Source organism: Candidatus Limnocylindrales bacterium, from assembly GCA_035626395.1.
Taxonomy (GTDB): domain Bacteria; phylum Desulfobacterota; class Binatia; order UBA1149; family CAITLU01; genus DASPNH01.
Map to the genome: position 1 here is coordinate 56,979 of DASPNR010000044.1, position 230,686 is coordinate 287,664.

Consider the following 230,686-nt stretch of genomic DNA (forward strand, 5'->3'; position numbering starts at 1 on the left):
GGCGGCGCGTTTGACCACGCCTTCCTTGCGCTTCTGGCGAACCGCGTAGACGACCTCGTAGCCTTCGCGCCAGCGGGCGATCAGCGCCGGTAGAACTTCGGGCGGGTCCTGCAGATCGCCGTCCATGGCGATGACCGCCCTGCCGGTGGCGTGGTCGAGGCCGCAGGTCAGCGCCGTCTGGTGCCCGAAGTTGCGCGAGAAGCTGATGGCCTTGAAGCGCGTGTCGCGTCGATGAAACTCGCGCAGCATCTGCTCGCTGCGGTCACTGCTGCCGTCGTTGACGAAGATGACCTCCCAGCTCTCGCCGGTCTGCTCGAGCACCGGCCGGATGCGCGCGTACAGCGTCTCCAGCGTCTCCTCTTCGTTGAAGATGGGGATGACCACCGAGATCGTCGGCGTCTCCTCTGCTTGCCCCACCGCGTTGCTCCTTTCCACGATCGGATTTCCCCCTGCCCCGCTCATGCCGCTGCCGCTACGCCCGCCGTCACCGACCGATAGATCGGCGCCAGGCGCGCGAGCAGCGCCTCCCACGTCAGCGACGTCAGGTAGGTTCTTCTGGCCTCAGCTCCCAAGGCTTCCACCAGAGCGGGGTCGCCGGCGCAGCGAGCGATGGCGCCGGCGAGCGCGGCGGCATCGTCGTCCGCGACGACCAGGCCGTCGACGCCGTGCCGGATCAGCTTGGACCCGCAGCCGGCCACGATCACGGCCTTGCCAGCGCTCATGTAGTTCAGAAGCTTGATAGGATAGCCGGATCCGAGGCGTCTCGGTAGCGCAAGAACGTCGCAGGCCCCCACCACTGCGCGAGCCTCGGCATAGCCGCATACCTCGAGCAGCCGGACCTCGTCGCCCAGGCCGCGCGCGCGAGCGGCCTTTTCCAGCAATCTGGCGCTCTGATGGGAGGCGATGACCAGGCGGACGCGGCGTGGCAGGGAGGCCTGCCGGCCCAGCTCCACCGCCGCGTCCAGAAGAAGGAGAAGGTTCTGATAGGCGTCCAGGTTGCCGCAGTAGCCGACGACCAGCTCCTCGGGCGCCGCCCCGATGCGCCGGCGCGCCGCCGCATCGGACGGCTGCGGCCCGTCGTCGCACACCGCCGGCGGCAGCACGGAGAGGCGGCCCTTCGCGCACCCGGCTTCCACAAGCCTGGCCGCGCTGTACTCACACAACGCAATGGCGTGATCGGCCCGCCGCGGGATCGCCCGATCCAGGGCGCGGCCCACCCGTCGTGCCAGCGCCTGCGACCATGGGGCTTCGAAGTACGTCTCCAACTCGTCCCCGAGCAGATTGTGGCTGTGGTAGATGACCGGAACGCCCGTTGCGGCTCGCGCCACGAGCGCTGCGGCCGCGGCCTCGTAGTTGTGCGCGTGGACGACGTCGATGCGCGCGCTGCGCGACAGATCGATCAGCGCCTTGGCCAGCATCGCATCCAGCACCGGCTTGAGCGGCGTCGGACCCGACCGTGCCGAATCGTCGCCGGGAAGGCGGCGGATGCGATGGTGGCGATATCCGCGATCGAGAACACGGTAGCCCTGCCCATAGGTGAGCAGATGAACCTCGTGACCCTGGCTGACCAGCGCATCGGCCATCTGCCCCACGAAAACCTGCGATCCTTGCGGAGACGGGAATGGGCAGGCAGCGACAAGGGCGATGCGAAGCGCGCCGGCGCCCTGCGGAGAAGTCGAGGTCACGGCAGATATCCGAGCGCCCGCAGCCGCTGCTCGACCTCGCGCTCCTCTTCCGCCGAATAGGCCACGTCTGCTGCGCAGTCCTCCCAGGCCTGCCCGCTTTCGAGCGTGCTGCCGGGCTGCGCCAGGGCGCGTCCTTCCATGAAGGGCGACGGCGCCACACCCGCCATCGCAAGGGCGGTGACGCCGCAGTCGGCCAGGGTGCAGCGCTCGCGCGACGAAGCAGCGGATATCGGCGGCCCGCACAGAAGGCCGATGCCGGTGGGGCGATGCATTCCGCTGGTGGCGTTGCCCTTGGCGCCGCTGGTCTCGCCGCTTCGAAGGCGCCGCAGCCACGCCCGCTCCTGTCCGCCTCGGCTTGCGATCGCGCAGTAGGAGTAGCCGTCCGGCTCGCGCAGCTCGAGAACGAGGTCGGGCACCTGGTGCGCATACGGACCGGCGCACACCTCCTCGCGCCGGCGCACCCTACGCACGACAGCGCCGCCGTCGAAGGGATCGCGCAGAGCCAGCAGCGCCTGCGAAAGCCGCCCGATCACGTGCTCCGCTTCGTGCGGCGCGACGATTCCGGCCGGCTCGCGACCGGCAAGGTTGAGCCAGATCGACGGATGATACGGCAGCTCCTCGCTGTAGGCGCTGGTGGCGCTCCAGTCGATGCCGGTAAGGCGCCAGGCCGACTCCAGCCGTGCGGCCAGGCGCGGCATCGCGCCAAGCAGCGGCGCCTGCCACGGCTGCGGCACGGCCGACAACGCCGTGCGCCGCAGCGCGCCCGCAAGACGCGCCCCCGCGGCGACGCGGGCAAAGCTCAGGAAGCCGGCATCGGCAAGGACACGGTTCCACGCGATGGCGCGGTCGGAGGCCCCGCCGCAGCCGTGATCGGAGAGCAGCAGTACGGTGCAGTCGTCGCCGGCCGCGGCCATCAGCTCGGCGAGTCCGCGATCGAGTGCGCGATAGACCTCCTCGATGGCGGCAGCCGGCCCCTCGCCGCGATGTCGCGGCGAAGATTCGTCGTGGAACTGCCAGAAGTGGTGCGCGACGGTGTCGCTCTCCATGTAGTGAACGGCGAAGACGTCGAAGCTGCGCTCGCGCAGCAGCTCGCTGACGATGCGCGTGCGCAGCGCGACGTTCGCGAGCAGGCGCTCCAGCGTTCGCTCGTGCCAGCCTGGGCCGATGCGCGTCTGCGGCACCGCCTCCACCGCCAGCGCGCCGTGACGCGCGACGATCGTGTCGGCCAGCGAAGGCGGGTGACAGAAGCCGCGCGCCTGGCTCGCGCCGAGCGGCGTATCGAAGCCGCACACTTCGATCTCGCAGACCCGCTCGGCCGGATAGGTGGCAGGCATCGCATAGACGCCGACCCGGCATCCGGCCGCGGCCATCTGGCGCCAGATCGTCGGCAGGCGCCGATGCGTCGAATTCAGGAACTTCACGCCGTAGGAGCCGGCGCGGCGCGCGGTGAAGTCGGTGATGCCGTGCATGCCCGGGCCGGCCGCGGTCATGAACGTGGTCCATGCGGGAAAGGTCACGGGCGGAACCGTCGACTCGACGTCGAACGTGCGGCCGCGCTCGGCCAGTGCCGCCAGCGTCGGCATCGCGCCGGCTGCCATGAAACGGTCCGCCAGCGGCCAGGCGGCGCCGTCCCAGCCGACGATGAGCAGCATGCCTACTCCGCGTACCCCAGCGACCGCAGCTTTTCCTTGGCGGCAGGGTCGATGGCTCCGCTCTCGCCGGCCACGGCGCGAGCCGCCGCCATCTGCTTGAGCGCATCCAGCGTGCTGCGCAGCTCGGCGACCACGTCGGGATGATCGGCGGCGACGTTGCGGGTCTCGCCCGGATCGGCCGCGATGTCGTAGAGTTCGACCGGGGCGAGGCCGCGGGGATTGCCTTCGTTGGCGGTGATGAGCTTCCAGCGCTCGGTGCGCACTGAATGCAGGATGTTCCCCTCGTGGTCCTCTTCGGCGAACAGCGCCTGCGGGACCGGCGTCTGCGAGAACAGGTCGCGGCCCTGAAAGGCCTCGGGAATGGAGACGCCCGAAGCGGCCAGGATCGTCGGCGCGACGTCGAGGAGCTGCGCCCACGTCTTGATGCGCGTGCCGGGCTTGACCGCCGCCTGCGCGCTCTTGGGCAGCTTGACCAGCAGCGGCACGTGCATCTCGGTGTCGTACAGCGTGGTGCCGTGCCACCAGCCCTTGTGCTCGTAGAACTCCTCGCCGTGATCGGCCACCAGCACGATGGTCGTGTTGTCGTAGACGCCCGAGGCCTGGAGCGCCTCGATCAGATTGGCGATGAAGCGATCCATGTAGACGATGTTGTCCGCGTACAGCTTCATCATGCGGTCGCGCTGCGAGGGATCCGGGTGCGGTGTGTCCACGCGAGCGATGGCGTTGCCGTTGTAGGGGATCTCGAAATACGGATCGTGTGGATCCATGTAGTGGATGACGGTGAAGAACGGCTCGCGTGAGTTGCGGTCGAGCCACGGCAGCGCGCCGCCGTTGACCGTCTGCGCATCCTGGTAGTAGTTCTGCACCCACTTCTGCTTGGAGAAGAAGCGCTCGCGCACCAGGCGAATGCCGCTGTAGAAGGACAGCTTGGAACCCGAGTCGGTGGCGCCGAAGAAGAACGCCGGCGACAGGTAGTAGTATTCCTGGAATCCCTGCTGGAACTGGAACGAAGGCGCCACGTTGATGTTGGTGACGTAGCCGACGGTGCGGTAGCCGGCCTCGCGCATCGCCTCTGCCACCGTGGTGACGCCCTCGGGCAGCAGGTCGGTCTTGTACATGACCTTGTGCGAGCTCGGATAAAGCGAGGTCATGATGGTCGCCACCGACGGCCGCGTCCACGACGAGTTCGTGTACGCCTTCTCGAACAGTACGCCGTCGGACGCCAGACGGTCCATTCCCGGCGTCTTGATGCCCGTGAGCTTGTAGGCGCCGACGTGGTCGGCGCGCAGCGTGTCGGCGATGATCAGGATCGCATTTGCACCCTGCGCCGTACCGGCCTCGGGCGTCGGCGGTGAGGGAATCGCGACCGCGTTGAGCAGGAACGTCGCGCCCGCGCCGACACCGACGAGCACGCCGCCGACCAGAAGAGACGCCAGGATCGGCGCGCCGCTGCGGGCGATGCGCAGCACGAATCGGCGCACCAGCCAGAAGACCAGGATCGCGCCGATGAGCAGCCCGACATGGACGATGATGCCTTGCGCGCTCCCGATCGGCAGGTTTTCGGCGAACACGTCGCGCACGATGCGGAAGCGCGCCACCGCCAGCCCAAGCAGCGCCGCGACGGTGCCGGCACAGAAGCCGGCCGAGGCCGCGCTGTCTCGTGCCAGGAAAGGAAGGATGACCGTGCCGAGACCGGCCCCGCCGCCGATGGCGGTGCCGATCAACCCGTAGGAGATGGCGCCGAAAAGGAACACGCCGAACTCTTCGGCGCCGCCGCCGAGGGCCACCACGACTGCTTCGACCAGGCCAACGAGCGCGCCGCCAATGAAGCCGCCGATGGCGCCGGCGATGATCTTGCGCAGTGCCTGCATCGTCTACTTGCCTCCCGGTGCAGCGATGGCCAGTGCCTTGCCGTCGTAGCCGGTGGGCACCTCCACGCCGAGAAGGGTCAGGATCGTGGGCGCCAGGTCGCCGATGGCCGGGGCCGCCGCGTCGATCTTTCTGTTGCTGATCAGGATGCCCTCGGTGATCGAGGTCTGGGTGGTGGCGTGGTCGCCGCTCCACTTCTTCTCGTTGTTCTCGAACAAACCTTCGGGTGCGCCGCCCAGCGGCGTGGCCGACGAGACGCGGTAGCCCGAGACCATGCCGATCTGAAGATCCTGCGCATCGGCCAGGCGCTCGCCCTTCCAGACTTCCTTGGCCAGGTAGACCTCGGCCACCACCGGCTGGCCCGTGTCGGGATCGAGGACCCGCTTGAGCTTGTCCGCGATCTCGCGCGCCAGTGCGTCGTACTCGGCGCCCGGCGCCACGATGCCCTTGCCGTCGCGCCCCTTGACGTTGAGATAGATGCCGCCGACCCCGAGCGCATAGGCGCGCGTCTTGGACCAGTCGACGTCCTGCAGGAACTTGCGGTCCGTCGACTTGGCGCCGCCCTTGAGCGTCATGAACCCTTCCTGGACCAGCCACGTGTTGACGTTGAAGCCTCGCTTCCAGCTGTGGAAGCCGTGATCCGAGAGGATCAGCAGAACGTCTTCCGGCTTCATCTTCGAGCGCACCTTGCCGATGATCTCGTCCATTCGCAGGTAGGTCTTCTGGATCGAGTCCCCGTACTTGGCGGCCAGCGCCGCGTCGTACTTCGGATGCGACGGATCCATGAGGCGGAACATCATGTGCGCCGTGCGGTCGGTCTCGACGAAGACCGAGATGAAGAGGTCGGCGTTCTTCTCCTCGAGCTCGCGCAACGTGATGGTCTCCGTCTCAGCGAACGTGTCCCAGACGTCCTGCATGAACGCCTCGTCGTCGATGCGCTCCTCGTTCAGGCCCCACGTCTCGTGGTTCCAGCCCACGGTCTTGAAGTCGCCGACGGCCGAATGCAGATCGGCGGCGTAGCCGTGCGGCTCGGTGACGGCGATGGCCGGGTCGGCCGGATCGTAGTTGATCGGCGACAGATAGAGCTTGATGTTCGGCTGCGCCTCGAGGAGGCGGAAGCGCGCCATGCCGGAAATGCTCGAGAGTGCGGTGACGCGGAAGGACATCCTGAACCAGTCGCTCCACTCGCCGATCCTGATCGTCTCGGTACGGCCGTCCAGCGTCACCTGCACCGAATCGGCCCCGGCAGCTTTGATCCGCAGCGGCACGGTCAGGCGCGCGTGCTTCTCCTCGAGCGGATTGGCCGGGCCTTCGATGGTGGTCTCGACGTCGGTCGCGTTGGCCAGCGACATCACCTTGCCGCCGAGCTCGGGAGCTGCCGCCTCGCGCGGGCTCATCTCGCTCGACCAGTAGTGGAACGTGCCCTCGCTGCCGCGGATGTCGGGCACGCCGAGGCCGCCCTGGCCGTAGCCGTGCTCCATGGGCTCGAGCGGGAAGATGCACGGCACGCGCAGCACCACCGAACGCTTTCCGGCGCGGTCGGCGGTTGTCCAGAAGGCCTCGCCCGACATCGTCGTCGTGAACGTCTCGGGCTTCCTTGGGATCAGGTTGAACCAGTACTCGGCGTTGTGGCTGACGGCGCCGGTGCGGTCGGGCAGATACGTCTTGGGATCGCGAAGGATGAAATCGAAGATGCCGTGGCCGCCCGGATTGCGTCCGGTCGTGAAGGTGGACCAGGCGGTGCAGGAGGCCGGAGGGGTCGTCGTCTGCAGGCGGTGGAAGGACCCCTCCTCGATCAGCTTGGAGATGTTGGGCAGCTTGTCCTTCCACTGCTGGACGAAGTCGGGGTCGACGCCGTCGAAGCCGAGCACGATCACGCGCTTGTCCGGGGCCGGTCCCTGGTCGCGGCGTCCCTCGCCGCAGCCGGCGGCCGTCGCGAGGACGGCTATCGACAAGGCAGCCGCGGCCGCGCGGGCGAAAGGCGGCACCGTTGCCGTTGCGGTGCCAGTCGCGCCTGCCCATGCCGGCATGGCGATGCCGGCGCTCGTGGTGGTCGTGTCAGTTTCCATCATCCTCGTCGTGTTGCGCAGCGCCGCCGAAGGCTGCTGCATGGCAAGCGGAGTTTTTCGTCTGTCGCAGTCGCTGGCTTGGACCGCACCCGGAGTCAGGGGCGGCGGGTCATTCGGTGTTGACCCTTTTTCCATCAAGAAGACGCACGTACAAATCTTCGATCTGCCCCACCATGGCGCGGGCGGAGTACCGCTCCACCACCCTTTGCCGAGCGTTGTCGGCGATCTGAGCACGCAGGCCCGGCGATGACAGCAGCATCGCGAGGCGCTGGGCCATCGCCCGATGGTCGGGATAGTCCACGAGGTATCCGCTGCGGCCTTCCTCGACCTGCTCGGGAGCCCCACCGACGGCCGTGACCACCACCGGGAGCTCCATGGCCATCGCCTCCAGGATGGCATTGGACATTCCTTCGCTCTCCGACGGCAGGACGAAGATGTCGAAGCCGCTCAGGACCTGCGGCATGTCGCTGCGGCGGCCGAGCAGATGGATGGCCTTTTCGAGACCGAGCTGGCGCGCCAGCGCCGCCGGCTCCTCGGGCATCTCATCGGCGCCGGCGATGACGACGTGAGCGTCGGGCACGGTGCGGCGAAGCTCGGCCATCGCCTCGAACAGCATGCGGAACCCCTTGCGAGGCCGGAACGTGATCGCGGTTCCCACCACGGGCTCGTCGCGCAGGCCGAGCTCGGCGCGCAGCCGGGCCCGGGCGTCGGCGGCGATGGAGGCACGCGAGAAGCGGTCGATGTCGATGCCGCTCGGAATCATCTCCATGGGAGCCGCAAAGCTGCCTTCGATCGTGCGGGTGAACTCGAGGACCTGCGGAGAGTTGCCCGTAACCGTATCCGAAAGGCGATTGGACACGGCGACCGCAGCGCGCTCGGCCCGTCCTGAGGGCTCGTGGAGACCGCGCTTGCTGGTCACCACCACCGGCACCCCGGCCAGACGCGCACCCACGGCTGCATAAAAATTTCCGCGCAGCAGATAGCCGTGCGCGACCTCGACACGGCCTCGGCGAAACGCGGCGACCAGGCGCGACAGGCCGACCAGATCACGAGGGTCGCGCAGCGTGCCCCGCATGCCGAACGTGGTCACGGGAACGTCGAGAGAGCGCGCCGTCTCCAGCAGATCGCCCTGGTCGCGCAGCGCGAACAGGCGCGGCCGGAAGCGCGTGCGGTCGAGAAAGCGAAAGACCTGGAGAAGATGGGTCTGCGTGCCGCCGGTGATCATCGAGGCGATCACGTAGGTCACCTCGATCGGTCTCTGTGATCGTATAGCCACCGGCTTGCCCGCCCCTTCCCGAGCGCGGCAAGGTAGCAGAGGTAGAAATCGGGGTCAGTCGTTCAGCGTCGTACGAAGCTGTCGGTGGCCACGAGGCTCACACCGGAGTCGACGCCGGGCCCGAGCGGGAAGAACGGCTTCCAGCCCGATACCAGGCTGCCGTCCAGCTCGAGCGCGAGAACCGGGCCCGCAAGCTCCGACGCCGGCGCTACCAGGATCTCGCCAGCGCCGTCGAAGTCGACGTCGGCCACGGCCACACGAAGACCGCCCCGATAGCTGGTCGGGTACTGCGTGACGAAAATGTTGACGGGGTTGCCGTTGGTGCGCGTAACCAGCGTGCCATCCGCGCGATACGCCCGGATCCACAGCTGCCCGTCGGCCACGGCCGTGACGATCTCGTTTCGGTTGTCCGCGTTGCCGTCGATGTTGCCCACGGCAACGGTTACGCCGCTGTTGGGTCCGCCGTCCGTGCCCTGCGCAGGGAAGGCAAGCCACGTGTGGCGCAGGCTGCCGGTGCGGCTGAAGACACGCACGACGGGAAGACCAGAGGCGGCGCCGACCACGAACTCATCCTTGGCGTCGTCGGTTACGTCGCCTCCGGCCAGGTTGACGCCGACGGCGCTGATGAGCGTGCCATTGAGCTTGTCGGTCGCGCTGAACACCCGCACCGGATCGCGACCAGGAATGAGTGCCCAGGTGAAACGTCCGATGGGATCGTCGAAAGACCGCTGGTACAACGCGACGTCGATGTTTCCACCGCTCGTGGCGTCGGCCGGGCCCACCACGATCTCGTCCTTGAAGTCATCGGTCGATGGGTTGACGAAGTTTCCGGCGGCGACGTTGACGCCGCCGCTGTAGCCGCTGAGCTCGGCCAGGAACGACGACACCCGCCACCGCCGCCTCCCGGCACGATAGACGTTGACGCGAGGCGCTTCGCCGCCGCGTCCGGATCCCACCGCCAGGTAGATGTCGTTCGGCCCGGTGGCAATGGCCTCGTCGAGAACGTCCATCGACAGGCTGCTCGCGCTCTGCCCGCGGAATGGCGACAGGTCGACCTCGCGCCGGCGTCCGCGCAGGTCGAAGCTCTGCACGGCCGGGCGCCGCGCGAGCGACTCGCCGGCAACGAAAATGCGCGTCTCGCCGCCGCGCCGGCCATTGAACTGTTTCAGCAGCGCGCCGTTGGCGCCCGAAAGGATTCGGACGCTTCCCGCGTTGCGGCGCCCGCGCGGGGCATCGCCAGGCACACCAACGACGACGTCGCCCACGGCGTCGTTGTCGTAGAGGATCCCGCCATCCAGCGACTGGCCCATTCGCGCGCCGCCAACCGGGCCGTTCTGCGTCCACAACGGCTGCGCCGGTGTGCCGCTGCCCGAATACGCATGGACGCGGCCTGTCTGCGCTCCGTTGCCCACGGTGGCCGTAGGCGCTGAGGCAACGATGTCCTGGATCGTATCGGCGTTGATCCTGCCGACGACGGCGATGGCGGTGCCGAAGCCGGCGCCCGCCTGAGGAGTCGGCTCGGTGCGGTCGATGTTGGCCAGAGTGGATCGTTCCAGCGTGATCTTGCCGGAATCGCTCAGGCCAGCGGCAGCAAAGCCGGGCGATCCGAGCCACAGCTCGTCGACGAGGTCACCATCGAGATCGGCAATGCCCGCCACGGCACGGCCCAGTCGCTGGCGGTCGGCGCCGCGGAAGCGCGCCACCTCCTCGTAGGGAAAGGCGCCGGAGATGATCTGGACGATGCCGGCGTCGCGCAGCGTCGTCGTACTGGTGGTGGTGGTCGTCGTCGTGGTGGTCGACGTCGACGTGGTCACGTCCGGCAGGGTGGTCGTCGTCTCCGGAAGCGTCGTGCTCGGCTCGAGAATCGTCGTGGAAGTCGTCGTGCCGCCTGCCGGTGCGCCGTCGTCCGGAAAGACTTCGGCGTTGCTGGCCGCGATGGCGATGTCGGGCACCAGATCGCCATCCATGTCACCGACGCCGGCGACGACGTTGGCCCAGGCATCGGAGACGTGCCGGCCTTCGCTCCTGCCGATGATCGAGCCATCGGCGCCCGATACCAGATAGCCGATGCCCACACGCTGCAGGCCCGCGTCGCCGAGGTCGACGCTGGCGCCGCTGGCGCCGACGACGACGTCGCCGATGCCGTCGCCGTCGATGTCATGAAGGCCGTCGACCGCCTCTCCGAGGTTGGCCTGCGGATTCGCGCCGAACAGCGTCCAGACCACCTCGCCCTCGTGATTGTAGACTTCGAGCTTGCCGCCCGCGTTGTAGGTACCACCGCCGGGCTTGGGCGAGTCGAACGTGGATGAGCCGACGGCTATCTCGTTTCGCCCGTCACCGTCGACGTCGTCGATGAAGGACAGGGCGGCGCCGAGCTGCTGATCGACGTCCGTTCCTTCCAGGGAAAGAAGCCTGTCGCCGGTGGCGCCCGAGTAGACGTAGGCGCGGCCAGCCCGCCGATTGCCGTTGCCGCGCGCGCAGGGGGCGCCGGCGGCGACGTCGGTCACGCCGTCCCCATCGAAGTCGCCGCCCGTGCTGACCGACCAGCCGAGAGCGTCGCCGTTGCGGCAGGTGACCTCGACCGCTGCCGCCTCGCCGGCCATGAACAGGCCGAATAAGGCCACCGCAAGCACCGACGACGGACCGGCAAGAACACGCGCAGCCGCACGGCGGCCCTGGGCAAAGCGAAGTCTTTTCATTGGATTGCCCTCAGCGGGCAGGCTGCCAGATTGGCCGCAACCGCACCTGACCGCAAGAGAGGAAATGAGGGCGGTCAGGCCGCCGGGGGGACCTCGGGCGCTCGGGTGGACGCAGCGGCCTTGCGGCCCTTGCCTGCCACGCGCGCGCGCGCCTCGCGGGCGAGGCGGTACCACATCTCGAGGTCGCCGCGGCGCAGGATGAGCGGCTCATGCCATGGCATGCCCGTCTCCCGCAGGAAGAACACGTAGAGCAGGATCGCCGCCGCCGAATACGAGCACGCCGTGCCGATGGCGGCGCCCCGGATGCCGATGTCCGGAATCAGCCACACGTTCAGCGCCACGTTGCCGACGAGCGCCACGTAGGCGGCCGTGATGTTGACGATCTGGCGGTCGCGCGCGGTGAAATCACGCGAGAGCAGCACGTACACCGACATCATGACGATGCCCCAGGAGATGTAGACCAGCGGCACCGCAGCCGGCGCGTATTCGGCGCCGTAGAGCGTGACGATGGCGAAGCGGCCCACCAGCGTCAGCGCCGCGGCCGAGACGGCGGTGATGGCGATGGTCTGGCGGCACGCCGCCGCCGTCATCGCGTGAATGCGCTCGACGCTGCTGCCGGCCAGGCGCGGAAACATCGCCAGCCCGAGCGACTGCGGCACCTGCATCATCTGCTCGGCCAGGCGTGCGCCGATGGCGTAGAATGCGACCTCGGCGGGAGTCAGGAAGTACGCGCAAAGATAGATGCCCGCCTTGAAGTTGAAGTGGGAGGCGATGATCTGCACGTGCGACTTCAGGCCATAGCGAAGCATGCGGCGGAACAGATCGGGGTCGAACACCGGCCGCAGCCTCGTCTGCCGATGCACCGTGGCCAGCACCCACGTCACCATCACCACGCGCAGGGTCACCGCCACCGCCAATGCTCCGGGCAGACCCAGCCCCAGGACGTAGAGCACGACTGTCATGCCGACCAGCGTCAGCACCGACTCGGCGAACAGGCGGGTGTTGTAGACGGCAAAGCGGTCCGTCGATTGCAGCACGCCGTAGAGGTAGCTCTCCACCAGCAGCGTCGGCAGCATCGGGCAGACGAGCAGGAGCGCCCACAGCGGCACCCCGCGCAGCACGCCCGACAGCAGCCAGTCCCTGCCCAGATAGACGAGCGGGATCAGCGCAAGGCCGACGGCCAGCCCGAAGAAGACAGCGGTCGATGCGACGCGTGCCACGTCCTCCTTCTCGCGGCGGATGAAGAAGATCGTGGCCTGCGACTGCCCGAACTTCGTCAGCGTCGTCAGCGTGTGGGGAAACGTCGTGACGATGGAGAATATGCCGCGGCTTGCCGGCCCGAGCGTTCGCGCCGTGATCATGCCGGTCAGGATGCCCAGCCCCATCTTGACGAACGTCGTGGCGAGCGTGCCGCCGAAGTCCTTGGCCAGGCCGAACAGTCCCGAGCGCGCCGGCTTCCTCTTTGCCGGCTCCGTCATGCCGCCGTCCCCTGGGCATCGAGGCGGCCGAGGATTTCCTCGGCCGCAAACGAGGTCAGGTCGGTCAGCGATCCCACCCGCAGCTCATAGGACGGCACCGCCGCCGCCAGCTGCAACACCACGCCGGCCTCGTCGGTGCGGCGCGTACAGGCCACGGCGTCCAGAACCTCGTTCATGATCGCGATGCGGCGCACCTCCTTGGCCATCAGATTGGCGGCGCGGAGACGCGCGGCGCTCTCGGTGGCATCGATGCGCTGCACGCGGCTGCGCTGCCCGCGCTCGACGTGGAAGATTGCGGCAATCGGCTGCGGTTCCAGCTCCACCTGCGCGATGCGGTGCGCATCGCGCGCGTACACTCGCCGCTCACCCGTGGCTGTCAGCCGACTCGCGCCGGCGCCGGCCAGACGGCGGCTGTTCTCGTCGAGCAGCAGCAGTTCCGGGCAGGCAAGCGCGCGCAGGCCGTCGTGCAGCACAAGGTTGTCCGAAAGCATGCGGCAGGATGCGTCGGCCAGCATCGCCACGGCCAGCGTCGATTTTCCGCATCCCGGCATGCCGGCCAGGACTACGGCCCCGGCGGGCGTGGCCACGGCGCCGCCGTGCAGGACGTGCCAGCCTTCCAGGCGGCTCAGCCGCCACAGCAGCGGATGGTAGAAGAGATAATAGAGCAGCGTCGAAAAGCGGCGGCCGCGCAAGTCGCCCAGCGCGTTGCGGTAGCGGAAGCGGCGCAGCTTGTCGCCGCGCGCATCGCGAGCGAGGTAGAAATGATATCGGCCGCGCACCTGGATGCGCCCGCCTTCTTCGGCGATTGCCAGCTGCAGGTCGGGGAAGTCATCGATGCGCAGCCAGTAGCCGCGCGGACCGTCGATGTACAGATCGCGATCGAGCCGGTGCTGCCAGCCTGCGCCGGGGAACGCCGCTTCCAGGCTCCTTGCCGGCACCCCGTCGACCCATTCCAGGCGGCTGCTGATGTCGAAGGCGCCTTCGACAGCGGTCGCATACGGCTGCAGCGCCACGCGCGCGTAGTCGAGGAACTCGGGCAGCTCCGACTCCAGACGCAGGCGCACGCCGTGCATCTCGAACGCGATGGCAGATGCGCTCACGACGCGCCTCCCGGCACCGCCGCCGCGTTGCCGGCATGCGTCCGGCGCGCCAGGACCTCTTCGAACAGAGAGGTTATCGTCTCCACGTGCTTGTCCAGAGCGAAGCGCTGCGCCGACTCCAGTGCCCCGTTGCTCAGCCTCTGGCGCAGCCCGGCGTCGCTCAGGAGCCTGTCCAGGACCGCCGAGAGCTCCCCGGCGTCGCCGGGCGTGGTCAGGACGCAGTCCTCGCCGTCGCGTACGAACTCGGGCACTCCGCCGGCGCGAGTGGCCACAATGGGCCGTCCCACGGCCATCGCCTCGATGATGACGCGTCCGAACGGCTCGCCGCGAACCGAGGTGTGCGTGACGACATCCATGGCACCGAGAAGGTCGGGCACGTCCGGACGCGCGCCGGTCCAGATCACGCGGCTCTCCAGCCCCTGCTGGCGAATGCGCTCCTTCATGGCGTCGGCGTAGGCAAGGCCGCTGCGATGGATGCCGCCGACGATCATGAGGACCAGGCGCGGCCGCCGCTCGCGCAGCAGCTCGAGCGCCTCGACGAGCACGCGCTGCCCTTTCCACTCCTGCACGTTGCCGACCACGCCGACCAGTTCGGCGTCGGCCGCGATGCCGAACTCGTCGCGAACGTCCTGCCGCGGCCGCCGCGGCTGGAATGCCCGCAGATCGAGACCGTCGTACACGACCGCGAACTGACGCGGCCGCATGCCGCCGGCGCGGCAATGCTCCTCGATGGCCATGGTCATCGAAATGCAGAGGTCGACGCCGCGCGACAGCCCGCGCTCGACGTAGCTGAGCTTGTCGAAGCCCTTGGCGTGCACGACGCAGGGCACGCCGAGCAGGCGCGCGGCGACGATCGCGTCGGCGTTGCCGCGAAAGCCGTTGGCGACGTAGACGAGCGCCGGCCGGATCGGCCGCAGCAGTCGCGCCAGGCGCAGCGCCGTCGGAACGGTCTCCAGCAGGAAGGTGCCGGTAACGCGCAGCGTGCGCAGCGCGCCGGCAACGGCGCTGACGTTCTTGGCGCGCGCGTAGGTCGGATTGGCTTCCAGGCCGTGCTCTTTGGGCAGCCGCCTCTTGTCGAAAACGTGCACGGGAATGCCCCGCGCCTGCAGGTCGGCGATGACGCTCTTGTTCTCGTACAGGACTACGTGCGGCGCGATGCCGGATCGCCCGTCGCCGTCGTCGCGACCACGGCGCTCGGCAATGCCGCGCAGGAGCTCGAGCATGCCCGTCAGCGAGCCGCCGACGACGTTGCCCGACGATGCCTCCAGAAAGACGACGTTCACGCCGGCTTTCGTAGCGACTCCTGCAGGCTGCGGTCCAGGTCCACGCGCGGCGACCACGCCAGGCGCGTGGCGGCGGCGTCGGTGGCGTAGCGCGCGCTGCGCTCCGAGCGCAGCAGCTGATAGGCAACCGACCACGGCCGGCGCTTCACGAGCTTGTGCGCGAAGTTGACTGCGTTGACTGCCGGCGCCAGCAGCGTCACGGGCACGTACATCACTCGCAGCCTGTCGCCGCGGGCGCGCGCGAGAGCGCGGAAGTACTCGGCCTGCGTCAAATCGGGATTGTCGACGACGTTGAATATCGAGCCCGCCACGCCCTCGACCACCCCGGCGGCCACGACCGCGTCGGCCGCATTCTCGATGTACGTCAGCGGCACCCGGTAGCCGGGGCTGCTCACCACGAGCAGAAGATCGGGGCGCAGGAACTTCTTCACGCGCCCAAGGAAAACCGCCTGCTGCGGATGATCGGGACCGTAGAGCAGGCCCGGCCGCACCACCACCACGTTCTTGCCCGCACGCGCGGCCGAACAGACCAGGCGGTCCGCGTCGATCTTGGAGCGGGTGTAATAGCCGCGCAGCATCGGCTGGTGGTCGTAGTCGCTCTCCTCGGTAACGACGATTCCCTCGCGGTCGATCTCGAAGATGCCGAGCGAGCTGACGTGCACGAAGCGGGCACCGCCGGCGATGGCGGCATCCATGAGCCTCTGCGTCGCTTCGACATTGACGCGAAAGAACTCGTCCCAGTCGCCGTGCGAGACCACGCGCGCGCCGACGTGGTAGACGACGTCGCAGGAGCCGGCCTGCTCGAGGATGGACGGGTCCAGGCTGCCAAGGTCGCCGACGACGACCTCGGCGCCGGCGGCCTTCAGCTCATCGGCGCGGCTGCCTTCGCGGGCCAGCGCCAGGACCTGGTCGCCGCGCTCGAGCAGCCGGCGCACCACGCGCCGGCCGAGAAAGCCCGTTCCACCGGTGACGAAGGCCCGCATCAGACTGCCACCGCTGCGGCCGGAGCCGGCGACGTCTTGACGCGCGAGCGCGTAGGCCGTTCCTGCTTCTCCAGGCTCTGCCAGATGCGTGCGGTGACCTCGACGACCGCAGCGGCTTCGTCGATGGAAACCGGCGCGGCGGTGCCGCTGCGAATGGCTTCGTAGAACCGCGCGATCAGCTCGCCCATGCCTGGATAGTAGCGGATGCGGCCGCGCACGAAGTCGAGCGTGTTGGTGATGGTCTGCCTGGTCAGCTGCCAGGCCTCGTCCAGATTGGGAAGCGGCTTGGCGATGATTTTGGGAACGTCGTAGTCGCGGCGGCGCACGATCGTCATGTTGTTGAGATTGACCTCGACGGTCATGCGCGTGCCGCACAGCTTGAGCGTGTTCAGGCCGGGCGCGGCGTTCGTCGAGATGGTCAGCATGCCGGTCCTGTTCTCGCCCTGCATGAGGACGCGCAGCTCCTGCGGCGCCGACGAATCGCCGAGCGAGAAGGCGGTGGCGTGGAGATCGTGCACGGCGCCGAGAAAGTAGAGCTGCAGGTACAGCGGATGCGGCACGAGGTCGCCGATACCGCCGCCGGCCAGCTCGCCCAGCCAGTCGCGGTCGCTGGCGCGGCCCGCCTGGAAGCTCTCGATGGCGACGAGGTCGCCGAGCTCGCCGCTTTCCCACAGCCGCCGCGCCGCCAGCATCGGCGGATCGAACAGGCGATTGTGATCCGCCGTCAGCATGGCGCCGCCGCGTTCGGCGGCGGCCTTCATCGCCTCGACCTCGCGCGGATCGAGCGCCAGCGGCTTCTCGACCAGCGCGTGCACGCCGCGCTCCAGTGCCGCGATGGCCACGCGGGCATGCGTGTGAGGCGGCGTCAGCACGTGAACGACGTCGAGCTGCTCGGCGGCCAGCATCTCCTCCACGCCGCGGTAGACGCGCTGGATGCCGTAACGGTCCGCGAGCTCGCTGCTCTGCCGGATCGACAGATCGGCAACGGCCACCGGCACGCCGCCCGCCTTGCGGATGTAAGGCAGATGCGCATTGGCAATGATGCCGCAGCCGACGATGCCCACGCGCAGCGGCGCGCCCGGTCGTTTCTTGTCAGTCGTCATCGGATCCTCGCGGCGTCGGAAATCGAAGCGCTCAAAGTGCCGTCGGCGTGGCGAGTTGGCAAAGCAGACCCGGCGCGGCCGTGGCGACGAAAGGCGCCGCATTGACGGCGCTGGCAAGGGTTGCCAGGTCGCCTTGCAGGCCCTGCGGAAAACGCACGTGGATCGGCGGGCGGCCGTCGATCTCGATCTCGTCGAACTGATCGGTGCAGTCCAGACGCATCGTCAGCGCCAGCGAGATCTCGTGGCCGTGAGGTGAGACGGCCCGCGCCGTGTGCGCCAGGCCCAGGACGTGGCCCGCCTCGACGACTTCGCCCCCTCGCTCCACACGCCTGTCAGCCACCACCGGCTCCAGCCGCTGCTCGACGGCGCCGACGGGCCAGCGCAGGGCCGCCGCCACGTACTGCACCGACTCGACGAAGCCGGCGTGTCCCATGGAGAACACCGCACACCGCGCCGCGACCGAATCGGCCGGCTCGCCCACGCCCATCTTGCGGCGAAGGGCGTTGCGGCGCCGGGACAGGTCGACCATTCGCCGCGCCTTGAGGCAGCGAGGCCCGAGCGTCATCGACGACAGGTAGGCCGGCAGACGATCCATCAGGAAACCCGGATTGACGCCAGCGGCATACAGCGTGACGCCGGCGGCCTTTGCCCAGCCGTCCAGCCGCAGCGCCGCCTCACCGTGGCCGGCATACGGATAGATCAGCTCCTCGGCGGTGGTGACGACGTTGCAGCCGGCACGCATCAGCGCGTGCAGATCCGTCTCGATGTCCGCGATGTGCGAGCCTGCACAGTGGAACGCCACGTCGATTCCGCCGGCCTCATCCACGGCTTGCTCGAGACTGGCGCGCACGACCACGTTGCTGTCGCTCTCGGCCAGCGCGCCGAGGGTCTGCCCGATGTTGGCGGGATTGAGGTCCACGGCGGCCACGCTCTGCAGCCGCTCGGTCTTCATCGACTCCCGAGCGATGCCGATGCCGATGGCGCCGAGACCGAAATGAAGTACTCGCAGGCGTCCGTGCTCGCGCATGATGTGAATCCTACTGGCGGTCGGGCGCGAGCCGTGCGCGCCCTTTCCTCAAGCCACTTCGCCGATCGCCTCGTCGACCACTTCCTGGACGCAGTCGCGCCCCTCACCGGCGAAGCCGTGCGCCTGCAGCCACTTGAGGTTGGAGTAGCGGGCGTCGGTCCAGTTCATGTGCGGGGACTTCTCGAGCAGGGCCTTGATCTCGTCGACGCCCTGCTCGATCGACCGCGACGGCACGAACCCGAGTACGTGCCGGATCTTGTCGAAGCTGACGCGGTAGCTGCGCAGATCATCGACGCGGTGCACGTTCTCGATGCGGGTCCCCGGAATTCGCGCGGCCACGATCTCGGCCGTGCGTGCGATCGTGAAGTTATTGTCGTTGGAACCGACGTTGAAGATCTCGCCGGTGGCATGCTCGTCACAGGTCTCGGCCGCGATGAGGAAGGCCTCGGCAACGTCGCGCACGTGCACGTGCGGCCGCCACGCTTCGGCTCCCATCACCGTGATTGCCCCCTCGCTGACGGCCTTGCACGTCATCGTGTTGATCATCAGGTCGAAGCGCGGGCGCGCCGACGTCCCGAACACGGTGCCCAGACGCAGGATCACGACGCCGCGGCCCTCCAACTCGCGCTGCAGTATCTGCTCGGAGACGATGCGGCTGCGCGCGTAGAACGACACCGGATTCAGGCGCGAGCCTTCGTTGAGGATCAGTCCTTCGGTCGCGCCGTAGACGCTGCACGAGGAGGCGAACACGACGCGCTCGAGGTCGGGGCGGTGCTTGACCACGTGACACAGGAGCTTGGTCGACTCGATGTTGATCGAGATCGTCTCGTCGTGATCGAGGTCGCAGGCGCCGTCGCCGACCAGCGCCGCCAATGCGATCACCGCGCGCGCGCCCTTGGCCGCGCGCATCATGTCGCGGATGTTGCAGATGTCTCCGTACTGGATGTCCAGATCCGGATGATTGCCTACGCCCTTGAGGCCGGCGTTGCCGTACAGGAAGTTGTCGAGGACGCGAACACGGTAGCCGCGCTCGAGCAGCATGCGAACGAGATGCGATCCGACGTAGCCGCAGCCGCCGGTGACCAGCACCAGATCGCGAGGCTTCAAAAACTTGTCTGTCATACCCTGGCCTGTGAGGAGAGAACGACTTTGTTGAGCGGTTCAGGGCCTCCCTGCGCCAGCAGATCGGATAAAGCAGGAACGAGCCGATACTGGAGGCCGAGCTTCTCGCACGCCTCCGCGATCTCGCGAACCACCATGGGATCGAGGTCGGCCAGCGAGATCAGGACCATCTCGACGCCGTGCGTGCTCGCAGCCATGGCGATATCGGTCGCTCCGCCCATCACCCGTACCCCGTGGATGAGGGCCCCCCACCTATGCGGCTCGTGGTCGATGATGCCGACGGGCATGAACCTTGAGTTCGGGTCTTCCAGAAGCGATCGGAGGATCGCCTCCACCCCATGACCCGAGCCCGCCACCAGCACCTTCACGAACGGGCCCCTCTCCTCGCTCCGGGCCACGCCGCTCAAAACCGAACGGACTATATACCGGGAGCCTGCGACCAGGGAAAGGAGCAAAACCCAGTCGATGAGGAAGACGGCGCGAGAGTGCCGCTGGAGACTGAAATACGTCATCGCCACCAGCAAAGCCGAGCTCGTGCTCACCGCTTTGACGATAGCTGCCAGATCGCGCCTCCCCATCCAGCGGGGCGTGCGCTGATAGAGGCCGTAGTAGACGAACACCGGCGGCTTCAGGATGACCACCCAGATCAGGGCCTTTCCGACGTAGGCCCATCCTTCGGCGTCCAGATACCAGTCGAACTTGATCAGGTTGGCGCCGACGTAGGCCACGACCATCAGCGCGATGTCCAGGGCCAGGGCCGCAAAGCGGTAGCGCTGCCGGGCGAAGAAGCCGCTCTTGAACTGAGTCAGCAGGACGCGCAGGAAGCCGCCGACCAGAAAGCGGACGTCGCCCACGAAGGTGGCGGTGCGGGCGTATTCGATGTCCCGCTCGAGCTTCTCGGGCAGGATGCTCTGGATGTAGAACTCCTCGACGTTCTCGCAGCCCTCGGGATACTTCTCGACTTCGTCGCGCCCGTCGATCTGGCTCGGCCCGATGATGCCGGGCTTGACCGACAGGACCACGCGCTGCTCGGGCGTGTAGAAGTTGGTGAAGTACGGGTCCTCGGGGCGCGGGCCGACGAAGGACATGTCGCCGGCGAGCACGTTCAGGAGCTGGGGCAGCTCGTCGAGCTTGGTCCAGCGGAGAAAGTGGCCGACCGTGGTGATGCGCGGGTCGCGCTTGACCGTCAGGCGCGCGCCGCTTCGGTAGGCGCCGACGATCATCGTGCGGAACTTGTAGATTCGGAAGGTGCCGCCGCCGGCCGCGGCCCGCTCCTGCCGGAAGAAGACGGGCCCCTTGGTGTCGAGCTTGATGAGCGCGGCGATGATGGCAAAGACCGGCCACAGCAGCGCCAGCGCCAGCAGCGCGACCGTGAAGTCGAACGCTCTCTTGGCGGCGGCCTGCCCCTTGGTCATCGCAGGTTCTCCCGTGCGATCCTTTCGAGGCTGCGGGCGACGTCGCGGACGTCGTCGTCGGCCATGTCCGGAAACAGCGGCAGCGAGATCGACGCATCGTAGAGCCGCGTGGCGTTCGGGAAATCCTCCCGCTTGCAGCCGAGGCGTTGCTGGTAGAGCGGGTGCAGGTGGGCCGGGATGAAGTGCACACTCGTCCCGATGTTGTCCGCCTTCAGCATCTCGATGACCTCGTTGCGCGTCACCTTCAGCCGCTCCGAGTCGATCCGCACCACGTAGAGGTGCCAGGCCGACTCCCCGTCGGTCGGCGCCTGCGGCCGCAGAATGCCCGGAATATCGGCCAGACACTCCTCATACAAGGCGATGATGCGCTTGCGCCGCCGCTGCAGCTCGTCCAGGCGGGCGAGCTGATGCAGGCCGAGGGCCGCGTTGATGTCGGTCATGTTGTACTTGAAGCCGAGCTGCTCGACTTCGTAGTACCAGCTTCCCTCGGCGGTGTAGCGCTTCCACGCATCGCGCGAGATTCCGTGCAGGCGTCGGATCTTCAGGGCCGTGGCCAGCTCCGCATCATCGGTGGTGATCGCCCCGCCCTCGCCTGTCGTCAGATTCTTGCCGGCGTAGAAGCTGAAGCACGTCGCCGTGCCGATCGAGCCGACCGTGCGGCCCTTGTACGTCGTCGGCAGCGCGTGCGCGGCGTCTTCGATCAGGGCTGCGCCGGCCTGCGAGGCCAGCGCCGTCAGGCGGTCCAGGTCGCAGGGATGGCCGGCGAAGTGGACGGGGACGATGGCCCTGGTGCGCGGCCCGATCCGGCGCGCAACGGCCTCGGGGTCGATGTTGGGACTGTCGGGCAGCGTGTCCACCAGCACCGGCGTGGCACCGGCATACAGCACCGTGGCGACGGTCGCGGTGAACGTGTACGGCGTGGTGATCACCTCGTCGCCGGGCCCGATTCCCATCGCTTCGTAGACCAGGTGCAACGCCGCCGTGCAGGAGGCGACGGCGACCGCATGTCTGGCACCGACATAGGCGGCGAACTGCTCTTCGAATCGATGGGTCTTCGGCCCCATCGTCAGCCACCCGGATCGGAGAGTGTCGACGACCTCGGCGATTTCACCCTCGCCGATGGAAGGACGGTGGAACGGCAGGAACTCGCTTCGTCGTGTCGAAGTCATGACAGCTACGCGGCGGCCTCATCCGCCGCAGCGCGGATGCGCTCGTTGAAGAGCGCCGCCAACTCCTCCAGATTTCGGTTGCGGTCCCAGATTCGCTGCACTTTGGCGCGCGCCGCCGCTCGCAGGCGCGCCGCCAGCTCGGGATCGCGTGCGATCTTCTCCAGCGCGTCGGCCATCGCCGCCGGGTCGCGCTGCGGGATCATCAGGCCGGACACGCCCTCGTCGACGAGCTCCGCGATTCCACCCATGCGCGTTGCCACGATCGGTAGCCCCACGGCCATCGCCTCGGCGATGACGTTGGGGATGACATCCTGGCGCCCGAAGTTGGTCATCTCGATGCTGCCCATCGCGAACGCGTCGCAGTCCCGGTAGAGGCCGACGAGGCGACCATGATCGAGATAGCCGTGGAACACCACGCGCTCCTCGATGCCGAGGCGCTTGGCCTGCGCTTCCAGATATCCGCGCTGCGGGCCGTCGCCAGCAAGATGGAAAACGGCATCCACACCTCGTTGCGCCAGCAGCGCAATCGCCTCGACGATGATGTGGAAGCCTTTGTACTCCTTGAGCCAGCCGACGCTGACCACACGGAACTCTTTGCCCTCGCTGCGCGAGCCCGGCTGGAAGCGGTCCAGGTCGGTACCGTGATAGTTGAGGAAGATCCGCGAGCCCGCCTGCGGCGAGCACACCGACGCCAGGTAGCGGCGATTGTAGTCGGCGCAAGTGACGAAGAAGTCGGCGGCCTCGAGCTTGGCCGTCAGCATCCACGGCATCATGTGGATGTCGTAGGCATGGGCGGTGACGCTGAACGGGATTCCCGCCCACTGCTTGATGAGCATGCCGACGGTGGCCGGATACGTTGCCCAGTGACAGTGCACGTGAGGAATGCCCTCGCGCTCGAAGACCTCGGCAAGGTAGAGCGCGTGCGGCACCATCATCCAATTCTTCATCAGATAGAAGTAGCGGTTGCCTCGCCAGAGCACGTCGAACCACTCGGCCAGCGTGAACGTGTCGGGGGCCGGTCCCTGCCCCCGCCTCGTCGGCACGTGCTGGCGCCACGCCTTCCAGACCGTCGCAAAGAGGGCGAGCACGCCGCGAGGGCTCTTCTTGAGGCCGCGCCAGAGAGGGCCCCACAAGGCGGCCGATCCGTAGCCTGGACAGTAGTGGGTCTCGCCGATCAGCTCGCGTCCCTGCGCCTGCTGAAGACCCGGGTCCACGCGCGAGAGCAGCGAGAACAGGCGAATGTCGTAGCCGCGCCGCTTCAACCAGACGACTTCGGCGAGAGTGAAGGTTTGGTTGATGACGGGAAAGAGCGGGAAGAGATAGGCGACCCGCCTCATGCCGTCGCGGACCCCGATGCGCCGATGGCGGTGCCCGGAACGTGTCCGGTCTCGGCGTACGTACGATGGAGCTGAATCACGGCCAGCGACAGGCCCATGATGACGTAGAAGTAGATGTGCACCCAGATGTCGGCGAAGAAAGAGAAGAACAGGAACATCACGACCAGGGTGCGCATGGCGTTGACGAGCCAGCGCAGGTCAACGGGCCCGAACCGGCCTTCGTAGTCGCGCAAAATCCCGTTGAGCTGGCGCAGCGTCCAGATGTACATCGCAAGATAGAGCCCGAGCGTGACCAGCCCGCCTTCGACCGCGGCCCACAGGTAGGAGTTGTGGGGCGGACCGCCCATGCCGCTGGGATCGATGATCTGCTGGACGATCGGGTAGTTTTCCAGGCCCACGCCGAGAAGCGGCGCGTACTGGATGTTGGCCGCCGTCTCGAAGAACTTCTGCGCGCGCTTCTGGAAAGAGCCCTCGGCCGTCTGGCCTTCGGCCAGAACGTCGCCGCTGCCGGCGATCCTGGTGATTCGCTGCGAAGTCTCGCTCGGCAGCAGGTAGTCGAGGAAGTTGACGTCGTAGCCCATCTGCACGACGACGACCATCGTGGCCAGCGCCAGGCCGATCAGCTTGCGATAGCTGAAGCGCCCCTCCAGCAGCGTGATGCCGAGGAAGAGCAGGATGCCGAGAAAGCCCGAGCGCGAGCCGGTCATGGGCAACGCAATCATGCAGCCGGCAAAACCTGCCAGCCAGGCCAGCCAGACGGTGAACGAGCGTACGCGGGTACGCATGTACCAGAGGAACACACCGCACAGCAGGATGTAGAATGCCAGCTTGTTGGGGTTGGTTCCGGTGTAGAGACCGGTTCCGGCTTCGCCCACGACGCGTAAGCGCCCTTTCCCCCAGCCTAACTCGCCGGCCTCGCTACTGAGGTTCAGATAACTCATCAAGAGCACCGACAGCAGCAGGCCGACGATGACCTTGAGCTGACGGGGCGTGCGCACGAAGAACACGAAGAAGAGCAGAAAGACGTAGCGCGTGACGATCTTGACGCGGGGATCGCGCGTGCGCACGAGCAGCTCGCCGCCGGCCTTGCGGGCGCCGTACAGCTCCTTGCTCATGCCTTTGCGCTCTTCCATCGTCTGCTCGTCGTCGCCCGTGCCGATGGTGCGGTTGTAGATCACGCCCGACGACAGCAGGATCGCCAGTGCGACCAGCAGGAAGACCAGCGGACGCGCGCGCCAGAACCAGCCGAAGCCGTCCTTGAGCGTGCCGAACAGCAGCATGGGCAGCAGCACCATGCCGAGCAGGTTGTTGATCGTGAAGTTGCCCGAGCCGCGCAGCGGCTCCGGGTACGTGAACAGGAACGTGATCAGGTAGACGACGACGCCGAGAAACGGGTAGCGGACGATCCCGTAGGCGCCGAGTGCGCCACCAGCCAGCAGGATCGCCAGCGCACCGGCGCCGCTCGAGGCCGTGAGCGTGGCTCCGGCAAGAAGGACCAGGAAGCCTACGACGAGGACGATGATTTGTGCGCGGCTGGCGTCGGCCCCGCGGCTGATCGTTGTCCCCATCTGCTATCGAAGCCCTGCGCGTCGCGCGCTAGCCGATGACCGCGGCCAGTCGCTCCGGAATGTATTGTCTGGTCTTGTTCAGGACGACGCCGAGCAGATTGGCGCCCGTCTCGCGGATGATCTCTGCGGCCCGCGAAGCGATGCTCACGGGCGTGATGTCCGCCTCCACGACCAGGATGACGCCATCGACCAGCGGCGCCAATGCGCGCGCGTCCGGATAGAGCGTCACCGGCGGCGCGTCCACGAAGGTCACGTCGGCCAGGCGCGCCAGGCCCGCCACCACTTCGGCCGTCTTGGGGCTGTCGATGACGTCGACGGCGCTGATGCGGCCGCTGCCGGCCGTAACGATGGCGACGCCTTCGAGGTCGGTCGGCTGGATGACCTCGTCGATGCGCTTGTTCTCGCCGACGACGTTCATGAAGCCGGTCTGGCCGCTGACGTTCATGAGGCGCCACAAGGCGGGCGTACGAAGGTTGAGGTCGACCAGAAGCGCGCGGGCACGGCCGCCCTCGGCGATGGCGCGGGCCAGGAGGCAGGCCACGCTCGAGGTGCCCTCGCCGTGCAGCGAGCTGACCACCAGGATCGTGCGCACGCTCTCGCCGACGGCCGAGCCGAGCAGCGAGCGGCGCAGCTCGTAGAAGTCGTCAGCACCGTGCAGCGGAATGGTCGGCGTCGGATAGGGTACGTCGAACGTCTCGGCCGCACGCTCCTGTGCCCGGAGGGCCTCGGCGCGCTTGAGCGCTTCGTAGGTCTTGCTCATCTCTGCTCCGCCCCTTCAGCCATCAGGCTCTGCGGCCACCGTTGCCGTTGCCGTTGCCGCCGCGGCGATTGCCGGGCCGGCGCGCGTTGCCGACGCGATAGCCGTTGCCAACGTTGCCTTGGACGTTGCCCTGCAGATTGCCCTGGAGGTTGCCCTGCAGGTTGAAGTTGCCACCCGGGCCGCCTCCGCCATTGAGCGGAATCGCCGCCAGCACCGGAAGGCCGAGGTGGTGGCGCACGTCCAGGTCGCTGTTCATGACCGGGTTGACCATCTCGAACACCACCGCCGAGCTGACGCTGAGCAGCAACGCCAGGAACGTCGTCAGCACCAGCGTGACGACCTTGTAGTCGGCCTCGCGATCCAGGGGCGCCGCCGCCGCCTCGATCAGCGCGACGTTGGAAAGCCCGGCCATGTCCATGGCCTCGGAGACCTTCATTTGATTGAGCTTGGCCAGCAGGGCGTCGTAGGTGTTCTTGAGCTCCTCGCGGTCGCGGCGCATGCGCATCACTTCGTAGTGCTTGGCGTGCAGCACGCGGATCTTGCCCTCGTAGTCGGTGATGCGTTCGGCCAGGAGCGCGCGGCGCGCCTCGAGGGCGCCGAGCTGCGCCTGTCCGCTGAGCAGCTCTTCCTGCAGGCGGCGGCGCACCGGCGTTTCGGCCATCTTCTTGCGGCCGACCACGGTACCTTCCTGCGCGGCGATCTGAGACTTGAGGCCCGCGATCTCCGCGTCGGCGTCCATCACCAGACGGTGCTGCGGCGTGTAGAGCTGCAGCAGCCGCTCCTTCTCCATCTCCAGCCGGGCCAGGTTCTGGCGCAGGTAGGACAGGAGAGGATTGGGAATCATCTCGACTTCGGTGGCCTGCTGCTCGGGAATGTACTCGAGCTCGGCCTCTACCGAGGCCACGCGCGTGGTCAGCTCGGTGACCTGCGCCTCGGTGCGGCGCAGATCGGACTCCAGCGCGGCGCGCTGGCGAAGCAGGTTGTCCTTCTCGGTGGCGATGGAGGTCAGGCCGTTGGTGGCGTCGAACCGCTCCATCTCCAGGTCGGCCTGCACGAACGCTTCCTTGGCCGCCTGCGTCTCCTTGTCGAAGAACGTCAGGGCACCCGGCGCTTTGTGTGCCTCGATGTGGTAGCGCGAGTACAGGTCCACGAGCGTGTTGACCACGTGGATCGCGAAGTCCGGGTCCGAGCTCTTGTAGGAGATCTCGAGGACGTTCGACTGCGGCTTCCTCAGCACCTGCACGCGCTGCTCGAGCTGCGCCACGTTCGGCGACGGGAAGCCGCCCTCGGGGTCGGCGGCGGCCTGCGCCTCGAGCTCGTCATGCAGGCGGCGCATCAGGTCGCGGCTGCGAATGAGCTGGATTTCCGAGTTCACCACCGATTCGTTCGGCAGCTCGGAGACGGCCGTCTGCCGGGCCAGCGGCGAGACCTCCGGATAGGCGCGATCGCGCGTGATCATCACCTTGCTCTTGGCGCTGAACACGGGCTGCCGGATCAAGTTGAAGAAGTTGAACGGCACGAAGATCGCGAGGAACACCAACGCGACCAGCCGCCACCTCTTGAAGATGGCGGTGACGGCTTGTCGCAGAAGGTAGAGTGAACGCTGGTCCATAGGTCGGCTTCCCTCGGCCCGCTCAGAAGTCGGTCAGACGCGTCGTGGGCTCGCGGATCGGGATGAGATCGATGAGCCACTGACGCACCCACAAATCGGCGTTCGTAATCCAGGTAGCTGGCACGTAGACCACGTCGTTGGGGCCGAGAGCCAGGTCCTGGCTGGTGTCACCTGTTTCGAGCACGCGCCTCAGGTCGATGCGCTGTGCAGAATACCCGCCCTGCGGGTTCCACGCGATGTGCAGCACGCTGTCGAGGCGCGCCGAGTAGGCAGTCCCTCCGGCCTCCAGGATCGCACGCAGCGATGTCATTCCCGGCCGCACCGTCACGTAACCGGGCTTCTTCACCTCGCCGCCGACATAGGCGCGATAGTTGGTGAATTCCTTGACCCGCACCGACAGCGACGGGCTGCGATAGGTGATGGAGGCGCGGCGCATGATGTCGGCCTCCAACTCGTCCGTGGTCAGGCCCACGGCCTGGAACTGACCGACGCCCGGTACCGAGATCTGGCCATCGGGACCGACGGTGGCCTCGCCGGCCAGCTCATCGTGGTACTGCGAGGTGATCTGGATCTTGTCGCCAGTCTGAATGCGGTAGATCGGCGCGGGGGCCTCGGGCTGAGCGGCACCGAGCTCGGGCGTGGTCGCCAGCGCCGGCTGGTATGCCGGGATGCCCGAGTAATTCGGGAAGCATCCTGCCCACAGCAACGCGGACAGCAACGGGAACAGTATTCGTGACTTCATGAAATTCGTCCGCTCTCAGGCTCGGGCGCAACCAACACTACGATGCAGCCTTTTCGTCGTCTCGACACTGCCTGGCGATCCTGCATCTGAAGAAGAAGTCGCGAGCGTCGGGCGCTGCCCCGGGGCGCGCGCCGCCCGTTGCTCGACAGCGACCTTCATCCCCGCACTCGGGAACTGTTCCTAGATGCACGAACTGCCCCCCGGACATTCGGACTCGCGGCTACGCATCCCCTTCACCTGCCGGAGTTCCCGATCAGCCGAAGATTCCAGCACTATGCCGGCGCGATCCGTTGCCGTGGCATAGAGCATCCCGCAAAAACTTACAACAAATCCTCAACGCACCGCGTGCTTTGCTCTCCTCGGACGGACACCGCTGCACGAAGACGGCCGCTCGAAGCTTGCACGGACGTCATTCCGGATGCGAAGAGCGAAAATCTTACCATCCGGAAGTGGGACTTTCATCCCAAGAACTGCACGCAGCGCGCTAACACTACCCTCTGCCGCGGGGCTCAACAAGGCGATCAGGGGTGCGCTCGAGCGAAGAACGCGACGAGCGGCCAAGCAGATAACGCGCCGCCTCCAGGGCGGAGTCGCGCGACGGGAACCCGGTGACGTAGATCGTCTTCACCGGCGTTCCCTTTCCCCGCGTGACGGTTTTGAGCTCCCGCCCCGGAAGCGCCGCCGTGGCCCATGCCGCCGCCCGCTCGGTGGACTTGCCGTCGGTGCTCTCGGCGACCAGGACCTGGTAACCGCCGCCGCTGGCCGGCGCGACCATCTGCTCGGGACTGAGGAACGGCAGGAAGACGTCGGTGCCGACGCTGAGCTCGTGCGCGTCGCTGATACCGGCGTTGTGCCGGAAAATCTCGGTCAGGACGGAGGAATCGACGGTGCCGTAGTACTGCATCGCGATGGCCCACACCGTGTCGCCGCGCGCGACCTTGACGTGCCGCCCGATCACAGGCCGGGCGGTGCCGGCGGCGCGTGGGGGCCTGCTGCCGGGCCTGGTTCCGGAAAGCGACGCTACGCTTTCCAGCCCCTGCGCCAGGCCGGCCGGCGGAGATGTCGGCGGCGAAGCCACACCGAGATCCTCGGGGGGCAGCGGCTTGGCGGCCTCGGCCGCCGCCGCGGCGGGAACTGCCGGAGCCGGAGCGGCAACGGGCGGCGTCGCGCCTTTGGGTTTGAGTGCGGCCTGCGCCATCGCCTCCGCGTCTTCTCGCGGGCGGACGGCCGCCTCTTCGCCACCGATGTCCTCTGCCGCTTCTGCTGCCGCCGAGGCCGCGGTCGGCGGCCGCCGAGCGCCGGGGTCGGCATCGCTGCCGCCATACAGCCTCGATGCGGCGCGGCGGGCCCGCTCCTCCGCGTTGCGCACGGTGCCGCTCATCACGTCCGTCAGCGAGCGCGGCTCGGCGCTCGCCGTATCCTGCCCCCCGCTGTCCCCGGAGACCTCGGGAACGTACGCGTCGATCGGCTGGGAATCTGCGGTGGCGACGGCAGAAGGCGCCTCCGGCACCGACGGCGCGCTCCTGCGCTCCGCACCGGTTGGCGGCATTGCTGCGCGTACGCGATCGGCCATGACCAGCGCCGCGTCGGCAGGCGCTGGCGCGGTCCGCGACGGTTCGGGTTCGGCCACTGGCGCGGGCGCCGGCGCAGCCGCGGCAGCATCGACGATGGGAGGCGTCGCGGGTGGCGGCGAGGCGTTCGGCGCTGTGACAACGGGCGCTGCGGCGGGCGGCATTGCTGCCACTGGAGCAGGCGCAGGCGCGGTGGCGGCCGCAGGCGGCGTAGCTGCAACAGGCGCCGGCACAGGCGCCGGCGCGGGCGGCGTCGCCGGAGCGGAGGCGGGTTGCGGCGCCGGCGCGGCCGGCGGCGGCACCGACGCGACCTCGACGGGCGCTGCAGCATCCGTGCGCATTCCTCCCCAGAGGCGCCCGGCGGCGTACGCGGTCAGCAGCACCACCGCGGTGACGGCGCCGTAACGGACGGCCGGCCGCGAGAGCACCTCTCGCACGCGCATCATCCAGGCCTGCGTCTGCGTCTGGCCGTCGAGATCGCGGATCGCCGCGTTCATCAGCGAGGTCGTGATGCGATCCTTGCCTTCGGCGAACGCGATCATCATGGCGTTGTCGCAGATGACGTTGATGACGCGGGGAATGCCCTGCGCGGCCTGCCAGCAGCGCATCAGCGCCGCGCTCGTGAACAGCTCGGCCTTCTGTCCGCCCGCAGTCCGCAGCCGCGTCTCCACATAGGCGCGAATCTCGTCGGCGCGCATCGGCTTGAGCGTGGCGCGCACGCCGATCCGCTGACGCAGCTGGCGCAGATTGGGCCGCCGCAGCTTCTCCTCCAGCTCGGGCTGGCCGCTGAGGACGATCTGCAGGATCTTTTCCTTGGTGGTCTCGAGGTTGGAAAGGAGCCGCAGCTCCTCGAGCACCGCGTCCTCCAGCGTCTGCGCCTCGTCGATGATCACGACGACGTTCACACCCTCGGTCAGCTGCTCGAGCAGAAACTTGTTGAGGCGCTCCAGAAGGTGGAGGCGCCCGCGCGACTCGGTGTGGATGCCGAGCTCCATGCAGATGTACTCGAGGAGCTCATCGAAGCTGACGCCGGGGTTGAAGACGAAAACGATGCGGGTTTCGCCCTCGATCTCGTCGACGATGCGCCGCAGCAGCGTGGTCTTGCCGGTGCCCGCCTCGCCGATCAGTGTCAGGAAGCCCTTGCGCGATTTGATGCCGTACATCATCGAGGCGAGCGCCTCGCGCGTGGACTCGTTTATGTAATGGAACTTGGGGTCCGGAGTCAGGTTAAACGGGTTCTCGGACAGATGATAAAAGTGTGCGTACATCCTGCTGCGCCCTGTCGGCTGGCGCCACGATGACGGGCGTCCAACCGACTTCTTATCTCACGTGGCGCGATCGATCCCAACCAGGTATCGAGGCGAAAACGTCCTCAGGCGTGCTCGACCTCCCGGATGGAGCGGCGGAATTCCTCGCGCCGCAGCCCATGCTGCTTCATCTTCCGGTGCAGCGTGGCGGCATCGATCATTGCATGCTTGGCCGTGGCGGCGATCCCGCCGCGGGCGCGGCGCAGAACCGCGGCCAGGTACTCCTTCTCCACTCGCTTGAGGAACTCCTTGAGCGGCAGCTCGTAGTCTCGGGCTCGCGACGCTGCCACGGGGGCCGAGCTGGAGGCGGAGTTGGGCAGGTCCACTTCCTTGATCACGGGGCCGCTGGTCTTGAGGATGGAGCGCTCCACCACGTTGCCGAGCTCGCGCACGTTGCCGGGCCAGTGGTAGGACATCAGGCTCTGCAGCGCCCGGTTGGAGACGCGCGAGATGTTGCGCTCGCGAGCAAGCGGGTTGTTCTTGAGCATCTCGGCCACGAGCAGCGGAATGTCCTCGATGCGGTCGCGCAGCGGCGGGATGTGGATGGGGACGACGTTGATGCGGTAGAAGAAGTCTTCGCGCATCTCGCCGCGCGCCACCATCTGCTCGAGGTCGCGATTCGTCGCCGCGATCACGCGAATGTTGACCTTGACGAGCTTGTTGCCGCCGAGCTTCTCGATCTCGCGCTGCTCCAGAACGCGCAGCAGCTTGAGCTGCATCGACAGCGAGATGCTCTCGACCTCGTCCAGAAACAACGTGCCGCCGCTGGCCAGTTCGACCTTGCCCACGCGATCCTGCACCGCGCCCGTGAACGCGCCGCGTTCGTGGCCGAACAGCTCGGCCTCCAGCAGCGTGTCGGGAAAGGCGGCGCAGTTGATGGCGACGAAGCGGCCGCTCTTTCGCCGTCCCTGGAAATGAATGGCGCGCGCCGCCAGCTCCTTCCCCGTTCCCGACTCGCCGAAGATCAGCACGGTGGCGTCGTTCTGCGAGAGCGACTCGATGGTATGGAAGATCTCGTGCATGGCCGGGTTGCGGCTGACCATGTTGGCGAACGAGTAGCGGTCCGAGAGCTGGCTGCGCAGGTAGCTGATCTCGTCGAGCAGGCGGCGCTTCTCGAGGATCTTTTCGGTGGCCAGCAGGATCTCTTCGCGCTCGAAAGGCTTGGTGATGTAGTCGCTGGCGCCCTGCCGGATCGCCTCGACGGCTCCCTTGATGGACGCGTAGCCGGTGACGATGATGACGTCCAGATCCGTCCAGCGCTCATGGATCTGGCGCGTCAGCGACAGGCCGTCGGTGCCCGGGATCTTCAGGTCCACCACACCGAGCGCGTACTCGTACTGTTCGAGCAGGGCCAGCGCCTCGCCGGCGTTGCCGGCCGCGTCGACATCGTAGTGCCGTTCACGGAACAGGTCCTCGAGCTGCCTGCAGATGAGCGGGTCGTCGTCGACGACGAGAATGCGTTGGGGCATGCGTTGCTACTCCTGATCTGCAAGCGGCAGGCGCACGCTCAGCGTGGCCGGCTGTGCCGGGGCGACTTCCAGATCCCCGCCATGCAGGCGAAGGATCTTGGCCGCCAGAGCCAATGATAGGTCGAACGGCAGAGCCTCGGTCTGCGAGCTCTCGGCCGAAAACGTGATGTCGATATCGGAGGCGGCGCGAAGATCGATGCGCAGCGGTGCGGCATCGGGCGCATGAGCAAGGACCGCGCGGCAGGCATGGCCGAGCGCCTCGCCAAGCCGCGAGGGGTCGACGGCCACCGGCATCCCGCCGGCCGATTCGAGACCGCCCACTTCCACGGCACGGTCGCCGACGTGCTGGCGCAGGCTGCCGACGACGTCGCGAACCTGCACGCGCACAGTGCGCACCTCCATCGGCCGCAGGTACGACAGCGCGCCTCGCGTCATCCGTTCGATGTCTTCAACGGTGTCGTGCACGCGATCGAGATAGTCGCGCGCTTCGCCGGTGTCCTCCGGCAGCAGGCGGCCGAGAATTTCGGCGTAGTAGTAGAAGCGGTGAAAGCGGTTGGCCAGGTCGTGGGCGACCTCGGCCAGGATCTTGGTCTGCTCGGCGCTTGCACTGCCCACGTCTGTACCCACCGACGGCCGCAGTCCTGCCAGACAGGACTGGCAGCGGCGCAGCCAACGTGTTGCACGGCTGCGCCGCTACCATTTCGCTCTTGCACGGTTGCCCGTCAACTAGCCGGTGCGCCGGCGCGGATGCAAGCTCTGCGGCTCCGGTCGAGGCAAAAACTTGCCGTCGAGGGGGCACGCGCCGACAGGTCTCACCCGAGAATGCGCTGGCGCAGGGCCTTCGGGTCGAGGGCCAGGGCGTCGCAGACATTGTTGAACGAAAACGGGGAGTCCCAGTCTTCGGACTGCAGCCAGTGCTCGGCCTGGCGGCGCAGGATCTTCGGGTTTTCGCGCGGCGCTTTCAGGCGGCCGGCATAACATGCGATGGCATCCTCGAGGACGGCCATCATCAAAGCGCGCTCCGGAGTGCGCTGCGCGCCCGGGCCCTCCTCGCGCTCGTCCTGGCGTGTTGCCGCGATGTAGGACCGCGCGCGCGTCCGCGCGAAACGCGCGGCCGAAGCCTTGTTGCCGATCTTGACGCTGCTGGTTGCACTGCTCATCTCATCCACCTCCACGGCGGCCCTGCCTCGGGCCGGTCTCGGTGATAGGAAATGCAACCCGGCGGCCACCGGGATGGCTCGCACAAAGTGTTGGAAATTCAGAAACTTCCGTGATCGGGCGCAGCGGCTGCCGTACAAGCGCGGCCGCTCCCGGCCAGGCTTGTACGGTGCTGGCTGCGCATCTGCGGCTCGTGCGCGGCTTCGCCTGCAGCGGCGTGCGGCGGGCGCCCGTGAGCTCGGCGCCCGCCGATGGTCAGGCCAGCAGCTGGCGGGCGATGACCTTGAGCTCGAGGATGGGCTTGACGCCTTCGAAGATCGGCAGGACCTGGGCATCCACGACCAGGCGCGAGATCGCGTACTCCTCGGCATAGCCCCACCCGCCGTGCAGGAGCTGGCCCTCCTGGCTGACCCACACCGCAACGTCGCACGCCAGGAGCTTGGCCATCGCCGGCTCGAGCGAGATCGACTCGTCCTTGTCCATCGCGCGAGCAGCCTTGTACGTGATCTGCCGCGCGGCCTGCGTGTAGGCGGCCATGCGTCCGAGCTTGTACTGGGTCAGCTGGAAATCGATCAGAGAGCTGCCGAACTGCTTGCGGTCGAGCGTGTAGTTGGCAGTGGTTTCCAGCGCCGCCTGAGCGAGCCCCGTGGCGCGACCGCCGGTTTGCAGGCGCCCGGCAGCAAAGCCGTTCATCTGCAGATAGAAGCCCTTGTTCAGCCCGCCCTCGCCGCCGATGAGGTTCTCCTCGGGGACGAAATAATTCTCGAACGACAGCGTGTACGAATGCATGCCACGGTAGCCGGGCGTGGCATCGGCATGGCCGACGAGCACGCCGCCGGTGCTCTGGCGCATCTCGAACTCGTGGCCGTCGAAGGAATCTTTCTCCACGATGAACAGCGACAGTCCGCGCGCACCGGACTTCGGATCGGGGTTCGTGCGCGCGAGAAGCGCGAGCACGTTGGCGCGCCCGGCGAACGTGCACCAGGCCTTGGCGCCGTTGATGAGCCATCCCTTCCTGCCGCCGACCTCGGCCCGCTCGGCCTTGCAGGAGACCGAAGCGACGTCGGAGCCGACGTTGGGCTCGGTGACCGAGATGCCCACCATCAGCTCGCCGGCGCTGACCGGAGCCAGCCACTTCTTCTTCTGCTCTTCCGTGCCGCCCTTGAGCAGGGCCTTGGTCAGGATCTCCGGCCGCGTGATCAGCGAACCCGCCGCGGCCAGCGACACGCGCGACAGCTCTTCGGTCGTCACGATCATCGCCAGGTTGCCCATGCCGAGGCCGCCGTATTCCTCCGGCGCCGACATGCCGAAATAGCCCATTCCAGCCATCGCCGAGATCACCGACTCCGGAACCAGCTCGTCGTGGCGGTGAATGCGCTCGGCGATCGGGCCCACTTCCTTCTCGGCGAAGGAACGCACCGAGTCGCGCACCATCACCACGTCGTCCTCGGGCAGCCAGGCGTTGTTGGCTCCGCGCCGTTCGCCGACCTTGCGCCCGATCGAGCGCGCGCGGCCTTCGTCGGCGAACGCGCGGATGCGGGCGCGCATCGCATCGTTGCCGATCGCGTTCTCAAACGCGCCGGTGGGCAGGTCGAAGTCGTCGCCGGCGGCCACGATCTGGCCGCTGAATCTGGCCGCGATCTCTCCGGCCACGAGGGCGGCCTGGTCGATCAGCGTATCGTCGGCACTGCCGGCATCGGTGGCGGCACGTGCGTATTCGGCCAGCGCCCTGGCTGCAGCCACCTCGGTGGCAACATAAGCGATGCGCTCCGAATGCACCTGGTGATCATCGATGTTCTTGCCACCGTCGGTGCGGCGCGAAGCCGCTGCCGTGGCCTGCTGCACGATGGTCTCCAATGCTGCGACGAGCGCATCGACGTCGTCGAGCGCCACTTTCGAAACTGTCCGATCCGACATCCTGGCGTTACTCCGTTGCGTGCTTGGAAAAGCGGCGCACGACGCTACGGAGTCATGCCAGCGGAGTCAAAACCTGCATCGCGCGGCGCGCGAGCCTACGTTGCATCCCCGGCCATGCCGTGGGATGAAGACGGCCCGCATTTGCGCGCGGCCTCGTTATGGGACGCATCACCGTTGGTTATCAGGACGGCTGCCTTCATCCTCTCTGGCTCACCAACGCCGGCCTGCGCATCGCTCGCCTTCTCGGCGCGGAGTCGCTGTGGCTGCCGGACCATTTCATGGGATTCATCCCGGCTATCGTTTGGAAGCCCGAGATCACGCCCGCCGCCAAGGTCGTGCACTCGCCCGACGGCCTCTTTGATCCGCTGCAGATCCTGGCTGTCACGGCCACTCGTCTTCGCGGCGTCGACCTCGGCACCGCCGTCACCGAGGCCTACCGGCGCCACCCGATGGCGCTGGCGCAGTCGTTCGTCACGCTCGATCACATCTCCAAGGGCCACGCCATTCTCGGCATCGGCAACGGCGAGCGGGAGAACGTGGAGCCCTATGGCCTGCCGTGGGGAAAGCAGGTCGCGCGGCTCGAAGAAGCGCTGATCATCATCCGCAAGCTGTGGGCCAGCAACGGCGAGCCCGTCACCTATGAAGGCAGGTTCTGGCAGCTGCGCGATGCGATCTTCAACCTGCCGCTGTACAACGGCCGCCAGCCGCGCATCTGGATCGCGGCGCACGCGCCCAAGATGCTGGCCCTGACGGGCCGCTACGGTGACGGCTGGCTGCCCACGCTGCGCGCGACGCCCGAAGAGTATCGTCAGCGCCTGGATGCCATCCACGCGGCCGGCCGCGATGCCGGGCGCAACATGGACCACTTCGTCCCCTGTCAGATGATTCTGACCGCCCTGGGCGACAGCCGCGACCAGATGATCGAGTTGGCCCTGAAGAGCCGGTTGGGCGCTGCCATGGCGCTGCTGGTCCCGGGGCCGGTCTGGAAGCAGCACGGCAAGACGCATCCGCTCGGCGAGAACTTCGGCGGGTTCTACGACATCGTGCCACCTCGCGTGACCGAGGAGCACATCGAGCAGGCCGCGCGCGACGTCACCGCCGAGATGCTGCTGTCGTCGCTGTACGCCGGCAGCCCGTCGCAGATCCGTGACGAGGTGGCTCCCATCGTCGCGGCCGGCGCGAAGCACATCATCGTCTCCAACATCGGCGGGACGCTGACCGGCGGCGGCGCCAAGGACATCTGGCTGCTGGGCAGCCTGATCCGGAAGCTGCGCCGGCTGTGACGTAAACTTTCGCGCCGGGCAGGTCCGTGTTATCCAGCCCCGGCGTCCTTGCACATACCAGGAGGCAACGATCATGGCTCATGCACCGCACCCCTCTCGCCTGCTCGCGATGCTGCTAACCGCATTCACGGTGGCGGCGGTCGGCTGCTCCAGTCCCGAAAAAGGAGACGAAGCCAAGCCCGCGGAGCCGGCGAGCAACAATCCGGTCGTGGTGATGACGACGAACAAGGGCGTCATCGAGATCGAGCTGTTCCAGGACAAGGCCCCGCTGAGCGTCAAGAACTTCCTCGAGTATGCCGAGGCCGGGCATTACGACGGCACCATCTTCCACCGCGTCATCAAGGACTTCATGATCCAGGGCGGCGGCTTCACGCCGGACGGCATGCAGAAGCCGAACCGGCCGCCGGTCAAGAACGAAGCCAACAACGGCCTGAAGAACGAGCGCGGAACCGTCGCGATGGCGCGCACCAGCGTAGTGGATTCGGCGACGTCGCAGTTCTTTATCAACCACGCCAACAACGCGTTCCTCGATCACAAGGCCCCCACGCCGCAAGGCTTCGGCTATGCCGTCTTCGGCAAGGTGACCAAGGGGATGGACGTCGTCGACGCGATTGCCAATACGCCCACCGCCGACAAGGGCGGTGCGTTCCAGAACCGGCCGACCGAGGACATCGTCATCCAGTCGGTCAAGCGCAAGTAGAGGGCACGCGAGCGCACGCGACCCAATGCGAATCGTTTCCCTGCTGTCGCGGCGCGAGCCCGTTTTCTCGTTCGAATTCTTCCCGCCCAAAACCGAGGCGGGCGACCGCATGCTGCTGTCGACCCTCGCCGACCTGCGCGAGATGCGGCCCGACTACGTCTCGGTGACCTACGGCGCCGGTGGCAGCACCCGCGACCGCACGGTCGAGCTGGTTTCCTACATCAAGAACGACCTGGGCCTGGAGGCGATGGCGCACCTGACCTGCGTCGGCGCCAGCCGAGAAGAGCTCGGCCTGGTGCTGGACCGGCTCGAAAAGGCCGGAATCGAGAACGTCATTGCGCTGCGCGGCGATCCGCCGGTCGGCGAGGAGAGCTTCGTTCCGCATCCCGAAGGCCTGTCGTATGCCTGCGAGCTGGTCGAGCTGATCCGCGAGCAGAAGCGGCCGTTCTGCGTGGCCGGGGCGTGCTATCCGGAGAAGCACATCGAGGCCGCCTCGATGGACGAAGATCTTGCGCGCCTGTCGCAGAAGGTCGCCGCCGGCGTCGATTTCCTCATCACGCAGCTCTTCTTCGACAATCGCTCTTATTTCGATTTCGTGGCCAGGGCGCGCGACGCAGGCATCACCGTTCCGATCATCGCCGGCATCATGCCCATCACCAACCTCGGACAGATCGAGCGCTTCACGCGTCGCTGCGGAGCCATCATTCCCGGCGAGCTGCATGCGAAGCTGGAGCCGTACCGGGAAGACTCGGACACCGTCGAGAAGCTGAGCGTGGACTGGGCGGTGGCGCAGTGTCGCGAGCTGCTCGACGCCGGTGCGCCGGGCATCCACTTCTACACGCTCAACAAGAGCCGGGCCACGCGCGACATCCTCGCCCGCCTGCGCAGCTGAACGCGGCGGAGGCGGTTCGCGGCGCGCGGGCGTATGGAATTACGCCGGAGCGCACGAGCCACCGTCGACGCCGCAAATCGCCGCGGCGGCGCCGCCTAGAGGCCCATCTGCTTGGCGATGATCACCTTCATGATCTCGGTCGTCCCTGCGTAGATCGTCTGGATGCGAGCGTCCAGGTAATCGCGGGCGATCGGATACTCCATCATGTAGCCATAGCCGCCGTGGAACTGGAGGATCTCGTCGCACGTGCGCTTGAGCATCTCGGTGACCCAGTACTTGGCCATCGAGGTTTCCTTGACGATGTTGCGCTCGGCCATGTGCTCGACGATCAGGCGATCGACGAAATTGCGTCCGAGCTCCACTTCCGTGGCGATCTCGGCCAGGCGGAACTGGATGTGCTGCAGCTTGGAGATCGGACGGCCGAAGGCCTTGCGCTCCTGGCAGTAGCGAACGCCGTCGGAGAGGACGAGCTCGGCGGCCGCCTGCGCACCGATGGCGCAGACCAGGCGCTCCTGCTGCAGCTTCTGCATCAGGTAGTAGAAGCCGCCGCCTTCCTCACCGAGCAGATTCTCCTTGGGCACGACACAGTCGCTGAAGTGCAGCTCGGACGTGTCCTGCGCCTTCAGCCCCATCTTCTCGAGATTGCGGCCGCGCTCGAAGCCGGGCGTGCCCGCTTCCACCACGATCAGCGAGACGCCGGTGTAGGGCGGATCGGCGTCGGGGTTGGTCTTGGCGACGACGATGACCAGGTCGCAAAGTTGGCCGTTGGAGATGAACGTCTTCTGGCCGTTGATGACGTAGTTGTCGCCGACGCGGCGCGCGGTGGTCTGGATACCCTGCAGGTCCGAGCCCGCATTCGGCTCGGTCATCGCAATGGCGGTGATCAGGCGCCCGCTGGTGCAGCCGGGCAGCCAGCGCTTCTTCTGCTCCTCGCTGCCGAAGCTGTAAAGGTACGGAACGACGATGTCGCTGTGCAGCGAGTACATCGGACCGGTGGCCCGTGCCTTGGCCATCTCCTCGATGATGCAGACCGAGTAGAGGAAGTCGGCCCCGACGCCGCCGTATTCTTCGGGCATCCAGGGACACAGGAAGCCGTTGTCGCCCGCCTTCTCCCACACGGCGCGCGGAACGATCTGACGCTTCTCCCACTCGGCGTGAAACGGAGTGATCTCGGAGGCGATGAAGCGACGGAGCGCGTCGCGGAACTGTTCATGCTCTTGACGGAAGATCGTACGGTCCATCCGCGCTCGATAGCCGTGGCCTCCGTGCCTGTCCAGCGTCGTCAGAACCGCCCGATCGGCGTCTCAGAACGGCGGCGGGCGGGCCGTCGTTCAGACCAGGATGGGAACGCCGTGCCCGCGGTCATCGGTGAGGATCTCGAAAGCGGCGCGGTGCTGCGTCGACAATGTCTGCGGCGGCGACCACGCCGCACCCTCACGCACGGACACGCTCAGCGTGCAGGCTGCCAGCTTCGAGTTCAGGCAATGCTTGGTCCCGCCCGGCGGATTCAGGTACGTCAGCCCCACGAAGGATTCGCGAGGCGCGCAAATCCGTCCGTGGACGCGAACGTCGTCGCCAGCCGCGCGGAACTTCCAGTCGAAGTATTCGAACGATGCGCGGGCACGAAGCAGGTGCGCCAACGTGTGCAGCGCGTGCTCGCGGCCGGCGTGCCGAAGGACGAGCGGCGTCATGAACGGCGTCCACAGCGGGCCCAGCCGCAGCCGTGCCGTGCCGATTTCGAGAAAGCTGCCGGGGTGCGTGTCGAAGCCCGCCACCTGTCCCCACGCGTACTGATCGGTGTGGCGCTCGCCCCAGTTGTGGTTCTGGCTGCCGGTCCAGTCGTCGATCTGCACGCTGCGCCCGTCCACGTCCAGCGTTCCGCGAAAGCGTGCCATCGGCAGCGCCACCAGGCTCTTGGCCTTGGGCAGGCTCGCCTCGTAGAGCCGCAACGGGAGCAGAAAGAGCGGCGGCTCGTCACCATCGAACGCCAGGTCCCAGCGGATGCGATGGCCGCGCGAGGCCGCACTGCCGACCGCGCGGCCCGCCGCCAGAGCAGAATCGTCGATGGCCACCTCGAAACGCGTACGTTCGAAGCGGCACTTCTCCGCGCCAACCTCGCGCTTGACAGCAACGTTGCTGCCCTCTTCGCCATCGAAGTGGACGGCCCACAATTCGCCGATCGGCGCGCCGCCGCCTGCGGCGGGATGGAAGACCGTATAACGGATCCAGAACGCCAGCGGGCGCGTCGGATGATTGGCGCGAAGAAAGAAGCTCTCGTAGTGCCCTTTGCTCGCGGTTGCGTCGTAGCGGGCGAAATTGGCGGCGGTGATGGCGTCGTCTTGCTGCATGCGCTCTCGCTGCGGTCGATGTCGTTCTACCCTACCCCGCGTCGCGCCCCCAGAACCAGCGCGTTGGGGCCGGGAGGGACGCGGGGCACGGACGCGCCGGTCGGCCAACGCTGTGCTTGACGGTCGCAGGCAGCAGTCGTAACGGGCTCCATGATCGAGCGCATCCCCTTCGGCAGCACCGGACACCGCTCCAGCCGCGTTCTCTTCGGCGCGGCCGCGCTCTGGGGCATGAAGCAGGACAAGGCAGATCGGATCCTGGAGCTGCTTCTCGCCCATGGCGTCAATCACATCGACACCGCTGCTTCCTACGGCGACTCCGAGCTTCGGGTAGGCTCGTGGATGCTTCAGCACCGACAGGCGTTCTTTCTGGCCACCAAAACGGGCGAGCGTACGTACGAAGGCGCGTGGGCGAGCCTGCGGCGCTCGCTTGCGCGCCTGCAGATCGGCAGCATCGATCTCATCCAGCTCCACAACCTGGTCGACCAGACCGAATGGGACGTGGCGATGGGGCCCGGCGGTGCGCTCGAAGCGCTGGTGGAGGCGCGTGATCAGGGACTGGTGCGCTTCATCGGCGTAACCGGTCACGGAGCGAGCGTAGCGCGCCAGCACCGGCGCAGCATCGAGCGCTTCGCCTTCGACAGCGTGCTGCTGCCATATAATTACACGATGATGAAGGTTCCCGGGTACGCCGCTGACTTCGAGGCGCTCGTGTCCGAGTGCCATCAACGCGGTATCGCCGTGCAGACCATCAAATCGGTAGCGCGCCGGCGCTGGCAGGACCAGGCTTCCCCACACTTCAGCTGGTACGAGCCGCTGCGCGACGAAGGTGCCGTGGGCCGCGGGGTAGCCTACGTTCTTTCACGCCCTGGCCTGTTCCTGAATTCCTCGAGCGACGCGACGCTGCTGCCGCTGATCCTGCAGGCCGCGGAGCGGGTGCAGGTCCTTCCCAGCGACCAGGAATTGGCCGCCGATGTTGCTCGCTTCCAGATGCAGCCGCTGTTCTTCGCCGGACAGGACGCCATTTGAGGCCGCCGCTGACGAGACCCACTGACGAGCGACCAGCAGCGATGCGGCCGCGCGTGACCCGGTGGATGGCCGCGTTGCGATGACCGACGCCTCGACTCGGCGCGCTGACCGTATAGTCTCCCGCGAAATTTGGTCGGCGGCGCGCCAGGCGTCCTCGCCGCCGCGCGGAGAGAGCTCATGATCCAGTGGAACGAGCAGCACGAGATGATGCGCGACGCGGTGCGCCGCTTCATCGAGGCCGAAATCGTGCCGAACATCGCCGAGTTCGAGCACGGAGACACCCCGCCTTACGACGTGCTACGCAAGATGATGCGGACCTTCGGCATCGACCATGTCGCGCGCGAACGCTTCGACAAGCAGATCCGGCGCGAAAAACGCGTCGCTGCCGGCGAGGTTCCTGCCGAGGCCGCCGAGCCGCGCAAAGCCGCCACGGGCCCCGAGGCGGCCGACGCGGTGGCGATGCAGATCATCCCGATCATCGAACTGTGCCGCTACTGCCCGGGAATGGTCACCGCCATGGGCGTCAGCGTAGGGCTGACGGCCGCAGCCATCATGTCGAAGGGAACCACCGCGCAAAAGGAGCGCTGGGCGCTGGATCTGCTGACCATGGACAAGATCGGGTCGTGGGCCATCACCGAGCCCGGCTCGGGCTCGGACGCCTTTGGCGGCATGAAGGCCACCGCACGCCGCGACGGGGACGGCTACATCCTCAACGGCAGCAAGACGTTCATCACCAACGGCCCCTACGCCGACACCATCGTTTTCATCTGCCGTCTCGATGAGGGCAATCCGCCGGCAGAGCGCAAAGTGCTGACGTTCGTCTTGGAGCGCGGCACTCCAGGCCTCGAGCAAACCCGTCCGGTGCGAAAGATGGGAATGCATTCCTCGCCCACCGGCGACCTGTTCCTGTCGGACGTACGCGTGGGCCGCGACCAGCTTCTAGGCGAGACCGAAACCCTCGCCTCCCGCTCCGGGGCCAAGGACACGTTCTCCACGGAACGGACCGGCGTGGCCGCGATGGCGCTTGGAATCGTCGAGGAATGTCTGAAGCTATCGGTCGAGTACGCACGCACGCGCGTGGCGTTCGGGCGTCCCATCGGCGAATTCCAACTCATCCAGCTCAAGCTGGCCAAGATGGAAGTGGCGCGCATGAACATCCAGAACATGGTGTTCCGCCAAATCGAGATGGCTGCGGCGGGAATCCGGCCTACGTTCGCGGAAGCCTCGGCGATGAAGCTGTATTCGGCACAGGCTGCGATGGAGGTCTGCCTAGAGGCGGTGCAACTCCATGGCGGCAACGGCTACATGGCCGAGTTCCGCGTCGAGCAGCTGTGCCGCGACGCCAAGGTGCTGCAGATCTACGCCGGCACCGACGAGATTCAGATCTCGCAGATTGCCCGCAGCCTGCTGGCGACCTGATGGCTCGTGGCTGCACACATGGCCGCTGCCGGCAGCCATTGCCCACTCGACGGGGACGTATATTCGACGTCGGCATAGCGTGCCAGAGCATGAAACGGAGCCCCATGGTCGTCCTTCCCGGCGCCGCGACGGACGCTTTCCGGCTTTTGCACCGAGTCTGGCGGTTTGGGCCGCACGATGGCAGCGGCCTCTTCGGACCCGCTCGGCACTCGTGCGCTGACGACGCCGAACGTGTATTCTGGGCCCCTCAAGGAGTTCTCACATGCCGAAGGGACAAGAGAAGAAAGCCACGACGAACAAGCCCAAACTGAGCATCAAGGAAAAGCAGGCCAAGAAGAAAGAGAAGAAAGCCGGCAAATAGCCGCTGGCTGCCGTGTACATCCTCTCGTCGCGCTGGCGGCGGCCGCGGCTGCAACAGGCCAGTCGTACGCGGCGCAGGAGGACTGCTCGCAGCCTCTGTCCAGCGGGCCTACACCTGACGGCCTGCGCTCGACTCGCCGCAACGCTCGTGTCCTCCATCGGCGGAAACGCTGGCGGCGCAGCTTGCGGCAAGGACGGCAGCCGGTCATCGTCACGCATGCGATCGCTTGCAACGTTGCTGCTGGTCACATTCCTCTGCCCGCCGTACGCACGAGCACAAAATGCGAGTTTTGACGCGGACTCGCCGGTGTTCATCGTCAATCGGATGACGGAAGGACATCAGACGTTCCCGGCCGTCGCCTCCCCGCGCGCCGGAGAAGCGATCGTCGTCTGGCAGGGTCCGGCCTCGCCCCACCTGACCGGCCATGGCGTGTGGAGCGGCAAGCTCGCGCGCCACGGTGTGGTCGGCGATGATGCGCTTCTGAACGAAGGCCTTACGGGCTACCCTGGTTTCTATGCGAACGTCGCCGCGAACGAAACCGGCGCGCTCGCGGCCTGGCAGGCACTCGGAGATGCCGATGGCGACGGCGACGCCGTTTTCGGTCGCCATTTGAATGGGGCCAGTGCGCCTGCTCCGGGCGGCCCCTTCCTCGTCAACGAAGCGATCGCTGAATACCAGGATCGCCCATACGTCGGCGCGGCGGCTGACGGCCCCTACATCGTCGTGTGGACGGACGGCGAATTCGCGGCCATGCCGGCCGAGCTCAAGGCGAGGATCTACGACAGCGGCGGTGCAGCAGCGACGGACGAGTTCCTCGTCGGCGACGATTTGCTTCATGTCGATGCGGCGACGCCCGTCGCGGCTCTCGCAAGCGATCGGTTCGTGATCGCCTGGCCGCGCGATACCTCATCGATCGTCGTTCGGTACTTCGACGATGCCGGGCACGTTCTCGGCTCGTTGGATCTTGCCGGCGACTGGTCTGTGTGGCCGCCGTCGATCGGTATCGCCAACTGTCGGGATGGGCGTCATATCGTCGTTTGGGCCGGCAGCACGCTGACGGAGGAGGGGCCGGTGGCCGCGCTTCTCGGCCAGTGGCTCGACGACGCGATGGCGCCTGTCGGAGACACCTACACGATCGCGACCGAAGGAAGCGAGCAGTCCGGTACGCTGTCGGTCACCATGACGCCGGATTGCAACGCGCTCGTCGCGGTCGGGCCTGCCTTGTTTCTCACCGGCGCGCCGGCGAGTGCCGGCGATGAGTCGCAAACGCCGACACGGTTGAACGCAACGTCCAGCAGCGCATACTATCTGCCCGGTCACGCGAGCATTGCGGCCGACACCCCGACGACCCTGGTGGCCGTCTGGTCGATGCGCACGCAGGTCGCGCCGCCTTTCGTGCGCGACGACATCGCCGCGCAGTGGCTGTGCGTGCAGTTCGACGAAGGCGCGTTGTGCGGTGACGCGACCTGCAGCGGCGATGCAGACGTTGCGATACCGGCGCAGCGGGTGAACGTGACCGACGGGCTGCGTACGCTCAATACGGCGACTGGCCTGGCGTCCTGCCGCGCTTGCCGCTGCGACACCGACTCTTCGGGCAACATAACCAGCTCGGATGCCGCCCGAATCCTGCGTTCCGCGGTCGGACAGCCGGTCGAACTCACCTGCCCGCCATGCACCTGAGTCATGGTGGCGCGCGCCACCTCAGGCTGCGCAGAAGCAGACCCGGCGCGACCGGCACCGGACCGGCGGGCACTTGATACTCGGATCACGAACGTAACGCAGGCAATGCCTGACTCGTGTCGCTTCCACCTGCCTGCCGCATTACCCGCATACGAGCTTCTTGCTCGAAAGCTCACACGCCGGCAGGCTGCCGGCACCGAGCGTGCCGGTAGCACACGCGCCGCTGGCTGCGGCTTCGTTGCCGCCGAGGATGATGTCGAGCACCAGATTCGCCGTGTCGACGCCGAACTCTCCGGCGTTGCCCTTCAGATCCAGCACGAGTTGGCCGTCACGGCCGGTGGCAAGCCGCGCTTTGGAGATGATTGCGCCGGCGGCACCCGCATAGCTGAAGCGCACGCCGTCCGAGCTCGTCCAGCCCGAGGCAGGAAGGCTGTGGTGAATCACGATGCTGCCGTCGTGCGTGCGTAGCACCAAGTTCAGCCCGTCCACCGCGGGAGCGCTGCCCGGCCCGGTCGGAAACCACGTCGCTTTCAGCGACAGCTTCTCGTCGCCGCGAGGAGGCTGGTTCTTGGTGATCTTCATCTTGACCGCATGGATGTTGACGCCGCCGGCGCAGTCGTACGGGACGGAGGCGGGATCGAGGGGATCGGTGCCTTCGCGCAGCTCGTCACGATTGCGGATGCCGTCCCCGTCACGGTCGACCGTCGCCGCAGCGCCGGTGCCTGGCGGCCGGCACGTGTAGGTCTGCTCGCCGCGCGGCAACGAGGCCATGGCAAGGAGCGCATCGTCATTGAGCGCGACGTCCTCGCTGTCATCGAGCACGACGCGCCCGCCGGGCAGCACCGAGCCTGCGCGCGGCTCGCCTCCGACACGTCCCGAGAACGTGAGCTCGCAGTCGCCGGCCGCGTCGCGGCCCACCAGCAGCGCCAGACGGCTCAGGCGCTCGGAGGCCGGAGCCGCGCCGATCGTCACCTGCTGGCCCACTGCCGGAGCCAGCCCGGTATCGAGGGAGATGAGGAACTCGCCGACGAAGTCGCCAGGCCTGAGCTCCGCATCGATTCCTTCGAATTCGAAGCCGGATGCGAATTCGAACGGCCCCGAGATGCCGCCGTCGTGCGAAACGCCGAAGCCGCGAACCTGGTCGCCGACGACGAGCTCTTCGGGATCGAAACGTTCTTCTGCGCCGAACTTGCCGACCTTCTGGTAAAGCGCGCGAAGGTGAGGGACCTTCAGAGCGTTCGTCACGCCGGTCGACGTGCCGCCGTTGGTCCCGAGCGGCAACGCATGGCAACCGGCGCACGGAACCGTGAAGGGGTCGACGATCGGCCCGGTGAAGAGCTCCAGGCCCGTCTTCTGCTCGCGCGTCATGCGGTTGTCCAGAGAGCGCACCGGATTGGGCGGATAGCGCATCGTCAGCACGAAGTCGGTGAACGCCTGCATCTCGCCGGCCTCCAGCGGCGCCGACCGGCCGAGAAGTTCGACGAAAGCCGCGTTGAATTTTTTGAAGGCGCCGTCCTCGTCCATCGGGTCGCCGCCCGGATCGTTGCCGGCGGTGCGATCTCCGCGCCAGTGCATCGGCCCGGCATCGGCCATGCCGCGAAGGCTCTGGGTCGTCATCGGTCCCTTGATCGGCGAGAACGGCTTCAGCGGCAGACCGCCCACCGGCGGGAATGGTAGGATTGGATTGGGATTGGGCTCGGGCGCGCCGTACGGATCGCCGAGCTCCCACGCCAGCTGATCGGCGTCGCCGAAGGTATGGCAGCTTGCGCACGCCAGGTCCCCGTGGCCGGAGAAGCCGCGCGCCGCATACAGGAAAGGACGCCCCTGTGCGACGGCCGGCGGCGTCGGATCGTATCCGACCGCGACGGTGGCTGACTGTTGTCGCAGGCCGGCGATGCTGGCGTCACTGACGATCGAGATCGTGTGATCCAGCCGGTTCATCACGTAGAGCCGGTCGTTGGCTTCATCCAGTGCGACGCCGCTGGGCCCGCGGCCCACCTCGACCAGGTCGCGCGTGGACGATCCCGCTTCGAGGGCCGCAGCGTCGAATACGGCTACGTAATCCGAGCCCATTGCGGCCGCGTACAGCAAGCCGCCGTCGCTCGAGAAGACCAGGTCGCCGAGAAGGGCCAGGCTCTGCTCCGACTCGCTCGTCGGGCCGGTGGCCATGCTGTAGTCGATGTGCGGATTGACGTGCACGGGCGTGACCGATGCTCCCGACAACACGGTGATGCGCTCTTCAGTCGCGTGACCTTGAACGCCTCCGGCTCTGATCGGCTCGAAGCGGACCTCGTTGCGCGCCTCGCTGTTGGTGACGAATACGCTTCCGGTGCCGGGCCGGACGGCCATGTTGAAGAGCGTTGTGCCGACGCCGGCAAACGGCCCGATTGCGGCAGCGGCGGTGGGCGGGGTCGCATTCGCATGGATGGCAAAGACGTCCTGGTCGGCCAGCGAGAACGGTATATGCGCGCTCCAGTCGCGGCCGATCTCGTCGTTCCATTCCCCGCTTCCGGCATCGAATCGGACGATGAGCGATCGCTGCAGGATGTCCGGGTCCCCGTAATACGGTGAATCGGCGGGCGGAGGCGGCGCACCGCCGTTGGCGGCAACGGTCAGCTCGCGAATCACCGACGTGTTATTGCCGGAATGGAAGACCGCGGCGTAGACCGTAGAGCCATCCGGCGTCACCGCGAGCGCACGTGGTGTGTCGCCGAACAGCTCGAGCACGGCAAGTGGCGTGCCGCCGATACCTGCGCCGACGTTCTCGGCGTGAAAAGCCCACACCAGAGCGCGCGGGATGCTGTCTTCGCTGAATGCAGGGTCGATCGCTTCCGGCAGATTCTGCCCGCGCCGCGCGGTCGTGATGAAGGCTTTGGTGACGGAGCCGCCGAAGACGATGTCGCGGGGCTCGTCGCCAACGAGCAGCGTATGCTTGACGCGCGAGGCCGTAAGGTCGGCCGCATCCACCTCGACGATGCTGACGCTGTCGGAAAGATGGTTGACGACCCAGGCCTCGGTTCGGTTGGTGGCCGTGTTGAGGCGGCTGGCGACGGCCACCGGCTCCAGTCCGACCGGAACTGTGGCGGCGAGCACGAGCCCGCCTCCATTCACCTGGAAGATGGAAAGCGATCCGTCCGGCGTATTGACGGCGAAGAGCAGATCGCCCGCCGGCGAGAGCGCGAGCGGCCTGGTATGCCCGCTTTCGAAATTCACGAAGGTATCCGCGGCTCCAGCGTTGTACGGCAGCAAAGCGGCAACGACAACGGCGAAGATGGACCGGGCGTGTATGGCCATTACGTGTCCCCCTACGGTCAGATGGAAGCGTCGGGGGAAACCTAACGGGGTGGCGAGGCTGTGACCAGACTCGCACCTTGCCGACCTACGAGGCCCGGTGCGCGGGCGTTTCACGCGCAGTCGATGCTCGGCGGCTACAACTCAAACCGAGACGGAGAACCGCATTCAGGCGCGGCCGCGACGCGTGCCGTTGCGTCCGTCTATGGCGGTGTCAGTCCGTCGCATTCGACGCTCGTAACGGCGATCGGAGATGACGTCGAAAAGCTTGTGCTGAAGGAGGAGCTGCCCGGGCCGGCCAGCGTTTTGTCAGCCGCGGTCCAGTCGAACATGATCGTGCTGCCTTGAATATGACGCCCGTGGCAGACCAGACCCACGTTGATGATCGTGCCGGCAGCATTCATGGTCGCGCTGCCATCACAGGGCCTGGCCGAATCGGCGTCGTAGTAGGCGAAACCCGCCAGCCCGACGGCACCGCTGGGCTTGAGTGCCTTCACCTTCCTCAGGACGAGGTTGAAAGCCCCGGTGTTCACGCAGACGTCCTTGGCGCTGGCCTCGGCGGTCGTCAGCATGAGAATGCACGCGGTCACTCCGAGAACGTATCGGGTCTTCATGGGCTCTCCTGTTGGCTTTGGCAGGCGTGACGAGAACGGAGTTAAGCGGCGACTATGCATGCATATCCCACCCGTGTCGAGGCGTCGGGTGCCCAGCTCAGGCCGAGCGCGTTGCACTCCCGGGAATAGCAGTTCAAAGCTTTTCCCGACCACGTGGAACCACGTGCCTACTTCTCCGATCTTCCGCCATGAAGCTCGTGCTGGAGTCTGGGCGCGAAAAAGAGTCGCCCATAGTGCACTACGGACGTGTTCTTCGTCCGCAAATGGTCGGACGTTACGTTGGCCGGGGCCTCGAAACTAGCGGCGCGCGACGGGGCCGGATGAGACGGCGGTGCCGCCCGCGTCTCGTCCGCGTGCACGTTCGGCCGCGAGGCGAGACGCAGGCGTACCGCGGGCGTCAGGGTATGGTGCGCACGGCGCGTACCGGATTGCCGTACATCTTCAGGGGCGTGTAGATCTCACCATCGTCGAACACTACCACATTGGCGCCAGAGGGGATCGAAACGTAGGTGGTGGAGGTCCAGTAGTTGTCCGAACGCGTGCAGCTGCAGGTGTCGATCGTGCAGCCCGGCGTGCAATTGGTGTTGAACTCGGCATAGGCCGCCGGATAGACCGCACCGAAGTTCACGATCGAGTGCAGCTCGCGGACGTTCGGCACGCGCCAGTCGCTATAGCCGGCGAAGCTCATCGAGTTCAGCGTGGCGACCTTGACGGCAAAGGCATCGTTCCAGGTGTAGGACGTGTCCTTGTCATGGATGCCGCCGTCGTCCGAGAGCTTCTCCCACATCAGACCGGTGGCGAGGTCGCTGATGGTCCCGTCCCCGTTGTCGACGAAGTTTCTCGCGAAGCCGTTCTGGTGATCGCCGTCGTGGCCAGTGCCTGCGCAGTCGATGAGGACGCCGGAGGAGTTCCAGCAGAGGGTCTGGCCCGACGTCAACGGTTGAGCGGCCGGCTGGGTCTGGCACTGCGCCAGATCCTCGGCGCACTGCAGAGGGTTTGGGGGCAGCGAACCGCCCGAAACGCCACTGACGACGCCAGCACCGCAGCCTTCCAAAAGGTCCTTGATGGCAGACACGTCACCCGTGGAAAGGCATGATGTGCCTTGGCCCTCCGCCTTCACTTCCGCTTTCTCGAACGACTCGTTGATACTGAGGTCGCACTTGGCCACCGCTTCCGCGTACTTGACGGTGTCCGCAGTGAGCGCGAACGCCTTTTCGGCCTTGGCGAGGCAGGCAGAGTAGCGGCCGGCGGCGTCGGTTTTGGCCGCCTGACAGATCTGCTCCGGTGTTTTCCCCGCATGTCCCGGGTGCCCGTACGACAGTACGATCGTCACGATGCCAGCGCCCAGCGCAGCAGCGCGCGGCACGGGCATGGCCTTGGTCTTCCAATGTCGCATCGTATTCTCCCCAACAGTTTGTAATGGCCGTCGCCTGGCGCGGCGGCGGCAAGAACTGGCCCCAATGACAACGCTGTGTCCAAATGTGAACTGGAGTTCAGTTGCGGTCTGCCTCGTGACGACGGTCGCCCCCGGCGTTAGGACGAGTGGGCGCTGCCGGCAATGCAGAAATGGCTCGAGCTGGCGCCCGGCCAGCGATGACGCGCGATTTTCAAAAAAGTGACGCCGCGTGTCGAATCGAGCCTTCCTCGTTCGACCAGGGTAGAGACGGAACCGTTTCGCAGTTCGGAAAAAAGGAGACGCCCATGCGGTACCTGCTTTTGGCCTACGGCGACGAGAAGAAGTGCAAAGCGCTCACCGACGAGCAGATGCAGGCGCTCGGCAGGAAATGTGCCGATCTCGACGAGCGCCTCAAGCAGACCGGAAGGCTCGTCAGCTCAGGCAGCCTGAGCTGGGACGCAACGACGATCAGGCCGAAGAACGGCGAATCGGTCATCACCGACGGCCCGTTCATCGAGAGTCACGAGATCGTCGGAGGATTCGTGATCATCGAAGCGCACGACATGAACGAAGCGTTGCAGATCGCAAAACTGCATCCGGCGGCGACCCTCGGCGAGCATCTCGGCTGGGCCGTGGAGGTTCGTCCCATGGAGGCGTGCGAGCTTCTGCGATGAGAACTCTTCTCGGCGAAGTCGACGTCCGCCGTCGCCTTCTCAATACGGTACGGCGCGAACGGTGTATGCAGGCCGCCATGTGTTGACGCCTAAGTCGCCCTCCTGGATGTCGGAGTGACGTAGCTCGTCATCGCATGCACCGAGCAGGAGCGGCGCGGCAACAACACGTCACGCAGCCGCAGGTCCCAGGGCGGACAGTACGGGAACCGCATTCATCCTTGAACGCATCCCGCCGCCAAGCTCATATGGGGACTCGCGCAATTCCATTGACAGGTAGGCCCCGCAGCGCGATGGTTACCGCCTTCGCAAATGGAGGACCTGCCATGTCCGGGAACCTTTGCCGTGCCGCGCTTGCCGCTCTGCTGCTAGGACCCGCCGCTGTCCTCGCGCAACAAGCAGAGAACTTGAAGCCGTTCGCTCCGGGCGATCTGCGATCCGCGGGCAGGATCGACTTTCCGATCTCCTGCCAGCCGGCCTCGCAGGCCGAGTTCAACCGCGGCGTCGCCCTGCTGCACTCATTCTTCTACGAGGAAGCTCGCAACATTTTCACGAGGATTGCCGCACAGGATCCTGCGTGCGCGATGGCGCAATGGGGCATTGCGCAGAGCTGGTGGCATCCGATCTGGGCGCCGCCCACGGCCGAGGAGATGGCCGCCGGCAAAGCCGCTGCCGATAAGGCGATGGCGCTGACGGCAACGCCGCGCGAGCGCGCATGGATCGAGGCGATCAACGTGTATTACAACACTGCCGATCCGGTCGTCGCCGAGTCCGCCGGGCACTCCTGCCACGGCCCGGTCGGGCCGCGGGACCGTGTGGTCGCCTACGAGCGCGCCTTCAAGCACAACGTGTACGACAAGTACCCCGGCGAGCTCGAGGCGCAGGTCTATTATGCGTTCGCGGTGCTTTCGGTGGGCTACGCCACCCCGCTCGACACCACACTCGTCAACCAGAAGGCCGCTGGGGCGATACTGGAGGAGCTCTGGAAGAAGCACCGCCAGCATCCCGGCATCGCCCACTACATCATCCACAGCTACGACTACCCTGCCCTGGCGACGAAGGCTTTGGACGCGGCCAGGACCTATGCCGACATCGCACCGTGGGTGCCACACGCGCTGCACATGCCGTCCCACATCTTCACGCGCCTTGGCATGTGGGATGAGGCGATCGCGGGAAACGCCGCATCGGCGCAGGCACAGAACGACTACTCGAAGCTGCAGGGCCGCACGGCCATGGACACCCAAGAGCTGCACGCGCTCGACTACATGATGTACTCGTACCTGCAGCAGGCGCGCGACGTCGAGGCGAAGAAGGTGCTTGACCAGGTACTGGCCGTCGACGACACCTTCCCGGAGACCGATTTCGTCGGCGCCTATGCGCTCGCCGCGGTCCCGGCGCGTTACGCGCTGGAGCGAAATGCCTGGCAGGAGGCCGCCACACTGCCTGTGAAGCCGCGAAAGCAGTGGGAGGCCAATCCCTTCGCCGAAGGACTGATCGAGTACGCGCGAGCCCTGGGACGCGCTCGCAGCGGCGACGCGGCGGGCGCGCGCGCGTCGCTCCAGCGCATGGCCGCGCTGCGCGACGCGACGACGGACGTTCGCTTCGAGTACTTCAAGAAGCACCTCGAGTTGCAGATGCAGGCCGCCTCCGCCTGGCTCGCGCACGCCGAAGGAAGGCACGACGAGGCGCTCTCGGCGCTGCGGGCGGTCGCCGACGCCGAGGACGCGCTGGGCAAGCACCCGGTAACGCCCGGCGCTCTCGTGCCGGCGCGCGAGCAACTGGGCGAGATGATGCTGCTGTTGAATCGGGCGAACGAGGCGCAGCAGGCCTACGCCGGAGCGCTGAGTATCTACCCTTCCCGCTTCAACTCGATGTACGGCGCGGCGCGCGCGGCCGAGGCGCTTGGCGATCAGAAGGTCGCGCGCGAACGCTACCGGATGCTTGCGAAGCAGGCCGAGAAGGCCGACGCGCCTCGCCGCGAGCTGGCACACGCCAAGAATTATCTCGCCGCGGATCGATCGCCCACGGGTGACGACGTCGTCGACGGGCGGTGAGGTCCCGCCTGTCCCTCGACTCCCGGGGCGCGCGCGACGGGTCCGCCGAAATCTGTCCCGCATCATTTGCGAGAACCGCGCCTCACCCCTAAACAGGGGGCCACAACCCCCGAAAGGGAAAAAAGGAGCGGACCCAGATGAGCTTCTACGCTTCGGCCAGTGCATCAGGAGGCGCCACCGCAGGCGTCGCACACCCTTCGTTCTTCGCAGAGTTTTCCTTGACGCGCACGCGCAAAGCGGCGGCGGCTGCCTGCGCCGCTCTGCTGCTCGTCGGTTCAACCGAAGCAGCGTTCGCGGACTGTTTCTCGAGCAAGCTCAAAGCTGTCGCCAAGGCCGAGTTCTCGGCGCTGTCGTGTCACTCGCAGGTTGCCGCCAGAGGCGAGGACTCCAAGCTCGCCGACTGCCTTGCCAAAACCTCGCTGAAGCTCGACGAAGCTTTCGAGAAGGCCGGAGATTGCGCCGGCGTGCTCACGAGTTGCGATCAGGTGCAGCAGGATTGCGCAGAGGCGGTCTCGACCGCAATGACCGTCATGCTCCCCAGCAGCTGCGCGGCGGCAAAACTCAAGGCGGCGGCCAAGTTGGCGAAGTCGCGCCTCAAGTGTGCGGCGAGAGCCGCCGCGACCCTCACCCCGATTTCCGACGACTGCATCGACAAAGCCGACGCGCAATTCGCCGCGGCGATCGACAGAGCCGGCGACTGCCCAGACGGCGGGTCCCCGCTCACGCTCATCGAAACCGCGTGCGTGGAGCCGGCAATCGCTCTGGACGCGCAGGACATGATTTCCGCCATCTGCACGGGCCCACCGACCACGACCACATCGTCGACCAGCACCACAGAGTCGCCGACGACGACGGTAATGGATCCGACGACGACGACCATTCAAGCCACGACCACAACCACTGCCGAGTCGACGACGACAACGAGCCAGCCCACGACGACCACGACTCTGGACCCCTGCAATCCCAACCCATGCATGAACAACGGCACGTGCATCAACGAGGAGGCGGGTTTTTCCTGCCAGTGCTGGTCCGGCACCAGTGGTGTGCTCTGCGAGGACGCGTGCTCGGACGATCCCAATAAAACCGAGCCAGGTATCTGCGGTTGCAACGTGTCCGACACCGACAGCGACAGCGACGGTACCGCCGACTGCGTGGACGCTTGCCCGGCGAACCCCTCGAAGACGACGGCTGGCGGAATATGCGGCGGCTGTGAAGATGAAAGCGACTCCGATGGCGACGGCACACCGGATTGCCAGGATCTCTGCGCGTTCGATGCCAACAAGATCGATGGCGGCGTCTGTGGCTGCGGAGTGTCCGATGATGACGTCGATGCCGACGGGACCGCCGACTGCTTCGACGGTTGTCCCCTCAATCCGCTAAAGACCTCACCCGGCGGTTTTTGCGGCGGTTGTGAAGACGAGAGCGACATCGATGGCGACGGTACTCCGGATTGCGGAGATGACTGTCCGGCCGATCCCGCGAAGATCGATGCCGGAGTCTGCGGCTGCCACGAAAGCGATGCCGACGCCGACGGCGACGGTACCGCCGACTGCGTCGACGGTTGTCCCGCGAATCCGACCAAGAATGCGCCGGGCGGCGCATGCGGCGACTGCTCGGACGACGTGGACACGGACGGCGACGCGACGCCCGACTGCATAGACTCCTGCCCGGATGACCCGAGCAAGACCGAGCCGGGCACCTGCGGCTGTGGCATCTCCGACACGGATGCCGATATGAACGGGACGCCCGATTGCATCGAGTACTGAGCGAACCGACGAGCGGGGGCGGCGGCCGATCCCGTCCTCGTTTGATCATCCCGCTCGACAGGCCCGCAGTGCGGACGTCGCTGGACGCCGCGACCGCAGCGGTGCCAACAACTGGAGATGCAGCTTCGCGTCGCCAGGCGCAAAGGGCGGTGCGGCCGAGACGACATGTCGCGGCCGCACCGCCGGGCCGGTTTACGAAGCCGCCGGCGGGGACGTCGGCATGCTCGGGGCTCGGCTACAACGTCAACGACGTTTCCACTGCACAGGCATTTCTGAAGACCCTGGCCGCTACGGCGAATCGTCGTCGCCAGTAGCCGGCTCGGCCACGGGAAGGGTCACATCGAAGTGGAACGTGGAGCCCTGCTCCGCAGCGCTCTCAACGCATATCGTACTGCCATGCAACTCGATGATACGGCGACTGATCGCCAGCCCGAGGCCGGTCCCGCCGTAGCGTTCCGCGATCTCCGGGCCGGCCTGCGAGTACTCATCGAAAATTCTCGTGATGCGATCGGGCGAGATTCCGATGCCGGTGTCGGTGACACGAAACTTCAGCACGACGCCGTGCGGGGCGCGCGAAATCAGCTCGACCGCCAGGGTCACCCCGCCGCGCTCGGTGAACTTGACGGCATTGCCGGCAAGATTCGTCAGAACCTGGCCGAGTTTGATCGGGTCCCCGACGAGATGCGTCGGGGCATTCGGGTCGATTTCGACGTTCAGCGTCAGTTGCTTGCGCAACGCAACAGGCTCCAGCGTCTGCGCGGTGCCGAGTAAGAGGTCACGCAGATCGAAACGCCGACGTTCGAGCGTCACCTTGCCCGCCTCGACCTTGCTGAAGTCGAGCATGCTCTGCAGAAGCGCCAGTGCCTTGTCGAGGCCGCGACGCAGCATGCCCAGATAACGGTCGGCGTCGGGCTGCAGCCCGGAGTGTTGCAACAACTCGGCGGCCATACCGACGGCAGCGACGGAGTTTCGCACCTCGTGCGCGAAAACCGCGAGAAACTCGGACTTCGCCCGCATCGCCTGCTCGGCCATCCTGCGGCCGAGCAGCAGCTCACGCTCGTACTTGCGGCGGTCCACCGCCTGGAACACGGCGATGCGTATCGCCTCGGATCTGCCGTCGGACGTACGCCGCTCGTTGGCACTAACGAAGACGGAAAGTGAGGAAGCGTCCTTGCGCACGAGGTCGAGCGCGATCTCGTGAACGAAGCCCTGCATGCGCAGCAGCGGCGCGAAGTGCGTTTCGTAGAAGATCCGGCCCGCGACCGTCATCAGCTCCGAGAACCTGCGCTTTCCCACGATCTCGGCGCGGTCATATCCGAGCCACGACAGGAGCGTCGAGTTCGCCGCCACGACATTGCCTCGCGGGCAAGTCAACAGCAGTCCGCAGGGAGCACGATCGAGAAGATCCGGCGGAAGCTCTTCGTCAGCCATGCGGTTCCTTGCGGCACGTCCGTTGGCGCGCAAGGTAGCGCTTCATGGCCGAGATGACCTCGGACGGAGCACTCAGGTTCGGGCAATGGCCCGTAGCATCCAGAACCACGAGCTCGCTGTCGCGGAGGTTGCGATGCACGTACTCGCCCACGGCCACGGGTGCGATCACGTCGTTGTCGCATTGGAGCACGAGCGTCGGCACCGTGACCCGCGCAAGGTCGGACCGGTTGTCCGAGAGGAACGTTACGCGAGCGAAGTGCTTGGCGATCTCCGGGTCGGTACGGCAGAAGCTGTTGGCCAGTTCCTCGGAGAGCTCGGGACGGTCGGGATTGCCCATGATCGTCGGCGCCATCGCACGAGACCATCCAAGGTAATTGTCATCCATCGAATCCAGCAGCTGGTCTATGTCCTTCCGGGAGAAGCCGCCCTGATAGTTTTCGTCATCGACGTACCGCGGCGACGGCCCGACCATGACCAGGTGCGCGAATCGCTCAGGCTGCTCGCAGACGGCAAGGGCGCCGATCATCGCGCTGACGGAGTGCCCGACGAACACCACGTCGCGCAGATCGAGAGCGTCGCAGATCTCGAGCACGTCCTGGGCGTAACCCGCGAGCGTATCGTACTTGGACCTTTGATAGGCGCCGAGGTCCGATTTGCCGGCACCGACGTGGTCGAACAGGACGAGGCGGTAATCGGCCTCGAAGGCCGGCACGAGGTAGCGCCACATGTTCTGGTCGCACCCGAATCCATGAGACAGCAGCATGGGCTGCTCGCCTCGACCCAGTACGGTCACATTGTTGCGGTGAAGAACGTCCATGGAGCTCTGCCTACCCCGCTTGTGTGGCTTTACGCCTATGCTGACCCTATCCCATTGGTCAGTGCCGGTCGATGCATCGCGGCGACTCCACGATCGGGGTGCAGACGCGGGCGCGCCGCGACAGCGGACCGCAACCGATGCGGGCTCTCGCCGTGCAGGTCGCGGGCGATGTTGGCCATGACCATCGGGCTGCGCGGGAAGCAGACGGCGATGACGGATTCCTGGTGGCGTGGCGACAAGGCGGTACGACGTCGGCACCCGCGACGAACGACGTTCGCGCCGCGCGCGTCACCCGCGCCGGCGGTCGCATCGATGCCGATGGCGGGGTGCTGTTGGCGACGGCCGCGACGGCGATCACCGGCGGGCCCTCGGCTGCTTTCGACGGAACTCTGTGGCTGGTGGCGTGGACCGAGAGCACGACAAGCGGACACGACCTGAAGGCGGTGACGGTGGCTGCGGACGAACGCCGTCCCACGCCGGCCGTCATCGCGCAGAACGTCCTTGCGCAAGAGCCGGCGATTTCCTCGACGCGCGACGGACGAACGCTCGTCGGCTTCACGCGCGACGAAGGAGCCTACGACAGCATTCGTGCCGTGATGGTTGCGCCGTAGCAGCCTCAACGTCCGTCACCGCACTACGCCCTCGCTGCGGTGACACTCTCTGCGGCTTCGCATGTAACGCACTCGCACGCGCTCCTGTGCCGAGGGGGGAGTCGCACGACGCTACGCAGGAACGCCGCCACCACGCTTGCCGTCGCATGCCCGCCGCTGCAGCGGCAAGCGCGCCATGCGCCGTCGTCGTCGCGCGCGGCCCTTCGCTTGCGCCGCGCAAGCGAAGACGGCCTCGATAAAGGCCTGGACGATCGGCGTCAGCAGATCGCCGCAATCGAGGGAGTCGCGGAACGTCTGCTCCACGAACAGCGGAAGGGGTGTGACCCCGAGCGCGCGCCACCTCGACAAATTCGTCGAGGTGGCTAGAACCCGCGCGCCGTGGATCGGCTACGCCCGTCGCTCCAGCACCGCCCCGTCGTCATACAGTTTGCGCACCTTGACCTGCCCCGGCGCTCCCACCGCCAGGCACAGCTCGCACAGCGTGCACTCGTCGAGATTCTTCTCGACGATCTGCACCTTGCCCGTGGTGCCGTCGTAGATGTCCACCGGACAGACCTCGTCCAGCTTCTTGGCCGCGGCCGCGTCGTTGGCCAGCGTGGGATCGACTTCCACTGCGATGAAGAGTGCCATCCTACTTCCTCCCCAGCTTCTCTTTGACGAGGGCCGGGATGTCCTCGATGCGCTCGGCAACTCCGATGCCGGCAGCGCGCATGCGCTCGATCTTCTCCGCCGTGGTGTCGGCCTTGCCCTCGACGATGGTGCCGGCGTGTCCGAAGCGCATGCCGGGCATTGCATCCATGAAGCGGCCCGCCATGAACGCGACCACGGGCAGGCGCGACTTGTTCTCGGTCACCCAGCGAGCCAGGTCGGCTTCCATGCGGCCGCCGGGCTCCGAGTAGATCGCGATAGCCTCGGTTTCCGGATCGGCTTCGTACAGCGGCATCAGCTCGGCGTAGCTCGAGCCGATGATGGCGTCGCCGCCGATCGAGCAGGCCGTGGACTGGCCGAGGCCGGCCGCGGTCAGCGTGTTGCAGATCTCCGTGGTCATTCCGCCCGAGCGCGACATTACGCCGATGCTGCCCTTGCTGAACGCCTTCTTCGCATCGACGGCGCGGCCGCCGAGGCCGCCGATCTTGGCCTCGCCGGGCGAGAGAATGCCGAGACAGTTGGGTCCGATGATGCGTGCTCCGCGCAGGCTGGCCAGCTCGACCATCTGCGCGACCTCGAAGCGCGGGATGTTCTCGGTGACGATGACGAGCAGCTTGATGCCGTTCTCGATCGCCTCGAACGCGGCATCGCGCGTGAACGCGGGCGGTACCGAGATGACGCTGGCGTCGACGCGCTCGCGCTTGACGATCTGTTCGACGGTGTCGAACACGGGCACGCCATGCACGTCGCGCCCGCCGCGGCCGGGCGTGACGCCGCCGACGATCTTGGTGCCGTAGTCGAGACACTCGCGCGTCATCGAGACGGCCTCGCGGCCAGTTATGCCCTGAATGATGCAGGTGGTGTCGCCGGTGATCAGGATCGACACGTCAGTTCCCCTTCCACTTGGCCACGGCGCGGCCGGCGGCCTCATACATCGAGACGGTGCGATCGCAGTACTCGACGCCGTATTTGCTCAGGATCTTGAATCCTTCCTGCTCCCAGGAGCCCGGGATCCGGAAGATGGCGATCTTTTCGGCGGGATCGCCTCCCGACTCGATCACGCCCTTGATGACGCCGCGTGCGACCATATCGACGCGCGTGTTGGAAACGACGTTCATCATGACGGCGATCTTGGTGACGCCAGGCTTGGAAAGAATCAGCTTGGTCAGGTTGGCCACCTTGCCCACGCTGGGGTTGCCGCCGATCTCGCAGTAGTTGGCGGGATCGCCGCCGTGGTTGCGCACGGCATCGAACAGCGTCAGCGATCCGCCGCCGGCGCCGATGATCAGGCCGAGCGTGCCGCCGAACTCGGTGACGTTGCCGGCCACGCCGCGGTGGTCGGCCGCGTTGATGGCCGCGCCCTCCAGCTCGAACTTCGTCGGCGTGCGCGCCATGCGCGTCTCGTCGTCGCCTATGCCGAGCTCCTTCAGCAGCGCCTTGTGCGCTCCCCTCGCCTCGGCCTCCATGTCCACGTGCGCATCCAGCGCCACGAACGTCCCGTCGGCGAGCTTGGCCAGCGGATTGATCTCCGCCAACGTCAGGCCGTACTGCATGAAGATGCGTGCCAGCGGCGCGGCAAAGCGCATGATCGCGTTGACGTCGGAGCCGGTGGCGAGCTGCGCGACCAGTTCCTTGGCGCGGAAGTCGGAGAACGGGATCAGCGTCGAGAAGTGCTTCTTGGCGATGTGCTCAGGATGCTTTTCCGCCACTTCCTCGACGTCGATGCCGCCCATGTCCGACAGGATCATGACGGGCTTCTTGGCAATGCCGTCCCAGGTGACGCCGAGGTAGTACTCCTGCGCCACCGGCTGGCGGCTCTCCACGAGCACGCCGCGCGCCTTGTGGCCGTTGATCTCGAGCTTGAGGATCTTCTCGCAGGCCTCGGCGGCCTGATCGGGCGTATCGGCGAACAGCACGCCGCCGGCCTTCATGCGGCCGCCGGTGAGCACCTGGCTCTTGAGAACGGTGGGGCCGTTGATGGCGGCCGCGATCTGGCGCGCCTCCTCGCCCGACCTGGCGAGCTTCGAGCCTTTCGGCAGCGCGACCCCGTGCCGCGCCAGCAGCAGTTTCGATTCGTATTCGTAGAAGCGCAAAGCGTCAGTCCTCCCAGAAAAAGCGCCGGCTTTTACTGTGCGCGCCGCGGCGGGGCAAAATGCCGAAAAGCGTCAGGCCTCGATTCACGAGTGTGGCTAGAACCGCGAATCGAGACCTGACCCCACTCTTTGCTACAGGCCGAGGCGTTCAGTCGTGGCTTTGTACTGCGCCCAGATCTCCTGGGGACAGCGGTCGCCGAACTTCTCGAAGAACTCCTTCTGGCTGGCCATCTCGGCCCGCCAGTCGTCCTTGTCGATGCGGAAGAGCTCTTCCATCACTTCGCTGCTCACCTCGTGCTCGATGCCGCGCAGGTCGAGCGCGCCGGGAGCGGGCACGAAGCCGATCGGCGTCTCCACCGCATCCGCCTCGCCCTTGCAGCGGCCGAGGATCCAGCGCAGCACGCGCACGTTGTCGCCGAAGCCCGGCCACAGGAAGTTGCCGTCGCCGTCCTGACGGAACCAGTTGACGTGGAAGATCTTCGGCAGCTTGTCGCTGCGGCCGCCCAGGCTCAGCCAGTGGCCGAAGTAGTCGCCCATGTTGTAACCGCAGAACGGCAGCATCGCGAAGGGATCTCGCCGGATGACGCCCGCCTGCTGATCCTGCTGCGCAGCCGTCGTCTCCGACGCGACCGCGGCGCCCACATAGCAGCCGTGCTTCCAGTCGCGCGATTCGAAGACCAGCGGCGCGGTCTTGGCGCGGCGGCCGCCGAAGATGAACGCCGAGATCGGAACACCCGCAGGATTCTCCCATTCCCTGGAGATGCCGGGGCACTGCGAGGCCGGCGCGGTGAAACGGGAGTTGGGGTGCGCGGCCTTGCGGCCGCTGTCGGGCGTCCAGTCCTTGCCCTGCCAGTCCAGCGCATGCGCAGGCGCAGGCCCCATGCCTTCCCACCACACGCCGCCGTCGTCAGTCAGGGCGACGTTGGTGAAGATCGAGTTCTTCGACAGCGCCGCCATCGCGTTCGGGTTGGTCTTGTTGCTGGTGCCGGGCGCGACGCCGAAGAAGCCGGCTTCGGGATTGACGGCATAGAGGCGGCCGTCGGCGCCGAACTTCATCCAGGCGATGTCATCGCCGACTGTCCAGACCTTCCACCCTTCCTGCGACTCGGGCGGCAGCAGCATCGCCAGGTTGGTCTTGCCGCAAGCCGACGGGAACGCGGCCGCCATGTACGTCACGTCGCCCTTGGGGCTCTCGAGGCCGAGGATCAGCATGTGCTCGGCCAGCCATCCTTCCTCCCGCGCCATCGTCGAAGCGATGCGCAGGGCGAAGCACTTCTTGCCGAGCAGGGCGTTGCCGCCGTAGCCCGAGCCGATGCTCCAGATCTCGCGCCGCTGCGGGAAGTGCACGATGAAACGCCGCTCCGGCGACAGGTCGCCGATCGAGTGCATCCCCTTGACGAACACACCGCTCTCGCCGAGCTGATCGAGCGCGATCTTTCCCATGCGCGTCATGATGCGCATGTTGACGACGACGTAGGGCGAGTCGGTGATCTCCACGCCCACGGCCGACATGGGCGAGCCGGCCGGGCCCATGATGTAGGGAATCACGTACATCGTGCGTCCCTTCATCGCTTCCTTGAACAGAGGCAGAACGCGCTGGTGCGCCTCCTCGGGCGACATCCAGTTGTTGGTGGGGCCGGCGTCTTCCTTCTTGTCGGAGCAGATGAAGGTGAGGTGCTCGACGCGTGCGACGTCGTTGGGGTTGCTGCGGGCCAGGAAGCTGCCTGGGTTCTTCTGTTCGGACAGCCGGATGAGGTCTCCGCTGTCGGTCATCTCGCGACAAAGCCGGTCGTACTCCTCCTGCGATCCATCGCACCAGTAGATCCGGTCCGGCTTGGTCAGCTCCGCGACCTCATTCACCCATTGCTGCAGCCCTTTGTGCATCGGCGGTCCCTGCCTCCTGCGGCCCTGTGATATGTGCTCCGAGTCCGGAGCTGAGCCGAGAATAAGCGGCGCTTCTACGCCGTTCGCCTCAGAGAAGCGAGCATTGAGTCCGTCGGCGCTTCTCCTTTCTATTAGGGCCGCTCGTTTCGGCGCCAGCCCGAGGCGGGCGGCAGTCGAATCAGCGTCTCGGGTCCAGCGGCTTGGGCGGCGGGCCCGGGGAGGCGGCCGGCGCCTGAAGGAGCGCTCGGCAGGCTGCCGGCATGGCCGACACCGACATCGCCTTTCCCGGCGCGCCCGGCTTCGGATGCAGGATCCCCTCGCGGAACCAGTAGTCCAGCTCCTTGCCGCAGCCGTCGCCGCCGGTAGGAGGAGCCTGGTCGATGCACTGGGGCTGCCCCGGCGGACAGGCCAGGCGGATGTGGAAGTGGTAGTCGTGCCCGGCCGCCGGACGGATCTTCCGCAGCCAGGCGCGGTCGGAGCCGGCGTCGCGGCACAACGCCTTCTTGATCCCTGCATTGACGAAGACGCGTGCGACCTCGGGCTGGCTGGCCGCGGCGCGCAGCAGGGCCAGGTGCTGGCGCGAATAGACGCTGGGATCCACGTCCTTGCGGTCGCGCCGCAGCAGGCTCGTCGAGAAGCTGTCCTCGCGCTCCTTGGGCGTCAGGCGGCGCGCCGGCATCGGCCGCAGCCAGATGTCGATCTCGATGCCGAGCTGGTGCGAGGAATGGCCGGTAAGCATCGGCCCGCCGCGCGGCTGCGACATGTCGCCGATCAGCAGGCCAGGCCAGCCCGTGACCTGCGACGCCGTGCGCGCGAAGCGCTCGAGGAAATCGAGGACGTAGGGATGACCCCAGTTTCGATTGCGTGACAGGCGCATCACCTGCCAGTGCTTGCCGTCGGCGGGAAACCGCATGCCTCCGCTGAAGCAGCCCTTCCAGTACTCGCCGATGATGCGGCCTTCTCCGGCCGCCGGCGTCCGGACGGTGCCGAACGCACGGCGCGCGGCGTCCTTGGGCAGGCTTGCCAGCGCGGCCTTCTGGCGCGCGGCTTCCTGTGCCGAGTTTTCCTGCGCTCGGGCAGACGTCGCGCTGGAGACGACGGCCGCAGCAATCAAAACGAGGCACGACAGCAGCCGCGGTTGCCGAGGCGAAGACGGCGGCAGAGACGCTTGCGCACGCGGCGGTTCATGCATGCGTTCGAAGGTGAGCAACTCGGCGCCGCTTGGCAAGCCGCCGCTGTACACAGACGCGCCTGCGCCGGCGATCGCAGCGCCATTGGTCTACGGTTGGAGTTCGGCGCCGCCCGAAGATCAACGATTGGAGAACGGCGCCGTGCGCTCAGAAACCGTCCACGATTGGGCCTCGGCACGGGCCGTTGGAAAGCCGTGTGCTTGAAGTGCGCGGGCCGCTCAGAACTGGTACGCCGCCTTCAGCTCCGGGTCCTTGGCCGCCAGCATGCGGGCGAGCTCGACCATCACCTTGCACTGCTTGTAGGTGGCATCGTCCTGCATCTTGCCGTCGATCATGACGGCACCGGTGCCGTCGCCCATGGCATCGATGACCTTCTTCGCCCACAGCACCTCGTCCACCGGCGGGCTGAAGACCCTTTTGGCGATGTCGATCTGCACCGGATGCAGCGACCACGCGCCCACGCATCCCATCAGAAACGCGTTGCGGAACTGGTCCTCGCAGGCAACCACGTCCTTGATGTCGCCGAAGGGGCCGTAGTACGGCAGCACGCCATTGGACACGCACGCATCGACCATGCGCGCCATCGTGTAGTGCCACAGGTCCTGCTGCGCGGTAGGACGCGGAGCGTCGGGATTGGCCGCATCCGGGTCGGTGCGAACGACGTAGCCGGGATGGCCGCCACCGACGCGCGTGGTCTTCATGCGGCGGGAGGCGGCAAGGTCGGCCGGCCCGAGCGAAAGGCCCTGCATGCGCGGGCTGGCCGCGCAGATCTCCTCGACGTTGGCCACACCGGTGGCGGTCTCGAGGATCGCGTGGACGAGCAGCGGCTTCTTCACCTTGGCGCGCGCCTCGAGCTGGGCCAGCAGGCGATCCACGTAGTGGATGTCCCAGGCGCCTTCGACCTTGGGGATCATGATGACGTCGAGCTTGTCGCCGATCTCGGTGACCAGCGTGGTCAGATCGTCGAGAACCCACGGGGAATCCAGGCTGTTGACGCGCGTCCAGAGCTGGGTCTCACCGAAGTCGGTCTCGCGGGCGATCCTCACCAGCCCTTCGCGCGCCGCGACCTTGTTGCTGGCCTGGATGGCGTCCTCGAGGTTGCCCAGCAGCACATCGACCTGCCTGGCGATGTCGGGAACCTTGGCCGCCATCTTGGCGTTGCTCGGGTCGAAGAAATGGATCATCCGCGAGGGGCGGAACGGGATTTCGCGCACGGGCTCGGGCGCGCCGATGGCCAGCGGCTGAAAGAAGTCCTTGGGGCTGCGCATTCCGAGTCTCCTCGATGGCTGGTTGTCCGTCGTCGGCGGCTGCCGGCGGGCGCGAAAGCGCGCCTTTATACCGGCCCGGAAAGGTGGAGCAAGCGGCGCAATGTCGGGGCTTTGCGTGCATTCATGCGACGAAGTTTCGTTGCCGCCCCCGAAGGCCGCTGGTACTATCTGCCGGCCATTGCAGTACCGGGCGCGCTGCGCTCGACCACGCGAGCGCCCACCGCCCGAGCATCGTCATCATGCATCTCCTCGATCAGCTTTCGGCCAGATGGCGCCGCGACCCGTTGGGCGTCGTTGTACCGGTCGCGCTGCTGCTGGTGTCTCTGTTCGTCTACACGCGCGCGCTCGCATGGGGCCTTCCGACCAACGACGACACGTGGGCCGCCGATGCGATCAAGCCGAGCGCCCCGCTGGCCGTCCTGTACCACAGCTTCCTGTCCGGCGGCTGGAACAGCGGCTGGTTCTGGTTCAAGTATCCGCCCTTCCATGCCTTCCTGCTCGCCGTCGCCTATGCGCCCTACATGGCCTGGGTATGGATCAGCGGCGGCATCAGCGGCTTCGCTTCCGAGTATCCATTCGGGCTTTCCGACCCCACCACCGTCCTTTCCAATCTGGCGCTGATCGGCCGCTCCATCACGGCGATGATGGGTGTGGGCACCGTGCTGCTCGCCTATGCGTGCGTCGTGCGCAGCTACGGCCGCCTTGCCGCCACGTGCGCGGCCTTCGTCACGGCGCTTTCCTATCCGATGGTGTTCTACTCGCAGACCACCAACGTGGAGGTGCCGTTCCTGTTCTGGATGATGCTGGCGCTGCTGGCGGCGGTGCGACTGATCGAAGGCGACGAACGGCGACGCTGGTGGGTGCTGCTCGGGCTCGGCGCCGCACTGTCCGTGTCCACGAAGGAACTGGCGGCGGGCGCGTTCGTCGGGCTGCCGGCGGTGCTGGTCGCGGTCTTCACGATCCATCGCCGTCCACTTGCGACCTGGCTGCGCGGAGGACTGACCGCGGCCGCTGCGTTCGCCGTCGCGATGGTGCTGGCCAACAACGTCCTCTTCAATCCGCTCGGCTTCCTGCACCGCGTGCAGTTCCTGACCCAGACGCTGCCGCCCGAGATCACCGCCAGATATGCGCCCTATACCTTTCCCGTCGATCTCGGATCCGCCCGCGACGCCGGCGCCGAGCTTGCGCAGCTCAGCCTGGCTGGACGACGTGTGCTGCAGAGCCTCGGCTGGCCGACTCTGATCGTCTCGCTGGCGGGCATCGTGCTCGCGCTGCGGCGGCGGCCGGCGTGGGCCGCGCTGCTGCTGGCAGCCATCGTCACCTATTACCTCGTCAGCGTGCGCGCCATGATGTCGCTGAGCCTGCGCTATCTGCTGCCGGTCTCGGTGATGGCGGCAATGTTCGCCGGCATCGGAATCGCCGCACTGGTGCAGAATGGACGAGGCACGCAGTGGCGGCGCCCTCTGGCCGCGCTCGCGCTGCTGTTCGTCGCGGCCTATGGCTGGGACGTCAATCGCATGATGAGCGGCGATGGGCGCTATGACGCCGAGGCCTGGCTGCGCGAGCAGCTCGATCCTCACGAGCGCGTCGAGGTCTATCAGGATCCCACGTATCTGCCGCGCTTTCCGCAGTGGGCCAGGGTGGACACGGTCGAGTTCGACCAGCGCAACATCGAGGATTTCCGCAAGCGCCAACCCGATTTCGTCGTGCTTTCCTCGGCAGGCCTGTCGGGCGTGTCCGTGCAGTACAAGCAGGACTGGCAGGAGAGCGACGGAGCCATCGAGGGCTACACGCCCGCCAAGAAGAGCACTGGCGGCGTCGTCATGAGCTATAGCAAGGACGCCAACACGGAATTCCTTGCTGCTCTGGACAGCGGGGCGCTCGGTTACGAGAAGGTGGCCCGCTTCACGGTCGACCCCTGGATTCCGCCGAGCTTGAGCGCCGATCGCGCCATTCAGAGCCTCAACCCCGAGATCACCATCTACCGCCGCACTGCTTCGGCTTTCGCCGGGCCGGGCGCCCACGCCGCGCCTGCCATACAACGCGCAGCTGCCGGCCTGGCGTCGGCAGCGGCGCACTGATCGCTGCAACGCCATCAAGGGAACATGTCCATACCCGCTAGCAACTTCCTGCGCTGCCTCGGAGGCCTGCTCCTGCTCGCGGGCGTCACGTGGATCGTCGAAACGCTCGCTCTGCTGGCGGCGTATCACGGGCAGATCATTCCGCCCTACGCGTTCTTCCCGAACCAGCTCTACGACTTTCTTGCCAAGCTTCGCTGGCTGGCCAACGAACTGCCGTGGCTGGCGCCTCCCCTGCCCGATCGCTTCACCGGCCTGGGCATCGGAGACAAGGTCCGCTACGCCGCCGGACTCCTGCCCGTCCTGGCATCGATGACTCTGGTGCTCGGCATCGCTGCCGGCGCCGTGGCGGCGCTGACGCAGCGACGCATGCGCTCGCTGCGGTCGTACGTGCTGTTCTGGTCCGTCGTCGCTCTACTGGTGCATGTGGGCATGTCGATTCCGGCGCTGGGGATCGAAAGCGGCATGCGGATGAGCCAGATCGCGTATCGCGCACGCAGCCTCGTCGTGGACGGCGCATTGCTCGCCATCGCGGTTGCCATCGTGGCAGGCGCGGCGGCGGCGTGGATGGCGCCGCAGTTCGAGGGACGCGGGCGGCGCCTGCGCCGATACGCCGCCGTCTCTGCATTCGAATGTGCGGCGATCGCGGCGTTCATCCTGAGCTCGGCCGTTCCCGCCACGCGCGCCAGTGCGGCGCCGGCTCAGCTTTCTGCACCCGTGGCGACGGGCGACCGCTACAACGTCGTCCTCATCTCGCTCGACAGCCTGCGCGCGGATCATCTGAGCACGTACGGTTACGAGCGCGAGACGTCGCCGAACATCACCAGGCTTGCCAGGAGCGGCGTGCTCTTCCGCAACGCGATCGCGACCTCGTCATGGACGCTGCCGACGCACCTGACGATGTTCACCGGCCGCTATCAGATCTCCCACGGCGTGGTCGAGGACACCCGGGTTCTGCTGCCGTCGATCCCGACGCTCGGACAGATCTTCAAGGCCTCCGGCTATGCGACCGCGGGCTACGTCTCCGGCCCCTACGTCGCAGGGCATTACGGCTACTCGCGCGGCATGGACACGTACGTGGACTTCAGCGAGGACGTCGGCAAGGGACGCGAGGCGCGCGAGCAGATCACCTCCCCCTCGATCAACGAGCAGGCGCTGGCGTGGCTAGACCAGCGCACGGACCAGGAGCCCTTCTTCCTGTTCCTGCACTACTTCGACATTCACTACGACTACATCCCGCCCGCGCCCTACGACAGGATGTTCGATCCCGACTACACGGGGACCATGGACGGGCGCAACTTCATCGAGCGCAAGGACGTGCATCCCAAGATGGATCCGCGCGACCTCGCCCACATCATCGCGCTGTATGACGGCGAGATCCGCTTCACCGATCACCACGTCGGCGCCATCCTCGACAAGCTCGATCAGAAGGGGTTCAGCGGCAATACCGTCATCCTGCTGACGGCCGACCATGGCGAAGAGTTCTTCGAGCACGGCAACAAGGGCCATCACCGCACCGTCTACGAGGAGGTGCTGCGCGTGCCGTTCGTGCTGCGGATTCCCGGCGGCGCCCACGCCGGCAAGGAGGTTGACGAGCAGGTCAGCCTGGTCGACGTCTTCCCGACACTGCTGGATCTGGCCGGGCTGCCGCCCTCACCCGACGTGGAGGGAATCAGTGTTCGCGCTCTCGCCGAGGGCAACCGGTCCGACCGCGATGCGGTCTACGCCGAATTCTTCGACAAGCTCGGGCTGAACCTGCAGGTTGCGCGCCGGACGCCGGCGGCAAAGACGATCGAGCACTTCAACCGCATCACGCACCCGCGTCGCAGCCCCATCGAGTACTACGACCTGAAGGACGATCCCGAAGAACGCGACGACCGCGCCGCCGACAATCCCGGCGCCGTGCACGCCGAGCTGTCGTCGCTGTCGCAATGGCTCGAGACGCAGTGGCGCGCGCAGCGCAACGCTGAAGCCGCCGCCGGCGGCCGCGCGTCGATCGATATCGATGACGAAACGATGGAGAGACTGAAATCCTTGGGATACGTCGGCGACTAGAACCCGCTCAAGGTCGCAAAGCGGTCGCGGTGAAAGCTGGCGTCCCCGAACGTCATCTCGTTCCCGCGCAGGCGCTTCATGTAGAACCCGACGTCATGCTCGTCCGTCATGCCGATGCCGCCGTGCATTTGGATGCCTTCGTAGCCGATGAGGACGCCGGCGTCGGAACATCGTGCCTTCGCCACCGAGATCAGCGCCTTGGCCTGCGGAGATCGCTCGTCGATGGCGGTCGCCGCCGCCAGCACCGCCGAACGTGCCAGCTCGATCTCGATGAACATCTTCGCGGCGCGGTGCTTGAGCGCCTGGAAGCTGCCGATCGGGACGCCGAACTGCTTGCGCGTCTTCAGGTACTCGAGCGTCATCTCGAACGTCGCGAGCATGTTGCCGAGCATCTCGGCACATAGTCCGGCCGTGGCGCGATCGATGACCTCCTCCAGCAGAGGGCCGGCCGCGCCCTCCTCGCCGATGCGCGCGGCTTCGGACACCTCCACGCCGTCGAGCCGCACGATTGCCGCCGGCCGCAGGTGCATCGTCTTCTGCCGCACCACCTGCAGACCCGGCGCGTCGCGATCGACGATGAACAGCGACAGCCCGCTGCGATCGCCGACTTCACCGCGGCTGCGCGCGACGATCAACAGCTTGTCGGCTGCGCCAGCGTCCAGAACGAGCGTCTTCTCGCCGCGCAGGACGTAGCCGCCGCCGCTCGCCTGTGCGCGCGTCTGGCAATGATGGAGGTCGTAGCGTGCGCCGTGCTCCTGATACGCCAGCGTCAGAAGGAGTGAGCCGTCGGCAACGCGCGGCAGCATGTCGCTCCTCTGTGCCTCGCTGCCGCCGAGCAGTACGGCGTTGGCGCCCAGCAGCACCGTCGAGAGCAGCGGCTCGGGCACCAGGCTGCGGCCGCATTCCTCGAGGACGCAGGCCAACTCGACATATCCCATGCCCAGCCCGCCGTATGTCTCCGGAATGATGATCGCCTGCCAGCCGAGCTCGGCCATCTTCCTCCACAGCTCGAGCGAGAAACCGACGGCATCATCGCTGTCTCGATAGTGCCGGACGCGCGCGACTGGCGACTCCTTGCGCACGAAATCGGCGGCGGCACGCTTGAGCATCTGCTGGTCGTCGGTGAGAACGAGTGACATGGCGAAACGGCTCCTCAGTCGGGAAGGCCAAGCACGCGCTTGGCGATGATGTTGAGCTGCACTTCGGAGGTGCCGCCTTCGATGGAATTGCCGCGCGCACGCAGGAAGCTGCGGACCGCGGCGATCTCGTCCTCCGAGAAGCCCGCGCCTTCCCAGCCCAGGCCTTGCGGGCCGAGGATGCCGACCACGGTCGACGTCCGCTCCTTGTTCAACTCGGTGGCGTAGTACTTAAAAATCGAAGATTCCGGCCCGGGCTGATGGCCCAGCTTCGCCGCCTCCTTGGTGCGTCGCAGCGTCAGCTCCAGGCACGTCTTGTCCATGGTCAGCTGGGCGATGCGGTCGCGCATCGCTCCATCGCGGATGCGACCGGCATCGTCCACGCCAAGGTGACTGCGCGCAGCCACCACCAGCTCGTTCTTTTCCTCGGACTCGTTGAACGCCTCACTGATCATGCTGCGCTCGTGGCCCAGCAGCGCCTTGGCCATGGTCCAGCCGTTGCCGATGCCGCCGACCACGTGATCGCTCTGAACCCGCGCGTCCTCGAGGAAGGTTTCGCAGAATGGAGAGCTTCCGCTGATGAGCAGGATCGGCCGCACGGTAACTCCGGGCTGATCCATGTCCATCAGCATGAAGCTGATGCCCTCGTGCTTGGGCTTGTCCGGATCGGTGCGCACCAGCAGGAACATCCAGTCAGCCTTGTCGGCATAGGACGTCCATACTTTCTGCCCGTTGATGACCCAATGATCGCCTTCGCGCACGCCGCGCGTCTGCAGGCCCGCCAGGTCGGAGCCGGCACCCGGCTCCGAATAGCCCTGACACCAGCGAACCTCGCCGCGGACGATCTCGGGCAGGAAGCGCTTCTTCTGGTCGTCGTTGCCGTACTGCAGCAGCAGCGGACCGATCATGGTGAGACCGAACCCGATAAGCGGAGGCTTGCACCGCAGGCGCCTCATCTCCTCCGCGAGCACCTTGGCCTCCGCTTTGGAGAGCCCTCCCCCGCCGTACTCCCGCGGCCAGGTCGGCGCCGTCCAACCTCGCTCGGCCATCGCTGCCAGCCATCGCTGCACGTCGGGATTGGCGTGCTTCTCCTTCTTCCCGCCCCACGCCAGACCTTCCCCCATCGTGTCGTTGCCCTTGGTGTCCCATCGCATCGATGCAGGGCAGTTCGTCTCGAGCCACTGGCGGGTCTGCTCACGAAAGGTGTCGAGGTCGCTCATGGCGCGGGAGTGTATCGACCCGTCATGCAAATAAAAATTGTGTGGCCGCCCTCTGATCGGGGGAGTCCGACCCTCTGTTCGAGTGGCGGATTCCGCGCAATGATGGGTCTGTTCGCTACGAGCGAGCTGCAAATCCGACGAAAGAGGAGAATGCGATGAAGGCAATCGTGATCAACTTCCGCCTGCATGGCTTCCCGTTCCTCGTTACGGCCCTGCTGGCGGCTGGCGCCGTCCCTGCCACCACGTCTTCCTCCCACGCTTCGATCGAAGGCGAGCGCGCGGCCATGGACAAGATCCAGGTGCCGACGCGCGCCAGCATCGGCAGCGGCGAGTACACCTGCGCGCCGGCGCACGTCGAGCTCATGAAGGAGCGCCAGCACCGCATTGCCGAAGCAGCCACCGTCGAGGAGGCGCGCGCTCTGGCAATCGGTCCGGCTCGAGCCGCGCGAACGGCGGTAGCGGTTGCAGGAACCGTCGTCCCCTGGAGCAAGGCGCTGGCCGATGCGGGACAGCGTCTGGAGGGCTTCGAGGATCGCATCCAGCGCAGCAGCACCCAGCGGGAGGTGGCCGTCGAGTTCGGCCGCCTGGTCGACGTGGACTCCAGGGGCGAGCTGATCCAGCTTGCGGATCTTGATGCCGGCCCAAGCGTGCGCGGCCCGGGACGCTGCTACTACACGACCGGCGAAATCATCGCCATCGTGTTCGGCTTCATTCTGTTCATCGTGCCCGGGGTGGTGCTGCTTTTCGTTCTCTGCTGACGCCTCCACGCCGGAAACGCCCCACGGGCCACGACGGTTCGGCGCGCCGGTGACGGCCGCGCGTGCTCTCGCGAAGCATCACCGTTTGCTCTACCAAGGGCGCGCGCAGGAGCTTCGTCCTTGCTGCCTCGCTTGGGGTAATGGCCGACGAGATACCAGACAGCGTCCGTCGATTGATCGCCGAGAGCATTGATTCGGTTCCCGAGCTGGAAGCGCTTCTGTTGCTACGCGAGCACCCAAACCGCGGCTGGACGACGAAAGATGCCGGCGAGCGTCTATACGTGAGCAAACCCGTGGCATCGCACGTGCTCTCGGTGCTCGCCGAGCGCGGCTTTGCCGAAGAGGCCGGAGGCACGTTCCGCTACTCGCCGGCGTCGCCCGAGCTCGCCGCGATCGTCGACGCTCTGGCCACTGCGTACTCGCGGCACCTGATCGAGGTCACCCACCTCATCCATTCGAAGCCAAGCGCCAGCATTCGCCATTTCGCGGAGGCGTTCCGCCTACGGAAGGAAAAGTGATGGGGGCCGTCGTCTACTCCTTGTGTGCCGCCACCGCGCTGGCCTGCAGCGCGCTGCTCCTGCGGGCCTACGCCCGTAACGGCGTAAGGCTGCTGCTCTGGAGCGGCCTGTGCTTTGCGGGATTGACGGTCAACAACGCGCTGCTGGCCGTCGACCTGCTGATATTTCCGGAGATCGACCTTTTTGCGCTGCGCAATCTGGCGGCGCTGGTCGCAGTTTCGCTGTTGCTCTACGGTCTGCTGTGGGAATCGGAGTAGCGGTGGACTCGCTCAACTACACGATGATGGGCGCGATCGCGATGGCGTGCTTCGTGATCGGAACCATGTTCCTGCGCTTCTGGCGGCAGGGCCGAGACCGCTTCTTTCTGCTGTTCGCCTGCTCCTTCTACCTCGAGGGCGTCAACCGCGTGGTGCAGACGCTTTCGGCGGCGCCTAATGAAGGGAACCTGACGCGCTATGGCGTGCGGCTCGTGGCCTTCACTCTCATCCTGGCGGCGATCATCGACAAGAACCGCTCGCGCTGAGCGCGCGCGGAATGGGCGCGCACCGGTGCGGAGCGGAATGAGCGTGCACCGGTGGCAAGCAGCCTGAGCGGGCGCGCAGCGGCCGAGCGGCCTGAGCGGCCGCTGAAGAGAAGACCCGCTGTTCAGCGCTTCCTCGCCGCCTTTCGCGCGCTTGCGGGCACGGGCGCTTGCGGAACCGCCAGCGCCTCGCGGAGCTCGGCCATTCGCTCGGGTACGATCCGGTAATACGCCCACGTCCCGCGCCGCTCGCGGCCGATCAGGCCGGCGTCGTACAGGACCTTGAGATGATGACTGACGGTGGGCTGAGACAGCCCCAGCGGCTCCGTCAGATAGCAGACGCACGTCTCCGCCTCGGGGCGGGAGGCGATGTAGTTGAGCAGCCGCAGCCGTGCCGGATCGGCGATGGCCTTGAACGCCGCCGCCAGCTCCTCCGCATCGGCCTTGCCCAGCCGGCCATGGAAGACGGGCGGACAACACGATGCAGTCGCTGGGTCGACACGCTCCTTCATATCGATACATTGACATTCATCGATGCAATCTGCAATACATCGACGCACATCGATGAAGGAGGCTCCCGCCATGACTACCCTCGCCACCGCTGTCGCCGGACCTGCCGCCTGGACCGGCGCCGAAATGAGCCGCACCGACGAATGGATCCACCGCCTGAGCGCCGCCGAAGTGGCCGCCGCCGAAAGCATCGCCGCGGCCGTGCGCGGCGCGGGCAAAGGCGTCGAGGAGCTCACGAAGGACGACGTGTCCCCGGGAGCACTGGCGCCAGCGATCCGCGCGTGGCGCGAGACCCTCCACCGCGGCCGCGGGTTCGTCCTCATCCGCGGACTTCCGGTCGAACGCATGACCAGGGAGGAAGCGGCTGCGGTGTATTGGACGATCGGGCTGCACCTGGGCACGCCGGTGCCGCAAAACTTCCTGGGCGAGCTGCTGACCGACGTGCGCGACACCGGTGCCGACCCCGGCGACCCGAGCACGCGCCTGTATCGCACGCGCGCCGAGCAGGACTTTCATACCGATGGCGCCGACATCATCGGGCTGCTGTGCCTGAAAACGTCCAGGTCCGGCGGCGAGAGCCGCATCGTCAGCTCGATCAGCGTCTACAACGAAATCCTGCGCCGGCGTCCCGACCTCGCGCCCGTGCTCTTCGAGAACTTCTACTGGCACTACTACGAGCCGCAGATGCCGGCGCCGATGCATTTCGTCCGGCCGATCTGCGCCGAGCGCGGAGGCGGCCTGAACATCTCGTTCATACCCTGGTACATCCGGCGCGCGCAGGAGCTTCCCGACGTCCCTCCACTGACGCGCGCGCAGAACGAGGCGCTCGAGATCATGGAGCGCACGGCCAACGACCCGCAGCTGTATCTGGACATGGAGTTCCGGCCGGGAGACATCCAGCTCCTCAAGAACTCGGTCATCCTGCACAAGCGCACCGCGTACGAAGACTGGGACGACCCCGAGCAGAAGAGGCACCTCCTGCGGCTGTGGCTGTCGGCGCCGGACTTCGAGGACGGCGATGAGCAGCTGCGCTACGGCATCACGATGGAGGCGGCGCGATGATCACCACGCTCACGATCCTGACGATCGTCGGAACGATCGGCTCCATCGACGTGCTCTACTACCACCTCTATCGCTTCCGGCTGTACGGCCAGCCAACCTGCGTCGCCGAGGAAGTCACGCACCTGATCCGCCACGCGGTATTTCTCGCCGTTCTCGTCGTCTGCCTGCAGCCGGCAACGGAACAGTACGCGCGCATCGCGTTCGTGCTGTTCGCGATCGACATGACCAATTCGGTCGTCGACGTGCTGCTCGAGCGGCGATCGCGTGCGCCGCTGGGCGGGCTGCCGAGCGGCGAGTATCTGGTGCACGTCCTGTCCAGCTTCGGTACGGGGCTGGCGGTCGCCTCCTATACCGTCGCGCTCGGTTCGCCTGCGCCGCAGCCCGAAGGACTCCTGAAGTGGCAGGTGTGGGCAATGCTCGCAAGCGGCTGCGCACTGTTCGTCATCGAAGCGACCCTGTTCGTGCGTGCGCTGACGGCGCGCAGATTGCAGTGGCCGCTGACGCACGGGACGGCGGCAGGGGCGCCGACGGCGTGAGCGGGCGATGGCGGAGAGGGAGGCGTCCCTCGACGTTGCGAGTTGGAACCAGCTCCTGGGGTGGCTCCGCAAACTCGATGGCCTGCGACCTCCGGTGGCAGCCTAGGAGGCCTGAGGACGCTAAGCCCGACATCCCTGTTCGGTTTAGACCCAGATCGAAGGACTCGAAATACGGCACGTGTACCCCCACACGCCGGAAGCGGCGGGGCCGCTCAAACATCGGCGCAGACACCCGGCTCAGGGCGTGCACGCCGCCGGTGCAGCGCCGACGTGATGCCCGCAACAGGTGCCGCCGTACAACGGCGCATAGGTACCGTCTGGGCAAGTCGTCTGCGCCCAATGTACCCCGCTGAGATCGGCACCGCCGAAATCAGCATCGGTTAAGTCGGTCCGCTCGATCGAGATATTGGCGAGGTCAGCATCGGTGAACTGAGCACCCGTAGCATCGACACCCGCGAGGTATCCCTCGCGAAGTGTCGTGCTCGTCAGGTTGGCGTTGATCAGCTTGGTGTAGTTGAGGCCGGCACTGGTCAGATCAGCATCCGCAAGATCTGCCGCCGTGAGATCCGCGAAACCAAGATAGACATCCGTCAGGTTGGCGCCCGTCAAATCGACGCCAGCAAGGTTCGCATGGCTAAGGTCGGCGTAACTGACATTGATACCGTGCAAGTCCTGCCCAGGCAGCGAAGCGTACTGCAGAACTGCCCAAGGGCCCAGCAGCAGACCTTCGACACACAGCCAGCCCGCGGAGAGCACGGAAGGACAACCGGTAAGACCGCTAAGGAAACGCTGCAGATCCACATCGGCGAGACTGGCGCCGGTCAGGTCCGATCTCGAAAAATCTACGCCGTACCCGCTAATGCCGTTCAGGTTCGTGTTCCGAAGATCCGTGAACCGCATCCACGCCCCGCCCATCATCGCGCCGCTCAGGTCGGCTCCGGCGAGATCCGCCCCCGCAAAACTCGTTTCGTCGAGTCTAGCTCCGACCAAAACAGCACCGGGAAGGTTGGCTTGTTGAAGTGACTGACCGTAGAACGTAACGCCCGGCATATAGCCATAGGCTGGCCCTGCTGCGTCGCGGATCATCTCCGCATCGCCCTGTGTGACGCATCCGCCAACGCTGTCCAAAGCTGCGAACCTGTGAAAGAACGCCGTTTCGCACCGCTCGTATGGCCGCCGATCGTCACCGTCTCGCGGAGGGACGTGGCTTAAACTCTTCGCAATGCAACGGGCGTACTTACCAGCGAAGTTGTTCTTCCCAGCGACGCAGGCCCGTTCTGTCGGCGTCGAAGCCACGTCGACCATGAGGAGCGAGAGCACGGCCTCCTCGGCCTGAACGGCCAACGACGCCGCAATTGTCCAGTCCCCAGTTCGCGGACAAGAGGTTCGCACACGTTCAATCGCAGCAAAGTCTCGCTCCAACCGCACGCTACACTGAGCGGGCTCCGACTCGCCGCCGAGGACACGCCTGTTCTGCTCCGCCACCAGGCAAACGAATGCCCTTGCAGTGGCAGCTCGTTTTGCGGCAACGCATGAACCTACCACGGCGTACGACCACGTCGGCTGCGCCAGCACGACGGCCGCCAACCAACCGGCCGCGACGGTACGGACCCGGGCGATTCTCCTGTTCGTCCTCGACTCCAAGACGGAGTGACCCTATCGGTCCGCCAGCCCTCGTTGCAAGCGGCGTCGGCACGATTCCGATCCCGGTCAGTGGGGACGCTGGATCGGCCACGGCCGCCGGGCCCGTGGCTTTGCACGTTCCGGGCAGAGCGAAATAGAGAGGCCGACTCTGGCAAACGGTATACTAGGGCATGAGGCACCCGGAGAACGTCGTCGAACTGCTGCGGAGGAGTCGGAGACGCACGGGCGGGCGTCCCAGAGCTTGCACGCCGCGGGTCCAGACGATCATTCTCGCCGCAGCGAGCACGGGGCGCACCGCGGCGTCGTGGCTGCCTCCGCCGGCATCTCCCTGCGAACCCTGAACCGGTTTCTCAAAGTCGCCGAAAAAGCCGTGAAAAAGCGCGAAAGCGGCCATCGCCTCACACACGAGGAACAGGAGTTTTGTCAGTTTTGTCTCGATTTCCACAAAGCTGAATTCACCGTCGAGAGAGCTCGTCGAGGTTGTGCTGAAGGAAGCGAGGTCGAACTGGCGGGCGGCCTTGGCCTGGAACGTCGCTACCGGAAGCTTTGGGGACGTCGCCGGATTGTCGAGCAGGTCCGGGCGCCGAAGCCGAGAAAGGCCCCTCCGCCCGCGTTCCGACCTGACGCTGTGACCTTGAGCTGATAGACACGGAGCTGCGGCAACGAGCCCTTGCGGCCGCGCCTCGACACATCCCGACGAGTACCGGAGGTTCCGCCCGAGGAGCGGCTGCACACGCCGACTTGGAAGCCGGCGCCGAAGCCGTGCTAGTCCTTCCCTCCGGGTCTGACCATGCGGAGAACCGTCGATACGAACGCGCTGCGGGGCCTGCCGAGCCTCTCCCTGCCGCAGCTCGCCCATCGCTGGGAAACCAGCGAGAGCGTCGTCGGGGACTACGTCCGGACAGGCGTGCTTCAAGCCTGCCTCCTTCTCCAAGACACCGAGGCGACCATCCGGGGTAAGAGATCCGGACGACAACAAGCCTGACCGGCCACTACGCACTGACTCCGGAATCGGCCGTGCTCCTCCTGACGCTGGACGACGGCGACGACCCCGACCAAGACATATCCGTTCTCCTCAACGATCCAGCCGGGACAATCGCGGACATCGACGTTTATGATGCTCGCTTGAGCCGAAAGAACCTTCGCCTGCTCCGAGCAGAGATCGAGCGGTACGAGCAGGTCGCACAGCGCGACGGAGCGTCGGCGCGCCCCGGACGGGCGAGCGACTTCCACCGCGAACGCTCTCGCGCAATTGCCACCCTGATCTGGGAGCGCGAACCGGAGCTGACAATCGAGAGCCTTCTAGGCCGCGACGAGATGACGCGAATCGCCCAGGAAAGCGTCAAGTACACGGCCAAGACAGTGCGGGGTTGGATCAAGGACCTCTGCCCCAACCGCAAGCCCGGCCGGCGACCGAAAAACTCCCGTGGCGAGCACGACGGGAGTTTGCGTTGATTCAGGGAATTTTAGTCGGACGGACAGAAGCGGACGCTCTGCCATGTGGCGGCGGAGAGGGTAAGCGTAGAGCGGTGCCGGCAGATTGTCGGCCGGGGCTCGGACGAGGAACTGGCGTTGGTCCGGGACCAGCTGTACGCCTTCGCTGACGTCGCGGTGCGGGCCTTTTGCGAGCTACGAACGCACGATCGCCGCGCCGGAAGAGGAGCCTTCGATCACGCCCTGACCTGGCTGGCGCCGGAGGACGCCGAGGATGCGGAAGAACGCGCAGCGATCGCCCAGTTTGACGGCGGGAGAAACCGCGCCGAAGCCGAACGGCGGGCGCTCGACTCAGTCATCGGCAAGCGACGGCGCGTCTGGAAAGAACCGTAGCAGCGCGCTCCCCCTGCGCGCCGTCATCTACTGCCGCGTCTCGACCAAGGAACAGACCCAGAACCTGAGCCTCCCGACACAGGAGGGCGTCTGCCGCGACTACTGCGAGCAGAACGGCTTCGAGTGCGACCGCGTCTTCGTGGACGCTGGGGAGTCGGCCAAGACAACGGACCGACCCGAATTCCAGCAGCTGCTAACCTACTGCCGAGAGAATTGAGGGCGCGTCCACGCGGTAGTGGTGTACGCCCTCAGCCGCTTCGCGCGTAACGCCCACGACCATGTCCTGATGACCACCCTGCTCAAGCGGTCAGGCGTAACCCTACATTCGGCAACGGAGCGATTTGACGATTCCTCGACGGGCAAGTTCGTCGAGAACGTGATGGCCGCGGTCGCGCAGCTCGACAACGACGTCCGGGCGGAGCGGACGATCGCGGGCATGAAGGCAGCCCTCGCAGAAGGGCGTTGGGTTTTCGTCCCGCCCCTCGGCTACCAGCGAACGATCGACAGTCTCGGCCGCGTCAGCATCGCCCCGGACCCGCAGCGCGGCCCGCTGATCCGCCGCGCCTTCGAGTTGGTCGGCTCAGGGCTGCACACCAAGCGGGAAGCCCTTCGCCTTGTCACGAACCTCGGACTGCGCACCCTGCGTGCGCGACCCGTCAGCCCGCAGACGTTCCAGCAAATGCTTCGCAATCCCATCTACTGCGGCTGGCTCGGAGTGAAGAGCTGGGGCGACCTGGAACCGCAACGAGCGGACTTCGAGCCCATCGTCAGTGACGACCTGCTCCAGCGCGTGCACCGAGTCCTGGAAGGGAAGTCGCTTTCCGTAACACCGCACGACCGCAACAATCCAGACTTCCCGTTGCGCGTGTTCGCTCGCTGCGGCGAATGCGGAACTGCAATGACCAGGAGCTGGTCGAAAGGCCGGACGTCGCGGTACGCCTACTATCGCTGCCGCTCGTCCGCGTGCCGGGCGTCGAACATCCCGAAGGCGGAGTTCGAAGCAGGCTTCCTCCGATACCTGGAAGCCATGGTCCCGAAGCCCGAGTATCTGCGCCTATTCCGAGAGATCGTGCTCGACGTCTGGAACCAGCGCCAGACCGAAGCGCAGGGCGCCCGGCGCCGGCTGCAACGCAGCCTCGATTCCCTCCTCTCCAAGAAAGACCGGATCGTGGAAGCCTTCGTCCACCGCGGCGTGCTCGACCAGCGCACCTACGACCGGCAGACGGCGAAGATCGACGAGGAAATCGCACTTGCGGAAAGCGCACTACACGACGCTCGGCTCGACGAGCTGGACGTCGAGGGCGTGCTCAACTTTGCCGAGTACGTCCTTGGGAACTCCGCTCGCCTCTGGACGGAGGCCTCGATCGAGCAGAAGCAGCGGCTCCAAAAACTGCTCTTCCCGAGCGGCGTGACCGACTCGCGAGAGCGCGGATTTGGAACCGCCGAAATCTCCGTGATCTTCAGACTGTTGCAGGCGTTGCCCGTCCAGAAATCAAGAGTTGCGTCCCCGACGGGATTTGAACCCGTGTTACCGACGTGAAAGGCCGGTGTCCTGGGCCAGGCTAGACGACGGGGACGTAAGGCCTTCGCGCTTCGCTGCCGACGGATGAGCCGTGCTGGACTCGAACCAGCGACCCGCTGCTTAAAAGGCAGCTGCTCTACCACCTGAGCTAACGGCTCGAAAGACGCGGAAAGATACCAGCGCGAGACCCATTTGCAACTGCGCGCAAGCTGTTGTGCTGGCGTGGAATTCACGCGCGGCGCGTGCAACGAGCGGGGTAATGGCGGGCTGGTTGGTCAAGCAGGAGCCCGCAGCCTACTCCTGGGATCGTCTGGTCGAGGAGGGCCGCGCGGTGTGGGATGGCGTGCGCAACGCGCAGGCCCGAAACAATCTCGCCGCCATGAAGAAGGGCGACAGCGTCCTCTTCTACCACAGCGGCGATGACAGGGCCGTGATCGGCGTCGCCAAGGTCGCACGCACCGCCTACCCCGATCCCACCAGCGACGATCCTCGCTGGGTGGCCGTCGACCTCGTTCCAGCCAGGAAGCTGGCCCATCCGGTGACGCTCGCGCGCATCAAGGCGCACCCGCCGCTGGCGAACATGGCACTGGTGCGGCAGAGCCGCCTGTCGGTGATGCCGGTGACCGACGCGGAGATGAAGGCAATCCTCGAGCTCGCCAAGACCAGCCAGTGAGCATGCAGGCGCGCGAGCTCGCGGGCTTCCCCGCAACGTGGACGACGGTCGACGTGCACGTCGAGGACGAGATGGCGGGCACGGCCCTGCGTGCCCGGTGCTCGCTCTACACCATCGCGCAGCCGGAGAGGTGGATCGATTCGAAGGCACTGCTGCGCGAGAGCGAGATTGCCGATCCGCCCTACTGGGCCATCGTATGGACCGGCGCTCGCGCCATCGCGGCGGTGTTGCTGCACGGGCCGTCGCTGCACCGACGGCGTGTGCTCGATCTCGGATGCGGACTTGGACTGTCGGGTCTGGCCGCCGCAAGGGCCGGGGCCGAAGTCGTATTCGCAGACTATCTCGACGAGCCGCTAAAGTTCGTCGGAGCCACCGTGGATGCCGGGTCCATCGAAGGAGCGCGTGTGGTCCGGCTCGACTTCACGCGGGACCGTCTCGACGAACGGTTCGACGTCATCCTTGCGGCCGACGTGGTGTACGAGCCTTCGCAATACGCACCGCTCGCCGAGTTTCTCGCCGCGCACCTGGCCGACGACGGCCGCATCCTGCTCACCGAGAGCCTGCGCGCCGATGCGCGCATCTTCCTCGCGGGCATGAAGGACCTGGGCTTCGACGATCGTGTCCGGCCGCTGTGGGTGCACGAAGAGGGGCGCCGCGAACGCACCTGGCTGCACGAGCTGCAGCGTCGCGCCTGACGTCGCACGCCATCTGAGCGCTGCCGGCGCTCAGGCGGATTGCCAGCGCACCGCCGCGCGTCGCGGCGGCATCGACAGTCGCAGGATCGCCCACATCGTCGTGCCGAACTGCCGGCTGAGCGATCCCGTGTTGTAGGGCAGCCCATATCGCTCGGCCAGAGCCCGCACGCGCGGGGCCAGCTCCGGATATCGATTGCTGGGAAGGTCGGGAAAGAGGTGATGCTCGATCTGGTGCGAGAGGTTGCCGGACAGCACGTGGAACGTCTTGCCGCCGTCGATGTTGCACGAGCCCAGGAGCTGGCGCAGATACCACTGCGCGCGCGTCTCGCCTTCGACCGCTTCCCTCGGAAAATGATGCACGCCGGCGGGGAAGTGCCCGCAAAAGATGATGACGAAGGTCCACAGATTTCGCAGGACGCAGGCGGAGGCGTTGGCCCCAAGCACCAGCAACGCCGCAGCCAGCGGTGAAGGGCCCGCGCCGGCAAGCGCTGCCGGCGTAACGATCGCCGCTGCCACCAGCGGCCAGAGCACGTAGTCCTTCAGCGACTGGCGCAGCAGCTTGCGCCCCACGCCACGCAGCAGCGGCCGCGCCTGCGCCAGCGTCTTCTTTCCCGCGATGATGCGGTTCAGCTCGAGGTCGTGGATCGAGATGAACCATTCGAAGAAGACGGCCATCGCCAGCGCATTGAGCGGATTGAGCAGATGGAACGGATGCCAGCGCTGCCCCTCGGTCACGCGCAGCATGCCGTAGCCGATGTCGCGATCCTTGCCATGCACGTTGGTCCAGGTGTGGTGGACGACGTTGTGGGAATGGATCCATTGGTCTGCCGGACAGGCATGGTCCCACTCCCACGTGCTGGATTGGATGTCCGGATCCATCATCCAGTCCCACTGAGCATGCAGCACGTTGTGGCCGATCTCCATGTTCTCGAGGATCTTCGCCAGCGCCAGCATCGATGTGCCGGTGGCGGTCAACGTCCACAACGCCGCCTGGCCGAGCGCGTGCTCCCACGCCGGCAGGAAGAAGGACGCGAGGACGAGAGCCAGCCGTCCGCCGAGCGCCAGGCTGCGCTGCGTCCGGATCAGGCGCACGATGTAACGGCGGTCGCGCTCCCCGCGAGACTCCAGGACTTCCTCGCGCATGCCGTCCAGCTCACGGCCGAGCTCCTCGATCTGTTGCGCGCTCAGATGCATCGCGGCGGGTATGGCGCTCATCGGGTTCCTCTCACAGATCCAATTCGCAGTCGCCGGCAGCGGCGCTGACGCACGGCTGGACGATGCTGCCGGCTTCGGTGGTGATCCTGCCGGTGCGCAGGTCGCGAACGCAGCCCGAAAGCAGCCTGGCGTCGCAGGAGTGACAGATGCCCATGCGGCAGCCGTGGGGTGGGTTCATGCCCTCGTTCTCTGCCACGCGCAGCAGCGGTGTCTGCTGGTCCGCTGTCGCGCGGACACGGCTGCGTGCGAAACGAACCTCGCCACCGACGGCGTCGGCAGGAGTGGCCGCGAAGTCTGCAACGAAACGTTCGATGTGCAGCCGGTGCTTGCCTCGCTCGGCCGTGAAATGCCGCTGCAGCGCGGCCAGCAGCGCCGGCGGGCCGCACGCGTAGACGTCGCGCTCCCGCCAGTCCGGGCATAGTCGCTCGAGCTGTGCGGCATGAAAATGCGCCGTCGGCGCGCCAGGGCCGGCGCCCTGGCGCGTGAAAACCTGCTCGAATCGGTAGCGGCGGTGATGCTGCGCGAGCTGCCGCAGCTCCTGCCCGAAGATGACCTCGCGCTCCCGCGGCGCATAGTGGACGTGCACCGTCTCCGGCATCCGCTCCTGCGCAATCAGGCTCGCCAGCATCGCCCGCGCGGGCGTGATGCCGCTGCCGGCGGTGATGAACAGAGGCAGAACGGGACGGGCGTCCGGCAGGTGGAAATCGCCCTGCGGCAAGCCGACGGTCAGATGATCCCCGATCCCGACGCTGCGCACGAGGTGAGGCGAGACGCGCCCGCCGGCGATCGCCTTCACCGTGATCGTGAAGCATCCATCGTCCCGCTCCGGCGCCGACGAGATCGTGTAGGTGCGCGTGTAGGTTCTGCCGTCGATCGCGACGGCGACGCGCACGTGCTGCCCGGCGCGATGGGTTCGCCAACCCTTCCCGGGTCGCAGAGTCAGGGTGCGCGCGTTGCCGGTCTCCTCGTGAAAGTGCTCGATGCGGGCGCGCAACTGGTGGGAGGCCCACAGCGGATTGAGCAGCTCCGCGTAATGCGACACGCGCAGGGGGTAGGCCAGACCATCGATGAACGGCGCCACCCACGCGCCAAACGGAGCGCGCCAGCGGCCGCCGGTCGGGGCGGCCTTTCCGGGCGCTGAGCAGGTATTCGGGCGATGAGACGGCAGCATGATCTCGGCTCTGGCGGGCGCCCCTACGGAGGCGTAGCCTACGAAACCGTAACCTACGATGTCGTAACCGCGCCGTCAAGACGAAACGCCGGAGCCGCCGCAGATTCACCCGACCGGCGTCGACGGCAGATCACGCAGCCCTGCCTCAATCGTGGAAGTACGAAGGTCGAAGCTATTCGCCCATCATCGGTCGAAAGACGTCGACCAGATCGGGGCCCTGCCGCAGCGTGTGACCGCCGTCGACACCGATGCACTGGCCCGTGATCCAGTCCGCATCGTCGCTGAGAAGGAACGCGACCAGACGCGCGACATCCTCGGGCTTGCCCGTGCGAGCCAGCGGCATGCGTCGCAGATACTCCTGCACGGCCGCTTCGTTCGACACGAGCGGCATCGCCAGCTCGGTCTCGACGAGGCCAGGCATCACCGCATTGACGCGGATGCCGTGCTCGCCCAGCTCGTCGGCAGCGCAGCGGGTCAGCATGTTGACGCCTGCCTTGGAGGTGCAGTACGCCGACATCCACAGATGCGTCAGCGCAGCAGCGATCGAGCTGATGTTGACGATGCTGCCGCCGCCGCTCTCTTTCAGCGCACGAGCCTCGGCACGCACGCTGCGGAACACGCCGGTCAGATTGGTATCGAGCACCATTGCGAAGACTTCGGTTGCCTGCGCCGTGACGGAGCCGGCCATTCCCATGCCCGCCGCGTTGACGGCCAGATTCAGCGAGCCGAACCGCTCGACGGCGGCGGCAACGGCGGCGTCGACGGAGGCGTCGCTGGTGACGTCGCATTCGATCCATGCGGCGCGCGGGCCCAGCTCGCGCGCGGCGTGCTCGAGGACGTCGCGGCGCCGCGCAGCGAGCATGACGTTGCCGCCGCCCGCCACGATCTCGCGCGCGCATGCCAGGCCGATGCCGGTGGCGCCGCCGGTGACCAGAGCCGTCTTGCCGCCGAAGCTCCGCACGCTCAGATCGCCGCCTGCTCGGGCGCCTTGGAGTAGAACTGCGAGAACCAGCGGCGATAGCGCACGTAGGGGCCGTCGTTCTCGGCGATCACCGGAAGTGGCCGGTAGATCTTCGCGTTCCAGATCGGCACATCCAGCTCGTAGTCGCGGATGTAGTTGGTGAAGAAGGCGTCCACGACCTCGGGTGCCGACCTCCTGTGTCCATAGTAGCGATGCTGGATCAGCAGCTTTTCCGGCTCCAGCGGAACCAGCACGTTGATGGCGATCCCGGTCATCGGGCCCCGCACACGCGTACAGGTGAAGGAGGGGCCGGAGTTGAACGAATCGACGTCGGTGGCGTTCTGCGCCGTGGCGGCCTGCCCCTCCTCGCCCGGATCGACGTCGATGCGAAGCGTGTAGCGATGCCCATGCGGCTGCCAGTCGATCGAGCGCGCCTTCCAGCCGTGCAGCGTGAAAAAGTGCTGGATGTCCACGCCGTTCTCCATCACCTCCTGCGGATGCGAGGCAATGGTCCACTCGCGTTTTCCCCACAGGTAATAGTCGGGATCCGCCAGCTCTTCGACGACGTCGGGAGTCCAGTCCGGCTCCTTTGCCTCGGCGTGCTGCCACACGAACACGAAGCCGTTGTTCTCCCACACCGGATACGCACCCACTGCCGCCTTGCTCGGAATCTTGTCGGTATACGGAATCGATGCGCAGCGTCCGCTGAGGCCGTCGTATCGCCAGCCGTGAAAGGGGCATCGGATATGATCGTCCTCGACGGTGCCGCCCACGCCGAGATGGGCGCCGAGATGGGCGCAGTACGGGTCGATGACGAACGCCTGACCGCTCTTGCCGCGATAGACGACGAAGTCGCGTCCCAGGGCATGCACGGTCTTGACCTGCCCGCGCTCGAGCTCGTCCGAATGACTGACGGCGAACCAGCCGTTGGGGAATGGCGGAAGCGGAATGCGCTGCATGGGCTCCTCCGATTCGGGCAGCGGGTCCGGCAGAAAGCGCGTGCCGGGGCACCGGCGCGCGGCCGCTGCGCTTGCAGGACCGGCTAGAACTTGTTTCAGTCGGGCCGATTATGGGGCCGCTGGCGGCGCGTGTCCACCTTCGCGCTGGCCTTGCGGCGCGGCTCCGCTCGCGCGGGCGGGGCCCGGCAAACAGAAGGCATCGCAGCCCAGGACGCGGCGCCTGCGAAGGAGCACGAAGTGGCCACCGTCAATACCGTCCTCGGGCCCGTTGATGCCGCTGGTCTCGGCGGCACCATGTCCCACGTCCATCTGACCCTGGACATCTCCTGCTGGTACATGCCGCCGCAGGATCCGCAGCGACGCGAGGCGGCCGAGGCCGAGTTCTCGCTCGACAACCTCGGCCGCATCCGCCGCAACGGGCTCGGCTTCAAGCGCAACCTCGTCCAGGACGACGTCGAACTGACGATTCGCGAGGCCGCCGAGTTCAAGAAGCACGGCGGCGGCACCATCATCAACATGGACCTGGAAGGGATCGGCCGGAACGTGCCTGCGCTCCAGCAGATCGCGCGCGCCACGGACCTGCACATCGTCGCCTCCACGGGCTGGTACATCCAGGGCGCGCATCCCGCACGCATCGCCGGCATGAGCATCGAGGAGATGGCCGACATCATGATCGGCGAGATCCTCGAAGGCATCGACGGCACCGGCGTGCGCGCAGGCAACATCGGCGAGATCGGGCTCAGCGGCATGCCCGACGTGCCCTTTCAGCCGCAGGAAGAGAAGGTGCTGCGCGCGGCAGCGCGGGCGCAGCGTGCCACGGGCCTCTCTCTGACGCTGCATCCCAACGCGCACCTGACGATCTACGGCGAAAGCCCCGCCGACCACTTCGACACCTACATCGACATCCTCGAGCGCGAAGGCGCGGACCTGGGCAAGGTCTACCCTTCGCATCTCGGACTGTTCGAGGCGCACACCGCTGAGCGCCTGCTGCAGCGCGGAGTCGGCTTCGTCTCGTACGATCACTTCGGGCACGAGGAGCTTTGCGAGGCGATCGGCCCCGGACGCGGCTTCACGCCCGATCGCATCGAGGTGGCAACGGTCATGGAGCTGATCGGCAAGGGCTACGCCAATCGCATCCTGCTCGGCGCGGAGGTGGGCTGGAAGACCTGCTACAAGGCGTACGGCGGCTGGGGCTACAGCCACGTGTACGAGAACATCCTGCCGTGGCTGCGCGCATGCGGCGCGACCGACGAACAGCTTCACACGATGATGGTCGACAACCCGCGACGCCTGCACGGCGTCGGCTGACGCGGCCTAATCCTTTTCGGTGCCGGCCGCTTCGCGCGCCGTTTCGGCCATGTGGCGGCGGCGCTCCTCGAGGGGATTGGCCACGGGCGCGGAGTGCTCGGGAACTCCCGCGGCACCCGGGGCGTCGTGATAATGCCCGTGCTCCTCATTCCACACCTTGCCGGGGCCGCCCTCGGCGCTGCCACCCGTGGAGTGGTAGTGGCCATGTGCCTCGTCCCAGACCTTGCCGGGACCGGGCTTGCCCGAATCCTCGCTGCCGCTCGCGCCGCTGACCGTGTGCCAGTGCCCATGCTCGGCCGACCACACCCGCTGCGGCGGGTCTTCCAGGAACGATCGCGCGACGGCCACGACGGCGATCACGATCATGACGCCGGTGATCGCTGCGGCGATGCCGAAGAAGCTTCCTGCCGCATCCGACTTTTCGACTTCGGGCGCGCCGCAGCAGCGCTTGAACTTCTTGCCACTGCCGCACGGGCACAGCTCATTGCGGCCTGCAGGAACCGTTGCTCTCGCCATGGTCCGCCAGCCTACCACAACCCAGGGACCATCGAAGCCGTGAATCCGGCACTGCTCGCCCCAGCCCTTCCGCTGCGGCACATCGCGCTCGCGGCCCTTCCCGACTGAGCGCCCCTTTGTTATGCAGGGCCGGTGACCGACCCGGCGCGTCGTGGGGATCCGAGCTGGGCGCGTTATCCGGACACGGTTCTCGAGATCTATCGCGACGGCACCGTGCGCATCGATCTGCGCGAGCGCCTCGACCCCGACGATTGCAGGCGGCTGCGCGACCTCGGCCTCGGCGCGACCTTCGCCGTCGTCACCGCGGCCAACCCGCGCGGGCTTGCGCTCGGTGAGGCCGAGAATCACGTGCGGGCGGAGCTGCTCGACACCGAAGTCGTTGCTCGCGGCGTGCGGTTTCTGCGCGCCGACGGCGTCTCGCCCGACGGCGCACACCGCGAGGTGGGCGTTGCGGTCGCGATGCCGCTTCAGGCGGCGTGCGAGCTGGCGGCACGCTACGAGCAGTCGGCCTTGTTCTGGTTCGACGGCGAGCGGTTCTGGATCATCCCCGTGTTGGAGACGAGTCGGGCGCCGGTGGCGCTGCCGGTCGCGAAGGAGGAAGGACCGTGAAGTTGCAGCCACGCTTCCTTGGCGCGCTCGCCTGCCTCGCGCTTGCCGCCTGCCACGGCGCGCCGCCGCTCGTGACCAGACCGAAGGACGCCGACGCCCACACCGTCTTCACGCGTGCCAGCGTGCTCGACGTGGCGACCGGCCAGATCCACGCCGGCATGGACGTGCTCGTCAGCGGCGACCGCATCGCCGCCGTCGCGCCGCAAGGCACATTGACCATTCCCGAAGGCGCTCGCCGCATTGATGCCAGCGGCGCCACGCTGCTGCCGGGCCTGATCGACAGCCACGGCCACGTCGGCAACGGCTCGGCGCCGCCGTGGGCCGGTGAGATTCCCGACCCGGACCGCAACCTGCAGTCGTACCTGTATTGCGGAGTCACCACCGTCCTCGATCCGGCCGACCTGGCTTCGCAAGCGTTCGAGCGTCGCGAGGACGTCGCGCGCGGCAAGCTGGTGGGCCCTACGATCTTCGCCGCCGGCCCGATGCTCACGGCCGAGGGCGGTCATCCGGTGCCCGTGCTCGAAGCGCTGACGCCGTGGTGGATAGGCTGGTACATCGAGCGCCAGGTCACGCGGCAGATCGACTCGCCCGAGAAGGCGCGCGAGGCGGTGGCCGAGCTGCATGGCGAGAAGGCCGACTTCGTCAAGGTCGCCGTCGACAGCATTCCCGACGGTGCGCCGCGCATCCGTCGCGAGCTGATCGGCGCCATCGTCGGCGAGGCGCATCACCGCGGCATGCGGGTGGTGGCGCACATCGGAACGCTGGAGGACGCCATCGACGCGGGAGAATCGGGCGTCGATGCGTTCATGCACATGATCTACAAGGATGACCTGGCCCCGGCCGACGTCGAGCGCGTGGCCGGCTTCAAGATTCCCATGGTCGCGACCATGGGCGTGTTCGAGAATTATGCGCTCGTTGGCGAGCGCAAGCGCGAGCCGACGCCGCTCGAGATCGAGACGGTCAGCGCCGACGTGCTCGCCTCCTTCGACCAGCGGCCGGAGGGCGCGATCTCGCCCTCCTTCCTCGAATTCTTCCAGAAGCTGCGCGGTCACCGTCGCCAGTGGCGCGAAAACATCCGTGCGCTGCGCGAAGCCGGCGTCACCATCCTGGCCGGCAGCGACACGCAGTCCGGCGTCTTCCCCGGGCCCGGCCTGCATCGCGAGCTTGCGCTCCTGATCGAATCCGGGATGACGCCGGCCGAGGCCATCCGCGCCGCCACGCTGGATGCAGCCAGGTTCCTGCAGAAGAGCGAGGATCCCGATTTCGGCATCGTCGAAGCGGGCAAGCGCGCCGACCTGCTGCTGGTGGAAGGCAACCCGACGTTCCAAATCGCCGCGCTGTCCCGCATACGTGCGGTGATGAAGGACGGCGTCGTGCTCGAGCGTCATCCGGTCGCGCAGGCATCGCACGCGACCAATTGAAGGGCGCTGCGTCCCCGGCTACATTCCGCGACTTCATCGAACGCAATTGCATGCGGCGCTCGCCGCTGCGTCAGGAGTAGCCGAGCATGGCCCGCATCAACGACAACTATCTCAAGCTCGCTGCCGGCTACCTCTTCCCCGAGATCGGCCGGCGCGTGCGAGCCTTCCAGAGCGAGCATCCGGACGCGCGCATCCTGCGTCTGGGCATCGGGGATGTCGTGCTGCCGCTCCCGCCGGCGATCTGCGATGCGATGCGCGCCGGCGTCGACGAGATGGAAACCGATTCCGGCTTTCGCGGCTACGGCCCCGAGCAGGGTTACGACTTCCTGCGCGAAGCGATCGCCACGCACGATTTCGCGGCCCGCGGCGTAGACATCCATCCCGACGAGATCTTCATCTCCGACGGCTCCAAGTGCGACAGCGGCAACATCCAGGAGATCTTCTCGATGGATGCGCGCGTGGCGGTTCCGGACCCCGTCTATCCGGTCTACGTCGACACGAATGTGATGGCCGGCCGCACCGGCGCCGCCGACGCCAGCGGCAAGTACGACAAGCTCCTCTATCTGCCCTGCACCGCCGAGAACGGCTTCCTGCCGGCGCCGCCTCACGAGAAGGTCGATCTCGTCTACCTGTGCTTCCCGAACAACCCGACGGGCGCCGTTGCCCGCCGCGAGGACCTGGCACGCTGGGTGGACTACGCGCGCGAGCACGATGCGCTGCTTCTGTTCGACGCCGCCTACGAGGCGTTCATCACGGACCCGCAGATCCCCCACTCCATCTACGAGGTGCCGGGCGCTCGCGACGTCGCCATCGAATTCCGCAGCTACTCCAAGACCGCCGGTTTCACCGGCACGCGCTGTGCCTATCTCGTGGTGCCCAGGTCGGTGACCGGCGCTGCCGCCGACGGCAGCCGCGTCGACCTGCATCGTCTGTGGACGCGGCGACACACGACCAAGTTCAACGGCGTTTCCTATCCGGTGCAGAAGGCGGCCGCCGCCGTCTACAGCGAGGCCGGCCGCGCGCAAGTTCGCGAGCGAATCGACTATTACATGGGCAATGCCGCGCTGATCCGCTGCGGGCTGTCGGAGGCAGGAATGCAGGTCTTCGGCGGAGTCAACGCGCCCTACGTATGGCTGCGTACGCCCGACGGCATGGGCTCGTGGGAATTCTTCGACGCGCTGCTGTCACGCGCGCACGTCGTGTGCACGCCCGGCGCCGGCTTCGGCGCCTGCGGCGAAGGCTACCTGCGCCTGTCCAGCTTCGCCCGCCGCGAGCACGTCGAGGAGGCCGTGGACCGGATCCGCAATACCTTCGCGAAAGGGTGAACGCGCTCTAGCGCCCCTTCTGCCGGAAGAGGCCGAAGGAAGAAGTGTAGCCGTGGAGGAAGGTGGTGCCGTGGACGGCGCCGATCTCGCCATTGCAGAAAAAGCCGCCGAGCGGCACCTGCCCGAGAAAGGCCCGGAACGCATCGGTGTCGTGATCCGCGCGGCCGTAGAAGCCCTTGCCGCGGCCGAGGCACGAAAACAGCAGCGATCCCTGCGGCTCCGCGCCGTCATGGTCCAGGCGGTATCGCTGCAGAAGCTCGCTGAGGTCTTCGGCTGAGGTGATGACGTCCCGCAAGTGGAACTGCACGACCTCGTTCTCCTTGACGGCGGCGCCGATGGCGAGCGCGCCCGACTCCGCATCGATGCCGAAGATGTTGCGCACCAGAAAGTCGCCGCGACCGTAATTCTGCCGCGACGGCGCCATCACCAGCCCGAGGAACAGCGAGTGCTGCATGAGAAGGCGGTCGTCCTCGTCGCAACGCTCGTACAACTCGCGAAGGACGTCCAGCGGCGGGCGCCCGTCGAGCTCATAGATGCGGTTGTCGTGACAGCGAGTGACGAACATCGGCTCGCCGACCGGCCTGCAACCCTGCGCCACCAGGGTGTCGATGACGAGATCGCCGACCAGCGCCAGGCCAACGACGCCCTCGCTGTGCATGGCACCGCCGGCCCACAGCGCATTGCCGCCGGCCTTGCGCGCGCCGCTGGCCAGGCCGCCGATCTTCGGCGAGCACGGGTAGATCTGATCGAGCATGGACAGCAGATGCTCGACGTCACAGCTGAACGGATCCGGCAGCAGCACGAACTGCGGATCCTCGGCTGCCTCGACGCCTAGCCGCTCCTCCCAGCGCTCGGCGCGGGCGCCGAGAGCGGCAAGATCGGCGTCGGTGAGATGGAAGGGCAGGACCTTCACTCGCGGCAGCACGGCCGCGCTCAGCGAGAACCCCGGACGCGCTTCCACTTCGCGGCCGCCGCCGATGACGCCGCCGCCGCTGCATCCGAAGAACTGGCCGCCCAGACCTTCCTGCACGAAGGCCGGGATCGACTGGTAGTGCGCAGCGTGATGCGGAGATGCGAATGCGATAACGACGTCGCACTGATCGCCGCCGAGCTGCCGGCGGATGTCGGAAACAGTCTGCGCCACCGCATCGGCGATGTCGGCAGCATCGGAAACACTCGAAGCCCAACGTGCGTTCGTCACGGGCGCACCGATAGCACGAGACGAAGGCGCGTGTCACTACGACCCTGCATCAATGGCGGAATCCTTCCTCGATCGCAGGCGCACCCAACGAGGCGCGTTGCCCGCCGTCGACGACCAGACAAGCGCCGGTGACGAAAGAAGCATCGTCACTGACCAAAAAGACGGCAGCACGAGCCACCTCCTCGGGCGCGCCGAAACGTCCGAGCGGAATCATCCGCTCCATTCCCCGCCGCGCCGCCGGCGCGGCGAAAGCTTCGAGCGTGCCGGGCGTGGCGATGCACCCGGGTGCCAGCGAGTTGACGCGCACTCGTGCCGGCGCGCCTTCGATGGCCGCGATTCTCGTCAGATTCTCCAACGCGGCCTTGGCCGAACCGTAGCCCGCCAGCGAATGCTGCCCCGCATGGCCCGCGGTGGATGAGATGTTGAGTATGGCCCCGCCGCCCTGTCCGGCCATTTGCGGGAGCGCCGTGCGCATCGTGAAGAAGACGGCATCCAGCGCGACGGTGAAGCTGTCCTTCCACGCCTGTGTGGTCATGGAGGCGATGGGGGCGGCCGACATCTGGAACGCATTGTTGACCAGGATGTCCAGGCGCCCGTACTGCTCGACGATGCCGGTGATGAGGTTGTCGACCTCCTGTTCCTGCGCAACGTCGCAGACGACGTGCTCGATGTCGGCGCCGTAGGCGCGCACCCTCGTCGTCGTCTCCGCGAGCGGCTCGCGGCGGCGGCCGCAGATGATCACGCGTGCGCCCTCGCGACCGAACTCCATTGCCATGGCCGCACCGATGCCGGTGCCGCCGCCGGTTATCAGAGCAATCCTGTCGTCTAGCTTGCCCATGCTTCCCTCGCTGGCCGTCGAAGCGCGCGCACAGTGATGGCGGATCGCCGCCCGCGCAAGCGGCCCTTCGCCTTCCGCCGCCATCGATGCAAGGCTGTCCACGCGTGCCGTACCAGCGGCGTGCACGGCGCCGCGCCGGCGGCGTCGCCGATGGAGGCAGCCGTGATCCGCATCGTCACTCGTCTGGTCGTTTCTCCCAAGAATCGCCGCAGGGTCGCCGAGAATGCCACCGAGCTGGTGCGCCTGTTCGAGAAGCACGGCGTCAGCAGCGAAGGCGTGTTCGAGAACTTCGCCGAAAGCGAGATCATCCACCTCTGGTCGGTTGAGAGCATGGCCGCCTACGATGCCGCGACGGCTTCGCTGCGCGGCGACTCGGAGTTCCTGGCATTCGCTGCGGGCGCCGCCGAGCTGCTCATCACCGAGCGCAAGGAGTACTGGCGCGCGCTGACGCCGACCCGCCCCTGAGCGTCTACCAGCGATCCCAGTGGACGAACTCCTCGAGCGGCCTGCGTCGCACGGGCCCGAACGGCTTCTCCGGCCAGCCCAGAGGTATGGAGACCGCAATGCGGGCCTCGGCCGGTATCGAAAGAATGGATCGCACGCCGGCCTCCGCCAGCATGTGATAGGTCGTGAACGTCGCGCCGAGGCCGAGCGCGCGCGCGGCCAGCAGAATGTTCTGCGCGGCCGGATAAACCGCCGGCCAGATCCAGCCCTCCGTCGGTGCGCCCGGCGGATAAACCGGCCGCCCGCACACGAAGATCCAGGCCGGCACCTTTTCGATCGACTCCACGAGATGGTGCGCGCCGGCGAGCATGCGCCGACGCGTCGCGTCGCCCTGCTCGGGGATCGGGGGCAGCACGGCTTGAATGGCCGGACGCATGACAGCCGCCAGCGCATCGAGCGTCGCGCGGTCGCGAACGACGACGAAATCCCATCCCTGGGAGTTGCCTGGGCTGGGTGCGCAGATGGCGGCCTCCAGGACGGTGACGATGAGTTCGTGCGGCACCGGATCGCTGCGCAGATAGCGCATCGCCCGGCATGTGTGCATCGCTTCCAGGACGTCCATCGAGTTGCTCCAAGGCTCGGCGTCGCATAATGAAGTCCGGTGCCTACGGCGGCAACCCGCCCGCGCCAATGCGCAGCGGCCGATGCCGCACCGGCCTCGGTTGACACGAACGGCTTCGTCCCCGGAAGCCAACCATCCGAAGGAGCATGAGAAGAGAAGCCATGAGAAAAGCTGCTGTATTGGCCGTTCTGTGTTCGTTCTCGCTGGCGGCGTGCCTCGCACCGGGTGCGGATTCGAACAGGAGGCCTCCCCGCCTGACAGAAGGCCGCATGAACATGGCAAAGATCGGCGGAAAGCCCCTGCCCGTGTTCGAGTTCAATGCGCGCGTGGCCGAGGAAGAGAACAAGATCGTCAAGTCCAAGGTCTACTTCTCCACCGAAGGCGAGATGTACAAGCAGGGCGACGAGGGTGCCGAGCTGATCGACCCGAAGACCCTGGATGGCGAGTACGTTCGCAACGTCCACCAGCTCCGGGCCACGGTCGATCCAGCCAAGGACGAAGCGCTCGCGACCTATCTCAACAGCCCCGATGCCAAGGTGGCATTCCAGTGGGAAGTGGAGTGGAGCGCGCCCGAAAGCGAGGAGGTCAACAAGACCCGCTCGCCCGTCTACGTCACCGACAACAAGACCATCGCCAGCGCGGGCCTGGCCCGCGAGATTCCCGCAGGCGGCAAATGACGTGACGGGCGCGGCGACCCGTTCGCCGCGCCCGTCGCTTTGCGCGCCTCGGGCTGCAAGGAATCTTCGATGGGCCACCGAAACCAGAACAATGCGCAGGCCAACAAGACCCTCCGCACGCGCTGTTCGTCCTGTGCGGCCGACATCCCGACCGACGTCAGTACCGACCCGACGGACCGGCAGACCTGGGCGCTGGTCGGGCGGCAGGGCGGCGCGGCCTCCATTTTCCCCGTCTGCGCGAAATGCTACGGCCAAGGCTGGCGGCCTCCAGGCTACGAAGGCGCGTGAGCGCCATGGCGCGGAAAGCGATGCCGCTGCGCGGGCAAAACCGCTACTATGCACCTGTCCCCGTCGAACGTGACGGTGGCGCTGCGAGGACGCGTTGACCATAGAGGTGACCAGGCCCGTCACGGTCTTGATGGCCGATGACGACGAAGACGACCGCATGCTGGCACGCGACGCGTTCGCCGAGTGTGCGGGCGCGCTGGATCTCCGCTGCGTCGAAGACGGCGAAGATCTTCTCGAATACCTCCGCCAGCGCGGCCCCTACGCCCAGCCCGGCTCCGCGCCCGCTCCCTCGCTGATCCTTCTGGACCTGAACATGCCGCGCAAGGACGGCCGCGAGGCGCTGGCCGAGATCAAGGCCGACCCGGTCCTGCGCCGCATCCCGGTGGTCGTGTTGACGACCTCGAAGGCCGAAGAGGACATTCTGCGCAGCTACGACCTCGGCGTCAGTTCCTTCATCAGCAAGCCGGTGACCTACGAGGCGCTGGTCCGGCTGGTCGAAACGCTGTCGCACTACTGGTTCGAAACGGTCGAGTTGCCCGGTCACCGCCAGAAATCCAAGTAGCCTCCTGCCTTGTCGGCGCTGCGCCGGCCCTGCGACGCGCGCATTCGCTCGACGCTGTGCACGCCAGGCATGATGACGGCGCGCCAGGCTCGACGGCCGCAGCGCAGTGCGGCCCCCGCTCAGGAAGCCGCAGCGGCGCTTCCAGGCGGCGCCGGAGGCGTACCCGCTTCCGTGTCGCTGCTGCCGTGCTCGGCCGGAAGCAGGATCCGGAAGGTCGCGCCCTGCCCCGGCGCGCTGTGCGCGGTGATGTTGCCGCCGTGACGCTCGACGATGCGCCGCACGATGGCCAGCCCGATGCCCGATCCTCCGTACTCGCTGCGCCCGTGCAGGCGCTGGAACGGCGCGAAAATGCGCTCGGCATGATGCTGCTCGAAGCCGATGCCGTTGTCGGAAACGGTGATGCAGAAGGCGGGTCGCGACCCGATCATCGCCGGCTCCGAAGCGATGACGATGCGAGGCTTGTTGTCCGCGGTCTGGAACTTGATCGCGTTGGCCAACAGGTTCTGGAACACCTGCCGCAGCTGCGTCGGATCGGCGCTGAGCGTCGGAAGGTCGGACATCTCCACGGCCGCTCCCTTGCTCTCGATCAGAACCTCGAGATCGTTGAGCACCTCGCGCACCACCTGTCCGACGTCCAGGGTGACGAAAGGCCGTGCGCGAGTGACGACTCGAGAGAACTCGAGCAGGTCATTGATCAGCGTCTGCATGCGCTCGGCCGCGTTCATCATGCGGCCGATGTAGTCCTTGGCTTGTTCGCTGACGGTGTCGCCGAGCTTGGTCTGCAGCCGGTCGCCGAAGACGATGATCTTGCGCAGCGGCTCCTGCAGGTCGTGCGAGGCCACCGACGCGAACTGCTGCAGCTCCCGGTTGCTGGCCTCGAGCTGCGCTGCCACGCGCTCGAGCTGCTCCTGTGCTGCCTTGCGGGCGCGGATCTCGGTGGCCAGCTCGGTGTTGTCGCGCTCGAGCTGCCGGCTGCGATTGCGCTCGATGGCGTATCGCATCGACCGCACCAGCGACTGTCCGTCCACCCTGCCCTTGACCAGATAATCCTGCGCGCCCTCGTTCAGCGCACGCACCGCCAGGCGCTCATCGTCATTCCCGGTCAGCACGACGACCGGGATCTCCGGATCGAAGCCGTGGATGCGTTCGAAGGTCTCGAGACCGCGGCTGTCGGGCAGCGACAGGTCCGACAGCACGACGTGGAACGGCGAGCCGTCCAGCGCCTTCAGGGCCGCGCCCAAAGTGGTCACGTTGGTCATCTCGAACTGCCCCGGGGCCGTCTTGGCCAGCGCCCGTTGCAGGAGGAATGCGTCGTCCTCCTCGTCCTCGACGAGCAGGATGCGGATCGGTTCTTCGCTCACGCCCCCTTTCTCCTGGTGGCGGAGACTACAGGGCCTCGAGCGACGGCGCCAAGCGCGCCGGGCCCTTTCCGCCGGTGTCCCGGTCCGCCGGTGCTCAGGGATTCTTCCCCGCCGCCGCCTTCGCGGCGTCGTCGGGGTGACAGTACGTCTGCAGATTGGCGTAGAAGGCATGGCAGGCACCAGCGGGAGCGCCGCTGGACGCGCACAGGCGCGACCGCCACGCCGTCGTCTCCACCACCGAGTGAATCGATGGAACGCCGGTGCAGAACCCCTTGGCGGGCTTGCTGTCGGGAAGGCAGGACGTGATGAAGACGCCCGCCAGGTCGCGGCATTCCTCGTCCTTGCAGGCTTCGTGTCGGCGCAGCGACTCGGTCAGGCAGCCTGCCTCGTCGGTCTTGCCCGCGAATTCGATGCCCTCCTGCGCCGTCGCGTACGCCGGCCCTTTCAGCTCGAGCTTCTGCCGCGGCGGTTTGTGGCTGCCGGCGCCCCCGGGATCGGACGACGCGCCCTCCTCCTGGTAACGGTTCTCCTTTTCCTCCACCTTCCACTGTGCCTCGCGGCGGGCGGCGTCGCGCTCAGCCTTCTCGTTGGCAGCCTCCTCCCTGGCCTTGCGCCGTTCCTCCGCCTCGGCGCGCTCTTCCTCGCCGCTGCGCTGCTGAAACGTCTCGACGTTCACCGCATTGTCCTGCAGGTGCTTGCTCAGGCGGCTGCCCGCGTCGAGCGAACCGTCCGCATTCAGAACCGGCGCGCCCGGCTGCGAAAACCCTTCCATGATGCGGGTTCCCCAACCGAACATGAATCCCATCATCAGCAGCGCGAGCGAGCTGAGGATCGCGCCCTGGAGCAAGGCGGGATTGAGCGCTCGCAAGGTGGGCTCGCTGTGGGGCCGGCGAAGCTTCTGGTATTCGAACGCGCCCGCATAGCCTTGAGTGCCGTTGTAGAGGACGGCTGGCAGTGCCGCGCAGCGCATCCCGGCGAGCGCCTGGTCGAGAACGCCGCCTTCGGCAAGAACCTCGCCGAGCGATGTCGCCAGGGCGGGCAGCTCTCCGACGCACAGCAGTGCCAGAGCGCCGCACGCGGGCAGGTTTCGCGAAGCCGCGCCGAGCGCGAACAGGAGCGCGGCAATGCCGCCGACCACGTTCCATTCGAAGGGCGCTATGCCCAGACCGCCCATGAACTGGTACGCGCCGATCGCGAGCAGAAGCGTTCCCCACGCGCCGCCGACGATGCTCGCGGTGCGGATGCGCTTCTCGGCCCACGCGTAGCGGCGGTCGGCACCTTCGCGGAGATTGGTCGGGCGCCAATCGTAGTCCTGTCCCTCGTCCATGCCACCAGCCCTCCGTCACCCGAGTCCGTGCGCTCAGGGTACACGGGCGCCAGTCGGGTGCGAATGAACCGATGGTCGCGCGCAGACGTTACGCCGCTTCACACACGCCGCGGTCGTGGCGCGGCAATCGGCGGCGGGGCGCCGCGTCGCGCGCATGGATCGTCGCTCGGCAGTGACAAGGAGTGGGCCGGGGCCGCCGCGCTCGCTCACATTTTAGCGGCCCCGACCCAGTGCGCCTCAGGGGCAGTTGGCTCCCGTCGGCGGCGCGTAGACGACATCCGGATCGGAGGCGCATCGCACCTCGGTATCGGTGTCGAGGATCACTCGGACGGCGCTGGGCAAGCCGCTCGCAAGATTGATGGCGGTGTTGGAGGTCAGTCCGATGCAGGCTGCGGTGCCGAGCACCTGGCCGAGGAAACCCGATTCTCCTTCGGCGACGACGGGGTTGGTGAAGCAGCGCAGCTCCTGGAAATCCGAGCACGTGCCGGCATCGTGCGCGAAGCAATCGGCGTCGGTCGTGCATGTGATGTAGCCGCGACCGTCGGCGTGCGTCTTGCCGTCGCAGTACGTGCGCACCGGGCCTTCGGTGCAGAAACCGTCGGCGCCACAGTCCAGGTTGTCGCAGGCGTTGGGATGCACCCCCGCGCCGCCGCCGGCGGTGCACGTGCCGGCGCCGTTGGCCGCGCAGAAGCTGTCGTCGTTGCACCCGATGCTGTTGTCGCCCGAGCACACGCGACACGGGCACATTTCGCCGGGATCGTCGCACGGCAGGTTGTAGGGCAGAACGTCCTGCGTGGTCGTGAAGTTGAAGTCCAGCAGCAGACCCGAGCCGCCGCTGATGTTCTTGACCGGCGGCGGCTGGCAGTCGTGGCTGTGCGAGCCGAACGTGGAATGGACGCCGTTGGTATCGCACGGCTGGCCGTCGCGCGCGCCGCCCAGGCACTCGCCGTCTCGCACTCCGTCGTTGGGCGTGACGTCGCCTTCGCAGGTCGGGCAAGGGCGGTCGACGACCTCGCCGAGATGAATCAGCGCCGACACCAGCGTCTTCTGATCCAGTTCGCCGGTGTTGACGTCGGTCGTGCCCTCGTAATCGGCCATGATGAGCACCGGTTCGCAGGTGGGCGCGCTGGAGACCGAGACCGGAAGCGGCGGGCCGAAGAAGCATCGGCAACGGTTGTCGAGCGCGGGGCAATCATCTGTGTCGGGGCCGTTGACGACATCGCAGGAGATCGAAGAGTCGTTGACGCAGCGGCAGAAGGAGTCGGGCTGGTCTTTTCGTGCATCGAGCGACACGGCACAGCTCGAGCAGTCCTCGTTGCAGTCGAGGTCGACGGCGTCATGGAACGCATCATTGAGATCGATGGCATGCGCCAGCCCGTTGTAGCCGGCGCTCAGGCTGGAGCCGGTCAGCTGCGAGCCGATGCGTGCATGGCCGGTGCGGCGCAGGCCGCCGGCACGGCACGTATCGGGCAGCTCGTAGGCTGTGGCGATCAGACCGGAACCGTACAGTAGAGCGCCCTTGTTCGCGATGCAGTCGACGAGCTGCGCCGGCCGGTCGGCGCAGAGACCGAACCTGTCGATCGACTGCAGCTGCTCGAAATCCGATCCGCCGGTGGGCACGCACGCGGCGGTCACCGCTGCCGCCAGCGCATCGACGGCGGCGTCGATCTTGCCGGAGGGGTCCTGATCGACGCAGTCGTATTCGATGGGGCCGCCGAGCTTGTCGGCGCCCTTCTGGCACTTCGCACGCTCCTTGCCGATGGTCACCACCGCCTTGGCCAGGCCTTTGGCCACCGCCGCGCGGCAGTCTTTGCCCGCCTCTCCCACCGGCTCATCGGGCAGGCCGAGAACATCGGTGGTCATCAGCGTCGAGACATCCTCCTGCAGATCGAGCAGGCAAGCGGCAAGTTCGCTCACGCCGTCGATGCCGGCGGTGGCGCCGCCGTCGTCGCTCGTCTCCGAAGGCGACGGACAGCGGGCATACATGGCGAGAATGCCGGGAACCGGGCTGCCGAGGCTGTCCTGGCACGCCTTGATCATCGAGGCCTGAGCCTTCGCTCGCAGCGTCGGCAGCTTGCCGGCCGAATCGGCGGTGGACGGATCGTTGCAGTCGGTCGACTCGGCGATCGAGCCGTTGTCGCGGGCCAGGTGGCACTTGGTCACCGCACCGACGACGGCCTTCAAATACTTGTTCGTGTTCTTGGCAAGCGACGCCCGGCATTTGGCCTGGGCGGCGTCCTGCGCACCCGCGGAACCGGCAACGGCGAGAAAGACGGTGGTGAAGCAAGCGGTGAGGGCCAGACGAGCTCGCAGTTTTGTCACAGGAGCATCCTCCTTTCCCGGACTACTTACGGGTGAGTAGCTAACCCGCAAACGGAGGAGCAACAAGACCGGGGGGCAGATTTTGTTCGAACCGCCAGGAAATGGCCGGGGTGGCGCACCTAGTGTGGCGTCGCCTCGACGGTTTGAAAATTCCGTGACGAAATCGCCTCGTGCGCCGGCGCAGCAGGACTGGCCGGCCACGACGGGGGGTGCCCGCCCGCTACCGCTCCAGCAACGGCAGCTTTTCGGCAGCCGCGAACTGGTCTCGCAGGCGCGCGTAGTCGGCAGAGGTAAGAGGCTTGAACGTGCGGTCGCCGCGCTCGCGCCAGAACAGCGGATCCGGGATCCGGTGCGGATCGAAGTGCACGGCCTTCAGATTGCGGACCAGGATCTTCTGCGTGCCGGTGTACTCGAAGTCTTCGACGACCCGTACGAAGTCCGGAAACCACTTGCGGTCCATCCCGCCCTCAGTGACCTGGCGCTCGCAGAAGTCGAAGAACGCCTGCGGGTCGAACGTTGCGCCCTCGCGCATCTTCACCGCCGCCATCACCAGCTCGTCCGACACGGCACACGGCACGCCGTAGGCGGCAACGAGAGGAATATCGGGGTGCTCCGAGAGCAGCCGCGCCACCTGCAGCGCCGAGAAGTTCTCACCGTCCTTGCGGATCCAGTCGTCGGTGCGGCCGTCGAAGAAGAGGTAGCGCTTGCCGTCGCGCACCAGGATGTGCCCGAGATCGCCGGAGTGATAGACGCCGTCGCGGTACTTCTGGGAATTGGCGCCGGGATTGTCGAAGTAGCCCTGGAAGAGCGCCGTATCGCCGGCCACGCGGCAGATCTCTCCCACCGCTTCTTCGTAGTTGAGGATGCGGCCGTCGCTGCCAAGCTCGGCGGGCGGACATTCGTCGCCCTTGCTGTCGAGGATCTTCACCGCAGGATCGGTGATCTCGCCGACGCTGCCGCGCGGGTCGCCGAGGCGGCGATACGTCGCGATGGCCGCTTCGGTGCTGCCATAGAGCTCGAACATGTCCTCGAGCCCGAGCCAGTCGACGAACCTGTCGATGTCGGGCGGTGAAGCGCCGTTGCCGATCGCATACCGCAGATGGTTGTCGGGATGGTTCGTGACCTCGGCGCGCAGGCGGTCGAGGTCGCCGCCGTACTGCTTCTGCAGTGTCTGCAGCACGTAGTGCACCGGCTCGCCGACGTAGTTCCAATACGTGACGCCGTACCGCACGACGTCGGGCACGAAATTGCTCGCCGAGAAGCGCTCTCGGATGCCCAGGCTGGCGCCGACCCAGAACGTCGGCATGAACCCGATGAACATCGAGTTGGAATGGAACAGCGGCATGCACGCATACCCGCAGTCGTCCTGTCCCAGCTGAAGCTGCGTGGATACGCCGATGCCGGTGGCACAGAGCTTGAAATGGTTGTTGATGATGCCCTTGGGAAGCCCGGTGGTCCCCGAGGTGTAGATGATCATCAGGTTGGTTCCGGGCGTGACGTCCGCCTCCGGGTACTCCAGGCTGGCTCCCTCGGGCGCCACCTCCGATGCGAGGCAGTGCAGGTAATCGGTGCCGGCGGCCAGCGCGCCCGGCGCGCTCTGGGTGCGAAGGTACAGCACGTCCTCGGCCCCGACATGCTGCAGGTCGGCCCGCACCTTCTCGACCTCCTCGGCAAAGCGTTCGTCGACGACCAGCAGGCGCGCTCGCGATTGATTGAGGACTCCAGCGAGCGTCCTTCCGCGCAGGCCCGTGTTGACACCGAACAGCGTGACGCCCGCGATGCCGCAGCCTCCGTACAGCGACAGCAACTCGAGATGGTTCTCCAGGAGCATGGCCACGTGGCCGGGATGCGCATCGTCGATGCGTCCGAGGCGGCGCAGCAGAAAATGCGCGACTCGCGTGGCCTCGTCGCGGAACTGGCGGAACGTCCAGGTGCGGTCGTGGTGCTTGAGGAAGACCTTGCCGCTTGCCGTCGGGTGGTCCGCGCGGGCCTGGATCTGAGCGCGCAGCGTCAAATCAGCGTCGAAAATGAGGGGCTCACCAGCCACTTTGTACTCCTGACGAAATGCGTGTCGGCCGCACGCGTCGTGGGCGGACGCGGCTTCGGACGATACACGCGCCCGACAGGAGGAGCCAGTGTGCGCCGAGGGCTCAGGCCACCGCGTCCAGGCGGACGGCGGACGGGGCCGGCAACGTGAAGCGGAACGTTGCGCCTTTGCCGATGCTGCTCTCGGCGTGGATGCGTCCACCATGACGGCGAATGACGCGCTCGACCGTGGCCAGGCCGATGCCCGACCCTTCGAACTCGTCGCGGCGGTGCAGGCGCTGGAACGGACGGAAGAGCTTGTCGGCGTACTGCGAGTCGAAGCCGACGCCGTTGTCGCGCACGAAGTAGGTGACCGCGCCGCCGGCGCGTTCCTCGATGCCCATCTCGATCACCGCCTCCTCGACGTCGCGCGAGTATTTGAACGCATTGCCGAGCAGGTTCTGCACGACCAGCAGGAGCAGGCCCTGGTCCCCCCACGCATCCATCCCGGGCGCGATCTGCCAGCGCACCTGCCGCTGGCCGCGCTGCGCATGGAGCTCCGCCGCCACGTCGCGCGCCAGCGTGCTCAGATCGACGACTTCCTGATCGATGCGCCGGTGGCTGGCCTGCGAGAGCTGGAGCAGATCGTCGATGATCCGATCCATGCGCCCGGCTGCCGAGCGGATGCGGTCGAGCAGGTCCACGTCGCTCTCGAGCAGGCGGTCCTTGCAGTCCTCCTGCAACGCCGCACTGAACCCCTGCAGCGCGCGCAGCGGCGCCCGCAGGTCGTGCGAGACCGAATAGCTGAAGGCCTCCAGCTCGCTCATGGCGGCGGCCAGCGCCTCGGTGCGCTCGGCGACGCGCGCCTCGAGCTCGGCGTTGAGGCTCTGCAGCGCCTCCTCGGCCTGCTTGCGGCGCGTGATGTCGCGCTCGATCGAGGATGCCCCGACGATCTCGCCCCTCTGGTCGTGAATGGCGGACATGCAGACGGAGACGTCGATCAGGCTGCCGTCGCTGCGCCGGCGCACCGTCTCGATGTGCTCGACGCGCTCCCCACGAGCCACGCGCGCCAGAAAGCCTGCCATCTCCGCCTCGTGCTCGACCGGCAGCAGGATCGACGCATGCTGGCCGATCATCTCCTCGCGATCGTAGCCGTACACGCGCGTCGCGCCCGGATTCCAGCTGACGATCACGCCGTCGATCCCCTGGCCGATGATGGCGTCCTCGGACGACTCGACGATCGATGCGAGGTACAGGGAGCGGTTCTCGGCGCGGCGCCGCTCGTTGATCTCGCGGTGCAGCTGGACGTTGACCTGGCGCAGCTCGCTGGTGCGCTTGACCAGCGTGTCCTCGGCCATGTCCTGATGCTCGAGCATCTCGGCGCGCGCCCGGTCCCGCTGCACGAGCAGAACCGCGAACATCCAGACCGATCCCACCACCAGCGTCCGACCCAGGATGTGACCGACGGGAATGGGCCCGGGCACGAGCTGATGAATGATCGTCGGTACCGCCACGACCATGGCGCAGACGAACAGCGCCAGAGAGAACATGAAGCGGCCGCGCAGGACGCGATGACCGCAAAGAAGGACGACGAGATTGGGAAGGCCGAATGCCGCCTGACCGTTCGTGAAGAGGTCGAGCACGAACATGACGAACGTCAGCGCCGCCAGCCCCAGGCCTGCCAGGACCGGCGTCAGGTCGATGCGCGGGCGCGCCAGGCCAAACGTCGACGTCATGATGCGGCTCCGCGCCGCGCCCTCGGTGCGCACGGACTGCCGAACGCCGCCATCATGGCGCAGCTCCGCGAGCGGCGAATGGCCGCCAACAGAAGGAAGATGGGAGGGAGGATCATCGTGCAACGTCCGACCGCTAGGGACGGCGCCGCTCCGAACGCGCCAACACTACCGCTGTTGCCGGCCGCTAGGCAAACTCCTATCTGGGCTTTCGCAGCTGCATCCGAAACCGCGGTCGACGCCGGACGTCGGCGGGGCGGCTGACGCGATCTGCCGACATTGCGTCAGCGACGAGCTTCGAATCGCCCTTCCAGATAGGCCGCGATCTTTCCGTCGATCGGCAGCTGGAAGGACTTGGTCGTCAGGTACTCTTCGAGGCCGGCCACGCCGAGCTCGGCGCCGATGCCGGACTGCTTGATGCCCCGGAACGGTGCCAGCGTATTGAAGGTCCCGCCATTGATGTCGATGCCGCCGGTGTCGATCCGCCGTCCCACCGCCATCGCCCTGTCTACGTCCTTGGACCAGATGGCTCCCCCGAGGCCGAAGATGGTGCTGTTGGCGATCCGCACCGCGTCGTCCTCGTCTTCGTAGGGCATGATCGTCAGCACGGGGCCGAAAATTTCCTCCTGCGCGATGCGCATCTCCGGCCTCACCTCGCCGAAGACGGTGGGCCGGACGAAGTAGCCACGGGTCAGACCCGGCGGCGGCTCGGTGCCTCCGGCCACCAGACGCGCGCCCTCGTCGATGCCGGCGCGGATGTACCCGAGCACCGTCTCGTACTGCTGGCGGCTGACCTGCGGCCCCATTCGCGTGGTGCCCGGCTCCGGCGGCGTGCGCGGGTCGCCCGGGATGATGACGTTTTCGGCCACGTGCCTGGCCACGCGGCAGGCCTCCTCGTGCATGGAGCGCGGCACCAGCATGCGCGTCCAGGCGGCGCACGTCTGCCCGGCGTTGGTGTAGGCGTGATGGACGCCGGCGCTGATCACCGCCGGGTCCGCATCGTCGAGGATGATGTTGGCAGCCTTGCCGCCGAGCTCGAGCGAGACGTCTTTGATGGACTGCGCGGCCAGCGCCATGATCTTGCGCCCGACCTCGGTGCTTCCGGTCAGGGACACCATGTCCACCTGCGGATGCGTCGCCATCGCCTCGCCGATCTCGCTGCCCTTGCCCGAAAGGAAGTTGAAGACGCCGGGCGGCAGGTGACGCCCCGCGATCTCCGCGAACAGGAAGCACGACAGCGCCACTTCACAGCTCGGCTTGACGACCACCGTGCAGCCCGCGGCCAGCGCCGGCCCGACCTTGGCCGTGATCTGATGGATGGGGTAGTTCCACGGGGTGATCGCAGCGACCACGCCTTTGGGCTCCCGGATCACCACCGAATTGCCGATGCGCTCCTCGAAGGCGTAGCCGTTCTTCTCGAGCAGGTCTGCATAGAAACGAATCGTGGAGGCGGGAAAGCCGACCATGTACTGCGCCGTCATCGCGGCGGGCGAGCCCAGCTCCTCGACGATGACGTCGGCCAGCTCCGCGGCACGAGCGTCCATCTCGTCGGCAATGGCGCGAAGGCAGCGACCTCGCTCGGCCGCCGGCGTCAGCTTCCAGCCGAGCAGCGCCGCTCGTGCGGAAGTCACGGCGGCGTCGACGTCGCGCGTGTCGGCTCGCGGAATGCGGCCGCACGCCTCCTCGGTCGTCGGGTTGATGACATCGAAGAAGCCGCTTCCGTGCGGCGTGACCCATTCTCCAGCGATGAGGACCTTGTCGAATACGCGCATGCGGCTGCCTCTGCCCTCCCCTTGCCAGAGGCCGTGCGAGGACGCCACAGAAACGCGGTACCCACGAAGGCGGCGGCGTGCTAGGTAGCGGGCGCGTCGTCTTTTTCGGGCGCCGCAACGGGGATTCCGATGACCAGGACCATTGCTCGTGCCGCTGCCGCGGCGTTCGTCGTTTTCGCGCTGTGGGTGCCGCGGCAGGCTCTGGCGTTGCCGGATCTGATCGCGGAGGTTTTCGACCTCGGCGTCATCGTCACCGACGTTGCGCAGGAAGATGTGGACGAAGGCTGCGCCGGGGGCACGCAGAACCGGCGTCTCATCGACTTCTCGCTGCGGACGCGGAACGTCGGCGCCGACGACCTGATCCTCGGCAACCCCGGCTGCCCCAACTGCACGCTCAATCCGGGCGCGGCCTGCAGCAACCCATTGTTCGAGTGCGGCACGTCGCACGGACATGCGCATTTCGAGTCCTTCGCCCGCACGGAGCTGCTCGACGCCAACGGCAACGTCGTGGCGCAGGGAAGCAAGTACGGCTTCTGTCTCCTCGACCTGGAGTGCGATGACCCGCAGTACAGCTGCTCGTTCCAGGGCATCAGCGCAGGCTGCTCGGACGTCTACGCCTCGGGGCTGCCCTGCCAGTACGTCGACATCACGGATGCTGCCGTACCCGACGGGCTGTACACGCTGCGAGTGACGGTCGATCCCGACGGCGAGATCGCCGAAGCCAGCGAGAGCAACAACACGATCGAGGTGCCGCTGGAGATCGGGAGCACTCCGCCTGTCTGTCCCGAGTACGCGTCCACGGACGTGCCGAAGAACATCCCCGACGAGTCCTCGATCACCTCGACGCTGGTGCTTCCCGATCTCGGCAACGTCACCTCGATGCGCGTACGCTTGGCCGGCGAGCACTCCTACGTCGGCGACCTGCAGGCACGCCTGATCAGCCCTGCATCGACCGAGGTGCGGCTGGTCGACCAGATCTGCAGCTCCGACAACGATTTCGATCTCTATCTCGGCGATGAGGCGACAACTGCCATTCCATGCCCGGCCACCGACCCCTCCACGCTCAAGCAGCCGGCCGAGCCGCTTGCCGCCTTTCTCGGCGAGGACGCGCAGGGGACATGGACGCTGCACGTCGAGGACCTGGAAGCGCAGGATGACGGCGTCCTCGAAAGCTGGAGCCTGGAAGTGTGCACGATCTGCGGCAATGGAACCGTGGACATGGGCGAGATTTGCGATGACGGCAACGCCCTCAACGGAGACTGCTGCTCGGCCGATTGCCAGACCATCGGCGCCGACGGCACCCCGTGCGCGAGCCAGAACCAGTGCATGGTCGGTGGCACGTGCAGCAGCGGCACCTGCCAGGGCGGATTCCTTCTGGAATGCGATCCCTGCCTGACCTGCGATCCCGACGCCGGCTGCGTCGTACCGGGCGACATCTATCCGTGCCAGGACGCGGCGCCGGCAAAGAGCGTGCTCGTTCTCAAGAACGGATCGGTCGATGAGGCCGACTCGATCATCTGGAAGTGGAAGAGCCAGACTCCGGTGGCGCTCGACGAGTTCGGCGCGCCGCAAGCGTCGACCGAGCTCACGCTGTGCGTCTACGACGCCAGCGGCCTGGTGCTGAGCGCGACGGCGCAAAGCGGAAGCGATTGCGCGGACGGCGCCTGCTGGGACGTCCGCGATACCAGCGCGGCCTACACCGAAGAAGACGGGGCCGTCGGCGGCCTGACCAGCATCCGGATCAAGGAAGGGACCCAAGGCAAGATCGTCCTCAAAGGCCGTGGCGAAATGCTCGGCGTCCCCCCGCTCTTCCTGCCCCTCCCCGCAACCGTCCGCCTCAAACGCAACGACGGCACGCCCTGCTGGCAGGCCCGGTTCACCGACCCCGCGACCAACGCCGCCACTCTCTTCAAATCCCGCAGCGACTGAACGCCAGCGGGTTCTGCCCGCCGCCCGCCCGCCGAGCAGCAAGCAAAGCGAGATGCTCCCGCACGACCAGGCGCGGGCGTCGACAATGGTCGCGCCGCAGGCCTGCCGTCGCGCCGCAAGACGCGGGCCGAGAAGCGAGCGTAAGCGCGCTGGAGGCCCGGTGGAGCGAGCGACGAGGTCGATCGGCGGCTATCGGCGCCGGCCGGCCGGTGCAGCAGAAACGTACGATTGGATGGTGACCCCAACCGGAATCGAACCGGTGTTTTCGGCGTGAGAGGCCGACGTCCTAGACCGCTAGACGATGGGGCCGCGGGCGCTGGACGGCGCTGGAGCGAGTCGCGCCGCCGCGACGGAAGAGTTCTATTAGACAGGAGAATCGCACGCGTCAACCGTGCGAATCGCCGGCGCACCCAACGCAGGTGCGCCGACTGACACCGGCCGCCGCTCGTGGAATAGCAGAGGCAATCCCGCAGCGGAGTCCGCCCATGCCCTGCATCGAAAGCACGCCGGAGTTCGTCGCCGCAGCCTATGACCTCATGCGCAAGCGGCTCGAGATCGTCCGCCAGCGCATCGGCAGGCCGCTGACCCTGGCGCAGAAGATCATTCTGGGTCATCTGGCGCGGCCCGAGCTGGCCGAGCTGGAGGCCGGAGTGAGCTACGTGGAGCTGAGGCCCGATCGCGTGGCGATGCAGGACGCGACGGCACAGATGGCGCTGCTCCAGTTCATGCAGGCGGGCCGCCCGGCCGTCGCGGTGCCGACCACCGTTCATTGCGATCATCTGATCCAGGCCCGCGCCGGCGCCGGCCCCGACACCGACCGCGCGCGCAGCGAAAATGCCGAGGTCTACGATTTCCTGGCCTCGGTGTCGGCGAAGTACGGGATCGGTTTCTGGAAGCCGGGCTCGGGCATCATCCATCAAGTCGTGCTGGAGAACTATGCGTTTCCCGGCGGCCTCATGATCGGCACCGACTCGCACACGCCCAATGCCGGCGGTCTCGGCATGTGCGCAGCGGGCGTGGGCGGCGCCGATGCCGTCGACGTGATGGCAGGCTTTCCGTGGGAGGTCCTGCTGCCGAAGACGATCGGCGTCCGTCTGTTGGGCAGGCTCGAGGGCTGGAGCGCGCCGAAGGACGTCATCCTCAAGCTCTGCGGCATGCTCACCGTCAAGGGTGGAACCAACAAGATCGTCGAATACTTCGGGCCTGGAACTTCGAGCATCAGCTGCACGGGCAAGGGAACGATCTGCAACATGGGAGCCGAGCTCGGCGCCACGTGCTCGGTGTTCCCTTTCGACGACCGTATGGCGATCTATCTGCGCGCCACCGGCCGTGCCGCGCTGGCCGATCTGGCCGCCCGCAGCCTCGACCTCGTCACCGCCGATGCGGAGACCGCGGAGAAGCCGGAGCTCTACTACGACGAGATCGTCGAGATCGACCTTTGCACGCTGGAACCGCACCTGGTCGGCCCGCATACGCCCGACCTGGCGCGGCCGCTCTCGCAGGTTGCGGCGGCGGCGCGCACCGAGGCGTATCCGCAGCGCGTCACGGCGGCGCTGATCGGCAGCTGCACGAACTCCTCCTACGAGGACATCTCGCGTGTCGCGGCAATCGCCGAGGAGGCGGCGGCCCACGGCTACGCCGCCAAGGCCTCGCTGCTGATCAGCCCGGGAAGCGACATGATCCATGCGGCCATCGCACGCGACGGACAGATGGCGGCGCTGGAGAAGGTCGGTGCACAGGTGCTGGCCAACGCGTGCGGTCCCTGCATCGGCCAGTGGAAGCGCGAGGACGTCCGCAAAGGCGATCCCAACTCCATCGTCACCTCCTTCAACCGCAACTTTCCCGGCCGCAACGATTCGAATCCCGACACGCTGGCATTCATCGCCAGCCCCGAGGTGACGCTTGCGCTCGGGCTGGCGGGCTCGCTGTCATTCAATCCGCTCACCGACATGCTGGAGGCGAACGGGCGGTCTTTTCGGCTGTCGCCGCCGCCGCAGGCGCCCGAGGTTCCCGTGGGCGGCTTCGAGCGCGTGATGACGGGCTATCAGCCGCCCTCCGCCGACCCCGAGACGGTGGTGGTGAAGGTGCGCAGCGACAGCGAGAGGCTCTCGCTGCTCGACCCGTTTCCGCCGGCAGTCGAAGCGCAGTTCCTGCGCATGCCGCTGCTGCTGAAGACGCGGGGCAAGACCACCACCGACCACATCAGCCCCGCCGGCCCATGGCTGCGCTACCGCGGCCATCTCGATCGCATCAGCGACAACATGTTCACCGGCGCCATCCGTGCGGGAACCGGCGAGCGCGGCATGACGCGCAATCCGCTCACCGGCGAGCAGGGTCAGCCCGTTCCCGCGGTCGCGCGGGCGCTCAAGGCGGCCGGCCGCCGCTGGGTGGTCGTCGGCGACGAGAACTACGGCGAAGGCTCCAGCCGCGAGCATGCCGCCATGAGCCCGCGACATCTCGGCTGCGCGGTGGTGCTGACGCGCAGCTTCGCGCGCATTCACGAGTCCAACCTGAAGAAGCAGGGGATCCTGCCGCTGACGTTCTCCAACCCCGCCGACTACGACCGGGTACGCGAGGACGACGAGCTGTCGATTCCCGCCGCTTTCACGATCGCGCCGGGCAAGCCGCTGCTGATGCTGCTGCACCACCGCGACGGCAGCGAGGACCGCATCGAAGTCCGCCACTCCTGCAACGCCGAGCAGATCGGCTGGATTCAGGCAGGTGGAGCGCTCAACCTGCTGCGCGCTCCGGCGGCCTAGCCGGCGGCATCGCTAGAGCCGAGCGCGCCCGCGGGTCTGGTCCGCAGCCCGCCCGATGCCGCGGCATCGCAGGCTGAACGTATGCGCGACGCCGTCCGCTCGCGTCCGAGCACCGCGCACAGCTCGAAGATGCCGGGGCTCGCGGTCGCGCCCGTCAGCGCGACGCGAGCAGGCTGCGCGAGCGCACCGAGCTTGATCCCTTGCTCCTCGCACACGGCGCGAAAGACACCCTCGATGCCCGGAGCCTCCCACGGCTCCAGCGTCTGCAGGCGGTCGCACAGCGCCAGCAGCCGCGCCCTCTCCCCTTCGCCAAGAAATTTCTCGGCGGCCTTGGCGTCGTATTCGATCTCGTCGCGCACCAGCGGCTCGAGCTGATCGGCCAGCTCGACCAGCGTACGCGCGCGCTCGCGCACGAGTGCCACGGCCTGCTCGAGCCAGCCCTCGTCGCGGCCGCCATGCCCGCGCTCGGCCAGGATCGGCCGGACATGGCGCGTCAGCTCCTCGAGGCCGAGCGCTCGCATGTGCTGCGCATTCACCCACGAGTACTTCTCGATATCCCAGGCTGCGGCAGCCTTGTTGATGCCGGCCGGATCGAACAGCTCGATCAGCTCCTGCCTGGTAAAGACCTCCTGGTCGCCGTGCGACCAGCCGAGGCGGGCCAGGTAGTTGATGGTGGCCTCCGGCAGGAAGCCCGCGTCGCGATAGGCCAGGACGGAGGTGGCGCCGTGGCGCTTGGACAGCCGCGTTCGGTCCTGCCCCACGATCAGCGGCATGTGCCCATAGACCGGCGGCCTGGCGCCGAGGGCGGCGAAGATCTGCATCTGCCGCGGCGTATTGGTGATGTGGTCTTCCCCGCGCAGGATGTGCGTGATCCCCATGTCGATGTCGTCGGCAACGTTGACGAGATGGAACATCGGACTGCCGTCCGAGCGTACGATGACGAAGTCGTCGAGCTCGCGGTTCTCGAACGCGATGACGCCGCGAATGACGTCGGTCATGATCGTCTGTCCGTCCAGCGGCACCTTGAGCCGCACAACGCTTCGCCGCCCTGCCACCGGCTGGTGTCCGGCATCACGGCAGGTGCGATCGTACGCCGGCGTCCGGCCGGCGGCTTGAGCGGCCTGCCGTTTGGCCTCGAGCTCCTCTGGCGTGCACAGACAATGATAGGCATGGCCGCTGGCGAGCAGGCGATCGATGACCTGCTCGTAATAGTCGCCGCGCCGCGACTGGTAGTAGGGGCCCTCGTCGTAGGAGAGCCCCAGCCAGCTCAGGGCTTCCAGGATCGAACGAGTGAATTCCTCGGTCGATCGCTCACGGTCGCTGTCTTCGATCCGCAGCACGAAGTGTCCGCTGTGCCGGCGGGCATGAAGGTAGTTGAACAGCGCCGTGCGGGCGCCGCCGATGTGCAGATGGCCGGTGGGGCTGGGTGCAAAACGCGTGCGAATGGCCTGCATGCGCGAATGAACCAGATGGTCGCGTCGAAGAAAAATCGATGGAGCGCTCTGGCGAACATGCCGCGTCACGCGCGAAGGGCCCGGCCTGTGCCAGGCCGCGCTGCCGGCCGACGCGCCGTCCGCTGCCGACTTGGGCCTGCAGCACGCCATCGCCGCTCCCGTGTCTGGCGTCGCTGCCGATCCGGCGCGCGTTGCGCGCCGCTGCCGCCGGCCATGGCGACACGGCCTCGCAGCAGCGCACCTTACCGGCTTTTGTCAAGACGGGATCACCAGGAACGGCCAATGCTCAACTGCTCGGCTGCATCGGGCTTCGCCGCGCGAGACTGCGCAGGTGCAAGACATGCCTCGCCGCTTTGCGTCGCGGAGGTTTTCGCGCACGCGCACAGGGTCGCCGGCGCAGGTACTCGGATTGCTGTGCGTTTATCGTATTGCCCTCCTCCAAGTGCGGGCGCATAATTTTTTTCCATGAAGGCGTTGAAGGGTGTGCACGCATGGCACGTTTAAAGGAGGGAGGAGGGAACCGCGGCGACCCAGACGAGCGCTGCTCGTCGGCCGCGTCGTCACCGACCTGATGGGAGGAGCGGACATATGGACGAGTCACCAAGGACCTTCGAGGACATCATACGGGCAGACCGCGCATCAGGCGCCGAACTGGAATGGCGCGGCAGCTTCCTCGACTATCTCGAAAAGGTTCGGCTCGATCCTTCCATAGCCAAGCTCGCCCACGCCCGCGTCTACGACATCATCACGAGCCACGGCGTTCATGAGCTGACCGAAAGCGAACGTGGCAGCGGTCTTTACCCTGACGGGGTCACTCGAGTCTTCCCGTTCTTCTCCGATCACTTCTTCGGGATCGAAAAGGTTACCGGCCAGATCGTTCGATACTTCCACTCGGCCGCGCTCAAGGGTGAGGAAGCGCGCCAGGTGCTCTACCTGATGGGACCCGTGGGTTCGGGCAAGAGCTCGCTGGTCGACCGTATCCACGCCGCGCTGGAGGAGGGACCGCCCTTTTACGCCATCGTCGGCTGTCCGATGCACGAGGAGCCGCTGCACCTGATCCCTCGCCATCTGCGTCGCGAGTTCGAGAAGATGCTCGGCGTCCACATCGAAGGCGACCTGTGCCCTGTGTGCCGCTTCCGGCTGCAGAACGACTTCGGCGGACGATACGAGGAAGTTCCGGTGGAGACGATGCGTTATTCGCGCCGGCACCGCATCGGCATCGGCGTCGTGCCGCCGGTGGACCCGAACAACCAGGACACCTCCGTCCTGATCGGCAGCGAGGACATCTCCAAGCTCGATCAATACTCCGAGGGCGACCCGCGCGTGCTCGATCTCAACGGCGCGCTCAATGTCGCCAACCGCGGAATCTGCGAATTCATCGAGGTCTTCAAGAACGATACCGAGTACCTGCATGCCATGATCACCGCCACGCAGGAGAAGGTGATCCCGGCGCCCGGCCGGCACGGACTCGTCTACGTCGACGCCGTCATCGCGGCGCATTCGAACGAAGCGGAGTGGCAGAAGTTTCGCGCCGACCACACCAACGAGGCGATTCTCGATCGAATCGTGGTCGTGAAGGTCCCCTACAACCTGCGCCTCTCCGAAGAGGTGAAGATCTACAAGAAGATCATCGAGCGCAGCGACTTCGCCGCGCACATCGCGCCGCACACACTGGAGGTCGCCTCCATGTTCGCGATCCTGTCGCGGCTGGAGCCGACGCAGAAGTGCGACCTGATGACGAAGCTGAAGATCTACAACGGCGAGGAGGTCCTCGAGAAGGGCCGCACCAAGAAGATCGACGTCACCGAGTTGCGCGGCGATTCCAAGCGCGAGGGCATGGACGGAATCTCGACGCGCTTCATCATGAAGGCCCTCGACAATGCGCTTTCCGACGGCTCCTCGGGCAACTGCATCAATCCTATCAGCGTGCGCGAAGCGCTGGTCTCGATGGTGCGCGAGCACGACTTCCCGGACGACACCCGCAAGCGTTATCTCGAGATGCTGCAGGACACCCTGAACAAGGAGTACCAGGAGGTCCTCGAGAAGGAGATCACCAAGGCCTTCGTGTTCTCGTTCTCCGAGCAGGCCGAGTCGCTGTTCCAGAACTACCTCGACCATGCCGAAGCCTACGTGAACAAGGGCAAGGTCAAGGACCGCAACACGGGCGAGGAGCTGCAGCCGGACGAGGCGTTCCTCAAATCGATCGAGGAGCAGATCGCGGTCATCGGCTCGGCTGCCGAGGGCTTCCGCCAGGACGTGATCTCCTACCTGTGGTCGAGCACGCGCCGCGGCGTCAAGGTCAGCTACGAAAGCTACGAGCCCTTGCGGCAGGCCATCGAGAAGAAGCTCATGTCCTCGGTCCGCGACCTGTCGCGCATCGTCACGCGCGCCACGACGCGCGACGAGGAGCAGAACACCAAGTACTCCGCGATGGTGCAGAACCTGCTCGAAAACGGGTACTGCCGCCACTGCGTGGACGTGGTGCTCAAGTACGCGGCCAATCATCTCTGGAAGGACTGAAGCTGACCGCGGGCTCGTCCCATGGGAAGTTTCCGTCCCAAGCGTGAGATCTCCGGTGACCGCAGCGCGGGCGATCGCCTGCGGCACCGGCAGAAGGTCCGTTCCTCCATCCGCGAGAACATCGCCGACATCATCGCGGAGGAATCGATCATCGGCCGCTCCGGCGACCAGATCATCAAGGTGCCGATCCGCGGCGTCCGCGAGTACAGGTTCATCTACGGCGAGAATGCGCCCGGCGTCGGAGAAGGCGCCGGCGAGGAGCTGCAGCGCGGCGACGTGATCGCCCAGGACGGCGAAAAGGGCCAGGGCAAGCAGGGCGAAGGCGGCGACCGGCCCGGCGTCGACTACTACGAGACCGAGGTCACGCTGGACGAGCTCATCGGCATGATGTTCGAGGACCTGGAGCTGCCCAATCTCGAGCGCAAGCCGATGGCCCAGATCGAGGCGCTGCGCAACACCCGCCGCAAGGGCTACCGCTCGGTCGGTCTTCGCGTGCGGCTCGACAAACGACGCACCGTTCGCGAGCGCATGAAGCGCGTGATCTCGAGGAAGACGGTCGGCACCGGCCGCAGCGACCAGCGCGTCCCGTTCCACCTGCAGGACCTGCGCTACCGCCACCGCACCGCCGAGGTGCATCCGGAGTCCAACGCCGTGGTCATGTGCATCATGGACACCTCCGGCTCCATGGACAAGACCAAGAAGTACCTGGCGCGCAGCTTCTTCTTCCTGCTTTACCAGTTCGTGCGGCGGCGCTACGAGCACGTCGAGGTCGTCTTCATCGCGCACGACATCGAAGCCAACGAAGTCACCGAGGACGAGTTCTTCCACAAGGGCGAGTCCGGCGGCACCTTCGTGTCTTCCGGCTATCGCAAGGCCCTCGACGTCGTCAACGACCGCTATCATCCGGCGCTCTGGAACATCTACGCGTTCCATTGCAGCGACGGCGACAACTTCGGATCCGACACTCCCACCGCCATCAAGGCCGTCCAGGCCCTGTGCGAAGTGGCGAACCTCGTCGGTTACGGCGAGATCAAGCCGCGCGGCGCCGGCTTCTACGGCAGCTCGCTGCTGGACACGTTCAAGCGCGTGGGCACCGACAACTTCCGCACCGTGCTCATCGAGCGCAAGGAAGACGTCTGGCCGAGCTTCCGCGCCTTCCTCACCGGCGAGCGCGTCCAGGCCGAGGCCTCTTCATGAACCTGGACCTGCGCGAGCTGGAAGACTGGGACAAGCGCATCATGGACAAGGCCGTCGCCTACGGCCTGGACTGCTTTCCTCAGGATTTCGAGATCTGCGACCACGAGGAGATGATCGGCTACATGGCCTACTCGGGCATGCCGTCGCGCTACTCGCACTGGTCGTTCGGCAAGGCATTCGAGCGCCTGAAAACTCTCTACCACTACGGCGTCCAGGGCCTTCCCTACGAGATGGTGATCAATTCGAACCCGTCTCTGGCCTACCTGATGGGCGACAACTCGCTGTGCCTGAACGTGCTGACGATGGCGCACGTCTACGGGCACAACGACTTCTTCAAGAACAACTTCGGCTTCTCGCGGACGCGCCCCGAGTTCACCCTGCCGACATTCAAATCGCACGCGGCCAGGGTGCGGAAGTATCTGGAGGATCCCAGCATCGGCGTGGCCCGCGTCGAGCCGGTCCTGGATGCCGCCCATGCGCTGTCCCTGCAGTGCCGGCGCAACCTGTTCGTGCGCAAGATGCGTCCGGCCGAGCAGCTCGAGAGCCTCTACGAGGCCGCCCAGCCGCGTCGCGACCCGTACAGCAACATCCACAAGAAGACCGACTACGTCGAGCCCGATCTCAGAAAGGTCCCTCTGCAGCCCGAAGAGGACCTGCTTCTCTTCGTGCGCGACTACAACCCTTTCCTGGCCGACTGGCAGCGCGACCTCATCACCATCGTCGCCGAGGAGACACACTACTTCCTGCCCCAGATCGAGACCAAGATCATGAACGAGGGCTGGGCCAGCTTCTTCCATTATCACATCATGAACAGCCTGGACCTTCCGCAGGCGCTGGCCATCGAGTTCATGATCCACCACAACGCGGTGATCCGGCCGGCTCCTGGAGGGCTGAACCCGTACCACATCGGGTTTCGCGTCTGGGACGCGATCTACCGGAGCCACGAGGGCGACGGCCCGATCGACCTCTCCCGCGACAACGCGGGGCGCAGGGCGATCTTTGCGGCGCGCGAGTGCGAGCGTGACAGCTCTTTCCTGCGCCGCTTCCTCACGGAGCGACTGGCTCGCGAGCTTGGCCTGTTCGAATTCACCGACCGGCGCGGCGAGCGCGTCGTCAGCGAAGTGGCCGACGAGGACGGCTGGGAGAAGATCAAGACCTCGCTCGTCCGCAGCGTCGGAATGGGGTCGGTGCCGGTCATCAAGGTCATCGATGCGGACTATCGTGGCGCTCGCGTGTTGCTGCTCGAGCACGATTTCGAGGGCCGCGAGCTGAAGCTCGCCGATGCCGAGAAGACGCTGGCGTACATCTTTCAGCTATGGGGCCGTGAGGTCGCGCTGAAGACGGTCGTCGGCGGACGACCGACGCTCCTGGTCTTCAACGACCAGGGCTTCTCCACGAAGAGTCCGTCCTAGGTAGGATCTCCGACGGACGACGATAGCGGCGCGGGTGCTTCGTTGCGTCGCTCGGGGCCCGCTCCAGCCCGCTTGCGCTCACGCCTCGCGCCGCGCCTCGCATACGAACCACTCTCGTCGCCCGCGCTCGAACACCGGATCACAGATCGATCAGGGCGATGGCGTGGGCTTCGACGGCTTGCCACGCGCCGATCGCGCCGATGCTGTCGCCGCTCTTGGCCTTGACCGATATGCGGGTGAAGTCGACGCCGAGGGCCGCGGCGACCGCGGCGCGCATCGCATCGATGTGCGGAGCGATGCGGGGGCGCTCGATGACGATGGTGACGTCGACGTTGACGATGGTGGCAGCAGCCTCGCCGAGCAGACGCGCGACGTGGGCGAGGAAGACGGTCGAGTCGGCATTCCTCCAACGCGCGTCGCTGGAGGGAAAGAACGTGCCCAGGTCGCCCAGCGCAGCGGCACCGAGCAGCGCATCGCAGATGGCGTGGGCGGCCGCATCGCCGTCGGAGTGACCGAGCGCGCCGCGCTCGCTCTCGACCGTCACGCACCCGAGCCGCAAAGGCCGGCCTTCGACGAGACGGTGAATGTCGTAGCCCTGTCCGATTCGCAGCACGTCGCTCTCCATGGCCGCTGGCCGGTTTGGCCGCGCGTCCGCGCATGTTAGCATCCGGCCGATCGTTTTTCCGATCGCCCATGCGCCAGCCTCGCTCGTGACTTCGCACGCAATGAATTCCTCCGTCGACCTCGAGCTGGTGCTGGCCAACATGCTCGAGGGCGTGGTCGTGTTCTCGGAGGAGACCGCCTCCTTCGTCAACCAGGCTGCCGAAGCGATGCTCGGCCGCTCGCGCCGGGCCCTGCTCGGCCAGCGCGCCAGCGACATCTTTGCGCGCTCGGCCTGGATCGGTGGCGTGCTCGACCGCATCGATCACGAGCATCCGGCGCTGCGAGAGGAAGGGGAGCTGGATGCTGCAGGCGCCCGAAAGCCGGTCGTGGCCGAGGCGGTACTCATAAGGGATCGCGATGACATTGCCTTCGGCCGGCTTCTGGTGCTGTACGATCTGAGCCGCCGAGGACCGCTGCAGCATCAGGATCGCGACCGCCAGCGTGTGGCCGAGCTGGACCGGCTGGCGGCGCAGTTCGCGCACGAGATCAACAACCCGCTCTCCGGAATTCGCGGCGCGGCCCAGCTGCTGAGCCGCCGCCTCAGCGATCGCGCGGACTTGTGCGAGTACACCGAGATGATCGTGCGTCAGGCCGACCGCATGAAGGAGCTGGTCGAGGCGCTCATGGCGCTGGAAGCGCCGCTTCTCAAGCGCGAGCCCGTCAACATCCACCGCATTCTGAACGATCTCCTGCTGCTGCAACGCCCCGCCTCCGAGCAGCGCGGAGTGGCCCTGGAGGCCGAGTTCGACCCGAGCCTGCCCGACGTCAGGGGCGATGCCGGGCGCCTGGAGCAGCTGTTCCTGAACATCCTGAGCAACGCCCTTTCGGTCTGCCCTTCCCCCGGCGGCCGCGTCCGGCTGACCACACGGATGGAGCATTCCTTCTATGTCGAACGCGAAGGAGGCCGCGTCCACTTCCTGACCGTGTCCATCGCAGACAACGGCCCGGGCCTGGACGCCGAAGCGCTCGAGCACATGTTCTCGCCCTTGTTCTCGCGCCGCAAGGGCGGACACGGTATGGGACTGGCCATCGCCAGCGCCATCGCGGCTGCGCACGACGGAAGGATCCGCGCCGAGAACGGCCCCGACGGCGGCGCCGTCTTTCACGTCACCCTTCCCGTCGTCACGGGCCGCGAAGGGGCCAAGGCGGCCGCAACATGAGCAGCGCCCGCAACGGCACGGTCCTCGTCGTCGACGATGAGGTCGATATCCGCCGCATCATCGCCGATGCGCTGGCCGACACCGGCTGCAACGTCGAGACGGCCGGCGATGCGGAAGCAGCATTGACGCGCCTGGAAGCGGGAGACGTCGACGTCGCGTTCGTCGACATCAACCTTCCCGGCGCCAGCGGCCTGCAGGTCCTGGACGCGGTCAAGCAGGGCGGCAGCGACACCGACGTCGTCGTCATCACCGGCAAGGCGACCGTCGCCAACGCGATCGAGGCCACCCGCCGCGGCGCCTACGACTACGTCACCAAGCCCTTCGACCTGGACCACATCGTCGAGCTGACCAAACGCATCCTGGAAGGACGCGCTCTCGGACGGGCCATCGCCAAATCGCGCGGCAAGGGCGACGCGGCAGCCAAGGTCGACATCGTCGGCGCCTCGCCTGCCATGCAGGAGGTCTACAAGATCATCGGCCGCATGGCCGGCAGTCCCACGACGGTGCTGATCCAGGGTGAGAGCGGCACCGGCAAGGAGGTGGTCGCACGCGCGATCCATGCCTACTCGACACGATCGGCGGGCCCGTTCGTGGCAGTGAACTGCTCCGCCATTCCGGCCGACCTTCTCGAGAGCGAGATGTTCGGGCACGAGCGCGGCGCCTTCACCGGCGCCACCGAGCGCCGCATCGGCAAGTTCGAGCAGGCCAGGGGTGGAACGCTGTTCCTGGACGAGATCAGCGACATGCCGCTGCCGCTTCAGGCCAAGCTGCTGCGCATCCTGCAGGAGCGCGAGTTCTCGCGCGTCGGCGGGCACGAGCTCATCCCCGCCGACTGCCGGGTGATCGCGGCCACCAACAAGCGCCTCGAAGCTCAGGTGGAGGCGGGGCAGTTCCGCGAGGACCTCTACTTCCGGCTCAAGGTCGTCGTCATCGAGCTGCCGCCGCTGCGCGAACGACGTGAGGACATCGCCCTGTTGGTCCCCTACTTCATCGACCGCATCAACGAGCGCGAGCACTTCAACGTTCGCGGCGTTTCTCCCGAAGCCATGGCGCTGCTTCTCGAGCATCCATGGCGAGGCAACGTGCGCGAGCTCGAGAACGTGCTGCTGCGGGCGGCAGCGCTGGCTCCCAATCGCGTGCTGGCGCCGGCCGACCTTCCGTTGACCCGCCGTTCCCCTCGCACGGTGGCCGACGAGGGGTTGCCTCTGGCCGACGTGCTGTCGGTGAAGATTCGCGAGCACCTGGCCGGCTTCGGGGGCGTCGAGCCGCGCGACCTGCACGCGCGCGTGCTGGCAATGGTCGAGAAGCCGCTGTTCGAAGCGGTGCTCGAGAGCACCGGCGGCAATCAGCTCAAAGCCGCCGAGATCCTCGGTATCAACCGCAACACGCTGCGCAAGAAGATCACCGACTACGGCATCTCGATCAGCCGCTCCAAGCCGTGAAGCCGCCGCTGCGGCTGCCGCCGCTCTATCCGATCGTCAACGTCGCCGGCAGCGGCGCCGCCGCCATCGAGTCGGGGCGCGCTCTGGCGCTCGAGCTGGCGGAGGCGGGCGCGCGGATCGTGCAGCTGCGTGCGAAAGAGCTCGGTGCCGCAGCGTTTGCGGCGCTCGCGGCCGACCTCGGCGAGCGGCTGCATCGGAGTGCCTGCCGCCTGATCGTCAATGACCGCGTCGACGTCGCGCTGATCGCGGCAGCCAGCGGTGTGCACGTGGGCGATGAGGATCTTCCGGTGGAGGCCGCGCGGCGCGTGCTCGGGCCGGACGCAATCATTGGCTACTCGACACATTCGGTGGCCGAGATGTCCGCCGCCGCCCGGCTGGATGCCGACTATCTCGCTTTCGGCCCGGTCTTTGAGAGCCCGACCAAGGCCGGCGTCCGCGCGGGGCGAGGCATCGAGCTTCTCGCGCAGGCGTGCCGCGCTGCCGGCGCCAGGCCCGTCGTCGCCATTGGAGGCATCACCATCGACTCGGCGCCGGCATGCTGGCGCGCCGGCGCGGCCAGCGTCGCCGTGATCAGCGAGATCGAGCGCAGCACCGACCGCCGCGCCCTGCTCGCCGCCTATTCTGCGGCAGCCGCAGCGACGGCCTGAGGCTCCGGGAAACGCGCGCCGAACGGCTCGGGTGCCAGCGCGAATGCGTTGGTCGCAAACGAGATGAGGTGGTAGAAGCCGGCCACGACGACCAGCTCGACGAGCTGCGCCACGTCATAGACCGCCGCCAGCTCCTTCCACAGCTCCTCGCTCACCGTCGCCGATTCGTGCAGCTCGTCGCACAGCCGCAGCAACAGCTTTTCTTCCGGCGCGAATTTCGTCTGTTCCGGATCGTCCCGGCAGATGTCGGCGACCTCGGCGTCGCCGAACCCCGCTCGCCCGCCGAAGAACGCCACGTGCACTCCCCATTCGTACTCGGAGCCGCACCGCCAGGTCGTGCGGTCGATGACCAGCTCGCGCTGGCGAAGCGTCAGGCTGCCCCGGTCGAGCAGACCTCCGGCCATGACGCGGCCGAACACGCGCGGGTTGACCGCCAGCGTTCGGAACAGCATCAGCGGCTCGACCTCGGCCGGCATGACTTTGGCGAGCCATGCGGCGACATCTTCGGGGTACGGCGGCTGGGCCGGCTGGATTCTCGGCTGCATGATCGACTCCTCGCTGGCGGCGGCACGCGGGCCGCGCTATGAATTGCGTAGCACGGTATCGCTACGCTTTTCATAGCGCAAGGGGTTCGATGTGTCGACACGCAGACAAATGCGTCCGGCTCCCGGACGGAGCGTTCGCGGATCACGTACGGGGCGGCCGGTCATGGCGCTCCTGGATCTGCTGGGGCGCCGATGGGCGCTGCGCATCCTGTGGGAGCTTCGCGAGGAGCGGCGGACGTTTCGAGCATTGCAGGAAGCCTGCGACGGCGTCAGCCCGACCGTACTCAACGACCGCGTGCGCGAGCTGCGCAGCAATGCGCTCATCGACGACGGAGAAGCCGGTGGCTACGGATTGACGCCGCTCGGGCGCGATCTGCTCGAGCGGCTGGCGCCCATCGCGGCCTGGTCGCAGCGGTGGGCTGCGGCGCTGGAGAAAAAGCGCTAGCGGGCATGTTCGTTGCGTTCGGCCCGGTGGCAGCGTAAGCGCAGCGCATGACGCCGGAGGATTTCGCGGCAGCGGGCCTCTACGACCCCGACGCTCCGAACGCACCCGGTCGGCTCGAGCTGCTGGTGTGGCTGACCGAGCGTGGCATCACCATCGAGCAGATGCTGACGCACCGCCATCGCGCTTTGACCGGACTGGCCGGCGATCTGGCGCTGCGGCCCGGGAAGCGGATCTCGGCGCGAGAGATCAGCACACGCGTCGACATGTCCCTGGACGAGGTCGTATCGCTCGCGCTGGCTGCGGGGATGTCGCCGGCAAAGCCGGACGATCCCGTGTTCACCGAAGCCGACCTCGCACTGTTCTCGGTCTATCGCGGAGGCTCGGCACTTTTTGGCGAGACTGCCACTCGTCGCTTCACGCGGGTGGTTGCGTCCTCGCTCTCACGCATCGCCGAGGCGGCGGTCACGCTGTTCCAGGCCAACGTCGAGCAGCCGATCCTCGAAGGCGGCGGCAGCGAGCTGACGGTCGCCAAGCGGAACCTGCAGGCCATCGAGTCGCTGGAGGGTGTGCGAAGCCTGATCATGAGCCTCTTCAGCGTTCACGTGGAGACGGCCATCCGCCGCCTGCGCGAGGCGCGCGTCAGCCGTTCCACCGATCACGTCATCTTCGCGGTCGGCTTCGTCGACCTCGTCGGCTTCACCACCCTGACCCAGCGCATGGTCACGCGAGAGCTGGCGGACCTCGTCGAGCGATTCGAGGAAACGGCGTACGACGTCGTCGCGGCGCACGACGGCCGTGTCGTCAAGCTGATCGGCGACGAGGTGATGTACGTGACCCGCAGCGCCGGCGCTGCCTGCAGGGTCGCGCTGACTCTGCTGGAGCGGTTCGCGAGCGACGCGGCCGTCACCCCGCGCGGTGCGGTGGCGTATGGCGAGATGCTGCTGCGCGGCGGCGACTACTACGGACCGATCGTCAATCTGGCGTCGCGGGTCGCGCAGGTCGCCGTTCCGAGCGAGCTGCTGGTCACCTCGGAGGTCAAGGCGAACGCGGCATGCACCGATGTCGCGTTCGAGCCTGCAGGGCGGCGCATGCTCAAGGGCTTCGACGATCCGGTGGTGCTTTACAGCGCCACAAGGGCGCCGGCGTGATCGCGGCGGCCCGGCGTCGAGATCGGCGAAGGCGGCGGCGGTGATCTGCGAGGACGGCACCGCGACGTCCGCGGCGGCTGCGATCACGCCGCGCCGCGCGCCGTCATCAGCTCGCGCACGTCGGCCGCCAGCTCCTCGACCTCCTGCTCGCTCGTGTCCCACGAGCACATGAAGCGGCAACCGCCGGGGCCGATGAAGGTATAGAACAGCCAGCCCCGCGCCCACAGTCCCTCGATGACGTCGGCCGGAAGCTCGGCAAACACGCCATTGACCTGCGTCGGAAACTGCAGGCGCACGCCGTCGATCGCCGAAAGCCTCTGCGAGAGCCGGGCGGCCATGTCATTGGCGTGCCGCGCGTGCCGCAGCCACGCGCCGTCCGAGAGCATTCCGACCCACGGCGCGCTCAGATAGCGCATCTTCGAGCACAGCTGGCCCGCCTGCTTGCACCGCCATTCGAACTCGGCGGCGAGGCCCTTGTCGAAGAAAACGACGGCGTCGCCGACGGCCATGCCATTCTTGGTGCCGCCGAAGCACAGGACGTCGACGCCCGCCTGCCACGTCAGCGCCGCGGGACTGCAGCCGAGGCGGGCGACGGCATTCGCGAGACGTGCCCCGTCCATGTGCAGCTTGAGTCCCAGGCGCCGGGCCGTCGCCGAGACCGCCTGAACCTCGGCTGACGTGTAAACGGTGCCGACTTCGGTTGCCTGCGTCAGGCTGACCACCCGCGGCTTCGGAAAGTGGATGTCCGTGCGGCGGGTTGCTGCGTGCTCGACGCCCTGCGGAGTGACCTTGCCATCGATGGCCGGCAGGAGCAGGACCTTGGTGCCGTTGGAGAAGAACTCGGGGGCGCCGCATTCGTCCGTCTCCACGTGCGCGATCTCCGAGCAGAGGATGGAATGGTAGCTCTGGCAGCACGTGGCGAGCGCCAGCGAGTTGGCAGCCGTGCCATTGAAGACGAAGAAGACCTCGCAATCGGTCTCGAACATCTCCCGCAGCAGCTCGGACGCACGTCGCGTCCAGTCATCCTCGCCATAGCTGGCGGCGTGCCCGCGATTGGCCTGCTCGAGCGCTTCCCATGCCTCGGGACAGATGCCCGAGTAGTTGTCGCTGGCGAAGTGACGGGACCGCGTGGCGGAGGAATGATCGAGCGTGCGCGACATCGTCGAGGCATCCTTGTGCCCTGCGGGTGAAGGATCAACCGCCGGCCGCCACCCGCGTGCCTTCCTGGCGCGTGCCTTCCTGGCGCGTGCCTCAGCGGAAGCGGCAGGCAAGCACCAGACCCGCCGTTGCCCAGCTCATGTCCTCCAAGCCGCCTCGCCCGAGCAGGTACGCGCCTTCGACGCCCACTCGCCACGCCTCCGTCACGTGCACGTCGAGGCCCGCGCCGAAGCGCGGCACGAATCCTTCCTCGTCATCGTTCGAGAAATCGCGGCAGCCGGTACCGTTGCGCTCGCACGACGTGCCGCGGCTTCCATGGCCGAGGCGACCGATGCCGCCGCCCACGACCACGAACGGCTGGAACCGCGAGCGACTCGCGAACACCTTGAGATTGGCGGTCAGGCTCCAGCCGCTGAGGTCCGTTCGTTGGGGGGAGCCGTTGAGAACCTGGAAGTCCCAGCCCGTGTAGTACTCCCACAGCAGCTCGGCGGCCATCCACGCACCGAACCGATGCCCGGCGCGCAGGTTGAACATCCCGCCGAGGAGATCGGGCGTCGTGTGCGATCTTGCCGGCAGACCCAGGACCGGCGATTCGAAATCCTGGAACCCGAGCCCGCCGCCGGCGGCGAGATAGGCGCCCGTTTCCGCGAAATCGCGCGTGGGCTCCGCCAGCGATACTGCCTGCGCGTCGTCGGATCGTTCGCGAGCCGACGGCGAACCGGCCGGCGCAGGCGACGCCATGCAGAGAACGATCGCGAGCGCAGCGGCGGCGGCGTAGGTCGTTCTTTCAGTATCCATCGGTTGCCGACTGCGCTCCGGCAAATGCCGGGTCTTCCCTGGACGTGAAGTTGCGGAATCGCGCGTACGGCTTGTCGAACATCAGCCGCACCGTCCCGGTGGGGCCGTTACGCTGCTTGGCCACGATGATCTCGGCGACACCGGGCTCGGCGGTATCGGGATTGTACTGTTCGTCGCGATAGATGAAGGCGATGACGTCGGCGTCCTGTTCGATCGCGCCGCTTTCGCGAAGATCCGCCATTCCCGGCCGCTTGTCGGTGCGCGACTCCACTCCGCGATTGAGCTGCGACAGCGCGATCACCGGGACGCTCAGTTCCTTGGCCAGGGCCTTGAGCGACCGCGAGATCGTCGAGATCTCCTGCTCGCGGCTGTCCTCGCCGCCGCCGCGCATGAGCTGGAGGTAGTCGATGATGATCAGGCCGAGATTGGCCGCGGGGTCGTGCTTGAGCCGCCGCGCCTTGGCGCGCACCTCGACGACGGTCTGAGCCGCGGCGTCGTCGATGTAGATCGGCGCGCTGCCCAGACGGCCCGCCGTCAGCGCCAGGTTCTTGATGTCCCGATCGCGCAGCTGGCCCGTGCGTACGGCCGCGTTGTTGATCTGCGCCTGCGAGCACAGCATGCGCATGACGACCTGCTCGGTGGACATTTCCATCGAGAACACCGCCACGCCGATGTTGCCCTCCATGGCGGCATGCTCGGCGATGTTCAGACAGAATGCGGTCTTTCCCATGCTCGGCCGTCCCGCCACGACGATCAGGTCGGACGGCTGGAGGCCGGCCGTCATGCGGTCGAGGTCGTAGTAGCCGGTGGCGACGCCGGTGATCTCCTGCTTCTTTTCGAAAAGCTGCTCGATCCGCTCCACCGTCGGCCCGATCAGACCGTCGATCCGGCGCAGCGCCGAATGCGTGCTGTCGGCGGAGAGCTCGAAGATTGCGGTCTCGGCCTTGTCGATGAAGTCGCGCGTGGAGCCGCGGGCCTCGTAGGCGCCGCCGAGGATTTCGGTCGAGACGCGGATCAGACGGCGCAGGATGGCCTTGTCATGGATGATGCGGGCGTAGTGCTCGACGTTGGCGGCAGTGACGACCTTCTCCGCCAGCTCGACCAGAAAGGCCGCGCCGCCGATCCGCTGCAGCTCTCCCGACTGCTTGAGCCGATCGCTGACGGTGATGACGTCGATCGGCCGCGCGCTCTCGGACAGCTGGATCATTGCGCTGAAAATACGGGCGTGCCGTTCGACGTAGAAGTCTTCGGCGCGAACCAGGTCGGCGATCTTGTCGAGGGCAAACTGGTCGATGAGGAGGCCGCCGAGGACGGACTCCTCGGCTTCCATGCTGTGGGGCGGGACCCGGGTGAATGCGGCGCGCTGCTCGTCCATGACGGCGGGAGTGATAGCCGAACGGCGATGCCGCGGAAATGACAGGGCGGGCATGCCCGCCGGCGGCCGGAGCGTGGCTTGCGCATCTTCGCGTGCGCGAAGGTGGACAAGTCCCGAGGCCGGTGTTCCTGCAAGCGATTTGCGGGCGCCGACCTGTGGACGACCGGTGCAGGAACGCGCCTGCTCGTGCACCGACAGCGCACAGGTTCGGTTCACGTGCCGTGGCGCGCAGCGGAATGCTCAGATGCAAGACCGACCTCATTCCTCACAGCACGCGGAGGAAGGCGACGAGGTCCGACTTCTCTTCCGCCGTCAGGTTGACGCCGAGGACGAGGTTGAAGAACTCAACGGTGTCTTCGAGCGTCAGCAGGCGGTCGTCGTGGAAGTACGGCGGCGATTCCTTGATGCCGCGCAGCGGGAACGTCTTGATAGGCCCGTCGGCTGCCGCCACCCGCCCGTTGATCATCTGCACCTTGTAGAACCGCTCCACCTGCAGATTGTGCATCAGGTTGTCGGTGTAGTACGGCGGGATGTGACAGGTCGAGCACATGCCCTTGCCGAAGAAGACGGCCTGGCCGCGAATCTCTTCCTCCGTGGCCTGGCTCTCGTCGAGCTTTCCGAACACGTTCAGCTTGGGCGCGGGCGGGAAATCGAGCAGCTCCTGGAATTCGCCCATGTTGTGGACCGAGCTGCCGCGCTCCAGCACGTTCATGCCCTTCTTGGTGGCGATGACCGGATCGCCGTCGAAATAGGCCGCGCGCTGCTCGAATTCGGTGAAGTCCTCCACGGTCTTCAGCGCCCGCTGCGAACCGAACAGACGCTGCACGTTCACGCCGCGCAGCGAAGGCGTGTCGATGCGGTGGCGGAAGTGCTGCGGCCGGATGTCGCCGACCAGATGCGTGGTCGCATTGGTATGGCCGTTGGTGTGGCAGTCGAAGCAGGCCACGCCCAGGTGCGGCTGCAGCGAGCGACGGTCGCTGGTCGAGTTGAACTGCTGCTGCGGAAAAGGCGTCGTCAGCAGACGCAGGCCATCGAGCTGCTTGGGCGTCAGGATGCCGCTGAACAGGCGATAGAAGTTCTTGTTCGTGACCAGCTCGCCGTTGGAGACGTCGCCGAGGTCCGGTCGCGTCGTCAGGAAGATCGCCGGCGGGAACTCCGGCAGGAAATGCGTGGGCAGGTCGAAGTCGAGGTCGAACCGAGTCAGATCGCGACCTTCCTGCTTCTTGATCTCGTCGATGTGATGCTTGGGGAAGGTCATCCCGCCTTCGGGATGATTCGGGTGCGGCAGGGGCAGGAAACCGGCAGGAAACACTCCCTTCTGCCGAATCTCCTCCGGCGTCATTCCCGCCAGCTGCTCCCAGGTCGCGCCGGCCGGAAGCTTGACGCGCACGCCGCCCTGGATCGGCTTGCCGCGCGTCATCGTCACGCCCGCCACCGGCTTGTCCGACAGGTCATAACGCGTCTGCAACAGCTGCTGCTGGCGCTGCATGACGGCGGCCTTGGCGTCGCTCATCTTCTTGACCAGCGCATCGAAGTCTTCCTCGTTGGACACCGGCGCGAAGCTGCTCTCGCCGCGCAGCGCGATGCCCGCCGACTCCAGCTCCGCGCGCACGCGATTGGCCGGCTGCCGGCCCTGTTTGGGAAGCTCGCTGGCGCTGGCTGCCTCGTCCGTGACCGGCTTGCGGCTCTCTTCGTCCTGCGCCTGAGCCAACGGCGCCAACAGCAGTGCCACGGCGATGGCGGTCGCGCGTGCTGGCTTCATGGGGTGCACTCCTTTGCGGCGCGTGTCCGCTGCTGAGGAAGGGAAAGGCCGGCTCCAGTGTTGCGGGGTACGAGGACGCTCAACAAGAGGCCGCGAGCGAAACCGCCGGCGCCGACGTTCCCCCTTTCGGTCCCAATCGCACGAATTCGACGCGCACTACGGCCTGCGTTCTTTGCCGCCGGTCCGTTTCGTGACGTAGTGGACGCATGTCCGGAAAAGTCGTCGTGATCACCGGAGCATCGAGCGGCCTCGGGCGAGAGGCTGCGGTGCAGTTCGCGGCCAAGGGTTGGCGTACGGTTCTGGCGGCGCGCCGGGGCGACAGCCTCGAAGAGACGGCGCAGATGTGCCGCGAGGCCGGCGGCGACGCGCTCGCCGTCGTCACCGACGTTTCGGTGGAGCAGGACGTGCAGCGGCTGGCGCAGGCCGCGCTGGACCGCTTCGGCAGCATCGACGTATGGGTCAACAACGCCGGCGTCACGCACTTCGCCGCGCTGGATGAGGGCCCGTTCGACGAGCACCGGCGCGTGATCGAGATCAACCTGTTCGGGGCGATCTACGGCGTGCGTGCGGTCCTGCCGGTCTTTCGCAGGCAGCGCCGCGGCGTGCTCATCAATGTCGGCTCGATCCTGAGCCTGATCGGGCAGCCCGCGGTCCCCTCCTACGTCATCAGCAAGTTCGCGCTTCGTGGTCTGTCGGAGGCGCTGCGGCCGACGGTCGCCGACGAGCCCGACATTCACATCTGCACGCTGCTTCCCTACGCGATCGACACGCCGCATTTCCAGTCGGGCGCCAACAAGGTGGGCGCGCAGGCGCATGCGATGCCGCCCGTGCAGGCGCCCGAGGACGTGGCGGCCGCTCTCGTCGATCTGGCCGAACGACCCCGCCGCGAGCGCCTGGTGCCCGAGATCGCCAATTTCGGTCTGGCGCTGCACTGGCTGCTGCCCGAGACCACCGAGCAGTTGATCCTGCACGCGATCCGGCGCTGGCACTTCAGCGAGCAGCCCGAGCACGATGCACACGGCAACCTGTACGAGCCGTCGGCCGAGCACGGCAGCGTCCGTGGAACGCGTCCGCCGCAGATCAGCACGCTCGGTTTCGCCGCCTGGGCCGCCGGCGAGATGGTCAAGATCCAGGCCGGCGCGGCGCTCGAGCGCGTTCGCTCGCTCGTGGGTATGCCAAAGAACGGTCGCTCCTAGAGGAGCAGGTCAGCGCGTCCCCAACGCCCGATCGAGGAACGCAACGATGCGCGCGGCGTAGGGCTCGGGCGCGTACATGTACGACTTGATGTGCGTATCGAACGGGCTCGGCTCGCTCTGTCCCACATCCGTCACCCACAGCTCGGAGCCGGGCGCTGCCGCCGCCAGCCGCCGGGCATGCTCGACCGGCACGATCGAATCGCGCCGGTCGTGCACGATCAGCAGGGGACGCGGAGGGATCCGAGCTACGACATCGATCGCCCTGCCCGCTCCGAGCTTCATTCCGTGAATGGCATCGGCGGTCCACAGCAGCGGGCTCGACAGCCAGGGCGGAATGCCGATCACCGCATGGACGAAGCCGCTGACGATGGCGCGGCTGTCGGCGAACGCGCTGTCGCTGACGACGGCCGCGATACGAGGATCTCGCGCCGCTGCGTAGATGGCTGCGGACCCCCCCATGGAAAATCCGATCACCGCCACCCGCGCAGAGCCGCCGCGCGTCTCGAGAAAATCGACAGCACCGATGACATCGTCGGATTCATGCAGCCCGAAGCTGATTCGGCCATCGGGCGAGGCGTCCGATTCGCCGAAATTGCGCAGGTCCGGTGCCAGCACCTGATAGCCGGCGCCGACGAGATCGCGCATCAGCTCGAGGCCGTTTCCGAACGGCAGCGAGCGGTTGTCCTCGCCGCCACCGTGCACGAACACGACACTGGCCTTGGCGCCCGCCAACGGCATCAGCCATGCGCGCAGGACGAGCGGCAGATCGGGCGGCGAGAAAGTCACCTGTTCGAAAGGCAGGCCCACATCCGCCGGGGTCCTTGCAGGAAGCAGGCGCGGATTCGGCCTCAGGAACAGCGGCGCAGCAAGTGTGCCGGCAACGAGCACGATGAACATCGCGGCCAGGCGCCGCGCCCATCGCCGCCTGCGAACGGGCTCCACGTGCGCTACTCGACCACCTGCACGCCCTTCCAGAATGCCACGCGCCCCTTGATCTGCGCCGCGGCCGGCTTCGGATCGGCGTAGTACCAGACGGCATCCGCGTTCTCCCTGCCGGCGACCTTCAGCGTGTAGTAGCTGGCCGTGCCCTTCCACGAGCACACACTGGTCGTTGCGCTGCCGACGATCAGATCGCGCCGCAGCGACGACTCCGGAAAGTAGTGGTTGCCTTCGACCACGACCGTATCGTCGGACTCCGCCACCACCTCGCCGTTCCAGATTGCCTTCATGTCGGCCTCCTATGCAGAGGCGGCGGCGCGAACCGCCGCGGAAAGGCGCGCCAGCGCGCCGGGAATGCGCGGGCCATACCAGGCCAGGTCCTTGCCGTCGATGTGCAGGAAGGATGCGCGCACGCCCGCCTCCTGGAGCTCGTGGGCGTGTCTTGCCTCGAACACGTACGGCTCGTCCGGCAGCACGACCAGCGCCGGCTCGGCCGCAAGAATCTCCTCCAGGCCCACTTCGAAGAAATCGGCGCCGCCACGCTCGCCGAAGACGTTCTCGCAGCCGGCGCGCGACAGCATGTCGCCGATGTAGGTGGTGTTGCGAAACGTCATGTACGGCTTGCGCCAGATCGGACAGAAGGTTCGCACGGACGCGGCAGCAGCGACGCGCGAACGCGCGATCGCGTCGCGGCACCTGCGCGCGAGCTCGGCGGCGGCCTGCTCGGCGCCGCAGGCGGCGCCCAGCCGTTCGAGCATCGTCGCCGCCTCCTCGACGGTGCAAGGGTGCGTCACGTGCAGCTCGAGCCCGGCCGCCTCCAGCGCCCGGCAATCCTCGAGCCGGTTCTCCTCCTTGTTGACGATGACGAGGTCGGGCTGGAGCTCGACGATGCGCGCGACGTCCGGGTTCTTGGTGCCGCCAACCGCCTCGATGCCGGCCACGACCTCGGCCGGCTCCTCACAGTAGCGCGTGCGGCCGACGATCGTACCGGCAAGACCCAGATCGATCAGTGCCTCGGTCAGGCTCGGCACCAGCGAGACGATCCTCACGGCGCTGCGTCCTCCAGGATCGGCCAGCCGCGGCGCCGCGCTTCGCGGCGCAGGCGCGGATCGGGGCACACCACGCGCGGCTCGCCGACGCGCTCGAGCATCGGCAGATCCGAGATCGAGTCGCTGTAGAAGTAGCTGCGCGACAGATCGATGCCGTGCTCGGCGGCAAAGCGCTCGGCCCGTTCGATCTTTCCCCTGCCGTAGCACAGCGGCAGCACCGCCTGGCCGGTGAAGCGGCCGTCGCAGACCTCGAGCTCGGTGGCCAGGACGTGATCGATGCCGAGCTCGGCGGCGATGAAATCGTTGAGGTAGCGGGTACCCGCCGTCAGCAGCGCCACCACGTGTCCGCGCTGAGCGTGCTCGCGCAGATGCTGCAGAACGCAGGGATTGAAGTGCGGCCGGACCTGTTCCTGGTACCACTGCCCGCAGTGTGCGACCACCGACTGCTCGTCACGGTCGCGCAGCCAGCGGCCGGCGACGTCACCGAGCCGCTTCATGCTCAGAAGGCCGAGTCGATACGTGACGGCGAGATAGATGAACCGCCAGTGATCGGTGGCCGAGAGCAGGCCGCGGCGGCGAAGATCGGCGACGTAGAGACTGCCCGAGTGAACGCGAAGCAGGGTGCCATCGACGTCGAAGAACGCGCCGACGGCACCCTGCTCCGGCTCACTCACTGGTCAGGCGCGCTCGACGATGAGCGCGATGCCCTGGCCGCCGCCGATGCACAGCGAGGCGAGGCCGAGGCTGACGTCGCGCTTCTTCATCGCGTGCAGCAGCGTCACCAGCACGCGCGCGCCGCTTGCGCCGATGGGATGTCCGAGCGCGACCGCGCCGCCATTCACGTTGACCCGGGACGGGTCGATCTTGAGCTCGGCCAGCACGCCCAGCGACTGCGCCGCGAAAGCCTCGTTGAGCTCCCACAGGCCGATGTCCTCCTTCTTGATGCCGGTCCTGGCCAGCGCCTTCTCCGAGGACGGCCACGGGCCCATGCCCATGATGGCCGGGTCGACGCCGGCAGAGGCCGCGCCGCGAATGTACGCCAGAGGCGTCAGGCGTTCGGCCTTGGCGCGCGCTTCCGACATCACCACCAGCGCCGCGGCGCCGTCGTTGATGCCCGAAGCATTGCCGGCCGTGACCGTGCCCGCGTCCTTCTTGAAGGCCGGCTTGAGCTTGGCCAGCACGTCGATGGTCGTGCTCGCGCGCACGTGCTCGTCCTTGGTGACCTTGATGGGATCGCCCTTCTTCTGCGGAATCTCGACGGCGAAGATCTCCTCGTCGAAGGCGCCCGAGGCCTGCGCCTCGCCGGCCTTGCGCTGGCTGGCGGCGGCGAACTCGTCCTGCGCCTCGCGCGAGATGCCGTACTTGCCAGCCACGTTCTCGGCGGTGATGCCCATGTGCGTGAACGTGATGGGACACGACAGGCCGTCGGAGATCATGGAATCGACGATCTGGTCGTGGCCCATGCGGTAGCCGTACCGCGCCTTGGACAGCAGGTACGGCGCCTGGCTCATGTTCTCCATGCCGCCGGCCACGATGCACTCGGCGTCGCCGCAGGCGATCGCCTGTGCAGCCAGAGCGACTGCCTTCAGCCCCGAGCCGCACGCCTTGTTGACGCCGTAGCTCGGGACCTCCTTGGGCACGCCGGCCTTCAGGGCCGCCACGCGCGCCGGGTTCAGGCCCAGGCCCGCCGCCAGCACGTTGCCAAGGATGACCTCATCGACCGAGGACGCGTCGATGCCGGCCCGGCGAATGGCTTCCGCGACGGCCAGCCCGCCCAGCTCCGGGGCGGGTTTGTCGACAAACGCTCCGCCGAAGCTGCCGATGGCCGTTCGCGTTGCACTTACGATGACTGCCTTGCTCAAACTCGTATCCTCCTTGCTGCGGCTGCCTCCTTGGCATGCCGCGCTCGCTCCGAAGCGCGCAAGACGCCTCCGAGCATCCTACGCACCCGGCGGTGCTCAGTCTCGCGCCTGAATGTTGGTCTTGATCCAGTCCACGATGTCCTTGGTGCTGGCGCCCGGGGTGAAGACCTCTTTGATCCCCAGCGACTTCAGCTCCGCAATGTCTTCTTCCGGGATGATGCCACCGCCGAAGACGGGAATCTCGCCTACGCCCTTGGCCTTGAGGAGCTCGAGAATCTTCGGGAACAGCGTCATGTGCGCGCCCGACAGGATCGACAGGCCAACGCAGTCGACATCCTCCTGGACGGCGGTCTCGGCGATCATCTCCGGCGTCTGATGCAGACCCGTGTAGATGACTTCGAAGCCCGCGTCCCGCAGCGCCCGCGCGATGATCTTCGCGCCCCGATCATGACCGTCCAGGCCGGGTTTGGCTACCAGGATTCTGAGAACGTTTTCCGACACCTTTGCTCCTTTTCCTCTTCCAATCCCTGCGATCAGATGGTGGCGGGGTCCTGGTAGACGCCGAAGACCTCGCGGTAGACGTCCGAGATCTCCCCGACCGTCACGCCCGCCCGCACCGCATCGACGATGGGGGGCATCAGGTTCGTTCCGTCCGCCGCTGCGTCGCGTACCGCCTGGATGCGCCGGGCAACCTCGGCCTTATCGCGACGGGCCTTGAAAGAGGCGACCTTGGCGCGCTGGTCGCGCTCGACGGACAGGTCGATCTTGAGGATCTCCAGGGCCCGAGCCTCCTCCATCGTGTAGCCGTTGACGCCGACGGTGATGTATTCGCCGTGGTCGGTGGCCTGTTGGAAGGCATAGGCGGCATCGGCGATCTCCGCCTGCGGATAGCCGATCTCGATGGCGCGGACGATGCCGCCCATCTCGTCGATGCGCCGGATGTACTCCTGCGCCTCGCGCTCCATGCGGTCGGTCAGCGCCTCGATGGCGTAGCTGCCGCCGAGCGGGTCGACGGTGTTCACCACGCCGCTTTCCTCGGCGAGGATCTGCTGCGTGCGCAGCGCCACCGTCACCGCCTCCTGCGAAGGCAGCGCCAGAGTCTCGTCGAGCGAGTTCGTGTGCAGCGACTGCACGCCGGCCAGCACGGCGGCCAGCGCCTGTACCGTGACTCTCACGACGTTGTTGAGCGGCTGCTGCGCGGTCAGCGAAACGCCCGAGGTCTGCGCGTGCGTGCGCAGCAGGCAGGCGCGATCGGTCTTGGCGCCGAAGCGCTCGCGCATGATGCGGGCCCACAGGCGGCGAGCGGCGCGGATTTTGGCGATCTCCTCGAGGAAGTCGTTGTGGACGTTGAAGAAGAAGCTGATGCGTGGGCCGAACTCGTCGGGATCGAGGCCGCGCTCCACGGCTGCCTGCACGTAGCCGATGCCGTCGGCCAGCGTGAAGGCCAGTTCCTGCACCGCCGTCGCGCCGGCTTCGCGGATGTGGTAGCCGCTGACCGACACCGGATGCCAGCGCGGCACCTCGCGCGTGCAGAACTCGATCATGTCGGTGACGATGCGCAGCGCCGGCTCGGGCGGGCAGATCCACTCCTTCTGCGCGATGAACTCCTTGAACATGTCGTTCTGGATGGTCCCGCCGAGCTTCTTCCAGTCGCAGCCCTGACGCTCGGCCACCACCAGATACATCGCCAGAAGAATGGAGGCCGAACAGTTGACCGTCATCGAGGTGGTAACCTCGTCCAGACGGATGCCGGCAAAAAGCGTCTCCATGTCTTCGATCGTGGAGACGGCAACGCCCTCGCGTCCCACTTCGCCTTCGGCGCGGGGATGATCGGCGTCGTAGCCCATCAGCGTCGGCATATCGAAGGCGGTGGAGAGGCCACCGCCGCCGTGGGCGAGCAGGTACTTGAAGCGTTCGTTGGTGTCGGCGGCGCTGCCGAAGCCCGCGAACTGACGCATCGTCCAGGGCTTGGTGCGATACATCGTCGGATAGACGCCGCGCGTGAAGGGGTACTTGCCGGGCTCGCCGATCTCGCCGTGCACATCGGAGGCGCCGTAGCACTCGTTCAGCTCCATGCCGGAGATGGTCGAGTGCTTGGGGCGGATCGGCCTGGGATCGAACTTTCGCGCTGCGTTGCCGCTACTCATGAATGCCTCGTGTCCCTTGGAAAAGGACGCGGGACTATAGCCGGGACGGTATCGTTAGGAAAATCGGGGGCATAGGAAGTGCGGACGCGACTCGACGATGTTGGTCGACGTGCAGGGACCGGTCGCGCCGATACGCTCCGACCCATGGATGGCTTCCGCCGTCGCTCCGCTCAGGCCGGATCGAAGCCTGTCAGGCAATAGGTGACGACGGGCTCGGCGATGCCCTTGGCCTCGGCCGGCGGCATCTCGCGCAGCTGGAAGCGCGGGTCGCAGCGGATCCGTACCGCCTCGGTGACCAGGATGTCGGTGCCGTGCACGCGCGTCAGATCCTCGACGCGCGAGGCGACGTTGACGTTGCGGCCGAGCACGCCGTACTCCTTGACGCTGGACGTCCCGAGCACGCCGGCCACGACCGGACCGCGGTGAATTCCCATGCCCATCGCCAGCGTGGGCAGGCCCTGTTCGCGAAGACGCTCGTTGTACGCCGTCAGCGCCGCACGCATCGCCAGCGCCGCGTGAAGCGCGTCGTTGGTGTGCCAGGGGTTGGGCTCGAGCGCTCCGAACAGCGCCAGCAGCCCGTCGCCGATGAACTTGGAGAGGTAGCCGCGGTTGGCGGCAATGGCCTGCCCCATGCTTTCGAAATAGCCGTTGAGCACCACCATCAACTGCGACGGCTCGAGCTCCTCGGCCATGGGCGTGAAGTCCTTGAGGTCGGCGAACAGGATGGTGATGTCCTTGGTCTCGGCCTCGGTGGCGATGCCGTCGGCGATGATGCGCTCGACGATCTCGTGGGGAGCGAAGCGGGTGAAGGCATTCTCGAGCGTCTCCAGCTCGGTCGTCGAGCGCCGCAGGCGCAGCTCCAGATCCTCGAGGCGCCCGGCGACTCTTCGAAGCTGCCACAGCGACGCTGCCGCGACGGCCGATGCTATCGCCGCCAGGAGGGTCAGCACATCTGCAGCAGCACGCTCAGACGAGCGGCCGAATTGGCTGTGGCTGCCATCCCCGCGGCTTCGATGACCTCTTCGGCCGGCAGCGATGCCGCCAGCTTCCGCGTCTGGGCCTGGATCTCGATGGGCCGGTATCGCACCGTCTCGCGCGCGTAGGGAACCAGCAGCGCCTCCCTGGCATCCAGACGCGGCGAGGCCAGGTTGGTCAGGATCTGCGTGACCTCGCCCGATCCGAGCCCCTCCGCCTGCAGCTCGCGGCGGGCTTCCTCTTCGACGTAGTCGCACGAGAGCGCGCGACCGATGACGGCAACCATCAGCAGCTTGCTCCGCCGCGGCAACACCGGCGATGCCAGCGATTCATCGATCGCGGAGCGAAGCAGGTGGGCGGCGTAGCAGCCGTCCAGCGCGCGCACCAGGCGGACGAAAGGCGGGTCGTTGCGCACCGGCAGCGCGAAAGGCGCGTGGCGCTTGAGCCTGAACTTGCGCGCCAGCAGCGGCCGCGCAAGGCGCATCAGCGGATTGTCCAGCATGTGCTCCATGGACTCGGGCGGCAGCGCGAACATGGTCGAGAGCCGGTTCGAGTAGCTGGAGAAGGCCGAACAGGCGGCGATCTCGGAAATGGCGGCGCGCGTCAGCCCCGCATCGAGCAATGCCTGCATGTCGGCGGCAGCGGGCCTGGGATTGGCGTTGGAGAGCTTACGGGCGAAACGCAGCGCCGCCACCTCGGCCGCCGTCAGATCGGCCAGATGAGCATCGCGCTCGATGCGGTCGATCATGTCGTCTTTGTATCCGAGTACGCGAAGGACCGTGCGCGTGGCGCCGTAGCAATAGCGGCACGAGTTGTCCTGGCTGACGGCGAAATGGATGAGATCCCAGAGCCGAAGCGGCATGTGGGCCAGCCTGCCATCGACCGAGCCGGCGAACGTGCGCACCACCCACGGCACGCGTCCGAGCCGCGGCCCCCACGCCAGCAGCATTCCTCCGGTAGCGGCCTTGATCTCCGCTTCCAGCGGCGCCGGCAGCGCCGCTGGCTCGAGCCAGCACTCTCCCCACTCGATCTGTGCGGCGCTGGCCGTGCTCATCACACCCTCGCGTTCCGTCTCAATAGCTCGGCTTGAACTCGAAGCGGTGGTGCGTCTCCAGGTAGCGCACCGTTCCGCTCTGCGAGCGCATCACCACGGAGTTGCTGATTGCGCCGCCCTTGGTGAACTTGACGCCCTTCAGAAACGCACCGTCGGTGACGCCGGTGGCGGCCAGCATGACGTTGCCCCTGGCCATGTCCTCGATGTCGAGCTTGACGGAGGCATCCTTGATGCCGAGCCGGTAGAGCTCGTCGCGGTCGGTGTTGCCGCGCGGCACGAAGCGGCACTGCATGAACCCGCCCAGGCACTTGATGGCGACGGCCGAGACGATGCCCTGGGTCGCGCCGCCGGTGCCGAGAAGCAGATCCACGCCCGAATCTTCCTTGCCGGTTGCCATCGCGGCGGCGACGTCGCCGTGCGGAATCAGCCGCACGCGCGCGCCCGCTTCGCGAACCTGCTCGATGAGCGCGTCGTGTCGCGGCCGATCGAGGATCACCACCGTCAGATCCTCGACATAGCACTTTCGCACTTCGGCCAGGCGCCGGAGGTTCTCGGCCGGCGACAGATCCAGGTCGACCACGCCGACGCCGTCGGGGCCCACCGCGATCTTGTCCATGTAGGAGCCTTGCGGGCAGCGCAGGAAGGAGCCGACGTCGGCCAGCGCCATGATGCACATCGCGTTGGGCCCGCCGAGCGCGCAGCTCGTCGCGCCTTCGAGCGCGTCCACGGCGACTTCGACCTCGACGCCGGAGGAGCCCAGACGCGTGCCGGTGATCAGCGCGTCGCCCACACCATGCACCGCATCGCCGAGCACGATCTCGCCTTGGAATGCGCCCACTGCCGTGAAGGCATGCGAGATGGCCTGCGCCGCCGCGCGCTCGGGCGCCATCTCATCGCCGCGGCCGTTTTCGCGCGCGGCCGCCAGGGCGGCGGCCTCGGTGACACGGACGAGCTCGAGAGCGAGGTTTCTTTCCATCGAGGGCTGCTCCCTACAGTCCCATGACGTCCAGCACTGTGTCCAGGTCGGCCGGGACACGCACGGGCTCGGGGCAGGATCGAATGGCGCTGTCAGGATCTTTCAGGCCGTGGCCGGTAAGGGTGCAGACCACGATGGCGCCGGCGGCGATGGCGCCCCTGTCGGCGAGCTTTCGCAGCCCCGCGATGGACGCGGCCGAGGCAGGCTCGGCGAACACGCCTTCGCTGGCCGCCAGGAGCCGGTACGCCTCCATGATCTCGGCATCGGTAACCATGTCGATGACGCCTCCGGACTCGTCGCGCGCCGCCTCGGCTTTCTTCCAGGAGACGGGATTGCCGATACGGATCGCGGTGGCGACCGTCTCCGGCGCTCCCACCGGATGGCCACGGACGATGGGCGCGGCGCCGGCTGCCTGAAAGCCCATCATTTTCGGCTTCCCATTGGTCACGCCCGAGTCGAAGTATTCGGTGTAACCCATCCAATACGCGGTGATGTTGCCGGCATTCCCTACGGGCAGGACATGGTAGTCGGGCGCGCGTCCGAGCGCCTCGCAGATCTCGAATGCCGCCGTTTTCTGCCCCTCGAGGCGAAACGGGTTGATGGAGTTCACCACCGTCACGCGCCGGCGCTCGGCCACGCCCGAGACGATGCGATACGCGTCATCGAAATTGCCTTGGACGGCAAGCACTTTGGCGCCATGCATGACAGCCTGGCTGAGCTTTCCGAGAGCGATGTTGCCGTCGGGGATGATGACGAAGCAGTCCAGGCCGGCGCGCGCCGAGTAGGCGGCCGCCGAAGCCGACGTGTTGCCCGTGGAGGCGCAGATGACGGCGGTGGCGCCCTCGGCCACAGCCATCGTGATGGCCATGGTCATGCCTCGGTCCTTGAAGGAGCAGGTCGGGTTCAGGCCTTCGTACTTGACGAATACCTGCGCCTTCAGGCCCAGGTGCTCGGCAAGGCGCGGGACCTCGATGAGCGGCGTGTTGCCCTCGTGCAGCGTGACCGGCGCAAGGTCGCCCACGGGCAGGCGGTCGCGGTAGTACTCGATCAGGCCTGGCCAGCTCATCTCATGGTCCTTGACCCGCCGCCGGCGATGCTGGGCCGGGCGGTGCCATAGGCAGCCCCGTTGTACTGGCTACCGGTCGTGTCTCCAATCCTGCGGCTGCAGGGAGTCTGCGCGTGCCGCAAGCGGCAGCGGCCGCTCGCGGCCCGCGGATCCTCCGCGACTCGGCGAGAGCTGGCCGCACGCGCACCTGTCCGTGAGCGCGCGTTGAGCCAAGGTCGGTGGCTATGCACACGCTGCCGTCTCTTTGCCGCAACCCTGGCGGCCGCCGGGCACGGCTGCTACGGAAGCCGGCGTGGCCAGGGAAGCTCCGCCGGAACGCAAGGCACGAGCGCGCCGCATCGTGCGCAAGCTCTTCGCCGCGCACCCCGATGCCAGGTGCGCCCTCGACTTCGGCAATCCCTTCGAGCTGATCTGCGCCACCGTGCTGTCGGCACAATGTACCGATGAGCGCGTCAACAAGGTCACGCCCGAGCTGTTCCGAAAGTATCCGAGCCCGAAGGCGATGGCGGCTGCGCGGCCTGCCGAGCTCGAGAAGCTCATCCAGTCCACCGGTTTCTACAAGGCCAAGACTCGTTCTCTTCTGGGCCTGGCAGGAGCCCTGCACGAGACCCATGGCGGCCGCGTGCCGCGGACGATGGAAGAGCTTGTCGAGCTGCCGGGCGTCGGCCGCAAGACCGCCAACGTCGTGCTCGGCAACGCCTATGACGTTCCCGGCATCGTCGTCGACACGCACGTCTCGCGCGTCTCGCAAAGGCTCGAGCTGACGGCCAACAGCGACCCGGTCAAGATCGAAACCGATCTGATGTCTCTGGTCCCGAAGAAGGACTGGACCCGGTTCTCTCATGCAATGATCTTCCACGGCCGCCGCATATGCGTGGCGCGAAAGCCCAAGTGCAGCGAATGCCCGCTGTTCGCGGATTGTCCGTATCCGCACAAGGTGCCGGACACGCAGCGCCGCTGAGCGGTCCCCCACATCCGCACAATCGTTCGCTCGCGTGGCCAAAAAGCGAGCTCGCCGCCTTCCACCGCCCCGCCCGACTGTTAGCGTGTTCCCTGAGACGAGCCGCATCATCGCTCTCATCTGCGCCCGAGCGCCGTCTGCACGACTCGTCTGATGCGTCATGGCCGGCCACGACATCATCGTCATCGGATCCTCGGCTGGCGGCTACCGCACGCTCACCCGGCTGATGGAAGAGCTGCCGGCGGACCTGCCGGCGGCGATCTTCGTGGTCCAGCATCTGACGCCCGATCGCGACACACGTCTGGCCTCGCTGCTGCAGAAGAACACGCAGCTGACCGTGGAGACCGCGCGCGACGGCGGCGACATCGCACGCGGAACCGTTTACGTGGCGCCTCCGGATCATCACCTTCTCGTGCACGGCGGGCGCATCCGCACCGTTCGCGGCCCCAGGGAGAATCTTCACCGACCGGCGGTGGACGTGCTGTTCCGATCGGCGGCCTGGGAGTTCGGCACCAGGGTGATCGGCGTCGTGCTGACCGGCAATCTCGATGACGGCTCGGCCGGCCTCTCTGCGATCAAGACGTGCGGCGGCTTGACCGTCGTGCAGGATCCCGCGGATGCTCTCTTTCCATCGATGCCGGCCCATGCCCTCGCGGCCACGGAGGTGGATCATTGCGTGCCGCTGGCGCGGATGCCGCAGCTGCTGTCGCGTCTGGCCCGCCAGCCGGCTCCCGCGCGGGATGGCTATCCGGTGCCGAACCGCATCAAGCTGGAAACGCAGTTTGCGATGTTGGAGCGCGACATGAGCGCGATGGACGAAATCGGAAAACCGTCGGAGCTCGCATGCCCGTCCTGCCACGGCACGCTGTGCGAGGTCGACGGCGAAAACCGCTTCCGCTGTCACACCGGCCACGCTTTCTCGCTGCAATCGCTGGCGCACGCGCAGCCAGAAGCAGTCGAGGAAGCGCTGTTCCAGGCCGTCCGTGCACTGCAGGAGACGATATCCGTGGCGAAACGCGTCGCCCTCGGCGGCTGGGAGCCCGAGCGCAAGGCGCGGCAGGAACAGAAGATCGCCGAGATGACCGAGGCTGCCGATACGCTGCGGGCGTTGCTGGTCGGTGCAGCGGGAATGGGCATCGACGCGTCGCAGCCGACGGACGCTTCGCCGTCTGGCGGAATGCCGTCCGATTTTGCCGACGACGCGCGCTGAGCGCTCAACCCTCCTCGCCCAGCTTCTCCTCCACCCGGATCACCGCCGGCCTGGCCCGCACCTCGCGCAGCCGGGCGATGGCGGCCAACGCCTTTGCCAGCGCCGCTTCCTTCGTCCGGTGCGTGCGCATGACCACCGGCACCGCGCCCTGACTCGGCTTCTCGTGCTGCGCCACGGTGGCGATGCTGATGCCGACCTTGGCCAGAATCGAGGTGATCTTGGCCAGCGCGCCGGGCTTGTCGCTGAGCTGGAAGCGGATGTAGTGCTCGTGCTCGATCCTGCTCATCGGCACGACCTTGGCCTTCTGCAGGTTGCCGGTGGGCTGCCCGAACGGCGGCACCAGCGGCGAGCCGCCGGCCACCAGCACGCGCGCGGTGTCCATGAGATCGGCGACCACGGCCGTAGCCGTGGGCATCATTCCTGCGCCGCGGCCGTAGTAGACGGACGTGCCGAGCGCGCTGCCGCGCAGGCACACCGCGTTGAAGGGACCGGAGACCTTCGAGAGCAGGTGCGAGTTGGGCACCATGGCCGGATGGACGCGCGCCTCGATGCCGCCGTCGGTCTGCCGGGCCACCGCCAGTAGCTTGATCGTGTAGCCGAAGTCGCGCGCGTAGGCCATGTCGATGCCGGAGACGGTGCGAATGCCTTCGACGTGCACCTGCTTGGGATCGATGAGCTTGCCGAACGCCAGCGTCGTCAGGATCACGAGCTTGTGCAGCGAGTCCAGGCCATCGACGTCGTAGCTGGGATCGGCCTCGGCAAGGCCCATCTTCTGCGCGCGCGTGAGCACGTCCGCGAACTCGCCGGCGCCCGCGGCCATCTCGGTCAGGATGAAGTTGCAGGTGCCGTTGACGATGCCGTAGACCTCGAGGTTGCGGTCGCCGGCCACCGCTTCCTTGAGCGTCCGGATGACGGGGATGCCGCCGCCGACGCTGGCCTCGAACCCCAGCCCCACCCCGTTCCGCTCCGAGGCGGTGGCGAGCTCGACGCCGTGCGCGGAAAGCACGGCCTTGTTGGCCGTCACCACCGCCTTGCGCGCCTGCAGCGCTTCGAGCTGGAAAGTCCGCGCCGGCTCCAGCCCTCCGATCAGCTCGACGACGATGTCGACGGCCGGATCGTGGATCAGCTCGCGGGCGTTGGTCGTCAGCATCTCCCTGGGCACCTTGACGCCGCGATCGGTCTTGATGTCGAGGTCGGCGATCCTGGCCAGGCGCAGCGGCACGCCGAGACGGGCCTTGATGCTGGCAGCGTTGTCGCGCAGCACCCGCACGACGCCCGTGCCGATGGTCCCGAAGCCGATGAGGCCTACCCCGATCTCTTTCTTGGCCATGGATCTCCTCGTCTCGCGGTGATGGCCGCCGGGCGGGCGGCCGTTTCCCGAGGTACAAGGACCGCTGCGGGCGAGCAACCGCCGTTGCGCGTCCGCCAGGCGGCGCCGGCAGAGCGACGCGACGGAAAAATCCGCGTCGACTCCGTTGCTAGCCGTGGCGCTGCGTCGTTAGGCTTGGCGCATGCTCAACATTGCCGTTCTCGCACTCGCTTTCCTTCTCGCTCAGCCGTTCCCGGCGATCGCCGGCGTGGAGGACCCGCCCGACCCCGGCGAAGATCTGGTGATGCCGGATCCGGCAGACCTGCGCGAGATCTACAATTCCCTCAATCCCCACGTCTACGTCCTGGACTGGGACGAAGTCCGCTGCGGCAGCGAGCGGGTCGACCGTTGCGAAGACGAGCTCGGCGGAACGATCGAGGTCGTCGACGGCGCGGGCTGCTTCTCCCAGATCAAGCTGGTCGCGGCGGGCCTGGCATCGAAAACCACCAAGCTCGCGCGCTTCAACAAGCGCGATGATCTGCGAAGGCTTCAGCCCGACGGAAGTCTGATCGACGTTCCGGCGCAGACCGACAAGCAACAGCTGGTGACTCTGGCGCGTGACGGCCAGCTCGTCAGCATGCGCGCGGTGCTGCGCGACGAGGAGTCGCGTCCGCCGGGCGTGACGATCGGCGTGCGCGGCTGCCGTTGCCGCTGCATCGTCTGGGAGATGACGGACCCGCAGGTAACCAATGCCGCCAAGGGCGCCGTCGGTCTGGTTCCGGTCTCGGACGGAGGCGGCGAGGACATCGTGCGGCTGATCATGAACACGCTCGGCCAGAACCACCGGCACGCCGTCATCTTCACCTCGCCGAGCGAGATCCGGCACAACACCTCCTACGACGAGATCGACGAGGACGACCTCGAGAGCAACAACAAGCTGAAGCCGGCCGTGCTGCGCAACGCTCAGCCAGGCATCACCAGCGAATCGGTGTCTTCGGCACTGGCCACCGAACGTCTGGGTTACAGCGGCCTGCTGCTGAAAACCGCGCCGGACATCATCAGCCAGGCCGGCGCCGAGGCCGCCGCCGACGTCGCACTGGCCACCGAGGGCTACTACAAGATCAGCGACTACAGCGGCCTCGATGGCATGGTCCTGCCCTACGCCGGGCCAGGCACCAACGACTACGACACCGACGACCTCAAAGGCACGATGTGCTCGGGGCTGGTCCACTACGCCTACACCGACGTCGGCTTCGTCCTGACCGAGACGTTCTACGGCGCGTCCATCCGCAACGACGTGGCCGAGATCCTCCACGATCAGATCAAGGACGACATCAAGGCCGGGCTCGGCTTCTGGCAGGCGATCGGCAACTTCCTCACCGGAAGCGCCAACAAGATCGCCAATCAGGTCACCAACTGCTTTGCGGGCCTGGGCTGCGACGACAACACCGATACCTGGGAATCGGGCGTCGGTTCGGCCAACACCGTCTCGCCCGACAACCTGCTGCCCGAGGAGTTCGACGTCACCGGCTCGGGAGAAGCGCCATGGGGCAACGGCTTCATCGAGGCCGGCGACCACGTGGTCAATCCCAACGGCGCGGTGCAGACGCCGTTCAGTGTCATCGAGCCGATGAACGTGCTGGGCACGACGTGGAACGAAACCGAGTACATCCTGTGGTGAAAGCGGCCGTGCGCATCGCCGTTGCCGCTGCCGCGTGTGCAGCGATGACGACGCCTGCGGCCGGTGACGGTGTCGGTCGCGGTGCATCCCATCTGTCCTTGGCCGCGCGGCCGTCGCTGCCGCAGGCGCGCGCTGCGGTCGAGGTTGATCGCAAACCGCTCATCGAGTCGGTGTCGATCGATCCGCAGCAGCCGTGCCGAGGACAAAGCGTGCAGGTACGCGTGCGGCTCCTGCCGCACGCTCGCGATGCGAAGGTCTCCATCGCCGGCACGGCCGGGACGGCGGCAATGGTTCGTCTCGGGCGCGCCGGCCGCAGGCGCATCGGCATCGTCGCTCGCGACTGGGCCGACGGCATCCACATCGAGCGACGGCGCGTGAAGGTTGCCGATTGCGACGTCTCCGAGCCGTCCATCGAGGTCGACGACGTCGGCGACGGCCGCGTTGCCCTGCGCTACGTCCACCCGTCCTCGGGCGTGCGGGCCAGGGCGTATCGGTGGCTGCCAGGCGACGGCACTCTGGCCACGACCACCGAGCCCGTTCTCGTTCACGACTACTCGATGCCGTGGCAGCCGCGTGCGACGGCGACGTGGGTCGTGCAGGCTCAGGCCGTAGCCGACGACGCAGACGTTTCCGCTCGTGCGGCCGTGACCCTCGCCAATCCATGGTGGCTGGCCAGCCGCAGCGGAACGACCTGGTTGCGGACGCGCACGCAGCCGTTCGCGGTCAAGGCATCGGACGAAGAAGCGGCGCTCGTGCAGATGGAAATCGCCGGCGACGGGTCGGGCGCGACGCTCGACCACGTCACGCTGCGGGGCTTTGCTTGCGCCGACCTCGACCGGGCCCTGCCGGCGCAGCTCGCGGCGACGGCGATGTCGCGTCAGAGCATGGAGCCGCGAGGCTGGACGTTGGTGCAGGTGGCGGTTCCGGCTTCGCTGTGGAGCGAGCCCGTGTGCCGCGTCGAGGTGCGAATCCACGCACGCACGGCAGACGGAAGGCCTGCGCTGGCCATGGGTGCCGCCGAGCTGGCGCCCGCCAACGCAAGACGGCTCGTCACCGATCGCGCGCTGCTCGAGCGCCTGCGACAGGCGCGCAAGCAGCTGGGACGTTCGCAGATCTCGCAGCGCGACTTGCGCGTCCTGGCAGCGCAGGAGCGTGCAGCATCGCTGCATCCTTGAGCGCGATCGCGGCCGCGCCTGCTCGCCGTAGCCGCGCCTACTCGCCGCCGAACAGCCGCCGCAGCCCGCGAATCGCCTGCCGCATGCGATGGGGATTCTCGATCAGCGCGAAACGGACGTACTCGTCGCCATACGGGCCGAAGCCGATTCCGGGTGACACCGCCACCTTGGCTTCGGCCAGCACGAGCTTGGTGAACTCGAGCGAGCCCATCTTCACGAATTCGTCCGGAATGCGCGCCCACACGAACATCGTCGCCTTGGGACTCGGCACCTCCCATCCGACGCGCGCCAGCCCGGCGATCAGCGAATCGCGTCGCTCGCGATACGTGGCCACGATCTCCGCGACGCAGTCCTGCGGGCCGTTGAGCGCGGCGATGGCCGCGATCTGCACGGGGTTGAACATTCCGTAGTCGTAGTACGACTTCACTCGCGCCAGCGCAGCGATCATTTCGGCGTTGCCCGCTACGAAGCCGACGCGCCACCCGGGCATGTTGTAGGTCTTGGAGAGCGTGTACAGCTCCACGCCGACCTCCTTGGCTCCCGGCACCTGCAGCAGGCTCGGCGCCTGGTAGCCGTCGAACACCAGCTCGGCATACGCGTTGTCGTGGATGACCATGAGGTCATTGTCGCGGGCGAACTCGACCACCCTTTCGAAGAACGACAGGTCCACCACGGCCGTGGTCGGATTTGCGGGGAAGCTCAGGATCAGCAGCTTGGGCCGCGGCCACGCATCGCGCACCGCCTCCACCAGGCTGTCGAAGAAGTCCTGCCCCGGCAGCAGCGGCACGTGGCGCAGATCGGCGCCGGCGATCACGACCGAATACTGATGGATCGGATATGTGGGCGACGGGCAGACGACGGTATCGCCGGGACCGACGAGCGTCAGCACGAGATGGCCAAGGCCTTCCTTGGCGCCCATCGTGCAGATCATCTCGGCGTCGGCATCCAGCTCGATGCCCCACTTCCGGCGGTACCAGTCGCACGCGGCCAGACGCAGCTTGTAGAGACCGCGCGATACCGAGTAGCGATGATTGGCCGGCTTGGTCAGCGCCTCGGTCGCCTTCTCGACGATGTGGCGCGGCGTGGCGCCGTCGGGATTGCCCATCGACAGGTCGATGATGTCCTCGCCGCGCCGCCGCGCCGCCATCTTCAGCTCGCCGACGACGTTGAAGACGTACGGCGGCAGGCGCTTGATGCGCGCGAAATCGCGGCTCATCGTCCTGCGCCCCTGCACGCGGTGACCAGGCGCGCGCAGCCGATGCTCATCGCTGCGGTCCCGCGGAGGCTGCGTAGAGCCGGTCGGCACGATAGGAGGAGCGCACCAGCGGCCCCGAGGCCACTTCGGAAAAGCCGAGCTCGCGTGCTTCGCACGCCAGCTCGTCGAACTCCTCCGGCGGAAGATAGCGCGAGACCGGTCGATGCTCCCGCGTCGGCCGTAGATACTGGCCGATGGTCAGCAGCTCGCAGCCGGTGGCGCGGATGTCGCGGAGCGTTTCGCTGATCTCGGCGCGCGTTTCGCCGAAGCCCACCATGATGCCGGTCTTGACCACGCCGCAGCCGTCGGACCGCGGCGCCTGCGCCGCGATGCGCAGCACCTCGAGCGAGCGCTCGTACTTCGCGCGCCCGCGGACTTCGGGCGTCAGACGGCGAACCGTCTCCATGTTGTGCCCGAAGACCTCAGGCCGAGCCGCAAGAACCTGCTCGATCAGCTCGCGGCGCCCGTTGAAATCGGCCGTCAGCACCTCGACCTGCGAGCCGGCGATGCGCTCGTGCAGAGCGGTGATGGTGGCCGCGAACTGCCCTGCTCCTTCATCGGCCAGATCGTCGCGGGCAACGGTGGTCACGACAATGTAGCGCAGGCCCAGCGCCGCCGCGGTCTCCGCCACTCGCGAGGGCTCGTCGGGATCGGGCGGCAGCGGCCGGCCCGTGGCGACCGAGCAGAACTGGCAGCGGCGCGTGCAGGTATCGCCGAGCAGCATGAACGTTGCGGTGCCGCTGGAGAAGCACTCGCCGATGTTGGGACAGCGGGCTTCCTCACACACCGTTACGAGGCGGCCCTGGCGCAGCTGCCGCTTCAGCGAGTCCGAGGCCGCCAGGTGGGGCGTTGCGCTGACCACCCATGGTGGAAGACGATGCGCGGAAGCCGACATACGGCGGTTATAAAAGGAGCGGGCGGCAGCCGGAAACCCGTACGCCGACGGCAGGTGCATTTCGCGCAGCCGCTCGATCGACAACAGCTCAGTAGCGCAGCAGTCCCCGCACCAGGCGCTCGAACTTGTCGCCAAGCATCTCTTCGAGCGGCGGATTGCCGCTGAGGTACTGCTGACGCCCCTGTGCCTTGTACGATGCCGAGCGCAGGAGGTCGCCGGTGGCGACATCGCGAAGCGCGATCTCGAGCGTCAGCCGGTCGGGCAGCCTGGCCGCCCACGTCGAGTCCCGATCCTTCCACTCCTCGATGCTGGCGACACAAAGGAGCTCGGCGCCCGCGCGGCGCGCGCGATCCATGGCAGCCGCCTCGGTCGGTGCCTCGACGAGCTCGACCGCGGCGACGCCGGGCTCCAGCGCCCGTACGATGCGAGCGCCGAGGATGAGACCGGCGTCGTAGGCAAGCCCGTCCTGCGTGACCAGGTACGACGGAACGAAGACAGCAACCGAGGCAGTCGCGGCGGAAGGCCCGCGCCTGGTCGTCGGCGAGACGGCGCCGCCGGAGCTGCAGGAGGCGGCGACGAGGCTGACGACGACCATTGCAACCGATCGTGCGCGCATCCTCTTCGCGTAGAGGGCCGGCAACGCTTTCGACGATGGTATCGGCATCGGCATGACCGACTATGGCGAAGATATCTCGGGCGCAAAGAGCACTGTCCTGGGATCGCCCGTCGCTGACGGCGCCGGGCGGGGCCGTCGCCAGCGCAGCCCGACTTCCTTGCGCCGCGGTTTGACCGCACATGCCCCCGCCAGCCTAATCGCGTCCATGGCTTTCGATCCCAACAAACCCTTTCCGCCGCCCGGGCTGCTCGGGCCGGCTACCAATCCCCCGATTCTGCGTTACCTGCCGGCGCTCGGCCTCGCCGCGCTTCTCCTTGCCTTTGTCGCCTACTCGGCCACTTACCAGGTACCGCCGGGTCATCGCGGCGTGGAGGTACGGCTGGGACGTGTCTCGCCGGACTTTCGTGGCGAGGGCTTCGGATTCAAGACTCCCTTCCTCACGCAGATCTACGCGATGAGCATCCGCCAGCAGACGCGCGACCTGGTCGCCGAGTGCTATTCGTCGGACCTGCAGCAGGTCAACGCCATGGTCAAGGTGCTCGTGCGCATCCCGGAGCAGTCGGTCGTGCGCATCTTTCAGGAGTACTCGGGCGAGCCTTTCGAAACGCTCGTTGCGCCCCGGGTGCAGGAAGCGCTGAAGGAAGTCACGGCGCTCAGCAGTGCCGAATCGATCGTCAAGAACCGGGAGGGCATCAAGCAGAAGGCGCTCTCCTCCGCCCGCAGCAAGGTCGGCGATCTGCTGGAGATCCAGGACCTCGTCATCCAGAACCTCGAGCTCACCGACGAGCTCGAGGCCGCCATCGAAGCCAAGATGGTTCAGGAGCAGGAGGCGGCCAAGGCCAAGTACACGCAGCAGAAGGCGGAGATCGAGGCGCAGACGGTGATCATCCGCGCCAAGGCCGAAGCCGAATCCATCCGCATCCGCGGCAGCGCGCTGACGGAGAACCCTTCGCTGATCGGCCTGCAGATCGTCGAGAAATGGGACGGCACCGCGCCGCTGGTGGTCGGCGGCGGTGCAACCGAAGGCGCCGCGGCGGGCGCTGCCAACATCCTGCTCCCGCTCGGAGCGCTGCAGCGCACTCCGCAGGAGTGATTGCGCCGCGGCCAGCCCGACTCGAGCAGCCGCAGCTGGCGCGCCGGTGATCCCTAGGACTGCTCGGCTTCCGGCCGCGGCCGGCGCGGCGGGCGCGCACCGAGCACGGGCAGCGTCACCGTCGGCCGCAGCGATCGCTGCCGCACCATCGCCGGCAGCAGCCGCAGATCCTCGACGATCAGATACAGGCACGGCACCAGCACCAGCGAGACGAACGTCGCGAAGACGACGCCGAAACCCAGCGACACGGCCATCGGCACCAGGAACTGCGCCTGCAGGCTGCGCTCGGTCAGGATCGGCACCAGGCCGATGAACGTCGTCGAGGAAGTCAGGAAGATTGCGCGGAAGCGCGCAGGGCCGGCCTCGCGCACGACCTCGACCGCGGGCCGTCCTTCCGCTCGCCGCTCGTTGATGTAGTCGACCAGAACCAGGCTGTCGTTCACCACCACGCCCACCAGGGCGACGATGCCGAAGATCGACAGGAACGTAAGGTCCAGCCCGAGCATGCCGTGCGCGAAGATCGCGCCGATGACGCCGAACGGAATGGCGCTCATGACCATCATCGGATGGATGTAGGAGCGCAGCGGGATGGCCATGAGCGCGAAGATCATGACCAGGCTGACCCCGAGGCCGGCCATCATGCTCGACATCGCCTCGCGCTGCTCTCGCTGCTCGCCCTCGAAGTCCCAGGTCAGGCCCGGGTAGTCCGAGACCAGGCTCGGCAGGATCGTCTTCTGCACGTCGGCCACGATCTTGTTCGCGTTGCCGGCGCGCGGGTCCACCTCAGCCGTCACCTGCACGACCCTGCTGCGGTCGGCACGTTCGATCAGCGCGTAGCCACGGCCGAACTGCACGTCGGCGACGGTGGCGAAGGGAACCTCGGCGCCCGACGGAGTGCGCACGCGCATGTCCTCGAGCGTGGCCAGCGTGCGGCGCTGCTCCTCGGGATAGCGCACCATGACCTTGATGTCTTCGCGGCCGCGCGCGACGCGCTGCGCCTCCTCGCCGTAGAAGCCCTGGCGCACCTGCCGCGCCAGGTCCGACAGCGTCAGTCCGAGCGCTTCGCCTTCGGGCTTGATGACGAGCTTGATCTCTTCCTTGCCGGGTCGGAACGAGTCGGCCACGCCGTAGACGCCCGGATACTGGCCGATGGCGTTTTTCAGACGCGAGGCCGCTTCCTGCAGGTCGTGCATGTGCGTGCTGGCGAGCTGAATGGCGATCGGCGGCCCCGGATTGAACAGGCTTGCCGTGTAGAGCAGCTCGGTCGCGTCGGCCACCGGACCGGTCAGCTCGCGCCAGCGCCGCGCGACCATCGCGCTGTCGAAGTCGCGCTCCTCGGACGCCGCCAATTGCAGGTTCACTTCGCCGAGGTGGGAGCCCGTGCTCGCGCCCTCGGACAGGCCCGCGTTGCGACGCTGCGCGGCTCGGTACGGCTGCTCGCCCACCGTCGACAGCACGTGCCGGAACGCGCCGCCGGGCGTCTCGGTCTCCGCGTCGAGCTCCTTGCGAAGCTGCTCGGCCGACGCCTCCAGGCGCGCGAGCACGCCCGCCGTCACTTCCCGCGGCGTTCCCTGCGGCATCGTCAGCAGCGCCACGACGTTGTCGGCTTCGGCCTCGGGGAACCAGGCCAGTCCGATCCAGCCGCCCATCACCGCGGCTATGCCGAGAATGACGACCGAAGCCGCGAACGATGCGGTCCAGTATCTCCACTCCAGTGCCCGTTCGAGGAACGGCGAGTAGATCGTGCCGACGAACCACTGAAGGCCGGCGTTGCACTTGTCCTGAATGGCGCGCCATCGCATCGCGATGGGCCCGACGTTCTTTTTCTCGTCGTGCGCGACCACGTGCCGCAGGTGGGCCGGCAGCGTCAGCTGCGAGTCGACCAGCGAGAACAGCAGCGCCGGGATCACCGCCAGCGGAAACGTGCGCATGATCTTGCCGGTGGCTCCGGGCAGCCACAGCATCGGCAGGAAGGCCGAGCACGTCGTCAGCACGCCGAAGATCACCGGCTTGGACAGCTCGGTGGTGCCGGCGATGACGGCGTCGAGGCCGCGCAGGCCGTCCTCCTTCTTCTTGTAGACGTTCTCGGCGATCACCGTTGCATCGTCGACGACGATGCCGAGCACCATGATGAAGCAGAACAGCGACAGCAGGTTGATCGAGATGTCCAGCGTCGGCATCAGCCACAGCGTTCCCAGCAGCGAGACGGGAATGCTGAACGTCACCCACAGCGCAAGGCGCATCTGCAGGAACAGCGCAAGATTGACGAACACCAGGATCAGCCCCTGGATTCCGTCGTTGGCCAGCGTGTGGATGCGGCTGCGAAGGATGCGCGCCTCGTCGTTCCAGGTCGTGATGGAGACGCCCGGCGGCAGGCGCCGCTGCATGTTGCTGGTGTACTCGCGCACGACCGTCGAAATCTCGAGCGCGCTCTGATCGCCGACTCTGCCGATGTCGAGCAGCACGGCCGGCTTGCCGTCGAAACGCGCGCCCTGGTCGGTCTCGGCAAAGGCGTCGCGGATGGTGGCGATGTCGCCGAGCAGCAGCCGCGTGCCGTCGGGGCGCGTGCGCAGCACGAGCTTCTCGAACTCGGCGCCGACGTAGGCCTGCCCCTTGGTACGCAGCAGGATCTCGCCCGCCTGCGCGCGGATGGAGCCGCCGGGAAGATCGAGCGAGGAGCGGCGAACGACTTCGGCGACCTCATCGAAGGTCAGGCCGTAGCGCCGCAGCGTCTCCTCGGACACTTCGATGCTGATCTCGTAGGGGCGCGCACCCACCAGATCGACCTGCGAGATGACGGGCGTCGCCGACAGCTCGTCGCGCACCTGCTCGCCGAGTCGCTTGAGCGTCATCTCGTCGGTGTCGCCGTAGATGGCGACCGAGATGACGTGGTAGCGGATGGTGACCTCCGAGACGATGGGCTCCTCGGCCTCGACCGGGAAGCTGTCGATGGCATCGACCTGGCTCTTGACGTCGTCGAGCAGCTCGCGAGGGCTCGTTCCGGTCTGCGCCTGCACCACGACCGCGCCGACGTTCTCGGCGGCCGTCGAGGTGATCTTCTTGACGCCCTCCAGCCCGGCGATCTTCTCCTCGATGCGGATGTTGATGGTCTCCTCGATCTCGGCCGGCGAAGCGCCCGGGTACAGCACCGACACCGTGACCATGTCGGTCTCGAACTCGGGGAAGATCTCCTGCTTGATCGTGGGCAGCGTCAGCAGTCCGCCGACGAAGATGACGGCGATCAGCAGGTTGGCGGCGACGCTGTTGGCCGCAAACCAGGCGATGACGCGGTTCATGTGCCGTGCCCCTGACCGTCGTCGGTGACGCCGATGGCCAGCGGCTTGCTCGTTGCATCGGCCTTGCCCTCCTCCACGCGCACCTGCATCGCCTCCACGGCAACCTCCAGCGGCGAAACGCACACCCGCTCGCCGCCGCGAAGCCCTTCGGCAACCAGGACGCGATCGCTCTCGCGGCGCAGCACGCGCACGTCGCGGAAGTGCAGGCGGTCGTTCTCGTCGACGACGAGGACGCGGTCGGGGCCTCGCATGGCCGCCCGCGGAACCGCGATCACGCCCGCGACCTTCTTTCCCAGCACGTCGACGTCGACGAACATTCCGGCAGCCAGCGGCGGACGATCGGCATCCACGCGTGCGTACGGATCGCGCACCTCGACGATGGCGTGGATGACGTGCGTGGCCGGATCGACCTGGCCCTCGGTGCGCACGATGCGTCCGCTCCAGCGATGCTCGCGGCCTGCGAAGCGCGCGCGCACGATGGCCTCGGGCCCTGCCGGCGGCGCGCCATCGCCGCGGAACCCCAGATCGACGTCGAGAAAGGCCAGGTCCTCATCCGGCAGCGGCACGCGGATCTCGGCGGCATCGGTCGAATACAGGCGCGCCAGCGGCGTGCCGCGCGCCACGTACTGCCCCCTGTCGACCTGCTCGCTTCGCACGCGGCCATCGAACGGCGCTCGCACGACGGTGCGCGCAAGATCGGTCTTGGCCTGCTCGAGCACGGCGCGCGCAGCCGCCAGACGTGCGCGCGCTTCGGCCATCTGCGGCCGCCGCGCCACCAGTGGCGGGGCATTCCCGCCCCGCAGCGACTTCCACTCTCGAACCGCCACCTCCGCCTCTGCTTCCTCCATCGCCACCTTGACCTCGGCCTGCGCGACGTCGGCCTTGGCGCGCTCCACCGCCAGCTCGTAGTCGTGTGCTTCGATGCGAACCAGGACGTCGCCGGCAGAAAAGAAGCCGCCGCTGGCCAGCGACGGCGCGACGTCCAGGATCTTGCCCGACACTTCCGCAACGAGATCGATCTCGGTGCGCGGCGCCACGCGCCCCTGCGCGCGAACGATCAGACGCTCCTCAGCGGCCTCGACGCGCACGACGCGCACCAGCGGCGCGGGCGGCGTATGGATCTCGGGCTCGGCCTGCGGGCGCGCAACGACCATCAGCACCGCGATCACGATCGTGCCCATCAGCGTCAGCAGCGGAAACAGAACCTTCTTGTTCATACCGTCACGAAGCCCTGCCTGGCTGCATTCGCCGCTATGCCGGCTCGCCTGTGGATGATGGGGCGTTTCGCGCTTCGCGTCTGCCGGCGTCGTGGCCGCCTCGGTCGGTCGTCGCAGGCGCCGCGAACCCGCCGCCGAGCGCAAGATAGAGGTTGATCCGCGTTTCCAGGCGCTGGCGCCGCGCATCCAGAAGCGCCGCGCGCGCCTCCAGCGAGCTGCGCTGTGCCTGCAGAACCGTCACGTAGCTTTCCAGACCGCCATAGTAGCGCTCGGCCGCGAGCTGCTCGGCGGCTTCCGACTGCTCGGCCGCTCGCGCCAGGGCGTCGACGATCTGCGCAAGATGCCGCTCGTCGGCAAGCGCCGTCTCGACCTCGGAAAACGCACGCAACGCAACCGATGCGTATTCGGCCATGGAGGCGTGCGTGCCGGCATCGGCTCGGGCGACCGCGCCGCGCAGGCGACCGCCCTGGAACAACGGCTGCACCAGATTGGCGGCGATGGTCCAGACCGCGAAATCGCCGTCGAGAAGGTCGGCCAGATCGTCGCTGAGCGTTCCGGCGCTGCCGGTGATGGCCAGGCGTGGAAGCAGCGAGGCCCTGGCGGCGTAGAGGCGACGATCGGCGGCGAACACGCGCTGCTCGGCTTCGGCAAGATCGGGACGGCGCGCCAGCAGCTCGGCAGGGATGCCTGCGGGCACGGCCGCCACCGGCTGATCGAGCGCACCGGTGGGAACGAGGTCGGCCGCCGGGTAGCGGCCGAGCAGGACCTCGAGCTGCCGCGCCGTGCGCTCGAGCAGCGAGCGACGCTGCGCGACGCGAGCATCGGCGGCCGATGTCTGCGTCAGCGACAGCCGCACGTCGAGCGGCGAGCGCGTGCCGCGTTCGTAGCGCTCGGTGACGTGTGCGCTGCTCTGCAGGTAGCTCTGGCGGGTAGCCTCGGCCAGCGCGAGCTGCTCGCGCGCCTCCACGAGCGCGAACCACGCCTTGGCCACCTGCGCCGCCAGCGAGAGGCGCGCGCCTTCATAGGCGACGCGTGCGGCTTCGGCCTCGGCCGCCGCGGCCTTGTGCGTCGCACGGATGCGGCCCCAGAGGTCGAGCTCCCAGCTCAGATCGAGGGAAACGCCGAAGTTGTTGGAGGTGCTGCTCAGCGGGCCGCTGTCGGCGTTGGTGGTGCCGCCATCGGCATTGGTCGCCGTCGGAACGATGTCGGGAAAGCCCGTGAAGACCTGACGGCTGCGCGCGGCATTGGTGCCGAGCTGAAGCTGCGGATACAGATCGGCCCCCGCGATGCGCGCCTCTGCCTGCGCCGCCAGCACGCGCGCGGCCGCCTGCTGCAGATCGAGATTGCTCGCGAGCGCTTCGAGGATCAGCGCGTCCAGCGTCGGATCGCCCAGCTCCTGCCACCACTGCGGCCGGATCTCGCCGCCGGCGCCGTCACCGCCCGCGACCCATTGCGGCGGCGTCATGGCGGCCACGGACGCCTTCGTCTCCAGCACGGCGCGATTGTTTTCCGCCGACATCGCGCAGCCGCAGCACGCGGCTGCCATCAGCATCATCGCCGGCGACCTCCAGCGGCCGCGCCGTCGCTGCTGCCGCACGCGCGCTTTCATCGCTCGTCCTCGTCGCGCGAGCTGGTATCGATGGCCGGCGCGCGCAGGCCGGCGGCAACGAACGTCACCCAGCGCCGGACGAACAGCGCCGTGTCCGCATTGGGATCGATCCGACCCTTCGACAGGAGCTTCACTTCGTCCGGATGCACCAGCGATGCCGCCATCGCGGCGATGGCGAAGTGAAAGCGGTAGAACAGCTCCTCGCGTGGAAGATGCGGCAGCTGCTGGTGCAACGCTTCGACGAATCGTTCGCCCACCTCGTCGAACTGCTCGTAGAAGATCTGGCGGATCGCGAGCTCGGGCTCGGTGTGCACGCGTCCGACGAGCGTGGCGATGACCGACCAGCCGTCGGCCTGCTCGCGCGCGGCCTTCATCACCGGAAGCATGAGCAGCTCGAGGATGTTCTCGATTGGAATGCTGCGGTCGCGATGCCGCTCCTGCAGATCGTCGAGCAGGGCGAGCCGCTCCCGGTTGACGGGATCGAAGCGCCGGCCAAAGACGGCACGGATCAGCTCGTCCTTCGAGCCGTAGTGGTAATGGACGGCGGCAAGATTGACGCCGGCGTCCGCGATGACGTTGCGAAGGGACGTGGCGGAGAAGCCCTGGCGGGCAAACAGCGCCTCGGCGGCGTCGAGGATGCGCTCCTTGGTAGCGCGGGGATCCTTTTCGTCCCCCGCTCCGTTGTCCGGTCTGTTCGCGCGGATGGCCAAGCCAGCACCCGTTTCAATCGCGTGATTGAATCGGCCGTTTGAGACCGGAAGTCAAGTGGAGAGGCCAGCTATCCACTGCACCGCGGCGTCGTCCTACCCGACCTGGCTCAGGTCGAGCCGCCCAGCCCAGCGCTGCTCGATGGCGCGGCGCAGCTCGGCCGACTCCGGCAGCGCGAGCCGCGGGTCCTTCTCGAGCCACTGCGTGGCGGCCTGACGGGCGCTCGCGAGCAGCTCGGCGTCGCGCACCAGATTGGCGGCGCGGAAGCTCGGCGCTCCGGCCTGCCGCGTGCCCAGATATTCGCCCGGCCCTCGCAGCTTCAGGTCCGCTTCGGCAACCGCGAAGCCGTCGTTGGTCGATTCCATCACGCGCAATCGCTCAAAGGACTCGGTGCTCTGGCCGACGTCGGCAACCAGGCAGCAGAAGGACTCCTGCGAGCCGCGCCCCACCCTGCCGCGAAGCTGATGGAGCTGCGCCAGGCCGAAGCGCTCGGCGTGCTCGATGACCATGATCGTGGCGTTGGGAACGTCGATTCCGACCTCGATGACGGTGGTGGCAACCAGCACCTGCACGTCCCCCGCCTTGAAGCTGCGCATGACGGCATCCTTCTCGCTCGCCTTCATGCGACCGTGCAGCAGCCCCACGCGAAACTCTCGGAAGACCGTCTGCTTGAGCTGCTCGGCCATCGACGTGGCATCGGCAACGTCCATGGCCTCCGACTCCTCGATGAGCGGGTAGACGATGTAGCACTGGCGGCCCTCGCGCATCGCGGCCGCCATTCGCTCGTAGAGACGGCCGCGAGCGCTGGTGCGGATCACCCGCGTCGTCACCGGCTGGCGGCCCGGCGGCAGCTCGTCGAGGAAGCTGACGTCGAGGTCACCGTAGAGCGTCAGCGACAGCGTGCGCGGAATGGGCGTGGCGGTCAGCAGCAGCGTATCCGCGCGTGCGCCGGCGCGGCCGTCGGCCCCGACCGCGGAAGTCTGAATCGCCTGCCGCTGCATGACGCCGAAACGGTGCTGTTCGTCGACGATGGCCAGGCCCAGGCGCGCAAAGTCCGTCGTCTCCTGGATCAGCGCGTGCGTCCCGACGATCAGGCCCGCGTGTCCGCCGGCGATGGCCTCGCGCACCTCGCGCGCCGCCGCCGCTTTCAGGCTGCCGGTGAGCAGGCGGATCTCGATCCCTTCGGCCTCCGCCCACGGCCGCATCGTGGCGAAGTGCTGCTCGGCCAGCAGCTCGGTCGGCGCCATCACCGCCGCCTGGTAGCCGGCGGCGATCGCCTGCAGCGCAGCAGCGAAGGCGACGACCGTCTTGCCGCTGCCGACGTCGCCGTGCACCAGGCGATTCATCGGCTGCTCGCGCGCCATGTCGCCGGCGATCTCGTGAATCACTCGTTTTTGCGCACGCGTGGGCGTGAACGGCAGCCGCGCGAAGAAGCCGCGTATGCGCTCATCGCTGCGCGGCAGCACGATGCCGGGCTGCCGCTGGCGCTCGGCGCGCCGAAGGCTCATGCCCACCTGCAGCGCGAACAGCTCCTCGAAGATCAGCGAGCGGTGGGCTTCGGTGGCCGATGCGTGCAGCGCCTCGATGTCTGCATCCGGCGGCGGTGCATGCACGTAACGCAGAGCCTGCGCGACCGGCATCAGGCGCGCGCTGCGGCGCACCGGCTCGGGCAGCACGGTGGCTGCGTCCTGGCACAGCTCGTCGACGACCTGCGCGACGATGCGGCGCATCGCGCCGAGCGGGATCTCCCCGGGCTTCTGATAGACCGGCAGGATGCGCGCCAGGCGCGACGCCAGCGTACGCAGCTGGGCCCCGGATCCCGCCGCCGCGGGCGAGCGCGCCGCGCGAGCCTGCGCCGCCGCGTCGATCTCGTCGTCGGCGATCGTGATCGCTTCGATCTCCGGATGCACGATCTGCAGCCCGCCGCGCGGCGAGGCCTCGACGCGCCCGTGCACGAGCCACGCCGTGCCCTCGCGAATGCGCTCCTTGAAATACGCCGTCTGATGGAACCAGAGGAGCTCGGCCCAGCCGCTCTCGTCGGCCAGGAGCGCGCGCAGGATCGCGCCGCGCCGCCCCGGCCGCCTATGCTCGCGCACGCCCGTGATGCGGCCGACCACGGTGGCCTCGCCGCCGGTGCCGGCCTCGCGCAGCGTGGTGATGGAACGGCGATCCTCGTACCGGAACGGCAGATGGAACAGCAGGTCTTCGAGCGTGCGAAGCCCGGCCTTCTCGAGCAGCTCGCCCCGACGCGGGCCCACGCCCTTGATGAACTGGACGGAGTCGGTCAGCTGCACCGGCTCAATTCATCGCGGTCATGGAAAAAAGCCAGCGGCCCGGTGCACCCGCAAGCATTGGTGCCTGGCGAATCCGCACGAGCTGTTGGTCGGAGCGTTTTACCGTCGGCACCAGCCGTGCCGGGTTGCCGACTGCGGTCGAGCTGGCGGACGCGCGGCGATCTCAGCTCCACTTCCCCGCGTGGAAGTCCTGCAGCGCGGTGACGCGCACGCCATGCCCCTTGCGCAGGAACATCCCTTCGGCGGCCGCCGCTGCGCCCGCGATCGTCGTGAAGTACGGCACCGCGCTCTCCAGCGCCGCCCGCCGCATCGTGAACGAGTCGCGCACCGCTTCGGGCGTGCCCACCGTATTGATCACCAGGCAGACCTGGCCGCCGCGAATCGCATCGACGGTGTTGGGCGCGCCCTCGCTCACCTTCTTCACCGCAAGGCATTCCAGGCCGAGGCTGGAGAGATACTCGGCGGTCCCCTCGGTGGCCATCAGGCTCAGGTCCGCCTCCACCAGACGCCGCGCCACGCGGCCGATGCGCTCGCGATCCTCGGGCCGCACGCTCACCAGCACGGTGCCGCTCGACGGCAGCCGGTTGCCCGCGGCCTCCTCGGCCTTGGCAAAGGCGAGGCCGAAGCGCTTGTCGATGCCCATCACCTCGCCGGTGGACTTCATCTCCGGGCCCAGGAGCGTGTCGACGCCCGGAAACTTGATGAACGGGAACACCGCCTCCTTCACCGAAACATAGGCGGGAATGATCTCGTCGGTGAAGCCGAGCTGCGCCAGCGTCTCCCCCGCCATCGCACGCGCGGCAAGCTTGGCCAGCGGACGGCCGATGGCCTTGGAGACGAAGGGTACGGTGCGGGAGGCGCGCGGATTGACCTCCAGCACGTAGACTTCGTCGCCGACCACCGCGAACTGCACGTTCATGAGGCCGCGCACGCCGAGCTCGCGCGCCATGGCGACCGTCTGGCGGCGGATCTCATCCTGGATCTCGATGCTGAGCGACCAGGCGGGAATCGAGCACGCGCTGTCGCCGGAGTGCACGCCGGCGGCCTCGATGTGCTCCATGATGCCGCCGATCACGACCTCGGTGCCGTCCGAGATCGCATCGACATCGACCTCGATGGCGTGATCGAGGAACTTGTCGATCAGGATCGGATGATCGGGAGAGGTCTTGATCGCGTTCTGCATGTAGCGGCGCAGGTGCTCGAACTCGTGCACGATCTCCATCGACCGTCCGCCGAGGACGTAGGAAGGCCGCACCAGGATCGGCAGCGTCAGGCGCCGTGCGATCTCCTCGGCCTGCTCCACCGTGCGCGCCGTGCCCGAAGGCGGCTGCTTGAGCGCCAGCTTGTCCAGGAGCTTCGAGAACAGCTCGCGGTCCTCGGCGCGATCGATGGCCTCGGGAGGAGTGCCGATGATGGGCACGCCCTCGGCCTCCAGCGCCTTGGCGAGCTTCAGAGGCGTCTGTCCGCCGAACTGCACGATGACGCCGACCGGGTTCTCGCGCCGCACGATCGAAAGCACGTCCTCGAGCGTCAGCGGCTCGAAGTAGAGCCGGTCCGAGGTGTCGTAGTCGGTCGAGACCATCTCCGGGTTGCAGTTGACCATGATGGTCTCGAAGCCGGCCTCCTTCAGCGCGAACGCCGCGTGCACGCAGCAGTAGTCGAACTCGATGCCCTGGCCGATGCGATTGGGCCCGCCGCCGAGGATGATGATCTTGCGGCGATCCGTTGGCGGCGCCTCGTCCTCTTCCTCGTAGGTCGAGTACAGGTAGGGCGTGAAGGCGACGAACTCGGCGGCGCAGGTGTCGACCATCTTGAAGACGGGCTGGATGCCGTCGCGGCGGCGCCGCTCGCGCACGGTCTTCTCGTCGGTCTGCAGGAGAGTGGCCAGGCGGCGGTCGGAGAACCCCCACTGCTTGGCCTTGCGCAGCGCTTCCTTGCTGACGGCCGGAAGGCCCCCGCGCGAGGACAGGTCGGCCTCCATCGCCACGATCTGCTCGATGTTGGCGAGGAACCACGGATCGATCTTGGACAGCTCGAAGATGCGTTCGAGCGTGTAGCCGCGCCGGAAAGCCTCGGCGACGTACCACAGGCGCACCGAATTGGGCGTTGCAATCTTCGCCTCGAACTCGGCGTCCGGAAGAGGATCGGGCGACTCGAATCCGTACGACCCCGTCTCGAGCGAGCGCAGCGCCTTCTGCAGGCTCTCCTTGAAGGTGCGCCCGATGGCCATGGCTTCGCCGACCGACCGCATCTGCGAGGTGAGCCTGTCCTCGGCGCCCTTGAACTTCTCGAACGTGAAACGCGGGATCTTCGTCACCACGTAGTCGATGGTCGGCTCGAAGCTGGCCGGCGTCTCGCGCGTGATGTCGTTGCGGATTTCGTCGAGCGTCAGGCCCACCGCCAGTTTGGCGGCGATCTTGGCGATGGGGAAGCCGGTGGCCTTGGAGGCGAGCGCGCTGGAGCGGGACACGCGCGGGTTCATCTCGATGACGACCATGCGCCCGTTCTTCGGATCGACCGCGAACTGGATGTTCGAGCCGCCGGTATCGACCCCGATCTCGCGAATGATCGCGAGCGAGGCGTCGCGCATGATCTGGTATTCCTTGTCGGTGAGCGTCTGCGCCGGCGCCACCGTGATCGAGTCGCCGGTGTGCACGCCCATCGGGTCCAGGTTCTCGATCGAGCAGATGATGACGACGTTGTCCTTGCGGTCGCGCATCACCTCCAGCTCGTATTCCTTCCAGCCTTCGATGGACTCCTCGACCAGCACCTCGTGGACAGGCGAGAGCTCCAGGGCCCACTGCAGGTACTTCTCGTACTCCTCCGGCGTCTTGGCGATGTTGGCGCCCATTCCACCGAGCGTGCGCGAGGGGCGGATGATGACGGGCAGGCCGAGCTCGCGCACCACTTCCCTGCCCTGCTCCATGCTGCCGACGTAGCCGGAGCGCGGCAGATCCAGGCCGATCTTGGACATCGCGGCCTTGAAGAGGTTTCGGTCCTCGGCCTTCTTGATCGCGCCGATGTTGGCGCCGATCAGCTGCACGCCGAACTGCTCGAGCACCCCGCGCTCGGCCACCTCGAGCGTCAGGTTCAGCGCCGTCTGGCCGCCCATCGTCGGCAGGAGCGCATCGGGACGCTCGGCCGCGATGATTGCCGTCAGCGCATCGGCGGTCAGCGGCTCGACGAAGGTGCGGTCGGCGAACTCGGGGTCGGTCATGATCGTGGCCGGGTTCGAGTTGACCAGGATCACCTTGTAGCCCTCTTCCTTGAGAGCCTTGCACGCCTGCGTGCCCGAGTAGTCGAACTCGCTTGCCTGGCCGATGACGATGGGCCCGGCGCCCACGATCAGGATGCTCTTGATGTCGTCGCGTTTGGGCACTTCTCAGCCAACCTTCTGAATGGTTTGATCGTCGCGCGCCTCGAACTCGTGCACGCGCGAGGCGCGCCCGGTGTCCTTCCGGTGCTGCTTCATCATCTCGACGAACTTCTCGAACAGCGGCGCCGCATCATGCGGGCCCGGCGACGCCTCCGGGTGATACTGCACGGAAAAGACCGGCAGAGTCTTGTGCGCCAGGCCCTCGACGGTGTTGTCGTTGAGGTTCAGGTGCGTGATGCGCACGTCGGGCGGCAGGCTTTGCGGATCGACGGCGAAGCCGTGGTTCTGCGCGGTGATGGAGACGACGCCCGAATCGATGTCGAGCACGGGTTGGTTGCCGCCGTGATGGCCGAACTTCATCTTGTAGGTCTTGCCGCCCAGAGCCAGCGCCAGGATCTGATGGCCCAGACAGATGCCGAACGTGGGCGTGTCCCTGGCCAGGTCCTGCACCACTTCGACCGCGCCCTGGACCGCATCCGGATCGCCGGGGCCGTTGGAGAGGAAGAGGCCGTCGGCGCCCAGCGCACGGATCTCCTCCGCGCTCGTTCCGGCGGGAACGACGACGACGCGGCATCCGTGCGCCGCCAGGCAGCGCGCGATGTTGAGCTTGAGGCCGTAGTCGAACGCCGCCACCAGCGGCCCGTCGTCGGCGGCGCGCGAGTAGCGCTTGTCCAGCGTCCAGGTCGAGCCGGTCCAGCGATAGTACGTCGGCGTGGTCACGCGCGTCGCCAGGTCCTGGCCGACCAGGCTGGGCCGCGCGGCCGCCTCGGCCACCAGCGCCTGCTCATCGACTTCGCCCGTTGCCAGTACCGCCTGCTGCGCGCCGTGATCGCGGATGTGACGCACGAGCGCGCGCGTGTCGATGCCTTCGATGCCCACGATGCCGTGCTGCTTCATGTAGGCGCCGAGCGAGGTCTCGGCGCGGTAGTTGCTCGGCCGGTCCCAGTATTCCTTGACCACGAAGCCCTGCACGTAGGGGCGCGTGGCCTCGACGTCGTCGCAGTTGACGCCCACGTTGCCGATCTCCGGATACGTCATGACGACGATCTGACCGTCGTAGGAGGGATCGGTCAGGATCTCCTGATAGCCGGTCATCGAGGTGTTGAACACGACCTCGCCGCCGGTCTTGCCTTCCGCACCGAAGGCCGTGCCGCGAAAGATGCGGCCGTCGGCCAATGCCAGCGTTGCCTTCAATGTCGTCGCCTCCATGCTGACGCAGTCGCTCACGCGCCCTTCCGCAGCGGCGCGTGCGCCGTTTCCTGCCAGACCGTCGCGCCGCCGACGATGGTGCGCACGACCTTGCCCGTCATCGTCCAGCCGTCGAAGGGCGTGTTGCGGCTCTTGGTCATCATCTGGTCCGCCGACAGCCGCCACTCCCGATTTGGATCGAAGATCGTGACGTCCGCCGCCGCCCCCACCGCCAGCGTTCCTCGATCGACCGAAAGGATGCGAGCCGGCGCCGCGCTCATCGCCTCGATCGCACGCGAAAGCGTGAGGTAGCCGTCGCGCACCAGCGCCAGCGCCAGCGGCATCATCGTCTCCAGGCCGACGATGCCGAAGGCGGCCTTGTCGAACTCGCAGACCTTCTCGTCGCGATGATGGGGTGCGTGATCGGTGGCGATGGCGTCGATGGTGCCGTCGGCCAGGCCTTCGCGCACGGCCTCGACGTCGCGGCGGCCGCGCAGCGGCGGCTTCATCTTGGCGTTGGTGTTGTAGCCGAGCACCGCCGACTCATCCAGGATGAAATGGTGGGGCGCCGCTTCCGCCGTCACCGGCAGTCCGTCGGCCTTGGCGCGGCGGACCATCTCGACGGCCTCGGCGCACGAAATGTGCGCGATGTGCAGCTTGCCGCCGGTGGCCCGCACCAGCTCGATGTCGCGCGCCACCATCACCGACTCGCCCGCGGAGGGCATCCCGCGCAGCCCCAGCCGCACCGAGACGGCGCCCTCGTTCATGACGGCGCCGCAGCACAGGCCCGAGTCCTCCTCGTGCGCGATGACGGGAAGGTCGAACATGCGCGCGTACTCGAGGGCGCGCCGCATGAGCGCGGAGTCGTCGATCGGCATGCCGTCGTCGGAGACGGCGACGATGCCCGCCTCCACCATCTCGCCGAACTCGGCCATGCGCTCGCCCTTGAGCCCCAGCGAGACGGCGCCGATGGGATAGACGTTGGCGTAGCCGGCAATCAACCCGCGTTCCTGGATGTACTTCGTGACGGCCGCGTTGTCGTTGACCGGATCGGTGTTGGCCATGCACGCCACCGAAGTGACGCCTCCGGCCACCGCCGCGCGCGTGCCCGTTTCGATCGTCTCCTTGTACTCGAAGCCGGGCTCGCGAAGGTGCACGTGCATGTCCAGGAAACCGGGGGCGACGATGAGGCCGGTGGCATCGATGATCGGCAGCGCCGGCGCCACGCCCGGCATCATGAGCTGCGCGGGATCGAGAGAACCCGGCGCGCCGATGGCGGAGATGCGGCCGTCCTCGATGAGAAGGTCGAGCTTGCCGTCGCGGCCGGTGGCAGGATCGACGACGCGGCCGCCGCGGATGAGCGTCTTACCGAGAAGCGCGGGCCGCACACCGGCCGCGGGCGGTCGTCGCGCGGTGATCATGTTCGCCGTCGCCACCGTCAGGCCACCAGCGAATGGTCGCCGGCAGGTCTGCCCGCGCGCGCACGGACGCAGACGAATGTCGTGGAATGTGTACGGATCAAGGTCGCACCCTTCCCGACCTCGCTGGGCCGGATTTAAAGAGCCGCCGTGGCAGTTCGCCCACCTGGCCGTCTGCCGTCGGCGGGCGTCATAGGGGCGGGAGGGCGGCGTGTCAAAGCCGCGGCCGTGCGCACGACGTTCGCCGTGCGCCCGGGCGACGCAATCCCCCGGCACGAGTGCGCGCGCCCTTGACGGCCGCGCAGCGCCCGCCCAATGTCGGAGAGGTCGTGGTCGCGCGTGTCTTGTCGGCGCTGGTGATGGCTGCAGCGGCAGCGGCCCACGCGTACGCCGCGCAGGGGGACTGCGCGCAGCCACTGTCGAACGGCTCCTCGCCCACCGCCTCCGACTGCCTCTTCGTCCTGCGTGCGGCCGTGGGCTCGCAGAGCTGCTCCCCATCGTGCGTGTGCGACACCAACGGCAGCGCCACCATCACCGCATCCGATTCGCTGCTGTGCCTGAAGGTTGCCGTCGGCCAGCCGCTGCCGCTCCAATGCCCAACTCCTTGCGGCGCCACGACCACGACGGCGCCGCCGACCTCCACGACGGAGCCGCCGACGACGACGGCGCCGGCGACGTCGACGACATCACCGGCAACCACCTCGACGACCGCAGCGCCCACGACCACCGTCGGCGCTTCGTGCGGGAACGGAATCATCGAGGACGGCGAGACCTGCGACAGCGACTGCCCGGTCTGCCCGGCCCAAACGGCATGCTTCGAGGACGTCGGCGCCGCCGGCACGTGCGACCTGCAGTGCCACGTGCCCGTTCTCGAGTGTCGTGCGGCAGGCGACCAGTGCTGTCCGTATGCCGGTGGAAGCGGTTGCTCGAACGCGAACGATGCCGACTGCGCTGCAACGCAGTGGAAAAGCATGCAGTGGTTCCAGCCGATGGCCTGGACCGCGGACCAATGCGCCAACGTGCAGGTGTACGGCATCTCGGCTGGCGGCAGCTACGTGTTCACCACGTGCCATCCCGATTCTTCCAGCGGCACCAATGGCGACCCGGCGATCGTTTCGGTCGTGGACAACCACGGGACCAGCTATCCGGTTGCCAACGACGACTGCACTCTCGCACAGGCGCTTCCGCTGCTGGCAGGCTGGAGCTGCTCGAATGCCTCGGGTGCGGTCGAAACGTGCGCCGCGCAGAGCAGTGGCGGGTTTCGCGCAGGCACCGGTGTGTTCGCGCTGACGGTGACGGTCTGCTCGGCCAACGGTCAGTCGGGAAGCGGCGCGCTGTACATCTGGTACCAGAGCACGCTGACGCCCAACGCCGGCTGAGGACCATCTGCGCGCGTGGCCGCGCACCACGGTGGGTAGAATCACGCTCCTGTCGTGGCTAGCCGCCGCTCGCGTTGCTACCGTCGCAGGTAGGTGTCGCGAGCTTTCCTGAAGAGCCGTCGCCCGAGCTTCTCGTGCGCGATGGTGGCCGCGCTGGCCGCCTGCCTGGCGGCATCGCACGCGCTGGCCGATCTGCGCGGCGATTACCGGTTCGAGAACGACCTGACGAGCTCCGCCGGTACGCTGCCGGCGCTGACGCCGATCGGCCCGGGCCAGGCGACGTTCCACAGCGAGATCGTCGAAGGCACCGAGGTGACCGTCTACGAGTTTCCCACCGATAACGGGCTGCAGATCGCTCCGCTGACGGCGATGGCGAAGAACACCTACTCCATCTTCATGCTCTTCCGGCTCGACCACGTCAGCGGCTCGAGCCGCCTGATCGACTTCAAGGGCGGGACCAGCGACTGCGGCCTCTACGTGGTCGACGGCGCGCCGGTGATCCGGTGCGGCGAGAGCGGCACGCAGTCGATGTGCGCGAACACATGGGTCCAGGTGGTGGTGACACGTGCCCGCAACGACAACTTCCGCGTCTACGTCAACGGCCGGGAGGTCCTCGCCTACGTCGACGCCGCCGACGACACCACGCTGACGGCCGACGAGCTGCGCTTCTTCCGCGACAACGAATGCACCGCGCCCTGCGGCGAGGAATCGGGCGGCGCCGTGGCCAGGATCCTCATCTACGACAACGTGCTGCGACCGAACTTCATCGAGGCGCTGGTGGTCCAGGACTGCGGCGACCTCAACAGCAGCGGCACGATCACCGCCAGCGACGCGCTCGGCGCGCTGAAGGCCGCCGTTGGATCTGGCTGCTGCCAGATCGAGTTCTGCGACGTCACCGATCCGCCAGGCGTCGCGGCCAGCGACGCCCTGGCGATTCTCAAGGCTGCGGTCGACGAGGGCGTCGAGCTTTCCTGCAACTGACGGACGGCGGCTTCGCGCCGGACGGCAGTCGCGCCGGCCGTGCTATCCGAACGCCCGCGCCAGCGCCTGATCCAGGTCCGCGATCAGATCATGGGCGTCTTCGATGCCGACCGAATATCGGATCAGGTTGTCCTTGATGCCGACTTCCAGGCGTTCCTCGGTGCTCAGCTCGTAGAAGCTCATGATCGCCGGCTGCTCGATCAGGCTCTCGACGCCGCCGAGAGAGGCGGCAATGTAGGGGATCGTGCACGCGTCGACGACGCGCGAGGCCGCGTCCAGATCGCCGCGCACCTCGAAGGAAACCACGCCGCCGAAGCCGCGCATCTGCTTTCGCGCAATGTCGTGTGCCGGATGCGTCGGCAACCCCGCGTAGTGCACGCGCTCCACGCGAGGATGCTTCGCAAGGAACTCCGCGATCGCCTGCGCGTTGGCATTCTGCCGCTCCATGCGCAGCGCGAATGTCTTGAGGCCGCGCACGAGCAGGTAGGCCGCGAACGGATCGACGGTCGCTCCCGTCATGGCCTGGAGCTGGCGAAAGCCCTGCACCAGATCGCGCGAGCCGAGCACGGCGCCGGCCAGAAGATCGTTGTGGCCGCTGAGGTACTTGGTGGCGGAATGCATCACGATGTCGACGCCGTACTCGAGCGGCCGCACGTTGTAGGGCGTGGCGAACGTCGCGTCGATGACGGTCTTGACCCGGTGCCTGCGGCCGATGGCCGCGAAGCGTTCCAGATCCAGGATGCGGTTGTACGGGTTGGTCGGCGATTCGCTGACCAGCACGCGCGTGGTCGGGCGGATCGCATCCTCCAGCGCCTCGTAATCGCCCGCCGGGACGGTCGAGGCCTCGATGCCGAAGCGGCTCAGCGTCGCGTGAAGGAACTGCCGCGTGCGCCGGTAGCTGTCATCGGTGATGACGACGTGCGCGCCGCGCGAGAGCATTGCGAAAAGCGCGGTGGTGATGCCGGCCATGCCGCTCGAGAACAGCAGGCAGTCCCCTGCCCCCTCCAGAGCCGCCATCTTGAGCTCGGCCGTGCGCTGGGTGGGATTGCCGTAGCGCCCGTAGTCGATGCGGTGCTCGATGTTGCCTTCGAAATGGTCCTTGAGCTCCTGGCTGTTGGCCCACGTATAGGTTGCCGTTTGCACGATCGGCGTCGTCAGCGCGTGCGCCAGCTTGTCGCGCGGCTCGCCCCCATGCACGGCCAGTGTGCTCGGCCCCACCGCCCTGATCTGCTGCCCCCGATTCTCCGACACTACGACACCAGCAGCCGCGACTTCTCGACGTGACGAGCAATGGCCCGCGCAACGTGCTCGGGGTCGGCGGGCACCTCCACCGGCTTGTTGCCGTGCGTGCTCTTGATCTCGGCCAGCGCGCCCATGTGATACGCCGTCTTCTGATCGGCGAACTTGAGCCCGTTGGCGGTGGACAGCACCACCACGCGCTCGCTGGATCGGATGATCTTGCGCTCGACCAGCTTGCGCAGCGCCGCCAGCGCCACGCCGGTGTGCGGGCAGTTGAACATGCCGGTGCGATCGGCGCGCGCCGCTTCGTCGGCCAGCTCCTGCTCGCTGGCCTGCTCGACCACGCCGTTGAACTTCTGGAGCGTCCGGATCGCGCGCTTGACGCTGACCGGATTTCCAATCTGGATCGCGGTGGCCAGCGTCGGCTGCGCGGCGACGGGCTCGAAGGACTGGAAGTCCTTCAGGAACGAGCGGTAGAGCGGGTTGGCGCGCTCGGCCTGCGCCAGGCAGATGCGGGGCAGCTTATTGATGAGCCCGAGCTCCTGCATCATCAGGAAGCCCTGCCCCAGAGCGTGCACGTTACCGAGATTTCCGCCCGGGATGATGATCCAGTCCGGAACCTCCCAGTCGAACTGCTGCACGATCTCGATGGCCACCGTCTTCTGCCCCTCGATGCGCAGGCTGTTCATCGAGTTGGCCAGGTAGATGCGCTGCTCCTTGGTGATCTCCTGCACCACCGCCATGCAGCCGTCGAAGTCGGTGTCGAGCGAGAGCACGAGCGCTCCGTTGGCGAGCGGCTGGACGAGCTGCGCCACCGACACCTTGTTCTTCGGCAGCAGCACCACCGCCGGAATGCCGGCAGCCGCGCAGTAGGCGCCGAGCGCGGCGGAGGTATCCCCCGTGGATGCACACGCAACGGCATCGATCGGAACGCCGGTGGCGATCATCTCCTTCACCACCGAGACCAGCACCGTCATGCCCAGGTCCTTGAAGGACCCCGTATGCGAGTTCCCGCACTGCTTGATCCACAGGTCCTCGACGTGGAGCTGCTTACCGTAGCGGTCGGCCCACAGCAGATTGGAGTTGCCCTCGTACATCGAGACGATGTTCTCGTTGTCGATGAACGGCACGACCCATTCCTTCTTGCCCCAGACGCCGGAGCCGTACGGATAGGTGTTGCCGTGGGAACGGTCCTTGAACAGGTCCATCCAGGCGGCAGCCGAGCGCGACCGCAGCGCGCTCATGTCGTGCTCGACCTCGAGCAGGTCACCGCAGGTGGGACAGCGGTAGATGACCTCGCGGAGGTCGAACTGGCCCGGACAGCCATTGATGCATCGGAACCACGCGTTGTACGCCATGATGTTGACCGTATACCCGCGACGCGCAGCCACGGCGATTGCGACCCTGTTCCGCCCGTCCGTCGGGCGGTCGCGGCGCCGCAACGCGGCTACGCGACCCGCATCTGCCCCGCCGCCGCCACGGCAGGCGCCGCCGCCGCCGGCAGCGAGGGAGCCGGCGGCGCGATCGTCGACTCGCCCACGGTGCTCCCGCGAATGCCGTCGGCGCCCGGAATGATCAGCTGGTAGAGCACCGCCATGCGCAGCGCCACGCCGTTGGCGACCTGGCTCATGATCACTGAATAGGGCCCGTCGGCCACCTCGCTGGCGATCTCGATGCCGCGATTGATGGGGCCGGGGTGCAGGATGATCACGTCCGGCTTGGCCTTGGCCACCACGTCGGCGGTCAGACAGAAGTAGCGAGAGTACTCGTTGACCGTCGGGAAGAAGTGCTGGCCCAGCCGCTCGTGCTGGATGCGCAGCATCATGATGACGTCGGCCCCTTCGACCGCGCGGCCCACATCGAAGTAGAGCTCGCAGCCGAAGTCGGCGAACTCGCGCGGGAGCAGCGTGGGCGGCCCGGCCAGGCGCACGGTGGCGCCGAGCGTCTTCAGCGCGAAGATGTTCGAACGCGCCACGCGCGAATGCAGCAGGTCCCCGACGATGGTGACGGTCAGGCCTTCGATCGAGCGCTTGTGCTGGCGGATCGTGAGCAGGTCCAGCAGCGCCTGCGTGGGGTGCTCGTGGCTGCCGTCTCCCGCGTTGATGATCGAGCAGTCGATCACCTTGGCCAGGAAGCGCGCGGCGCCCGAGGCGGGATGGCGAACGATGATGCAGTCGGGCGCCATGGCCGCCAGATTGCGCGCCGTGTCCTCGAGCGTCTCGCCCTTGGACATGGAGGACGCCGACGTCGAGATGTTGATCGAGTCGGCCGACATGCGCTTGGCGGCGATCTCGAAGGACGTGCGGGTGCGCGTGCTGTTCTCGACGAAGAGGTTGATGACGGTCTTGCCGCGCAGCGTCGGCAGCTTCTTGACCTCGCGCGAGGAGACTTCGACGAAGGACTCGGCAGTGTCGAGGAGGAGCGTGATGTCGGAAGCGGACACGCCTTCGAGCCCCAGCAGATGGCGGCTACTTGGAGCCATCGCTCACCTCCTCGAGATAGACGGCGTCGCTGCCGCCGAGCTCGGTCAGATCGACGCGCACCTTCTGCGTGCGCGAGGTCGGCACGTTCTTGCCGACATAGTCGGCGCGGATCGGCAGCTCGCGATGACCGCGGTCGACCAGCACCGCCAGCTGCACCGCCGCCGGGCGGCCGAAATCGACGAGCGCATCCAGAGCCGAGCGGATGGTGCGGCCGGTGTAGAGGACGTCGTCGACCAGCACGACCTTGCGCTCCTGGATGTCGAAAGGAATGTTGGTCGGCTCCATCCGCGCCGTCGCACCGAGGCGCCCCGCATCGTCGCGATAGAGCGTGATGTCGATGGCGCCGACCGGCGGAGGCGTCTCGCCCTCGATGCGTCCGATCTCGCTGGCGATGCGCCGTGCCAGCGGAACGCCGCACGTATGGATGCCGACGAGCGCCAGGCCCTGCGAGCCGCCGTTGCGCTCGACGATCTCGTGGGCGATGCGCGTCAGGGCGCGGCGAAGGCGCAGGCTGTCGAGGACTTCAACGGGCACGGCCGGCCGCCTCGCCCGCGGCGCGGGCATGAAAAAACCCTGCCCGTGGCGAGGCAAGGTTCGCAGTCGGCGTCGAGATTTGCGCGCAGGTCGAGAGCAATCGCCGCACCCTTCCCGGCCTCGCTGAGCCGGATTTAAAGGAGCCCGCGGTAGTTCGCCCGTTCGGCCGTCTACCGTCGGTCCGCCTCATAGGCGCGGAAGGTGGGTGAGTCAAAGATGGCGCGGTGCACAGGCGATGGCGACCGCACACGAGGATGGGCGTGCGACCCGCGCTTCGGGCGCTGGAAAAGTCGTACTGCCTGCGGCGGCGGCAGCCCGGCGAATCCTCGCCTCACCTCAACGCCCGCGATAGCGTTCGCCCATGTCGACGACGGCATCGGTTCCGGCCCCCGCGTCTTCGCGGCTGCGCCGCGTGGCTGGCCAGCCCATTCCGGCGGAGGGCGACGGCGGCCTGTTCACGCAGTCCTGGTTCCCCATCGCCCTGTCCGCGGAGATCGGCACGAGCTGCTTGCGCGGCTACGACTTCCTCGACGGCCGCGTCATCGTGTTTCGCGACGCCGAGGGCACCGCGCACGTGATGACGGCGTACTGTCCGCACCTCGGCGCCGACCTGTCCGTCGGCGACGTCTACGAGGACACCGTGCGCTGCGCCTTCCATCACTGGCGCTACGACTGCACGGGCCGTTGCGTCAGCACCAAGGTCGGCGATCCTCCGCCCGCCGCCGCCCGGCTCTACAGGTTCCGCAGCGTCGAGAAGTACGGCATCGTCTGGGCGTTCAACGGCGACGATCCCTGGTGGCAGCTGCCATCGTTTCCCTATCCCGACGACGAGCTGACGATCCGTGCCATCGAGCTGCCGCAGACGCTGCCGGTCGATCCCTGGGTTCTATGCTGCAACACGCCCGACATGCAGCACATCAAGGCGCTGCACGGCATCACGTTCGAGACCGGCGACCCGCACGACCAGATCGAATGGACGGATCACTCGCTCATGTACGACTTCGCCGGCCTTCACCGCCGCGGCGAGCAGGTCAGCAATCGCATCGGCGTGTTCGGCACCAGCCTCTACTATCAGGCGACCGAGCTCGACGGCCGCTGGTTCGGCTTTCTGGCGCCGTTCGGCCTGCCGCGTCCGGGCACTTCGCGCGTCTTCCTGGTGGTGGCCGCTCGGCGTGACTCCGGAACGGCCCCGGAGGTCGAGGCGTTCCTGGACCGCGTCATCGCGCTCGAGCAGAGCGTGGTCGGCGAGGACGTCGCCATCATGCAGACGATCCATTTCCGCCCGGGCACACTGACCGCAGCCGACCGCACGCTCGGGCGTTACTTCCAGTTCCTGCGCTCCTACCCGCGCGCTCATCCCGCCGCCGAGTTCATCAAGTAGCGTGGGCGGCGCACGCCTCAGCCAACGCATCGGCGCGCCCGCCGCGCAGGTCTGGAACCTGGTGCGCTGGGAGAACGAGGCGGCGCTGGTCGAGAGCGGCGCGTTCGTGCGGGTCGAGTACGACGAGCGACGGGCTGTCGCGGGCGCGACGCGCGCGCTGGTTTGTGCAGACGGAGCGGCCGTGCGGGAGCGGCTCGAGAGCGTGTTCGCCGACGAGATGCGATACGTCTACCGCGTCGTCGAGCCGGGGCCGATGCCGCTCGACGAGTACGTCGGCGAAGCGTGCGTGGAAGCGGTCGACGACGACAGCTGCCGCCTGACCGTCTCGTGTACGTTCGAGACCAGCGGCGTGACCGATGAGGAGTGGGCGGCGCTGTACGCCTCGATCCAGGCACGCCTGTTCGCGTTCCTGCGGCAGAAGCTGGAGGCGCGTGCGCCGGCAGAGCTCGCGACCGATACCGGCAGGCTGCCTGCGGGAGCCGGTCCCATCGAAACCAAGGAGGGAGCATCATGATCATCGTCATCGTCGAAGTGGACGTGGAAGCCGGGGCCGCCGACAAGGTGCGGGAGGCGATCTCGACCATGGAGAATGCCACACGCGCCGAGGAAGGCTGTCACCTCTACGCGTTCTCCGTCGACATCAGCGATCCCGGCAAGATCCGCGTCATCGAGCGCTGGCGCTCGCTCGACGACATCAAGGCGCACATGGCTTCGCCGCACATGGCCGAGTTCAACAAGGCGATGGGGGCGATCCGGCCCAAGGGGCTCAGCATTCAGGCGTATGAGGTCGAGCGGGAAGTGTCGCTCGCGTAAGGGCGCAGGATTCGCCGTCGGCGGCCGTCGAGACCGGCGTCTCGGCGCCGCCCCTCGCATCCGTCACAGCGTCTTCAGGTACTCGATGATCGCCACGCGCTCCTCGTCGGTCAGGACCGAGTTGAACTCGTGGCCTTCGTTGCCCTGCGCGAACATGCGCGTGTTGTAGTTCTTGCGGTCCTCCATCTGCACCTCGGTCAGCGGCGGCACCGACACCAGGTTCCAGCCGAGCAGCACGTTCGAGTAGAACTGCGCGAGCACCTGCTCGGCCAGCGGGTCCTGCTGCGACTCCTCATCGGGATTGCAGTTGACGTAGGGCGAAGCCGACGGGTTGGTGGCCGACTCGGGCTGACACGGAATCGGTTCGTATTTCCAGCCGAGCTTGCGGGCGTCGTACGCCCGCGTCAGGTCGGTGTCGTAACCCATGACGGTCGAGCACGTCAGACAGTCCTGCTGCTCGACAGGCCGCGGCTTGGAAACGCGGCGCCAGATCTGGTGACGGTCCGAGGGTTTGAGCACCTCCCAGACGTTGGGCACCGACCCGTTGTGAAAATAGGGCGCCGACGCCCAGATGCCGTACAGCGGCGGCGCCAGATATCCGGGCTCGCGGTCGCCGCGCAGCTCGGGGCGGTTCTGCGGCCCGCAGTCCTGGTCCGTGCCGACGGTCTCGGGGTACGAGAAGAAGCTGGTCTTGCCGGCTTCCTGCACCGAGTCGTTGTTGGCGTTGACGCGCTCCGGGTCGGTCCCGATGATGTCGAGTGGCACGACGTAGGCCGCGATCCCCTCGAGCTGCGGCGTTTCTAGGAAGGCCGGATCGTTCACGTAGCGCGGAGAATACGCGCCGTGGCACGAGGCGCAGGAGCCGTTGCCTTCGGGGCGGCGGACGGGGTTGTTGCGCTCGGGCGCCCACATGTCGAGCGTATGGAACAGCACGGCGCCCCTGGCCGCCAGCTCGATGTCGACCGGGAACGGATACGGCGGCGACTCCAGCGACTCCACCCACACGTTCATGTCGGGGCCGTTCTCACGCATCCATGCCCTGCCCTGCTCGGTGATGCCGATGCTCGGCGCATAGAAGATGGCATCGATGCGCGGAGCGTCCATCGGAAAGACGCCGTCGACGAACTTGACCGCGCGGTGCCCCATGTTCCACCACGCCGGTGTGTCCATGTCCGCCGTCGATCCCGACGTCAGCACGCCCGCCATGACTTCGGGCCCCTGAAAGCCGGCCATCGCGAACGCAAGATTGACCAGGCTGGCATTGTTGCGCCCGCGCGTGCGATTGAGATTGAGGATGACGGCCGAGGACGCCTCGTATCCGAGTGCGAGGAAATCGCGCAGGAACAGATTGAGATCGGCAAGACTGCTGCCGCCTCCCCACGTCAGACCCGGTCCCGGGCCGCCCTCGCCGCCGACGCTGCCGCTGTGGCACGCATGGCACGTCACCGTGATCTCCCCGCTCCAGGTGCCGGAGCGGTCGTCGCGGAGCTGCGTGAACATCTCGGGCAGCTGTCCCGAGCCGCCATCGGTCTGGTTGGGGTCTTCGCCAGGCAGCGGATACGGGTTGGGGCTGGCGCTGAAACCGGAACCGTAGCGCTCGGCGACGAGCTCGTCGAAGTTCTCGGGGCGCGACATATAGCCGCCCCAGACCTGCCAGATGCTGTTGTACTGCTGGGCCGTGATCGTCGAGGAGCCGTTGCCGGGAGTCGTGCCGGTGAACAGGCCGCCCGCGTTGGGACTGCCCGGGTCGAGCAGCAGGCCGCCGCGGTAGAAGCGTGCGCGCAGCTCCCCGCACGTCTCGGCAGGACCCACCTCCTGCACGGCTTCGGGATCGACGTGGCAGTTCTTCCACCACGTGTTGAAGTGCACGGCGCGGCCTTCGTTGACGCCCGGCTGCACGAGCGAGCGTGGGTCGACCGGCACCGGCGTCTCATCGCTCTTGCCCTGGCAGAACCGCCACATCGCGGTGCCGCCGCGGCTGCTGCCGAGCAGATCCTCGGCGGCAATGATCTGGCATGCGCTGGTGGGACCGGCGGCGACCACGGCGGTCGCGTCGTTGCGACGGAAGACGGAGAAGCGGCCGCAATAGTCGTCCTCGCCGATCTCGAATCCGACTTCCAGTGCCTGCAGCGGACCGGCTATGGCCTGGTATGCTCCGCCGCGAAGCTCGATCTGCAGGCGTGACCGCTCGTAGCGGACGGACGTGACGCCGCCGTGAGCCGCAGACGGATCGCGATAGGCGAAGCCCGCGCGTGTGGACGTCCAGCCCCCGCACGGCAGCACGATCTCTCGATAGCTCGTCGCAGACGTCGCCAGCGTGACCGTCGCTTCGCGGCCGGAATCGCACAGCGGGTTTGCGAGCTGTGGAAGCTCATCGCGGAACTCGATGCGCGCGCGATCGCGGCTGGTTCCCGCCGCGTCTCGAAGCGTGGCGACGCGCCCGTCCACCAGGGCCACCTCGGCAGCCGGCGCCGCGCCGGCGCCCGCCAGCATGACCAGCGCGAGCAGGCAGGCGCGATTGCAGATTGCCGCGAGACGGCCGCGGCACAGGCGACGAGGGAACGAGGATGCTGTGTCACGCACGAGACAGGCTCCGAAAGGAACGAGTCGGAAGTACGCGGCCGTACTCGCAGGCACGGTTCGTACTCTCGCGTATCGAGCGAGGACCTTCTTCCCCGTTGGTGACAAGACAGCGGGCGGAGTTTTGCGCTCGTGAGGACGTCACACGGCGAAAAGCCCTGATTTTTCACGAATCAGGAAGGAGCGTCGTAATGACATTTGGTCAGCAACAGCTGACGGAATGGCGGGGGCGCAGAGGACTCGAAAGGCGAAGCCGACGGTCGTGTGCGACGGGAGAGACCCGGCGCTGGCGTACGACCAGCGCGCGAGGGGAGGCGCGCCAGGACGAGCAGACGCGAGAGGCGCGCAGAGGCATCTACGAGCCGCTGCGCGCGTCTCGCTGCTCCTACATGTTGAAGCCGAACAGCCAGAGCAGAAAGATGATCGGCAGTGGGACGCCGATGAGCCAAAGAAGCGCGCCACGAGCGAGACCGCTTTCCGGGTTCTTCTTCATGTCAGACATAGCGGGAGTCCTCCTTCGAGCATTGTCGGTCGCAATCGCTGCCATGTAGGGAGTCAGACGTACAGACGGGTCGCACAATTCGGCGCGAGACCACCTTATGCCCGCCCGGGTGTTCGTCGAATGGGCAGCGCGGAGAACGCAGCCGCGCCCTCACGCATCTTCAGCGGATTTCCCCGTCGAAGCGTCTCGACGGCTCAGATCTCAAAATGGCGCGCCCGGCGGCCGCGGCTCAGGGGATTCGCATTCCGATGCGCGAGAAGCGCGGCCGGAAGCTCTGCGAGTCCCACGACCAGTACAGGATGAAGGCCTTGCCCAGGATGTCGGTCACCGGCACCGGGCCCCAGTAGCGGCTGTCGTGGCTGTGGTCGCGGTTGTCGCCCATGACGAAGACGTGGCCGTCGGGAACCTTGTAAGGCCCGAAGTTGTCCCGCGCGCCGTTGGGATAGATGCGCGAGCCCGGCGCGATGTAGCCATGAGCGTCGGGCGCCTTCTCGCCGTTGAGATAGATGACCTTGTTGCGAACCTCGATCTCATCGCCTTCAACGGCCACGATGCGCTTGATGAAGTCCTTGCTGCGGTCCTCGGGATAGACGAACACGATCACGTCGCCGCGCTCGGGCTTGATGAACGACAGCAGGCGAGTGCCGACCACCGGGACGCGGATGCCGTAGAGGAACTTGTTGACGAGCAGATGGTCGCCGATGGCAAGGGTAGGCTCCATCGAGCCGCTCGGAATCTTGAAGGCCTGGACGATGAAGGTGCGGATGAACAGGGCCAGCAGAATGGCCATGCCGAAGGCTTCGACGTACTCGCGAATCTGCGAGCGCGTCGACTGCTCCGGAGCCTGCTCCCTGACCGCTTCTTTCTTGGCCACTTTGCCGTGCACCTGTTGCGCGTCGCTGGCGCCAGTCCGCTTCCTCGCCGCGCCTGCGGCGCGAATCCATCTCACCGGCGCCTGTCCCTGTCACCGCCGCGCCTGCGGCCGCGGATCCATTCACCGCCGCGCCTGCGGCGCCGCTAATCGCCGACCTTGAGCACGGCCAGGAAGGCCTCTTGGGGAATCTCGACGCTGCCGACCTGCTTCATCCGCTTTTTCCCCTCTTTCTGCTTCTCGAGCAACTTGCGTTTGCGCGTGATGTCGCCGCCGTAGCACTTGGCCGTGACGTTCTTGCGCATCGCCTTGACGGTCTCGCGCGCGATGATCTTGCTGCCGATGGCGGCCTGGATCACCACCTCGAACATCTGCTGGGGGATCAGCTCCTTCATTTTCTTGGCCAGGTCGCGCCCGCGCGGGTAGGCACGGTCGCGGTGGCAGATCATGGAGAGGGCATCGAGCTTGTCGCCGTTGATCAGCAGGTCGACCTTGGCCAGCGGCGAGACCTTGAAGCCGATCGGCTCGTAGTCGAGCGATGCGTAGCCCCGCGAGACCGACTTCAGCCGGTCGTAGAACTCGTAGACGATCTCCGACAGCGGCATGTCGTAGTGGAGCACCGCCCTGCCCTGGCTCGGGAACTTCAGATCGGTCTGCACGCCACGCTTGTCCTCGCACAGCGCCAGCACGCCGCCCAGATACTCCGGCGGTACGTAGATCGTGGCGGCCACGTAGGGCTCGGCGACGGTGTCGATGCGCGCCGGATCGGGAAGCTTGGCGGGGCTGTCGATCTCGATGGTCGTACCGTCGGTGAGGTTCACCTGGTAGACCACCGTCGGCGCCGTCGTGATCAGGCTCAGCCCGAACTCGCGCTCCAGGCGCTCCTGCGTGATCTCGATGTGCAGCAGCCCCAGGAACCCGCAGCGAAAGCCGAAGCCGAGCGCGGTCGACGTCTCCGGCTCGTACGAGAACGAGGAGTCATTGAGCTTGAGCTTCTCGATGGCCTCGCGCAGCTGCTCGTAGTCGGCGCTGTCGACGGGATAGATGCCGGCGAACACCATCGGCTTGACGACCTTGAACCCGGGCAGCGCCTCGGTGCACGGCCGGTGCGCATGGGTGAGCGTGTCGCCGACACGCGCCTCGGCGATGTCCTTGATGCTGGCGGCCAGGAAGCCCACGGTCCCCGGGCCGAGCTCGCCGACCTCGAAGGGGCCAGGGCGGAAGACGCCGAGACGCGTCACCTCGTAGTCGCGCGTCGCCTGCAGCAGGCGGATCCGGTCCCCCTTCTTCACCGTGCCGTCGATCACGCGGATCATGACGACGACGCCGAGGTAGGGATCGAACCACGAATCGAACACCAGCGCCTTCAGCGGCGCTCCCTCGGTCGTCCGCGGCGGCGGGATCTTCTCGACGATGGCCTCGAGAACCTTGTCTACGCCGACGCCCGTCTTGGCGCTGACCTCGACCGCCTCGGACGCATCGATTCCGATGACCTCCTCGATCTGCGCCCGCGCACCGGCCGGATCGGCCGAGGGCAGGTCGATCTTGTTCAGCACCGGCACGATCGCGAGGTCGTTGTCGAGGGCCAGGTAGACGTTGGCCAGTGTCTGCGCCTCCACGCCCTGGGTCGAGTCGACCACCAGGAGCGCGCCTTCGCAGGCAGCGAGCGACCGCGAGACTTCGTAGGCGAAGTCGACGTGGCCCGGGGTGTCGATCAGCTGGAGGATGTATTCTTCGCCATTGGCACGCGTGTAGAGCAGCCGGACCGCGCGCGCCTTGATGGTGATGCCGCGCTCGCGCTCCAGGTCCATGTCGTCGAGCATCTGCGCGGTGCTCTCGCGGGCCGTGACGGTTCCGGTCAACTCGAGCAGCCGATCGGCAAGCGTGGACTTGCCGTGATCGATGTGCGCGATGATCGAAAAGTTGCGGATTTTGGAGACGGACATGAGCGAGCCGCACCGGCGGCGGAACCAGGCTCGCTACGACCGCGTACGGAAGAAGTCAACTGTCTGGGCAAGGCCGTCATCCAGGCTGACCGACGGTTTCCAGCCCAGCACGCGCTCGGCGCGCGCATAGGACAGGCAGTTGCGGCGCACCTCGCCTTCCTTGGCTTCGACGTGATTGGGCCTGACGTCGGCGCCGGCCAGGCGCGCGATGCGCTCGTGCAGCTCGACGACGTTGGTCTCCCGGCCGGTGCCGATGTTGACGGGGCCGCACCAGCCATTGCCCGCCGCGTCGTCGGTCAAGCTGTCGACGCTGGCGAGATTGGCACGCACCACGTCACCGACGAAGACGTAGTCGCGCGTCTGCAGCCCGTCGCCGAAGATGTTGCCGGGCACACCCCGAAGCAGCGCCTTGGAGAAGATCGCCACCACCCCCGCCTCGCCGTGCGGATCCTGGCGCGGGCCATAGACGTTGGCGTAGCGCAGCGCCACGTAGCGCAGGCCGTGGATGCGCCAGTAGTACTCGAGGTAGTGCTCACCGGTCAGCTTCGTGATGCCGTAGGGACAGACGGGGACCGTCGGGTGCTCCTCGGGCGTCGGGTACTGATCGACCTCGCCGTAGACCGTTCCGCCGCTGGACGAGAACAGCGCCAGCCTCGTGCCGGCGCCGCGCGCAGCCTCGAGCAGGCGAACCATGCCGAGCACGTTGACCTCCGCGTCGTAGGCGGGGTTCTCGACCGAGTAGCGCACGTTCATCTGCGCCGCGTGATGGCACAGGACGTCGGGCCTCTCTTCCGACACGATCTGCGCCGCACGCTCGTCGCGAATGTCCACTTCGTGGAAACGCGCACCGGCGGGGACCTGCTCACGGTGGCCGCTGGAGAGGTTGTCCATGACCGAGACCTCGTCGCCTCGAGCCAGGAACGCATCCGCCAGATGCGAGCCGATGAAGCCCGCGCCGCCCGTGATCAGAATCTTCATGTCAGAGCGCTTCCCGATGCCAGTTTCTTCTGGAAGTAGTCGATGGTGCGGCGCAGGCCGTCGTCGAGGCTGACCTTGGGCGTCCAGCCGCCGAGCACGCGCTGCGCCTTGGAGATGTCCGGCTTGCGCACCTTCGGATCGTCGACGGGCAGGTCCTTGTAGACGATCTGCGATTTGGAGCCGGAGAGGTCGCGGATCCTCACGGCGAAGTCCTGGATCGTCATCTCGGTCGGGTTGCCCAGGTTGACCGGCAGCGGCTCGTCCGACCACAACAGACGAACCAGGCCTTCGACGAGATCCTCGACGAAGCAGAAGCTGCGCGTCTGCGCGCCGTCGCCGTAGACGGTGATCGGCTGGTCTTGCAGGGCCTGGCACATGAAGTTCGGCACCACGCGGCCATCGCGCATGCGCATGCGAGGACCGTACGTGTTGAAGATGCGTGCTATGCGCGTCTGCACGCCGTGCGTTCGGTAGTAGGCCATCGTCATCGCTTCCAGGAAGCGCTTGGCCTCATCGTAGACGCCGCGCGGCCCGATCGGGTTGACGTTGCCCCAGTAGTCTTCGCGCTGCGGATGCACCAGAGGATCACCGTAGACCTCGGAGGTCGAGGCTACGAGAATGCGGGCTCCCTTCTCGCGAGCAAGACCCAATGCCTTGTGAGTCCCGAGAGAGCCCACCTTCAAGGTCTGGATCGGCAGCTCCAAGTAATCGACGGGGCTGGCAGGCGAGGCGAAGTGCAGCACCGCGTCCAGCGGACCCGGAATGTACAGATAGTTGGTCACGTCCTGGGGGAGGAACGTGAACGCGGGGTTCGCGAACAGGTGGGCGATGTTGTCGCGATCCCCGGTCAGCAGGTTGTCGACGGCGACGACCTCGTGCCCGTCAGCCAGGAAGCGTTCGCACAGATGCGATCCGATGAAGCCGGCGCCGCCGGTGATGAGGACTCGTGCCACTGGCTGCCCCTATGTCGTTGCTGAAGCTATTCCGGCAGCGCCGCGGCGCGGCCGATCGGGAAATAGACGAATCCGCGCGACTTCATGTCGCGCGGCTCCCACAGGTTGCGGCCGTCGAAGACGACCGGCTCCTTGAGCAGCCGCTTGATGCGATCGAAGTCGGGATGACGGAACTCGTTCCATTCCGTGACGACGCACAGCGCATCGGCGCCGGAGAGCGCGTCGTAGTTCTTGGAGCAATAGGTGACGCGGTCGCCGAAGCAGCCGCGCGCGACCTCCATCGCTTCCGGATCGTGCACGTTCACCTTGCAGCCGGCGGCCAGAAGGTCGTTGACCAGGCCGATCGACGGCGCCTCGCGCATGTCGTCGGTACGAGGCTTGAACGCTAGCCCCCACACGCCGAAAGTGCGGCCGGAGAGATTGCCGCCGTAGTATTGGGTGATCTTCTCGAACAGGCGCTTCTTCTGCCGGTTGTTGACGTCGTCGACCGCGTTCATGAGCGGAAAGTCCAGCCCGACCGACTGCGCCGTGTGCATGATGGCGCGCACGTCCTTGGGGAAGCACGAGCCGCCGTAGCCGAGGCCGGGATAGAGGAAGTGCATTCCCAGGCGGCGATCGGTCCCGACGCCCTGGCGGACGTGGCTGACGTCGGCGCCGACCTTCTCGCAGAGGTTTGCGACCTCGTTGATGAACGAGATCTTGGTCGCGAGAAGGGCGTTGGCCGCGTACTTGGTCATCTCGGCGCTGGGATTGTCCATCACCAGGATCGGAGCACCGCCGCGCACGAAGGGAGCGTAGAGATCCTTCATGATGTCGGCGGCCGTGTCGCTGGCTACGCCGATGACGACACGGTCGGGCTTGAGAAAGTCCTCGACCGCCGCTCCTTCCTTCATGAACTCCGGATTGGAGACGACGTCGTAGGGATGCCGGGTCGTCTCGTCGAGAATCTTGCGAACCGCCTGCGCGGTGCCCACGGGCACTGTGCTCTTGAGCACGACGACGCGGTAGCCGTCCATGTGCGTGCCGATGTCGCGCGCGACCTGGTAGACGAAGCGCATGTCGGGCGCCAGTTCGTTGTCGCCCTGGGGAGTGCCGACGGCGATGAAGCAGACCTGCGACTGTCTGACCGCCGAAGCGACATCGGTGGTGAACGTCAACCGGCCCTCTTCGACGTTGCGCTGGATCAACTCCTCCAGGCCGGGTTCGTAGATCGGGACGTGGCCCTCACGCAGGCGTTGGATCTTCTTCTCGTCGATGTCGACGCACGCAACGTCGTTGCCGCTCTCGGCAAAACACGTCCCGGCGACCAGGCCGACGTACCCGGTCCCTATCACACAAATTTTCACCGCTACTCCTCGAAATTAAGCCAAAAAGGTCGCCGGTTCCGGCATTTACCCCAAACCGGAACGCGGGATACTAGCCGAGCATGGGTGGACCGGCAAGCTTGGAAATGGGCTCCCCCAGCTCCTCCGCGACCACGTAGATCGGCTTGCCTTGGCTCTCGTGGTAGGTGCGCGCGAGCATCTCCCCCAGCAAACCCATCGTCACCAGTTGGACGCCCGTCACGACCAGCAAAATCGCCAAGAGCAGGATGGGGCGGCCGGCCAGCGGCATGCCGAAGACGATCTTCTGAACGCCGAGCAGCGCCAGGACGGCGGCTCCGGCCCCCCCTAACAGCACACCCATCACACCGAAGACGTGGATGGGACGCGTCGAGTACACCGACAGGAACTTGACCGTCAGCAGATCGAGCACCACCCGCACCACTCGCGACAGCCCGTACTTGGAGGAGCCCGCCACCCGCGGCCGGTGATTGACGACGATCTCGGTGACCTTGGCGCCGAGATCACAGGCGATGGCCGGAATGAACCGGTGCATCTCGCCGTACAGTCGAAGGCTGCGCGCCACCTCGCCGCGGTAGGCCTTCAGCATGCAGCCGTAGTCGTGGATGTGGACGCCGGTGATGGCGCGGATCATGGCGTTGGCGGCCACCGACGGCATGCGCCGCCGCACCAGCTCGTCCTTGCGGTCCTGGCGCCAGCCGGAGACCAGGTCGTACCCTTCCTCGAGCTTGGCGATCAGGCGCGGGATGTCGCGCGGGTCGTTCTGCCGGTCCGAGTCGAGCGTGACGACGATTGCGCCGCGGGTGCGCTCGAGTCCGGCGGCCACCGCCGCGGTCTGCCCGAAGTTGCGGCGGAACAGGACGACGCGGACGTTGGAATCGCGTTCCTGAATGCGGCGCAGGATCTGCGGCGAGCGGTCTCGCGATCCATCGTCGGTGTAGATGATCTCGTAGCTGCGGCCCAGCGCGGACAGGACTTCGGTCAGCTCGGCGTGCAGCGGCTCGATGTTGTCCTGCTCGTTGTAGACCGGCAGCACCACCGATACCTCGACGGCGGCGGCCAGGGGAGCGCGCGAAAGAGATTCGGCGAGCTGCTTCATGCGCAGACTGCTCGTGGGTCGCAGACCGGCGACGAATGCTTCATGCGGAACGCGAACACAACGGCCCGCGGTCACTGCCGGCGCCGCTGCCTCGGCCTGCGGCGCCGCTCGCTCGCCGATTCCCGTGTGGCAAGCCGGGTGTGTTCGAAGAAACGGCCGCGGCGGCACCACCGTCCCCGGCGGGGCCGTCAATGCCCGCTGCGGCATGCCGCAGCGCCTTCGCGGCCGCGCGCTCGTGGCGGCGCGACCGCCCACGCCGGCGCGCAAAATCGTGCTGCAGTCGCCGCCACCGGGTGGCCGCAGCACTTGCACCGGCCGCCGAGCGGCTCACCGTGGATATGCCTGTGCCAGAAGCCCGGCGATCCCAAGGAGCCATCGATGACGCATTTCGGATACAAGCTGATGACGGAGACGCACGGCCCGCGCGACCTCGTCGAAAACGCAGTCGCTGCAGAGCGAGCCGGCTTCGACTTCGTGTCGATCTCCGACCATTTCCACCCGTGGCTGCAGTCGCACGGCCATTCCCCGTTCGCATGGAGCGTGCTCGGCGCCATCGCCCACGCCACGAAGACCGTCGGCATCTGTACCGGGCTGACGTGCCCGATCATTCGGTACCATCCCGCCATCGTGGCGCAGGCCGCCGCGACGATCGGCGTCATGAGCGAGGGACGCTTCACGCTCGCCCTCGGCACGGGCGAGCGGCTCAACGAGCACGTGGTGGGACAGGGCTGGCCCGGCCCCACCGACCGTCTCGACATGCTGCGCGAAGCGGTCGAGATCATGCGGCTTCTGTGGGAGGGCGACCTCGTTTCGCACTCCGGCACCTACTTCGACGTCGAAAGCGCCCGCATCTACGACCTGCCCCAGGAGCCGATTCCGATCGTCATCGGCGCGGGGGGCCCCAAAGCCGCGGCGCTGGCGGGCGAGATCGGCGACGGCATGATGACGGTGTCGGCCGACTCGCAGCTCGTCGAGGCGTTCCGCAACGCCGGCGGCGGCACGCAACGACTGTACGCCGAGCTCGCGTGCGCGTACGCCGAGTCCAAACAGGAAGCGCTCGAGCTTGCGCATCGCTACTCCCGCTTCGGCGCACTGGACTGGAGCGTCCTGACGGAAATTCCGGGCGTTGCCGGCTTCGAGGCTGCCACCAGGTTCGTGCGCCCCGAAGACCTCGCGCAGGAGATGCCACACGGGCCGGACGTGGACACCTACGTCGATGCCATCGAGAAGTTCGTCGATGCCGGTTTCGATCATATCGTGCTGGTGGGCGTCGGCGAGGATCAGCATCCATTCCTGCGTTTCTTCGAGGAGGAGTTGTCGCCGCGACTGCGGTCGGGGAAAGCCGCCCGCGCAGATGCGCATGCCGCCGGCAGTGAGCCTCGGCAGGAGCGACCGGGTCTGAGGAGCTGAAACGGCATGGTCGCGCCGGCGCGGCGGTCGAACACCGGCCCGGCGCGTTTCGAGTCCAGCCTTTCGAGCTCGCGTTGCGGCGGGAATCCTGCCGGCAGGGGCGAACCTGCGTCCCCTCGACCAAAACCGGCGCGTTCACCTCGATTTTGATCGATCCGCGCGTCGCAAAATCGCCCGCAGGCGACTGCCACGTGTTAGAAAGCGGATGCTCACTCGAACTGGAGGAACCCTGGACGCACGAACGTCGCGGGCTCCGCCATGGAAGGAGGCTGTCATGGTTTCTCGTCGCTGCGTCTACGTCATCGTGATCGGCGCCCTCATGCTCTGCTCCCACTTCGATGCGGCCGAGGCGCGACAGCCCGACGGCGTGTCCGAAACGACGGTCCTCTCGCCGAATTCGCCGCGCATCCCCGTCACGTCCTTCCCGCTGCCCAGCACATCGTTTCCCAACACGACGGTCCCCCCCACGCTTCCACCGACGACCACGACGATGCCTGCGAGCGAGTGCGGGGATGCCAACAACGATTCGTCGGTCACGGCCTCCGACGCGTTGGCCGTTCTGCGCGCGGCGGTCGGGACGTTCAACGACTGTCCGATGTCTCGCTGCGACGCCGATGGCAACGGATCGCTGACCGCCAGCGATGCGCTGCGGGTGCTGCGGAGGGCCGTGGGAACGTCGGTGACGATGAGCTGCCCCGCCTGATCGCTGCGTCCGGCCTGGAGGGTGCGAGCTCGGTCGCGATGTCGCGACGCGCCCGACGAGCGATCCCGGCGCTCGAATCCACTGCGGCACCGCGGCATTGTCGTGCCCAGCAAGCGGCTCGGCGGCCGCGCGCGGCGCCGGAATGTCTCTGGCGCCTCGGGTATAGCGCGTGCGCTCCTTGAACATCGGATTCGTCCATCCCGACCTCGGCATCGGCGGTGCCGAGCGTCTGGTGGTCGATGCCGCCACGGCCCTGCGCGCGGCCGGCCATCACGTCACCATCCACACCTCTCACCACGACCGTGAGCGCAGTTTCGAGGAGACGCGCGACGGCACGCTGGCGGTGCGCGCGCACGACAGCCTGTTTCCCCGCCACATTGCCGGACGGCTGCTCGCTCCATGCGCCATCGCCCGCACGCTGGTAGCGGCCAGGCAGGCGCGGCGTGCGCATTACGATGTGGTGTTCTGCGACCTCGTGGCGCACAGCGTGCCCGCGGTTCGGCGACCCGGAACGCGGGTCGCGTTCTACTGCCACTATCCCGACAAGCTTCTGGCGCCGCCAGGTGGTGTGCTGCACCGGTGGTACCGGCGCCCCATCGACGCTCTCGAAGAGCGTGCGACAGCGATGGCCGACCTGATCCTCGTCAACAGCCGCTTTACCGCCGCAGCCTTCGAGCAAGCCTACCCGGGCTGCGCCCACGTCCGGCCTACGCTGCTGTACCCGGGCGTGCGCACCGAACGCTTCGGCGGCAGCCAGGCGTTGGCCGGCAGCGACGAGCCGATCCTGCTGCTCGCCATCAGCCGCCTGGAACGAAAGAAGAACCTGGAGCTTGCGGTCGGCGCCCTCGCACGCCTGCGCAGTCTGGTTCCAGCCGACGTCGCCGCGCGCCTGCGCCTTTGCGTGGCCGGAGGATACGACGAGCGCCTCGAGGACAACCGGCAGGCGCTGCAGCGGCTTCGCGCGGAGATCGCGCGTCACGGCCTTGGCGGCGTCGTCGCGATCGAGGCCAACGTCAGCGATGAGCGAAAGCTCGAGCTGCTGCACGCGTGCCGCGCCGTGATCTACACGCCCGGCCACGAGCACTTCGGCTACGTCCCGCTGGAAGCGATGGCCAGCGGCCGTCCCGTCGCCGTGTGCGACACTGGCGGACCCACGGAAACCGTCGTGCATGGCATGACCGGCCTCGTCTGCGCGCCGACAGCCGAGGCGTTCGCCAGCCAGCTTGCGCCGCTGGTGACGGACGTCGCACTGGCGCGTCGCATGGGCGTGGCCGGCGTCTCTCACGTCGCCGCGGCGTTCTCCATGGACGCGTTCGGCGGTCGTCTGCGCGCGATCGTCGACGCGCTCGCGGCTTCGTAGGGTCGGCAGGATGCGCGTCCTGTTCGTGCAGCCGAGCCTGAATCCTCCCGGTGGCGGCAATGCGGTGGCCGCTTGGATGGTGCAGGCGCTCGCCGCCGAGCACGACGTCACGGTGCTGACGCACACGCCAGCCGATCTCGACGCCGTCAACTACCACTTCGGTACGTCCCTGCAGCACGACGACGCGCGATGGATATGCACGCCCATTCGCGTGCCGCGCATGCTGGTGCTGGCCGGGCTCAACGGCGCATTGCTCGTCAATCACCGGCTCTCGCAGCACGCCCGCGCGATCCGCAGCGGCTTCGACGTCGCCGTGACCGCCAACAACGAGTCCGATATCGGCGCGCCGACTCTCCAGTACGTGCACTATCCCAAGCTGGATCCCACTCGGCCCGGCGGGAACGGTCCGCGGCCGCTGCTGGTCGCCGCGTATCAGCGGGCTGTCGCCGCCCTCACCGGCTTCTCGCACGCGCGCGCACGCGGCAATCGCACGCTGGCCAACTCGAAATGGACGGCCGGCAGGCTCCACAGCCTCGGTATGGCGGCCACCGTGCTCGAGCCGCCCGTGGCCATGCTTGCGGGAACGCTGCCCTTCGACGAGCGCGAGGACCGTTTCGTGGCGATCGGCCGGATCGCGCCGGAGAAGCGTCTGGAGACGATCATCGAGATCGTCGAGCGGCTGCGGGCGCGCGGTTGGCGAAGCGGTCTTTGCCTGGCTGGAGCGCGCGACGATGCGGCCTATGCCGACCGCATCGCCGCGCTCGCGGCGCAGCGTCCTTGGGTCGAGATGCGCACGGACGTTTCGCGGCCGGAGTTGACGCGCATCCTGCATCACTCGCGCTGGAGCATTCACGCAATGATCGACGAGCACTTCGGCATCGCGGTGGCCGAGATGGTGCGCGCCGGGTGCATGGTTTTCGCGCACGACAGCGGCGGACAGGTCGAGATCGTCGGCGATGCCCGTCTTCGCTGGCGCGACGCCGACGACGCCGTGGCCAAGATCGAGGCGGTCGCCGCCGACGGCCGTCTTCGGGCGCGCCTGGCACGGTCGCTTGCCGCGCGCGCGGCCGAGCGCGACGCGACCGTTTTCGCGCAGAAGGTGCAGCGCCTGGTGCGCGAAGTCGCGAGCGGCAGAACGTGAGGATGCGCTTTGTGACGCCGCGGTCAGCCTGACGACGCGCCGGCCGCGCCCGGACGGTCGCCCGCCACCGGCCTCATGCTCCCAGCACGTTGCCGGCGATGCCGTGCACGTGCGGGTAGTCCTCCACGAGCGCATCCTGCAGCAGAGGCTTGGCATCCCACGGATCGAACGGCACCAGTCGCTGCAGCGGGAGCACCGGACGCAGGAAGGCGGTGGCCGTGCGGTTGAGCATCGCGGCGGCGAAGGAGAAGGAGCTGTTGGATATGGCCAGGCGGTGGCAGCGCGTCAGAGCGTCGAAATCCAGGAAGAACGGGAAGTCCTCGAGCGGCGGCGACAGGTCTGCTCCGACCACCGGATCGTAATCGGCGAAGTCGCTGCGCACGCGCTCGGCCGCATCCGTGGCCAGGAAGAGCACCGGGTCTTCGAGCGTTGGCCAGATCTCCTCGAGCCATGGCCGGTACCACGATGAGGGCGTGACGAAGAAGTACCCGGCGCCGTCGTAGCGCCGTCGCAGGTGCAGCGCCACGACCGTGCGCCCGCGCTGGAGCAGGCGCCGCCATTGTTCGTCGGCCGCCTCCTTGTACCGACCGACGGGAGTGGCCAGGTCGCGGATGAAGTCCCGGTCGGGCCGGTAGTAGGACGTGTGGTACTGGAAGTACCCGCGCAGGTCGACGTTGCGCACGGGCTCGCCAAGATGCGGGATGATGGTGTCGTCGATGTCGTGCTCGAATTTCTCGCGCAGCTCCGGAAGGAGGCGCGTGATCCGTGAGGGCGGGTGGCCGTAGAGCTTCTCGCCCATCCAGGGAGTGCACTCCCATCGCAGGCCGTGCCGCGCCGCATACGTGCGTAGGAAGACGTACTGAAAGAACTGGTTGCCGAACTGGTGGTTGCCGAGCGTCGAATTCGTGATGACGTCGCGCTGCCGTTCGACCGGAGGCAGGCGCCGGCGGCGGACGCCGCGCCGAGCGGCGCGGCCAATTTCCCGCGCGCTGCGCAACGTGCGGTCCACGGCCGCATGCTCGCGCATGAAGCGGCGGCAGGCCGTCAGCGCGATGCGGATCTGCACACGAGGACCGCTTCCGGAGACGACCTCGAGCATGCGCCAGCACAGGTTCTTGACGGGCTCGGGCACCGAGTAGCGCACCAGACGCCGCACGTGCTCGCGATGCCGCGGAGGTCGCAGCGCGGCGCCTTGGCCAACGGCGGCAAGGGTCTGCTCGGACACCGTCCATCGCTCCGCCTCGACTCGCGGCCGCATGACCGCCGGATGCCTTTCGGTGAAGCGCTCGAGACGTCCCGGCCTTCCGTGCGTCGCCGGCGGCAGCGAGCGCGCTGCCACCTCCGCTCCACCCGCATACAGAGAGGACAGGTTGCGATGCTTGCGGCCCGCGATCTGCGGGTCCAGACACCAGCCGTAGTGGAACACGCGGGCACCGGATGGTGCGGTGATCAGGCCTCGGTCCAGGCGGCCGCGGCGAAGGCGGAACCCGGCCGCGTCGCCGGTGGAGACGATGCCGATGCCCGTGCGAATCGCGCGTACACCGATGGGGCTCCAGTAACGGTAGTCGGTCGCCAGCAACGAGTGCGACTCGTAGAAGTTGCGATAGGCGAAGGTCAGGCCTTCGGTGGACCGGAAATGATGACGCTCGATGGCCCTGCGAATGCTGGCGATGTCTTCTTCGTGAAGGACCTCGTCGGCCTGAAGGTAGACGGCCCAGTCGCCGCGACAGCGCTCCAGGGCCAGATTCGTCTGCACCGACAGCACGCGCGCATTGGCTGGTGAAAGATCCCAGGTCGTGCCGAACGGCTGCAACCGTCCGTCGCCGATTCGCTGCACGGCCTCCCATGTTCCGTCCTGGCAGTCTCCGATGCCCACGACCAGCTCGTCGACGAGGGGAAGCAGCGACCGGATCGACTCTTCGAACGGGTAGCCGAGCGCGACGGCGTTGCGCAGGATGGTGACGCCGGAGATCAGCACGGGTCGCCTCGCTCAGCCGCCGCCGGTGCCTGGCGCACGGGTACGAAAGAGCGCGGCCAGCTCCCCCGCGTGATCACGAACGTACGCGGGCAACGAGGCCAGGGCCTCTTCGAACTCTTCGGTGCCAGGCAGCGCATATCGTTGCGGCCGCGATTTCCACGTGCAGCCGCAGACGCAGTTGCCGTCGTACACCTGGCACCGCGGAGCGTCGTCGGGGACGCTGAACTGCCCGGCATGGCTCCAAGCGGCGTGGATGCGCTCGCCTTGCGGATCGTCGAGCTCGGGGTGCGCAAAGCTCTGCAGCTTGTAGCGCAGCAGAGTCGGGCCGCCCATGGACGTGAAATGCCAGCCGGCATCGGCGATGCAGCGTCGCCTGCGCGACCAGCCGGCGAAGCGATGAAACTGCCCGCCGTTGCACCACCGACCTCGGACGCGCTCGGCGTTGTACATGGATAGCTGCGAGTAGAGGCAGGCCACCGTTCCACACCACCCACAAAGGTGCTCGTCGTCGCGGGTGACATTGTTCAGGTAGAACCGATAGAGACGCTGAACGAAGACGGCAAACTTGCGCCTACGGACCATGTCGACGGCTGCGGGGATGCTGGCGGCGCGCGGAATCTCATCGACGTCCGAGATCAGGACGAGGTCGTCGGGACGGGCGCCGAGGGCCTCGAGAAAGCTGCCGGTGCGCGCGCGCTGATGGCGCTCCAGTGCCCACGGATCGCCGGCAAAGGGCGGCATGTCGTCGACCACGAACGCGGCGATTCGATCGCCATGGCTGTCGTACTCATGGCGGCGCTGCTGAAAGTAGAGAGGCTTGCGCTGCCCCTGATGGGTCCGGTCCGCTTCGATCAGCACGAAGCGATCGACCACGGGTCCGAGCTCGGCCAGCCGGATGTCGAGCAGGTCGAACTCGTTGAAGAACGTGAAGCAGTCGAAGATTCGCACAGAATGGCTTCAGCGCGGGCGGCAGCGAGCGCCGATGCTACGGATGTCGCCGACTTCAGGCAACGCTGCGCCGCCACGGGAAGTGCCGCGCCGTACGCAGCAGGCCATACCCGCGATGCCGAAGGCGTCGAAAGGCGGCCATCAGCGCCGACTCCAGGCGCGCCTCGGCGGGAACGAGAATGCCTTCGCGCCGCAGCAGCGCCTGCGCGCGGTACTTCAGCTCACCCTCGACCACCGCCGTGGGCCAGTACGGCAGCGGCGAGGTCAACATCGCCTCTGGATCGCCATCGCTCTTGGCGACCACGCCGAGCATGCGACGACCGGGGAACAGCTCGGCCAGCTCGTGCCCGTGCCACTCCGGATTGAACCACGCGTAGGCATCCGGCGCCGGCCGCGGCGCCCGGTGCGTGACGTCGCGCGGCGACAGCTCCGGATGCTCCACCAGATGTTGCGCCACGCGGCGGTTGCCGGCCGCGATGCGATGCTGCAGAAACGCCGCCAGCTCGCGGCGCCGCCACAACGCGGCCTGCCAGCTGAACGACCACCGGTCGTGCGGCCCGATCTCGCCGAGCTCGACGTCGGCGCCCTCCAGGACGCGGCTCGGCCCCAGCGGCCCGGGCCACGGCATGGTGCGGATGCACAGAATCGACGGATCGTCGGCCATCGCTTCGATCAGAGCCGTCATGGTCCGGTCCGCCACCGGCCGCTCCACGAGAAAGTCCTCCTGCACGACGAGCACGATCTCGTGAGGCACCTTGCCCAGCGCCTCCACCCACGATTCGAGAAATCCCTCGTCCTCCTGCCGCGGCACCGTGAAAATGCCGTGACGCGCGGCCAGCGCCTGCAGATCGGTGTCGCTGCTGACGAAGACGGGGAGCGGACATGCCGGCCAGTAGCGCCGCCACAGCGTCAGGAACGGATCGAGCATGTGAGCGTAGCTGCGGCACGTCGTCAGCAGCACCGCCGCACGACCGCGGTCGCTCCCGTTGTCCTGGTCGCCGTGCCCGCTGGCCTGGTCGCCGTCGCGCCCGCCGTTTGCGCCACCGCCATCATCGCCGACTCCATCATCATCGCGTGCAGGCACGGGCGGGACGCTAACGTCCGACCGGCACAGAGACAACGGCGCGTGCCTCACCGGTGCGCTGCCGTTATGCTCGCCCCGGCCCCGGGATGATCGATGCACTGCAACTGCTCGCTCGAGGGGTCACGGAGCTGCTCGATCCGCCCATCGTTCAGCTCGGTCCGCCGCGCACGGGCAGCACCCTGGTCTGGAACGCGCTACGCGCGATCTTCCCTTCGCGCATCATCCTCAAGCGTCATGCTCTGACGCCGGTGCGCGCCAGCATCCTGGCGCGTTCCAGGCTGGTCTGCACCGTACGCCATCCGCTGGACGCCCTCGCCTCCAGCATCTTGCGCTCCGACGCGCCCGTGACGGCGGAGCAGTTCGAGCGACACGTGGCCGACCTGGAGCTTCCGCTGCGCCAGATTCTTGCGCTGCAAGGCCGTCCGCGGGCGCGCGTCTTGCGATACGAGAGGTTCGTCGGCGACCTCGACGGACTGCTGGACGAGCTTGCAGCATTCTTCGCCGTCCCTCTCGACGACGCCGGTCGATGCCGTGCCCGGCAGCGGTGCGACATCGAAGCCGCCGAGCGCCTTGCGCAAGACCTCGGCAGCTTTTCCCGCGTCGATCCGGACACGCAGATTCACGGCCGACACATCTCCGCCTACCGAGGGGCCAGCGGCTATTACGGCGAGGTTCTCAGCACCGCCCAGCTCGCCATCGCCACGCGCCGTTTGGGTCGAATCGCGGAAGCGTTCGGTTATCGGCAATGAGCGCGGCCGTGCCGGACCAGCAAGGCGTTGCGAGCCGCGCCGATGGCGGTCGAGGCAGCAGCGTCGTTTCAGGCGGCGCCAGCGGCGGCTGGCGCCGCGGCGCGGTCGGTCTGCTGCAGATCGGGCTGCCGCTGGCACTGGCGACGATCGTGGGCGCGGCGATGCTCGACAACCTTTTCGTGCGTCCCGAGCTGCGCCTGGTTCGCATGGTGGTCATGCTCGTCGGCGTCGCGATGGGAGCCTCCGCGCCCGCTGCCGGCCTTGCGGCAGTGGTGGTGCTGGCCGGAGCCGGCGACATCCTCGCCACCGATCTGCTGCGCCGCGGCGATCTGGCACTGGCCGAGCATCTCCTCATCCCTTTGTGCGGCGTCGCGCTGGTGCGGCACTTCACGCATGTCCGGCGCGAATCGCTGTCGATGCTCACGGCCACCTCGGCGATCTATGCCGCCGTCGTGCTGGCCTCCTCGATCTCGGTGGCCGCCGATGCGTTCTGGCGCGCGCATCTGGCGGCGCCCGATCTCGGATGGACGCCACTGCTCGAGAATCACGTGCTGACGCCACTGGCCGCCGCGCCCACCGCGTCGCTCGTGTTCCACCCGGACGCCACGGTCATGTGGGCAATGCGCAGCATGATCCTCGTCGCGGGAGCGTTCCTCCTGATTCGCACCGCCGAGCTTTCGTCGGTGGCCCTGCAGTCGTCGCGTGTGGCAGCGGCCACGACGCTGGCGCTCGGCATCACCTGTGCGATCGGTCTTCTGCAGTGGTTCTTCCCCTTCAACCTCGACACCATCTACTTCCGCAAGGTGCAGCCCGGCCTGTTCCGCATCGATTCGACGTGGCCCGACCCCAATTCGCTCGCGTGCTACCTGCTGGTCGCGGCACCGATCGCCGTTGCCTGGACCGCATGGCCCTCCGGCGGCGCGCGGCCACGGCCCGTCCTGGCCGTTGCATGGGCGGCAGTCTCTTGCGTGATCCTGTGGCTGACGGGATCGCGCGGCTCGCTGTTCGCGCTCGTGCTGGCGGCGACCGCGCTGGCACTTGCGGCAGCGGCGCTGGCACCGCGCTGGCATCTGATGAGAAAGGGCCGCACGCGCCGCAACGTCGCTGTGGCCGCAGTGTCGGCAGCGCTGTTGCCGTTCGCTCTCGCCGCCGCCATCACCGCCACCGGCGCCGCCGACGACCTCCAATATGGCCGCTCCACCAGCCGTCTGCAGGTGCTCGCGCTTTCGCTGGATCTGCGGCGCTCGCCGCGCGAGATCCTGACGGGGCGCGTGCGCTTGTGGGAGGCCGCCCTCGCGCTGTGGCGCGAATCGCCGTTGCGCGGCGTCGGTGCCGGGCAATACGCCGGCCGCAAACGTGCGTTTCTCGCGCAGCACACTCCGAACCCGGATGCTTGGCGGGGAGCCCACAACGCGTATCTGGAACTGCTGGCAGAGACCGGGATCCTTGGCCTCGCGGCCATCCTGGCCGTGGCGGCCGGAATGTTCGCTTCCCTCGACACCATTCTGCGCCGCGGCGACCACGGCGCCAGGATGCGCGCGCTGGCCATGACATGGGCGCTGCTGGCCGTCGGGTTCTCGCAGCTGGCGCAGGACTGGGTGCATCGGCGCGGCGGCATCCTCGTGCTCGCGTCGCTCGTCGTTCTCGTGGCGCTCGAACGGCGGTCGGTGGAGCAGCCGCCGGAGGCTGAGCAGCGGTCGCGATGAAACCCGCCCTGCGGTTCCGCGTCGTTCGCGCCTTGGGCGAGCTGCTCGACGCGGCCATGCTGCCATTCAGTCCTGCGTGCGCGGCAGCACGATGCGGCGCGCCGATCACGCTTCAGGTCACGATCGAGCTTCGTCCAGCGCATCACGGATGGTCTGGACGCGCCGCCGCAGCCGCTCGAACTTGGGCGATCGACGACGCGCTTCCAGCGCCGCACGGCGCCGCGCGAACCCTTCGTCGATGTAGCTCGGATTGCCGAGCTCGCGGTCCGGGTACAGGCGGCGCAGCGCGGTGAGCAGGCACTGCGGATCGCGCACCGCATCGGCGTAGGCGACCGTCTCGCCCGCCACGCTCGACAGCGCGCGCTCCGCCAGCAGCAGTCCGGTGATGAGCTCGTCCAGCAGGAGCTGCGCCGTCCAGCGATCGTGCACCGGCGTTCGCACGACCCGCCGCGCGGCAATTCGCCACAGAGAATGCGTGACGGCCGCGCGGCGTGCTCGTGCGACGGCAGCCTGTGGCAGGCCCGCAGGCGACGTCGTCGCGGCCACCGCAGGGTAGTGCCAGCCCCGCTCGAGCATCGAGGCCGCCACCTCGGCAACGTCGCGGGTGACCTTGAGGACGCGAAACCGCGCCAGGCCCGGCCAGGCCGCCAGCGCGAACGGCTGCACGACGTCCTTGTACGCGAAGCCTTCGCGATGCGCCGCATCGTCGAGGAACGCGAAGATCTGCTCGCGGTCGCAGCGATGCTGCGCGCGCATCGAAAACTTCCGGCTCCCGTGCAGCTGCGGCCATCCCATCAGGACATGGCGGTCGAGGTTGAGAATCTCTCCCTCGTTCGTCCAGCGCGGCTCGCGCAGGCCCAGCGCCTCGCGGGAGATCGAGTAGATCAGACTCGACATCGACCGCGGAAGCGACAGGACGAACAGAGAGGATGGCGCCGGCTGCCCGCTCACCGCGACGCACTCGACAGCGCGATTCGTGCCGGCTGCCCGCTCACTGGAACGCACTCGACAGCGCGCGTGGCATCTCCGCGGCGCCGGCGGGCTGCGCCAGGATGGCGGCAAACCCGGGACAGCGGTTGGCCACTTCCTGCGGGCGACCTTCGGCGGCAACGCGGCCGCCCTCGAGATACACGACGCGGTCGCACTGCAGGAGCAGCTCGCGATCGTGCGTCGATAGCAGCACCGTTCGCCGCGGCCGCGCGGATTGCAGGATGGCGTTGACCGCGCCGCGCGCCTCGGTGTCGAGCGCGGACGTGACCTCGTCGAGAACCAGAACCTGCGCCTGCGGATACAGCGCCCGCGCGAGCGCCACGCGCTGGCGCTGGCCGCCCGACAGGCCGCTGCCGGCCTGCCCCGCTCGGCGCTCGAGCCCTTCGGCGAAATGCTGCACGTCGCGCTCCAGGCCGGCTTCGCGCGCGCTGCTCCACAAGCGTTCTTCGTCCGGCGCCGCGCGGTCGTAGCCGAAGACGATGTTGGCGCGCACCGTCTCGTCGAGCAGGCGCACCGACTGCGGAACATAGCCGATGCCGGCGCGCCAGCCTTCGGGATCCTCGCGGACGTCGCGGCCGTCCACGCGCACGCTGCCAGTGGATGGCGGCAGCAGGCCCATGACGATGTGCAGCAGGGTGGATTTGCCGGCCCCGTTGGGCCCGGCAAGGCCGACCACTTCTCCGCGCTCGATGCGCAGGCTGACGTCGCGCAATGCGGTGTGGCCCGCATACGAGAACGAGACGTTGCGCATCTCGATCTCCCGCTGCAGCGTCCACGGCTCCGCCGCACGATCGGGCGATGGCATGGCGGCGACGTCGGCCGCCAGGCGCTGAAGCGGGACGGTGGCGTCCTCGATCATCCCGGCCGACACCAGCACGTTGGCCAGCCCGGGCAGGATGCGCAGCCCGGCGTACAGGTACAGGCCCAGCGCCGGCAGCACGCCGCCGCCGACGGTAGGTCCGGCCATGCCCGCGACGGCAGCGAGAATGATCACCGCACCGACGGCGGTCTCCACGATGAGGCCCGGAGTCGCGCGCAGCAGCTTGCGCAGAAAGCGGGCGCGCGCGAGCTCCTCGTCCGCGATTCGGAAGCGTTCGGCGAAGAACCGCTGCCGCCCGAGGATGTAGATTTCCTTGGCCGACTCCATCCCTTCGTGGAGGGCGCGGTGGCGGGTGCGGCCGGCATCGTCCGCGCGGCGGCCGATCCGCCGGTTGATGCGCCGCAGCGACTGCATCGTGACCAGCAGCACGATGGTGCCGCCGGCAACGACGGCGAGCGTGGCGCGCGGATGGATGGCGAACAGCACGACCAGCGTCGCCGCCATCGTCGTCAGGATCCGAATGACCGCAGCGGTCTCGGTCAGCACCGTGCCGTACACGGACCCGATCGACTCGCCGAGCCGATGGCCGTAGTCGGCGGTGTTACGCTGAAGCTGCGTTGCGAACGGCAGCGACAAGTAGCCGCGAAACAGCCGCGCGGCGAACTGCGCCTGATCGCTCGCCAGCACGCGGCTGCTGTAGGCGATGTCGGCGTAGCTCAGCAACACGCGCAGCAACAACAGCGAGAACGCCAGCCACAGGAACGGGCCTGCCGTCGCCGGATCGGCCGAAGCGGGCATCCATTCCTTCATGCGCTGCGCAAGGCCCGGCGCGGCCCGACCATGAACCATCGCCAGCAGCCCGTAGACGACGGCGACCGTGGCGGCCTCGACGCTGGAGGCGATCATTCCGAACGGAAGCTGCAGCAGCCACCGGCGGCGCTGCTGAGGCGTCAGCAGCGAGAAGGCGGTGGCGATGTTCTTGGTGAGCTGCACGAGCGGCCGGCGAGGTCCTAACGAGCGCGGCGCGTGATCACAAGGTAGTCGGACGGGCCGCCCGGCACCGCGGTGACCGCGCGTCGCAGCGGCTCTACCTCAGAGGCTCGGCGCAACGATCGGTCGCGTCGAGGGAGACAACCTCGGCCGGCGCCGCGCGCAGCGGATCGGCATCGGTGGCGATCAGGGCGCACGCGTCCGCGATGGCCGCGGCCGCTTGCGGATCGCCGGCGCGCGCGCACTCGGACGCTGCCTGCGCCAGCGCCGCATCGCAATCGAGCAGGAGGTGGAGCTTGCGCGCGAGCGACTCTTCGTCCCAGCTCCCCTCCTCGACCCACCACAGCGCCGCGCGCGATGCCAGCCCGGTCAGATTGGCGCGCTGATGCTCGCGCGCATGATGCGGAAGCGGAACGAACAGTGCCGCCACTTCGACGGTCGCGATCTCGGCGATGCTCATGGCACCGGCACGTGAGATGACGAAGTCGCTCGCGCGCAGCTCCGCTGCCATGTCGAGCGTGCGTTCCAGAACGCGCGCCGTCACGCCCTGCGCTCGATAGCTTTCGCGTACCTGTCCGACGCGTGGATGGCCGGTGTAGTGCGTTACCGAGATGTCGATGCCGCCGCCGGAAGCGGCACGCGCGATCAGCGGGGGGACCGCTCGATCCAGAAACTCCGAGCCGAGCGATCCGCCGATCACCAGGATCCTGCGGGCTTTGCCGCCGCGGTCCGCAGGGCCCGCGTTCCGAAATGCCGATCGCACCGGGTTGCCGGTGACGATGGTGCGCGAGCGAGGGAAGTCGCGGGCTGTCGTCTCCATCCCGATGCAGATGCGGCCGGCGAGCATTCCGGCCAGGCGATTGGAAAGACCCGCGCGCGCATTGGCCTCATGAACGAGGATCGGAATGCCCAGGCTTGCCGCCGCCAATGCGCTGTCGAAGGAAGCGTAGCCGCCCGTCACGACGAGGAGGCGCGTCCTGCGCGCGCGCAGGATCGTGCGCACCTGCAGAAACGATCGGACCACATCCAGCGGCAGCCGCAGGCGCTCGCGCAACCGCGCACCATAGAAAGGACGCGAGGCGACGTGCTCGACCTCCACGCCGCTGCCGTCGAGCATCCACTGGCCCGGCGTTCGCCGCGCCAGGACGAAGTAGATGGGGGTGCGCGGCAGCCTTCGCATGAGCTCTTCGCGCACCGCCAGGGCCGGCGCGATATGGCCCGCGGTGCCGCCGCCCACCAGCGCGATGGAGGAACATTCGTCGCCGGCAGGGTCGCGGGCCTCGGTGCGCGGACCGGCCATGACTGGCGCGATCATCGCCAGCGGGGTTCGCACCAGCATCGCCAGGTCGCGGCGCATCGACCAGCGGCCGACGTACTCGCAATCGTCGCGCACCATCTGGTCGTGGGGCGGCGCCTCCTTGTGCCTGGTGCGGATCTGCCAGCGGCCCGTCAGGCCAGGCGGCACGAGCATGCGCACGCGCTTCCACTGTTCGCTGCCTGCCGGAGCATGATCGATGTCGTAGGCCAGCAGCGGACGCGGCCCGACCAGCGTCATGTCGCCGCGCAGGACGTTGAAGAGTTGCGGCAGCTCGTCCAGGGATGCGCGCCGCAGCAGCGATCCGATCCAGGTCAAACGAGGGTCGACGGTCAGGACGAAGGGATGGCCGGGCTGGGCGTGGCGGGCCAGGAGCTGCTCACGCACATCGTGCGCTCCGGCGCGCATGGTGCGGAACTTGTACATCGTGAACAGCGCGCCACCGAGACCGACGCGCTGATCCCGGTACAGGACCGGCCCGCGCGACGTCACCCGCACCGCCAGCGCCAGCAGGGCGAAGACGGGCAACAGCGCCGTGGCGAGCGTCGCCGCGACGAACACGTCGAGGCACCGCTTCGCGGCCATCTGCGAAACCGTCAATCCTTCGAGTCGCTGCATTCCCCAACTGGCACGAGTCCGCCGTGCCGCGCATGGGCAATCTCATTCTTCCCCCATCATGGCAAGGGCCTTCGCGCGCCATCGCGCATGCCAGCTCTGCCCTTGCCCGCGGCGAATCGCGGCGGCAGCGGCCGCGAGGCGGGCCTCCGCCTCCTCCGCATGCGTGAGGAGTTGATGCAGAAGCAGCGACAGCTCGCGGTCGGAGCGAAACTTCAGGGTGCTCTCCTCGGGGGCCAGCACCTCGTTCAGACATGGCCCGTAGTCCAGGGCTGCCACGGGCAACCGCGCCCCGTGCATGTCGAGAATCTTCATCGGCAGGTCGACGCCGCTGGCGGAGCGATGAAGGCTCAGCCCCACATCGCACGAGGCAAGCAGACAGGCGTAGAGCTCGAGATCGAGCCAGCCGGTGCGGATCGTGACGTGGCGCAGCCCCGCAGCGGCCGCGCGCCGTTCCCAGTCCGCGCGTGCGGCTCCGTCGCCGGTGGCGAAAAGCTCGAGAAACGGTGGCTGCACGATTGCGGGCACGCGGGCGGTGGTGTCGCCACCGGCAAGGCAGACGTCGAGATGCACGAGCGCCCGCAGCAGGAGGTCCATGTCCTCGTCGGCCGTCCAGCTCGTCGATGTGACCACCGCCAGGTCGCTATCGCCCGATGGCGGCCCCGCGACGTGACCGAGCAGGCCGCGCAGCTTCTGCAGGTCAGCGGGGACGGCGGCCAGAAACACATCGGCGGGCTTGTCGTGGAGGACGGCCACGGGCGACAGCTTCCACTCCTTCGTCAGCACGTCGCGCATCGCCGAGGATACGCACAGATGCGCGTGCGCCAGCGTGCCGGACCAGCGCTCGTAGGCGCGCGCCGCGCCGATCAGCGCGCTGCCGGCGCGCGCACGGAGCGCGAGCATCGACCATCCGAAGTTGTGCCAGTCCACGATGATGCGGCATCCGCAGAGGCGGCCGGCCAGGGCTGCCACCGTGAGGTTCGGGATTGCCGGAGGCACCTGCACGAGCAGGATGCTGGCCGGAGGGCGTGCATTCGTCCGTTGCGACCCGCGCCCGCGTGGCATTGGTCGACGGGCAGCGAGAATTCGCACCAGCAGCTCGAGCGGCTGCAGGAGCCCGCGCCACAGGACCTGCACGAAGAGACCGGCGGCGCCGGCTTTGAGGCGAGGCGGGCTGCGAAGATATCGGACGCGGATCGCGTTGCGGCCAAGCACGTCGGCCGGCAGAGCGTGGCCGCGGTAGCCGAGCAGCGTCACGTCATAGCCTTCATCCGCCAGCGCCTGGGCGTGGTAGAGCATGCGAGGGCTGGCGCCGAGGTCTCCGAGGACCACGACGATTGCGCGCGCGGTTCGCGAAGGATCTTTCAGCTCTGGAAGTCCGTGATCGCCATGAACTGGCGGTAGCGCCGGTCGATCTCGTCGCGCGTCAGCGCCTTGAGGCGGTCCAGGCCGAAATTCTCCACCGTGAACGAAGCGACCACGGTGCCGTAGACGATGGCGCGCCGCAGCGATCTGCTGGTGACTTCGCCTTCCTCGGCCAGGCTGCCGAACATGCCACCGGCAAAGGAGTCGCCGGCGCCGGTCGGATCGATGACCTCCTCGAGCGGGAACGCCGGCACCGCGAAGATCTCGTCGGCGGAGAACTGCAATGCGCCGTACTCGCCGCGCTTGATGATGAGGTGCTCGGGGCCCATCGCCAGGATCTTGCGCGCCGCCTTGACGATGTTGCGCTCGCCCGCCAGCTGCAGCGCCTCCGAATCGTTGATGCTGAGCAGGTCGACCTGCCCGAGCAGATGTTGGAGCTCCTCGGGGGCGCTCTGGATCCAGTAGTCCATCGTGTCGGCGCCCACGTACTGCGGCGACGTCAGCTGCGAGAGCACGTTTGCCTGAAGCGTCGGCTGGATGTTGGCCAGGAACACGAACTCGCTGGCGCGGTAGGACTCGGGCAGCTTGGGGCTGAACGTCTCGAACACGTTGAGGTCCACGCTGAGCGTGTCGCGCACGTTCATGTTCTCGTGGTAGCGGCCGTGCCACCGGAAGGTCTTGCCTTCGGCCTCCTCGAGGCCCTCGATGTTGATTCCGGTCTCGACGAGGAAGCGGCGCTCGGCTTCGGGAAAGTCCTGGCCGACCACGCCGACCAGATTGACCGGGGCGAAGAAGTTCGCTGCCACGGCAAAGTAGCTGCAGGCGCCGCCGAGCACGTCGGGCGCATTCCCGTGCGGCGTCTCGAGCGAATCGAGCGCCACCGACCCCACGACACACACCGACTTCGCGGATGCTTTGGACATCATTCTCCTCGGCCGCTGACGCGCTCCAGCAGCAGCGCCACGCGGTCTCTCACTTCTTCGCTGATGACCTGCGGCGAGGTCACCACGGCATGTTCCAGAGCACGCCGGCACGTGCACGAGCGCTCGGTGCGGATCGCGCCTGCCAGGCGCCGCACCACCTCCTGCGCCAGGCCGACGTTGGCCGAGAGGACCGAGAGCACGTCGGTGATCTCGACGTCGCCGCCGCTGTCGCGCCAACAGTCGTAGTCGGTGGCCAGCGCCAGCGTGGCGAAACACATCTCGGCCTCGCGCGCCAGCTTGGCCTCCTGCAGGTTCGTCATGCCGATGATGTGGGCCTCCCAGCTGCGGTAGAGGTTGGACTCGGCACGCGTCGAGAACTGCGGGCCTTCCATGCAGACGTAGGTGCCGCCTTCGTGAACCGTGGCCCCCGCCTCGCGCGCGCAGTCGGCCAGCCGGTTCGACATCGGCGCGCAGAAAGGATCGGCGAAGCTGACATGGGCCACGACGCCACCGGTAAAGAACGTCGAGATGCGGCCCTTCGTCCGGTCGATGAACTGGTCGGGAACGACGACGTCGCCCGGCGCGATCTCCTCGCGCAGGCTGCCGACGGCGGAGATGGCGAGCACGGCATCGGCGCCCAGCTGCTTGAAGCCGTGGATGTTGGCGCGAAAGTTGATCTCACTCGGCGAAATGCGGTGTCCGACACCGTGGCGTGGAAGGAAGGCGACTTTCTGCGCGCCGATGCGGCCGACGACGTAGTGGTCGGACGGCTCGCCGAACGGCGTGGACAGCTCGACTCGCTCGGCGTCCTCGAGGGCCTCCATCTGGTAGAGGCCGCTGCCGCCGATCACGCCCAGCAGCGTATCCCCTGTCGTGGACTGGTCGTCATTCGCCGCAGGCATCTGCGCCTCATACTAGGGATTTCGGGCCGTCGGAAATCCGCAGACCGTCGCATCCACATCCGCGGTGTGCACCGCGGCCACGATGCCGGGCGCGGGGCACGGTGACGAGATGGTCGTCGATTACTGAAGGCCGACGTCGGCGTTGGCGCGGGCGGAAGCGAAGGCCGCCATCGGTACCATTCCGGAGATGAAGCGGGCCGTCGGCCCCGACTCGATCTCCAGCACCGTCACCGGCGGCAACAGCTCGCCGTCGACGGTGAAACCCTGCGGGGTCTCGAATTCGACGCGCACGTAGCGGGCCATGCTGTCGTAGAGCGTGTCCAGCCCGCACGGAAAGCCGCGCCAGAAATGTCCGAGCCGCGACAGCAGCTGGCCCGGCGTCGGATTCCCCGCCAGCAGGTGGAAGTAGCCGTGCTTGCGGCCGCTCAGATAGAATGGCCGCACGCCAAGGCCGATGTGCGTGGCCGAACTGGCCAGGATCAGCGTGAATTCCTTGAACGGCAGCGGCGTCTCGTCGCACCGTGCGCGCCCGGGGATGCGAGGCACGACGTCGTGAATGAAATCGGTTCGCGCCAGCCAGGAGATGCCGCAGCGCACGAGCAACGCTGCGGCCGTCGCCGGGCTCGGCTTCCTTGCCGCGTAATACTTGTCGAGGAAGTGCGTGATCAGGCCCGCCCCGACGATGGAGCCGTAGACCTGCCCGTTGACGCACAGCAGCGGCCGCTCGACGATCCGGAACGCGCGGCCTCGCCGGTAGCCGGCCATCACCGCCGCCATCATCGCCTCCGGTCGCGACGGTCCGCCGACGCTGCGCGAGATGTTGTTGATGGTCCCGCCCCGCAGCGCCACGAACATCGGCAGCCGGTCGGCGCCCCAGATCGACATCGCGCGCGAGACGACGAAACACATCGAGCCGTCGCCGCCGCTGACGGCCACGACATCGAAGTCGCGGTCATGAAAGCCTTGCAGCGCCGAATCGAGGGCCGACAGATCCTGTGTGACGACGACCTCGCCGTCCTCCCCCACGATGGCGGAAATGCGCTCGGACGCGCCGGCGCGGCGGCGGTTTCCGCTCGCGTGCGGATTCAGGATGACGCCGACACCGGGCATTCGCCTCAGTTCCGCGTCGCGGCGCGACCGCCGCCGGCAAGGTGGTTCGCTCGCGCGCTCACGCCCCGGCCTGTGTGGCGGCGAGCTGTCCGCAGGCCGCCGCGATGTCGCGGCCGCGGCTGACGCGCACGGTGGTGTGGATGCCGGCGGCGAGCAGGCGTTCCTGGAACGCGAGCACCTTTTCGTGGCTCGGGCAGCGGAAGCCGGACCCTTCGAACTCGTTGAACGGGATCAGATTGACCTTGACGGCAACGCCGCGCAGCAGGCGGGCGATGGCGTCGGCGTCCGACAGCGAATCGTTGACGTCTTCGAGCAGCGTGTACTCGAACGTGATGCGCTTGCGGCGCGGAAGTCCCAGCCGCTTGCACGCGCCGATCAGAACCTCGAGGGGATAGCGCCTGTTGATCGGCATCAGCAGGTCCCGCACGTCGTTGCGGGCCGAGCCGAGCGAGATCGCGATGTGCACGTCGGTCTCCGCGACCAGCCGCTCCATCTGCGGGACGAGGCCGGCGGTGGAGACGGTGATCCGGCGCGGCGAGATGCCCAGGCCCCAGCGGGCCGTCATGATCTCGATGGCCCGCACCAGGCGGTCGTAGTTCGCCAGCGGCTCGCCCATGCCCATGAAGACGTAGTTGGTCAGCGGATGCGGCCGCGCGAGCTCGCGCGCCATCATCACCTGCGCGACGATCTCGAACGGCTCCAGGTTGCGCACCAGGCCCAGGCGGGCGGTGGCGCAGAACGCGCAGTCGAGCGCGCAGCCGACCTGCGAGGAGATGCACAGCGTCAGGCGCTCTTCGCGCGGAATGAGCACGCTCTCGACGACGCGCCGGTCGGAGAGCCCGACCAGCATCTTGCGCGTGTCGTCGCAGGAATGCTGCAGGAGCGCCTGCTCGGGAAGGCTGGTGTCGAAATCCTCGTCGAGCGCGGCACGTACGGCCTCGGGCAGGTTGTGCATGTCCGAGACCGGCGTCAGCGGCCGGTTGTAGAGCCAGCCGACGATCTGCGCGGCGCGGTAGGCCTCGAAGCCGCGCGCGGCAGCCCACTGCGCGACCTCGTCGAGCGTCAGCGATCGGACGTTCTTCTTCTTCGCGTTCTGCGCGCGCGCAAGGCTCATGGCGGCCGCGGGCCGGCTCGATGCTCCGTGCTCCGAAGATCGCGCCTGTCCCGTCTCCCCCGCCATCATCCTCTTCCGGCGTGCGCTCAGCGAGCCTGCAGCTCGAGCGCGTTGAAAAAGTACCCGATTTCGAACGCCGCGGTGTCGGGGCCGTCCGACCCATGCGCGGCGTTGCGCTCGATGTTGGAGCCGTAGAGCTTGCGCACCGTACCCTCGGCCGCCTTGGCCGGGTCGGTGGCGCCGAGCAGGTCGCGGTGCTTGAGGATGGCGCCCTCGCCTTCCAGGACCGACACCACCACCGGGCCTTCGGTCATGAACGTGCACAGGTCGCCGAAGAAGGGACGCTCCTTGTGCACGGCGTAGAAGCCCTCGGCCTGCGGCCGCGTCAGGCGGATCATCTTGGTCGCGACCACCCGCAGGCCGCCCTTCTCGAAGATCGACAGGATGCCGCCGATCGCGTTCTTCGAGACCGCGTCCGGCTTGACGATGGACAGAGTACGTTCGGTTGCCATTCCTTCCTCTTGAAGAATGGGGTCAGGTCTTGCTTTCGAGCATTCGAGCTACGGTGCGTCAAAGTGCTCGAATGCAAGACCTCACCCCGGGTTGCTACTTCATTGCGGCGACCATCGTTTCGCCGAGGTCGGCGGGGGATGGGGCGACTTTGAGACCTGCGGCTTCGAGTGCAGCGATCTTCTCGGCGGCGGTGCCCTTGCCGCCGGAGATGATCGCGCCGGCGTGGCCCATGCGTTTGCCCGGCGGCGCCGTCTTGCCGGCGATGAATGCGGCCACCGGCTTTTTCATGTTGGCCTTGATCCACTCGGCGGCATCGATCTCGGCGGCGCCGCCGATCTCGCCGATCATGAACACCGCCTCGGTGTCGGGATCGTCGTTGAACAGGCGCAGCGCATCGATGAAGCCGGTCCCGATGATGGGATCGCCGCCGATGCCGATGCACGTGCTCTGCCCGATCCCGCGCTGCGTGAGCTGATGCACGCACTCGTAGGTCAGCGTGCCGCTGCGCGAGACGACGCCGACCCTGCCCGGCTTGTGGATGTAGCCCGGCATGATGCCGACCTTGGCCTGCCCCGGCGTGATGACGCCCGGACAGTTGGGTCCGACCAGCCGCACCGGCCGTCCCTCGAGCGCGCGCTTGACGCGAATCATGTCGGTGACCGGGATGCCCTCGGTGATGCAGATGATCAGGCCGATGCCCGCATCCGCCGCCTCCAGGATGGCATCGGCCGCGCCCGGAGGCGGAACATAGATCACCGAGACGTCTGCGCCCGTCTTGCGGACCGCATCTTCGACGGTGTCGAAGATGGGCACGCCTTCCCAGTCGGTGCCGCCCTTGCCGGGCCGCACGCCGGCGACCATCTGCGTGCCGTAGTCGCGGCAGCCCTTGAGGTGGAACTTGCCCGTGGCTCCGAGGCCCTGGGTGACGACACGGCTCTTGGCGGAAAGCAGTACTGCCATTCGTCGTCCCCTACGCCGCCGCTCGCGCGGCGTCCACGGCCTTCCGGGCACCGTCGGCCATGTCGGCGGCCGTGATGATGTTCAGGCCCGAGGTGCCGATGATGCGGCGTCCTTCTTCCACGTTGGTGCCCTCGAGGCGGACCACCAGCGGAACCCGTACGCCGACCTGCCTGGACGCCTCGACGACACCCTTGGCCAGGACGTCGCACTGCATGATGCCGCCGAAGATGTTGATGAACACCGCCTTCACGTTCTCGTCCGAAAGGATGATCTTGAACGCTTCGGCAACCTTTTCGGTGGTTGCGCCTCCGCCGACGTCGCAGAAGTTGGCAGGCTCGCCGCCATGGTGGTGGATGATGTCCATAGTCGCCATGGCCAGACCGGCGCCGTTGACCATGCAGCCGATGTTGCCGGACAGCGCGATGTAGCTCAGGTCGAACTTGGCGGCCTGACGTTCCTTGGGATCCTCTTCGTTCTCGTCGCGCAGCTCGCGCACGTCGGCGTGCCGGTACAGCGCGTTGTCGTCGAACGAGACCTTCGCATCGAGCGCGATCAGGCTTCCGTCCCCGGTTTCGACCAGCGGATTGACCTCCACCAGCGAGCAGTCCAGCTCCATGTAGGCGTCGTAGATGCCGTGGAAGAACTTGACCCACTCGCCGATCTTCTCTTCCTTGACGCCGAGGCCGAACGCGAGCTTGCGCGCCTCGTAGTCCTGAAGGCCGATGGCGGGATCGACGGTCACGCGGAAGATCTTCTCCGGCGTCTCCTCGGCGACCCTCTCGATGTCCATGCCGCCGGCGGCGCTTGCCATCATCGCCACCCGTCCCACCGCGCGGTCCAGCAGCACCGACAGGTACAGCTCGCGCCCGATGTCGCAGCCCTCCTCGAGGAAGACGCGGTGCACGCGGCGGCCGCTCGGACCCGTCTGACGCGTGACCAGGATGCTGCCCAGCATCTCGCGCGCCGCAGCCTCGGCATCGGCCGGCGACTTCGCGATGCGCACGCCGCCCTTGCGGTCGTGCTTGGGCAGCCCTTCCTTTTCGAGATTGGCGTGGAAGATGCTCGCGGCTTCCTCTTCGCCCGCGACGATGGCGCCGGCGCCGCGGCCGCCGGCGTGAATCTGCGCCTTGACGACCACGACCGGCGATCCGAGCTGCTCGGCGATCTGGCGCGCTTCCTCCGGCGTGGTGGCGACCTCGCCGCGAAGCGTGCGGACGCCGTAGCGCGCCAGCAGCTTCTTGCCCTGATACTCGTGAACGTTCATCCGGCTCCTCGTCGCGCCAGCGCGCTCTTTCTACTGCGCCAGCACCTTGTCCATCGCGCCGACCAGCTCCTCGACGTGGCTGGCCGATACCGCCAGCTCCTTCTTCTCCTGCTCGGTCAGCTTGAACTCGATGATCTTCTCGATGCCGCCGGCGCCGATCTGCACCGGCACGCCGAGGTAGAAGCCGTTGAAGCCGTACTCTCCTTCGAGGTAGGCCGCGCACGGCAGGATCTTCTTCTGATCGAGCAGATACGACTCGGCCATCTGGATGGCCGCCGTGGCCGGCGAATAGAAGGCCGAGCCGGTCTTGAGCAGAGCCACCACTTCGCCCCCGGCCTTGCGCGTGCGCTCCTCGATCTGCGCCAGGCGCTCTTCCTTGATGAAGTCGGTGACCGGAGCGCCGCCGACCGTGCAGGCCGAGCGCACGGGAACCATGTCGTCACCGTGGCCGCCGAACACCATGGCCTGCACGCTGTGCACCGACACGTTCAGCTCGGCCGCGATGAATGCGCGATAGCGGGCGGAATCCAGGACGCCGGCCATGCCGACGACGCGGTTCTTCGGAAAGCCCGTCTCGCGTTTGCACAGCGTCACCATCGCGTCGAGCGGATTGGAGATGACGATCACGAACGAGTCCGGCGCATTCTCGCGAATGCCCTGAGCCACCGACTTCATGATCTTGGAGTTGGTGGCGAGCAGGTCGTCGCGGCTCATGCCGGGCTTGCGCGCCAGGCCCGCGGTGACGATGCAGACGTCGGCGCCGGCGATGTCCTTGTAATCGTTGGTGCCGCTGACTCTGGCATCGAAGCCCTCGATGGGCCCGCCCTCCATCAGGTCGAGCGCCTTGCCCTGCGGCAGCCCTTCGACGACGTCGAAGAGAACGACGTCGCCGAGGTGACGAATCAGCGCGAGGTGGGCAAGGGTGCCGCCGATGTTGCCTGCGCCGATCAAAGCAATCTTCTTACGTGCCATACGAAGTTGTTCTCCTTTATGGGAGCGCCGATCGCACGCCATCTCGGCCCGTGCTCGCTCTTCGCTCCTCCAGCGTACAGAAGTACGCTTCCGTCGCTCATCGCTGCGCGCGAACCGATCTGGCGCACGCTCGACGCTCTTTGCGGCCCGCGGGCGGAATGCCCTACGTTCGTTGCTCGAAAAATTTCACATGTTGTCGATCATGGCCGTCGCGAAGCCCGAGCACGGGACTTCCTTGGCGCCATCCATCTGCCGGGCCAGGTCGTAGGTGACGACCTTGGAGGAGATGGTCTTTTCCATGGACGTCTCGATCAGGCGCGCCGCTTCGCTCCAGCCGAGGTGCTCGAGCATGAGCACGCCCGACAGGATCACCGATCCCGGGTTGACCTTGTCCTGCCCCGCGTACTTCGGCGCCGTGCCGTGCGTGGCCTCGAAGACGGCGGCACCGTCTCCGATGTTCGCACCCGGCGCCAGACCGAGGCCGCCGACCTGCGCCGCGGCCGCGTCGGACAGATAGTCGCCGTTGAGGTTCATCGTCGCCACGACGCTGTACTCGTCGGGACGCAGCAGGATCTGCTGGAACATCGCGTCGGCGATGCGATCCTTGATCAGGATCCTGCCGGCCGGCGTCCGGCCGCCGTGCTTCTCGTAGACCTCGTTCTCGCTGATCGTCTGCTCGCCGAACTCGCGCGCCGCGAGCTCGTAGCCCCAGTCACGGAAGGCGCCTTCCGTGAACTTCATGATGTTGCCCTTGTGCACCAGCGTCACCGACGGGCGCTTGTTGGCGATGGCGTACTGGATGGCGCGCCGCACCAGGCGCTCGCAGCCTTCCTTGGAAGCCGGCTTGATGCCGATGGCGCTGCCCGGCCGGATCTCCTTCCCCGACTTGGCGACGATGAAGTCGACCACGTCCCTGGCCTCGGCCGTGCCCGCCTTGAACTCGATGCCCGAGTAGACGTCTTCGGTGTTCTCGCGGAACAGGACGATGTTGAGCTTCTCGGGATGCTTGACCGGCGCCGGCACGCCGCTGAAGTAGCGCACCGGCCGCACGCACGCGTACAGGTCATGGATCTGGCGCAGCGCGACGTTGATCGAGCGGATGCCGCCGCCCACCGGCGTCGTCAGCGGGCCCTTGATCGCAACGCGGAAGTCGCGGATCGCCTCGTTGGTCTCCTCGGGAAGCCAGGTGCCTTCGCCGTAGACGGCGTTGGCCTTTTCGCCGGCAAAGATCTCCATCCAGACGATGCGGCGCTTGCCGCCGTAGGAGCGGGCCACGGCCGCATCGAACACGCGCACCGAGGCGCGCCAGATGTCGGGGCCGGTGCCGTCGCCTTCGATGAACGGGATGATGGGATTGTCGGGAACCTGGATGCAGCCGGAGGCGTCGAAGGTTATGCGCTCGCCGCCCGACGGTACCTGGATGTGCTGGTAGCTGGCCATGTCGCTCTTCTCGATGGTTGGGGAGCGGCCGACCAGGGAGAGCCTCGCCGCACCGCGGCACGCTTAACGAGGCCGGACTGGGGAGTCAAAGCGTTTTGCCGCGGTAACTGTGCGCGCAGGCGGCGCTTTTGTGCCAGACGGCAACGGCGGCCGGCGCTCTCGATGGGCGAGCGCAGGCTGGCAGCGGCGGCCATCCCGCCAACGCGAAAGCAGGCGGTTGCAACTGCGCCGCTCGCGCGCAGCTGCACGGCTCGGCGCAGTTCAGCGGTCGTCGCCGGCGGGCAGCGCAGGCGCGCGCAGCAGCAGAAGATCGGTCGGCCGGCCACCGGTGCCGAGCGGCTGCTGCGTCAGGCGCTGGCCGCTGTCGGCGGCGAACACGTGCACGCCGCGCGAGCCGAAGATGCTCTCGGGCACGAACAGGTTCCCGCTCCGGGGATCGTGGGCGATGGCGGGCACGGCGTATCCCACCGACACGTGCAGCTCGGGCCCCTTCTCCACTCCATGCTCGAACGAGAAACGCTTCAGGTGCGAGGACAGATCCAGGTCGGTGCTGTAGACGAGAAAGCCGCTGCTCGCAGAAGTCATCGCGAACGGGCCCAGATCGGCGCCCGTCTCGCCGTCGGCCTCGGCGATGGCGATGCCCTCGCTCTGGAGCGTCGCGAGATCGACGATTTCGATGCCGCCTGCATCGAAAAAGCCGCCGGTCGCGCTGACGAGCAGCGTCTGGCCGATCGCCTGCATGCGATGCTTGGGCGCGGTGCCGGCAAGCTCGATGCCCTGCACGCCGGCCGCCTCGAGATTGGCATCGACCAGCGTTTCCGAAGCCAGATCCACCACCGCCAGATAGGCCGGCGACTGCAGGCCGCCGGGCGCATTCTCGTTGGCGCGGCGGATCTGGACGAAGAGCCGGTCGCCGGCGATGAGCATCGCGCCGAGATCCGGAACGCCGTCGTCATCGGCGAAGGCCGACAGGTCGACGACCTCGCTTGCCTGACCCGTCTTCGGATCGAGCCGCAGCAGACTGGCAACGCCCTGGCGCGTCACATAGGCGCGCCGGCGGCCGATGACGGCGATGTCCTCGGGAGGATGCTGCGTGCCCAGCGCGAGCGTGCGGCGAATCTCCCAGTCGTGCTTGGCAATGACGGCGACGCTGCCGTCGCGGCGGCTGAGGACGTAGAGCTTGCGCCCTCGTTCCTGCACCACCGAGTCGGCGCCGACGACGAGCGGCGGCTTGACCTCCGCCCAGGGAGCGTCCGCCGCCAGCACACGAATGGTGCCGGCGTTGTCGGTGTCGTCATTGGCGACGACCGCGATGCGTGCAGCAGCGGCGCGCGCCGGCAACAGCGCCAGCAACAGCGTCGCGAGCGCCGCCAGAACGCGGCGCCGCGTCACATGCCGGTCTGGCGCGTCCAGGTTGCCAGGTCGAAGTAGTCCCGCCATTCCTTGATCTTGCCGTCCTCGAGCTCGAAGACGCCCGCCACCGGCAGCTCCACCGTCTTGTCACCCATCCAGAAGCGGTCGACGCGCTCGGTGAAGACGAGATTGCCCTGCCCCACCAGCTGCTTCATCTCCCATTCGATCTTCTGCGAGATGGGCAGGAACATGTCGAATACCTGCTCGATGGCATCCTTGCCCTGGACCGCGGGCATCGGGATGTTGTGGTAGATGGCGTCGTCGGCGAAGTAGCCGAGCAGCTCCTGACAGTTGCGACGGCTCCAGGCCTTGCAGAAATCCAGTACGATCTGTTCGTTGCTCTTGGTCATGCGCGGCTCCTAGATCTCCACCTGCTGCCCGATCTCGATCACGCGGTTGGGCGGCACTCCGAGATGAAGATAGGCGCCGTACGCATTGCGGAACAAGAAGTCGTAGAGATGCTTTCGCCACGTCGCCAGTCCCGGCTTGCGGCCTACCACCAGAGTTTCACGACCGAAAAAGAAGGTGGCCTGCATGGGATCGATGTCGACCCCGCGCGCGCGCAGCAGATCAAAAACCTCGGCCACACTCGGAGTTTCCATGTAGCCATAGCGCGCGACGACGCGAATGAAGTCGGCGCGATACTGGTGGACACGGATCCGCTCGTTGGGACGAAGGTGCGGTGAATCGGCCACGCGCAACGTCAGCAGCACCACGCGCTCGTGCAGCACGCGGTTGTGCTTGATGTTGTGCAGGAGCGTGCGCGGGACGCCTACGCCGCGGGCGTCCATGACGATGGCGGTTCCCGAGACGCGGCTGACGGGGTGGGCGGTGAGGTCGCTGAGAAAATACTCCACCGGCAGTCGCGCCGCCTTGGCGTACTCGTCGAGCAGGTCGTGGCCGCGGCGCCACGTCGTCATCACGATGTAGATGAGCGCAGCCACCAGCAGCGGCACCCAGCCGCCCTCCAGCAGCTTGGTGGCCGCACCCGCGGTGAAGCCGAAATCGACGATCAGGAAGCTGCCCGACAGCGCAACCGACCGGGCTCGCGACCAGCCCCAGCGCCGCCGGGCGCACACGCCGAGCAGGATCGTGGTCATCATCATCGTCAGCGAGACCGCGATGCCGTAAGCGCCGGCGAGCGCGCTCGAGCTCTGGAAGCCGACCACCAGGGCGATCGTCGCGATCATCAGCGCCCAGTTGACCACCGGCACGTACACCTGTCCGATTTCGTGCGCGGACGAATGCTTGATCTCCACGCGTGGCGCGAAGCCGAGCTGCGCAGCCTGGCGGGTCAACGAGAAAGCGCCCGAGATGACCGCCTGCGACGCGGTGACGGTGGCCAGCGTCGCGATGAACACCAGAGGGTAGAGCCCCCACGACGGCGCCATGTTGTAGAACGGGTTTTCCACCGCTTCCGGATGCGTCAGCAGCAGCGCGCCCTGGCCGAAGTAGTTCAGCGTCAGGCACGGCAGCACCACCGCGAGCCAGCCCAGACGGATGGGCGCCCTGCCGAAGTGACCCATGTCGGCGTAGAGCGACTCGACGCCCGTGACGACGAGCAGCACCGAGCCCAGCGTGAAGAAGCCTTCTGCGCCGTTGTGCGCGAAGAACTGCACAGCGTACCACGGGTTGTACGCCGTCAGCACGCGCGGCTCGATGATGACCCACGCCAGACCGAGCGCGCCCAGCACCGCAAACCAGATGCTGGTGATGGGCCCGAAGATCGCGCCGACCAGACCCGTGCCGAATCGCTGCAGCGAGAACAGGCCGACCAGGATCGCCACGGCGATGTAGACGACGAACGGACGGAACAGCGGCGTGGCGACTTCCAGGCCTTCGATGGCGCTGAGAACCGAGATCGCCGGCGTGATCATTCCGTCGCCGTACAGCAGCGTGGCACCGATGACGCCTATGATCACCAGGACGACGTTGCGCGGCACATTGGCGCGGTCGGGCGGAACCACCAGCGTCAGCAGCGACAGGATCCCGCCTTCGCCGCGGTTGTCGGCGCGCAGCACGAAGACCAGGTATTTGATGGTGACGACGACGATCAGCGACCACAGCACGACCGACAGCAGGCCGAGCACGTTCATCTCGTTGACCGGCAGCTCGTGATGCCCGAAGCACTCGCGCAGCGCGTACAGCGGACTGGTGCCGATGTCGCCGAAGACGACGCCGAGGGCGCCGAGCGTCAGCGCGAACAGGCGGCTGTTGGAATCCTTGGTCGCGACCGCTTCGCTCAACTCCCCTCTCCTCTTCCCTGGAACGCGTCAGGCACCCGTCGCCGAAGACGGAGGGCGCCGGTCACGTCAGGCGTGCGCGGCGTCCTTCTTGGAGTCGGCGACGATCTTCGCGATCAGGTGCTCGGGCACCGGATCGTAGTGCGAGAACGCGATCTCGAAGCTGCCGCGCCCGCTCGTCATCGAGGTCAGGTCGGGCGCGTAACGCAGGACCTCCGACATCGGCACCTTGGCACGGATCACCTGGGAGTGCCCGCGCTGCTCCATCCCCTCGACCTTGGCGCGGCGCGAGTTGAGGTCGCCCATGACGTCGCCCATGCACTCGTCGGGCACCGTCACTTCCAGCGAGACGATCGGCTCCAGCAGCGTTGGCCTGGCCTGCGCCACGCCCTCCTTGAAGGCCATGCCTGCGGCGATCTTGAACGCCATGTCCGAGGAATCGACGTCGTGGTACTGGCCGTCGTAGACGCTGACCTTGACGTCGACGACGGGATAACCGGCGATGACGCCGGCGCGCATGGCCTCCTGCACCCCCTTCTCGATGGCCGGAATGTAGTTGCGCGGAATGACGCCGCCGACCACGCGATCGACGAACTCGAAACCGCCGCCGCGGGCCAGCGGCTCGATCTCGATCCAGCAGTCGGCGAACTGTCCGTGGCCGCCGGTCTGCTTCTTGAGGCGGCCGTGCGACTGCACCTTGCCGCGCACCGTCTCGCGATAGGGAACCCGCGGCGCTTTGAGAACGACGCCGACACCGTACTTGCGCTCCAGACGCTCGCACGCGACCTCGACGTGGAGCTGGCCGGAGCCCGAGACCAGGATGGCGCCGCTCTCCTCGTCACGGTCGATGTGCAGCGCCAGATCCTCCTCGCACAGCTTGATCAGGCCCTGCGCCGCCTTGTCCTCCTCGCCGCGCTTTTTGGCCTCGACCGCGAAGGAGATCGCCGGCGTGACCGCCTCGAAGCCGGCAACTTCCACCGCGTGCGCCTGATCGGCAAGGGTCTGACCTGCCCGCGTGGCCTTGAGCTTGGCCACCGCGACGATGTCGCCAACGGTGGCGCTCGGCACCTCCACCGTCTTGCGGCCTTCGAGCTTGAGCAGATGGCCGAAGCGTTCCTTGTTGCGCGTCTGCGTGTTGACGACCGCGGTCTCGGTGGTGACGGTGCCCGACATCACGCGGAACACCGACAGGTGCCCGACGTGCGGGTCGACGATGGTCTTGAAGACGAAGCCGGCAAACGGCCTGGAAGGATCGGGCGGAAGGATGATGTCGTTGCCCTTCTCGTCCTTGGCTGCCACGCCCGGCAGCTCCACGGGCGCCGGCATCAGATCGACGATCGCATCCAGGAGCTGGGCGATCCCTACGTTGCCCGCAGCGGACACGCACAGCACCGGCTGGACGTTGCCCGCGGCGATTGCGGCGCGCAGCCCCGCCGCCGTCTCCTCGGGCGTCAGCTCGCCCGCCTCCAGGTATTTCTCGAGCAGCGTGTCGTCGCCTTCGGCTGCGGCCTCGACGAGCTGTCCATGCAGCGTCTCGACGGTGGCCGCCAGGTCCGAAGGCACCTCGGCGGGCTTGAACTTTCCCGAATCGCCTTCGCAGGCCAGAGCCTTGCCCGAGAGCAGGTCGACGACGCCGGTCATCCTGTCGCCGGACTTGACCGGCAGCGTCAGCTGCACGGGCTTGGCATCGAGCTGTTCGCGCAGCTCGCCCAGGCGCGCCTCGGTGTCCGCCTCGTTGCGCTCGCACTTGTTGAGCACGAACAGGATCGGCAGCCCTTCGGCGCGTGCCCAGGTCCACACCTTGTGGCTTTCGGCGCGCACCGGCGTGGCGGCATCGATCACCAGCACGACGCCCGCCGCCCCGCGCAGCGCGAAGCGCGTGTCGGTCACGAAGTTCCCCTGCCCGGGCGTATCGAGCAGGTTCAGCTCGTGCTTGTTCCAGGTCAGGCGGGAGATGGACGTGGTGATGGTGCAGCGGCGGCGCATCTCTTCGGGCTCGGTGTCGAAGAGCGAGGTCTCGTCGTCGACGCGGCCCAGGCGGTTGTTGCCGCCGGCGGTGAAGACCATGGCATCGGCGATCGAAGTCTTGCCGACGCCGCCCTGACCGATCAGCGCGACGGTGCGAATGCGCGAAGGTTCGGTTGCCACGAACAATCCTCCTTCCGATTGGAGTCAGGTCTTGCATTCGAGCATTTCACCCGAGCCTGCCGGGATCCTGCCGTCATCCTTGCAAGACCGGACACCTCTAGTTCCTCTCGTAGACCAGGCGCAGGCCGTCCAGCGTCAGGAACTCGTCCACGTCCTCGATCGTCGTCGACTGCGCCGCGATCAGCGGCGCCAGACCGCCTGTGGCCAGCACGCGACACTTGACGCCTTCCTGCTTCTCGATCTGGCGCACCACGCCGTCCACCAGCTCGACATACCCGTAAGCGATTCCCGATTGAATGGCGTGCACGGTATTGCGCCCCACCACTCGCGGCGGACGGGCGATCTCCACGCGCGGAAGCTTGGCGGTACGGGAGTACAGCGCGTCCAGGCTGATGCCAATGCCTGGCACGATGACGCCGCCGAGGTACTCGCCCTTGCCGGTGACGAAGTCGAAGGTGGTGGCGGTGCCGAAATCCACGACGATGGTCGCGCTCTTGGTGCGCTCGTAGGCGGCCACCGCGTTGACGATGCGGTCGGCGCCGACCTCGCGCGGGTTCTCGTACAGGATCGGCATGCCGGTCTTGATGCCCGGCCCCACCACCAGCGCGCGCGTCTCGAAATAGGTGAGGCTGAGCTCCTCGACCACGCCGGTCAGCGGCGGCACGACGCTGGAGACGATGACGCCTCCGACCTTGGGAGGCGTGACGCCGGAGGCCTGGAACAGGCTCCACATCAGGATGCCGTACTCGTCGGCCGTGCGTTCGGCCGCGGTGCAGAGGCGCCAGTGCCGCGTCAGCGTCCTGCCGTCGTACAACCCGATGACCGTGTTGGTGTTGCCGACGTCGAAGGCCAGAAGCTGGCCGCTCAGGGCTGCCATCCGTCGTATCCTCCTTGGAGCGTGACGTCACCGGCCAGCACGCGGCGGACGCTGCCGGTGTCGGTCTGGAGCAGCAATGCGCCGTCGGTATCGATTCCCACGCAAACGCCGGCGCCGACCTCCCCTGCACCGCCGACGCGGACCATCCTGCCTTCGAGCACCGACAGCGCCCGCCAGCGCGGGGAAACGGCCGCGAACCCGCCGGCCACATAGGCATCGTAGAGATCCTGCAGGCGCGTGAGCAGGCGCGCGGTGAAGGCCGCGCGATCGACGATGACGCCGGTTTCCATCCGTACCGAGGTCGCCTTGCCGGCAAGCTCGGCACTGAAGTGCTCGGGCTGCGAGTTCAGGTTGACGCCGATGCCGGCCACGATCGCCGACACGCGTTCGGTCTCGGCCTCGATCTCGGTCAGGATGCCGGCGAGCTTGCGCAGGCCTGTCGCCTGAGCGCCCGCGCCGTGGCCGCCTGGATGCCCGCCGCCGGTCTCGAGCCGCTCGGCCGCGTTCGCTCGCGCCGAGTCGACGGGCTCGGCCCGCTCCGGTCGCGCTGCGACGACGACGTCGTTCGGCCACTTGATGCCGCATCGCAGCCCTTCCTCACCGACGGTCTCGGCAACGGCCACGCCCGCCACCAGCGCCAGCTGCGGCGCTTGGGCCGGCACGATCGACGGGCGCAGCAGCACCGACATGTACAGATTCAGGCCGCGCACCGACTCCCAGGTTCGTCCGAGGCGGCCGCGCCCGGCCGTCTGCTGCTCGGCGATGACGACCGTGCCTTCGGGAGCGCCTTCGCGCGCCAGTGCCATGGCATCGGAATTGGTCGAGCGCGTAACGTCCAGGACGGTGATGCGCGAGCCGAAGCGACCGCCGCTCATCAGCGCCTCGATGGTGCTCGAGCGCAGCTCGTCCGGCTGCGACAGCAGGCGGTAGCCGCGCGCGCGTGCTCCTTCGATGCCGTAGCCCTGGCCCTTGAGGACCTCGATGTGTTTCCAGATCGCCGCCCGCGTTATGCCGAGCCTGGCAGCCAGCGCCTCGCCCGAGATGAATCCGCCTGCGTCGCGCAGAGCGGCGAGCACGCTCTGGCGGCTGCTCATACGAGAAGCGTGACCTCCATGCTGACGTCCGCCGACCTCGCCGAATGTGTCAGGCGTCCCATCGAGATCGCATCGGGCCCGGCCTGGGCGTACTCGACCACCGTCTGCAGCGTCACGCCCCCCGAGACTTCGATGCGCGCGCGGCCGGCGATGAGCCGCACGGCTTCGGCCACCTGCGCAGGCGTGAAATTGTCGAGCAGGACCGCCCTGGCGCCGGCATCCAGCGCCGCGCGCACCTGATCCAGCGTGTCGCACTCCGCCTCGACGTCCATGTTGGCGGGCGCGCCGGCCAGCGCGGCGCGCACCGCTTTGTCGATGCCGCCGGCGGCGACGACGTGGTTGTCCTTGATCAGAACCGCATCGAACAGGCCCATGCGGTGATTGCTGCCTCCGCCGCAAGCCACCGCGTACTTCTCCAGCCGGCGGTGCCCAGGCGTGGTCTTGCGCGTGTCCAGGATGCGCGTGCTGCAGCCGGCCTCGCGCACCATCGAGACCACGCGCGCCGTCTCGGTGGCGATGCCGCTGAGCTGGCCGAGGAAGTTCAGGAAGGTCCGCTCGATGGTCAGGATGCCGGCGGCCTCGCCGTCGATGACGCAGAGACAGGCTCCGGCATCCACGCTCGCGCCGTCGGCCACGATGTCGCTGAGCTGCAGCGACGCGGCGCCATGGCCGGGCTCGCCCATGGCGGCGAGCTCTTCGCGAAGCGGCGCGAACAGCAGCATGCCCGCGACCACCATCCGCTCGCGTGCAATGACGCGGCCGCGTGCCCGCGTTCCCTCCGGCACCGTGAGGCGCGTGGTGATGTCGCCGCTGCCGACGTCCTCCTCCAGTGCCAGCCGCAGCAGGCGGCGGAGGCGTTCGTCGTCGGCGAGCGCCCGCACGGCTAGGCGGCGCCTCCGGCCTGCTCGACGCGCACCAGGCTGCTTCGAAGCGTTTCGCGCTCCTGCTGCGCGGCGGCCTGCTTGGCCAGCTCCGCTTCGATGATCTCTTCGGGCGCGCGCGCGCGGAACTTCTCGTCGGCCAGCTTGGCGGTGAAGCGCGACAGATCCTTTTCGACGCGCGCGATCTCCTTGCGAAGGCGCTCGGCTTCGGCGGCAAGGTCGACGTGCTCGGCAATGGGCACGGCAATCTCGCTGCCGGCAACCACGGCGGTGGCGCAGCCTTTGGGAGCCGAGCCGCCGTAGTGGACGGCGCCCAGGCGCGCGAGGCGGCGCGCCATCGGCTCGTTCTCGCGCACCACGTCGGCCACCTCCCCTTCCTTCAGCCACAGGTCGAGCTCGATCTTCGGCGCGATGCGCATCTCGGCGCGGATGTTGCGCACGGACCGCACCACGTCGATCAACGTCTCCATGCGGGCGTCCACCGCTGCGTCGCGTAACGCCGGCTGCGGCTCGGGAAACGGCTGCGTCATGAGGAGCGCGCCGTCGCCGCCGGTGCGGGCGCCGGCCGGAAGCTCCTGCCAGAGCTCTTCGGTGACGAAGGGAATGATCGGGTGCAGCAGGCGAAGCAGCGTCTCGAGCGTCGACTCGAGGGTCTGCAGCGTCTCGGCGCGCTCGGCGTCGTCGCCGTCGAGGGCGACCTTGGAGATCTCGATGTACCAGTCGCAGAACTCGTTCCAGGTGAAGCGGTAGAGCGACTGCGCCGCCTCGTTGAAGCGATAGGCGTCGAGCGCCGCGCGCGTCTCTTCGATGGTGGCGGCCAGACGCGAACGGATCCAGCGGTTGTGCAGGCTGAGCGCAACCATGGTGGATGGCGCGCCGCCGTCGAGCGCGCCTGCGGCGCCTTCGCGCTTCAACGCGACGTAGCGCGCGGCGTTGAACAGCTTGTTGCAGAAGTTGCGGTAGCCGGCGATGCGCTCCTCGGAGAGGCGCACGTCGCGGCCCATGGCAGCGAAGGCGACCAGCGTGAAGCGGAAGGCGTCGGCGCCGTACTCATCGATGATGACGAGCGGGTCGATGACGTTTCCCTTCGACTTGCTCATCTTCTGCCCGTGCTCGTCGCGCACGAGGGCATGGATGTAGACGTCGCGGAAGGGCACCTCGTCCATGAACTTCAGGCCCATCATCATCATGCGAGCGACCCAGAAGAAGATGATGTCGAACCCGGTCACCAGAACCGTCGTCGGGTAGAAGCGCTGCAGGTCCGGCGTCCGCTCGGGCCACCCCATCGTCGAGAACGGCCACAGAGCCGAGGAGAACCAGGTATCCAGCACATCCTCGTCCTGCCGCACGGGCCCGGCGCACTTCGGGCAGGAGGTGACGTCGTCGCGCGAGACGACGACGACACCGGGGCACGCATCGCAGTACCACGCCGGAATCCGATGGCCCCACCAGAGCTGGCGCGAGATGCACCAGGGGCGGATGTTCTCCATCCAGGCGCGGTACGTCTTCTCCCAGTGCGACGGCACGAAGCGCGTGCGCCCTTCGTCGAGCGCCGCCAGAGTGGCGTCGGCCATCTGGCGGACGTGCAGGAACCACTGGTCGGACAGCATCGGCTCGACCACGTTGCGGCAGCGGTAGCAGGAGCCGACCGCATGCTTGTGATCGTCGACGCGCTCGAGCGTGCCGTCGGCGGCGAAGCGATCGATCAGGGCGGCGCGGCAATCGGCGGTCGTCATGCCGGCGTAGGGTCCCGCCTCCGGCGACATGGTCCCGTCCACGTTCATCACCGAGACCATCGGCAGCCGGTGGCGAAGGCCGATCTCGTAGTCGTTGGGATCGTGGCCCGGCGTGATCTTGACGGCGCCGGAACCGAAGGAGCTGTCGACGTAGGTGTCGGCGATGACGGGCAGGAGCCGGCCGATGACGGGAAGGACGACGTGCTTGCCGACGAGGTGCCTGTAGCGCTCGTCGTCGGGATGCACGGCCACGGCCGTATCGCCGAGCATCGTCTCCGGGCGCGTGGTGGCGACCGAGATGTGGCCGCTGCCGTCTTCGAGCGGGTAGCGCAGGTGCCAGAGGTGGCCCGGCTTCTCCTCGTGCTCGACCTCGATGTCCGACAGCGCGGTGCGGCAGCGCGGGCACCAGTTGATGAGGTAGTGGTCGCGGGAGATCAGGCCCTGCTCGTAGAGGCAGACGAAGACCTCGCGCACGGCGCGCGAGAGGCCGGCGTCCATGGTGAAGCGCTCGCGCGACCAGTCGCACGAGACGCCCAGGCGGCGCAGCTGCTCGAAGATCTTCCCGCCCGACTCTTCCTTCCAGCGCCAGGTGCGAGCCACGAACGCCTCGCGGCCGAGCGCGTGGCGATCGGTGCCCTCGGCCAGGAGCTGGCGCTCGACGACGTTCTGCGTCGCGATGCCGGCATGGTCGGTCCCGGGGACCCACAGCGTCGCGTCACCGAGCATGCGGTGGTAGCGCGTCAGCACGTCCTGCAGGGTGTTGTTGAGCGCGTGGCCCATGTGCAGGGAGCCGGTGACGTTGGGCGGCGGAATGACGATGGAAAAGGTACGCTCACCGGGCTGCGGCGGCGTCGGCGCGAACGCGCCCGCCTCTTCCCAGCATTGGTACCAGCGGCCCTCGAAGGATTTCGGATCGTAACCGGACACGGGGCTGGCGGTTTACAACGCCCGGGGGCGGCGTTCAAAAGTGGGGGACGGTCGGCGGTCCGGCGCGGCATCGGCGGCGCCGGCATCGGCTCGAGAAGGACGCCGCGGTGGCTGCGCTCGCGGCCCGGCGGCCACGGATGCCGACGCGTCTTGGAGCCGAGGCCGGCGGCGGCGATGCGTACGCTACGGGCCCGCGGTCGACGGGCAGCGAGCATGCGCCTCGGCAAGAGTCTTCCAACTCGCGAAGACGACACACGGACACCACGCAGCAGCGCTTTCGTTCACGACATGTCCTGCGACATGTCCCTGCACGATGCCGCTTCGCCCGCTGCACGGCCCACCGCAGACTCATCCCGCCTCGGCTGAGAAAAATATCACGCCGCGCCAACCCCGCAGGGCCATTCCGTCTTTCTGCATGTCGGGCGATTCCTACAATGACGGTGGAGGCGGGCACATCGAGTCGCCGGCGTACGTCCGGCAGGAGGGTCTCGCAATGCGGTTTCGTTGGCTGCCGATCACGGCAGCATCGCTGTCGTTTGCCCTGTTCTCCGCGCCTGCGTCGGCACTGGTCGTACCTTGCCAGAACAACGCCGACTGCGATGACGGACTTTTCTGCACCATCAACGAGGCCTGTGATCCCGTGCTCGGATGCATCCCGGGCACGCCGCGGCTCTGCGAGGACGAGTTCCTGTGCACCGTCGACGTCTGCAACGAGATCGACGACACGTGCCTGCACACGCCGAACGATCTCCTGTGTGCCGACGCGAGCTTCTGTGACGGCGCCGAGGTGTGCAACGCCCTGCTCGGATGCCAGGAAGGCACGCCTGCCTGCAACGACGGCGTGCAGTGCACTGTCGACAGCTGCAACGAGGCGGTGGACGTCTGCACCAACCTTCCCGACCACGGTATGTGCGACGAAGGCTCGATCTGCACCCCCGCCGGCTGCACGCCGCCCGTGATCTGCGAGAACGATGGCGATTGCGACGACGACGTCGGCTGCACCGTCGATTCGTGCAATCAACAGCTCGGTGTCTGCACGAACCTGCCCGAGCAGAGCGCGTGCGACGACGGCAACCCCTGCACCACCGACCTCTGCCTGCCCCTGCTCGACTGCCAGCACGTCTCGCTGCCCGACCTCGATCTGGATGGCCGCTGCGACGTCTTCGACAACTGCCCCGTCGAGGCCAACCCGGACCAGGCGGATTCGGACTGCCCCGATCCCACCTTCGCCGAGGCGGGCGGCTGCCTCAGTGGCGACTTCGATCCGCTCGGCGATCCACGCCGCGGCTGCTGCGACGGCGGCGACGTCTGCGACCTCTGCCCGGCCCGCGCGATCGGCTCCGACGGCCTGCAGGCGTGCAACATCACGCGCTCCGGCGGCATCAACTGCCCTGCCGAGAGCGGCTGCACGCTGACGACCACCGACGGCTGCATCAGCGTGAGCGTCCCGCCCGGTGCGCTCGAGGCGGACCGTAGCATCTCGGTCACCGATCACATCGATGAGGCGCAGAACCTGTTGCTGCGCGATTCGTTCCTCTATCAGATCGGCCTGCGTCCCGAGGACATCGCTCCCACCGCTCCCATCCAGGTAAGCGTCTGCTGGCTCGACCGCGACGCCGACGATCTCGCCGACGAAGGGACGTGCGAAGGTGACAACGGCACGGTGGACCTGGGACTGTCGTGCGATCACGACGACGACTGCACGTCCGACTTCTGCTCGCGCCCGTCGACGACGCCCGAGCGCAACCTGCTGCTCAAGCGCAACTCGGAGCCGTTTTCGGGCGGCGGCGCGTTCGCCGGCAGCTTCTCGTGCCAGGACCACGACGCGACATCCTCGAACGACAACGCGTGCGATCTCGCCGCCGCCGACTGCTCGGAGGCCGGCCACATCGACGGCCGCACGCTGGCCGGCTGCTGCGACATGCAGAACAACCGCTGGACCGTCTCCACGTGCCGCTTCAGCGAGTTGGTCTTCGGCGAGTTCGCCGGCGACCTGCTGGCGGGAGCGGGAACGCGGCTGAACGACTGCCATGCCGAGTGGAACACGGTCAACCCGCACAACGACCCGCTGCGCGACGCGCAGGGCCTGCCCAGCATCGATCAGGTCTGCCGCGACGGCGATCCGCTGTGCGATCACGACGGCCAGGCCGACGGTGCCTGCACCTTCTCGGTCGGCGTCTGCTTCAATCTGACCGACCGCCGCATGACCGACGGCAACGCGAACCGGCTGTGCACCTCGACGGACATCACCGAATGGCGCATCGACGGCGAGGGCGTCAGCATCGCGTCGCTGCGCAATGCCGTGGCGGCGCTTGGCGGCGAAAAGAACACGGGCGGCGTCACCTTCGCCTCCGCGCTCGACGACGCCAACGCGTGCACGCGGCTGGTTCCGGTCAAGGTTGCGCTCGACGGTGGCCAGGACACGACCGTGCAGCTGAGGATGGCCGCCTCGACAGGACTGTCCACCGACGCTCCGACGCTTCCTTCGCCCACGACCACGCTGCCGCCGCAGGATCCGCTGTGCGGCGACCTCGACGGCAACGGCAGCGTGTTCGGCTCCGATGCGCTCTCCACGCTCCGGTCGGCAGTCGGATCCCGGACGTGCGATCCGGTGCTGTGCGACGTAGACGCGGACGCCATCGTGACGGCCACCGACGCGCTCGGCGTGCTGAATACGGCCGTCGAGAAGGAGATCGAGCTGACGTGCGGCCGCGGGCCGCTGCCGTCCGACCGTGATCGCCTGCGCCTCACGTGCAGGCCCGCGCTGGAGCCGTTCCAGCCCTAGGCTGCCGACGGAGGCCGAAAGCGCGCGGACTTCTCTCCTCCCTGCTGCGCTTTCGGCCTCCGGTCGAGCAAGGGGACGGGCACGATTCCCGTAATTGTGCCCGTCCTTTTTTTGTGGCCCTTTGCCGTCACCCAATCCAGCGGAGGACGGACGTGAGCGACAGACCATTTCGTGTGCTCGGCATTCAGCAGATTGCGGTCGGGGGACTCGACAAGGGCAAGCTGCGGCGGCTGTGGGTGGACACGCTGGGCCTGACGGTGACGGGGACCTTTCGAAGCGAGCGCGAGAACGTCGACGAAGACATCGCCGTGGCAGGAACGGGGCCTCTGAAGGTGGAGGTCGACCTGATGCAGCCGATCGACCCGGAGAAGAAGCCCAAGGTCCAGGACCCGCCGCTCAACCACATCGGCCTCTGGATCGACGACCTGCAGGCCGCGGTGGCCTGGCTCGAGCAGCAGGGCGTGCGCTTCACGCCCGGCGGCATTCGCAAAGGCGCAGCCGGTTTCGACGTTACGTTCATCCATCCCAAGGGCAGCGAGGAATCTCCGATCGGCGGCGAGGGTGTGCTGATCGAGCTGGTTCAGGCGCCTCCCGAGGTCGTCGCGGCCTTCGCCAGGGTTGCCGGCACCTGATCACCGCACCGGCGGTGCCCGGAAAGCACCACGGGAATCGGAGCGGCCTTCTCGAAGGTTGCCGGAGGTTGCTTTCCGCTCCGGCGGCTTGACCCGAAGCGGACACCGGCAGCACGTCGCCGCGGCCGGTCCGCTCGCCGCCTCCGCGACTTTCCTCACCAAATCCGGCAACTCTGCCTATTTCGGGGGCCGGATGTGCTGGCACATCCTCATCCTGCGGTTCTAGACTCGGAGCCTGAGCAACTCCGGTCGGCACGGGACGCCGCTCGGCCAACAAAAAGGAAGGGAACCATGAACGTCCGCCCCGTTCTCCTCGCGGTCGCCATCGCCGCCGTCGCGGCCGTGTACGCGCCCGTCACCGTTTTTGCCGGCGCCGCCGAATGCACCGGCCCCGAGCAATGCGACGACGCCAACTCCTGCACCACCGACAGTTGCGTCGCATTGGCCTGCGTCAACGATCCGGCGCCCAACGTCGGCGCCACCTGCAGCGCGCAATCCGGCTGCTCCATCGGCCTTTGCGGCGCGCAGGGTGACTGCGTCAGCACGCAGCTCCCCAACGACACGCCCTGCCCCGACTCCGCATTCTGCAACGGCGCCGAGACGTGCCAGGACGGCGTCTGCACCGCAGGCGACCCCGCCTGTGACGACGAGGTCGGATGCACGGCCGACCAGTGCAACGAGGCCACCGACAGCTGCACGAACACTCCGCAGGACGTCGCCTGCAACGACGGCCTGGCGTGCAACGGCGTCGAGACCTGCGATGCGACGCTGGACTGCCAGGAAGGAACGCCCATCGACTGCAGCGACGGCGTGGGCTGCACCGACGACGTGTGCGACGAGGCGACCGACTCGTGCGTGAACACGCCCGACGACGGCAACTGCGACGACATGCTGTTCTGCAACGGCGACGAGACCTGCCATCCCACGCTCGACTGCCAGGGAGGCATGGACCCGTGCATCGATGCCGTTGCCTGCACCGTCGATACCTGCAACGAGATCCTCGACAGCTGCACCAACGCCCCCAACGATCTCGCGTGCAACAACGGCGACTTCTGCGACGGCACCGAGACCTGCGACTCCGTCTTCGGTTGCACGGTAGGCGAGCCGCCGTGCGAGGACGACGTCGAGTGCACCGTCGACTCCTGCGACGAAACGCTCGACATGTGCGGCAACGCACCCGACCACACGGTCTGCGACGACGAGGTCTTCTGCAACGGCGAGGAGTTCTGCGATGCCGGCACCGGCTGCGTCGACGGCGCACCCGAGACCTGCGACGACGGCATCACCTGCACCACCGACTCCTGCAACACGGGCAGCGACTCGTGCGAAAACGCTCCGGTCCACTCCGTGTGCACGGACGGCCTGTTCTGCAACGGCGAGGAGATGTGCGACGCCGGCAGCGGATGCGTCGACGGCGACGATCCGGACTGCGACGACGAGATCGCCTGCACGAACGACTCCTGCATCGAAGAGTCGGATTCGTGCGCGAACACGCCCGACCACAGCGCTTGCGCCGACCCGCTCTTCTGCAACGGCGAGGAGATCTGCGACGCCGGCACCGGCTGCATCGACGGCGAGGATGCATGCGACGACGAGATCGTATGCACGGTCGATGCGTGCGACGAGATCATGGACAGCTGCAGCAACGTCGCGACCGACGTGCTCTGCAGCGACGGCGAGTTCTGCACCGGCGACGAAGTCTGCGACCAGCAGCTAGGCTGCATGCCCGGAAATGCGCCCGACTGCTCCGACGGCGTCGACTGCACTGCCGATCAGTGCAATGAGCTGCTCGACGGCTGCGACCACGCCCCCGTCGACTCGTTCTGCGACGACGCCGACGTCTGCGACGGCGCCGAAACCTGCAACGCCAACAGCGGCTGTCAGGACGGCACCCCCCTCGTCTGCAACGACGACCAGTTCTGCAACGGCGACGAAACCTGCGACCCGAGCCTCGGATGCCAGGACGCCGCCGACCCATGCGCCGACCAGATCGACTGCACCGTCGATACCTGCGACGAGGTCAACGACACCTGCACCGGCAACGTCCCGGACGACAACCTGTGCGACAACCAGCAGTTCTGTGACGGCGAGGAGTTCTGCGATGCCAACTCCGGCTGCATGGACGGCGCCGATCCGTGCGAGGACCAGGTGATCTGCACCGAGGACACGTGCAACGAAGTGATCGACGGCTGCACCAACCTCCCCGACAACAGCCTCTGCGACGACTCCGATCCGTGCACCGTCGACACCTGCAGCGTCAACGCCGACTGCCAGAACGTGGAGCTGCCCGACTTCGATGACGACGGGCAGTGCGACGCGCGGGACAACTGCCCGCTCGAGGACAATCCCGATCAGCTCAACTCCGACTGCACCGACGAGGAGTTCCAGGTGCAAGGCGGATGCGCCGAGATCGGCTTCAACCCGCTGACCGACGAGCGGCGCGGCTGCTGCGACGGCGGCGACGTGTGCGATCCCTGCCCGGCCCGGACCATCGAGGAGGATGGCGCCGAGCAGTGCAATCCCGACCGCTCCGGCGGCATCAGCTGTCCGCCCGAGCAGGGCTGCGAGCTGACCACCGCCGACGGCTGCATCACCGTCTCGGTGCCGCCGGGCGCGCTGGAACAGGAGCGAACGATCTCGGTCACCGACAGCATCGACGAAGAGCAGAACCTGCTCGCGCGCGACGCGCTGCTCTACGAGGTCGGCCTTCGCCCCGAAGGCATCGACTTCGCCGAGCCGGTGGAGGTGACGCTGTGCTGGGACGACCGCGATGACGACGACAACGCCGACGAAGGCATCTGCGGCGCGGGCCCCGGCCTCGGCCAGACCTGCGACGACGACTTCGACTGCGGCGTGGGCGGCGAATGCGACCGCCCCTCGCGCACGCGCGAGGAAGACCTGGTCATGAAGCGCAACGCCGCGCCCTTCAGCAAGGAGGGCCTGTTCGAGCCGCCGTACACGTGCGACGCGCACGACGCGGCCGACTCGGAAGCCAATGACTGCGACACCGCCGCGCCCGACTGCTCCGAAGAGGCCGACGAAGACGACCACACCGTGGCCGGCTGCTGCGATCGCCAGACCAACACGTGGGACTTCCGCACCTGCGGCTTCAGCGAGCACTTCCTCGGCGAGTTCGCCGGCGACCTGGTCCCCGGCAACGGCCCGCGCCAGACCGATTGCGTCTCGGAGTGGTCGGTCGTCAATCCGCAGAACGAGCCGTATCGCGACGCCGTCGGCATGCCCAGCAACGAGCAGACCTGCCGCGACGGCGATCCCCTGTGCGACCACGACGGGGCCGCCGACGGCAAGTGCACGTTCCACGTCGGCGTGTGCTTCAACATCGTCGACCGACGTCTGACCGATGCCAACGACAATCGTCTGTGCACGCCCACCAACGTCGAGGAGTGGAACCTGCAGGTGTCGGGCGAAGGCGATGACGCCGGCGACCTGGCCGCGCAGGTCGCTGCGCTGGGCGGCGGCACCGCCGAAGGCAACAGCGTCACCTTCGGCGAGGCGCTCGATGATCGAGACGCCTGCACGCGGCATGTGGCGATCGAAGCGCCGGTCGACGAGGGCATCGTCAAGACGGCCGGTGGAGTGGCCGGCGGCATCTTCGATCCGCAGCCGGGCACGACGTTCCTGCGCATGGCCACGTCCCGCTCCACGTCCACGGACGACCCCGACATCGGACCCAGCACGACGACGTCGACCACCATGCTCGAGCAGGGCCCGCAGTGCGGCGACGCCGACGATGACGGCGAGGTCGACGCGACCGACGCGTTGATCACGCTGCGCACGGCCGTCGGAACCTCGAGCTGCGACCCGGTCCTGTGCGACGTCACCACCGACGGCAGCATCACCGCCAGCGATGCCCTGGCCGTCCTCAAGACCGCCGTCGGGCAGGAGTTGGAAACCGCCTGCGGCCTCGGAGCCCTCCCCTCCGACCGCGACCGGCTGACGCTCACCTGCACGCCGGCCGAAGACGTCGACGTCAAGTAGCGCTTCAACCGCGGCGGGCACCTTCTCCGCGAAGAGAAGGTGCCCGCCGTGGCGGGAGACCGCGCTCCTGCAGGCGCGCACGGCGCCCCGCCGGCCAGGCGCAGGCCAGGCACGCGCCGAAAGCGGGCTGAAGTCGCTGGAGCGAGGACGAAGACTGCAACGCGGAGACGGCGCTATGCGCGGCCGTCGCTCTTGCCGTCACTCATTCGTCCAGTCAGGGAAGCCACGGTGGCCACCAGCTCCGCCGGCTCGATCGGTTTGGCGATGTGCACCTGGTAGCCGGCGAGCAGTGCCCGCGTTCGATCTTCCGACCTGGCGAAGGCGGTTACCGCGACGGCCGGAGTGCGTCCGCCCTGCTCGGCCGGCAGCCGGCGCACTGCGCGGATCAGCTGATAACCGTCCATCTCGGGCATGCCGATGTCGCTGACCAGGACGTGCGGCCGCAGGACCGGAATGCTTTCCAGCGCCGCCTTGGCGCCCGCTGCCACGTGAACGTCGGCATCGCAGTGTTCGAAGACGCGTTGGATCAGCTCGCGCGTGTCCGACTCGTCGTCCACGACCAGGATCCTCAGGCCGTGCAGCGGCATCTTCTCGTAGCTGGCCTGCCCCGGGCCCACCCGCGCCTGGCCGCGCGCCGCATCCTGCTCGCCGACCATGCTCGCGCGCGGCAGCGTGACCGTGAACGTCGAGCCCTTGCCCGGTCCGGCGCTGTCTGCACGCACGCTCCCGCCGTGCAGCTCGACCAGCTGCTTGACGATGGCCAGGCCGAGACCCAGGCCTCCGTACCTTCGCGTGCTCGAGGAGTCCGCCTGACGGAAGCGGTCGAAGACCATCGGCAGGAACTCGGCCTCGATGCCCTGCCCGGTATCGCGAACCACGATCTCGATGTGCGTCTCGCCGCGCCGGAGGACGACCTCGATGCTGCCCTCGGCCGGCGTGAACTTGACCGCGTTGGAAAGCAGGTTCCAGACGATCTGTTGAATGCGGTTGGAGTCGCCGGAGATCAATCCTACATCGGCATCGAACATCTTTCGGATGCGGATGTTCTTGGCCTCGGCCGAAGGTCGCACCGAGTCGATAGCCACGCCCACGACGGTGGCAGGATCGAAGCGCTGTACATCCAACCGAACCTTTCCCGAGATGATCCGGCTCATGTCGAGCAGATCCTCGATGAGCCGCGTCTGCACGCGCGCGTTGCGGCCGATGACCTCGATGGCGCGCTCGAGATCCGCCGGGCCGTAGCGCCCGGACGCGAGAACGTGCGACCAGCCGAGAATGGCCGTCAGCGGTGTT

At 67.4% G+C, this 230,686-nt stretch carries 187 protein-coding genes and 3 tRNA genes (2 of these 190 only partly in view); 61 read left to right on the forward strand and 129 right to left on the reverse strand.

All coding sequences use genetic code 11. The annotated features are described in order from the left end of the window. The 26 genes from VEC57_19685 to VEC57_19810 form a co-directional block, all read right to left on the reverse strand. Nucleotides 1-417 carry the beginning of a glycosyltransferase family 2 protein gene (locus VEC57_19685; GenBank protein HYC01364.1) on the reverse strand. The gene continues 555 nt to the left of window position 1, outside the view, so 417 of the gene's 972 nt are visible here — the first part of the coding sequence; its start codon is at nt 415-417; the stop codon falls past the left edge of the window. Between the two features lie 41 nt (nt 418-458). Then, entirely contained in the window at nt 459-1,685 is a 1,227-nt protein-coding gene (locus tag VEC57_19690; protein ID HYC01365.1) for a glycosyltransferase family 4 protein, read from the reverse strand. Further along, nucleotides 1,682-3,337 (reverse strand): alkaline phosphatase family protein, encoded by a 1,656-nt coding sequence (locus VEC57_19695; protein ID HYC01366.1) that lies wholly within the window; start codon nt 3,335-3,337, stop codon nt 1,682-1,684. Before VEC57_19695 ends, VEC57_19690 begins: the two co-directional genes overlap by 4 nt. Nucleotides 3,338-3,339: 2 nt before the next feature. Beyond that, nucleotides 3,340-5,208 (reverse strand): sulfatase, encoded by a 1,869-nt coding sequence (locus VEC57_19700; protein HYC01367.1) that lies wholly within the window; start codon nt 5,206-5,208, stop codon nt 3,340-3,342. A gap of 3 nt (nt 5,209-5,211) precedes the next feature. Further along, nucleotides 5,212-7,317, reverse strand: coding sequence for an alkaline phosphatase family protein (locus VEC57_19705; protein ID HYC01368.1), 2,106 nt, complete (start codon nt 7,315-7,317; stop codon nt 5,212-5,214). 67 nt (nt 7,318-7,384) lie between these two features. Then, nucleotides 7,385-8,551, reverse strand: coding sequence for a glycosyltransferase (locus VEC57_19710; GenBank protein HYC01369.1), 1,167 nt, complete (start codon nt 8,549-8,551; stop codon nt 7,385-7,387). A gap of 62 nt (nt 8,552-8,613) precedes the next feature. Next, on the reverse strand, nt 8,614-11,250 hold the full coding sequence (locus VEC57_19715; protein HYC01370.1) for an integrin alpha: 2,637 nt from the start codon (nt 11,248-11,250) through the stop codon (nt 8,614-8,616). 74 nt (nt 11,251-11,324) lie between these two features. Next, a complete protein-coding gene (locus VEC57_19720; protein ID HYC01371.1) occupies nt 11,325-12,728 on the reverse strand; it encodes a flippase in 1,404 nt (467 codons plus the stop codon). Further along, nucleotides 12,725-13,828 carry a hypothetical protein gene (locus VEC57_19725; protein ID HYC01372.1) on the reverse strand — a complete coding sequence of 368 codons (1,104 nt, stop codon included), beginning with the start codon at nt 13,826-13,828 and terminating at the stop codon, nt 12,725-12,727. Before VEC57_19725 ends, VEC57_19720 begins: the two co-directional genes overlap by 4 nt. Then, on the reverse strand, nt 13,825-15,111 hold the full coding sequence (locus VEC57_19730) for a glycosyltransferase family 4 protein (GenBank protein ID HYC01373.1): 1,287 nt from the start codon (nt 15,109-15,111) through the stop codon (nt 13,825-13,827). The genes VEC57_19725 and VEC57_19730 overlap by 4 nt, the downstream gene beginning before the upstream one ends. Then, nucleotides 15,108-16,094: an NAD-dependent epimerase/dehydratase family protein gene (locus VEC57_19735; protein ID HYC01374.1), complete on the reverse strand. Its 987-nt coding sequence runs from the start codon at nt 16,092-16,094 to the stop codon at nt 15,108-15,110. Before VEC57_19735 ends, VEC57_19730 begins: the two co-directional genes overlap by 4 nt. Continuing rightward, nucleotides 16,094-17,197 (reverse strand): Gfo/Idh/MocA family oxidoreductase, encoded by a 1,104-nt coding sequence (locus VEC57_19740; protein ID HYC01375.1) that lies wholly within the window; start codon nt 17,195-17,197, stop codon nt 16,094-16,096. The genes VEC57_19735 and VEC57_19740 overlap by 1 nt, the downstream gene beginning before the upstream one ends. Nucleotides 17,198-17,228: 31 nt before the next feature. After that, complete coding sequence (locus tag VEC57_19745; GenBank protein ID HYC01376.1) at nt 17,229-18,224, reverse strand: hypothetical protein; 996 nt, start codon at nt 18,222-18,224, stop codon at nt 17,229-17,231. A 48-nt stretch (nt 18,225-18,272) separates the two neighbouring features. After that, on the reverse strand, nt 18,273-19,346 hold the full coding sequence (locus VEC57_19750; protein ID HYC01377.1) for an SDR family oxidoreductase: 1,074 nt from the start codon (nt 19,344-19,346) through the stop codon (nt 18,273-18,275). Then, nucleotides 19,343-20,761, reverse strand: coding sequence for a sugar transferase (locus VEC57_19755; protein ID HYC01378.1), 1,419 nt, complete (start codon nt 20,759-20,761; stop codon nt 19,343-19,345). The genes VEC57_19750 and VEC57_19755 overlap by 4 nt, the downstream gene beginning before the upstream one ends. Next, nucleotides 20,758-21,930, reverse strand: a complete 1,173-nt coding sequence (locus VEC57_19760) for a DegT/DnrJ/EryC1/StrS aminotransferase family protein (protein HYC01379.1) — start codon at nt 21,928-21,930, stop codon at nt 20,758-20,760. Before VEC57_19760 ends, VEC57_19755 begins: the two co-directional genes overlap by 4 nt. Nucleotides 21,931-21,935: 5 nt before the next feature. Next, the gene (locus VEC57_19765) at nt 21,936-23,267 is read right to left on the reverse strand and encodes a glycosyltransferase (protein ID HYC01380.1); all 1,332 of its coding nucleotides are present in this window, start codon (nt 23,265-23,267) and stop codon (nt 21,936-21,938) included. Further along, nucleotides 23,264-24,835 (reverse strand): O-antigen ligase family protein, encoded by a 1,572-nt coding sequence (locus VEC57_19770; protein HYC01381.1) that lies wholly within the window; start codon nt 24,833-24,835, stop codon nt 23,264-23,266. Before VEC57_19770 ends, VEC57_19765 begins: the two co-directional genes overlap by 4 nt. A 28-nt stretch (nt 24,836-24,863) precedes the next feature. Further along, complete coding sequence (locus VEC57_19775; protein ID HYC01382.1) at nt 24,864-25,595, reverse strand: CpsD/CapB family tyrosine-protein kinase; 732 nt, start codon at nt 25,593-25,595, stop codon at nt 24,864-24,866. Nucleotides 25,596-25,617: 22 nt separating this feature from the next. After that, nucleotides 25,618-27,207: a hypothetical protein gene (locus VEC57_19780; GenBank protein HYC01383.1), complete on the reverse strand. Its 1,590-nt coding sequence runs from the start codon at nt 27,205-27,207 to the stop codon at nt 25,618-25,620. 22 nt (nt 27,208-27,229) lie between these two features. Further along, entirely contained in the window at nt 27,230-27,949 is a 720-nt protein-coding gene (locus VEC57_19785; GenBank protein HYC01384.1) for a polysaccharide biosynthesis/export family protein, read from the reverse strand. A 490-nt stretch (nt 27,950-28,439) separates the two neighbouring features. After that, nucleotides 28,440-30,788, reverse strand: coding sequence for an AAA family ATPase (locus VEC57_19790; protein ID HYC01385.1), 2,349 nt, complete (start codon nt 30,786-30,788; stop codon nt 28,440-28,442). Nucleotides 30,789-30,892: 104 nt separating this feature from the next. Further along, the gene (locus tag VEC57_19795; protein HYC01386.1) at nt 30,893-32,296 is read right to left on the reverse strand and encodes a sigma-54 dependent transcriptional regulator; all 1,404 of its coding nucleotides are present in this window, start codon (nt 32,294-32,296) and stop codon (nt 30,893-30,895) included. 6 nt (nt 32,297-32,302) lie between these two features. Then, nucleotides 32,303-32,923 (reverse strand): hypothetical protein, encoded by a 621-nt coding sequence (locus VEC57_19800; GenBank protein ID HYC01387.1) that lies wholly within the window; start codon nt 32,921-32,923, stop codon nt 32,303-32,305. Nucleotides 32,924-33,108: 185 nt separating this feature from the next. Continuing rightward, nucleotides 33,109-33,456: a hypothetical protein gene (locus tag VEC57_19805; GenBank protein HYC01388.1), complete on the reverse strand. Its 348-nt coding sequence runs from the start codon at nt 33,454-33,456 to the stop codon at nt 33,109-33,111. A gap of 253 nt (nt 33,457-33,709) precedes the next feature. Continuing rightward, a complete protein-coding gene (locus VEC57_19810) occupies nt 33,710-35,371 on the reverse strand; it encodes an acyl-CoA dehydrogenase family protein (GenBank protein ID HYC01389.1) in 1,662 nt (553 codons plus the stop codon). Between the two features lie 158 nt (nt 35,372-35,529). On the opposite strand from VEC57_19810, the gene VEC57_19815 reads away from it, so the two are divergent. The 3 genes from VEC57_19815 (at nt 35,530) to metF (ending at nt 38,246) form a co-directional block, all read left to right on the forward strand. Further along, entirely contained in the window at nt 35,530-36,654 is a 1,125-nt protein-coding gene (locus tag VEC57_19815) for an LLM class flavin-dependent oxidoreductase (protein ID HYC01390.1), read from the forward strand. A gap of 73 nt (nt 36,655-36,727) precedes the next feature. Continuing rightward, nucleotides 36,728-37,354, forward strand: coding sequence for a peptidylprolyl isomerase (locus tag VEC57_19820; GenBank protein ID HYC01391.1), 627 nt, complete (start codon nt 36,728-36,730; stop codon nt 37,352-37,354). A gap of 25 nt (nt 37,355-37,379) precedes the next feature. Further along, entirely contained in the window at nt 37,380-38,246 is an 867-nt protein-coding gene (gene metF / locus VEC57_19825) for a methylenetetrahydrofolate reductase [NAD(P)H] (GenBank protein HYC01392.1), read from the forward strand. 95 nt (nt 38,247-38,341) lie between these two features. On the opposite strand, the gene VEC57_19830 is transcribed toward metF, so the two are convergent. Together VEC57_19830 and VEC57_19835 are read right to left on the reverse strand one after the other, a co-directional pair. Then, nucleotides 38,342-39,487: an acyl-CoA dehydrogenase family protein gene (locus VEC57_19830; protein HYC01393.1), complete on the reverse strand. Its 1,146-nt coding sequence runs from the start codon at nt 39,485-39,487 to the stop codon at nt 38,342-38,344. A gap of 90 nt (nt 39,488-39,577) precedes the next feature. Then, nucleotides 39,578-40,594 carry a hypothetical protein gene (locus tag VEC57_19835; protein ID HYC01394.1) on the reverse strand — a complete coding sequence of 339 codons (1,017 nt, stop codon included), beginning with the start codon at nt 40,592-40,594 and terminating at the stop codon, nt 39,578-39,580. A 150-nt stretch (nt 40,595-40,744) separates the two neighbouring features. On the opposite strand from VEC57_19835, the gene VEC57_19840 reads away from it, so the two are divergent. The 3 genes from VEC57_19840 to VEC57_19850 all read left to right on the forward strand — a co-directional run bounded on the left by VEC57_19840 (nt 40,745) and on the right by VEC57_19850 (nt 45,080). Then, nucleotides 40,745-41,620 (forward strand): aldo/keto reductase, encoded by an 876-nt coding sequence (locus VEC57_19840; GenBank protein ID HYC01395.1) that lies wholly within the window; start codon nt 40,745-40,747, stop codon nt 41,618-41,620. 177 nt (nt 41,621-41,797) lie between these two features. After that, complete coding sequence (locus VEC57_19845) at nt 41,798-43,039, forward strand: acyl-CoA dehydrogenase family protein (protein HYC01396.1); 1,242 nt, start codon at nt 41,798-41,800, stop codon at nt 43,037-43,039. A gap of 685 nt (nt 43,040-43,724) precedes the next feature. After that, complete coding sequence (locus tag VEC57_19850) at nt 43,725-45,080, forward strand: hypothetical protein (protein HYC01397.1); 1,356 nt, start codon at nt 43,725-43,727, stop codon at nt 45,078-45,080. A gap of 141 nt (nt 45,081-45,221) precedes the next feature. Here the strand turns inward: VEC57_19850 and VEC57_19855 are convergent, their stop codons facing one another. The 3 genes from VEC57_19855 to VEC57_19865 all read right to left on the reverse strand — a co-directional run bounded on the left by VEC57_19855 (nt 45,222) and on the right by VEC57_19865 (nt 50,357). Then, the gene (locus tag VEC57_19855; GenBank protein HYC01398.1) at nt 45,222-48,293 is read right to left on the reverse strand and encodes a hypothetical protein; all 3,072 of its coding nucleotides are present in this window, start codon (nt 48,291-48,293) and stop codon (nt 45,222-45,224) included. 281 nt (nt 48,294-48,574) lie between these two features. Next, complete coding sequence (locus VEC57_19860) at nt 48,575-48,943, reverse strand: hypothetical protein (protein HYC01399.1); 369 nt, start codon at nt 48,941-48,943, stop codon at nt 48,575-48,577. A gap of 439 nt (nt 48,944-49,382) precedes the next feature. Continuing rightward, nucleotides 49,383-50,357 (reverse strand): DUF1566 domain-containing protein, encoded by a 975-nt coding sequence (locus VEC57_19865; protein ID HYC01400.1) that lies wholly within the window; start codon nt 50,355-50,357, stop codon nt 49,383-49,385. A 329-nt stretch (nt 50,358-50,686) separates the two neighbouring features. Between VEC57_19865 and VEC57_19870 the strand changes: the two genes are divergently transcribed. Together VEC57_19870 and VEC57_19875 are read left to right on the forward strand one after the other, a co-directional pair. Then, nucleotides 50,687-51,055 (forward strand): YciI family protein, encoded by a 369-nt coding sequence (locus VEC57_19870; GenBank protein HYC01401.1) that lies wholly within the window; start codon nt 50,687-50,689, stop codon nt 51,053-51,055. Between the two features lie 581 nt (nt 51,056-51,636). Beyond that, entirely contained in the window at nt 51,637-53,106 is a 1,470-nt protein-coding gene (locus tag VEC57_19875; GenBank protein HYC01402.1) for a hypothetical protein, read from the forward strand. A gap of 481 nt (nt 53,107-53,587) precedes the next feature. On the opposite strand, the gene VEC57_19880 is transcribed toward VEC57_19875, so the two are convergent. Continuing rightward, nucleotides 53,588-53,986, reverse strand: a complete 399-nt coding sequence (locus VEC57_19880) for a hypothetical protein (GenBank protein HYC01403.1) — start codon at nt 53,984-53,986, stop codon at nt 53,588-53,590. Between VEC57_19880 and VEC57_19885 the strand changes: the two genes are divergently transcribed. Beyond that, the gene (locus VEC57_19885) at nt 53,964-54,872 is read left to right on the forward strand and encodes a hypothetical protein (protein ID HYC01404.1); all 909 of its coding nucleotides are present in this window, start codon (nt 53,964-53,966) and stop codon (nt 54,870-54,872) included. The genes VEC57_19880 and VEC57_19885 overlap by 23 nt on opposite strands. 288 nt (nt 54,873-55,160) lie before the next feature. Here VEC57_19885 and VEC57_19890 read toward each other — a convergent pair whose 3' ends face one another. Together VEC57_19890 and VEC57_19895 are read right to left on the reverse strand one after the other, a co-directional pair. Next, nucleotides 55,161-56,303, reverse strand: coding sequence for an ATP-binding protein (locus tag VEC57_19890; protein ID HYC01405.1), 1,143 nt, complete (start codon nt 56,301-56,303; stop codon nt 55,161-55,163). Further along, entirely contained in the window at nt 56,296-57,066 is a 771-nt protein-coding gene (locus VEC57_19895; GenBank protein HYC01406.1) for an alpha/beta hydrolase, read from the reverse strand. The genes VEC57_19890 and VEC57_19895 overlap by 8 nt, the downstream gene beginning before the upstream one ends. Nucleotides 57,067-57,344: 278 nt before the next feature. Between VEC57_19895 and VEC57_19900 the strand changes: the two genes are divergently transcribed. After that, nucleotides 57,345-57,731: a hypothetical protein gene (locus VEC57_19900; GenBank protein ID HYC01407.1), complete on the forward strand. Its 387-nt coding sequence runs from the start codon at nt 57,345-57,347 to the stop codon at nt 57,729-57,731. A gap of 111 nt (nt 57,732-57,842) precedes the next feature. Here VEC57_19900 and VEC57_19905 read toward each other — a convergent pair whose 3' ends face one another. The 7 genes from VEC57_19905 to VEC57_19935 form a co-directional block, all read right to left on the reverse strand. Continuing rightward, nucleotides 57,843-58,034 (reverse strand): hypothetical protein, encoded by a 192-nt coding sequence (locus tag VEC57_19905; GenBank protein ID HYC01408.1) that lies wholly within the window; start codon nt 58,032-58,034, stop codon nt 57,843-57,845. Nucleotides 58,035-58,118: 84 nt separating this feature from the next. Further along, nucleotides 58,119-58,361: a hypothetical protein gene (locus VEC57_19910; GenBank protein ID HYC01409.1), complete on the reverse strand. Its 243-nt coding sequence runs from the start codon at nt 58,359-58,361 to the stop codon at nt 58,119-58,121. A 1-nt stretch (nt 58,362) separates the two neighbouring features. Further along, nucleotides 58,363-59,265 (reverse strand): CoA-binding protein, encoded by a 903-nt coding sequence (locus VEC57_19915; protein HYC01410.1) that lies wholly within the window; start codon nt 59,263-59,265, stop codon nt 58,363-58,365. A 1-nt stretch (nt 59,266) separates the two neighbouring features. After that, nucleotides 59,267-60,472: an ATP-grasp domain-containing protein gene (locus VEC57_19920; GenBank protein ID HYC01411.1), complete on the reverse strand. Its 1,206-nt coding sequence runs from the start codon at nt 60,470-60,472 to the stop codon at nt 59,267-59,269. Between the two features lie 132 nt (nt 60,473-60,604). Further along, nucleotides 60,605-62,356 (reverse strand): phosphoenolpyruvate carboxykinase (GTP), encoded by a 1,752-nt coding sequence (locus tag VEC57_19925; GenBank protein HYC01412.1) that lies wholly within the window; start codon nt 62,354-62,356, stop codon nt 60,605-60,607. Nucleotides 62,357-62,534: 178 nt separating this feature from the next. After that, nucleotides 62,535-63,470 carry a penicillin-insensitive murein endopeptidase gene (gene mepA / locus VEC57_19930; GenBank protein ID HYC01413.1) on the reverse strand — a complete coding sequence of 312 codons (936 nt, stop codon included), beginning with the start codon at nt 63,468-63,470 and terminating at the stop codon, nt 62,535-62,537. A gap of 294 nt (nt 63,471-63,764) precedes the next feature. Further along, nucleotides 63,765-64,814 carry a CoA ester lyase gene (locus VEC57_19935; GenBank protein ID HYC01414.1) on the reverse strand — a complete coding sequence of 350 codons (1,050 nt, stop codon included), beginning with the start codon at nt 64,812-64,814 and terminating at the stop codon, nt 63,765-63,767. Nucleotides 64,815-65,053: 239 nt separating this feature from the next. On the opposite strand from VEC57_19935, the gene VEC57_19940 reads away from it, so the two are divergent. Then, a complete protein-coding gene (locus VEC57_19940; protein HYC01415.1) occupies nt 65,054-66,895 on the forward strand; it encodes a glycosyltransferase family 39 protein in 1,842 nt (613 codons plus the stop codon). A 24-nt stretch (nt 66,896-66,919) separates the two neighbouring features. Next, nucleotides 66,920-68,947: a sulfatase gene (locus VEC57_19945; protein ID HYC01416.1), complete on the forward strand. Its 2,028-nt coding sequence runs from the start codon at nt 66,920-66,922 to the stop codon at nt 68,945-68,947. On the opposite strand, the gene VEC57_19950 is transcribed toward VEC57_19945, so the two are convergent. Then, nucleotides 68,944-70,086, reverse strand: a complete 1,143-nt coding sequence (locus tag VEC57_19950; protein ID HYC01417.1) for an acyl-CoA dehydrogenase family protein — start codon at nt 70,084-70,086, stop codon at nt 68,944-68,946. The two genes, VEC57_19945 and VEC57_19950, sit on opposite strands and share 4 nt — an antisense overlap. Before the next feature lie 14 nt (nt 70,087-70,100). Next, on the reverse strand, nt 70,101-71,303 hold the full coding sequence (locus tag VEC57_19955) for an acyl-CoA dehydrogenase family protein (GenBank protein HYC01418.1): 1,203 nt from the start codon (nt 71,301-71,303) through the stop codon (nt 70,101-70,103). A 155-nt stretch (nt 71,304-71,458) separates the two neighbouring features. Here VEC57_19955 and VEC57_19960 point away from each other — a divergent pair, with 155 nt between their 5' ends. The 4 genes from VEC57_19960 to VEC57_19975 all read left to right on the forward strand — a co-directional run bounded on the left by VEC57_19960 (nt 71,459) and on the right by VEC57_19975 (nt 73,102). Next, on the forward strand, nt 71,459-72,061 hold the full coding sequence (locus VEC57_19960) for a hypothetical protein (GenBank protein HYC01419.1): 603 nt from the start codon (nt 71,459-71,461) through the stop codon (nt 72,059-72,061). A 173-nt stretch (nt 72,062-72,234) separates the two neighbouring features. Continuing rightward, nucleotides 72,235-72,579 (forward strand): hypothetical protein, encoded by a 345-nt coding sequence (locus VEC57_19965; GenBank protein HYC01420.1) that lies wholly within the window; start codon nt 72,235-72,237, stop codon nt 72,577-72,579. Then, nucleotides 72,579-72,836: a DUF5985 family protein gene (locus tag VEC57_19970; protein ID HYC01421.1), complete on the forward strand. Its 258-nt coding sequence runs from the start codon at nt 72,579-72,581 to the stop codon at nt 72,834-72,836. The genes VEC57_19965 and VEC57_19970 overlap by 1 nt, the downstream gene beginning before the upstream one ends. A 2-nt stretch (nt 72,837-72,838) precedes the next feature. Beyond that, the gene (locus VEC57_19975; GenBank protein ID HYC01422.1) at nt 72,839-73,102 is read left to right on the forward strand and encodes a DUF5985 family protein; all 264 of its coding nucleotides are present in this window, start codon (nt 72,839-72,841) and stop codon (nt 73,100-73,102) included. Between the two features lie 122 nt (nt 73,103-73,224). On the opposite strand, the gene VEC57_19980 is transcribed toward VEC57_19975, so the two are convergent. Further along, nucleotides 73,225-73,611 carry a metalloregulator ArsR/SmtB family transcription factor gene (locus VEC57_19980; GenBank protein HYC01423.1) on the reverse strand — a complete coding sequence of 129 codons (387 nt, stop codon included), beginning with the start codon at nt 73,609-73,611 and terminating at the stop codon, nt 73,225-73,227. Between the two features lie 70 nt (nt 73,612-73,681). Here VEC57_19980 and VEC57_19985 point away from each other — a divergent pair, with 70 nt between their 5' ends. Further along, nucleotides 73,682-74,671, forward strand: coding sequence for a TauD/TfdA family dioxygenase (locus VEC57_19985; protein ID HYC01424.1), 990 nt, complete (start codon nt 73,682-73,684; stop codon nt 74,669-74,671). Beyond that, nucleotides 74,668-75,207, forward strand: coding sequence for a hypothetical protein (locus tag VEC57_19990; protein HYC01425.1), 540 nt, complete (start codon nt 74,668-74,670; stop codon nt 75,205-75,207). The genes VEC57_19985 and VEC57_19990 overlap by 4 nt, the downstream gene beginning before the upstream one ends. 237 nt (nt 75,208-75,444) lie before the next feature. Here the strand turns inward: VEC57_19990 and VEC57_19995 are convergent, their stop codons facing one another. After that, the gene (locus VEC57_19995) at nt 75,445-76,293 is read right to left on the reverse strand and encodes a pentapeptide repeat-containing protein (protein HYC01426.1); all 849 of its coding nucleotides are present in this window, start codon (nt 76,291-76,293) and stop codon (nt 75,445-75,447) included. 862 nt (nt 76,294-77,155) lie between these two features. Between VEC57_19995 and VEC57_20000 the strand changes: the two genes are divergently transcribed. The 3 genes from VEC57_20000 (at nt 77,156) to VEC57_20010 (ending at nt 78,678) form a co-directional block, all read left to right on the forward strand. Then, nucleotides 77,156-77,494, forward strand: a complete 339-nt coding sequence (locus VEC57_20000; protein ID HYC01427.1) for a hypothetical protein — start codon at nt 77,156-77,158, stop codon at nt 77,492-77,494. A gap of 374 nt (nt 77,495-77,868) precedes the next feature. Continuing rightward, complete coding sequence (locus VEC57_20005; protein ID HYC01428.1) at nt 77,869-78,306, forward strand: hypothetical protein; 438 nt, start codon at nt 77,869-77,871, stop codon at nt 78,304-78,306. A gap of 117 nt (nt 78,307-78,423) precedes the next feature. Next, a complete protein-coding gene (locus VEC57_20010; protein ID HYC01429.1) occupies nt 78,424-78,678 on the forward strand; it encodes a hypothetical protein in 255 nt (84 codons plus the stop codon). 1,054 nt (nt 78,679-79,732) lie between these two features. Here the strand turns inward: VEC57_20010 and VEC57_20015 are convergent. From VEC57_20015 to VEC57_20025, 3 genes are all read right to left on the reverse strand, one after another. Then, entirely contained in the window at nt 79,733-79,864 is a 132-nt protein-coding gene (locus VEC57_20015; GenBank protein ID HYC01430.1) for a hypothetical protein, read from the reverse strand. Between the two features lie 316 nt (nt 79,865-80,180). Then, a tRNA-Glu gene (locus VEC57_20020) sits at nt 80,181-80,255 on the reverse strand. A 30-nt stretch (nt 80,256-80,285) separates the two neighbouring features. Then, a tRNA-Lys gene (locus VEC57_20025) sits at nt 80,286-80,358 on the reverse strand. 101 nt (nt 80,359-80,459) lie between these two features. Between VEC57_20025 and VEC57_20030 the strand changes: the two genes are divergently transcribed. Continuing rightward, nucleotides 80,460-80,873 (forward strand): EVE domain-containing protein, encoded by a 414-nt coding sequence (locus tag VEC57_20030; GenBank protein ID HYC01431.1) that lies wholly within the window; start codon nt 80,460-80,462, stop codon nt 80,871-80,873. A gap of 2 nt (nt 80,874-80,875) precedes the next feature. Then, nucleotides 80,876-81,568 carry a methyltransferase domain-containing protein gene (locus VEC57_20035; GenBank protein HYC01432.1) on the forward strand — a complete coding sequence of 231 codons (693 nt, stop codon included), beginning with the start codon at nt 80,876-80,878 and terminating at the stop codon, nt 81,566-81,568. 30 nt (nt 81,569-81,598) lie between these two features. Here the strand turns inward: VEC57_20035 and VEC57_20040 are convergent, their stop codons facing one another. The 4 genes from VEC57_20040 to VEC57_20055 all read right to left on the reverse strand — a co-directional run bounded on the left by VEC57_20040 (nt 81,599) and on the right by VEC57_20055 (nt 85,874). Then, nucleotides 81,599-82,783 carry an acyl-CoA desaturase gene (locus VEC57_20040; protein HYC01433.1) on the reverse strand — a complete coding sequence of 395 codons (1,185 nt, stop codon included), beginning with the start codon at nt 82,781-82,783 and terminating at the stop codon, nt 81,599-81,601. 10 nt (nt 82,784-82,793) lie between these two features. After that, nucleotides 82,794-83,864 (reverse strand): ferredoxin reductase, encoded by a 1,071-nt coding sequence (locus VEC57_20045; protein ID HYC01434.1) that lies wholly within the window; start codon nt 83,862-83,864, stop codon nt 82,794-82,796. Between the two features lie 262 nt (nt 83,865-84,126). Continuing rightward, the gene (locus tag VEC57_20050) at nt 84,127-84,915 is read right to left on the reverse strand and encodes an SDR family oxidoreductase (GenBank protein HYC01435.1); all 789 of its coding nucleotides are present in this window, start codon (nt 84,913-84,915) and stop codon (nt 84,127-84,129) included. A gap of 2 nt (nt 84,916-84,917) precedes the next feature. Then, nucleotides 84,918-85,874 (reverse strand): Rieske 2Fe-2S domain-containing protein, encoded by a 957-nt coding sequence (locus tag VEC57_20055; protein HYC01436.1) that lies wholly within the window; start codon nt 85,872-85,874, stop codon nt 84,918-84,920. Nucleotides 85,875-86,111: 237 nt separating this feature from the next. On the opposite strand from VEC57_20055, the gene VEC57_20060 reads away from it, so the two are divergent. Then, nucleotides 86,112-87,182 (forward strand): hypothetical protein, encoded by a 1,071-nt coding sequence (locus tag VEC57_20060; GenBank protein HYC01437.1) that lies wholly within the window; start codon nt 86,112-86,114, stop codon nt 87,180-87,182. 6 nt (nt 87,183-87,188) lie between these two features. On the opposite strand, the gene VEC57_20065 is transcribed toward VEC57_20060, so the two are convergent. Then, on the reverse strand, nt 87,189-87,698 hold the full coding sequence (locus tag VEC57_20065) for an SEC-C domain-containing protein (GenBank protein ID HYC01438.1): 510 nt from the start codon (nt 87,696-87,698) through the stop codon (nt 87,189-87,191). Between the two features lie 132 nt (nt 87,699-87,830). Here VEC57_20065 and VEC57_20070 point away from each other — a divergent pair, with 132 nt between their 5' ends. From VEC57_20070 to VEC57_20080, 3 genes are all read left to right on the forward strand, one after another. Continuing rightward, complete coding sequence (locus tag VEC57_20070) at nt 87,831-88,307, forward strand: DUF3293 domain-containing protein (GenBank protein HYC01439.1); 477 nt, start codon at nt 87,831-87,833, stop codon at nt 88,305-88,307. After that, nucleotides 88,304-89,728 (forward strand): amidohydrolase family protein, encoded by a 1,425-nt coding sequence (locus VEC57_20075; protein ID HYC01440.1) that lies wholly within the window; start codon nt 88,304-88,306, stop codon nt 89,726-89,728. Before VEC57_20070 ends, VEC57_20075 begins: the two co-directional genes overlap by 4 nt. An 86-nt stretch (nt 89,729-89,814) precedes the next feature. After that, nucleotides 89,815-91,053, forward strand: a complete 1,239-nt coding sequence (locus VEC57_20080; protein ID HYC01441.1) for an LL-diaminopimelate aminotransferase — start codon at nt 89,815-89,817, stop codon at nt 91,051-91,053. Nucleotides 91,054-91,060: 7 nt separating this feature from the next. Here VEC57_20080 and VEC57_20085 read toward each other — a convergent pair whose 3' ends face one another. Together VEC57_20085 and VEC57_20090 are read right to left on the reverse strand one after the other, a co-directional pair. Continuing rightward, a complete protein-coding gene (locus VEC57_20085) occupies nt 91,061-92,254 on the reverse strand; it encodes an FIST N-terminal domain-containing protein (GenBank protein HYC01442.1) in 1,194 nt (397 codons plus the stop codon). 49 nt (nt 92,255-92,303) lie between these two features. Further along, nucleotides 92,304-93,092, reverse strand: coding sequence for an SDR family oxidoreductase (locus VEC57_20090; protein ID HYC01443.1), 789 nt, complete (start codon nt 93,090-93,092; stop codon nt 92,304-92,306). 162 nt (nt 93,093-93,254) lie between these two features. Here VEC57_20090 and VEC57_20095 point away from each other — a divergent pair, with 162 nt between their 5' ends. Next, a complete protein-coding gene (locus tag VEC57_20095; protein ID HYC01444.1) occupies nt 93,255-93,557 on the forward strand; it encodes a hypothetical protein in 303 nt (100 codons plus the stop codon). A gap of 4 nt (nt 93,558-93,561) precedes the next feature. Here the strand turns inward: VEC57_20095 and VEC57_20100 are convergent, their stop codons facing one another. Further along, nucleotides 93,562-94,158 carry a nitroreductase family protein gene (locus VEC57_20100; GenBank protein ID HYC01445.1) on the reverse strand — a complete coding sequence of 199 codons (597 nt, stop codon included), beginning with the start codon at nt 94,156-94,158 and terminating at the stop codon, nt 93,562-93,564. Nucleotides 94,159-94,427: 269 nt separating this feature from the next. Here VEC57_20100 and VEC57_20105 point away from each other — a divergent pair, with 269 nt between their 5' ends. The 3 genes from VEC57_20105 (at nt 94,428) to VEC57_20115 (ending at nt 95,685) form a co-directional block, all read left to right on the forward strand. After that, complete coding sequence (locus VEC57_20105) at nt 94,428-94,835, forward strand: hypothetical protein (protein ID HYC01446.1); 408 nt, start codon at nt 94,428-94,430, stop codon at nt 94,833-94,835. Nucleotides 94,836-94,904: 69 nt separating this feature from the next. Then, nucleotides 94,905-95,123 carry a hypothetical protein gene (locus tag VEC57_20110; protein HYC01447.1) on the forward strand — a complete coding sequence of 73 codons (219 nt, stop codon included), beginning with the start codon at nt 94,905-94,907 and terminating at the stop codon, nt 95,121-95,123. Between the two features lie 106 nt (nt 95,124-95,229). Then, on the forward strand, nt 95,230-95,685 hold the full coding sequence (locus VEC57_20115) for a response regulator (GenBank protein ID HYC01448.1): 456 nt from the start codon (nt 95,230-95,232) through the stop codon (nt 95,683-95,685). A 119-nt stretch (nt 95,686-95,804) separates the two neighbouring features. Here VEC57_20115 and VEC57_20120 read toward each other — a convergent pair whose 3' ends face one another. The 6 genes from VEC57_20120 to VEC57_20145 all read right to left on the reverse strand — a co-directional run bounded on the left by VEC57_20120 (nt 95,805) and on the right by VEC57_20145 (nt 106,225). Further along, nucleotides 95,805-97,046, reverse strand: coding sequence for an ATP-binding protein (locus VEC57_20120; GenBank protein HYC01449.1), 1,242 nt, complete (start codon nt 97,044-97,046; stop codon nt 95,805-95,807). Nucleotides 97,047-97,140: 94 nt separating this feature from the next. After that, the gene (locus tag VEC57_20125) at nt 97,141-98,373 is read right to left on the reverse strand and encodes a hypothetical protein (GenBank protein ID HYC01450.1); all 1,233 of its coding nucleotides are present in this window, start codon (nt 98,371-98,373) and stop codon (nt 97,141-97,143) included. Between the two features lie 237 nt (nt 98,374-98,610). Further along, a complete protein-coding gene (locus VEC57_20130) occupies nt 98,611-100,695 on the reverse strand; it encodes a hypothetical protein (protein HYC01451.1) in 2,085 nt (694 codons plus the stop codon). A 220-nt stretch (nt 100,696-100,915) separates the two neighbouring features. Continuing rightward, a complete protein-coding gene (locus VEC57_20135; protein HYC01452.1) occupies nt 100,916-102,742 on the reverse strand; it encodes an AMP-binding protein in 1,827 nt (608 codons plus the stop codon). A gap of 103 nt (nt 102,743-102,845) precedes the next feature. Next, the gene (locus VEC57_20140) at nt 102,846-104,456 is read right to left on the reverse strand and encodes a PAS domain S-box protein (GenBank protein HYC01453.1); all 1,611 of its coding nucleotides are present in this window, start codon (nt 104,454-104,456) and stop codon (nt 102,846-102,848) included. Between the two features lie 281 nt (nt 104,457-104,737). Next, nucleotides 104,738-106,225, reverse strand: coding sequence for an aldehyde dehydrogenase family protein (locus tag VEC57_20145; protein HYC01454.1), 1,488 nt, complete (start codon nt 106,223-106,225; stop codon nt 104,738-104,740). A 129-nt stretch (nt 106,226-106,354) separates the two neighbouring features. Here VEC57_20145 and VEC57_20150 point away from each other — a divergent pair, with 129 nt between their 5' ends. Then, nucleotides 106,355-108,154 carry a lysyl oxidase family protein gene (locus VEC57_20150; GenBank protein ID HYC01455.1) on the forward strand — a complete coding sequence of 600 codons (1,800 nt, stop codon included), beginning with the start codon at nt 106,355-106,357 and terminating at the stop codon, nt 108,152-108,154. A 233-nt stretch (nt 108,155-108,387) separates the two neighbouring features. Here VEC57_20150 and VEC57_20155 read toward each other — a convergent pair. Beyond that, nucleotides 108,388-108,463, reverse strand: a tRNA-Glu gene (locus VEC57_20155). A gap of 176 nt (nt 108,464-108,639) precedes the next feature. Between VEC57_20155 and VEC57_20160 the strand changes: the two genes are divergently transcribed. Beyond that, nucleotides 108,640-110,913, forward strand: coding sequence for an aconitate hydratase (locus VEC57_20160; protein HYC01456.1), 2,274 nt, complete (start codon nt 108,640-108,642; stop codon nt 110,911-110,913). On the opposite strand, the gene gltX is transcribed toward VEC57_20160, so the two are convergent. Continuing rightward, nucleotides 110,910-112,367, reverse strand: a complete 1,458-nt coding sequence (gene gltX / locus VEC57_20165) for a glutamate--tRNA ligase (GenBank protein ID HYC01457.1) — start codon at nt 112,365-112,367, stop codon at nt 110,910-110,912. The genes VEC57_20160 and gltX overlap by 4 nt on opposite strands. A 588-nt stretch (nt 112,368-112,955) precedes the next feature. On the opposite strand from gltX, the gene VEC57_20170 reads away from it, so the two are divergent. From VEC57_20170 to VEC57_20180, 3 genes are read left to right on the forward strand one after another with little or no spacing between them, the layout of a single operon-like run. Further along, nucleotides 112,956-114,887: a hypothetical protein gene (locus tag VEC57_20170; protein ID HYC01458.1), complete on the forward strand. Its 1,932-nt coding sequence runs from the start codon at nt 112,956-112,958 to the stop codon at nt 114,885-114,887. A 21-nt stretch (nt 114,888-114,908) separates the two neighbouring features. Then, nucleotides 114,909-116,084, forward strand: coding sequence for a DUF444 family protein (locus VEC57_20175; GenBank protein ID HYC01459.1), 1,176 nt, complete (start codon nt 114,909-114,911; stop codon nt 116,082-116,084). Continuing rightward, nucleotides 116,081-117,496, forward strand: a complete 1,416-nt coding sequence (locus tag VEC57_20180; GenBank protein HYC01460.1) for a SpoVR family protein — start codon at nt 116,081-116,083, stop codon at nt 117,494-117,496. The genes VEC57_20175 and VEC57_20180 overlap by 4 nt, the downstream gene beginning before the upstream one ends. A 139-nt stretch (nt 117,497-117,635) precedes the next feature. On the opposite strand, the gene ispF is transcribed toward VEC57_20180, so the two are convergent. Then, nucleotides 117,636-118,109 carry a 2-C-methyl-D-erythritol 2,4-cyclodiphosphate synthase gene (gene ispF / locus VEC57_20185; GenBank protein ID HYC01461.1) on the reverse strand — a complete coding sequence of 158 codons (474 nt, stop codon included), beginning with the start codon at nt 118,107-118,109 and terminating at the stop codon, nt 117,636-117,638. A gap of 112 nt (nt 118,110-118,221) precedes the next feature. On the opposite strand from ispF, the gene VEC57_20190 reads away from it, so the two are divergent. Genes VEC57_20190 through thiE form a run of 3 tightly spaced genes read left to right on the forward strand, consistent with a single transcriptional unit; the run spans nt 118,222 to nt 121,408 of the window. Then, complete coding sequence (locus VEC57_20190) at nt 118,222-119,319, forward strand: ATP-binding protein (protein ID HYC01462.1); 1,098 nt, start codon at nt 118,222-118,224, stop codon at nt 119,317-119,319. Then, a complete protein-coding gene (locus VEC57_20195; GenBank protein HYC01463.1) occupies nt 119,316-120,761 on the forward strand; it encodes a sigma-54 dependent transcriptional regulator in 1,446 nt (481 codons plus the stop codon). The genes VEC57_20190 and VEC57_20195 overlap by 4 nt, the downstream gene beginning before the upstream one ends. Beyond that, nucleotides 120,758-121,408, forward strand: a complete 651-nt coding sequence (thiE, locus tag VEC57_20200) for a thiamine phosphate synthase (GenBank protein HYC01464.1) — start codon at nt 120,758-120,760, stop codon at nt 121,406-121,408. Before VEC57_20195 ends, thiE begins: the two co-directional genes overlap by 4 nt. Here thiE and VEC57_20205 read toward each other — a convergent pair. After that, nucleotides 121,378-121,953, reverse strand: a complete 576-nt coding sequence (locus tag VEC57_20205) for a hypothetical protein (GenBank protein HYC01465.1) — start codon at nt 121,951-121,953, stop codon at nt 121,378-121,380. The two genes, thiE and VEC57_20205, sit on opposite strands and share 31 nt — an antisense overlap. 163 nt (nt 121,954-122,116) lie before the next feature. Between VEC57_20205 and VEC57_20210 the strand changes: the two genes are divergently transcribed. Both VEC57_20210 and VEC57_20215 read left to right on the forward strand, forming a co-directional pair. Further along, entirely contained in the window at nt 122,117-122,398 is a 282-nt protein-coding gene (locus tag VEC57_20210; protein HYC01466.1) for a helix-turn-helix domain-containing protein, read from the forward strand. Nucleotides 122,399-122,445: 47 nt separating this feature from the next. Then, nucleotides 122,446-123,546 (forward strand): adenylate cyclase regulatory domain-containing protein, encoded by a 1,101-nt coding sequence (locus VEC57_20215; GenBank protein ID HYC01467.1) that lies wholly within the window; start codon nt 122,446-122,448, stop codon nt 123,544-123,546. A gap of 83 nt (nt 123,547-123,629) precedes the next feature. Here VEC57_20215 and VEC57_20220 read toward each other — a convergent pair whose 3' ends face one another. The 4 genes from VEC57_20220 to VEC57_20235 form a co-directional block, all read right to left on the reverse strand. After that, on the reverse strand, nt 123,630-124,706 hold the full coding sequence (locus tag VEC57_20220; protein ID HYC01468.1) for a low specificity L-threonine aldolase: 1,077 nt from the start codon (nt 124,704-124,706) through the stop codon (nt 123,630-123,632). Between the two features lie 91 nt (nt 124,707-124,797). Further along, nucleotides 124,798-125,502: an outer membrane beta-barrel protein gene (locus tag VEC57_20225; GenBank protein ID HYC01469.1), complete on the reverse strand. Its 705-nt coding sequence runs from the start codon at nt 125,500-125,502 to the stop codon at nt 124,798-124,800. After that, complete coding sequence (gene dnaB / locus VEC57_20230) at nt 125,492-126,877, reverse strand: replicative DNA helicase (protein ID HYC01470.1); 1,386 nt, start codon at nt 126,875-126,877, stop codon at nt 125,492-125,494. The genes VEC57_20225 and dnaB overlap by 11 nt, the downstream gene beginning before the upstream one ends. A 265-nt stretch (nt 126,878-127,142) precedes the next feature. After that, a complete protein-coding gene (locus tag VEC57_20235) occupies nt 127,143-128,639 on the reverse strand; it encodes a hypothetical protein (protein ID HYC01471.1) in 1,497 nt (498 codons plus the stop codon). A gap of 206 nt (nt 128,640-128,845) precedes the next feature. On the opposite strand from VEC57_20235, the gene VEC57_20240 reads away from it, so the two are divergent. Further along, nucleotides 128,846-129,835: an SDR family NAD(P)-dependent oxidoreductase gene (locus tag VEC57_20240; GenBank protein HYC01472.1), complete on the forward strand. Its 990-nt coding sequence runs from the start codon at nt 128,846-128,848 to the stop codon at nt 129,833-129,835. 9 nt (nt 129,836-129,844) lie between these two features. On the opposite strand, the gene VEC57_20245 is transcribed toward VEC57_20240, so the two are convergent. From VEC57_20245 to thrC (VEC57_20295), 11 genes are all read right to left on the reverse strand, one after another. Continuing rightward, nucleotides 129,845-130,777, reverse strand: coding sequence for an alpha/beta fold hydrolase (locus VEC57_20245; protein ID HYC01473.1), 933 nt, complete (start codon nt 130,775-130,777; stop codon nt 129,845-129,847). A gap of 5 nt (nt 130,778-130,782) precedes the next feature. After that, nucleotides 130,783-131,064 carry a DUF427 domain-containing protein gene (locus VEC57_20250; protein ID HYC01474.1) on the reverse strand — a complete coding sequence of 94 codons (282 nt, stop codon included), beginning with the start codon at nt 131,062-131,064 and terminating at the stop codon, nt 130,783-130,785. A 9-nt stretch (nt 131,065-131,073) separates the two neighbouring features. Further along, entirely contained in the window at nt 131,074-131,823 is a 750-nt protein-coding gene (locus tag VEC57_20255) for a helical backbone metal receptor (protein ID HYC01475.1), read from the reverse strand. After that, a complete protein-coding gene (locus tag VEC57_20260) occupies nt 131,820-132,497 on the reverse strand; it encodes an HAD family hydrolase (protein ID HYC01476.1) in 678 nt (225 codons plus the stop codon). The genes VEC57_20255 and VEC57_20260 overlap by 4 nt, the downstream gene beginning before the upstream one ends. A 3-nt stretch (nt 132,498-132,500) precedes the next feature. Then, nucleotides 132,501-133,685, reverse strand: a complete 1,185-nt coding sequence (locus VEC57_20265) for an acetyl-CoA C-acetyltransferase (protein ID HYC01477.1) — start codon at nt 133,683-133,685, stop codon at nt 132,501-132,503. Nucleotides 133,686-133,781: 96 nt separating this feature from the next. Continuing rightward, nucleotides 133,782-134,186 carry a cobalamin B12-binding domain-containing protein gene (locus tag VEC57_20270; protein HYC01478.1) on the reverse strand — a complete coding sequence of 135 codons (405 nt, stop codon included), beginning with the start codon at nt 134,184-134,186 and terminating at the stop codon, nt 133,782-133,784. A gap of 32 nt (nt 134,187-134,218) precedes the next feature. After that, nucleotides 134,219-135,832 (reverse strand): methylmalonyl-CoA mutase family protein, encoded by a 1,614-nt coding sequence (locus tag VEC57_20275; GenBank protein ID HYC01479.1) that lies wholly within the window; start codon nt 135,830-135,832, stop codon nt 134,219-134,221. Between the two features lie 170 nt (nt 135,833-136,002). Beyond that, nucleotides 136,003-136,782, reverse strand: coding sequence for an adenylate/guanylate cyclase domain-containing protein (locus VEC57_20280; GenBank protein ID HYC01480.1), 780 nt, complete (start codon nt 136,780-136,782; stop codon nt 136,003-136,005). Further along, nucleotides 136,776-137,861, reverse strand: coding sequence for a hypothetical protein (locus VEC57_20285; protein ID HYC01481.1), 1,086 nt, complete (start codon nt 137,859-137,861; stop codon nt 136,776-136,778). Before VEC57_20285 ends, VEC57_20280 begins: the two co-directional genes overlap by 7 nt. Nucleotides 137,862-137,880: 19 nt before the next feature. Then, nucleotides 137,881-138,837, reverse strand: coding sequence for a class II fructose-bisphosphatase (gene glpX, locus VEC57_20290; GenBank protein ID HYC01482.1), 957 nt, complete (start codon nt 138,835-138,837; stop codon nt 137,881-137,883). 13 nt (nt 138,838-138,850) lie between these two features. Then, a complete protein-coding gene (gene thrC / locus VEC57_20295; GenBank protein HYC01483.1) occupies nt 138,851-139,903 on the reverse strand; it encodes a threonine synthase in 1,053 nt (350 codons plus the stop codon). A 292-nt stretch (nt 139,904-140,195) separates the two neighbouring features. Here thrC (VEC57_20295) and nth point away from each other — a divergent pair, with 292 nt between their 5' ends. Both nth and VEC57_20305 read left to right on the forward strand, forming a co-directional pair. Next, nucleotides 140,196-140,864 carry an endonuclease III gene (nth, locus tag VEC57_20300; GenBank protein HYC01484.1) on the forward strand — a complete coding sequence of 223 codons (669 nt, stop codon included), beginning with the start codon at nt 140,196-140,198 and terminating at the stop codon, nt 140,862-140,864. A gap of 160 nt (nt 140,865-141,024) precedes the next feature. Next, complete coding sequence (locus tag VEC57_20305) at nt 141,025-142,074, forward strand: chemotaxis protein CheB (GenBank protein HYC01485.1); 1,050 nt, start codon at nt 141,025-141,027, stop codon at nt 142,072-142,074. Nucleotides 142,075-142,078: 4 nt separating this feature from the next. On the opposite strand, the gene VEC57_20310 is transcribed toward VEC57_20305, so the two are convergent. Next, the gene (locus tag VEC57_20310) at nt 142,079-143,404 is read right to left on the reverse strand and encodes a homoserine dehydrogenase (GenBank protein HYC01486.1); all 1,326 of its coding nucleotides are present in this window, start codon (nt 143,402-143,404) and stop codon (nt 142,079-142,081) included. A 181-nt stretch (nt 143,405-143,585) separates the two neighbouring features. Here VEC57_20310 and VEC57_20315 point away from each other — a divergent pair, with 181 nt between their 5' ends. After that, nucleotides 143,586-145,064 (forward strand): hypothetical protein, encoded by a 1,479-nt coding sequence (locus VEC57_20315; GenBank protein ID HYC01487.1) that lies wholly within the window; start codon nt 143,586-143,588, stop codon nt 145,062-145,064. Next, nucleotides 145,061-146,239, forward strand: a complete 1,179-nt coding sequence (locus tag VEC57_20320; protein HYC01488.1) for a hypothetical protein — start codon at nt 145,061-145,063, stop codon at nt 146,237-146,239. Before VEC57_20315 ends, VEC57_20320 begins: the two co-directional genes overlap by 4 nt. A gap of 37 nt (nt 146,240-146,276) precedes the next feature. Here the strand turns inward: VEC57_20320 and alaC are convergent, their stop codons facing one another. The 3 genes from alaC to VEC57_20335 form a co-directional block, all read right to left on the reverse strand. Beyond that, nucleotides 146,277-147,455 carry an alanine transaminase gene (alaC, locus tag VEC57_20325; protein HYC01489.1) on the reverse strand — a complete coding sequence of 393 codons (1,179 nt, stop codon included), beginning with the start codon at nt 147,453-147,455 and terminating at the stop codon, nt 146,277-146,279. Between the two features lie 46 nt (nt 147,456-147,501). After that, complete coding sequence (lipA, locus tag VEC57_20330; GenBank protein ID HYC01490.1) at nt 147,502-148,389, reverse strand: lipoyl synthase; 888 nt, start codon at nt 148,387-148,389, stop codon at nt 147,502-147,504. 88 nt (nt 148,390-148,477) lie between these two features. After that, nucleotides 148,478-149,005, reverse strand: a complete 528-nt coding sequence (locus VEC57_20335) for a DUF4823 domain-containing protein (GenBank protein HYC01491.1) — start codon at nt 149,003-149,005, stop codon at nt 148,478-148,480. 205 nt (nt 149,006-149,210) lie between these two features. On the opposite strand from VEC57_20335, the gene VEC57_20340 reads away from it, so the two are divergent. Then, the gene (locus VEC57_20340) at nt 149,211-150,098 is read left to right on the forward strand and encodes a prohibitin family protein (GenBank protein ID HYC01492.1); all 888 of its coding nucleotides are present in this window, start codon (nt 149,211-149,213) and stop codon (nt 150,096-150,098) included. Between the two features lie 53 nt (nt 150,099-150,151). Here VEC57_20340 and VEC57_20345 read toward each other — a convergent pair whose 3' ends face one another. The 8 genes from VEC57_20345 to VEC57_20380 form a co-directional block, all read right to left on the reverse strand. Continuing rightward, nucleotides 150,152-153,394, reverse strand: coding sequence for an efflux RND transporter permease subunit (locus VEC57_20345; protein HYC01493.1), 3,243 nt, complete (start codon nt 153,392-153,394; stop codon nt 150,152-150,154). Beyond that, nucleotides 153,391-154,611 (reverse strand): efflux RND transporter periplasmic adaptor subunit, encoded by a 1,221-nt coding sequence (locus VEC57_20350; protein HYC01494.1) that lies wholly within the window; start codon nt 154,609-154,611, stop codon nt 153,391-153,393. Before VEC57_20350 ends, VEC57_20345 begins: the two co-directional genes overlap by 4 nt. 34 nt (nt 154,612-154,645) lie before the next feature. Beyond that, nucleotides 154,646-156,220: an efflux transporter outer membrane subunit gene (locus tag VEC57_20355; GenBank protein HYC01495.1), complete on the reverse strand. Its 1,575-nt coding sequence runs from the start codon at nt 156,218-156,220 to the stop codon at nt 154,646-154,648. Next, nucleotides 156,217-156,930, reverse strand: coding sequence for a TetR/AcrR family transcriptional regulator (locus tag VEC57_20360; protein HYC01496.1), 714 nt, complete (start codon nt 156,928-156,930; stop codon nt 156,217-156,219). The genes VEC57_20355 and VEC57_20360 overlap by 4 nt, the downstream gene beginning before the upstream one ends. Nucleotides 156,931-157,023: 93 nt before the next feature. Beyond that, a complete protein-coding gene (recG, locus tag VEC57_20365; GenBank protein HYC01497.1) occupies nt 157,024-159,222 on the reverse strand; it encodes an ATP-dependent DNA helicase RecG in 2,199 nt (732 codons plus the stop codon). A 163-nt stretch (nt 159,223-159,385) separates the two neighbouring features. Further along, on the reverse strand, nt 159,386-162,601 hold the full coding sequence (gene carB, locus VEC57_20370) for a carbamoyl-phosphate synthase large subunit (GenBank protein HYC01498.1): 3,216 nt from the start codon (nt 162,599-162,601) through the stop codon (nt 159,386-159,388). A gap of 3 nt (nt 162,602-162,604) precedes the next feature. Beyond that, nucleotides 162,605-163,825 (reverse strand): glutamine-hydrolyzing carbamoyl-phosphate synthase small subunit, encoded by a 1,221-nt coding sequence (gene carA / locus VEC57_20375; protein ID HYC01499.1) that lies wholly within the window; start codon nt 163,823-163,825, stop codon nt 162,605-162,607. Next, nucleotides 163,822-165,207 carry a dihydroorotase gene (locus tag VEC57_20380; protein HYC01500.1) on the reverse strand — a complete coding sequence of 462 codons (1,386 nt, stop codon included), beginning with the start codon at nt 165,205-165,207 and terminating at the stop codon, nt 163,822-163,824. Before VEC57_20380 ends, carA begins: the two co-directional genes overlap by 4 nt. Before the next feature lie 326 nt (nt 165,208-165,533). Here VEC57_20380 and VEC57_20385 point away from each other — a divergent pair, with 326 nt between their 5' ends. Together VEC57_20385 and VEC57_20390 are read left to right on the forward strand one after the other, a co-directional pair. Next, nucleotides 165,534-166,583 carry a hypothetical protein gene (locus tag VEC57_20385; GenBank protein ID HYC01501.1) on the forward strand — a complete coding sequence of 350 codons (1,050 nt, stop codon included), beginning with the start codon at nt 165,534-165,536 and terminating at the stop codon, nt 166,581-166,583. A gap of 93 nt (nt 166,584-166,676) precedes the next feature. Next, complete coding sequence (locus tag VEC57_20390; GenBank protein ID HYC01502.1) at nt 166,677-167,564, forward strand: LamG-like jellyroll fold domain-containing protein; 888 nt, start codon at nt 166,677-166,679, stop codon at nt 167,562-167,564. Between the two features lie 42 nt (nt 167,565-167,606). On the opposite strand, the gene VEC57_20395 is transcribed toward VEC57_20390, so the two are convergent. Genes VEC57_20395 through pyrR form a run of 4 tightly spaced genes read right to left on the reverse strand, consistent with a single transcriptional unit; the run spans nt 167,607 to nt 171,820 of the window. Next, nucleotides 167,607-168,782, reverse strand: a complete 1,176-nt coding sequence (locus tag VEC57_20395) for an aminotransferase class I/II-fold pyridoxal phosphate-dependent enzyme (GenBank protein HYC01503.1) — start codon at nt 168,780-168,782, stop codon at nt 167,607-167,609. 32 nt (nt 168,783-168,814) lie between these two features. Continuing rightward, nucleotides 168,815-170,194, reverse strand: coding sequence for a threonine synthase (gene thrC / locus VEC57_20400; GenBank protein ID HYC01504.1), 1,380 nt, complete (start codon nt 170,192-170,194; stop codon nt 168,815-168,817). Nucleotides 170,195-170,250: 56 nt separating this feature from the next. After that, complete coding sequence (locus VEC57_20405) at nt 170,251-171,285, reverse strand: aspartate carbamoyltransferase catalytic subunit (GenBank protein HYC01505.1); 1,035 nt, start codon at nt 171,283-171,285, stop codon at nt 170,251-170,253. Beyond that, the gene (gene pyrR, locus VEC57_20410) at nt 171,272-171,820 is read right to left on the reverse strand and encodes a bifunctional pyr operon transcriptional regulator/uracil phosphoribosyltransferase PyrR (protein ID HYC01506.1); all 549 of its coding nucleotides are present in this window, start codon (nt 171,818-171,820) and stop codon (nt 171,272-171,274) included. The genes VEC57_20405 and pyrR overlap by 14 nt, the downstream gene beginning before the upstream one ends. Nucleotides 171,821-172,181: 361 nt before the next feature. On the opposite strand from pyrR, the gene VEC57_20415 reads away from it, so the two are divergent. Genes VEC57_20415 through VEC57_20425 form a run of 3 tightly spaced genes read left to right on the forward strand, consistent with a single transcriptional unit; the run spans nt 172,182 to nt 174,014 of the window. Further along, nucleotides 172,182-173,201: a Rieske (2Fe-2S) protein gene (locus VEC57_20415; protein ID HYC01507.1), complete on the forward strand. Its 1,020-nt coding sequence runs from the start codon at nt 172,182-172,184 to the stop codon at nt 173,199-173,201. A 1-nt stretch (nt 173,202) separates the two neighbouring features. Further along, entirely contained in the window at nt 173,203-173,715 is a 513-nt protein-coding gene (locus tag VEC57_20420) for an SRPBCC family protein (protein HYC01508.1), read from the forward strand. After that, a complete protein-coding gene (locus tag VEC57_20425) occupies nt 173,712-174,014 on the forward strand; it encodes a putative quinol monooxygenase (protein HYC01509.1) in 303 nt (100 codons plus the stop codon). The genes VEC57_20420 and VEC57_20425 overlap by 4 nt, the downstream gene beginning before the upstream one ends. Before the next feature lie 63 nt (nt 174,015-174,077). Here the strand turns inward: VEC57_20425 and VEC57_20430 are convergent, their stop codons facing one another. From VEC57_20430 to VEC57_20460, 7 genes are all read right to left on the reverse strand, one after another. After that, nucleotides 174,078-176,597 (reverse strand): hypothetical protein, encoded by a 2,520-nt coding sequence (locus VEC57_20430; GenBank protein HYC01510.1) that lies wholly within the window; start codon nt 176,595-176,597, stop codon nt 174,078-174,080. A gap of 728 nt (nt 176,598-177,325) precedes the next feature. Beyond that, a complete protein-coding gene (gene lepB / locus VEC57_20435; protein ID HYC01511.1) occupies nt 177,326-177,970 on the reverse strand; it encodes a signal peptidase I in 645 nt (214 codons plus the stop codon). A 143-nt stretch (nt 177,971-178,113) separates the two neighbouring features. Next, nucleotides 178,114-179,913: a translation elongation factor 4 gene (lepA, locus tag VEC57_20440; protein HYC01512.1), complete on the reverse strand. Its 1,800-nt coding sequence runs from the start codon at nt 179,911-179,913 to the stop codon at nt 178,114-178,116. A 33-nt stretch (nt 179,914-179,946) separates the two neighbouring features. Next, nucleotides 179,947-180,891, reverse strand: coding sequence for an NAD-dependent epimerase/dehydratase family protein (locus VEC57_20445; GenBank protein HYC01513.1), 945 nt, complete (start codon nt 180,889-180,891; stop codon nt 179,947-179,949). Continuing rightward, nucleotides 180,888-181,844: a UDP-glucuronic acid decarboxylase family protein gene (locus tag VEC57_20450; protein ID HYC01514.1), complete on the reverse strand. Its 957-nt coding sequence runs from the start codon at nt 181,842-181,844 to the stop codon at nt 180,888-180,890. Before VEC57_20450 ends, VEC57_20445 begins: the two co-directional genes overlap by 4 nt. Before the next feature lie 26 nt (nt 181,845-181,870). Beyond that, nucleotides 181,871-183,190: a UDP-glucose/GDP-mannose dehydrogenase family protein gene (locus tag VEC57_20455; protein HYC01515.1), complete on the reverse strand. Its 1,320-nt coding sequence runs from the start codon at nt 183,188-183,190 to the stop codon at nt 181,871-181,873. Nucleotides 183,191-183,260: 70 nt separating this feature from the next. Then, nucleotides 183,261-184,286 carry a glycosyltransferase family 2 protein gene (locus VEC57_20460; GenBank protein HYC01516.1) on the reverse strand — a complete coding sequence of 342 codons (1,026 nt, stop codon included), beginning with the start codon at nt 184,284-184,286 and terminating at the stop codon, nt 183,261-183,263. Nucleotides 184,287-184,664: 378 nt separating this feature from the next. Here VEC57_20460 and VEC57_20465 point away from each other — a divergent pair, with 378 nt between their 5' ends. From VEC57_20465 to VEC57_20480, 4 genes are all read left to right on the forward strand, one after another. After that, nucleotides 184,665-185,696 carry a TIGR03557 family F420-dependent LLM class oxidoreductase gene (locus tag VEC57_20465; GenBank protein HYC01517.1) on the forward strand — a complete coding sequence of 344 codons (1,032 nt, stop codon included), beginning with the start codon at nt 184,665-184,667 and terminating at the stop codon, nt 185,694-185,696. A gap of 274 nt (nt 185,697-185,970) precedes the next feature. Further along, a complete protein-coding gene (locus VEC57_20470; GenBank protein HYC01518.1) occupies nt 185,971-186,399 on the forward strand; it encodes a dockerin type I repeat-containing protein in 429 nt (142 codons plus the stop codon). Between the two features lie 178 nt (nt 186,400-186,577). Further along, nucleotides 186,578-187,759 (forward strand): glycosyltransferase, encoded by a 1,182-nt coding sequence (locus tag VEC57_20475; protein ID HYC01519.1) that lies wholly within the window; start codon nt 186,578-186,580, stop codon nt 187,757-187,759. Between the two features lie 10 nt (nt 187,760-187,769). Beyond that, complete coding sequence (locus VEC57_20480; protein HYC01520.1) at nt 187,770-188,900, forward strand: glycosyltransferase; 1,131 nt, start codon at nt 187,770-187,772, stop codon at nt 188,898-188,900. Nucleotides 188,901-188,973: 73 nt separating this feature from the next. On the opposite strand, the gene VEC57_20485 is transcribed toward VEC57_20480, so the two are convergent. From VEC57_20485 to VEC57_20495, 3 genes are read right to left on the reverse strand one after another with little or no spacing between them, the layout of a single operon-like run. Further along, complete coding sequence (locus VEC57_20485; GenBank protein HYC01521.1) at nt 188,974-190,878, reverse strand: hypothetical protein; 1,905 nt, start codon at nt 190,876-190,878, stop codon at nt 188,974-188,976. Nucleotides 190,879-190,890: 12 nt separating this feature from the next. Continuing rightward, nucleotides 190,891-191,826: a hypothetical protein gene (locus VEC57_20490; GenBank protein HYC01522.1), complete on the reverse strand. Its 936-nt coding sequence runs from the start codon at nt 191,824-191,826 to the stop codon at nt 190,891-190,893. 55 nt (nt 191,827-191,881) lie between these two features. Further along, the gene (locus tag VEC57_20495) at nt 191,882-192,910 is read right to left on the reverse strand and encodes a hypothetical protein (GenBank protein ID HYC01523.1); all 1,029 of its coding nucleotides are present in this window, start codon (nt 192,908-192,910) and stop codon (nt 191,882-191,884) included. Between the two features lie 86 nt (nt 192,911-192,996). On the opposite strand from VEC57_20495, the gene VEC57_20500 reads away from it, so the two are divergent. Continuing rightward, nucleotides 192,997-193,659, forward strand: a complete 663-nt coding sequence (locus tag VEC57_20500; GenBank protein HYC01524.1) for a hypothetical protein — start codon at nt 192,997-192,999, stop codon at nt 193,657-193,659. A gap of 8 nt (nt 193,660-193,667) precedes the next feature. After that, on the forward strand, nt 193,668-195,365 hold the full coding sequence (locus VEC57_20505) for an O-antigen ligase family protein (protein HYC01525.1): 1,698 nt from the start codon (nt 193,668-193,670) through the stop codon (nt 195,363-195,365). Nucleotides 195,366-195,482: 117 nt separating this feature from the next. On the opposite strand, the gene VEC57_20510 is transcribed toward VEC57_20505, so the two are convergent. From VEC57_20510 to VEC57_20610, 21 genes are all read right to left on the reverse strand, one after another. Then, on the reverse strand, nt 195,483-196,262 hold the full coding sequence (locus tag VEC57_20510; protein ID HYC01526.1) for a hypothetical protein: 780 nt from the start codon (nt 196,260-196,262) through the stop codon (nt 195,483-195,485). A 94-nt stretch (nt 196,263-196,356) separates the two neighbouring features. Further along, nucleotides 196,357-198,168 (reverse strand): ABC transporter ATP-binding protein, encoded by a 1,812-nt coding sequence (locus VEC57_20515; GenBank protein HYC01527.1) that lies wholly within the window; start codon nt 198,166-198,168, stop codon nt 196,357-196,359. Between the two features lie 94 nt (nt 198,169-198,262). After that, the gene (locus VEC57_20520) at nt 198,263-200,065 is read right to left on the reverse strand and encodes a sugar transferase (GenBank protein ID HYC01528.1); all 1,803 of its coding nucleotides are present in this window, start codon (nt 200,063-200,065) and stop codon (nt 198,263-198,265) included. Nucleotides 200,066-200,140: 75 nt separating this feature from the next. Beyond that, complete coding sequence (locus tag VEC57_20525; protein ID HYC01529.1) at nt 200,141-201,394, reverse strand: hypothetical protein; 1,254 nt, start codon at nt 201,392-201,394, stop codon at nt 200,141-200,143. A gap of 65 nt (nt 201,395-201,459) precedes the next feature. Next, nucleotides 201,460-202,383: a PfkB family carbohydrate kinase gene (locus VEC57_20530; protein ID HYC01530.1), complete on the reverse strand. Its 924-nt coding sequence runs from the start codon at nt 202,381-202,383 to the stop codon at nt 201,460-201,462. Beyond that, entirely contained in the window at nt 202,383-203,285 is a 903-nt protein-coding gene (gene mtnP / locus VEC57_20535) for an S-methyl-5'-thioadenosine phosphorylase (GenBank protein HYC01531.1), read from the reverse strand. The genes VEC57_20530 and mtnP overlap by 1 nt, the downstream gene beginning before the upstream one ends. Nucleotides 203,286-203,405: 120 nt before the next feature. Further along, a complete protein-coding gene (locus VEC57_20540; GenBank protein ID HYC01532.1) occupies nt 203,406-204,395 on the reverse strand; it encodes a diacylglycerol kinase family protein in 990 nt (329 codons plus the stop codon). Between the two features lie 58 nt (nt 204,396-204,453). Continuing rightward, nucleotides 204,454-205,509, reverse strand: coding sequence for a 23S rRNA (adenine(2503)-C(2))-methyltransferase RlmN (gene rlmN, locus VEC57_20545; protein ID HYC01533.1), 1,056 nt, complete (start codon nt 205,507-205,509; stop codon nt 204,454-204,456). A gap of 86 nt (nt 205,510-205,595) precedes the next feature. Then, nucleotides 205,596-206,021 (reverse strand): nucleoside-diphosphate kinase, encoded by a 426-nt coding sequence (ndk, locus tag VEC57_20550; protein HYC01534.1) that lies wholly within the window; start codon nt 206,019-206,021, stop codon nt 205,596-205,598. Nucleotides 206,022-206,115: 94 nt separating this feature from the next. Then, the gene (sucD, locus tag VEC57_20555; GenBank protein ID HYC01535.1) at nt 206,116-206,982 is read right to left on the reverse strand and encodes a succinate--CoA ligase subunit alpha; all 867 of its coding nucleotides are present in this window, start codon (nt 206,980-206,982) and stop codon (nt 206,116-206,118) included. Between the two features lie 10 nt (nt 206,983-206,992). Continuing rightward, entirely contained in the window at nt 206,993-208,246 is a 1,254-nt protein-coding gene (gene sucC, locus VEC57_20560; protein HYC01536.1) for an ADP-forming succinate--CoA ligase subunit beta, read from the reverse strand. A 30-nt stretch (nt 208,247-208,276) separates the two neighbouring features. Beyond that, the gene (gene mdh, locus VEC57_20565) at nt 208,277-209,218 is read right to left on the reverse strand and encodes a malate dehydrogenase (GenBank protein HYC01537.1); all 942 of its coding nucleotides are present in this window, start codon (nt 209,216-209,218) and stop codon (nt 208,277-208,279) included. Nucleotides 209,219-209,404: 186 nt separating this feature from the next. Continuing rightward, nucleotides 209,405-210,658: an isocitrate dehydrogenase (NADP(+)) gene (gene icd, locus VEC57_20570; protein ID HYC01538.1), complete on the reverse strand. Its 1,254-nt coding sequence runs from the start codon at nt 210,656-210,658 to the stop codon at nt 209,405-209,407. A 261-nt stretch (nt 210,659-210,919) separates the two neighbouring features. Beyond that, on the reverse strand, nt 210,920-212,050 hold the full coding sequence (locus VEC57_20575; GenBank protein ID HYC01539.1) for a hypothetical protein: 1,131 nt from the start codon (nt 212,048-212,050) through the stop codon (nt 210,920-210,922). Continuing rightward, nucleotides 212,047-212,421 (reverse strand): limonene-1,2-epoxide hydrolase family protein, encoded by a 375-nt coding sequence (locus VEC57_20580; protein ID HYC01540.1) that lies wholly within the window; start codon nt 212,419-212,421, stop codon nt 212,047-212,049. The genes VEC57_20575 and VEC57_20580 overlap by 4 nt, the downstream gene beginning before the upstream one ends. A gap of 9 nt (nt 212,422-212,430) precedes the next feature. Next, on the reverse strand, nt 212,431-214,317 hold the full coding sequence (locus VEC57_20585) for a potassium transporter Kup (GenBank protein HYC01541.1): 1,887 nt from the start codon (nt 214,315-214,317) through the stop codon (nt 212,431-212,433). A 66-nt stretch (nt 214,318-214,383) separates the two neighbouring features. Beyond that, nucleotides 214,384-216,462: an elongation factor G gene (fusA, locus tag VEC57_20590; GenBank protein HYC01542.1), complete on the reverse strand. Its 2,079-nt coding sequence runs from the start codon at nt 216,460-216,462 to the stop codon at nt 214,384-214,386. A 97-nt stretch (nt 216,463-216,559) separates the two neighbouring features. Next, nucleotides 216,560-217,339 carry a type III pantothenate kinase gene (locus VEC57_20595; protein HYC01543.1) on the reverse strand — a complete coding sequence of 260 codons (780 nt, stop codon included), beginning with the start codon at nt 217,337-217,339 and terminating at the stop codon, nt 216,560-216,562. Beyond that, nucleotides 217,327-218,433: a biotin--[acetyl-CoA-carboxylase] ligase gene (locus tag VEC57_20600; GenBank protein ID HYC01544.1), complete on the reverse strand. Its 1,107-nt coding sequence runs from the start codon at nt 218,431-218,433 to the stop codon at nt 217,327-217,329. Before VEC57_20600 ends, VEC57_20595 begins: the two co-directional genes overlap by 13 nt. Continuing rightward, complete coding sequence (nadC, locus tag VEC57_20605) at nt 218,430-219,314, reverse strand: carboxylating nicotinate-nucleotide diphosphorylase (protein ID HYC01545.1); 885 nt, start codon at nt 219,312-219,314, stop codon at nt 218,430-218,432. Before nadC ends, VEC57_20600 begins: the two co-directional genes overlap by 4 nt. A 2-nt stretch (nt 219,315-219,316) precedes the next feature. Further along, nucleotides 219,317-221,977, reverse strand: coding sequence for a valine--tRNA ligase (locus tag VEC57_20610; GenBank protein ID HYC01546.1), 2,661 nt, complete (start codon nt 221,975-221,977; stop codon nt 219,317-219,319). 493 nt (nt 221,978-222,470) lie between these two features. Between VEC57_20610 and VEC57_20615 the strand changes: the two genes are divergently transcribed. From VEC57_20615 to VEC57_20625, 3 genes are all read left to right on the forward strand, one after another. Continuing rightward, the gene (locus tag VEC57_20615) at nt 222,471-224,762 is read left to right on the forward strand and encodes a hypothetical protein (protein HYC01547.1); all 2,292 of its coding nucleotides are present in this window, start codon (nt 222,471-222,473) and stop codon (nt 224,760-224,762) included. A 152-nt stretch (nt 224,763-224,914) separates the two neighbouring features. After that, a complete protein-coding gene (locus tag VEC57_20620) occupies nt 224,915-225,394 on the forward strand; it encodes a VOC family protein (protein HYC01548.1) in 480 nt (159 codons plus the stop codon). 291 nt (nt 225,395-225,685) lie between these two features. Continuing rightward, a complete protein-coding gene (locus VEC57_20625) occupies nt 225,686-229,393 on the forward strand; it encodes a dockerin type I domain-containing protein (GenBank protein HYC01549.1) in 3,708 nt (1,235 codons plus the stop codon). Between the two features lie 173 nt (nt 229,394-229,566). On the opposite strand, the gene VEC57_20630 is transcribed toward VEC57_20625, so the two are convergent. Next, nucleotides 229,567-230,686: the 3' portion of an ATP-binding protein gene (locus VEC57_20630; GenBank protein HYC01550.1), read on the reverse strand. 1,070 nt of this gene lie beyond the right edge of the window; 1,120 of the gene's 2,190 nt are visible here — the last part of the coding sequence; the start codon falls outside the window, past its right edge; it ends in the stop codon at nt 229,567-229,569.

Bases quoted from the DNA above. Each gene is read 5' to 3' on its own strand.
- VEC57_19695 (HYC01366.1), bottom strand. From the start codon at position 3,337: ATGCTGCTCATCGTCGGCTGGGACGGCGCCGCCTGGCCGCTGGCGGAC.
- VEC57_19700 (HYC01367.1), bottom strand. From the start codon at position 5,208: ATGCAGGCACTGCGCAAGATCATCGCCGGCGCCATCGGCGGCTTCATT.
- VEC57_19705 (HYC01368.1), bottom strand. From the start codon at position 7,317: ATGCAGCAGCCTTCGGCGGCGCTGCGCAACACGACGAGGATGATGGAA.
- VEC57_19715 (HYC01370.1), bottom strand. From the start codon at position 11,250: ATGAAAAGACTTCGCTTTGCCCAGGGCCGCCGTGCGGCTGCGCGTGTT.
- VEC57_19720 (HYC01371.1), bottom strand. From the start codon at position 12,728: ATGACGGAGCCGGCAAAGAGGAAGCCGGCGCGCTCGGGACTGTTCGGC.
- VEC57_19735 (HYC01374.1), bottom strand. From the start codon at position 16,094: ATGCGGGCCTTCGTCACCGGTGGAACGGGCTTTCTCGGCCGGCGCGTG.
- VEC57_19740 (HYC01375.1), bottom strand. From the start codon at position 17,197: ATGACGACTGACAAGAAACGACCGGGCGCGCCGCTGCGCGTGGGCATC.
- VEC57_19745 (HYC01376.1), bottom strand. From the start codon at position 18,224: ATGCGCGAGCACGGACGCCTGCGAGTACTTCATTTCGGTCTCGGCGCC.
- VEC57_19750 (HYC01377.1), bottom strand. From the start codon at position 19,346: ATGACAGACAAGTTTTTGAAGCCTCGCGATCTGGTGCTGGTCACCGGC.
- VEC57_19755 (HYC01378.1), bottom strand. From the start codon at position 20,761: ATGACCAAGGGGCAGGCCGCCGCCAAGAGAGCGTTCGACTTCACGGTC.
- VEC57_19760 (HYC01379.1), bottom strand. From the start codon at position 21,930: ATGACTTCGACACGACGAAGCGAGTTCCTGCCGTTCCACCGTCCTTCC.
- VEC57_19765 (HYC01380.1), bottom strand. From the start codon at position 23,267: ATGAGGCGGGTCGCCTATCTCTTCCCGCTCTTTCCCGTCATCAACCAA.
- VEC57_19770 (HYC01381.1), bottom strand. From the start codon at position 24,835: ATGGGGACAACGATCAGCCGCGGGGCCGACGCCAGCCGCGCACAAATC.
- VEC57_19775 (HYC01382.1), bottom strand. From the start codon at position 25,595: ATGAGCAAGACCTACGAAGCGCTCAAGCGCGCCGAGGCCCTCCGGGCA.
- VEC57_19780 (HYC01383.1), bottom strand. From the start codon at position 27,207: ATGGACCAGCGTTCACTCTACCTTCTGCGACAAGCCGTCACCGCCATC.
- VEC57_19785 (HYC01384.1), bottom strand. From the start codon at position 27,949: ATGAAGTCACGAATACTGTTCCCGTTGCTGTCCGCGTTGCTGTGGGCA.
- VEC57_19790 (HYC01385.1), bottom strand. From the start codon at position 30,788: ATGTACGCACACTTTTATCATCTGTCCGAGAACCCGTTTAACCTGACT.
- VEC57_19795 (HYC01386.1), bottom strand. From the start codon at position 32,296: ATGCCCCAACGCATTCTCGTCGTCGACGACGACCCGCTCATCTGCAGG.
- VEC57_19805 (HYC01388.1), bottom strand. From the start codon at position 33,456: ATGAGCAGTGCAACCAGCAGCGTCAAGATCGGCAACAAGGCTTCGGCC.
- VEC57_19810 (HYC01389.1), bottom strand. From the start codon at position 35,371: ATGTCGGATCGGACAGTTTCGAAAGTGGCGCTCGACGACGTCGATGCG.
- VEC57_19815 (HYC01390.1), top strand. From the start codon at position 35,530: ATGGGACGCATCACCGTTGGTTATCAGGACGGCTGCCTTCATCCTCTC.
- VEC57_19820 (HYC01391.1), top strand. From the start codon at position 36,728: ATGGCTCATGCACCGCACCCCTCTCGCCTGCTCGCGATGCTGCTAACC.
- metF (HYC01392.1), top strand. From the start codon at position 37,380: ATGCGAATCGTTTCCCTGCTGTCGCGGCGCGAGCCCGTTTTCTCGTTC.
- VEC57_19830 (HYC01393.1), bottom strand. From the start codon at position 39,487: ATGGACCGTACGATCTTCCGTCAAGAGCATGAACAGTTCCGCGACGCG.
- VEC57_19835 (HYC01394.1), bottom strand. From the start codon at position 40,594: ATGCAGCAAGACGACGCCATCACCGCCGCCAATTTCGCCCGCTACGAC.
- VEC57_19840 (HYC01395.1), top strand. From the start codon at position 40,745: ATGATCGAGCGCATCCCCTTCGGCAGCACCGGACACCGCTCCAGCCGC.
- VEC57_19845 (HYC01396.1), top strand. From the start codon at position 41,798: ATGATCCAGTGGAACGAGCAGCACGAGATGATGCGCGACGCGGTGCGC.
- VEC57_19850 (HYC01397.1), top strand. From the start codon at position 43,725: ATGACGGAAGGACATCAGACGTTCCCGGCCGTCGCCTCCCCGCGCGCC.
- VEC57_19860 (HYC01399.1), bottom strand. From the start codon at position 48,943: ATGCTGACGACCGCCGAGGCCAGCGCCAAGGACGTCTGCGTGAACACC.
- VEC57_19865 (HYC01400.1), bottom strand. From the start codon at position 50,357: ATGCCCGTGCCGCGCGCTGCTGCGCTGGGCGCTGGCATCGTGACGATC.
- VEC57_19870 (HYC01401.1), top strand. From the start codon at position 50,687: ATGCGGTACCTGCTTTTGGCCTACGGCGACGAGAAGAAGTGCAAAGCG.
- VEC57_19875 (HYC01402.1), top strand. From the start codon at position 51,637: ATGGCGCAATGGGGCATTGCGCAGAGCTGGTGGCATCCGATCTGGGCG.
- VEC57_19885 (HYC01404.1), top strand. From the start codon at position 53,964: ATGGATCCGACGACGACGACCATTCAAGCCACGACCACAACCACTGCC.
- VEC57_19880 (HYC01403.1), bottom strand. From the start codon at position 53,986: ATGGTCGTCGTCGTCGGATCCATTACCGTCGTCGTCGGCGACTCTGTG.
- VEC57_19890 (HYC01405.1), bottom strand. From the start codon at position 56,303: ATGGCTGACGAAGAGCTTCCGCCGGATCTTCTCGATCGTGCTCCCTGC.
- VEC57_19895 (HYC01406.1), bottom strand. From the start codon at position 57,066: ATGCTGCTGTCTCATGGATTCGGGTGCGACCAGAACATGTGGCGCTAC.
- VEC57_19910 (HYC01409.1), bottom strand. From the start codon at position 58,361: ATGGCACTCTTCATCGCAGTGGAAGTCGATCCCACGCTGGCCAACGAC.
- VEC57_19925 (HYC01412.1), bottom strand. From the start codon at position 62,356: ATGCACAAAGGGCTGCAGCAATGGGTGAATGAGGTCGCGGAGCTGACC.
- VEC57_19935 (HYC01414.1), bottom strand. From the start codon at position 64,814: ATGCGCAGCCCCAAGGACTTCTTTCAGCCGCTGGCCATCGGCGCGCCC.
- VEC57_19940 (HYC01415.1), top strand. From the start codon at position 65,054: ATGCATCTCCTCGATCAGCTTTCGGCCAGATGGCGCCGCGACCCGTTG.
- VEC57_19945 (HYC01416.1), top strand. From the start codon at position 66,920: ATGTCCATACCCGCTAGCAACTTCCTGCGCTGCCTCGGAGGCCTGCTC.
- VEC57_19950 (HYC01417.1), bottom strand. From the start codon at position 70,086: ATGTCACTCGTTCTCACCGACGACCAGCAGATGCTCAAGCGTGCCGCC.
- VEC57_19955 (HYC01418.1), bottom strand. From the start codon at position 71,303: ATGAGCGACCTCGACACCTTTCGTGAGCAGACCCGCCAGTGGCTCGAG.
- VEC57_19960 (HYC01419.1), top strand. From the start codon at position 71,459: ATGAAGGCAATCGTGATCAACTTCCGCCTGCATGGCTTCCCGTTCCTC.
- VEC57_19970 (HYC01421.1), top strand. From the start codon at position 72,579: ATGGGGGCCGTCGTCTACTCCTTGTGTGCCGCCACCGCGCTGGCCTGC.
- VEC57_19980 (HYC01423.1), bottom strand. From the start codon at position 73,611: ATGAAGGAGCGTGTCGACCCAGCGACTGCATCGTGTTGTCCGCCCGTC.
- VEC57_19985 (HYC01424.1), top strand. From the start codon at position 73,682: ATGACTACCCTCGCCACCGCTGTCGCCGGACCTGCCGCCTGGACCGGC.
- VEC57_19990 (HYC01425.1), top strand. From the start codon at position 74,668: ATGATCACCACGCTCACGATCCTGACGATCGTCGGAACGATCGGCTCC.
- VEC57_19995 (HYC01426.1), bottom strand. From the start codon at position 76,293: ATGATCCGCGACGCAGCAGGGCCAGCCTATGGCTATATGCCGGGCGTT.
- VEC57_20030 (HYC01431.1), top strand. From the start codon at position 80,460: ATGGCGGGCTGGTTGGTCAAGCAGGAGCCCGCAGCCTACTCCTGGGAT.
- VEC57_20035 (HYC01432.1), top strand. From the start codon at position 80,876: ATGCAGGCGCGCGAGCTCGCGGGCTTCCCCGCAACGTGGACGACGGTC.
- VEC57_20040 (HYC01433.1), bottom strand. From the start codon at position 82,783: ATGAGCGCCATACCCGCCGCGATGCATCTGAGCGCGCAACAGATCGAG.
- VEC57_20055 (HYC01436.1), bottom strand. From the start codon at position 85,874: ATGCAGCGCATTCCGCTTCCGCCATTCCCCAACGGCTGGTTCGCCGTC.
- VEC57_20065 (HYC01438.1), bottom strand. From the start codon at position 87,698: ATGGCGAGAGCAACGGTTCCTGCAGGCCGCAATGAGCTGTGCCCGTGC.
- VEC57_20080 (HYC01441.1), top strand. From the start codon at position 89,815: ATGGCCCGCATCAACGACAACTATCTCAAGCTCGCTGCCGGCTACCTC.
- VEC57_20090 (HYC01443.1), bottom strand. From the start codon at position 93,092: ATGGGCAAGCTAGACGACAGGATTGCTCTGATAACCGGCGGCGGCACC.
- VEC57_20100 (HYC01445.1), bottom strand. From the start codon at position 94,158: ATGGACGTCCTGGAAGCGATGCACACATGCCGGGCGATGCGCTATCTG.
- VEC57_20105 (HYC01446.1), top strand. From the start codon at position 94,428: ATGAACATGGCAAAGATCGGCGGAAAGCCCCTGCCCGTGTTCGAGTTC.
- VEC57_20110 (HYC01447.1), top strand. From the start codon at position 94,905: ATGGGCCACCGAAACCAGAACAATGCGCAGGCCAACAAGACCCTCCGC.
- VEC57_20125 (HYC01450.1), bottom strand. From the start codon at position 98,373: ATGGACGAGGGACAGGACTACGATTGGCGCCCGACCAATCTCCGCGAA.
- VEC57_20140 (HYC01453.1), bottom strand. From the start codon at position 104,456: ATGACGTCGACGTTTGGCCTGGCGCGCCCGCGCATCGACCTGACGCCG.
- VEC57_20145 (HYC01454.1), bottom strand. From the start codon at position 106,225: ATGCGCGTATTCGACAAGGTCCTCATCGCTGGAGAATGGGTCACGCCG.
- VEC57_20150 (HYC01455.1), top strand. From the start codon at position 106,355: ATGACCAGGACCATTGCTCGTGCCGCTGCCGCGGCGTTCGTCGTTTTC.
- VEC57_20160 (HYC01456.1), top strand. From the start codon at position 108,640: ATGCCCTGCATCGAAAGCACGCCGGAGTTCGTCGCCGCAGCCTATGAC.
- gltX (HYC01457.1), bottom strand. From the start codon at position 112,367: ATGCAGGCCATTCGCACGCGTTTTGCACCCAGCCCCACCGGCCATCTG.
- VEC57_20170 (HYC01458.1), top strand. From the start codon at position 112,956: ATGGACGAGTCACCAAGGACCTTCGAGGACATCATACGGGCAGACCGC.
- VEC57_20175 (HYC01459.1), top strand. From the start codon at position 114,909: ATGGGAAGTTTCCGTCCCAAGCGTGAGATCTCCGGTGACCGCAGCGCG.
- VEC57_20180 (HYC01460.1), top strand. From the start codon at position 116,081: ATGAACCTGGACCTGCGCGAGCTGGAAGACTGGGACAAGCGCATCATG.
- VEC57_20190 (HYC01462.1), top strand. From the start codon at position 118,222: ATGAATTCCTCCGTCGACCTCGAGCTGGTGCTGGCCAACATGCTCGAG.
- VEC57_20195 (HYC01463.1), top strand. From the start codon at position 119,316: ATGAGCAGCGCCCGCAACGGCACGGTCCTCGTCGTCGACGATGAGGTC.
- VEC57_20205 (HYC01465.1), bottom strand. From the start codon at position 121,953: ATGCAGCCGAGAATCCAGCCGGCCCAGCCGCCGTACCCCGAAGATGTC.
- VEC57_20210 (HYC01466.1), top strand. From the start codon at position 122,117: ATGGCGCTCCTGGATCTGCTGGGGCGCCGATGGGCGCTGCGCATCCTG.
- VEC57_20215 (HYC01467.1), top strand. From the start codon at position 122,446: ATGACGCCGGAGGATTTCGCGGCAGCGGGCCTCTACGACCCCGACGCT.
- VEC57_20220 (HYC01468.1), bottom strand. From the start codon at position 124,706: ATGTCGCGCACGCTCGATCATTCCTCCGCCACGCGGTCCCGTCACTTC.
- VEC57_20225 (HYC01469.1), bottom strand. From the start codon at position 125,502: ATGGATACTGAAAGAACGACCTACGCCGCCGCCGCTGCGCTCGCGATC.
- dnaB (HYC01470.1), bottom strand. From the start codon at position 126,877: ATGGACGAGCAGCGCGCCGCATTCACCCGGGTCCCGCCCCACAGCATG.
- VEC57_20235 (HYC01471.1), bottom strand. From the start codon at position 128,639: ATGAAGCCAGCACGCGCGACCGCCATCGCCGTGGCACTGCTGTTGGCG.
- VEC57_20240 (HYC01472.1), top strand. From the start codon at position 128,846: ATGTCCGGAAAAGTCGTCGTGATCACCGGAGCATCGAGCGGCCTCGGG.
- VEC57_20250 (HYC01474.1), bottom strand. From the start codon at position 131,064: ATGAAGGCAATCTGGAACGGCGAGGTGGTGGCGGAGTCCGACGATACG.
- VEC57_20275 (HYC01479.1), bottom strand. From the start codon at position 135,832: ATGAGTAGCGGCAACGCAGCGCGAAAGTTCGATCCCAGGCCGATCCGC.
- VEC57_20285 (HYC01481.1), bottom strand. From the start codon at position 137,861: ATGAGCACGGCCAGCGCCGCACAGATCGAGTGGGGAGAGTGCTGGCTC.
- glpX (HYC01482.1), bottom strand. From the start codon at position 138,837: ATGGAAAGAAACCTCGCTCTCGAGCTCGTCCGTGTCACCGAGGCCGCC.
- thrC (HYC01483.1), bottom strand. From the start codon at position 139,903: ATGAGCTGGCCAGGCCTGATCGAGTACTACCGCGACCGCCTGCCCGTG.
- VEC57_20305 (HYC01485.1), top strand. From the start codon at position 141,025: ATGGCCGGCCACGACATCATCGTCATCGGATCCTCGGCTGGCGGCTAC.
- VEC57_20310 (HYC01486.1), bottom strand. From the start codon at position 143,404: ATGGCCAAGAAAGAGATCGGGGTAGGCCTCATCGGCTTCGGGACCATC.
- VEC57_20315 (HYC01487.1), top strand. From the start codon at position 143,586: ATGCTCAACATTGCCGTTCTCGCACTCGCTTTCCTTCTCGCTCAGCCG.
- alaC (HYC01489.1), bottom strand. From the start codon at position 147,455: ATGAGCCGCGATTTCGCGCGCATCAAGCGCCTGCCGCCGTACGTCTTC.
- lipA (HYC01490.1), bottom strand. From the start codon at position 148,389: ATGTCGGCTTCCGCGCATCGTCTTCCACCATGGGTGGTCAGCGCAACG.
- VEC57_20335 (HYC01491.1), bottom strand. From the start codon at position 149,005: ATGCGCGCACGATCGGTTGCAATGGTCGTCGTCAGCCTCGTCGCCGCC.
- VEC57_20340 (HYC01492.1), top strand. From the start codon at position 149,211: ATGGCTTTCGATCCCAACAAACCCTTTCCGCCGCCCGGGCTGCTCGGG.
- VEC57_20345 (HYC01493.1), bottom strand. From the start codon at position 153,394: ATGAACCGCGTCATCGCCTGGTTTGCGGCCAACAGCGTCGCCGCCAAC.
- VEC57_20350 (HYC01494.1), bottom strand. From the start codon at position 154,611: ATGAACAAGAAGGTTCTGTTTCCGCTGCTGACGCTGATGGGCACGATC.
- VEC57_20355 (HYC01495.1), bottom strand. From the start codon at position 156,220: ATGAAAGCGCGCGTGCGGCAGCAGCGACGGCGCGGCCGCTGGAGGTCG.
- VEC57_20380 (HYC01500.1), bottom strand. From the start codon at position 165,207: ATGATCACCGCGCGACGACCGCCCGCGGCCGGTGTGCGGCCCGCGCTT.
- VEC57_20405 (HYC01505.1), bottom strand. From the start codon at position 171,285: ATGGCTCCAAGTAGCCGCCATCTGCTGGGGCTCGAAGGCGTGTCCGCT.
- VEC57_20415 (HYC01507.1), top strand. From the start codon at position 172,182: ATGTCGACGACGGCATCGGTTCCGGCCCCCGCGTCTTCGCGGCTGCGC.
- VEC57_20425 (HYC01509.1), top strand. From the start codon at position 173,712: ATGATCATCGTCATCGTCGAAGTGGACGTGGAAGCCGGGGCCGCCGAC.
- lepA (HYC01512.1), bottom strand. From the start codon at position 179,913: ATGTCCGTCTCCAAAATCCGCAACTTTTCGATCATCGCGCACATCGAT.
- VEC57_20445 (HYC01513.1), bottom strand. From the start codon at position 180,891: ATGAAGATTCTGATCACGGGCGGCGCGGGCTTCATCGGCTCGCATCTG.
- VEC57_20460 (HYC01516.1), bottom strand. From the start codon at position 184,286: ATGAAGCAGCTCGCCGAATCTCTTTCGCGCGCTCCCCTGGCCGCCGCC.
- VEC57_20465 (HYC01517.1), top strand. From the start codon at position 184,665: ATGACGCATTTCGGATACAAGCTGATGACGGAGACGCACGGCCCGCGC.
- VEC57_20470 (HYC01518.1), top strand. From the start codon at position 185,971: ATGGTTTCTCGTCGCTGCGTCTACGTCATCGTGATCGGCGCCCTCATG.
- VEC57_20480 (HYC01520.1), top strand. From the start codon at position 187,770: ATGCGCGTCCTGTTCGTGCAGCCGAGCCTGAATCCTCCCGGTGGCGGC.
- VEC57_20500 (HYC01524.1), top strand. From the start codon at position 192,997: ATGATCGATGCACTGCAACTGCTCGCTCGAGGGGTCACGGAGCTGCTC.
- VEC57_20510 (HYC01526.1), bottom strand. From the start codon at position 196,262: ATGTCGAGTCTGATCTACTCGATCTCCCGCGAGGCGCTGGGCCTGCGC.
- VEC57_20520 (HYC01528.1), bottom strand. From the start codon at position 200,065: ATGGCCGCGAAGCGGTGCCTCGACGTGTTCGTCGCGGCGACGCTCGCC.
- VEC57_20525 (HYC01529.1), bottom strand. From the start codon at position 201,394: ATGCTCTACCACGCCCAGGCGCTGGCGGATGAAGGCTATGACGTGACG.
- VEC57_20530 (HYC01530.1), bottom strand. From the start codon at position 202,383: ATGTCCAAAGCATCCGCGAAGTCGGTGTGTGTCGTGGGGTCGGTGGCG.
- mtnP (HYC01531.1), bottom strand. From the start codon at position 203,285: ATGCCTGCGGCGAATGACGACCAGTCCACGACAGGGGATACGCTGCTG.
- VEC57_20540 (HYC01532.1), bottom strand. From the start codon at position 204,395: ATGCCCGGTGTCGGCGTCATCCTGAATCCGCACGCGAGCGGAAACCGC.
- rlmN (HYC01533.1), bottom strand. From the start codon at position 205,509: ATGAGCCTTGCGCGCGCGCAGAACGCGAAGAAGAAGAACGTCCGATCG.
- ndk (HYC01534.1), bottom strand. From the start codon at position 206,021: ATGGCAACCGAACGTACTCTGTCCATCGTCAAGCCGGACGCGGTCTCG.
- sucD (HYC01535.1), bottom strand. From the start codon at position 206,982: ATGGCAGTACTGCTTTCCGCCAAGAGCCGTGTCGTCACCCAGGGCCTC.
- sucC (HYC01536.1), bottom strand. From the start codon at position 208,246: ATGAACGTTCACGAGTATCAGGGCAAGAAGCTGCTGGCGCGCTACGGC.
- mdh (HYC01537.1), bottom strand. From the start codon at position 209,218: ATGGCACGTAAGAAGATTGCTTTGATCGGCGCAGGCAACATCGGCGGC.
- icd (HYC01538.1), bottom strand. From the start codon at position 210,658: ATGGCCAGCTACCAGCACATCCAGGTACCGTCGGGCGGCGAGCGCATA.
- VEC57_20580 (HYC01540.1), bottom strand. From the start codon at position 212,421: ATGACCAAGAGCAACGAACAGATCGTACTGGATTTCTGCAAGGCCTGG.
- VEC57_20595 (HYC01543.1), bottom strand. From the start codon at position 217,339: ATGGCAGCCCTGAGCGGCCAGCTTCTGGCCTTCGACGTCGGCAACACC.
- VEC57_20600 (HYC01544.1), bottom strand. From the start codon at position 218,433: ATGAGCAGCCGCCAGAGCGTGCTCGCCGCTCTGCGCGACGCAGGCGGA.
- VEC57_20615 (HYC01547.1), top strand. From the start codon at position 222,471: ATGCGGTTTCGTTGGCTGCCGATCACGGCAGCATCGCTGTCGTTTGCC.
- VEC57_20625 (HYC01549.1), top strand. From the start codon at position 225,686: ATGAACGTCCGCCCCGTTCTCCTCGCGGTCGCCATCGCCGCCGTCGCG.